The organism is Ruegeria sp. CH11 (assembly GCF_056537105.1).
In genome coordinates this window covers 112068-337419 of sequence record NZ_JBQFQX010000004.1, presented here as the reverse complement: position 1 = coordinate 337419, position 225352 = coordinate 112068, and the positions used below count along the sequence as shown (strand labels likewise).

Sequence of the window (225352 nt, the reverse complement as noted above, 5' to 3'; positions counted from 1 at the left end):
CTGTCTCCGTTTGATCCATACAAAGCGCAACCTCTTCAGCGACACAAATAGATGTCATTACGGCTTCTTCTACACACTGAGGAGATTTTATAAGCTCTAACATCACACTCATTGCCACAATGTCGAAGAAGTTTGGCGCGGATACTTGTCGCCCACAACCAAAAATAATTTGGGTTCCAAAATAAGGTTGCAATATACGCCACGCAGTCTCAATTTCCGATTCTTTTTTTGAAAGAATCGGCAGGGCGTCCTGAAAATCAAATGGTGTTGTTGTAACGCAAAACAATTTGGATGCCTTCTGCCTACCTCAAACTTTGTTTTTGAACAAAAGTCATAATAGCGAATTAACATACCGTTTCTTTTTTGCACCTCCGCGCTGGACGCCCAACGCATTTGAGGAGACAGGCTCCAAGCAAAACTCGGGAGCACTCAAATTAGCCTCCAGCAAGGCCGCCCATTAGTTCGTTGTTAATGCCTGCGCACTACGAGTTAGGGGGTCATTCTCTCGATTCTCGTCAAAGTGAGGTGAAATTAATGAAAATCTTTGTCCTAGCTCTTTGTGCGAGCTTTATGGCAACCTTTGTCACCGCGAAACCAATTAAATCAAGCTTCTTCACCAATGATTACTTTGGAGATGGGAGAGACCGTTGGCGTTCCGCTAGCTATACGCTTTTCGTTGGCTTCGAGGGCGAGAGAACGGGTGGAGTTGCGCATGATCTTAGGGCCAGGGCAGAAATTATCTCGCCCTGGGGAGCGCGAGCTCAACCAACAAACGAAGACAGGCCCTACGTCGGAATGCTTGGATTCGGTGTATTTGCAAATGACCGAATTGGAAAACTCGAATACAATCTTGGCGCTGAAATTCTGTTTACAGGCGACCAGACCAAAGTAGCTGATTTTCAGCAAGGCTTCCACGAAACAACCGGCATCGATGGGTACTTACCGAGGGACATGCCACATGAACATATCGGTGATGACGTCACGGGCATGGTTTCGGGTGAAATTGCCAGGAGCTACAAGTTAGCGGACGAATTCTCGTTTCGACCTTTTCTTGGCGCTCAGGCTGGCTACGAAACGTTCGCTCGTATTGGCTTTGATTTCATTTTAGGGGGATATTCCGAGGCGGAGCGATATGTGCGCGATCCTGTATCGGGCTTTGTTCAGCCATCCTCTCCGAACCGCGCAGAACGGATGAATGATTTAGCATTTTTGTTGGGCGTGGATTACACGTACGTCACCAACAGTGACTTCTTTCCGAGTTGGTCTGATGTCGAGATGAAGAACGAACGAATTCGAGTACGGGTCGGATTACAAGCTCGGATTGCTGCTGCATCGGTCTTTTTGGGGTTTACCCATCTTGGCAAAGAGTTTCACTCACAAGTCGAAAATCAGAATATCGGGGTTATTTCGCTCGAATTTCCATTTTAACCCGAGCCTAAGAGCAAGATTCCAAAGCAAAAATTCGCGTCCTCTCAAGCCGAAACAAGCCGCTTTTTGTTTCAGCGATTGAGGCGGTGCCTTATGATGGAGAAAACAATATGACGAATAGCAAGCCGCGAAATATAGGTAGTGATCTCTGGTACCAAGCTAGAAACTTCTTTCGAATTTCAGTCGTGAGTGCAGGATCTGTTTTTGCAGCAGGATATTCTGGGTCTTCCGTTAGTGCTCAAGAGTGGCGAGGCAGTGGGTTCCTTGGAATTTTCCCACCTGAGTCTTGCATTGGAAAAATCGACTGGTCGATGGTCGGATTCGCCGATGGCGAAGTTGGGATAGAGGCAGCCTATTTTTCGGTTTACGAGCAGCTATGCGCAAGAAGATCCAAGACTCCAGACAAGGAGGCGTACTTTAGTGCTTACAAAGTTGGAAACCGTATCTATTGCAGGCCGGAGAACATCTACCGTTTGGCGCGTGGTGGTTGGGTTTCTATAGGCGCCTGTGAAAACAGCCCGAGAATTGACGAGATTATCGAAGCTGTTCAAAGGGGCTTTGCAGACATTGATAAGTGATGGCCGCGTACCACGCGCGCGCCCTTCGGGAAACTTCGACTTTAAACCCACCAATTAGCCGGATGTCCAAGTGGATTTGCTTACACAAAATTAACCTAAAAGTGGAATGTTGGAATGACTAAGATTTCCTCGGACTTGCCCGGCCAACTGGTCGGGCTTTTTTTTGGTACGAAATACGCGGACTGCTGCATCTTTTCCAAATTAGACATTTCTGCTCCCGGCGACGTAGAGCTTGAACGAGCCATCCCCGCAAAGGTCCGCTTCGCTTTCTGCCAATTCCAGGTCAAACGTTTCAATGAACGGCACGATCAACTTCTCATCCAGCAGATAGAATGACACGGCATCTTGCGCTTCGCGAGACAGAACGTGGTCGCCATTTCTGCCCCAACGCCCTCGACCTGCATGGCTATCCAGCCAAGCGTCAATTTCATCCAATCGACGGCCAAAACCTAGCTGGGGCAAACACACCCGTACCCTGATGGGAAAGAACTTTTCATCTGAGGCTTTCTTCCGGGATCTGCTATGCGTTGCCATCAGGCGTCAAACACCTCAATCAGTTCCGGCCCATCATCGTCCCGGCCTAAAGGCGCGACCTTGTGAAACTTCATGCGCCCATCCCATTCGGTGCCAAGCTCTTGAGCTGCGGTGTGGTCAATCTCGCCCGACATCCAAGGCACCAGATTTTCGTTGGAAAGTATGACCGGCGACCTAGCGTGGATGTGTTCAATTTGATGCAGGGCCGGTCTCGTCAGTATCGTGCAAGTTTGCGGCCCGGATTTCAGGCGCGAATAAAGCCCTGCAAAGTACATGCAGGGATCATTGGTCTCAGTCTTGATTACCCAAGGCTGCTTTGCGCCTTTTGGTCCTGTCCATTCATAGTAGAAGCTGGCCGGTATGATGCAACGGTTGTGGTTCCACGCGACTCGGAATGAACCCAGCGTATTTGCGGTTTCTATCTTCGCATTGAATGTGGTGGGCTTCCACTCCTTCACATCACCCTTGAACCAGTGCGGGACAAGCCACCAACGCGCCGTCGTGCTGATGAATTGGTTCTCGTGCAAAAAGCCAATGTCCAGCATCTGGGTCGGTTTGACGTTCCAACTCATCGGCAGGTCTTTGGCACTTGGATCACGCGCAGTTGGAATGGGAACGCCATTCACGATCCAGTTTTGCAGAGCAAATAGCTCTGACCATGTCATTCCGGGTCTACCGAGTCGTCCGCACATCTTGAGAGCATAGCGAAATCACGCGAACGTTTGGTGACCTTTGTTGATGGCGCGACTTGCTACTCGCAAAGAATTAGTGCTCTCGGGGTTCGAAATCTTCATCGAAGGAGTATGATTTTAAACGAAAAGGAGTTGAGCGATGATTGAGTGCGTGTTTTTAGCGGGAACTTTTTGGCTTAAAGGTTTTTTGTTCAACAGCGATGAATTTCTAATCAGGGTGGATAAGATTCAAATGGTGAGCCCAGACTACGAAGGACTTACCAGGACCGGTGGAACGACAATCAAATTGGTTGGGGAAGACCTGTCCGTGCAGGATAGCGTTGGAGAAGTGATGACAGCTTTGGGGGACTGCAACGAGCGCACAGACTAGGGCAGCAGTTAAAGACGATTAGACAACTCGCTTAGCTGGAACAAGAGCAAGGGCTGGCTGAGGGGGTAGAAGCCAACCCCGCTCCTAGTCTCGAGGGGGTGAGTGGTATTTCTGATTCTAAGATACGTATTTTGCGAGTCGGGCGATATTGGGGGATTCCCGTAATCCCTCAAAATAGAACGAAACGAGTTGTTTCCCAGTTGGGAACGGTAAGTTTCACAATGAATTGTGGACACAATTTTGCCGCAATGCGACGCTCGTCGCGTGGGCGGCATGTCTCGATTTTAGCACGTTCTAGTTATTTCGACTGGATTTGAGGGGGTTACCTAGTACGACGTGCCGCCCCACGAAATACACACCAATCCGGAATAAAACGAATTGCGTTTTTTGAATGTTGGGGCGCTGTCGCTGATTTCATGCAGTGGTCGTATTTGGAACACTTAACACATATATCAGTTAGACGCGGCGCGCCTTGATGGGATTGCGATTTCAATGAGGGGGTACGAGTTTGGCGCGTCGTACCTCGGTTTACGCGGGAACTGGCATTAATTTTATGGGCATTCCGGGGCTAACTACCCCTTGCTGAATTCACGCCCCTGCCTGCTCCATTTCGCGCGCCAGTGCTATTAGCCGCTTCCGCTCCGTCCACGCGGCCACATTGGCCTCTGAGATGCGTTTGCGCCCCTAAGTAGTCTTAGGACCTCACCGCCTGCTACATTCGCTACATCTGCCACATCGGGTTTGGCATGAAGCTCCGAGTTAGGTGGTCAAAATTGATGTTCAAAAGAGCTGAGGATCAGGTTGCCGATGACGGGATCGGGAATTAAGTTGGTAAGTGTAAATGTGAGGTTTAGAGCCTCCAACTGGTGTGATCGTCCAGGAGCATCATCTCTCCAAGAGGTTTAAACGAACTCACCAAGTCAACCAATTGTGTGTCCTTCAAGTCTGTTTGTTCCGCCTCAACTTTCCGAAGGAAATGAAGGAAGTTTGAAACACGTTCACCGAATCACACTATTGCGATACTTTGATCTCATTGGGCTTTGCACATGTATTTTTGATTTGAAAAGCTTTGTGCCAGGGGATTTTAATGAGAAACCTCATCGTATGTATTATTGGTCTGGTATACTGGGTAATCCTGCCAACTTCGACCCTCGCCGATGAACTTGACAGAGTTCCATCGCAAATTCAGATTGAACGCCTTCAGGGCGGCCTTGGGGCCGCGCCACCTGGCCAAAGCGTTCGTCAAATTCTGGAAATTGCCTTAGAGCTATTGAAACACTTTGAGGGCTGGGAACCCGAGTTCTACGACGATCCCGCAGGATATTGTACAATTGGGTACGGTCACCTTATTGCATTAACTTCTTGCGCCAACTCCAACTTGTCTGGCTTCTCCCCACCTCTTTCAGAAAAAGCGGGCGAGGAGTTACTTTTGTCTGACACGCGAGACGCCAGATACGCTGTTCAACGCTTAGTGGCCGTCGATTTAAACCATGCACAGTTCAGCGCGCTTTCTTCGTTCGTGTTCAACGTTGGGTCTGAGAACTTTAGGAAATCAACGCTTTTGAGACTATTGAACCAGGGTGATTACAATGGATCCGCCAAACAGTTTCGGCGGTGGGTTAAAGCTGGTGGCAGAACCTTACCTGGTCTTGTCATACGAAGAAAATGTGAAGAGGCATTGTTCCTTGGCATTTTAACATTCGATGAAAATGAACAGTTTGATCGCAGCCGTTGTGAAGCAATTGGAGCGCAGGACTTAACTGGAGATTTGATAGATGTTTATGAGGGCGAATAAGTCTTTTGCTTTTTTCTCAGGCCTATGTTTGTTGTTTTGTCAGACGCACACAATCGCACTCGCGCAGAATAACCTTGATGCACCCGCCTGTTTTCAAGCGGAGGAGTTGCCTCCGAATATGGGTGACTTGGTTGGAGTTGCTCAGAGTGACGCAAGGCAAATTATTGATGAAGTCACATATGCTCTAGGATTGTCCGCTACAGAAATAATAGTTCGAGAGTGTCGCTTGGTGGAAAACGCTGTGGCTTGGGTTCCGCCAGAAGAGAGTGGACTGACAAGAGGACGTTACATCGTATACAATCCGGACTGGGCTCAATTGGCGGCGAGCGACAACCGCTGGCAAGCCGTCGGAATATTCGGTCACGAGCTTGGTCACTTTGTCGGCGGACATTTCTTTGAAAACTCTGGTCTCTCTCGGAGAGAAAAAGAGACACAAGCTGACAGATTTGCCGGGTGTGCTGTAGGTCGTCTAGATGGACCATGGTTTCCATTACAAGACTTGCTTCGAAGAATTAGATCAAACCATCCGGGTAACTACCCTAGCTTTGAGCAAAGCCATGCTAGTGCAAAGCAGGGTTATGTTGGGTGCGGGGGTAAAGACCATGTGGTTGATCTCTCTGTTTGCAGAGGTCTTCACCGGGGGTGGGGCTCAGAGGGGGAAAATGACTGGTTTGAGTATGAGGTAGATTGTACTGAAGCGGGGAACTGTAGTGGATACCTTTTGATTGAAGTTGAAACCAACAATCTCGTTGACTGCATGTAGCGGCTTGCCGAAGTGTTTCACTTCTCAGTTTCATTCGAAGTTTGCGATGCAAGAACACAGCTATCAAGCCGCCTGATCCATCTTCCGTGCCATGGCAATCAGGCGCTTACGTCCCAACGAAGCAGCCCATTTGCTTCCGATTTACGCTAAGTTCGTTTCCGCGCCGCCATCTTCCTGTGGCATTCCTTGCAATCCGCTGGCGTCCAGCCCTCGATTCTTTCGTTTGTGAAATCGTTCACTGCACAGGCTGTGAAAATCGCCGACAGTCGCGCCACGAACACGAAATCCGTCGGAACTCGACTAAGGGGTGCGGTTTCGACGGGCGCTGCCGTCTCCAAACAGAATAGCGAGACGCGGCGTAGGAGGGGCTGGACAAGGGGGGTCTTAGCCAGCCTCTCCACACTGACAAGCATTTAGTGACCTGCCTCATCCGCGACATTTATTGCTGGCAGACTTTGGGTTGCCACTTACGGCGAGAACAGAGATTCATCAAACCTCTCGATAACTGCCCGTTTGCTTTGTGCTGGCGGGTTTATTTCTTTGTCTGCAAACGCCAGTTTTAACGGTTTCACCAGCAAGCTCTTTCGGCCTACCGCGCGCTGCACTTTCGGAACAACTTGTTCCGTTATTCCGTCGCAACTCCCATAACTCTTTTCGCTTCGCTAGGTGCTCGGATTTCTGAACCTCATCCAACTCCGACCGCATCAGGTTTTCATCAAACTCCCAAAGCTGGCGGTCGATTTCGTCAGCATCGGTGAAAGCAAGAAGAAGTTACTCACAGTTCTGTTGCTCGGCGGCAAACACTTTCTTCTCGACGAATAGTTAGGTGTTCCCCGGAAACTTGTATCGGTGCACTTTGCTTGCTCTACGAGTTCCAGTGGCGGTCCATAGCAGCACATCCACGATACACTGATATTCAGCTCCAGCCTCAATGCCGATCCATTTGGAATCCGCAAGCTTATGCCTGTAGTACTTTCCGCCTCCATTCGCCTTGGGGTATCCTAGCGAAGCGACCCAAGGGTGCCATTGAGGAATCCATAGATCCTCTGATATGTTCTGTATCCAAACTTCAATCATTTCAGTGTCTTCATCAAGAACCTGGCACTGAACGTCGAAAATCATATCCTTACCTAAAATATCGAATTTTGCGTTTATCGATATGTCTACAAGTCCCGTAGATTCATCAGCGTTTGAAGGTTCAATGAAGTCGGACTGTGTCCCTTGCATTAAAGAGCTTCTGAGACTGCTGATTCTTTCAGCTCGTTCATCAAACGTTACTTTCAATTCGGTCATAGCTTCACTCCTTGTCAAAACACACTTTTTGAAAACCGGTTCTCAAAAACTACCCAAAGACTACAGCGTTTGATTGATGCCGCCAAACTTCGAAGTGCCATCTATGCGACGTGCTTGCCACGTTAATGGCTTCGATCCCCCGTTTAGGCTATACACACGAATGCATCGCCTAATTCTAAGCAGATGCGCAAAGTCGAAATAGTCGAATTAGCGCGTAAATCGTTTCTGTGATATGGTTATTTGGATCACTGCATATTCTTGAGTGTCACAAGTTCCTTCTAGGCGGTCCACCATGATAAAAATTCATTTTAGACGGACAGTGGCATTTGCCGTTGCACTTGCCTTCAGCATATCTCTAATGGAGCCTGTGTCAGCCCAATTTCTAAACTTAAAGAGGGGCTTAGACAAACCCAAAACGAAAGCTGGATCCAAGTATGGAGGTGCCAAAGAACCAGGAGGTCCCTTCGGGCGTCACAAGTTCCGAGGACCAACTGAAAATCCAAACCATGCAGCGAACGTTCTTCCCAGCCGAGGATTGTTGCCTAGCCCTTTAATAATAAAAACCTACCCGACAGATGAAGACATCAAACGCGCATTGGCGGCTGAAAAGTACCAAGCAGAAATTGACAAACTTCTCCCTGAACGGTTGTCTCAAAACTCTTTGGCCACGGCGGAATTTAGGGCAGTGTTTCAAGAAGAATTTGGCCCTGTAATTGCCGAAGTTTTGAAAAAGAACCCGGATCTTTTTGAGGACATCTGGCTCAAGGGCGAAAAGAATGTTGCGGAGCTAGTAACGGACGAACTTAGTAAAAAGCAAAAGACATCAGACGAACCGCTGTTCACCTTTAAACCCGGTCGATATACAGTAACTGTTAAACTAAACCGTTCATTGAAAACCAGATACGCCGAGTTTGAACCACCAGAATTTGATATTGCAAAGTTCTTGGTAATTGCCTCGGGTGTTGCGTATTGCCTTAAAGAAACGACTATTTGCAAGGAACTGGCCGCTGAACAGTTTAATGAAGTCTATCTTGCGCTCGAAGGGAAGGAACGGGTACCTGTGGTAACAATGGATGTAGACGACAAGCAATCGGGGGATGGGAGTACAGCTTCGGCTGATTTGTGGTCTGATATCCTTGAGAACGACAATGAGGCCAAGGTCACCGCGGATTGACTAGTTCAACTAAACTTGTTGCCTCAATTGCATTTCACCATTGTTTCGCCCCGCTTTCTCGCAGCCATCTTGCGACAGCCTTCCTTGCAATACTTGGCGTCCACCCGTTTCCATTCCGGCATGAGCTCACCGCAATACAGGCAGTGCCAGCCCCGCGAATAGTTCTGCGCCATCTTGTTGGCACGCTGCGATATCCGGTGCGCGCTCTGCCACGGGTAATGGTTGAAACTGAGACTCACGTGGGGCGGGTCGTAATGCTCTATCCAGATTGTCGCGTTATTGCGGTCTGCGATGGAGTGTACCTTATCCAGGAACTGGCATTGATATCATTGGGCATTCCGGGGCTAACTACGCCTCTGGGCTTTAAACGCTCTTTGCCGGTGCCCATGTTGAGGACATGACAGTTGCTGACCTGACTATTCTAGAACTGTATTGCGTGGTTGCGGCGTCTGCGTCGGTGTTCGGATTTATTTGCTGGTCACTTTGGGGTGTGGCCACTGACACCGATAGACAGCTTTCCCCGCTTGGCTGGGGTGCGTTAGGCATTGCTTCGCTAATTGGTGTGATAGGCCCCGCGCTTTACGGGGCCTATATCCTTTACTCAGGGCTAAACTGAGGACCGGTTGCGTTCATCATCAGCGCTCGGGCGATTATCTCCTTTACCCTGTCGGGTGCCTTTGTGACTGCCTGCTGAACCTGCGCCGGTACGCCCGCCCTTGTCAGCATTTCGGCAATAACAGGAGCAACCTTAGCTTCTCGACCCGCCGACATATGCCGAAGCGCAGCAGCACCGCCACGCCTTGCCAGCAACGCAGCGGCCACACCACCACCAGCGCCGGTCATGTCGCCCGTGACGGCAAAGCCAGTGCCAGCACCCGCGCTGCCAACTATGCCTTGCTCAATCAACTGGCGGGCCGTGGTTGAATTCCCAGTAAGCGCCTTGTGCGTCTCGCCAAAGGTGCGTTCGTTGGCAATCTGTTTCTGAACCGCAGCAGCGCCCTCTGGCCCCAGAGCGGCTTGCATGGCGTCCTGCTGACGAAGTGGGCCGAATAGGGTATCAACAGCGCCCGGCGTGTCCCTGCGGTTCTGCAGCGCATCAATCTTGCCGCTGGCATAGCCCTGCGCAACTTCGTCAGGGTGCGCGAATGCGGCTTTCTCTGCGCGTCGGGCATAGTCTGCCGAAACACGGGGCTTTGCACCCTCTGCGCCGATATTCACAGCATTCACCCGATTATGAGCGCTTGCTGCCAATTCCCGAGCGCCGCCGTATTCAGGCATCAGGTCATCAATGCGTTGGCGAACCTGCTTAGACAGCATTCCAGCAATAGCTTGCTGATTGTCCTGGCTCTGACCAAGGTTGGGGCGCGCCATGTCGTCCAAGGCCCTCTTGGCTTCGTCCAGAATTGCCAGCGTAGAGGGTTCGCCGGGGACGCCTTCTGCAATCATCCGGTCACGTGCGAGGCGCTGGCCCTGTTGTAGTGCTTTCTGACCCATGTCGCTTGAGAACAGGTCATCAAAAGCTGACATGTCGATATCGTGACCCAGTGAGCGGGCCTGATTGTAGGCCGCGTTAATATCAGGGCGGGCTCGTTTGCGAATGGCAGATACCAAATCATCAGCCGATTGCGGCGCATCCATGCGAGATGCAGTCAGCAGGCTATCGGTCAAACGGTCGCTCTGGCCTGCCATACGCGTCCGTGAGGCGGTTTCCAGTGCTTCGCGGGCCTCGGGGCTGGAATTGGCCGCAGCGCGCCCCAGAGCGCGCCCACGTTCGCCCATGACGTCTATCAGCATTCCATCGGGGCCGAGCTCATCCAGTTTAGCCGCTGAATCAGGTGATAGCATTTGTGCAATCCGAGCCTTTGCTTGAGAGTTGGGCTTGCCAAATCTGCGGGCAAGGTATCCTTGCATTGCTGGAGCGCTCATCAGAATTCCAGATGCAGCGCCTCCAGTAACAGCGCCGATTGCGCCGCTTTCAAGCGCGCCTGTGCCCCGCTCTGCTAGGTCGCCATCTGTGTGACCGGCTCCGGCTGCGCCGCCATACAGCAAGCCGTCGCCAGCCGAGCCCTTAATCGCTGCGCCCGGTGTTTTTGCATTCTTTGCAAGGCTCAGCCCAAGCTTTCCAGCGCCCGCAACACCTGTCGCAAGGCCCGCCACATCGCCAACAGTTGAAGCCGTAGGGTGGTGTACGTCAGCCGCCTTTGACCGCGCCTGCTGTCTTTGCAGATTGCCGGAGAAATCACCAAAATCACCGCCGATACCAGTAGCGGTGTTGCCCGCCGCCAAGAGTTCGTCACCGAACCCAAACAGCCCGGTATCTACAGCACTGCGAACGCCTGCGCCGATGCTTTCGAAGTCCCTGATATTGGCACGGGGAACAATCCCGCTCTGACGCAGGCTTGTCATGGCGCGTTCAAACAAGGACGGGTCATAGGGGGCGACTGTAGAGCCGTCCCCCTGCGGTTGCTGATTTTCGTATTTCTCCCAAGGCTTGCCCTCGGGCTTTTTGTACTTTTCCCACGGTCCAGCCATCAGTTCACTTGCTCCCAATTCTCAGGGTTTTGCGGGTCGCCGCCAAGGAAGCGGTAGCCGTCTTCGATTGTGCCGACTTTGGGGCCATTTCTGCTCGATTGCTGCTGTTGGGGCGGCTCAGTTTCGTCACCTCCCTCAATTGCGGCCTCAAAGTCGGCAATGGTCCATTGACGGCCTTCCCAGCCAGTCAGGGTGCCATTCTTCTGATAGTAATCGACTTGGGATTGCGTATCCTGCGCCGCTGCCTTCATCGCCAGAGATAGACGGCGTAGGCGCTTGGCGTTCTCAGCCTCTGGAAGCCGGGCGTTGTATGCACGGGCTATCAGTTGCTCGCCCTCTTTCGCTGTAAACTGCGCACCTAGAAGCAGGCGTAGGTTGCGCTGCACTACGTTTTCAACCGTCTCTCGCGCCGCGACGGCTTTAGGGTGCGTTGCCGCTCCAATGAAGTCTGGCAAACTGCCGAGAACCGGGCCAGTCAAGTTGGCGCTGCCGTTCTCCAACTGGTCCGCAACAGTTTCGATTTGCGCAATCTGACTCGCCATGTCTGCGCCACCGCCCTGCGACCAAGGCACGTAGGTCTTTGCAAATTCCTCGTCCACCTTTTCTTGTGCGGGAGTGACGGGTTGCGAATATGGTGTTTGCTCACCATTCGGGCCAAGACCAACAGTGATGTTATTCTGCGCCGCACCGGCCTTTTTGATATCGGTCTGATACTGAACGATATCGCCCTGATACCCGCCTTCTACAGCCGCCTCATAATTGCGCATGAGTGCGGTCTTTTCCTCTGGTGGGTTCTGCATGCGCTCAATCTCTAGTCGGGCTTTTTCAAGCTGCATCTGGCGCATCGGGTCGTTTGCCTGTGCCCAGCGGTCATAGGCCCGGTCATCCGCCGCTCTGCGGTCGTCCAGTTCTGCCATCAACATGGCTTTCTGTTCCTGGCTTACCCAAGGGCTATTAAGCGCCTTATAGAACGCGCTGTAGTCGGCGCGTTGGGGCTCAGGGGCCGCGCCACCAAACTTACCTGTCCACTTGTTTGCGAATTCAGCGGCTGTCATGTGTGATTTGCCACCGTTCAACATCACGGCGTCATTGCCGAGCAAACTGGCAGCATTGGCGTTCGGGTTTGAAAGCAATGTAGCAGCACCCCCAGCGCCCTGCTGGTGAGCAAGGTAGAGTTCTGCCGCTGTTGGCTCGCGTCCAAGCACTTGCCGTAAGTGGGCGGTGTTGTCAGCCGCCAAACGGGCCGCAGCAGACGCCGAGGCGCGAACGTCAGTCTTGTCCGTCAGCCCGTACTGTTGAGCCGTGCTGTCGATGAATTGGAACATACCCCCAGCGCTGGAATTTGAGTTCTGCGCATTCGGGTTGCCGCCGCTTTCAATCTGGGCGGTGCGTGTCAGGTATCCAGAGGGCAGGCCGTGCTGTTGCTCCAACATGGCGAAGTATCCGCCGTCAGACATTGCGTCGGTTTTCCCGAGCGCGGCCATGGCATCGTCGCCGATTACTTGCTCTTCAGTACGCGGTGGAATGCCGAGCATTGTCATTGGACCGGTACTCGATGCGTAGGGCTTTGGTTCGCGGCCTTGCAACGCAGCCAAGATGAGCTCATGCGCCTTGCTCTGACCCTGGGCCTCACCTTCGTCAATCTGGTTCATCATGCCGCGATACATCAGAGCGTTGCCGATAGCGGTTAGGCCCTCTCCAACGTTCCGGGGTGTTCGTCCGACATTCGCTGCCAATGCGTCGGCAATCCTGCGCTTGGTCTGCAACTGCTCGTGAGAAATGCCGGTATCGCCCCCAAAGACGAATCCAGATTTCTTAGGCCCTGTATATCCTTTATATCCAATCATGCCCTTGCCTCATTAGCTACGCTGGCCATTGCCAACGCTTGGTGAATTTCCCGCCAGCGGGCCTTGGCGCCTTCTGACTGACGTTTTCGCCCCTCAGCAGTCTTTGCCCCAGTGGACAGACCGCCATGAAGGCGACAGCGTGTTTTCCCCTCAACCGGCTTTGCTGTGCAGGTCGAGCCGTCTGATAACTTTGCTCCACAAATCTCCGTCATGGGCGTCTCCCTGCCATGATGCCTGCAGAACCCAGCCCAAACAGTCCGCCCATAATTTGATTGCGGTTGTTCACATCCTGCTGCCATATGCCGAGCCGCTGGTTGTAGTTCTTGTTGATATTCCCAGCGACGTCCGTTGTCGGGATTGAGTTTGTCGGCGTGTTCACAAAGTTGGGGTGAGATACCTGCGAACCGCTCATCAAGGCCGTAATCTCGTTAATCGGCTGGTTCCGCTGCGCCATGGCCGAATTCATGCCGGTGTTGTAGCTGTCCAGCATGAACCTGTTACGAGAGTCCATCTGGCTTTCACGAAGATTAGCCATTTCTCGGTCGTATGCTTCCGAGCCCATTTGTATGCCCCGGTTCGAAAGCTGGGCATTGAGCGCCTCAACCGCATTTGCGTTTTGCTCGGAATTCAGGTCATCATACAAACCCCCGGCCCACGCCTCATGGTCCCCAACGTTGTATTGGAACGGCTCGGCCATATAGTCGCCGAGAAATGCGGATTGGTCATTTGCCAGTGTCGCCAGATTTAGCTGCGCGGCGTCGTTCTGGTCCTTGATATTCTGCTGCGCGCGCGAAAGCGTTTGTGTCGCTGTGAACGTCGGGATTTTGTAACTCTTCTTCGTGTACGGGTCGCGGAACGTATGTGAGCCGGTCTGGTCATAGTTCAGCGTTCCGTCAGGTGTGACCTGAGAGACGTTGTTCAGATTTGCATTTGCCAATGCTGTGGCAACGCTGGTGCCCGTCTGTGCCGCTGATGTTTCGCGCGGGTCAGGGGTCTTGGGTGCTTTAGGCTTGCCCATCTTGTAATTCCTTTGATTGCGGTAGCTGGTTCATTGGTACAGACGCCAGCCCCATATGATTGATGGACCGTCCGTGAGTGGCAGGACGCCAGCTTGTCGAAACCCGGCAGATTGCATCAGCCACGTGTTTGCCCAGTTCACCGCGCAGGTTGCGGTGATATATTCGGGGGATTGCGCATCCCAGAAGGACCGAACAACGGCCTTTAGTTCTTGGTCGAGATTGTCACGGTCCAGGTCTGCAAAGTTCACGCTAAGCTGCCAAACACCGGGTACGATACTTTCAGTGAAAACACCGACAGTGCCGTTGATGCGCCAGAACTGAACGCGCCCGGACTGGATTAGCGCAGCCTTGTCATCGTCAATAGCTTCAAAGTCCTCGGGCGACATTTCGTCCGAAAGGTCTAGGCGCTCCGCCTTCTGTTTTGGGCTTTGACCTTGTTCCTGTGTTGCTTCCATTTCCTGCCCCCGATTTTATTGCAATTGGGGTATCATATTACCGCTAATAAAGCAAGAACGTGGCAGGAGTATCTGTGTGATTGTGAGGTAAAATAGCACCTCACGCCCTGTTGGAATTTCCCTTTGTTTTCAGTGCTGGCTTTTCGTCATTGTGGAAAGAAAATCGTCAACTGTTAAAGTCCGAGATATGGCAGATGAAAAACCAAATTTTAAGAAAGCCGACCCGGCAAAATGGCCTAATGGCGTCAGGACTATTTCCATAGATGAGATGGACAACATCGGTATCGATGCGGGCCACCGACTCTATTGGGACGGTGAGCAAATTGTTACCCAACAGATACAGCGTTTGGCGTGGTTTGAGCGCGGCTTCGGTGCTTTGGCGGTCATGGCGGCAGTCTTTGGCGTGTTCATTCAAGCGTGGTCTTGGGGTTGTGAACTACAGTGGCTGAACTCCGGCAGTTGCCCACCAAGCGAATATTCGCGCTCTGAAACGCAATGAGCGTTGTTTTGCCATGCTTCCGGTGGAGTTGGTGGCGGTAGTTCCGGCGAAGGAACCTTGGTGTAGTCTAAGGGTGGCCCATAGAAACGCGTAGAAGCTCCAACTGCCGGTTCGCTCGCGTACTGTATATAGGAAAACCGATGACGACTGTTGACCATGATATCAACACAGCGAAGAGTTTGGCGTCTGAAATGTTCGCTGATGAGGAATTCGTGGAGTTCCTTTCCACCGCAGAAGACGAACAGGAACGTGCCGCCCGGGTGATTTTTTACGTATTGCAAAGGCAGCGCGATAGCTGACAAGCCAAGTGCTGTGGGTGATAACAGGCGGTGAAGGATGGAGCAATTAGACCTGTTGGCATGCGCATTTGTGGTGGCTATCGTTGTTTGGATATTGGTGGTGGCGTACTAACCAGCGGATGAGATAATGGAAATCGGCGACAAGGTAATAGCCAACTTTCCCGATAACACCCGTAGCGAAGTCGGGACGGTTGTCGATGGGCCAATAGTATCAAACGGAATGGCCGCATATAAGGTTCGCTATGTTGGCTTCGACAACTGGTTGCCTGCCGCCTGGTTGAAACCCTACCTTCAGGCCGTTAACGACAACTGAATACGAGCAAAAAAGCCGGTTTGTTCAATATGGTCTGCCAAGGAATTCGATGCCATGAAGCTGCGCAAATTTTGTCCAGTATTTGAATTCAATCGCTTCTTCTACGAACTAGGTCGCAAAGCCCACCTTTCGAAGTATATACTGACCAGTTTTCAATTAGCGCTTCTTTCAAGTCATCTGGTAGCTCACCAAATTCGTAAAAATAGTGGTCGCCAAAATAGCTGGTGAAGTCACGAATTTCGCCCGGACATTGTTGAAGTTTATCTAGTTCATTTCCTGAAAATTCATCGACGCTGATTCCAAAGGCGTTGAACCAATCTGTATTTCGAAAATCGACGTCGTCGAATTTGGTGCCGAAAAACGAAACACTTCGCAACTTAGCGTTGGTGAAATCAACGTTGGTAATAGTCGAGCCGTCAAAGCTTGAGAAAATCAAAAATGCTCCAGAAAAACTCATTCCATCGACTTCTATATTAGAAAAGTCAATCGCTACAAGGTCCTTCCCAGAAAGTGCGTCTGGCAAAAAATAGTACTGAAGCGGGAACGAACCATTGTTTTTGATTGTTGAGAAAATTTTTCCTGCTAGGGCCCTTCTTCCGTTTCTGTTAAAGCCAGATTCACTCCCGAGAAGAAGTACCTTGTCCGCAAGCGAGGACAAGGTTCTTTCTTGATCAGGCGTTTCTAAGGGCAGAATCTCCCTTTCAATCAAGTCGATGGTAGCTTCAGCAGCCAAATATTGTTCGTTTTCAATGTCCTGTGACAATTCAAACATGAGCGTATCCAACCTGTTTGAATCTGCCCTAGAAATCCATAAGTACAATGCCAACAACGCAACCACAAAGAATGCGCCAGATGCAAAAAGGCCTATACGTTTATTACCCATTGGACTCGAGGGAAGAACAGCCTTGCCTTCCACTACTTGGTAAACACGTACTGGCGTTGCGATATTCTTTAAGTGTTTCTCGCCCAACGATTTGTAGGCGACGTCGACGTTTGTCTTGAGTACATCGTAAGCCGTGCCGGAAATCACCACTCCCCCTGGTTCAGCAAGGGCCTCCAGTCGGGCAGCTACGTTGACGCCATCCCCGTAAACATCTCCCTCATCGAATACAACGTCGCCAAGATGGATGCCGACCCGATACAATATCTTCTGGTCGTCGGGCTGATCTTCTTCACGAGCGGCCATCTCTGTTTGGACAGCTACCGCAGTCTGAACTGCTTCGACAACGGAAGCGAACTCCGCCAACAATCCGTCACCAGTTAGTTTAATGATGTGGCCGTGTTTTGCTTGAATAGTTGGTTCTATGAGCTCGCGGAGATGACGTTTCTGACGCTGGAGTGTACCAATTTCGTCGAGCTCAACCAGACGGCTAAAGCCAACCATGTCAGCCGCAAGCACTGCCGCAATTCGCCGTTCCATGTTGGCACCTCCTTATAGAAGGATACCGGGAACAAGCATAGCCGGGAAGACTCATGAGGCCGTCTTCTCGGCTAATGAACCGAGCAATTTTTTTCGAAGTAGCTTGATCGTCGATTCAAGATTCGCGGTCACATTCCAAGAGGTCTTGCACGCTCTCATCGCTGATGCGGTCAGTAGACGCTTTCTCATGGGCAAGCCTTTCGTCCGCTGCGGCCAGTTCTTCTGCGTTTATGTCTTTGGTAAGCTTCCCGCCAGCCGCTCCAAAGCGCGGGTCAGACGCACATGTTCGTTAACCGCTTTCCTCAACTCCTGAGCCTACCGACTTCGCATAGGGCTGATATATCCCGCGCTTTCAAACTACTCCATCCAGCGAACCGGTATGACATTTGTGTCATCCGGTATCCCTTGTTCACGCCTGACCTGCTGTACGTGTGCTTCCAGTTGCGCTTCGGTCAATCCGGGCTCCACCCATGTATAGTGGACCTTCGGCTCAGACGAGCGGGTTTCTAGTTTTTGGATACGGTTGTTCAGATTAGGCATTCAAATCTCCATTCTCTTTGAGATTGGCCAGCAACTTCGGGTCGTATGCAGAAATCACGGCAGTTAGTGCCGTCATGCATGCTTCTAGGGTTGGGGTATCAAGCAGTTCATAGAAGCGGCCTGGGCGCTTGGTATGAGAATTCACCAGCTCAAGGTGCGCACGTTCCTTGAACTTGGCCTCGGTCTCATCTTTAAGTCGGTATATTGGCGACAACCCAAGCTCCGGTAGCTCTGCAGCGACCAACTTCCCAGAGGGTTCTGTGATAAACTTGAGCGACAAGGACGCCGCCTCGATTGGTGCGGCGCTCTCAAGCTTTCCAACTCTTTTTCGGATATTCATTCCAAGCCCTCCACGACACGCTCAACACGGGCTTTGAAGTCTTCCATAGTTTCAGCATCTTCACTGGCGACCTGCCTGCGTGCGTTAGGCCCCTTAACTATGATTGCAAATCCCGGTGTCTGCCCGTCTGTGTCCCCCGGCTTACGTGGGATGACGTTGCCTTCGGAGTCGTGAATCGGACTTAGCGAGCACACAAAGATTGCATCCGGCTCGATGCCACCGACAGGTGATTGGCTTTCGATTCTCTGTACTCTTGTTTTCAGGCTCATTGGGTCTACTCCTTCAGTTCTATCTTGGCTCGGGCAATGAACTCTTGATCCGTTTCGTCGCCCTTGCGGCTAAGCAGTTTGCCAAAGCCGCGAATTGTTGAGAGCCGTTCAATCAGGCTTCCGTCAGCGGCTCGGCTGACGATTGAACGAAGCACCATAAATTGCTGAGGCCCGTCTGCACTTCGCGTTTCCAGCTTGGTGATGCGCTTTGACAATCCGCTCATTTCACTGCCTCCAATGCTGCAATTCTGCGTTCCAGTTCTGTCGTTTCCAGCACCCGCCTGTACTGCTCCACCAGACCCATGACAGTTGCGCCCTCAAGCGGGGTCACCTCACCCTGAGAAACGGCCTGCAGGACCGCTTGTGCTGCTTCAGAGGCGTCCTCAGCAGATTTGATGGGCGGAAGGTCGAAATTGATGGGCGCGTCCTTTCGGGTGGGCGCAATCCGCTCCAGACAAAGACGCAGGGCCGTGCTGTCGCCATCAAGCGCCAGCGCAACCGCCTTCTGTGTGATTTGCTCAGATTGGCCCTCAAGCAGTTCTTCGACTGCCCTTGTGATGCGGTGTCTTGCGCCTCTAGGCCTGCCAGAATTGCCTGGTGCAAACGTCCCGTCTGGGTTCCTTTCATCCGTTGTTGCGCCGTTGATACGGTCGGATTCATCCGTCATTGCTCATGCCTCGCTGTGTTGGATTGTTGGGTAGAAGGTGTCCGTTTCCCCCAGACCCCCTGGTAGATAAGGATGTCATCAATATTGAGCCGGGAGCCCTGCCCAAATGGGGTGTTTTCGGCACAAATTTTGAGCCGCCCTGTCATCATTTTTGTGCCGCCTCTGCTGTCCCCGGCACAAATTTTAAGACGGTGCTGTCATCATTTTGATGACGGGGTTTTTCTTTTCCGTTGGTCCCATTTGGGTTGTGAGTTGGGGCTTTGATGACCGGGAAATCCGCGCCTTCGGACCACTGCTTGTATAACCTGCGCCCGCCGTCCCCGTGTGCTGTCGGTAGCGATATCTCGGTAAGTTCAAACAGCGGCGAAGTCGCGACGCCACTGTCACCAAGCTTGGGTGGTTTAGTCACCGTTATGAAACCTTTGGCCTGCAATTCACGAAAGCCATTGGCGACTGTGTTGCGCGTGACGCCAACACGCTCTGCGGCCTGCCGAACGCTTAGGCTGATCCTGCCGTTGTTGTTGTTCTCCGGCCCCCGCCATTCAAGCTTAAGCCAGGGGTACAGAGCCTGTGCGACAGGGGAGAGCGCCCGCCAAGCGGGCGTCTCCATCATGTTTCGGACAAGCTTAGTGAAGTGCTCGCCGCGTTTCTCGTTTCGCCTGTCGCGCCCCATCTACGCAGCCTCTGCCTTGTTGAGCGCGTCTATGAACTCAGGCAGCAATTCAGCCTTGAAGGCGACACCTTGCTTGCCGGGCAGCATCTCTCCGTCTTTAGAGACGAAGAACACGCGAATATTGATGAGGTCATGCCCCTGAAAGTCATCCCGGCTGACGCGGAATTCCTCGCGGCTGTTCTTGGGGATCTGGGTGATGAGGGCCATTAGCGGCCCTCCCCAAAGTACAGTTCTGCGATCAGCCTTGCGGATGCTTCACTCAATGCATGCTTGCGGCGAAGAGCATGGATCTGAAGGTCGCGGGTTCTCATGCCGCCACCTCGTTCGCCTGGATCAGCTCAACTTTGCTGACGAGGAAATAGATGCCGAACTTCTGGCGTCCGGTATCTGCATCGCCCCGATACATCTTGCATTCGATGTTCACGCCGTCATCGCGCCGTAGAGGCAGCACCTGGTCCGACAGGCGGCAGTAGCTGGCCGCGTAAAGAGTCGACCGCATCAAACCCTCAAGGACTTGGCGCTTGTGCTTGGATGCGTAGATTTCACGTGGTTCCTGACCCGGATCTGTAATCCGGTAGAGTGCCGGAGCCGTTAGGTTCGGTAGGTCTGCCCAGCGATACACGCGCAATGCGTTTGACGGTGGGAGTTCGAATTCCTGTTTCTGCTCAATACTCAAGTTTCTTCTCCTTGGTTGTTGCACCAAGGGCGAGAAACGGTTACAATCGCAACTATTCCACCAGCCGCAATCGTATGCCGCCCGCGCCCTAGTTCTGGGTGCGGGTTTTGATTAAGCGGCGGGTTCAGCGACTTGATTGAACCAACGATCCAACTCGTCGTACTCTAACCGGGTAGAGTTGCCGATTTTGACATACTTGAGCCGCCCGGCCTTCATTTCCTCATAGAGGGTACTCCGGGACATCCCGGTGTAAGTTACCGCCCCGGACACATCCGTTGCCCGTGGGCGAGTGTTGTGATTTCCAACAATATCCATGTTTGTTTCTCCGTATCCGTGTTGATACGGAGAAACGTACGGAGCTTGCTCGCAGAGGTATAAAGGAGCTTTCTTAATCGCCTGGCGGGGAAAATTCCTTACATGCCGCGCGCGCCCACGCTTCTGGGCTAGCAGTGGTTCCCACGGCAGAAAACGCCATAGTCACAAAGTCAAGAAACGGGCCGTAAGCTCGGTTGCCCCATTCATGAGGATTTGTATTCACAGTCGGCATTGAGCCGGTAACAGCAAAATAGACCTTTGCGCAATCGGCGGCAAATAACATGGCGGCGGTTTCGGTTGGTTTGTTTTTGTTGACGATTGCAAATTCTGGTTCATCGCTGAACGCACTGTTCACAGAAAGCGCATCGGGATTTACGGACGCCGCCGCTGAATTCAAAATGTCGCTCATAACATTCAGCGATTCTACTAGTTCTTTCTGAGCTAGATTATTCGCTGTGAGCGCGACAAACTCGGCGTCAGAATTCGGAAAGAAGCATTTCAAAACCTGCGGAAACGTCTTGCTTCCGTGCCATCCGACCCTTTCCAGTTGTTTAGCAGCAGAAGCCAAAGACCTTGCAGCCTTCTTGATGTCGTCAATGTCTTTTTTTGGCTCCCGGTCCATCCGCTCAACAGATTGGAGACTGGACGCAAGGCTGAAACACCGCTCCAATGCCTCTGCGTGTGTCTGCGCATCATCATCACTAATTGAGTTGGACAATCTCTTGATGGCCTCAATAAGTGAGGCTCTGCGCTCCGACCTTTCGTCAGTCACCCCGGCCCCCAATCGCAATCACGTCTGCGCCTTCCTGCGTCACCAGTTCTGCCCACTTATCCAACGCGACCGCGCGCTGATCCAGCAATTGAGCCTGATTGTAAACGCGCCCAACGAGCGTCGGAGCGGATGCTGTTGCCGAGTGATTCAATATGCGATCCACAACAGCCTCATTTTCCCCCGCATCAGCCATCTTTGTAGCAAATCCGGTTCTGATGTCATGTATCCGCCAATGCTCAAAACTATCAGGCAAAAGCTTGTCCAGTCGCGCCTTTGCCTTACCGATCCCTGACACAGGCGTGTCGCCGGTTGTGGTAAACACAAAGCCGGTATCTGTGTCTTCGGAATGAAGCGCCTTCAATTCCTTTAGGGCCGGGTTGGACAAATGGGTTATGTGCGGTTTCTTATTCTTAGTTTGAGAACCGGGCTTAGTCATTCGCGCTGCGTCGAATGTGATTTCTTCCCATTTAAGGCCCAGGATTTCGCCCCTGCGCTGACAAGTAAGCAACAAAAGCCGGAACACCGGTCCCCAAACCGGGCCCATCTGAAATGTAGCCTGCCAGATTGCCCTTATCTCGCCAATCGATAGAACCCGCTCACGTGCATGCTCGGTCGTGGCCTTCGCAATCCCACTGGCGATATTCTCAGAGATGTAACCACGAACCCATGCCCAATTTGAAAACGCGGACAACGCAGCCCGGATACGATTAGCATAAGCCTTTCGGCCTGCCGACGCCTTTGCGTCCACGGCCTTTTGTATATCGGCTCGCGTCAATTCAGTGATTGGGGTTTCCAGATGCTCAGATAGGGATTGGCGCAACTGGCGCAGCCTTTCATCGCGTGTTCTGAGGCTGGATAAATGTATGGCGTCATAGATATCCAACACCTGTGACACCGTTTGCGTGGATGCCTGCAATCGCTTCCTTTCGCGCCTCTCTGCCACTGCGTTTGCGATCCGGTCAATTCCTTGCGCGGCCTCGGCTTCAATCTCCAACGCCATCTTGCGGGCTTCTGATAGACTGACAGGCTTAGGCCACTGGCCAAGCGTATGTTTGCGCTTTGGCCCGCCCTTTATCCGCTTTTCATACATCCATACTGCTTTGCCGGTAGAGGAAAGCCGAAACCTCAACCCTTTGCGCTCTGTGTCAGACACCTCAAGACGTCCCGTCTCAGGAGGGGTGAGGCTTTCAAGGTATCTGTTCGTTAGTTTCTTTTTCATCGTTCTGGGGGACTCATGGGGGACAAAATCGAATGGATTGTGGTGGACGGTTGTGGACAATGGTAGACAATAATTACTCGGGGGACAACTTAAAGATACCTGATTTAATACAATAAATGCGGCAGCAATCAGACGAATATGGACGAGCTAGGACAGCGACGGACTTAACTCTGAAACCGGGGGTAAACGGAATCATAATCCGCGTGTCGGGGGTTCAAGTCCCTCCTCCGCTACCAAAATCCCAAGAGTTTTGACAATGTTTCCCGGCGAAGGTCGGTGCTTTGCGCGTCGTTCCAGATCAGTGCGACTTGCGCCTGGAATACGCACCGACAAGGCTGAAACAGGCAAAAATGATTGCCGCGACGCAGACTATGGATGGGCCCGCCGGAGTGTCCAGGACATAGGCGGCTCGCAGGCCGGCAAGCGCCGACGTTGCGCCGATCAGCGCTGCGATAAGGGCCATCGATTCGGGGGACCGCGCCAGGCTGCGCGCTGCGGCGGCCGGGATGATCAGCATGGCCGCAATCAGCAGGACGCCCACGACCTTGATTGCGACGGCCACGGTCACAGACAGGGCCAGGGTCAGGATCAGTTGTTCGCGTTTTGGGTTGAAGCCACTGGCGTAAGCCAGTTCCTCATTCAGCGTTGCGGTCAACAGTTCCGACCAGCGCCAGGCGATCAGAGTGACGACAAGGGCCGCACCCCCCCAGATGACCAACAGGTCCGAGCGGGACACCGCCAGAATGTCACCAAACAGATAGGCCATCAGATCGATGCGGACGCCGGTCAGAAACGAGACTGCCACAAGGCCAAAGGCGAGGGCGGAATGGGCCAGAACACCCAGCAGCGTGTCCATCGCGTATCCGCGCCCGGACAAAAAGGTGACGGTTAGCGCCATGATCAACGCAACGGCCAGAGCTCCGGCGAAGATCGACATCTGAAATGTCAGCGACAAGGCGATGCCCAAAATCGCTGCGTGCGCTGTGGCGTCCCCGAAATACGCCATGCGGCGCCATACGACAAAACACCCAAGCGGTGCCGCTGCAAAGGCCACGCCGATACCGGCCAGCGTTGCCCGTGTCATGAAATCGTCAAGCATTACTCTGCCGCTTCTTTTGAATGGTCGTGGTGGTCGTGGTCATGATCGTGCCGGTACAAGGCTAGCGCCCCGCCGGTTCCGGTACCGAACAATGCCCGGTATTCCGGTGCCGAGGCCACAACCGCAGGTGAGCCCTCGCAACAGACATGGCCGTTCAGGCAGATCACGCGGTCAGACGCGCTCATGACCACGTGCAGTTCGTGACTGATCATCAGGATGGCACATTGGGTTTCTGCCCGTACGGCCTCGATCTGGTGATAAAAGGCGGCCGAACCGGGTTGGTCCAGCCCTTGCGTCGCCTCATCCAGCAGCAGGATTTCAGGCTTGTTGATCAGCGCCCGCGCCAAAAGCACTCGCTGGAACTGGCCACCGGACAATTGTGACATCTGCCGCTTGGTCAAATCCGGTACACCGGCGGCTTTCAGCGCCTCGGCGCAGTCGTGCCGCGACACTCGGCTGGTCAGTCGCATGAAACGTTCGACGGAAATCGGCAAGGTCGGATCGATATGCAGCTTTTGCGGGACATATCCGATCCGTAGCCCCGGCTTGCGGATCACACGCCCGGCCGAGGGCTGGGTCGCGCCGATGATGGCGCGCAACAGGCTGGTTTTGCCCGACCCGTTGGGCCCGACAATTGTCACGATCTCACCGGCTTCGACGGTCATATGCACATGGCGCAGAACGGTGTTGGCACCGTAGCGCATACCGAGGTCTTCGACAGTTACAAGGGTCATGTCTACGCCTTAGCAGAGCAATCGGGGCAAATGCCTTCGGCCTCGACCACGGTCCGCTCAATTTCAAATCCCACCGCGCGGGCGGCAGCGCCAAGCGCGCCTTTGGCCGGCGTTGATTGTGCTTCGGCGACAGCGTCACATACACGACAGATCATGAAGGCGGGGGAATGCGCGGCACCCGGGTTGGCACAGGCGACAAAGGCGTTCAGGCGCTCGATCTTGTGCACAAAGCCGTTTGCAACCAGAAAATCGAGTGCGCGGTATGCGACGGGTGGCTGCGAGCCAAAGCCCTCGGTGCGAAGGCGGTCCAGAATCGCATAGGCCCCAAGCGCGCGATGTTCCTGAAGCAACATCTCAAGCACCTTGCGCCGAACCGGTGTCAGGCGCAGCCCCTCCTGTTTGCACCGCGTTTCGGCGGTGCGGAGTGCAGTTTCGACACAGGATCCATGATCGTGGTCCGTGAACCCGACAGGTGCGTTTTCAGCCGATGTCTCTGTTGGTGCTTGTCTTGTCATGCCAGCTCTTATCAGGTGCGCAACTCACAATGTTATAAAATCACACAGCGGTCCAGATGTCCAGAAAGCTGCCGCCTGTTTCGGCTACTGCCGCACCTCCAACTGAACCGCAGACCGACCTCGGACACATGGTACTGCCTAGGGCTGTTCAGAGCCGGACAACCGGCAATCGATCTGTTTGCAATTCGGCGGGAACTTGCGGTGTGTCCGTTCCGAAAGATCAATCGCGACGTTGGCGACGCCCTCAAAAATTGCCTCTAAGGCTTGCCCCCTTGCTTGGATGCGTACGGTCGCCGTCGAGGATTGGCCTAGCCCGCTGGGTTGGTCCGATACCAATGCTCAACCAGGTGGGATTTCGCGCTGATTTTCTGACGGTCCGCAGCGTGCATCCTATCTATGTCGCCTTCGGGGCGCATCTTGGATGGTGCGTGATTTCGAGTTGTCAGGAAGACGACCGGGGCGGCCTCCTCCTGCAACACCCCGGTCTAGTGCGCCGTGACCCAGCGGGCCTGGCCGCATTCAGCATCGCACCCGTACCCGGGTCGCAATCAGCAAAACCTGCAGTTGGTTATCGAGGGTTTCGACGCCCGAGTCGATACCAAATATTTGCCACAATTCCGGCGCCTTACAGCTTTCGTTCAATATTGCCGAACGTGAAGCGGGCTAACTAGTCAATCGTGTCGACCGACGGGCCAAACCCAAATATCCTTGGGCGCACTCTATGGTTGGGCCAGACCCGTTCGCCAATGACAAACCGGGTGCGTGAAAATCAAGCAATCACTGACCTCTCGGTTTGCTCAAATCCATCACACCGTCCAACGTTGGTATTTGATCTCGGTGACCTGACTGCGCGCAAGGCGCAGGGCAGGGATTTACAAAACACCTGCCATGACAAGACGCACGATGTCTTCGCGGCGCAGGCGGCATGAACTCATCAATCCCAACCGGAAGCTAACAGCCACGCGTCCGCAAACCGGCCGTGCGGCGTGTGCAAGCCAAATCGCCATCATCGCAAAGAGGCTCGTCGCTACAAGTTCAGCGAAAAGAGCGTAGACGGCGCCAAAGCGCCTCTGGCGCCGGGCCCAACAGGAGGAGGTGTTCCGCAAGGAACATCGACGACTGGCGGGAGCATCCGCCCTTCAGGTCAGCGCATCCTCGGCGGCTGTGCGTACGGCACGAATGTTGTCGCCATAAACGTCGGGGTTGCTTACGGATCCGCCTTTGAACACCGCAGATCCCGCGACCAGAACGTCTGCACCAGCGGCGGCAACCAAGGGTGCGGTCTGTGGATCGACCCCGCCGTCGATTTCGATATGAACCGGGCGGTCGCCGATCATCTGGCGCAGACGGCGCACCTTGTCCGTCATGTCGATGAACTTCTGTCCGCCAAAGCCAGGGTTCACGGTCATCACGCAGACCAGATCGGCGAGGTCCAGAAGGTGTTCAACCGCTTCGGCCGGCGTGCCAGGATTCAATGCAACACCGGCCTTCATTCCGGCGGCTCGGATCGCCTGCAGTGTCCGATGCGTATGGGGTCCTGCCTCGACATGTGCGGTCAGAATATCCGCCCCGGCATCGGCATAGGCCTGAATGTAGGGATCGACCGGCGCGATCATCAAATGCACATCCATAACCGTCTTCACATGGGGACGGAACGCTTTGACCGCAGGCGGGCCGAAGGTCAGGTTGGGAACAAAGTGGCCGTCCATGACGTCCACATGCACCCAATCCGCGCCCTGGGCCTCAATCGCCTGGATCTCTTGTCCGAAATTGGCGAAATCGGCAGACAGGATCGAAGGTGCGATCTTGATGGAACGGTCAAAGGGCATGGGTGGCCTCGCAGAATCTAAGCAGTCAGGCAGGCGTATATCCGCGATCTTGATCAAAGTGTAGCCCGACTCTGCAGGCCGGACATTTACAAAACTTTCACCAAATCGACACATGTTCGTTGATCGTCGACTGTAGCCCACCGCCAAAGAATTTGGGGGTGGCACGTGCTACGCATAAAGGGACTGACGAAACGCTTCGGCGACAACATCGCTGTGGATGCAGCGACGCTGGATGTGGACAAGCCTTGCATGATCGGGATCATCGGTCGCTCGGGCGCGGGTAAGTCGACGTTGCTGCGGATGATCAACCGACTCACCGATGCCAGCGAAGGCGAAATCATCGTCGAGGGCCGCGATGTGACAGACCTGAAAGGTCGCGAGAAACGCGCCTGGCAGGCCGATTGCGCCATGATATTCCAGCAATTCAACTTGGTTCCGCGCATGGATGTGGTGTCCAACGTCCTGCATGGCACGCTGAATCGCCACTCGACCCTGGCAACGATGTTCAACCTGTTCCCGATGGATGAGATCCATCACGCCATCGACATTCTGGATCGCCTTGGCATCGCCGAACACGCGCCGAAACGGGCCGAAGCTCTTTCGGGGGGACAGCAGCAGCGGGTCGCCATTGCGCGCGCTCTGATGCAGGACCCGCGGATCATTCTTGCGGATGAGCCCATCGCCTCGCTGGATCCGATGAACGCCCAGGTGGTGATGCAGGCGCTGCGCCGCATCCACGAAGAAGATGGGCGGACCGTGATTGCCAACCTGCACACGCTGGATACTGCTCGCCGTTACTGCGACCGTGTTGTTGGTATGCGCGACGGGCGCATCGTGTTCGATGGCCTGCCCGAGCAACTGACCACAGGTGTCGCCCGCGAAATCTATGGCGCAGACGCCAGCTTTTCGGAAGCGGCGACATCGACCGAGATCGAAACGCTCGACGCGTCCCGAACGGCGCTGATGGAAGCCGAAGCCACCATCTAATCCACCACCCCTTTCATCGCCCGGTCCGATGAGAGGCCGGGATCATCAAACTGGAGAGAGACAGATGAAAAACCAAGTTGCCGCCCTTGTTGTGACCACTGCCATGGCCTTGCCTGCAATGGCACAGGAAGTCACCGAATTCCGCATCGGCATTCTGGGCGGCGAAAACGCCCAGGACCGTCTGGCGCGTTTGGACTGCGTGCGTGAATATACCGAAGAGACGCTTGGCGTGCCGACCAAGCTGTTTGCACCGGCTGATTACAACGGTGTGATCCAGGGCCTGCTGGGCGGAAGCCTGGACATGGCATGGCTGGGCGCATCGGGCTATGCAAAGGTTTACCTGTCGGATCCCGAAGCGGTTGTTCCGGTGCTGACGAAGATCAATGCCGACGGCTCTTATGGTTACCACTCGATTGGTTTTGCTCGTAAGGACAGCGGTATTGCGTCGTTGGAAGACATGAAGGGCAAAACCTTTGGGTTCGGCGACCCGAACTCGACCTCGGGCTATTTGATACCGTCGATTGAAATTCCTCAGGCAACCGGCGCAACCATGGAGTCGGGCGACTATTTCGGCGAGGTGAAGTTCACCGGCGGCCATGAACAGACCATCGTCGCAGTCAGCAACGGTGACGTCGATGGCGGCGTGACTTGGGCTGACGGACAGGGCGACTGGGAAGACGGCTATAACTCGGGCGCATTGCGCAAGGCCGTTGATGCGGGTCTGGTCGACATGAACGATCTGGTTGAGATCTGGCGTTCGGACGTGATCCCGGAAGGCCCGATCGTTCTGCGCACCGCGCTGCCCGAAAACGTTCGTGCCCAGATGACCACGCTGATCGACGATCTTTACGAGAGCGACAAGGATTGTGCCTACAACCTGTCGGCGGGCGAAAGCCTCGGGTTCGATCCGATCACACATGATGCGTATCTGTCGATCATCGAAGCGCGCAAGCTGAAGTCCAACTAAGCCTGCATACCCAATGATCGGGGTCCGGTGCCACTCCGGACCCCGTTTTCCACTCAGGAGCATTCCATGACAGACCTGACCTCTGGGTCCTCAAGCGTCGGCCAGATACGCGACGACTACACCGCTATGACACGGCGCAAACGGGTCTATGGTGGCATTCTTCTGATTGTGTTCGTGGCTGTCATGGCCTCGGGCTTTCGCGTCGCGGATGACCGCAACGCAGGCAGCTTTGTCGACGGTTGGCACCGGCTGTTCGATTACCCCACCGAGGTTCTGTCCGAGGCATGGCAAAAGATCGGTGCAATGCCTGAAAACCTGGTGCGGTTCTTTCCGGCGCTGATCGAGACAATCAACATCGCGGCTGCGTCGACGCTGATCGGTGCCATCGCGGGCACGTTTCTGGCGCTGATGTCGACACGGGGTATGGCGCTTTGGCCCGCGCTGATACCCTTGTTCCGTCGTATCGCGGATATTTGCCGGGCGATCCCGGAAATCGTTGTCGCGTTGGTGCTGATCTTCGTGCTGGGCGGTGGTCCGGTACCGGCGATGATCGCGATTGCCATTCACACGGCGGGCGCGCTGGGCAAACTGTTTTCCGAAGTGAACGAGAACGCCTCGCTGAAACCGGTCGAAGGGTTGTACTCGGTAGGGGCCAACTGGTCGCAGCGCATGTATCTGGGTGTGATCCCGCAGGTTGGTCCAAACTACGTCAGCTACGCGCTGCTGAGGTTTGAAATCAATATCCGCGCCTCGGCCATCCTTGGTTTTGTGGGTGCGGGCGGTCTGGGATACGAGCTGCGCAATGCCATGTCCTGGGGGCAGGGTCGCTATGACGAGGCGGCTGCCATCTTCCTTCTGTTGTTTGTCACCATTGTTGTTGTCGATCAAATCTCGGGTCTGTTGCGCGACCGGCTGACCCATGGTTCCGATAGAGGAGCGCTTGCATGAGCACCCTGGCCACCAACCTGACCCCGGACGCGCTGAAGGCCGAGGCTGACCGCCTGTTCAACCGCAAACGGCTGATGAATTTCGGCCTGCCCGCAATGGTGCTGGTTTACCTGACATACGTGTTCTTCGCGTTTGACGTTCCCGGCTTGGCAGGGCGCGCGAACTGGGAAAATGGCAAGACCTTGGTGGCTGACAGCTACAGCTACAAAACTCATGTCGAGCGCGACAACCGCAACGGCGCCGTATCTGTCGCCATCGAAGGTGAACGAAAGGGACGCTACCCCGAAGGCGAGGCGCCCGAATGGGTGGCGCTGGGCGAAACCACAACCATCGATCTCGAAAACGGTCATGTCGTGCGCTTCGGTCCCGAGACTGTCGAGTACGACATACCCGGTTATGGCACCGTACGCGCCACGCCGACGCGCGCGGCAGGGGTTCAGGCAGAGTTGCCAACAGGCGACGTTCCCGACTGGATCAGCATGTCCAAGAACCGTCTGGCAATCACCACCGATGCCGGTCGCCTGACGGTGACGCGCAATCGCTCGGAAGTGTTTCGGTATTTCATGGGGTGGGAGCTGTTCTGGTTCACCCTCGACAGCCCGTATCACGGCAAATCGTTCTCCCGACTTGCCAGGCTTGCCGCATCCGGCGAAGCGGGCGCGATCTTGAACGACTTCTGGACCAACAAGATGTGGCGTCATCAGGATGTGGCCTGGGCCATATTCGAAACCATTCTGATGGCGTTTCTGGGGACTCTGGGCGCCGGTATGGTCGCGCTGCCGCTGGCCTTCCTGGCAACTCGGAATTTCAACCCTCTGAAAACAGTTCGTTTTGTGACGCGCCGCGTGTTCGACTTTGTCCGCGGCGTCGATGCGCTCATCTGGACCGTTGTGCTGGCCCGTGCCTTTGGTCCCGGACCCTTGACCGGGGCACTGGCCATTTTGGTGACCGATACCGGGACCTTCGGCAAAATCTTTTCGGAATCGCTGGAGAATGTCGATCAGAAGCAAATCGAGGGCGTGCAATCCACCGGAGCCAATGCGCCGCAGCGCTACCGCTTTGGGGTGATCCCGCAGGTGACGCCCGTATTGCTCAGTCAACTTCTGTATTTTCTTGAATCCAACACCCGCAGCGCAACGGTGATTGGAGCGATCACCGGCGGCGGCATCGGGTTGTTGCTGACGCAGGCGATCATCACCCAGAAAGACTGGGAAGAGGTGGCCTATTACATCGTTCTGATCATCCTCATGGTGATGCTGATGGATTGGTTCTCAGGCTGGTTGCGCCGACGGTTGATCGAGGGCGAAACCGCGAAAAAACGCAAGCCGAGAACGGCTTGAAGCTTGATCCCAAGGATACTTACCAGACCATGGGACGGCTCAGCGCAGAGAAACCGTTTTTTCATCCCGATTGCGAGATTTCCAATAGTTCTTTCGGGGCGTTTGTCGAGATCGGCGCCGGGACCCGGGTCGCGAACTCGGTGTTCGGCGACTATTCCTATTGTGACCGGACCTGCGATATCGCCAACGCCCGGATCGGCAAGTTTGCCAATATTGCCAGTTTTACGCGAATTGGCGCGACGGATCATCCGATGGACAGGGCGTCGCTGCACCATTTTCATTATCGCTCGGCCAGTTACTGGGACGATGCCGAAGACGACGCCGATTGGTTCGCCCATCGGGCAAGCCGTCTGACCGAGATCGGTCATGATACCTGGATTGGCCACGCCGCCATCATCAAACCCGAGGTCACGATCGGTCACGGCGCGGTTGTCGCCTCCGGGGCGGTGGTCACCAAGAATGTGGCGCCCTATACGGTGGTTGCAGGGGTTACGGCCACCCCACTTCGGCGGCGGTTTTCCGAAAGCGTCGCGGACCGGATGATGGGTCTTGCATGGTGGGATTGGGATCATACCCGCCTGCATCGCGCTTTGACTGATTTTCGCAATTTGCCGGCCGAGGCGTTCCTCGAGAAATACGAATAGTCAGAAGGCCTGATGCCAAAGCGGCAAATGCTCCCGCGTCCGCATCTGCATCGGCTGCGCCGATACCTCTTGGCGGCCTTGGGCCGCGCGCCGCGCCTTGCGCGGCGCTACGCCCAACGGGATGAGACCTCGGAAACGAGGTCGAAGACGGGCGGGAGCCGCCCGGTTTTCATGCGTCGCTCAGCGTCAGTGTTACGCGTTCGCCGGCAAATACCGTCTTACCGAATTCGACCGGCCGCCCGCTGGGATCGGCGTTGATCCCAAGCGAGTGCAAGACCGGCGCACCTTCGGTCAGCTTCAGATGCAAGGCCTGTGTCGCCGTCGCCGCACGTGCCGTCAGGCGCGTCGAGATGCGCGTATAATCGTCCACTCCGCACAGTTGCAGGGCGCGGGTGACTGACCCGGTTTCCGTCAGGGCTTCCAGAATGCCAGGCAGGACATCTGCCGGAAAAATGCTTTGAAACATCGCGATCGGTTGCCCATCTGCCAGCGACAACCCGTCATAGACATGAACGGCCCCGCCAGTTGGTAGGTCCAGCGCCTCGGCCTCGGCCTGATCCGCTGCACGCGTTGTCAGTGCCAGAATCGTCTTTCCCGGAATCTTGCCGCTGGCCGAGATGCTTTTGTGATACCGGACGCGTTTGCCAATCGGATAGTCGGTTGGCCGCGCGGCCACGAAGACCCCGGCGCCACGCCTGGCATGGACCAGCCCCAGCTCGGCCATGTCGGCCAGCGCGCGCCGGACTGTGTGGCGATTGACGCCATGAGTGGCTGCCAGCTGCGCCTCGGTCGGCAAGCGATCACCGGTCCCATATCGCCCTTCGGCAATGTCCGAGGTCAGGCTCAGGGCGATGCTTTTCCAGATCGGGGTTTTGCTCATGTCACCAAATCTTCACACAGTCATGGATTGCGTCATTAACCGCTTGGCGGTAATATTTGTCTAGTTGTATAGTTGTTGTAGACAACCTAGCCAAGAGGCTTTGATGGTGGAACAGACAGAATTTTCGACCGAGGCGCGGCGGGCATGGATGGGACTGCTGGCCCGCGCGCCGCAGCAGACCGTGCTGGATGTTTGGCGCAAGGCAGACCTGAGCCCTTCGTTCGATTGGGTGCGTGCGCCCGAGATCGGTGGCGTCATGGTCCGGGGCCGCGCTGGCGGCACCGGAGCGCCGTTCAACCTGGGCGAAATGACGGTTACCCGCTGCACTTTGGTATTGCAGGACGGCACAGTCGGGCATGGTTACGTTCAGGGGCGCTCAAAAGCCGGGGCCGAAATTGCCGCTCTGGTCGATGCGCTGATGCAGACCGCTGCGGCAGAGGTGGTGCGCACCCATGTGATCGCGCCATTGGAACGCCAGGTGAACAGCGCCGAGCAAACACGCGCCGCCAAAGCCGCCGCCACAAAGGTCGAGTTTTTCACCATGGTGCGGGGAGAGGACGCATGAACACGCAAACTCAGTACGCAGGCGGGTTTATGAATGCACCCGTAGATGCCTCCTACGCATTCCGGGCCGCAATGACCGCCATGGCCCGACCCGGAGACATTTGCGAGTTGAAAGGCGCCCACCCACCTGCTCCGCTGTCCGTCGCAGCGGGAACATTGCTGCTGACGCTTTGTGATCCGGACACGCCGATCTATTTGGCAGGGGGCGCAGATACCCCTGACTTACGGCAGTGGTTGTCGTTTCACACCGGGTCTCCGTTAGTTGGGGCAGCGCAGGCAGAGTTTGCGGTTGGCACCTGGGCTGATCTGATGCCGCTTGAGACCTATCGCATCGGGACGCCTGAATATCCGGATCGCTCGGCCACTCTGATCGTGGAATGTGACAGGCTGCTGCCGCAGGGGGCAACCCTGCGCGGGCCGGGCATCAAGGAAACCAGTCAGCTCTCGCTGCCAGACGTTAGCGCATTGCAGGGAAACGCGACCTTGTATCCGCTTGGCTGCGACTTTTTCTTCACCGGCGGTGCGCAGGTCGCGGCCCTGCCGCGCAGCACCCAGATAACGGCGGAGGGTTAGGCGATGTATGTTGCTGTCAAAGGCGGCGAAAAGGCAATTGAGAACGCCCATGCCTGGCTGGCCGAAGAGCGCCGTGGGTCACGGGATGTGCGCGAATTGAGCATAGCCCAGATCCGCGAACAACTTGGCCTTGCGGTCAATCGTGTTATGGCCGAAGGGTCCCTCTACGATCCTGATCTGGCGGCGCTTGCAATCAAGCAGGCGCGCGGTGATCTGATCGAGGCGATTTTCCTGATCCGGGCCTATCGTACGACTTTGCCGCGCTTTGGGTACTCGAACCCGGTAGCAACCGGCGAGATGGCGTGCGACCGCCGCATCTCGGCCACGTTCAAGGACGCGCCTGGCGGGCAGGTTCTGGGCCCGACCTTCGACTACACCCATCGACTGCTGGATTTCAAACTCGCCGCTGACGGTGAAGTACCCCCAGCGCCCGAAAGCGTCGCGCGAGCCGAACCGACACCTCACATCACCGAGTTTCTGCAGGGCGAGGGCATCATTCAGAACGAACCGGACAACGATGACACCCCCGGCGATCTGACCCGCGAACCTTTGGAGTTTCCGTCCAATCGCCCTCTGCGTCTGCAATCGCTGACCCGAGGGGATGAGGGGTTCGTGCTAGGCATGGCCTATTCGACGCAGCGTGGCTATGCCCGCAACCACGCCTTTGTCGGGGAATTGCGGATTGGCAAGGTCGCTGTCGAAATGGATATCCCCGAATTGGGTTTTGCCATCGACATCGGCGAGGTCGAACTGACCGAATGCGAAACGGTCAACCAGTTCAAGGGGTCCAAGACCGAACCGCCCCAGTTCACGCGCGGTTATGGTCTGGTGTTCGGGCAATCCGAACGCAAGGCAATCTCAATGGCCTTGGTGGACCGTGCGCTGCGCTGGAAGGAATTGGGCGAAGACGATCTGGGTGCTGCGGCACAGGACGAGGAATTTGTCCTCAGTCATGCCGACAACATACAGGCCACCGGCTTTCTCGAGCACATCAAATTACCGCACTACGTGGACTTCCAGTCCGAACTGGAGCTGGTCCGCAAACTGCGCCGCGAGGCAGAAGGCCGGATTACTCCAAAGGAGGCTGCGGAATGAGTTCAGTCACCACCGCTGTTGATGTCGCCGTCGCGATCACCGAACCGCTCTCCCGCCTGGGTCGTATTGATCGATTGGCGGATTTTCGCCGCTCGCAGCGGTTTCTGACGCGTCAATCGAGCCCCACTCACCCCGAAGGTCACGCTTTATTGCAAGACGTCGCCGCCTCGAATGGCGGGAATGCCAAAGCAGATAGGCCAAAATGGCCAAAAAGAACGAACCTAAAAGCAATACGTCCATAAAAACACCGAAAAACAAAGTGATACGTCAAATGAATGAGTATAACTTCGCATATCTGGACGAACAAACCAAGCGAATGATCCGGCGGGCAATTCTCAAAGGGTTGGCCGTACCAGGTTATCAAGTGCCGTTTGCCAGCCGCGAGATGCCAATGCCTTATGGGTGGGGCACAGGCGGGGTTCAGGTTTCGGCCGCAACTCTGACGCCCGATGATACGTTCAAAGTGATCGATCAGGGCGCGGACGATACGACCAACGCCGTATCGATCCGCAAGTTCTTCGAGAACACCGCAGGCGTCGAAACAACCGAAGAAACCGAAAAGGCAACAATCATTCAGACCCGCCACCGCATCCCCGAGGCGAAGCTGCGTGAGGATCAGATCCTTGTCTATCAGGTGCCGATCCCCGAGCCCTTGCGGTTTCTGGAACCGCGCGAGACCGAGACGCGCAAGATGCATAGCCTCGAAGAATACGGTTTGATGCATGTGAAGCTGTATGAGGATATCAGCCAGCACGGCGCGATCGCGACCTCATATGCCTATCCGGTAACGGTTTCGGACCGTTATGTGATGGACCCGTCGCCGATCCCGAAATTCGACAATCCCAAGCTCGAGATGGATGCGATCCAACTGTTCGGCGCTGGGCGTGAGCAACGGATCTATGCGGTGCCGCCCCATACCAAGGTGGTCAGCCTCGATTTCGAAGACTACCCGTTCGAGGCCACCAAGGCCGACCATCCCTGCGATCTGTGCGGGGCCGAGGACAGTTATCTGGACGAAGTTATCCTGGATGATGCGGGCAACCGTATGTTTGTCTGTTCCGACACTGATTACTGCCGGTCGCGACGTGCTGCCGGACATGTGGGCCGATTGGCCAAGGAGGACGCGGCATGACCCCTCTGTTGCAGGTCAAAGGTATCGAAAAGCGCTATGGCGCGCGCATCGGGTGCGCGGATGTCAGTTTTGAACTCTACCCCGGCGAAGTGATGGGGATCGTGGGCGAAAGCGGGTCGGGAAAATCGACCCTGCTCAACTGCTTGGCGGGCCATCTTGAGCCGGATTTGGGGCAGGTGGTCTATGACACCCGAGCCAACGGGCCGGTGGATACAGTCACGATGTCCGAGCCCGAACGCCGGATGTTGGGCCGCACCGATTGGGCCTTTGTTCATCAGCATGCACGCGACGGGTTGCGCATGTCGGTCAGCGCGGGCGGCAATATCGGCGAGCGCCTGATGGCGGTCGGCGACCGGCACTACGGTGACATCCGCCACACCGCGATTGACTGGCTGGGTCGGGTCGAGATTGACGCAACGCGCGTCGATGATCGGCCGACCGCCTTCTCCGGCGGCATGCAGCAGCGGCTGCAGATCGCGCGCAATCTGGTGACAGGCCCCCGACTGGTGTTCATGGACGAACCGACCGGCGGGCTCGACGTCTCGGTACAGGCGCGCCTGCTGGATTTGTTGCGTGGATTGGTTCGCGAAATGGGGCTGAGCGCCATCATCGTCACGCATGATTTGGCAGTAGTGCGCCTGCTGGCGGATCGCCTGATGGTTATGAAAGACGGACATGTGGTCGAGGCCGGTCTGACCGATCAGGTGCTGGACGACCCGCAGCACGCCTATACGCAATTGCTGGTCTCCAGCGTTTTGCAGGTTTGAGTATTTGGAAAAAGATGAAGTGTCATGATCGAGCTTATTGACGTTAGCAAAAGCTTCACGCTGCACAATCAGGGCGCAGCCGTGATCCCCGTGATGCAAGGGGCATCGCTTAAGGTTGCTGCAGGGGAATGCGTTGCCCTGACCGGCGCGTCGGGTGCCGGCAAATCGACCCTGATGCGGGTGATCTACGGAAACTACCTTGCCGCCTCGGGGCAGGTTCGGGTGGGCGGCCTGGATGTTGCCAATGCCGAGCCGCGCGAAATTCTGGCCCTGCGGCGCGAGACGCTGGGCTATGTCAGTCAGTTTCTGCGCGTCGTTCCCCGTGTTCCGACGCTCGAAGTTGTGGCCGAACCGCTTTTGGCAGTGGGGTGTGACAAGCAGGTCGCGCTGGATAAAGCGGCGGCTCTGCTGAGGCGGTTGAACATCCCCGAACGTCTTTGGAGCCTCAGCCCGACAACATTTTCGGGCGGCGAACAGCAGCGCGTGAATATCGCGCGGGGCTTTGTGCGGGACTATCCGGCACTTTTGCTGGATGAACCGACGGCAAGTCTGGATGCGCGGAATCGTGAAACCGTACTGGCGCTGATCGAAGAGGCCAAGCAACGCGGCGCCGCGATTGTCGGTATCTTTCACGATATCGAAGCGCGTGCGCAGGTTTGCGACCGCGAGGTGGACGTTTCACAGTTCACGCCGGGGATGAATACATGACCCTTGCCCCTGTCATAGCGGTGGTTGGGCCATCGGGGGTGGGCAAGGACAGCGTTATGGATGCGCTGAGCGCACGGTTGGCCGGGGCGCAGCGGGTCCGGCGCGTCATCACTCGGCCCGAAGGGGAAGAGGGTGAGGATTTCGATCGCGTCTCGACCGCGCAGTTTACCCAAATGCTTCAGGACGGTGCTTTTGCGATGCACTGGTCAGCCCACGGATTGTTCTACGGCATCCCGAAAGAGATCAACGACCAGCGACAAGTGGCCAGTGCGGTTCTGGTGAACCTGTCCCGCGCAGTGTTGCTGGAGACGCAAAATACATTTGGTGACCTGATCGTGATCTCGCTGACCGCAAAGGCAGAGGTTCTGGAGCGTCGTCTTTCAGCGCGCGGACGGGAAAGCCGGGCCGATCAGGCGCGTCGGCTGGGCCGGGCGGTGGCCTTGCCCAATGGGCTCTGCCGGGTGATCGAGGTGGACAATTCCGGACCCCTGGACGCGACAGTGGACGAAATTCTGACGCGCATTCAGCCGGAAAGGGCGTAGCGATGGATCAGGTGAAAATGACCATCGACATCCTCGCCCATCAGGGCCAGATCATTGATCTGAAACGGCGCAGGCAGCAGGTGCGCAAGGTGGCTTTCCAGCGCCGCCTCAACGGTTTTGAGGGTTGGTTTGTCCAATCGGCCTGTCAGCGTGATGTGAAAGCGAAACGCGTCCAGCACATACGGATACCCCCAATGCACAAGGTTACTGTCCTGCTCGGGCGTCAGGCCATTGGCACGACGGCGGGCCAGTTCCGCATCGGTTGCGGGGGCGCGAAATCCGTCCAATTTCTGCACACACGCGGCCGCAAGCGCATTCAGGGCGGACGTCTCACCAATAGGGCGCAGCGCCAGGAAGCGGCCCAGACGCGCGATCTCCAGCCCATCCATCGTGACCGGAGTGTTGCCTGCCGCCAACGCTGCGCAGGCATCTTGCAACGCCTCAACCGACTGCCCTTCGCGCAACCGAAACGGAGGTTTCATGGTTGCATGCAGCCCATACTTTCGCGGCGTTTCGGTTACAGCGCCAATCTCGACGCCCTCAATCTGCGGATGGGCCACAGGGGTGCCCGTTTCCATATCCCAACCCAACCAGCGGGTGGCAAAATCCACCCAAGCGGCCTGCGCATCGGGCGCAAAATAGATCGCGTATCGCGTGAATGTCACATTGGCCTCCTAGTAACTGGCCGATCCTTAGCTCAAAATGTGTGAAGTTCAGATGACAGAAGACTTGATCCTTGCCAATGCCACGCTTGTATTGCCCGACGAGGTTGTGACAGGCAGCCTTCGTGTTCGGGATGGAACGATCACTGCCATCGATACGGGTGTATCGGTGCCAACCGGTGCGATTGATTGTCAGGGGGACTATGTCAGCCCTGGCCTGGTCGAATTGCATACGGACAATTTGGAACGTCACATTCAACCGCGCCCCAATGTCGACTGGCCCCATGCCGCTGCGATCCTGGGCCATGATGCAGAACTGGCGAGTACCGGCATTACCACGGTCTTTGATGCAATGCGGGTCGGGTCGATCCCCTCTGGCGCGGGGCGCTACAGGAAATACGCGCGCAACCTGTCACAAGAGCTTTGGCAGTTGCGCGATCAGGATGCGCTGAAGATCAGCCATTTCCTGCATTTGCGCGCCGAAGTGTGCTCGGAAACCCTGATCGAAGAACTGGATGAGTTCGGCCCCGAGGACCGGGTCGGGCTGGTGTCGATCATGGATCACACGCCGGGCCAGCGTCAGTTTCGGGACATGACCAAGCTGGAGGCTTACATGAAGGGCAAACACGCGATGGACGATGACACGTTCTTGCAGCACATTGCCCAACTGAGAAGATTGCGGGATCGAAATGGCGACAGGCACGAGGTTGAAACCGTCAAGGCGGCGCGCCGGTTCGGGGCGGTGCTGGCAAGCCATGACGATACCACCGAAGAGCAGGTGCAGGTCTCGGCCAAGCACGGCATTCGGCTGGCCGAGTTCCCGACCACGGTCGAGGCCGCCCGGGCGTGTCACGATCACGGTATCAAGGTGATGATGGGTGCCCCCAACATCATCCGTGGCGGGTCGCATTCCGGTAACGTATCGGCGCGCGACCTGGCCGAACTGGGGCATCTGGATATCATGTCGTCCGACTACGTCCCGTCGGCGTTGCTGCTGTCCGCAGCACGGCTGGGCGAGATGTGGGGCGATATGGCGCGCGGGATCAGAACTGTTACGCAAACCCCGGCACAGGCTGCCGGACTGGATGACCGGGGCGCACTTTCCACGGGGATGCGCGCCGATGTGATCCGGTTTCGCATGCGCGCCGGAGTGCCGGCTTTGAATGCGGTCTGGTCGCGCGGGCAGCGCGTTGCCTGAACCGCTTTGATCAGGCGCGATAGAACAGATAGCGGTCGGGCGCGATCGTGTCGGGGCCGTTGATCTGGTCGAATCCGACCAGCGGCTGACCCGAGATCAACAAGCCACCCGGATTCATCACCTGCGCGATCAACGGGCTGAGGCGGGCCGCCTCAGCAACGTCCTGATCCTTGATGCCGCGACCAAAATCATAGTGTGCCATGGCGATTTTTGAGCCCATCGCGCGCAGTTTTTCCAGCATCGGCTCGGCTTCACCCTGCAAAAAGTCCTGTTCAGGCGGCGTGCTGTCCGGATGGCACTGCAACACGCGGTCCATTACCCAGATGCGGCGACCCGGCAGGATTTCCCGCAGGTGATCATAGGTGCGACCATTGCCCAGCCCCATGTCCAGTACGTCGCCCTCCATATCGGCGATCTGGGATGCCGCCCAGTTCAGCCCGTCACGTTGAGCGGTCAGGCGGCGCAGCATGGAATCCAGTCGGCTCATGCGTGATCTCCTTGGGACTTGAGTGTTTCGGGTGCGGACCAGATCTTGCCGGGGCCGTCCAGCAACCGGCCTAACAGGGCTTGAGTGAATGCCCAGATGTCCTTGTCGTGAACAAGGTGATGGGTCAAGACGCCAAATGCCTCGGAATTGTCCGTCCGGCCCAAGCGGCGGTTTTGCAACAGCGTAACGGTCTGCGCGATCAGAGCATCGGGGTTCACAAGGCTGCGCGTTCCCTTCCAGTCGATCGGGTCGAGATGGGTGTTGACCTGCATCAGCCCACGACTGGCCCACTCGGATTTGCGCGGTGTGGCGGTGGACAGATACCGGAACCCCAGACCCGACAAATGATCAACCGTTTCCCGAGCGATCCGGTTCCAGGGCGGCACAAACATCGGGCATAGCCGATCACCGAAAAGTTCCTGCAAGCGGGTCATTCCGCGATCTGCGTCAAAGGTGATCTGAGGCAGCGGGCGATGCAGTCGAAATTCGGACTTCTTCTCTTCTGGCGGCGCGTGGTTCTGATGCGCCCAGCCATGGACAACAGGGATCAGCCAGGGGGTGTTCCTGACGTAAGCCGCCAGATCAGTTTTCGCGTCTCGCGGGATGACGGCCAGATGAACCGGAATTTCCAACACCTCAGCCATGCTGGCCAGGGTGTCCAGTTGCGGCGTGACTGTCACCGCGTCGTCGTCTCGCCACCAGAGAGGCAGCGTCAGATTCTCAGACGTCCAATGCATCAGTTCCGTTTGCAGCGGTTGCCAGTCGACGATCATCCCTTGGCCTCCACCAGCGCGCTTGCGATCTCAACCGACTTGTGCGCGCCGTCGACGCCTTGGGCCATGGGTGCGCGGGCCGCGTCGGCGATCACCGCTTCCACGGCTTCGGCAAGACGCTCACCTGTCAGATCAGCGCTGTTCAACGTGTTGAATCCCACCTGTCGGGTCAGGCTTTTAGCGCGCAGGGTCTGTTCAACTTCGCTACCATCGTCGAAGGGAACCAGCACCGCCGGAGTTCCGCATTGCAGAAGGTCCATCGCGGTGTTGTAGCCGCACATGCTGACCGAGGCTGCCGCAAGCGGCAGCATCTGGCGGAAATCCGGCCGCACGGGCTCCAGCACAACTGGCGCGCTGCCGACCTGTTCCGTCAGTTCGTCTATGCGGGCCTGCGCGTTCTGGCCGCCTACCAACAGGCGCCAACGCCGGTTGGTCATCTTTCGGGCGGCCTCGATGGCCGCGCGAAAGATCGGCTGGCCGACAGGGCCGCCTCCGGCCGATACTAGAATCTCCGCTGTTCCCACCGCCTCGGGATGAGGATTAGGGGCGGGTTGCGCAACGAAACCGGTATAGTGCAGCTTTTCAGCCAGGGCGTCGGAAACAGGCCAGCTGACATTCAGCGGAATGATCGACGGATCGGAATGAACCAGAACGCCATCGTAAAACTGCCCTACCAGATCTTCCGCCGCTGCAACCTTGGCAGGTTTCGACGGCGGTGCCAGTATATCGCGCACCGACGCCAGAATGACCGGCCGTTGGGCAAGGGCTTGTGCGGCCATCAGGGCCGCGTGAAACTCGGCGGTCAGAATGCGGCGGCCAAATGGAAATAGTTCTGTGATCAGAACCTGAGGTTGAAACTGAGTGATCGTCTTTGTCAGCGCGTCGGACCGGGCGGCCAGATAGTCGCCACTGGCTACCCCCCCTGCCTGATCCAGCAGGCGGGTGAAATTGGTTCCATCCGAATGCAACGGTGGCAACCCGAACAATGTCAGTCCCTTCGCGTTCAGTTGCGGGGCGGGCATTCCGCCCGAGACGACCAGCACCTGATGTCCGGCCTCGGCAAATGCACGGCCAAGCGTCAGAGCGCGGCTCAGATGACCCGTGCCCAGCAGATGCGTCACGACGATCATGACTTTCATTGCTGGACCTCGCGCGGGGTCAGGCGAACTGGGTCGGCATGCGGTTGCATCGGGTCAAGATCGATCACAAACAATCGGTTGCGTTTGATTTTGAAGGGCGCGGGCCCATCAAACTCCCAACCCCATGCTTTCGCAAGGATGACACGCATGATCCCGATATGACACACGGCAACATTATCCCCCTGCAACTCGCCCAACCACGGCCGAAGCCGCGCCCATAGGTCGGCGGGGCTTTCGCCCTTGGGCGGACGGAAATCCCAGCCCCAGTTTTCGATATGGCAATAGCCGCTATCCGGAATTGCGATCAGATCCTTGCCGTGCCTGCCTTCCCATTCGCCCCAGTTCATCTCAGTCAAAGCCTCCGACGTTGCAGGAGGCTGCCCCGACACCAATTGCGCGGTTTCGACAGCGCGCGCCAGCGGGCTGGACCAAAGCGTTGCCTGATCCCAACCAGCGGGCAGGCGATACCCGGCCAATTCGGTTCGGGCGTCGTCATCCAGCGGAATGTCGCTGCGGCCCTGGATTTTGCCAGCGCGGTTCCACGAGGTATGCCCGTGGCGCAGAAGGGCCAGACGCGTCATGCCGCTGCCCCCACCAAAGGCCGGACCTCGGACCAGAATCGCCGGGTCGCAGCTGGCATGAGATGGCGCTGGGCGACATAGTCACGGGCGCGCGCGCCGGTCGACCGGCGCTGGGCCGGGTCGTCCAGAAATGTCTGAATACGTCGGGCAATCCCGGCCGCGCCATCGTCGACCGCTGGATGGTCGCCAGACATCAGCACATCGCGAACACCAGGCCGGTCCTGCGCCACAACCGGCAATCCGGCAGCCTGCGCCTCAAGATATACCATTCCATATGCCTCGTTCACGCCGGGCCAAACCAGCATCGACGAGGTTTCGTATACTCGCTGCATTGCGGTCCGGTCCAATTGTCCAAGAAATCGGACCCTGCGATCGAACTGTAACATCAGCGCTTCGACCTTTGGACGGGCAGGGCCGTCACCCGCGATGTTCAGCGCCCAGTCCCCGCGCAAAAGCGACAAGCTCTCGGCGAGAATGCGGTACGAGGCCAGCTTGTCCCCCTCTCGCATCATCCCGACCGCCAGCATGGAACCATCCGTCGAACCCGCACCGGGAAGCGTATCGGTCGGTAGAAACGGCGGCAGTTCGACCAGCGCCTGATTATCGAACCGCTCACGCTTGAGGGTGATCAGGTCGTTTGCGGTATGGTAGAAGATCAGACTGGCAGCATCGCAAGCGTCATGGGCGGCTTGCGCGAACCCGGCCCAAGGTCCGTTCAGGCGGCTGAGCGCGCGGGTGCTTTCGAACTGGACATAGGGAATGCCGCGGACCTTGCAGACAGCGGGGCCAACAAGATCAGGCGCCTTATAATAGTTGTGATAGGTGACCCACAGGTCCGTATCCGGCGCAAGATCCCGGATCAGCCGATCCGTTTCGATGCGCGCCAGATCGCGCAATTGTGCCTGCGTTTCCGCGTCCCCAGTTTTGTCGAAAATGCGCAATTCAGACACCAATTCGACGCGATCGCCCTCTGCCGAGATTGCCGCCATCAGATTGCGCGCCATTTCCCGGTCGCCCGAAGGTTTGGCGCTGCACGGGGATTTCATTGGCGCAAAGAAAGCGACCCGTGCCATCACGCAGACACCGCGCACAGGGTTGTCAAACGCTGGGACAGGCGGGCGATCCCGGGGTCCATGCGGAATTCTGCCAACAGCCGCTCATGGGCGGCCTCTGCCATTTTGGCGGCCTTAGCCGGGTTATCAGCCAGATCCGCTATCGCATTGGCGAGAGATTCGGGCTCGTCGCTGGACAGTACCCCATGCGTCCCATTGCTGATGAATTCGGGGATTGCAGAAACCGGTGTCGACAAAATGGCCAGTCGCTGGGATGCGGCCTCCATCAATACGTTGGGCAGGCCATCGCGATCGCCGTCCGAGGCGATGCGGCTGGGCAGAACGAACAGGTCTGCCTGGCGCATCAGCGCGATGACTTCGGGCTGATCGCAGGCCCCTTTCCAAGTGATCCGCCTCGACAGTCCTGCATCCTCGGCGTGCGCGCGCAATGTCTTGTCCAGCGTGCCGCCACCAATATGGGTCCAGTGCCAATCCAGCGCCTCCGGCAGCATGGTGAAGGCATCCAGCAGCCGGTCGAACCCCTTTTTCTCAACCAGGCGGCCGACCGAGAGCATGTGGAAAGCTGCCCCGGGATGCCGCGCTACGCGCTTGGGTGCGTCGGGGAATCGCGACAGGTCCAGACCGTGGTAGATCAGATCAACCCGCGACGGGTCGTCGGCCAGACTGCGCAGGTGGTCGGCCCCGATGGCCGTACAGGTCGCCCCAAAAGCGGCCCCATAGGTATCCGCACGCAGTTTTTCGCGCTTTTCCCATTCGGGCGAGGTCCAGATGTCCTTTGCGTGGGCCGAAAAGCTCCAGGGTAGCCCACGCATGATGGCGGCATAGCGCGCCACTGAGGACGGGGTGTGCATAAAATGCGCGTAGAGCCCCCGCGTACCTAGAGGTAGCTCGGCGGCCAGAACGCAGGCCTGCCCGAAACGGCGAATGCGGTTATGGGTTGGGTCCCGTCGCAGATCTTGCCGCCAAAGCTGATAGGCTTGGTTATAGCCGGGTAGCTGCGCTGCCACCTGTCGGGCAGCCGCAAGGCGTTGTGGCTCGTCGTACAGGTATTCCGGCAGATAGTGGACCTGCCCCCGGAACCTGTCATGCAAGGGGTGCCTTTTGGTATCCGTCGGGTGCCGCAGGGACCAGATGTCAAAGTCGTGGCCTGCATCCTGCAAGGCCACCAATTCCTGTGCAATGAACGTCTCGGACAGGCGCGGCCAGCCTTTGACCAGCACCGCCAGTTTGGGATTTTTCGGGGTCATCCGGTGGCGCGCTCTTGTTCGGGTCCCAGCAGAGCATCGATGCGGTGGGCGACATATTCCAACCCGTCCAGCAACCCGCCTTCAATGGCTTGCGACGGCAATGGCTGATGTGGAAGATCGCGGATCGCTTGTATCATGGCATCGGTCGTCAGACCGCCGCGCCGTTCGTCCAACATCCGGACAAGACCCAGATCCTGCGCGCGGGCTGCCCTGATCCATTGCTCCAGCCGAGGCGTGGTGCGCGGCACGATGACGGCGCGTTTGTCAAAGGACAGTACCTCGCAAAACGTGTTGTAGCCCCCCATGCAGACGACGCCCGCCGCACCCGCGAACAGTGTTTCGATCTGCGATTCAAATCCAACGGCGGTAACCCGCCCGTTCAGTGCAGCGACGCGGGTCTCGAAATCTTCGCGCAGCTCGCCCGACAGGAAAGGGCCGTAAACCAGTATGGCGCGCGGTGACAGCGTCGGGTCGCTTTCATAGGCTGACAGCACAAGGTTCACCATCGCCTTGCCATCGCCTCCGCCACCCGGGGTGATCAGAATATAGGGCTGCTCGGGTGCTTCACCGACAGGGCCAAGATCGCGGCGCAGGTAACCGGTCCAGTGGATGCGCGCCTGTGCTGCCGGGCTCAGCGGCAATCCCTTGGTCGGATCATAGATCGACCGCAGGCCATAGACCCAGATTTCATGATAGAACCGTTCGGTCGCAGTCAGCGCGTCCTTACGCTCCCACTCGGCGGCAAGAACCTCGGGTTCGTCCAGAACATCGCGCAGGCCGAGAACCAGTTTGGTGTCGCCCGCGCGTTCAAGATATTCCAGCGTCGGAATCAATTCGCCCCGAAAGCCTGTTGGCTCTTTGTCGACAATCAGAACATCCGGGCCAAATTGCCGGACCGAGGTCTGGATCAGGCTCGAGCGCAGCTCCGTCACCTCGTCAATGCCCATGCCGATGGTTTGCGAGGCATAGGATCCATCAGACCGCTTTGTAACCCCCGGCAGGCGAACGTGATCGACGCGCCGGGGAAAGGTGAACCGCCCCGCGACCGGGGAACCGGTCAGGATCAGGGCCGAAGCGCTGGGATCGGCTTGCGTCAACGCCGCCGCAAGGGCGCGGGATCGGCGCAGATGCCCCAATCCGAATGTATCGTGGCTGTAAAACAGAATGCGCGGCGCGCGATCGGGTTTTGTGTTTTGGTCGCCTAGGCTCATGCCCCTGCCTGTTCCATGTTTCCGTGCAACTTCGCGCGCTTACACCTGTTATCGTACATTGTCTGCCGGTATTTGCGAAAGGGGCAATTTGCACCCTGACAACCGCGCTCGCCATTGCGCCTTGATGGCAGAATTGACGCCAACTCTGGCCCAGCGGCCGAAGGTAGCCAAAATGACAATATTCAGGGTCTCAGTCCGTTCTTGATCACTCTCCAGGCGACATATTCAAATTCGTAAGCATTGAAAACCGTAATTCCCGAAACCCGCAAATCAAACACGGGTGCAACACGAATCCGAGATATGAATGCGGATGATTTGAACCTGCCCGGGCGCTTCTATAGTCTGCCCGACAACGCGGAACCGGAAGCAACATACGATGAAACTTAATCTTCTTGCCATTTTGGCCTGGGCAGCATTGGCCGCAATGGTGGCCCTGACGACAGGTGCCGGCGCACAAACCTCGCTGATCCCGGGATACACATCGGGCACGACGGAAGAGGAGCAGCCGGAAAGTGATCTGGCCGGAGCCATCCGATCCGCCACCGAAGCGGGTGCCAGCGTCATCGTCATTGACAGCACCGGGCAGATCGTCACGACCTCGGGCGACGCTGAAACGCCGGAGGATGCGTCAGCGGACCCGATGGGCGAGGGGTCGCAACTGATGAAGGCGCAGGAGCGGTTCTCGAAGTTCCGGGATTCCGTCAATTCGCGTTTGCAGGCACTGCCTTATTCGGTGTTCGAGGTGCAGTATATTCTGCGCCAGACCAGCCCGGACGGGCGTATCCAGACTTATGTCGAGGTTTTGGGCTGGAACATATTGTTCCTGCTTCTGGGCCGCTGGCTGTCTATCGAGATCTACGGCAAGCGGATTGCAAAACGCTGGGTGGTCGCGCGGATCAAAGAAAATCCGGAAGGCTATCGCGAAAAGATGCCGTTCCTCGTCTTCCGCTTCCTGATGGGGATCGGAGGCACGGTTTTTGCCATGCTGATGGCGCTGATTGTGGGATATCTGTTCTTTGGCGAGGCTGAGGATATCTCGATCCAGTTTACCGTCACGGCAATCTTCACCGCGTATTTTTTGGCAAGAACGGTGTCCGATCTTTGGCGGATGGTGCTGTCCCCGTATCTCAGCCAGTATCGCCTTCCGCCGTTTTCTGATCGCGATGCCAAGCGACTGTATCTTTGGGCTTCGGCGATTGCGACTTACGATATTTCCGTCGTTCTGTTTTCCACTTGGGTGGCCGATTTTGGGCTGAACTACAATGTCTACGCGATGGTTTACGGTAGCCTGACCCTGGTCGGTGCCATTGCCAACGTGCTGATGATCCTGTTCAACGCGCGGGCCATTTCCAACGCGATACGAGGCGCTCGGGCGCCGGATCAGGTGTCGTGGATCCTGCGCTTCATTTCCTTTGCCTGGGCACCGGTCCTGATCCTCTACATCGTGTTCAGCTGGTTCAAACTGGCCGTTGACCTTGTGCTCGAGGTACAGGACTCCATTCCGATTGTGGCCAGCAGCTACGCCATCTTCATGTCGGTCGTCGTGGCCTATGGCGCGATGAACTATCTGCTCGAGCGGTATTTTGACCGCGGCCGCGTGATTGATGAGTTGAACGCCGAAACCCCTGACCCTGACTTCCCCGAGGACGAGGCTGAGGTGGTTGTGACCCCCGAGGCAGAAATGCGTCGCCACTCCATCCTGACCTACGAGGATCTTGCGCGTCGCGTCGCCGGTATTCTGGCCTTTGTCGTGGGTGCCTATGCACTTGTGGTCATCTGGAACCCGCAGGCAAGCTGGAGCGAAGACTTGCCGATCGGACGCGCGCTGGATGTGATGGTAATCCTGTTCATGGGGTACATCCTGTTTCATTTTTTCCGCGTCTGGATCGACAGCAAAATCGCGGAAGAGGCCGACGATGCCGGCGGAGATGCGGAATTGGGCGATGAAGGCGGCGAAGGCGGGCAAAGCCGATTGGCGACGTTGCTGCCCCTGTTCCGCGGCGCCATTCTGGCGGTTGTGATCGTGACCATTGCCCTGATCGTTCTGATGGAGCTGGGCATCAATGTCAGTCCACTGTTCGCGGGTGCGGGTGTTGTTGGTCTGGCCGTGGGTTTCGGATCGCAAACGCTGGTGCGTGACATCTTCTCGGGCGCGTTCTTTCTGATGGATGACGCGTTCCGCAAGGGGGAATATATCGATATCGGGGATGTGAAAGGGACGGTCGAAAAAATCTCGGTCCGCTCATTCCAGCTGCGCCACCATCTGGGAGCGCTGAACACCATTCCCTTTGGCGAAATCAAAGTTCTGACCAACTATTCACGCGACTGGGTGATCATGAAACTGCCCCTGCGAGTGACCTATGACACCGATGTCGAGAAAGTCCGCAAGCTGATCAAGAAGCTGGGGCAGGAATTGCTGAGCGATCCGGTGATTGGCGAAAACTTCATCCAGCCGCTGAAATCGCAGGGTGTGATTGAAATGCAGGACTCGGCGATGATCATCCGGGTCAAGTTCATGACCAAACCGGGCGATCAATGGTTGGTGCGCAAGAAGGTTTATCAGGAGATCCGAGAATTGTTCGCCCGCGAAGGCATCCGTTTTGCCCATCGCGAGGTCACGGTGCGTCTGGCGGATGGCAAGGAGACCGAGGACTTGACGCCGAAACAGCGCGAAGCGGTGACCGGTGCGGTTCAGGCTGCAATTGACGAGGACTATCTGGACGATATCGGCCCCGGAGGCGACGACCGCTAGCGTCTCCCGCCCCTTTGAACAGCGTCTCTGACGAGACGCGGCCCAAAGCGTTGGGCCGGGCCGCGCGTCCCGCGCGGCGGTTGCGTCACGTGCACGGTGCGGGCCAGTCGGGCTGCGATGTACCAAGTTTCGACGCGGGCAGCGGCCAGCGCATGTCCGCCTCTCCGACTTTCAGAGCAGGCTTCAGCCGCTGGCCGGGACCCCATCCAGAGGTTTCGGTTGCCGTTGCAAAGTCGCTGGGTTGCGTGGTCGTGATGTTACCTTCTGCGCTGGTTTTCGCGAGGCTGGCCAGCAATTCAGCGGTGCGGGCAAGCGACAGATGCGCGGTCATGACGGTGTTGCTCAGGGTCGCTTCGGTCAAGGCCGACAGGGCGGCGGCGGCCATCAGATATCCGGTCGCGTGATCCAGCGCCTGCACCGGCAGCGGAGTTGGCTTTTCAGCCTTCGCCCAATCCATCCCTGCATTGGCGATACCCGCGCTCATTTGCACCAAGCTGTCAAAACCGCGCCGATTGGCCCACGGCCCCTGCCAGCCATAAGCGTCGAGCGTGACTTCGACCCTGTTGGGGGCCAGCGTATCGCGTTTCGCCTTGGTCAGCCCCAAGGCATCCAATGCGCCGGGGCGATAGCCGTGGATGAAGACATCTGCCTGCGCCAGCAGTTTCTCGAGCTGATCCATCCCGCTTTCGGATTTCAGATCGAGATAGGCGCAGGTCTTTCCGAGCGAGATATCGGGGATCACGCCTGGCTCGTCCCAACCCGGCGGATCGATGCGCAGGACATCGGCTCCGAAACCGGCCAGCGTTCGGGTTGAAACCGGTCCGGCAAGAACACGCGTCAGGTCAAGAACCCGCAGGCCAGCAAGAGGGCGCTTTGCGGTTGCCTGCGGGCGATCCTTAAGCGTGACGCCGCGCGGCGATTGCCAGTCGATTAGAGGATCGCGCGCAACAGCGCGGCCTTGTGGGTGGTCCAGCCATTCCGCCCGACTGCGCATCGCGGCCGCGACGCCTCCCGCTGCGACAATCGCGCTTTCCAGTTCAGTGATCGACCAGTCGCGTACAGCGCGCGCGACATCATCGCGGTCGGCTCGCGTTCCCAGAACCCCAAGCGCTGCCGCCCGGTGGCGCGGCAGGTTTGTGTGCAGCCTGATCCATCCGTCCGATGCCCGGTAGTCTCCGGCGATGGCGTCCCAGAGGCTTGGCATTTCCCATCCGTCTGGCTGAAAGGAAAAGCCATACCAGAGTGACGCAAGGCGCTGATCCACCACAACGTCCTGTGTATCTGCAGACAGGTTCTGTGCTGTGATCAGACGTGCCAATTCCTGTCCAACAGCGGCAAAACTGAGTGTGGCCAGTTCCGATACCGCAAAGACGCTGGGTCGATCTCCTGTCCCGGTTGTCCGGAACGTGTCTGCGGCAGGAAGTGATGCCAGCAAGCTCATTGCTGGTAGGGGTCCAGGCTGTCGCGCAGCCCGTCGCCGAGGAAGTTGAACGCGAGCACGATAACAATGATCGGCAACATTGGAATCGCCGTCCAAGGATAGATCTCGATAGACGCGAGGTTCTGTGCATCATTCAGCATCACGCCCCAACTGACCGCCGGAGCCCTGAGGCCGAGGCCGAGGAAGCTGAGCGCGGTTTCCCCAAGGATCATGGCGGGTATCGACAATGTGGCCGAGGCGATGAGGTGCGACATGAAGTTGGGCAGCAGGTGCTTGCGGATCACCCGGCCCGAGCTTGCGCCCATCATCTCGGCCGCGCGCACATATTCTTCTTCGCGCAACGACAGGAATTTGGCGCGGACGGATCGGGCAAGGCCTGGCCAGTCGAGGATGCCGAGAATGATCGAGATGATGAAGAACACTGCGACCGGGCTCCAGTTCGAGGGCACTGCGGCGGATAGGGCCAGCCACAGGGGCAATTCGGGCAGGGATCGCAGGATTTCAATCACGCGGTTGATGGTCCAGTCGATTCTGCCTCCGAAATAGCCGGCCATTGATCCAAACAGGATGCCAAGGAAGAACGAAACCGAGATACCGATCAGGCCAACCGTCAGCGAAAGTTGTGCCCCGTATAGGATACGGCTGAACACATCCCGGCCCAGACGGTCTGACCCCCACAGGAACAGCGTCGCGCCTTCGGGGGCGCAGAACAGGTGGGTATCCGACTTGATCAGCCCGGCCAGCCTGTATTCAGACCCTTCGCAGAAGAACCGGATCGGGCGCGGGTCTTCGGTGTCGGGCACGAATTTCCACTGAAAGGTCTCGAGATCGGCCTCGGCTACGATGGGGTAAACGTAAGGCCCGACAAACTGACCGTCGTGAAACCAGTTCACCGATTGCGGTGGGGCATAGAGGTGCTCTCCGTTTCGGTCATTCGGGCCGTAAGGGGCGATGAACCCGGCAAAAGGCAGCATCAGATAGCACAGCAGCAGAAAGATGCCTGAGATCAGACCCAGCTTGTGTGTCCTGAATTTGCGCCAGACCAGCACCCAGTTGGGAGCGTCCAGATCCGCGCGTTCCAGTTGCTGGATCGATGCTTCGGGATCAAACGGGGCGTCGTCGACAAAGCGACCGTCGGGTTTATCGGTCATGCCTCTCGCCCCTCGTATCGGATACGCGGGTCGAGCATGACCAGCAGGATGTCAGAGATCATGGTGCCGATCAGGGTCAGCAGGGCCACGAACATCAGGATGAAGGCGGATAGGAACTGGTCTTGGGTTTTCAACGCGGTCAGCAGCGTTGGGCCGATGGTTTGCAAGCCTAGAACCACCGAGACCAAAACCGACCCCGAGACCATGGACGGAAGCAGATTTCCGATATCGGCCACGAACGGGTTGAACGCGACCCGCAGAGGGTATTTCGTCAGCATCCGTGACGGGGCCATGCCCTTGGCAACGGCGGTTTCCACGTAAGGTTTGCCCAGTTCATCCAGCATATTTGCGCGCAGGCGTTGCATCATGGCGGATGCGCCGGACGTGCCGATCACGAAGGTGGGCACGATCAGGTGGATCAGAATGGACTTGAGCTTGTCCCAACTCATCGGTTCACCTTCGTAAATCGGGTCCATCAAGCCGCCGATCGGAAGGTTGAAATACCGATGACCGTAGTAGAACAGGATCAACGCCAGCAAGAAGTTCGGAGTGGCGAGACCCAGGTAACCAACAAAGGCCGAGGTATAGTCGATCCAGGTCCGCGATTTCGCGGCTGCGATAACGCCTAACGGCAAGGCGACGGCATAGACGAACAGGATTGCGGCCAGATTGACGACAACAGTCAGCCAAAGCGTCTCGCCGACGATCTCGCGCACGGGGCGGTCAAACTCGAAGGACCAGCCGTAGTTACCCTGCAATAGCCCTTCGAACCCGTGCGGGCCGGGCCAGAAGCCCATCCAGATCAAGTATTGTTCCGGCAAGGATCGATCCAGCGAGTATTCCTTGCGCAGAAACTCGGCCTTAGCCACGCCCGCTGACTGGCCCGAGGCCTGCAGCTCTGCAATCTGGTTGCTGAGGTAATCGCCGGGCGGCAGGTTGATGATCACGAAGATCAGAACCGAGACCACCAACAGAGTCAGCAGCATCGTGAAAAAGCGATACACCGCGTAGCGCAGCATGACCATTTAGCTGCTCCTGATCAGTCGGCGAAGAAGAACTCGTCGGGGCGGTGGATGCCGAAATGCGCGCCCGGCTCCCATGCCCACATGGCCTGTTCGGGCACGTTACGCAAACGGTTCGAAACCACGATGGGCTGCGGGGCGCCATTCAGAACGCCGATCGCATACAGTTGGTCCGCGTGGATGTTCAGCATCTCAGTCCAGGTTGCCGCGCGCTCTTCATCGGTTGTTGCCACTTCCCAATCGTGGGCAAGGGTCATCAGGCGTTCGGCTTCGGGCATGTCGGGCGGCTCGCCGACATCACCGCCGGTCTGGTAGTATTGCCCCCATTTCGGCCAGGACAAAAAGACCTGATCGGTGGGGGCCAGATAGGCAGGCGATGTGTGCATCTGTGGGATGCCGTCATCCCAGCCGAACCAGACAGATGCCATGGTATTACCCGCAAACACCCGGTTTCGCAGAATATCGCGATCCAGAGGCCGCATGACCAGCTTGACCCCGATCTTGCGCCAGTCGTCGGTGATGATTTGCAGCGCGTTCTCGACCTCTTGCCGCTCACCGGCGGTTTCGATCACCAATTCCATCGGGCGGCCGTCAGGCAGCAGGCGGACCCCGTTACTGTCGCGTTGGTCCAGACCGGCTTCGTCCAGCAAGGCGTTCGCCTGATCTGTATCAAACTGCGCCCAGGCCTGCGCGTTTTCCTCGCTGTAAAATGGCGAGGCAGGCAGAACGGCCATCGCGCCCGGCTTGGCCAGTTTGAAATAAAGCGCCTGATTGATCGTTTGCCGGTCAATCGCCAGCGACAGCGCGCGTCGCACGCGGACATCGCGCAAAACGTTTCGCCAAGCTTCGTCTTCATAGTTCAGGTTGGGGTAGATCGCGATTTGCGAAGCCACTCCTGTTTTCCACAGCAGCGTTTTGTAGTCGCCCTCTGCCTCGCCCTTTTTCAGGATCGAGGCATCACGGAACGCCAGCCCGCGCCCTTGCAGATCGGTTTCCCCGGCATTGGCCTTGGCGGCGACCAGCCCTGGCGCGACAATTTCCATTTCGACAACGTCGATATAGGGCAATTGCACCCCATTTGTGTCGATGCGGTGGTAGTAGGGATTGCGCACAAAGCTATGGCGGATTTTCTTGCCCGAGCTTGCATTCAACCACGGTTGCAGAGTGGGCAGCTTGTGGTTGTCGAATTTATACAGGTTATCCAGCTTGTTATGCAGCGCAGCCCAGCTTTTGACGCGCGCATCTTCGACCTGAGCCGCCAGATCTTCGCCGTCGGCGAATTTTTCGTGATACTGTTTCAGAAACCGGGAAGGCCGATAGATGAAGGGTGGACGCGCCTGCGCTAATGATTGCAGGAAATCCGGGTTGGGATCATCCCATTCAAAAACCACGGTCTTTTCGTCGGGAAACGTCACATTTGGCGGCGCGCCCTCGACCAGAAGAAAATCAGGCGGACCCGAAGGGCTGAGCAGTTCGTTATTCGCCACATCCTCCCACCAGTACCGGAAATCTTCGGAGGTGAACGGAGATCCGTCCGACCATTTATGGCCATCGCGCAGGCGAAGCGTGAATTTGCGGTTGCCCTCATTCTCGAACGACGCAAGCAAGTCGGGGACAAGTTCATAATTTTCGTTGAAGCCGACAAGACGCGCATAGCCGTAGACAACCATCTGTCGAATGTCTTTTGACCGTGTCACCATGGTGCGCAGAGTACCGCCCGGGGTCCCTGTTTCGCGCCCTTTTGCGGTCAGATCGACGATCAATGGGTCCGTTGGAACGCGGTCTTGCACAGGTGGCAGGTCCCCGCGGTCGACCTCGGATTGCCAGAACGCGCTTTCTTGCAGATCCGGGCCGGATTGTGCCGTGGCGGGCAGCATTCCCAGCAGGGCCAGGGAACTGGCCAGAATGAAATGACGAGTGGTCTTAAACATGGCATCGTACCTTATGGCCGGGCTCCATCTCTGTGAGTGAGGGTATCACGGAGTCAGAGAAACGAAAGGCGTCATCCCAACTGTCCGGCGAACCCGCGCCCAACGCAACCAGTTTAAGGTCGATGGGGCGATTGATGTCGGGTTCCGGCTGCGCTGCGATCAGCGCCTTGGTATAGGGATGACGGGGGTTGTAGAACAGGGTCTCTGGCGGGGCTTGTTCGACGACAAGCCCCTGACGCATGACCGCAACCTCATCGGCGATACGGGCGACAACGGCCAGGTCGTGCGAAATGAACAGATAGGACAGGTTCAGGCTGTCCTGCAGGTGTTCAAGCAGGGTCAGAATTTGTTCCTGCACCGAAACGTCCAGCGCCGAGGTTGGCTCGTCACAGACAATCAGCGCAGGATCCAGCATCATCGCGCGCGCAATCGACAGGCGCTGACGCTGCCCACCCGAAAACGCATGCGGGTAACGTTTCAGCATGTCTGCGTTCAACCCGACCCGCTTTAGCATTTCGGCGGCTTTGTCGCGCTGCTCGGCCACTGTGCCCAGCCTGTGTATCTCAAGCGGTTCGGTCATCGCGTCCTGAATGCGCATTCGGGGGCTGAGTGAGCTGTAAGGATCCTGAAACACCATCTGCGCCTTGCGCTGAAAAGCGGTGCGTTCGGCCTTGGACATCTGGTGCACGGTGATTGGTTCAGCATCAGCGGATGTGCGGAACAGAACCTGCCCGCCGGTGTCAGGCAGTTCCGCGCCCAGCGCAATACGTGCCGCCGTGGTCTTGCCCGAGCCGCTTTCGCCGACGATTGCCAATGTCTTGCCGCGCGCCAGTTTCAGATCAACGCCGCGGCAAGCATGGATCAGCTTGTCGGCCTTCCACCCTTTGCTGGATCGCATCGTGTATGTCTTGGACACGTCCACCATTTCCAGGATCAGATCCTCGGCAGGCATCGGCAGACCAACTGCGTCCTGATCGGGGATCGCCGGCGCGGCGTCGAACAGCTGTTGCGTGTAGGGATGCGCCGGATCGGTCAGGATGGGCGCGGCGGCTCCGGCCTCCATGATGCGGCCCTTGTGCATGACAACGACCTGCTCGGCCATGTTGGCGACAACGCCAAGATCGTGGGTCACCAGGATCAGCGCCATGCCGGTTTCGCGCTGCAGTTCCTTGATCAGCCCAAGCACCTGCGCCTGTGTCGTAACGTCCAGTGCTGTCGTCGGCTCGTCTGCGATCAGCAGTTCGGGCTTGGCCACCATCGCCATCGCGATCATCGCCCGCTGCCGCATGCCGCCGGACAATTCGAACGGATACGAGTCATAAGCACGCGCAGGGTCGGGAAAGCCCACCCGCTCGAACTGGGTCAGAACCTCTTTGCGGGCATCGGCCTCGGACGCGTTTCGGTGCAGCCAAAGAACCTCGCTGACCTGATTGCCGATCTTGTGCAGCGGGGACAGAGACCGCATCGGCTCCTGAAAGATCATCGAAATCCGATTGCCGCGTATTTCGCGCATCTGCCGTTCGCTGATGGTCGTCAGTTCGGCCGTACCTTTTGAATCGTTCAGGGTAATCGTACCGCTGCGAATCTGCGCCGTGCGCGGGAGGATTCGCAACGCAGCCCGGCACGAGATGGTTTTGCCCGATCCGGATTCGCCTACCAAGGCAAGCGTCTGTCCCGGTTCGACATCAAAGTTGACATTTTGAACAACGGGCTGGCCCGCGCCAAAACCAATGCTGAGATCCCGAACGGACAGTAACGCTGTCATGCGGGTCTTCCACCCGGCTGGCCGTGGCAAATCATCGGATTGTGAACTCCCTGAGTTTTTTAGTGCAGTTTCGCGCGGTTGTGGCGGCGTAGTCAAACACCTTCTTGGGCGGAATTGTCGCGGAATTGTGAAATTCGGGGCTGATTGCCTACACAATGAGTTGAGTATTTGACATCTAAGGTGCTGTCGGCACTACATCTCTGTCGGCACATGACATGAAAAGGAGCGCCCGTGTCCGACAATCAAAGCCGTTTGGATCTGTTCATTGACCGTATGGTGTCACAACGCGCCTGTCTGGATTTCGCGATCGCCGAAACCTCGGGTCAGCCCGGTCCGGTTTTTGAGCTGGGCCTGGGCAACGGGCGGACCTACCACCACATGATCCAGCACATTCAGGACCGGCCGGTATTTGTTTTCGAGCGTGCGGTTGCAGCGCATCCAGATTCGACCCCGCCCGAAGATCGGGTAATTTTGGGCGATGTGCGCGAGACTTTGCCTGCCTCGGTGGACCGGTTCGGCGCCTCGGCCAGTTTGATCCATGCCGATCTTGGCGGTCACAATCGGGAAAAGAACGATGCGTTTGCGCGGTTTGTATCGCCGCTGATCGAACCCTTGTTGGCCCCGGGCGGGTTGATGGTGTCCAGCGATCGGATGTATTTTGAGGGATTGACCGAGTTGCCTCTACCCGCAGGCGCGGTCGAGGGGCGGTGTTTCATCTACCGTCGTTGATCCGACGCGCAGCCTCAAGCTTGCAGACTGGCGAAAGCGCGCATCAGACCCAATTGAACCCGCAAGGACCGTGCCAATGCTGTTCTACGATTGCAAAACTGCCCCGAGCCCGCGCCGGGCAAGGATGTTCATCGCCGAGAAAGGCCAGCAGATCGAGACCCGTGACGTCTCGATTGCCGACCGGGAACAAATGGCCGAAGCGTTTCGCGCCATCAATCCCAGGGCCACAGTTCCCGTTCTGGTCACGTATGAAGGCACGGTCCTGACCGAAAATCTCGGCATCGCCGCGTATCTTGAGGCCAAGTTCCCCGAACCGCCATTGATGGGGCGCAATCCTGATGAAAAGGGCGCGGTTCTGATGTGGAACGCCATCGCAGAGCAACAGGGCGGTGCCCCGATTGCCGACACTCTGCGCAATAGCCACCCGGCGTTTACCGACCGGGCAATTCCCGGCCCGGTGAATTACCCGCAAATTCCTGCTTTGGCGCAGAGGGGCAAGGATCGCGTCAGCGCCTTCTTCGACCTTCTGGAAGGCCGGTTGCAACAAAGCGCGTTTCTGGCGGGCGACATGTTTTCGCTGGCTGACATCACGGGCTTTGTTTTTGTCGATTTCGCACGTGTGATAAAAATGCGAATCCCCGAGGGAAATACGGCAACACTGGCCTGGTTCGACGCGATCCAGGAGCGCCCGAGCGCCAGTCTTTAGCAGCATTTGACCACTATGGCGGGATCACGTTCACTACTGTACAGAAATGTCTAGACAGATGTGAACAGTGCGTCTAGCGTCCTTCGCGAGTCATGCGGGGAGGGCAGGATGAAATCGCATTATCGAGTCGTTGTTATCGGGGGCGGCGTCGTCGGCGCCTCGGTTCTGTATCATCTGGCCAAGTTCGGTTGGTCTGACGTGGTCATGTTGGAACGTCGGCGTCTGGCGTCGGGGTCATCGTGGCACGCGGCCGGGGGGGTTCATGCGCTGAACGCTGATCCGAATATGGCGGCGTTGCAATCCTATACCATCGACCTGCTCAGCGAGATCGAAAAGGAATCGGGCCAGAATATCGGCTTTCACGTAACCGGCGGCCTGACGCTTGCCGGTACCCCGGAGCGGTGGGAATGGCTGCAGGCAAACTACCGCATCTTCCAATCCATCGGTATCGACGATTGCGAGCTGCTGAGCCCGGAAGAAGCCCAGAAACGCTGCCCGATCATGTCGACCGATGGCGTGTTGGGCGCGATGTGGGCAGATCGCGAGGGTTACATCGATACCACTGGTACCGTTCAGGCGTATGCGACAGCCGCCAGAAAGCGCGGTGCGGAGTATTACGAGGAAACCAAGGTCGAAGAACTGATCCAGACCGCTGATGGTTGGCAAGTCGTCACCGACAAGGGCACGATCACCTGCGAACATGTCGTCAACGCCGCTGGTTTGTGGGCCAAGCAGGTGGGGCGCATGGCCGGGGTCGAACTACCGGTTTCGCCGTTGAAACACCACTATCTGATTACCGACACGGTGCCCGAAGTTGCTGCTTCGGATTTTGAAATGCCGATGACCGTGGACCTCGAGGGGTTCACGTATATGCGGCAGGACCAGAAGGGCGTTCTTGTCGGTATATATGAAGTCGACCACGAACATTGGGCCATGGACGGCGCGCCGTGGAATTATGGTGAAGAGCTGTTTCAGGAACAACTCGACCGGATTGAGAATGAACTGACCCTGGGCTTTGAGCGTTACCCATCGATCCAGAACGTGGGCATCAAGACATGGGTGAACGGCGCGTTCACCTTCTCGCCGGATGGCAACCCTCTGGTCGGTCCGGTGCCGGGCAAACGCGGCTATTGGTCGGCCTGCGCAGTGATGGCCGGATTCCTGCAAGGCGGCGGCGTCGGCAAGACGCTGGCCGAATGGATGATCCATGGCGAGCCCGAGGCGGATGCCTGGCCGATGGACGTGGCCCGTTATGGCGATTTTGCGCAAAACAAGCGCTATATCCGCGAAACCACCGGCCAGTTCTATTCCCGACGGTTCGTGATGACCTATCCGAACGAACAGCTACCTGCAGGCCGCCCGCTGAAAATGGCCCCGGCACATGACGCGATGACCGAGGCGGGCTGTAAATGGGGCGTTAGCTGGGATCTTGAGGTGCCGCTGTACTTTGCGCCGAAAGGGTTCGAAGAAACGCCGACGCTCAAGCGGTCCAACGCGCATGACATCGTGGCCGACGAGTGCAAGGTGATCCGCGAAGGCGTTGGTCTGTTGGATATTTCCGGCTTTTCCCGGTTCGAGGTCAGCGGCCCGAACGCGGAGATCTGGCTGGACAAGGTCATGGCCTCGAAACTGCCCGCACCGGGTCGAGCCAAACTCGCGCCGATGCTGGGCGAGAACGGGCGGCTCAAGGGCGATCTGACGGTGCTCAACTGGGGTGACGGAACCTGGTGGATCATGGGCAGTTACTACCTGCGGGCCTGGCATATGCGCTGGTTCGACGATCACATGATTGATGGCGTCAAGATCCGCGATCTCGGCGAGGAATATTGTGGCTTCGCCGTCGTCGGGCCGAAATCGCAGGCAGTGGTCGAGAAACTGGCCGAACAGGATATCTCTGGCCTGAAATTCATGGGCTGTGGCGAGTTTGATATTGGCCTCGTGCGTGCCCGCGTCGCCCGCATGTCTGTGACCGGCGAGAAGGGCTATGAAATCAACTGCCGCTATGGCGACCATATCAAGCTGCGCCGTATGCTGCTGGAGGCCGGGGCCGAAGACGGTATTCGGGAATGCGGGTTCAATGCGATGCTCTCGACCCGTCTCGAGAAAAGCTTTGGCATCTGGTCTGCTGAGTTTACCCAGCTTTATACGCCGGGGATGACCGGTATGGATCGCTGGATCGACTGGGATAAGGACTTTGTCGGCAAGGATGCCGCAGTGGCCGAGCGTGACGGCAATGGCCCGGCACAGGTGCAGGTGACGATGGAGATCGATGCGCTTGACGCGGATACAAGCGGCTATGAGCCGATCTGGTCAGGTGAAGACCGCGTCGGCTTTGTGACCTCGGGCGGATATGGCCACCACACCGGCAAATCGCTGGCCATGGCGCTGGTCAACCGTGACAAGGCCGAGCCTGGCACCGAATTGACCGTGCACGTAGTTGGGGTTGAGCGTCCGGCGAAGGTGATCGCGCCGTCGCCTTATGACCCGCAAGGCAAGGCGATGAGAGGCTGATGGTCATTTCGCAAACATCCGAGCGCGGTCGCCGACGGCGCGGGCGAGGGGCAGACGCTGCGCCTCCGCCCAGCCGGGATGTGAACTACCGCCAACTCAAGAATCCCTTCCCGCAGATGGAGGTTTTCCCGGCGGATCAGATCGCCGAAATGCACGAAACCGCCTTGCGAGTGTTGCAGGAGCTGGGCGTCAAAGTTTTGCTGCCTGAAGCCCGCCGTTTGTTCGCGGCGGGTGGCGCACGAGTCGACGAAGACACCGAGATGGTCTTTATCGGTCGCGACATGGTTGAGGCCGCAGTAGCGTCAGCCCCCAAGTCGATTGACTGCCGTGCGGGTGCGCGCAATCGGGACTTTACGCTGGAATTGGGCTCGTTGGTGTTTCAACCCGGCGCAGGTGCCCCGAATGCCACCGATCTTGAACGCGGCCGCCGTCCGGCAACCGGACAGGATTATCTGGAGTTCCTGAAACTGACGCATCATTTTGACGTCTTCCAGATGATCTCACCCCAAGTCGAGCCGCAGGATGTGCCGACCCATCTGCGTCACTACTTTACCACGCAGGCGCAGATGGAACTGACGGACAAGTTTCCGTTCTTCTTCTCGCGCGGGACGCCGCAGGTAACGGATTGCTTTGAGATGCTGTCCATTGCGCGCGGCCTTAGTGATGATGCGTTCCGGGCAAGCCCACATTGCTACACGATCATCAACACCAACAGCCCGCGCACGCTCGATATTCCTATGGCGCAGGGGCTGATCGATTTTGCCCGTCATGGTCAGATGTCGATCATCACACCCTTTACGCTGATGGGGGCTATGGCCCCGATCACGGTCGCCGGCGCGATAACTCTGTCCCATGCCGAGGCGCTGGCAGCGCTGACGCTGACACAGCTCACCAACCCGGGCGCGCCGGTGTGCTATGGCACGTTCACCAGCAATGTAGACATGAAATCAGGGGCGCCTGCGTTTGGCACGCCCTCGCATTTTCAGGCATCGCTGGCGGCAGGGCAACTGGCACGGCATCTGGGCCTTCCATGGCGCTCGGCAGCGGGATCGGCATCGAATATCAACGACGTGCAGGCAGCCAATGAGAACCAGTTTGGGCTCTGGGGTTGTTTGATGGCCGGGGCGACCGTGATCATTCATTCCGCCGGATGGCTCGAGGGTGGGCTGACCGTATCGTTCGAAAAGCTGGTCTGCGATGCCGAGGTTCTGAACATGGTCGCCGAGCTTTGTGCCGGTGCGCAGGCCGGGACAGCCGAGATCGGATTTGACTCTGCCTTGAACGAGGTCGAGCCCAGTGGGCACTTTTTTGCCTCTAGCCAGACAATGGAGCGGTACAATACCGAATTCTACCAGCCGCATGTGCATGACTACGCTAATTTCGGAACATGGACGGAACGCGGTGCATTGGATGCCAACCAGCGGGCAACGGGTGTCTGGAAAGGCATTCTGAGCGATTTCAAGGCACCGCATGGCGATATCGACCGGCTGGGTACGCTGAAAGACTTCATCGCGCGCCGTACCGCCGAAGGCGGCGCGCCGCCGGAGAGCTGAATGAACACCAAACCGATCCTGCATCGCGACGACCCGAAGGCCGAGCCTCTGGTCGGCAACGTCAAGGTCACACGCGACGACTGGCTGAACGTGGCGATGGACGTGCTGATTTCGGATGGGGTCGATCAGATCAAGGTGTTGAATCTGGCGGAACGGATGGCGGTGTCACGGTCGTCCTTCTACTGGTACTTCAAATCCCGGCAGGAACTGTTGGATGCACTTTTGGCGCGATGGCAGGCCACCAATACTGCGGGCCTGATCAAGCAGGCCGAGGCTGCGGCACCAACGATTACGGCGGCGGTGTGCAATGTGCACCGCTGCGTCGTCAACACCGAGCTTTTCGATACGGCACTTGATTTTGCCGTACGGGACTGGGCCCGGAAGTCCGGCAAAGTGCGGCGTGTTCTGGATCAGTCCGATGCCAAGCGATTGACTGCGCTGCACGCCATGTTCGCACGCTACGGCTATTCCGAGATCGAGGCCGAAACCCGCGCACGCGTGCTGTATTACATGCAGATCGGTTATGATCTGGCCCAGTTGAATGAGCCGATGGAAACACGGATCGCTCTGGTGCCGCATTATCTCTACGTCTTCACCGGCGTCTCGCCCAGACCCGAAGAAGTTGCCGAGTTCAGCGCCTACTCCCAGCGTCATTGGGCTGGAAAAGCGACCTGAGATCGACGTCGATAAGACCGGACTGGATTCGCTTGTACACGGGGCTAGGTTTGGGACGTACGTAAACCTGTGGTCTAAGCGATGGAACCAAACCGGCACCATGTCATGATACTCGGCAGTGCGCCTGATGCGCTGCGCGCGCGCCATTGGTCGCGCAAAGGGTTTACGCATATCGTGGCAATCAACAACGCATGGCGGATCAGGCCGGATTGGGACTTTCTGATCCACCCCGAGGACTTTCCGGTTGAAAACCGACCGAAGGCTTTGAACAGCCGCCAGCGCATCGTCACAGCGCAGGACTATGTGCCGATTCAGAACACCTTTGGTGGATTTGTCTACGCGGGCGGAACCATGGCATTCACTGCGGGGTACTGGGCTTTGGCTGCGTTGAAACCAGCGGTGGTTGCCTATCTTGGCTGCGATATGGTTTATCCGCAATCCGGCAAATCGCATTTCTACGGCAGGGGTGCTGCCGATCCGTTGCGTCGCGATGTGACCTTGCGCTCGCTTTCAGCGAAATCGGCGCGTCTGGCGCTGTTCGGCGCGGCGCAGCGTTGCCGTATTGTTCGCCTGTCTTCCGCAGAAAGCCGCCTGATCTTTCCTTCGGTCTCGCGTGGCTGCGAGGGCGAGGTGCCGTTGCCCTATCCAAAAGGGATGGGCGCGGTTCTGAAACGCGAGGCCAAGTTGGGGTACTTTGAGCCGACAGGACGCTATTGGGACAAGCAACACGAATACGACCCCGCGAAGATCGATGCATTGGACCAGCTATGGCTGGAAACCTACAAGACGTCGTGCACTGACCGGGTAGATTGAGCCAGCCATAGATTCAACAACGTTCAAGCGACAGCTTCGTTTGTCACTCTTTTTCTCAGGCCGCAAATGCCGCCCAGGCCCAAACCATGGCTATGTATGTCAGGTTATGCATCAGCTGATCCAGGCCCGCCGCACGCCAGAACCCGGCTTGGTCGGGTTTGAGGTTTTTCTTGTCCGAATAGGCGGCCTTGGCAAAGTCGATGTGGAAGTGAATGATCCATTCTAGCGCGGCAATGATCAGGATGAATTCTACCGGGGCGCGGAACAGCGCGAAAATAATGACCGATCCCACCACATGCACCGCTGCATGTTGCGCCCGTCCGATGTGAAAATAAGTGCTACGCCCCGAAAGCATCTTGGGCGTCTGCAGATAAAAGTCGGCAAACATGTGCTTGATCTGCAAAAGACAGAGCAGCAGCAATACTGTGCCTAGCGTCGCAGGCAAATGAACCCTCCCGATATCGTCCTGAGACGAACACTAGGCGGTAAATCCGCTGTGCGCAAATGAACTAGTTCACACAAGGCGAAATTGATGCAATTCGCAAATTCATTTGCGTCTATGGTTCGGATTGCGGTACTTTCGGACGGGCGTATTTTTGCCAAAATCAAGGGTTTGATCGGCGATTCATTAACCGGGGGCGGGTTTTATCGAGCGGACGATTTTTCAGTTTATCTGGAAATACTCCAAACGCGACCAGTTGATTCTACTGGCCGTGACGGCGACTCTGTTCCCTCTGCTCTATCTGACGCTGGAACTGCCCAAGCGGATTATCAATGACGCCATTGGCGCGTCCAGCTCAATTGTCGATGTCTGGGGCTTCAGTCTGCCGCAGACAACGTTCCTGATGATCCTGTGTTTTGGCTTTCTGCTGGCGGTGCTGGCGCACGGCCTGATGAAAATGCGCATCAACACCATGAAAGGTGTGCTGAGCGAACGGATGCTGCGCCGCTTTCGTTACCAGTTGATCAGCCGCGCGCTGAGGTTCCCGCAACCGTATTTCGAGCGTGTCAGCCAAGGTGAAATGGTCTCGATGGTCACGGCGGAAAGCGAACCCATGGGCGGGCTGATGGGGGATGCGATTAGCCAGCCGGTGCTGCAGGCGGGTCAGATGATCACCATCCTGTCCTTCCTGTTTCTGCAAAGCGTTTGGTTCGGGCTGGCAGCCGTCGCGCTGATTCCGTTGCAGGCGTGGCTGATCCCGAAATTGCAGCGCCAGATCAACTTGTTGAACAAGAAGCGCATACAAGAGGTTCGCATTCTGGCCGCGCAGATTGGCGAGAACGCAGCCGGTGCCGCGACCTTGCGCGCCAATGGTGGCTGGCGTTATCGCCGGGCAAAGATCTCGGATCAACTGGGCCGTTTGTACGGCATCCGGTTCGAGATCTATCAGAAAAAGTTCTTTATGAAGTTCATCAACAACTTCATCTCGCAACTGACGCCATTCATGTTCTATCTGGTCGGCGGCCTGCTGGTTCTGCAGGGCTCGGTTTCGCTGGGGGCGCTGGTGGCCGCGTTGGCGGCGTACAAGGACCTGAGCTCGCCGTGGAAGGAATTGCTCACCTACTACAATCAGACGCAGGACATGTCTTTGCGCTGGAACGTGGTGATCGAGCGGTTCGCACCATCGGGAATGACCGACGAGACGCTGTTCGAAGGTGATCCCGAATCCCAACCGCATCTGAGCGGAGACATCGTGCTGAATCAGGTTTCGGTGCGGGACATTGACGGCAACCAGGTTCTGGACGACCTGGACCTGACATTCCCGGCAGGCAAGACGATCGGCATCGCCGCGCCCTCGGAAGAGGATCGCCGCGCCGTAGCCGAATTGTTGACGCGGGAGATTCTGCCAAGCTCGGGCCGGGTCGAGGTCGGGGGGCAGAACCTGGCGTCTCTGCACCAGGGCGTCGTGGCAGCACGTATCGGCCATGCCACCTCGCGGCCGGTTATGTTCCAGGGTACGCTGGGCGAAAACGTCATGATGCCCATGCGGTACAAACCGGTGACTTCACCCGATACGACAGCGGATTTTGCCGAGACCTTGCGCGCCGGGAACAGTAGCGATCCGTTCAACGCCGATTGGCTGGACCCGTCTCTGGCCGGATTGGACAGCGCCGGCGATCTGCGTGACTGGTGGCTCAAACTGATCGACGGCATGGGCTCGGGCACTGCGCTTTATCGCCGGGGTGCCGAACAGGTATTTGATGAGGGTACGCACGCGGAACTGGCGCAAAAGCTTGTCGAATTGCGCCCAACCGTTCAGCAGGCCATTCGGCGTGCCAAGCTGGATCAGCAAGCGCTGATCTTTGATCGCGAGGTCTATAACCCGGCGCTGCCGGTTGTTGAGAATCTGTTGTTTGCGACACCACGAGTTCCTGTCACGCAGGAATTGCTGGCCCAGCAAACAGTGTTCCTCGGTCAATTGCGCGAACTGGGTCTGGACGAGACCCTTATCGCTCTGACGCGCGATGTGATCGATATGCTGCGCCAGATCTTTGGACTGGACGGGACCGATCATCCCCTGTTCCGCAAGCTGGGCCTTGAGGCACAGACTTACGAAGCGGCGGTTGAACTTGTTGAACGGACCCGGCAGGAGGGCGGGCAGGGGCTGGATGACGAACAACTTGCCAATTTGCTGGCAGTGCCCTTCGTGATCTCGGCCGAGCAGATCGGCCCCGCCTTTAGCGATGAGTTGAAAAACCGCATCCTCGAATTGCGCGCCAGTCATTCGGACAAACTGATGCAGCTGTTGCATGATGTGTTTGTTCCACTGGATGCAGCCAAATTCGCGCCGGGCCTGACGGTGATGGAGAACGCGTTGTTCGGAAAAGTCAGCCAGATAGGCGGCGCACGGTCGGACGAGGTGCGCAAACTTATCGTCGATGTATTGGCCGAGAACGGCGCGCGACCTTTGGTGGTGGAATTGATCTATGACATCCCGGTGGCGCTGGGTGGTCAGAATTTGCCGGCCGTCTTTGCCGAACCGCTGGCGTTCACGCGGGCGACAATCAAGAAGCCCGACATCCTGATACTGGAAAACGCGCTGGCCAGTTATGACATGCAGACGCAGGTTGCGGTGTACAAGAACCTGCGTCAGTTGTTGCCGGATACAACTGTCATCTACCTCAACGATCAGTTCGAAAGCCCTGATGTATTCGACATGTATGTCGAAATCCGGCAAGGTCGGGTGGTTACAGACGAAGGGCCTGCCGACGTGGAAGAAGACAGCGCTGCCTCAGCCGACCTTGCGCGCAAGCTGCGTGCGCTGGAACAGACGCCGCTATTTTCCGGGCTGGATCGACGGCAGCTGCGCCTGCTGGCCTTTGGTGCGCGCTGGTTCGAGGCGTCGGCCGGGCAGGTCATTTTCCTGAAAGACGATCAACCCACTGATGGTGCCTATGTGGTGCTTGAGGGCGAAGCGGGATTGTACCTTCCACAGCCGGACGGGCCGGACAAGCTGATCCTAGCGGTGGGGCCTGGCGCGTTGGTCGGCGAGCTTGGCTTGATCCGCAAAGAACCGCGCGCGCTTAGCATGGTGGCCGAGACCGATCTGTCCTGTCTGCGCATTGGTGAGGAAGAGTTTATGGCCGTGGTCGAAAACGACGCTGCAACCGCATTCAAACTGTTGCAGGTCATTGCGGGATACGTCTCCAACTAGCGTTGAGCTGTCTGACTTACCCGTGCGTCAGCTGTCAGTTGCCGGGGCACCGCCCTGAAAGGCGTTGCCGTCGGCATAGTCGCAAGGACCCTCCTGCATCTGCAGGTGCAGCCCGTCACCCGTATACGGATGCGCACGGGCCAGCGCCTCGTCGACATCGATCCCCAGACCCGCGGTCGTAGGAGGTGCGACAAAACCATCCTCAACCCGGATGGTCCCCTTGATCAACTGATCGTGGAACGGTGTTTCGATACTCTCCAGCAGCAACAGGTTCGGGATCGAGGCGGCAAGGTGGATATTGGCGGCCCACTCAACCGGCCCCGCATACAGATGCGGTGCCATTTGGGCGTTAAACACCTCGGCCATGGCAGCGACTTTCTTCATCTCCCAGATCCCACCTGCGCGACCCAGCGCCGGTTGCAGGATTTCCGCTGCTCCTGCGCGCAGCACGGCACCGAATTCGGCCTTGGTTGTCATGCGCTCTCCCGTGGCCACGGGGATACGTACGTTGCGGGCGACACGCGCCATATCTTCGATCATGTCAGGCGGCGTGGGCTCTTCGAACCAAAGCGGCGAATAGGGTTCCAGCGCCTGCCCAAGACGAATTGCGCCTGCGGTGTTGAATTGCCCATGGGTCCCAAACAGCAGGTCGGCCTTGTCGCCCACCGCCTCGCGAATGGCTTTGCAAAAGGCCACGGACTGAGAGATATCGCTCATCGCGGGCATATGGCCGCCACGGATCGTATAGGGGCCTGCCGGGTCGAACTTGACCGCTGTGTATCCGCGTTTGACCATTTCGGCGGCGCATTCTGCGGCCTGTTCCGGTGAGGTCCAGAAATCGGTCAGATTATGCTGGGGCAGGGGATAGAGGTAGGTATAGGCCCGGATGCGGTCGTTCATGCGCCCGCCAAGCAGAGCATGAACAGGCCGGTCGCGATCCTTGCCCAGAATGTCCCAGCAAGCGATCTCGAGCCCAGAAAAAGCACCCATCACGGTCAAATCTGGGCGCTGGGTGAAACCGCTGGAATAGGCGCGGCGGAACATCAGCTCGATGTTTTCGGGATTTTCCCCAGCCATGTGTCGTTCGAACACATCACGGATCACATGCTGCATCGCATCCGGGCCGATGGACGACGCATAGCATTCGCCCCATCCGGTGATCCCGGTGTCGGTCGTCACCTTGACCAATATCCAATACCGCCCGCCCCAGCCCGGTGCGGGTGGTGCCGTGACGATGATGTCGAGGTCTTGCAGCTTCATCGATGTCTCTTTCTAGGGCGGTCAACCCTTGTCGAACAGGATCACATTGCGCTTGGCCGAGCCGGTCTTGGTGTCTTCGATGGCGTCGTTGATCTGGCTCAGCAACCACCGGCCCGAGATCAGTTCGTCCAGCTTCAACCGCCCCTGTTCATACAGGTCGATCATCCACGGAATGTCCCGCTGAATGACCACATCGCCCATCTTGGATCCGATCAGGCCCTGGCCGATGGCGGCCAGGATGACCGGCTCGTAGGTCGCCTGAGCACCGGAATGCGGCATTCCGATCATGACAGCCTTGCCGCCACGTGCCAGATAGCGTGGTGCCTGATCATAGGCGGCAATTGCGCCGACAGTTATCAGGACCGCATCCGCCCCCCGGCCTCCCAATGCTTTGTAGGCCGCTTTCCAAGGTTGATCGAGGGTTCCCAGAACCCCATGAGTCGCGCCGAACTCCTTTGCGATCTCAAGTTTTTCTTCTGACATGTCGACGGCGACGACACGGCGGGCCCCTGCAATACGCGCACCCTGAATGGCGTTGAGCCCGACCCCGCCCGCACCGATCACGACGACGTCCTGGCCGGGGCGTAGGGCGGCGGCGTTCACTGCGGCACCGACCCCGGTTATGACGCCGCAGGACAGCAGGCTGGCGATGTCTTTGGGCATGCTTGGCGGGATTTTGACGATCTGACGGTGGCTGACCACGACCTTTTCGGCAAAGGCCCCACAGGCCATGGCCTGTTCCAGCGGCCCGCCATCCGCCGTGCGCAATGGCCCTTTGACCGTGTCATAGGGGGTCTCGCAAATCGTCGGCTTGCCGCTGGCGCAGGACGGGCACGAGCCGCAGGCGCGGATCAGGGTCACGACAACTGTATCGCCGATCTTGAAGTCGCCGACACCATCCCCGACATCGGTGATAACACCCGCTGCCTCGTGACCGTACACGGCTGGCAGAAACCCACCCCACGCACCGCTGGCAAAGGTGATGTCGGAATGGCAGATGGCCACGGCGCCCAGTTCAACCTCGACCTCGCCCATTCCGGGAGGCGCGAGCAGGACGTCTTCGATCACCAGTGGCGCGCCAAACGCGCGGCAGACGGCTGCTTTGATGGTTTGCATGTTGTTCCCCGTTCCCCGTTTTGGCCACGGTGGACTGTCGGATTGCCGCCTGCAAGGCAGAATCCGCCAAAGATGTGTCGCTTACAGCGTCTCGGGCGCGGGCCGCAGAAAAAGCGCAAAGCCCGCCATCATCAACACCAGCGCCAGCAGGAACGGCGCGCCGGGCAGGTAGAACGGCGCATCGTTTCGTATGAACTGGGCAAACACGTTGGTCATGACCAAAGGAGAGATGATCATCGCAAGCGCGTGCAGCGCGGCCAATACGCCCTGCAACTCTCCTTGCTGCGAATCCGGCGTCGCTTTGGACATCATCGCCTGCAATGCAGGTGTGACCACGGCACCCAACGCGGTGATCGGGATTAGCAGCATCGCAATCGTTCCATTTGTCAGAAACGCCAGAATAAGAAAGCTTCCGATCTCGAACCCCATGCCCCAGATGATGGTTTTGCGCTCACCCAAATGGCGCGTCGCTGGGCGAATGAGCCCTCCCTGTACGGCTGCCATGCCCAGACCATAGACGGCCAGCGACAGGCCGATCATCTGCGGCGACCAGCCAAAGCGTTCCAGCGTGAAATAGGACCAGATCGCAGGGTAAACGTAGATGGATACGGAATAGAGGAAATACACCCATAGCAAAGGCCGAATGCCCGGAAGCGCCGCTATGGCTTGCAAAGAGCCTGCCGGGTTGGCCCGACGCCAATGAAACGGACGCCGCGTCTCATCCGTCACGGTCTCGGGCATGACCAGAAACCCGATCAGACACCCAAAGGCCGACAGCCCCGCCGCCGCCCAGAATGGTGCACGTGTTCCAAACTCGCTCAGTACGCCGCCCATCAGCGGCCCCAGAACAAAACCGACGCCAAAAGCCGCGCCCAACAGGCCGAAATTCGCGGCCTTCTCACTGGGTTTCGAGACGTCTGCCATAAAAGCCGCTGCGGTCGAGTGGGTCGCGGCGGTGATCCCGCCGACAATGCGACCTGCCAGCAGCAGCCAGATGCTGCCCGCAACGGCCATCACCACGTAATCCAACGCCATGACAAACAAAGACACCAACAGAACGGTCCGGCGGCCATAGGCGTCTGACAGATTGCCCAGTACCGGCCCAAACAGAAACTGCATGGCTGCGAAGGCGGTGCTCAGCACGCCGCCCCAGATCGCGGCGTTTGCCAGCGTGCCGCCCTGAACCTCGACAATCAGTTGCGGCATGATCGGCAAGACCAGACCAATGCCCATCGCATCGATCATCACGGTACCGAGAACAAACAGAAAAGGCAGACGCATAAGGGACCAATGGTTCGGATTTGTCCGGCACCCTAGCGGCGGCGTCGGCACCTGAAAAGAGGGCTGTCGCCGCCTGACGTGAGATCACATCTGCTGTGCCGCTTTGTCCAAAAGTTCTGCCAAGGCTCTCGGTTGCGAGAAGAAGGGCGAATGAGAGCTATCAATGGTCAGGCGCAAGTGCGGGCTTGCGCATTGGCTCATCTCGGCCTGGTACTCGGTTGGAACAATCCGGTCGTCGGTGGCGCGGATATAGGCCTTTGGAAGTTGCTCAAAACAGTCGCCGACAGGCAACGCGGTATCTTGCGGCCTGATCGCCTGCGGACACATGCGGGCCAGAGCATATGAGACGATCTCGGACGGGCAATCGTGATAGAGCAGATCGTGAACCCGGTCTGGTAGGATGCTGTATGAGGTGCCGTCGGCGGATTTTTCCAGCGCGTCATCAAGCAGCTGGCGCGGCCCGCGCTTTCGCATCTCGATCAGGGATTGCCCGGCGGCGGGGACATAGGCGCAGACATAGATCAGGCCGCGCATCGCTGTTGGATCAGCTTCGGCTGCGGCGCTGATCGGGTATCCGCCCCAGGAATGCCCCACAAGAATGGTTTCCGGCGTCGAGGCATTCAGCACAGCATCCCGGCACATCTCAAGCGTGACGTTGCCAGCCGGTGTCGGGTCTGACCCGTGGCTGGGCAAGTCGATCGCGCGGGCGGTATGTCCCAGGGCAACCAGTTCGGGCAGCAGGTCCCGCCAACACCAGGCGCCGTGCCATGATCCATGAACCAACAAAAAATCTGCCACCGTGGGCTCCTTCAAATATGTCCGATCCGGGTCAGGAAATCGGTAAGAATATCGGCGTATTCGGCGGGGCGCTCGACACAGGGCAAATGGCCTGATTTTCGGATCAGCCGGAACTCCGATCCGGGGATAAGGTCAATGGTTTCACGCACCAGATCCGGGGGTGTCGAGCCGTCCTCGCTGCCGGCGATGCCCAGTGTTGGCAGGCGTAACCCGCTGGTGGGCGTATAGAAATCCGTGCCAGAGATCGCGGCGCAACACCCCAGATAGCCGTCCACAGGTTGTCGGACCATCATGTTGCGCCACAGGGCCACGTCAGGGGTTGCGCGAAAAGCGCGGGAAAACCAGCGCTCCATCGTTGCGTCGGCCAACGCCTCGATCCCGCCCCGTTTGACCGCGGATATACGTTCTTGCCAGATCGGTGGCGTGCCGATTTTGGCCGCTGTATTCGACAGGACCAGCGCGCGAACCTGATCCATCCGCTTGACCGCAAGCCCCTGCGCGATCATCCCGCCGATCGACAGGCCGACAAAAACGCAATCCCGGACATCAAGATGGTCCAGCAACCTTTCAGCGTCCCGCACCAAAGTGCCCATGGAATATGGCGCAGGTGGTTGCGATGACAGCCCGTGGCCGCGCTTGTCGTACCGGATGATCCGCAACCCTTTGGGTAGATGCGGCAGGATCGGGTCCCAAAGGCGCAGGTCAGTGCCCAGCGAGTTTGCCAGTACCACCGGCGCACCGCTGGGGTCGCCATCGATCCGGTAATGCAGCCGGACATCCCCGAGTTCGGCAATATTCATCTTTCTGTCCTGTCCGTGAGCCAGACGTTTGTGCGGATATTGCACCGCCGATATGGGGTTGTCAGGTCAGGAATTCCAACGCTTGCGCAAAAATCTGCGGATCGGTGTTGCCCCCCGATGCAACCACGATGACCGTGTCGCCGTTGATCTGGTCCTGGCGGAACAGGGCCGAGGCAAGCGATACCGCCCCACCGGGCTCCAGCACGATTTTCAGGCGCAGAAACGCCAGTGCCATGGCACGCAGGGCTTCTTGCTCGGTCACCGCAAACCCCGAGCCGCACAAACGCTTGAGGATCGGGAACGTGATGTCGCCGGGCTGAGGCGTCAGAATCGCATCACAAATATTGCCGGACGTGGCGGGGTTGCTCTGAATCTGCCCGCTCAGCAGCGACCGCCGGACATCATCAAAGCCATCGGGCTCGCACGGGCGGGGCCGCAATCCGGGCGCATGCCCCGCAAGCGCCAGCGAGATGCCCGCAGTCAGACCGCCGCCGCCGCAACAGATCAGAACATCCGCTTCGGTGACGCCCAGATCCTGCGTTTGCCGGGCCAGCTCGAGCCCGACAGTGCCCTGTCCGGCGATCACCTGCGGTTCGTCATATGGACGGATCAGGGTCAAGCCGCGCTCGGTTGCCAGCGCTTCGCCTATCGCTTCCCGGCTTTCGTTTGCGCGGTCGTATAGTACGACCTCGGCCCCCAAAGCCCGCGTGTTGTCGATCTTGAGCAGCGGTGCGTCCGAGGGCATCACGATGACCGACGCGATCCCGTGTCGCGCCGCTGCATAAGCAACGCCCTGCGCGTGGTTGCCCGAGGAATAGGCGATCACCCCGCGTCGGCGTACCGTTTCGTCCAGCGCAGAGATCGCTGACCATGCGCCACGAAACTTGAAACTGCCGGTGTGCTGAAGACATTCCGGTTTGACCAAGACGCGGCGGCCGGCGATTTCATCCAAAAACGGTGAGGACAGGAGAGGTGTCTCACGGACGTGTCCCTCAAGCCGTTTGGCGGCTGCCTCGATCAATTCCAGAGTACTCATGAGGCATCCAGTATTTTGCGAATAATGCTTAGCGCTTGCGGCTCGTCCAAGAAGGGTACGTGGCCGCGATCAGGCACTTCAGCTGAAATCAGGTCGGGATGACGCGCGCGCATCTGTTTGACAGTCTCGGCACTCAGCACATCCGAGTTCTCGCCCCGGATCACACCGGTCGGGATGCTGTGCAGGGCGTCGAACAGCGGCCAAAGGTCGGGTGCCGCGCCGTCTACGGCCTGTGCGATCAAAGCGTCGCGCAGCGCGCTGTCGTACCGCAGAGCCAGCCCTTCGCCGGTTTCCAGATACTGAAATTCCGCCTGACGCCGCCAGATATCTGTCGGCACCCCCGGAAACTGGGATTCCATGATCTGGCTCAGAAGTGCGGCGGCCTGATCATAGGTCTTTGCAGCGGGTTTCTTGCCCACGTAGTCCATGATCTTGGCGATGCCTGCGGGCTCGATCACCGGGCCAACATCATTCAGGATGACACCCGCAAGACGATTGGGTGAGGTCGCGGCAAGGGCCATTGCGATCAAACCGCCCCGGGACGTGCCGAGAATGGTTACTTTCTCAAGCCCCAGATGATCCAGCAGTTCGACAACGTCCTGTGCTTCGCGCGGCACGTTGTAGTTCATGAAATCCGGGTCGCGGTCCGATTGCCCGCGCCCGCGATAGTCCATCTTGATCAGGCGCAGATCACCCGCGTGCGGCGCGAAAAATGAAAAGTCCTGGCTGTTACGGGTCAGACCGGCAAGGCAGAGCAGCGGCGTACCAGAGCCGCTGTCTTCGAAGTAGATTCGCAAGCCGTCCGAGGTTTTGAAGAACGCCATCAAAGCCCTGCCAATTTGGGAATGTTCGTCAGGTCTTCCAACACATGCGCGGGTGTCCAGGGTAGCCTGTCCATGGGCTCGCCTGCACGATTGACCCAGACGGTGACAAACCCGTATCCGCTCGCACCTGCTGCGTCCCAACCGTTCGAGCTGACAAAAAGCACCTCGTCACGGGCGCAACCAAACCGCTGCTGAACAAGATCGTAGACGCGGGCATGGGGTTTGAAGACGCCAACGCTCTCAACGGACAGCACATCATCCAGAACGGCACCGATTCCCGCGGATTGCACCGCCCCGTCCAGCATCGGCGGCGAGCCGTTGGACAGGATCGCGGTCTGCATTCCACCCGCTTTCAGGGCAGCCAGCATATCGGGCACTTCGGGATAAGCTTGCAATTCCCAATACAGGTCCAGCAAGCGTTGCCTCAACCTGTCGTCGCCTTGTAGCCCGCTGGCCTCAAGCGCCCAGTCCAGACCGTCTTGGGTCACATCCCAGAAATCGGCGTGGGCATCGGCAACCGCGCGCAGCCAGGTGTATTGCAGTTGTTTCAAACGCCAATGATTTGCCAACTCGGGCCATTTGTTCTGCAGGGCTTCGAACCCGGGTTCGGCCGCGGCCTGACGGGCGGCAGCTGCAACGTCGAAAAGTGTGCCATAGGCGTCAAAGATGCAGGTTGTGATGGCCATCTGTTCCTCCGGTAATCGGGCGCAGGTTGACACAGGAGTTCAAGGGGTGAAAGAGCCCAGGCTTTACAATGTCGTGTCAGACCCTAGGTTTGGCCGTTCATCCCTTTTTAGGCCGGAGGCCCCCATGACCACGATCAAACAAGGCGACACCGTTCGCATTCACTACACCGGTACCTTGCTGGACGGTAAAGTCTTTGACAGTTCCGAGGGTCGAGACCCGCTGGAATTCGCGGTGGGATCGGGTCAGATCATTTCGGGCCTAGATGCGGCGCTGCCCGGCATGTCGGTCGGCGATAAGAAGCGGGTCGAAGTCCCTTGCGCCGAAGCATACGGTCCGATCAACCCAGGCGCGCGGCAACAAATCCCGCGCGAGGGCATTCCCGATGACATTCCGTTGGAACCCGGCTCGCAATTGCAGATGCAAACCCCTGACGGTCAGGCGGTGCCGGTCACCGTTGTCGAGGTGAGCGAAGCAACGGTGACGCTGGATGCAAATCACCCGTTGGCAGGTCAGGATCTGGTGTTCGACATCGAAATCGTGTCGATCAACTGAACGCCACTGGGGGCTGAGTCTAGTGATAGGGGCCGCGCTGCAGCAGCGATTCGATCGCCGAGACGACTTCTGGCTGTGTGAAGAACAGGAATGCGGTCAGTAGGGCGACAAGGGCAACCAGCAGCATTCGCGCACGACCGCCCCGCAGCCCGGATTTGTGGCGTGGGGCGGCGATGCGGCCATTGCTGGCCAGGATTTGTTCAACTTTGCTCATGATGCAATCCCTGCCGGGAAAAGATGGTCAAATCTTGACGTCGGCAGGGAAAGAAAAGGTCACATCGATTCGGGCTGTGGCATTCCCAGAATGTGATAGCCGCCATCGACGCGAATGATTTCGCCCGAGGTATACATGCCGGCATCCGACGTCAGGTAAACGGCGGTGCCGCCGACCGCCTCAAGCGTCGCATTCGAGCGCATCGGCGCGTTCTGGTCGCAGAACTTGTAGGTTTTGCGTGCGCCGCCAATGGCTGCACCGGCCAGCGTTTTCATCGGTCCGGGCGAGATCGCGTTGACGCGGATACCTTCGGGACCCAGGTCGTTGGCCAGATAGCGCGTCGCCGATTCCAGCGCCGCCTTGGCAACGCCCATAACGTTGTAGTTCGGAACGACTTTGTTCGAACCCTGATAGGTCAGCGTCAACAGGGTGCCGCCATTGTCCTGCATCAGCGGATAGGCGCGGCGGGCAACCTCGATGAAGGAATAGGCTGACACGTCCAGAGAGTGTTTGAAATTCGCCCGCGTGGTGTTCAGGAACCGGCCTGTCAGTTCGGATTTGTCCGAATACGCAATGGCGTGAACAACGAAGTCGATCGTCGGCCAGCGCGCGCCAAGCTCGTCAAAGGCACGATCCAGAGAGGCGTCGTCGGTGACATCCGCGTCGACCATAAAGTCGCTTCCGAGGCTCTGTGCCAAAGGCTCCAGCCGTTTTCCGAACGCTTCGCCCTGATAGGTGAACGCCAGTTCCGCGCCTGCTTCGTGCATCGCCTTGGCAATGCCCCACGCGATCGAGCGATCATTGGCCACGCCCATAATCAGGCCGCGTTTACCCTTGAGAAGTTCCGACATCACATTCACCCGTTATATTTCGACAGAATCATGGACCCGTTGGTGCCGCCAAAGCCGAAGCTGTTGGTCATGACACTGTCCAAGCCTGCATTTTCAACCACTTGAGTTGCAATTTCACCGGGCTGAATGCCTTCGGCAAGTGTGTCGACATTGATCGACGGAGTAATAAAATCGTTGTCCAGCATCAGCAGGCAGAAGATCGCCTCCAACGCGCCGGCTGCGCCCTGCGCGTGGCCGGTCATGGATTTCGTGGACGAGATAGGCGGCACGTTGCCTTCACCAAAAATGCGGCGAACGGCTTCGACCTCACCCACATCTCCGACCGGGGTCGATGTGCCGTGGGCGTTGACATAGCCGACTTTGCGACCTTCGGGCAGCGTGGACAATGCCAGACGCATCGCCCGCTCACCGCCTTCGCCGGATGGGGCCACCATGTCATGGCCATCCGACGTGGCGGCATAGCCTGTGACCTCGGCATAAATCTTGGCGCCGCGGGCCAAGGCGTGCTCCAACTCTTCCAGCACGACGATGCCGCCGCCGCCGGAGATCACAAATCCATCGCGGTTTTCATCGAACGCGCGCGAAGCTTTGTCGGGTGTGTCGTTATATTTGGACGACATCGCACCCATGGCGTCGAACAGGCAGGACAGGGTCCAGTCCAGTTCTTCACCGCCGCCTGCAAACATGACGTCCTGTTTGCCAAGCATGATCTGTTCAGCCGCGTTGCCGATGCAATGCAGCGACGTCGAGCAGGCCGAGGTGATCGAGTAGTTGATGCCTTTGATCTTGAACGCGGTCGCCAGATTCGCAGAAATCGTCGAACACATGCATTTCGGCACTGCAAACGGCCCGATCCGCTTGGTTGCGCCGGTTTTCAGCACGGTCTGATGCGCGGTCAGCATGGCGCTGGTCGAAGGACCGCCTGATCCGGCCACCAGTCCCGTGCGCGGGTTGACGACCTGATCCTCGGTCAGCCCGGAATCGGTAATTGCCTGGTTCATTGCGATATGCGCATAAGCCGCACCCGGTCCCATGAAACGCAGGGTGCGTTTGTCCACATGCTCGGCCACATCAATCTTGAGCGTTCCGGCGATCTGGCTGCGAAAGCCGTGTTCGACCATCTGCTCGTTGGCTTCGATGCCGGATTTGCCCGCTTTCAACGAGGTCAGAACCTCTTGGGCATTGTTGCCGATAGAGGAGACAATCCCCAGACCGGTGACAACTACTCGACGCATGTGCGTGCTCCTTGTTTCAGGCTGGTCCGCCTTAGGCGTCGGACAAAACAACTCTCATGTCTTTGACGTCGTAAATCATTTCGCCGTCCGCTTCGACGATGCCATCCGCCACACCCATTGTCAGGCGGCGAGTCTGGATCGCCTTTTTGAAATCGATTTTATATGTCAGCATCTTACGGTCCGGGCGCACCATGCCGGTCAGCTTGACCTCGCCGACGCCGACGGCCATGCCGCGACCCTGCCAGCCACGCCAGCCCAGGTTAAATCCGGTCAGCTGCCACAAGCCGTCCAGCCCAAGACAGCCCGGCATGATCGGGTTGCCGGGGAAGTGGCATTCAAAGAACCAAAGTTCGGGCGTGATATCGAACTCTGCCAGCACGTGGCCCTTGCCATGTGCGCCACCGTCGGCCGAGATATCGGTAATCCGGTCCATCATCAGCATCGGCGGGGCGGGCAATTGCGCGTTACCCGGGCCGAATAATTCGCCACGGGCGCATTTCAGCAGATCGTCCTTGTCAAAGCTGCTCGGGAATTGGGCCATTCTGCCGCCTCTCCTGCCAGGGGTCCGTTCGTTATATCTGGCCTCGTCTAGCACCCGTATGCAAGGTCCTGCAAGAGCGGCGCGCCACATCTTGTTGTGCCTACGACATTCTTTGCGAATGAATTTCATTTGAAATTGCCTGCACAGCGCACTTATATATAGGGTCAGCGAAAACGGGTATCGGACATATGACACCTCAGAGCCGAAACATAGCGACAAACTGGTTGGTAGATGCCGGATTGCGACCAACGCGTCAGCGGGTTGCACTGGCTGAGTTATTGGTGGGTGACGGGCGCCATCGCCACGTGACCGCCGAAAGCCTGTTCGACTCTGCCAAAAGCAATGGTGATGCGGTTTCTCTGGCCACGGTCTACAACACGCTACGCGCTTTCTGCGAAGCGGGTGTGCTGCAGGAAATCACCGTTGACGGATCGAAAAGCTATTTCGACACAAACACCCATGATCACCCGCATTTCTTCTGGGAAGACGAAGGCCGCCTGAGCGATGCGCCATCGGACCAGTTGGTGATTCAGCGTCTGCCCGAGGCTCCGGAAGGGGTCGAGATCGCATCGGTGGATGTAGTCATCCGCCTGCGCAAGAAAAATACCTAATTCTGACTTAGTCCCTGGATCAACACCCGCTCTGCCTGCCCGACTGTGGAGTCAACAGGTCCGGTGCCGTGACGCGCCAGCACGATTGATTCGATTGCTTCGGGGTCGGTGATCGGAATACTGACGACCGGCGCCCCATCATAACTGACATCACCGTGCGGACGGGTATAGCTGATCCCAATTCCCTCGCCATGGGCGGACAGGCTGCGCAGTAGCTCTAACGAGCTTGCCCGGTGCGCCACGACTGGATGCAGTTGCTGGCGCTGAAACAGGCTCAGTACATATTGTGCGGAAAGACCTTCCTTTGACAGGATCAGAGGGTGCGGCTCGAGCTCTGCGAGCGTGAGGGTTGCGTGTTTCGACAGGGGGTGTCCGGGCGACACCATCGCGCTTGGGCATTTGTCGAACAACTTCCGGCGCGTGAACCCGGCATCCATTCCCAGATCAAAGGTGATGGCCAGGTCGGTCTTTCCTTCGATCAAACCGGCAACAAGACCCTCGAACCGTTGGATGTCATAGCGGATTTCGACGTCCGGCAGCGCATTGCGCAATTGCCTGAGGGCGGGTGCCAGAACAAATGGCGCGAGGTCTTCGAAACAGCCCACTACCAGATGACCCGTGCCGGGGGTGGTTTGTGAGGCGTCTTCAAGACGTGCGGCGTCTGCCAGCAGCGCCTCGGCGTTCTGTACAAACGCGCGCCCCTGAGGTGTCAGCGTCATCGCCGCGCCGCGTTTGCGCGCGAATAACGGGTGTCCCAGCCGCGATTCGATCTTGGTAACTGCGTTTGAAAGGGCCGGTTGCGAGACATTCAGATGTTGCGCAGCGGCAGACAGGCTGCCGTAACGCCCTATGGCGCAAATATATTCGTACTGACGGAGTGTAACGTATAACATGAAGCTAATAGTTACTTTCAAAGATATTACTTGAACAGAGGTAAGCGTCATCACAAAACAGATGTGTCCAACGCAGGAGCTTGCCATGTCTCACCCCCTCGTTACCCAGGAAATGATCGACAGTTATCAGACCGATGGCGTCGTTCTGGTCAAAGGCCTGTTTGCCGATCACGTCGACGATCTGCGTGAGGGGATTGCCGCGAACATGGCCGAACCAGGGCCCTATGCGTCTGAAAACAAAAAGGAAGGAGAATCCGGGCGGTTCTTTGATGACTACTGCAACTGGTCTCGTATCCCGCAGTTTCAGGCTGTGATCCAGAACTCTCCGGCCGCTGAAGTTGCCGCCGACCTGATGCAATCGCAATCGGTTCAGATGTTCCATGACCACGTTTTGGTTAAAGAGCCCGGAACTTCGATGGCGACGCCGTGGCATCAGGATGGACCATATTACTTTGTCGAAGGGCAACAGACGGTCAGCTTCTGGTCACCGCTCGATCCGGTGAAACACGCGACGCTGCGCTGCGTTGCCGGGTCGCACCGCTGGGAGAAAGAGGTGCTGCCAACCCGTTGGGCCTCGGAAGAGGGGTTCTTTGCGGATGAAGGGCAGTACATTCCCGTACCTGATCCTGACGCCGAGGGCATGCGGGTGGTCGAGTTCGAGATGGAACCAGGTGACGCGGTTGCCTTCAACTACCGCACGTTGCATGGCGCACGCGGCAACCAGTCGGACAGCCGCCGCCGCGCGTTTTCGCTACGGCTGGTGGGCGACGACGCCCGCTATGTCGAGCGTCCGGGCCGGACGTCGCCGCCCTTTCCTGGGCACGACATGGTCGCGGGGCAGCGCTTGCGCGAGGACTGGTTCCCGGTCTTGCTGCAACGATAAACCGGATCAGAACCACTGACCGGGTTCCATCAGGCCCAGATCCATCAGCTGGTGCGAGTTCCATTCGAACGCAACCGACCCGCGCCAGCGAAAGCTGGGGATGGCAAAGGTCGAGCCCGCATTCGACTTGAGCGCCTTGGCGGCGCGGAACGAGCAGATGGCTGCCGTCACGTTGTGATGCCAGGGGCAGGAATAGGTGTTATATTCCGCTATGTTAAAGCTGTGGTCGGATTGCAGTTCCAGCCCCTTTTTGGCCTTGAACAAGGCAATTCGGTCGATGCGACGGCGGGCGTAAGGTATGTGATCCTCGAACCGCCAGCGCAGCCCGCCTGACATGTCCAGTTGCCGGTCCTGTGCTTGCCCGACCGCGTCGTGACGTGCGTGGGCATAGTATCCGATATTGTCCAGCATGGTATTATCCCGATCCACGCCATTTGGATGCGCCGCCAGATCGTCCGCATAAAGATCGATCACATGGGTCATCATCGCGGCGCGCCGCTCTTCGGTGTGAAACGCCAGCAACTCCGAGATGTTGCGGGTTTCGCAGAACGGGTAGAACAGATACTCGGCGTTGTAGCCATAGTACATCCAGGTTCCTGGTGCGGCCTCGATGATGCGATTGACGGTGTCAAAAACCACCTCGCGTGGGGCGCAGGTCAGCGGGACCCGGTGGACGATCTCGTCCAGATCGTCTTCGAGCGTGAATTCATCCGGCATGAACAGGATCACGGACTTGAATCCAAGCTTCAGGTGGTGGCGTAAGGTACTGCCCAGTTCCACGTCATCTTCGGCAAACAGCAAGGCGACAGGGCCTTTCGCAAGCGCTGCCCGACCGGTTTTCAGGAAGTGGTCCAGTGAATTGTACTGCATCGCCCGCTTTGGTTCCGCTTTGCTGGAAGTTTTTGCCAAACTCGGGTAAACGCAGCGCCATTGCAAGCGGCGTTCGTTGCGTATAGACGACGCCGACCCAGCGTATGCAAAGGCCCGTCCCATGTCCGAACCCAAAAAGCTGTATATCAAGACCTACGGCTGCCAGATGAATGTCTATGACAGCGAGCGTATGGCCGAGGCGCTGGGCGGCCAGGGGTATGTCGAGACCAAGACGCCCGACGATGCGGATATGATCCTGCTGAACACCTGCCATATTCGCGAAAAGGCTGCGGAAAAGGTCTATTCCGAGCTTGGTCGGTTCAAGGGACTGAAAGCGGACAAGCCCGATCTCAAGATCGGCGTCGCGGGCTGTGTCGCACAGGCCGAGGGCGAAGAAATCATGCGGCGCCAGCCCTTGGTCGATCTGGTCGTTGGCCCGCAAAGCTATCATCGTCTGCCCGAAATGGAGGCGAAGACACGCGATGGCGAAAAGGCGCTGGATACGGATTTCCCCGAAGAGGATAAGTTTGAAAAGCTGAAAAACCGCCCAAAGGCCAAGCGTGGCCCAACGGCGTTTTTGACAGTTCAGGAGGGGTGCGACAAGTTCTGCGCCTTCTGCGTGGTGCCCTATACCCGAGGGGCGGAGGTCAGCCGCCCGGCCGATCGCATTATCCGCGAAGCGCAGGATCTGGTGGAACGCGGCGTGCGTGAGATCACGTTGCTGGGCCAGAACGTCAACGCCTATCACGGGGCCGGTCCGAACGGCGACATGACGTTGGCGGGTCTGATCTGGGAGCTTAACAAGGTCGACGGGCTGGAGCGCATCCGCTTTACCACCTCGCATCCGAACGACATGAGCGACGATCTGATTGAGGCGCACGGCACCTGCGACAAGCTGATGCCTTATTTGCACCTGCCAGTTCAGTCTGGATCCGACAAAATCCTCAAACGAATGAACCGCAGCCATACCGCAGTAAGCTATCTGCGTTTGATCGAGCGCATTCGTGAGGCACGTCCGGATATTCTGATGTCAGGCGACTTTATCGTCGGTTTCCCGGAAGAAACCGAAGAGGACTTTCAGGCGACCTTGAACCTGGTGGAAGAGGTCCGCTACGGCTACGCCTATTCCTTCAAGTATTCGACCCGCCCTGGCACGCCAGCCGCAGAAAGGGCACAGGTCGACCCGGCACAGGCGGATGACCGCCTACAGCGACTGCAATCCATGATCACGCGCCATCAGCGTGAAATTCAGGAATCGATGGTGGGCCGGAACGTTCGTGTGCTGTTTGAAAAGCTAGGGCGTCAGACGGGGCAGATGGTCGGAAAATCCGAATATCTGCACGCAGTTCACGTCGTCGGACCCGATCTGAACGTCGGAGAGTTGCGGGATGTCCGCATTACCGCATCGGGCGCGAATTCACTGGCTGGCGAATTGCTCTGAGATTCTGTGCCCTCTGCATAGGTGACGTGAATTCCAGAAATTAACCCTTGATTTATGGGTCAGAACTATGCTCGGACATACCCCAGTTTTTTCGACTGGGGTGTGCGTCCGTTGTTGCAGGATCGCTGGTCGCAATAAGGTTGCCTGGAGGGTACGAGTGGTGGACAGAACACGGTTTCTACGGTCGAGATGTATACGGTTCCTGTCAGCATTCCTGCTGCCTTATGCTTGCGTCGTGCCAGCGATGGCGGGTGACGTGATCGGCGATGTAGCTGAACCCGAAGTTCTTTCTCCGGAAACCGTCGCGTACGATGTGAACGCGTTCTATCTTGGCCTGAGCGGCGGATATGGCTCGGGTGAAGTTGATCGGTTCGGCCTGGCGATCCCGGGTGGCAGAGTTCGAATTGGCGATCTTGAACCCAGCGGCAATTACGGCGGGATTCGCGGTGGCTGGCGCGGCTCGGTGCCAATCGTGGGTGGGCGCGACTATGTCTATGGCTTTGAAGTGTTGTATGATTTCGGCACGCTTGACGACAGCACCTCCTCTCTGATCGGGGGAACCACGGTGGATGTTGGGTCCGAGATTTCGGACGTTCTGTCGATCCGATTCCGAAACGGCATCACCAACCGCAGCCGGAAATTGCTGTATTTCGTTTCGCTTGGCTATGTTCAGGGCGACATAACAACGTCGGCATCGCTGACGAACGAAGATACCGCCAGCGCGTTTGAAGAATCCGACAGCCGAAACGGGTTCTCCGCAAGCATAGGTGCAGAACACCGCTTTAACAAAAACTGGTCGATCACCGGAGAGATCGAATACTACCAATTCGACTCGAAAGACGTTGATTTCAGTTCGGATTTCTCAACCAAATCGACGCCCAGTTTCCGTGGTGTGCGGGTCGGCCTGAACTACGCGTTCTGATTTACGCCTCAACCTTTCTGTTGACAGCGCGACCCCTGCGCATCGGGTCCGCCTGCGGCTGGATAGTCGCAATTTCCATTTCGCGGCAAAATTTGAATTCTGCCGCTTGCGTCTGGCCAAGTTTGTTGTCTACCCTCAAGATGAAACGCCAAGACAGGAGAACGGATTGGCCATCGGTGCCCTGACCCCACCGCCAGACGACATGCCCCAGCGTGAGGCTTTTGTTGAATTTCCCGACAACCGGTTGTTGATTGATCTATGCGGCGAATATGACCGCAATCTTGCTGACATCGAACAGAAACTGACAGTTCAGATTGTTCGTCGAGGGAATCAGCTTGTTGTGATGGGCGAAGAAGGCGCTCAGAATCAGGCGATCGAAGTATTGCAGGCGCTCTATACCCGTTTGGAGGGCGGCCGAGACGTCGAAGCCGCCGATGTGGACCGCGAATTGCGCATGGGCAACTCAGAAGTTGGAACCGGCACGCGCGACGGTGACCAGCTTGAGATGTTCAAGGGTGGCACGGTCGAAATCAAAACCCGTAAAAAGCTGGTTGAGCCGCGCACCGATGCGCAAAAAGCCTATGTGCAATCCCTGTTCAACAACGAACTGGCTTTCGGCATCGGCCCGGCTGGTACCGGCAAGACCTATCTGGCCGTCGCCGTTGGTGTGTCGATGTTCATCGGTGGCCATGTGGACCGGATCATCCTCAGCCGCCCAGCGGTCGAGGCGGGTGAAAAACTGGGTTATCTACCGGGCGACATGAAGGACAAAGTCGATCCCTACATGCAGCCGCTTTATGACGCGCTGAACGATTTTCTGCCGGGTAAACAACTGGCGAAACTGATCGAGGAAAAGCGAATTGAAATCGCTCCGCTTGCCTTCATGCGGGGTCGGACATTGGCCAATGCTTTCGTGGTCCTGGACGAGGCGCAAAACGCCACGACGATGCAGATGAAAATGTTCCTAACCCGTCTGGGCGAGGGCAGTCGTATGGTGATCACCGGGGACCGGTCACAGGTCGATCTGCCGCGCGGCGTGCAGTCTGGGCTGGCGGATGCAGAACGGCTGCTGAAAACGATCCCGAATATCAGCTTCAACTATTTCACATCGAAAGATGTGGTACGTCACCCGCTTGTCGCCGCCATCATCGAGGCGTATGAGGCCGACTCGGGCCGCGAAACCGGATAACACCGCAAGGCCCGGGCAACGCCGAAGCTTTGGACTGTGGAAATGAATCTGGAGATAACGATTGAAGACCCGCGCTGGCAGGGCCTGGAGTCGATCGCGCGCAAGTCTGTAACGGCAGTTCTGGATCATAGCGGTCTGTCGCGCGAACTGTGCGAAATCAGCGTTTTGGGTTGTGACGATACTCGGATTGCCGAACTCAACGCGGAGTTCCGAGACAAGCCGACCCCGACAAATGTTCTAAGCTGGCCGGCCGAGGATTTGTCCGCTGACATCCCCGGTCAGGCGCCCAGCCCCCCGCAGGCGGATTTTACCGGCGAGATTGCATTGGGCGATATCGCGATATCCTACGACACCTGCGCCCGCGAGGCGTCAGAAGCAGGCAAATCGATGGACGATCATGTCACACATTTGATCGTTCACGGCGTTTTGCATTTGCTGGGCTATGATCACATTCGTGACCCGGACGCCACTTTAATGGAAAGTGTCGAGGTCGAGATACTTGGCAAAATGGGTATAGATGACCCATATAATATATGACACAGGGTCTTGGACCCGATCATTTGGAACAGGATAATGGGCGATACAGACGGCAGTTCTAGGGCGGCGCACGGCGCGCAACCCCCGAACAGCGACGAAACCAACACTGAGAAAAGCGGGCTTTTTTCCCGTCTTTTTGATGCATTCTCTTCACATGATGATGCGGCTGAGCCGGTAAACGGAACCCCAGTCAGCCCTCCGCAGTCGCGCGGTATGATCAACCTGCGGCGCATGCGGGTCGAGGATGTGGCGATCCCGACGGCCGAGATCGTCTCGGTGCCCCTGACGACCACCAAGGAAGAATTGGCCGAGGTGTTTCGCGAAAGCGGTCTGTCCCGCATTCCGGTTTATGACGGGACGTTGGATACGCCGCTGGGTTTCATACACCTCAAGGACTTTGCGCTGACCCACGGGTTCAACGGCAATTCGACCGAGTTTGACCTGAGGTCGATGCTGCGCACACTTCTGTTCGTTCCTCCGTCAATGCCGATCGGTGTTCTCATGACCAAGATGCAGACCGAGCGGCGGCATATGGCGCTTGTGATTGACGAATATGGCGGCGTCGATGGTCTGCTAACCATCGAGGATCTGATCGAGCAGGTCGTGGGCGAGATTGCCGACGAACACGATGCCGATGAAGATCAGCTATGGGTACAGGAAAAACCCGGTTGCTACATCGTGCAGGCCCGCGTCCCGCTCGAGGAATTCGAGGCCGAGATCGGACGTTCCCTGACAAGCCACGAAGATGTGGACGAGGAAGAGATCGAGACTTTGGGTGGTCTGGTCTTCATGCTGTCGGGACGGGTGCCCGCGCGGGGCGAGGTCGTGCTGCACCCCGAAGGTCCCGAGTTCGAAGTGATCGATGCTGACCCGCGACGGATCAAACGTTTGCGCGTGATGATGCCGGATATCGCTCGATGAACCCTGCCCAGGGCTGGCCTTTTTGGGTTCGGCTGCTTTCGGCGACCGTGTTGGGCGCGGTTGCAGCCATGGGTCAGGCACCCTGGGGGGTCTGGGCCGCGACACTGATCGGGCTGGTCCTGATCGTGCCGCTCTATCTGACTTGCGAAACACCCCGGCGCGCCGCCCTGCTGGGATGGGTCTATGCAACTGGCTATTTCGCCAATTCACTCAGCTGGATAATCGAGCCCTTTCTGGTTGATGCCGAACGCCACGCCTGGATGGCACCTTTTGCGCTGGGGTTTCTCGCGGCTGGGCTTTCGCTGTTCTGGGCGGCGGCGTTCTGGCTTGCCTGCCGGATCGCAGGGCGGCCCGTGCAGCAGGCGTTTGTTCTGGCGATGGCATTGGCAATGGCAGAGTTTGCGCGCGGATACGTGCTGACAGGGTTTCCCTGGGCCGGGGTTGCGCAGGTTTGGGTGGATACGGCTGTCGCGCAGTTATTGTCGCTGATCGGTCCTTATGGGCTGGCAGCGCTGACATTTCTCGCGACGCTACCGCTTGGGGCTGCTTTGTGCACATCAAGGACCCTCCGCGGATGGGCGGTACCCGTTGCTTTGACGACAGCGTCTGCGATTCTGGCGCTCGGCTATGCCGCAACCCGACCCCCTGTGCAGATGACGGAACATGTTGTGCGGTTGGTTCAGCCGAACGCACCTCAGCATCAAAAATGGGATCCGGCCTATGCGCCCCTGTTTTTTGCCCGACAGCTGGAATTCACTGCAGCCGAACCGCGCCCGGATCTGATCGTCTGGCCCGAAACGTCGATCCCGGCCTGGCTGGGCAGTGCTCAGCCCTACCTTGAAGCGGTCGCGCAAGCCGCACAGGGAACGCCTGTGGTCCTGGGCATCCAGCGGGGCGACGGCGCGCGCATATACAACTCGATGATCTATCTGGATTCGAACGGGCGGCAGGATGGGCTTTACGACAAACATCATCTGGCGCCCTTCGGTGAATACGTCCCCTTTGGCGACCTTATGGCTCGGTTTGGCATATACGGCATGGCGGCAACCACGGGTCACGGCTTCAGCGCCGGACCGGGCGCGGCGCTTCTTGATGCCGGGCCGCTAGGAAAGGCGTTGCCGCTGATCTGCTACGAGGCGGTGTTTACGCAGGACGTACTGTCTGCGCCAGGCAGGGCAGACTTCCTGCTGCAAATCACCAATGACGCCTGGTTCGGGACGCGTTCGGGCCCCTACCAGCATCTGGCGCAGGCCCGTATGCGCGCGATCGAGCAGGGCTTGCCGATGATGCGGTCGGCCAACACTGGCGTGTCGGCGATGATCGATCCGCTGGGGCAGGTGACATCGTCGCTTGGGCTGGGGCAAACAGGATATTTCGATGCTGATTTGCCGCAACCACATCCGCCAACGGTTTATGCGTCGATTGGCGATACTTGGGTGTTCGGCGCGCAGTTGGTTCTGTTTGCGCTGTTTTGGCGCAACGCTGCGGCAGGAGCTGCAAAACGGGATTGACCCGGCGCCCAAGCGGGCGTATCCCCGCGCAAACCCGTCACAACGGCTTCCTGGCGTGGCGGAGAAATCTTAATGGAGCACTTTCATGTCCCGACAGAACTACACATTTACTTCGGAGTCCGTTTCCGAAGGGCACCCGGATAAGGTCTGCGACCGGATTTCCGATGCCGTACTCGATGCTTTTCTGAATGAAGAACCCGAAGCGCGCGTGGCGTGCGAAACCTTTGCAACGACCGATCGTGTTGTCATTGGTGGCGAAGTAGGTCTGTCTGATCAGGAAAAACTGCATGATTACATGGGCCGCATCGACGAGATTGCGCGCGCCTGCATCAAGGACATCGGCTATGAGCAGGACAAGTTTCACCACGAAACGGTCGAGGTGACGAACCTGCTGCACGAACAGTCCGCCCATATCGCACAGGGCGTCGATGCGGCAGCGGACAAAGATGAGGGCGCGGGCGACCAGGGCATCATGTTCGGGTACGCCACCACGGAAACGCCCGCGTTGATGCCCGCGCCGATCCAGTATTCGCATGCCATTCTTCGGCGCTTGGCCGAGGTGCGTAAAGACGGCTCGGAACCTGCGTTGGGGCCCGACGCAAAGTCTCAACTGTCGGTCATTTACCGCGATGGCAAGCCGGTTGGCGTCAGCTCGATCGTGCTGTCGACGCAGCATCTGGACGAATCGCTGAGCTCGGACGACATTCGCGCCATTGTCGAGCCCTATATCACCGAAACCCTGCCAGATGGCTGGCTGTCGGCCGAAACCGAGTGGCACGTGAATCCCACAGGCAAATTCGTGATTGGCGGTCCCGATGGCGATGCCGGTCTGACCGGACGAAAGATCATCGTGGATACCTATGGCGGTGCCGCGCCCCATGGCGGCGGTGCGTTCTCGGGCAAAGACCCGACCAAAGTAGACCGCTCGGCTGCCTATGCCGCGCGTTATCTCGCCAAGAACGTAGTGGCCGCAGGCATGGCCGAACGCTGCACGATCCAGCTGAGCTATGCGATTGGCGTGTCCAAGCCGCTGTCGATCTACGCCGACACGCATGGAACAGGCCAGATTGCCGACGCCGTGATTGAAAAGGCTGTTGGCCAGGTCATGGACCTGACGCCGCGCGGCATTCGCGAGCATCTGCAACTGAACAAGCCGATCTACCAGCGTACCGCCGCCTATGGCCACTTTGGCCGCGAACCGGATGCGGATGGCGGATTCAGCTGGGAACGCACCGATCTTGCAGCTGCGCTCAAGGCCGCAGTCTGATCGATTGTTAAATTGTGCACCCTGACGGGTGCGCTCTTCATCTTTTTGAAAATACTCCGGGGGTGTGGGGGCTGGCCCCCACCTCCACCACTTGCCTCACCGCGCGCATCGCAGTATGGGCACCGCCATGAGCACCCAGACCCCACAGCGCCCACGCAGAAACTTCTACGGCCGTTTCAAAGGCAAAGCCCTGAAGCAGAGCCAGAAGGCATATCTGAACGAAGATCTTGGCGCGCTTTCGCCCGGCGACGTCGATTGGGACCGCAACCCCGAGCGCAAACCGCTTGACCTTGGCACTTTGTTCGGTGGCAAGGATGTCTGGCTTGAGGTCGGCTTTGGCGGCGGCGAGCATCTGGTGCACCAGGCCGCGCATAACCCCGATATCGGCATCATCGGGGCCGAGCCCTATATCAACGGCGTTGCCATGTTGCTTGGGAAAATCCGCAAAGCCGGGGTTGATAATCTGGCCGTGCATCCAGGTGATGCGCGCGACCTGTTCGACGTATTGCCCGAGGCCAGCATCTCACGCGCGTTTCTGCTCTATCCTGACCCTTGGCCCAAAACACGACACCATCGCCGCCGATTCGTGACGCCCGAGCATCTGGAACCCCTAGCTCGCGCGCTGAAACCGGGCTCGATCTTCCGGGTCGCCACCGACATACCCGATTACGTTCGGCAAACGTTGGAAGAAGTTCCGCGCGCCGGGTTTGAATGGCTCGCCGAGCGTCCCGCAGATTGGCGCAAGCCGTGGCAGGATTGGATTTCCACCCGCTATGAACAGAAGGCTCTGCGCGAAGGTCGTACACCGCATTACCTGACCTTCCGCCGCAAAGGCTGATTGCCGCTGGACCAACCGGCGCCAATTCGCTAATCGGCCTGAGTACTGATAGCGAAAACAGGAGCCCCCATGTCCGGACACGGCACGCCCATCCCGATGACCTCGCATCCTTGCGGCCCGCTGACCGGAACGGCTGAGGTGCCGGGGGACAAGTCGATCTCGCACCGGTCGCTGATCCTGGGCGCGATGGCTGTCGGAGAAACCAGGATTTCGAGTCTGCTGGAAGGCGAGGATGTTCTGGACACCGCCAAGGCGATGCGCGCCTTTGGGGCCGAGGTCACGGATCATGGCGACGGTGAATGGACCGTACACGGAGTTGGGGTCGGCGGGTTCGCCGAGCCCGATCAGGTCATCGACTGCGGCAACTCGGGCACGGGCGTGCGCCTGATCATGGGCGCGATGGCGACATCGCCGATCGCGGCAACTTTTACCGGAGATGCCAGCCTGAATAAACGCCCGATGGCGCGGGTCACCGACCCGCTGGCCTTGTTCGGCACGCGGGCGGTCGGCCGAGAAGGTGGGCGTTTGCCGATGACCATCGTTGGTGCAGCTGACCCGGTGCCCGTGCGATACGAGGTGCCGGTGCCGTCGGCTCAGGTGAAATCGGCGGTGCTGCTGGCGGGCCTCAATGCGCCCGGCAAAACCGTCGTTATCGAAAAAGAGGCGACCCGCGACCATTCCGAAAGGATGCTGGCGGGGTTTGGCGCTGAAATCACCGTTGAGGACACCGACGAAGGTCGGGTTATCACGCTGACCGGACGGCCGGAGTTGAAACCTCAGGTGATCGCAGTACCGCGCGATCCCTCCAGCGCGGCGTTCCCGGTTTGCGCTGCACTGATCACACCGGGTTCGGATGTGCTGGTTCCCGGCATCGGCCTGAACCCCACCCGTGCAGGTCTATTTACGACATTGCGCGAGATGGGGGCCGATTTGACCTATGAAAACGAGCGCGAAGAGGGCGGTGAGCCGGTGGCCGATCTGCGCGCGCGCTATTCTCCCGATATGAAGGGTATCAAGGTTCCGCCTGAACGTGCCGCCTCGATGATCGACGAATACCCGGTTCTGTCCGTCGTTGCGGCGAATGCAACCGGGACGACACTGATGACGGGCGTGAAGGAATTGCGGGTCAAGGAAAGCGACCGCATCGACGCGATGGCTCGTGGCTTGCGCGCAAACGGTGTGACCGTGGACGAAGGAGATGATTGGTGGTCGGTTGACGGTCTGGGCATCGGCAACGTCCCTGGCGGCGGCACTTGCGAGAGCTTTTTGGACCACCGCATCGCCATGTCGTTCATGGTGATGGGCATGGGCGCGAAATCGGCGGTTTCGGTGGATGACGGCGGACCGATTGCCACGTCTTTCCCGATCTTCGAGCCGTTAATGGCAGGCTTGGGCGCAAAGGTCGCCCGGGCATGAGCTTTACCGTCGCCATAGACGGACCCGCGGCTGCGGGGAAAGGCACGATCTCGAAAGGAGTTGCCGCGCATTTCGGATTTGCGCATCTGGATACCGGCCTGCTTTATCGTGCGGTCGGGCGACGCACGCTGGACGGCACCGACGCGGTGGCGGCTGCGCATGCGCTGACCGCCGACGAGTTGGAGCAGGGCGATCTGCGTACCGCAGACATCGCGCAGGCCGCCTCGAAAGTTGCTGTGATCCCGGAGGTGCGGGCAGCATTGGTCGATTTCCAACGCGCTTTTGCGCGCCGCGCAGGTGGGGCTGTTCTGGACGGCCGCGATATCGGGACGGTCATTTGCCCCCGGGCGGAGGTCAAGCTCTATGTGACCGCCAGCGCCGAAGTGCGCGCCGAGCGCCGTTTTCTTGAATTGGCCTCGAAGGGAGATGACGTTTCGCGCGCGCAGGTTCTGGCTGATGTGCGCGAACGCGATGCACGTGACGCCGAACGCAGCACCGCTCCGATGAAACCGGCCGACGATGCGATATTGCTGGACACCTCGGACCTCAGCATTGATCAGGCGCTGGCCCAGGCGGTTACCCTGATCGAACGTGCTCTGCCCGCCGAACGGTAGTGCATCACTGATCACCAAGCTTTGTTTGGCCTGTGCGACGACCGATCCCTATGGTCAGGGTAACGTCCGGAGGAGAGTGATCATGATCCGACTTGTCATCGCACTGTTTTTTCTGGCCTCAAGCCTGTCCGCTCAGGAGGCTGAACCGCGGATGGATTACGAGCGGTTAGGCAAGATCCTGTTCGCGCTTGATCCCGAAGCACAGCCAAACGGGCCGGGTTTTGAACTGACGCTCGGCGACGTGCCAGTTCTGGTGATCGCAGATGAGGCCGCGGACCGGATGCGGGCGATGGTAGCAATTCGCGGGGTTGATGGCCTGACAGCGCAGGATCTGCATCGCATGATGCAGGCGAATTTCGACGATGCGCTGGATGCACGATATGCAATCGCCAATGGCACGCTGTGGTCCGTTTTCATCCACCCTCTGTCCTCGCTGGAAAGGGATCAGCTGATCTCGGGGCTGGCGCAGACCGTAAACATCGCGCTGACCTACGGAACCCTGTATTCCGGTGGAGGTATGCAGTTCGGGGGCGGCGACAGCAATGATCTGCAACGTGCCTTGATCGACGAACTTCTGAAAAAAGGCGACGATATCTGACCTGATCAGTCATGCGGTGACACGACGTGAAAGAGGGCTTGTTCATGATTTTTGGTATGTTATGAAATAACGTATTGTGAAAACCAACGGCTAATCCGGTTCGCATGCTTCAATGAACAGACCGGCCTTACCCATGACGGATCAGGACTGCCATGTCTGAAAGTAAATCGCGGCGGAATCTTCGAACGTCGATGAAGACTCGCCGCCGGGGCGGGTCGCGGATGCAGGCATTCGATGCGTTGCCGGGAGACCTGCGAGTTTGGTTGGCCTCGGCCTGTTTGCCCTGGAGCCCGGAATCGGCACTGAAGGTCTGGAGCCGCGCTGGTGGGCGGCTCAACCCTGATGCGGCGATCTCACGCCTTGATGAAATCGAACAAGCGATGCTGCAAATGGACGCGCGGGTTTGGACTGCGAGTCCCTACCCAAACGGATAAGCGCTTGCCGATACCCTTAAGAAATTGGCTTTCTGCTTGCGCCTGACAGGAAATCCGCTTATACGCGCGCTGTCTGAACAAGGGCGGTCAACGTCCGGATGACGTATCTGAGCAGGGCCGGGTTACCTCGGCCCTTTGTGTTTGTTTGCTCAGGCGCGTTCCGGGTCACGCAGTCAGGCATCATGAAACAAGACCGGCGGAGACAACCGTTCGGCCAGCAAAAACGTACTGTAAAGGAAAACAACGCCACATGGCTAACGCATCCATGGAGGAATTCGAAGCCCTCCTGAATGAAAGCTTCGAAATGGACACACCCGAAGAGGGTTCTGTTGTCAAAGGCAAGGTTCTGGCGATCGAAGCCGGCCAAGCCATCATCGACGTAGGCTACAAAATGGAAGGCCGCGTTGATCTGAAAGAATTCGCAAATCCTGGCGAAGCCCCTGAAATCGCTGTAGGTGACGAGGTCGAAGTATACCTGCGCGCCGCAGAAAACGCCCGTGGCGAAGCCGTCATCTCGCGCGAGATGGCCCGCCGCGAAGAGGCTTGGGACCGTCTGGAAAAAGCATATGCCGACGACCAGCGCGTCGAAGGTGCAATCTTTGGTCGCGTCAAAGGTGGCTTCACCGTCGATCTGGGTGGCGCAGTTGCGTTCCTGCCCGGCTCGCAAGTTGACGTACGCCCTGTACGCGACGCTGGCCCGCTGATGGGTCTGAAGCAGCCGTTCCAGATCCTGAAAATGGACCGCCGCCGTGGCAACATTGTTGTTTCGCGTCGCGCAATCCTGGAAGAATCGCGTGCCGAACAGCGCGCCGAAGTTATCGGCAACCTGTCCGAAGGTCAGACCGTCGAGGGTGTCGTCAAGAACATCACCGAATACGGTGCATTCGTTGATCTGGGCGGCGTTGACGGCCTGCTGCATGTCACCGACATGGCATGGCGTCGTGTAAACCACCCGTCCGAGATCCTGACGATCGGCGAAACCATCAAGGTTCAGGTCATTAAGATCAACAAAGAGACCCACCGCATCAGCCTGGGCATGAAGCAGCTGCAGGAAGATCCGTGGGATCTGGTTGCTGCCAAGTACCCGCTGGGCTCGGTCCATCAGGGTCGCGTCACCAACATCACCGACTACGGCGCGTTCGTCGAGCTGGAAGCCGGTGTCGAAGGTCTGGTGCACGTGTCCGAGATGTCCTGGACCAAGAAAAACGTCCACCCCGGCAAGATCGTTTCGACCAGCCAGGAAGTCGACGTCATGGTTCTGGAAATCGACGGCGCCAAGCGTCGCGTATCTCTGGGCCTGAAGCAGACTCAGCGCAACCCGTGGGAAGTGTTTGCAGAAACACACCCCGAGGGCACCGAGGTCGAAGGCGAAGTCAAGAACATCACCGAATTCGGTCTGTTCATTGGCCTCGAAGGCGACATCGACGGCATGGTTCACCTGTCGGACCTGTCCTGGGACGAGCGTGGCGAGGATGCGATCCAGAACTACCGCAAAGGCGACATGGTTTCGGCCGTTGTCTCGGAAGTTGACGTCGAAAAAGAGCGTATTTCGCTGTCGATCAAAGCCCTGGGCGGTGACAAGTTCGCCGAAGCCGTGGGCGGCGTGAAGCGTGGCTCGATCGTGACCGTTGAAGTGACCGCAATCGAAGATGGCGGCATCGAGGTCGAGTACGAAGGCATGAAGTCGTTCATCCGTCGTTCCGACCTGAGCCGTGACCGTGCCGAACAGCGCCCCGAGCGTTTCTCGGTCGGTGACAAGGTCGACGTTCGCGTCACCAACGTTGACAGCAAGACCCGCCGTCTGGGCCTGTCGATCAAGGCACGCGAGATCGCCGAAGAGAAAGAGGCCGTGGAACAGTACGGTTCGTCGGACTCGGGCGCATCGCTGGGCGATATTCTGGGTGCAGCGCTGAAATCCGGCGACTGATCCAGGGCGCAAGCCATTGATGACTTTTCAGCCCCGCGCACCCGCGCGGGGCTGTTTTTGTTGCGAATCAACATGTTCTGATTTTCCGGGTTTGACCGGCACTGGTTCGCTCAATACGTGTGAGAATCGAGCGCGCAGGCCAAAAATCGCGTGAGATTGCCGGAAAATTCTGAAACTACGCACAGAGTCTACGTTCCCCCGAACCCGGTTTTTTCCTATACTGTCCAGAACAATAGAGATGGTAACCGGCCGCCTGGGAGGGTAACGCGCATGATCCGTTCAGAATTGATTCAGAAAATCGCTGACGAAAATCCGCATCTTTATCAGCGGGACGTCGAACGGATCGTCAACACCGTCTTCGAAGAGGTCACCGACGCCATGTCACGCGGCGACCGGGTCGAATTGCGTGGGTTTGGGGCGTTCTCTGTGAAAAAGCGTGATGCCCGCGTAGGCCGCAATCCCAGAACCGGTGAAACTGTGCAGGTAGAAGAAAAATGTGTGCCGTTCTTCAAGACCGGCAAGTTGCTAAGGGACCGTTTGAACGGTAAAGCCTGACCTTATGATGCGCTATATTCGCTATGCCTTTCTTGCGATCCTTGGGATCGTTCTGGTTTCCATTTCTCTGGCAAATCGCCAGATCGTGGAACTGAAACTGATGCCGGATGCGTTGGCCGAACTGATTGGTTTCAACCTGTCCACATCGCTTCCGCTGTTTCTTGTGGTGCTGGGCGGTGTCGTTGCCGGACTGGTTATCGGGTTCCTGTGGGAATGGCTGCGCGAGCACAAGCACCGCAAAGACGCCACCGTTAAGAAAAGCGAGGTGCGTAAGCTTGAGCGCGAGGTCAAGAAGCTCAAGAAAAAGCAGAATGTGGGTCAGGATGATGTGCTGGCCCTGCTGGATGAGGCAAGCTGAGACGCGCTCATGTCCGGTGACATTGCAGTCAAAATTTGCGGTCTGACCGCCGCTGACCATGTACGCGCAGCGGTGGACGCTGGCGCGCGCTATGTGGGGTTTGTGTTCTTTCCAAAATCGCCCCGCCATCTTGAAGTGGCGGCGGCTTTGGAACTGGCGCATATCGTGCCAGCTGGTGTCGCCAAAGTGGCGCTGACCGTGAACGCCTCGGACGAAGACCTGGACCGAATTGTCGGAAATGTACCACTGGACATGTTTCAATTGCATGGAAAAGAAACTCCTGATCGGGTTTCGGAAGTTCGACAAAGGTTCGGCTTGCCGGTGATGAAGGCCATCGGCGTCGCCGAGGCTGAGGATTTGGAGGCCATCGACCTCTATTCCGAAGTTGCGGACCAGTTGCTGATCGATGCCAAGCCACCCCGCAACTCTGAACTGCCTGGCGGCAACGGTTTGTCATTCGACTGGCGCCTGCTTGCTGGGCGCAAATACTGGCGCCGCCCGTGGATGCTGGCTGGTGGCCTGACGCCGGAAAACGTCTCCGAGGCGGTGCGGATGACGGGCGCACGACAGGTCGACGTTTCGTCTGGTGTGGAATCCGCGCCCGGTGTCAAGCACGTCCAGAAAATCCGGGACTTTATCGCCGCCGCCAAGTGATCTGACCTTCCACCGCCCGCGTATCTCTGGTGGGAGAGGAATAGTCATGCTCGCAGCGATTGGCGGTGTTTCGTTGAAGCACTGGTACAATGCGCCAGAGTTTTTCTGGCGCGCAGGTCAGGCGTTGAAGCAAGCGCGGAGCGATCCGCTTTGTCTTCATGCCGAGGTGTTTCCGCATCGGGGCCTCTATTTTTCCTTTACGGTCTGGCAGGATATCGAGGCGATGCTGACCTTTGCCCATTCCGGACCGCACCGACATGTGGTTCAAGCCGCACCCCGGCTGGCAAACATCAACAGGTTCTGTCATTTCGACTGCATCGCGGTTCCAACCCGCGATCAGGCGCTGGAGGTTTGGAGACAGCAGCGTGAGGCTGCGGAATGATGCGTTTTGCGATGGCAAATCCCGGCGCCACCTCCTATGAACAACGGGTAAGATGACGGAGACAGCCATGGCCAACGATCTTTTCAATTCCTTCATGTCCGGCCCTGACGAACAGGGACGGTTTGGCATTTTCGGCGGACGGTTTGTCAGTGAAACACTGATGCCGCTGATCCTGTCTCTGGAAGAGGAATACGAAAAGGCCAAGGATGACCCGAGTTTCTGGGCCGAGATGGACGATCTGTGGGCCAACTACGTTGGCCGCCCCTCTCCGTTGTATTACGCAGAACGTCTGACCGAGCATCTGGGCGGGGCCAAGATCTACCTCAAGCGCGATGAGCTGAACCATACCGGCGCGCACAAGATCAACAACGTGCTCGGCCAGATCATTCTGGCGCGTCGTATGGGCAAGACCCGGATCATTGCCGAAACCGGGGCAGGGCAGCACGGTGTGGCCACGGCCACGGTCTGCGCCAAGTTTGGTCTGAAATGCATCGTCTACATGGGCGCGCATGACGTACAGCGTCAGGCTCCGAACGTGTTCCGTATGCGGCTGCTGGGGGCCGAGGTGATACCGGTGACAAGCGGCAGAGGCACGCTGAAAGACGCGATGAATGACGCGTTGCGCGATTGGGTCACCAATGTGCGCGACACCTTCTATTGCATCGGCACGGTGGCCGGTCCGCATCCTTACCCGGCGATGGTGCGTGATTTTCAGTCGATCATCGGCAAAGAAGCCAAGGAACAGATGCATAAGGCCGAGGGTCGCCTGCCTGATACGATCATTGCCGCGATCGGTGGAGGATCGAACGCGATGGGCTTGTTCTACCCGTTCCTCGATGACAAATCGGTCAACATCATCGGCGTCGAAGCGGGCGGAAAAGGTGTGAACGAGAAGATGGAGCACTGTGCGTCGCTGACCGGTGGTCGTCCCGGCGTGCTGCATGGCAATCGCACTTATCTGCTGCAGGACGATGACGGGCAGATTCTGGAAGGGTATTCGATCTCGGCCGGTCTGGACTATCCCGGCATTGGTCCCGAGCATTCGTGGCTGAACGATGTGGGCCGCGCGCAATATGTCTCGATCACCGATAAAGAGGCGCTAGAGGCGTTCCAGCTGTGCTGTTCGACCGAGGGTATTATCCCGGCACTGGAACCTTGCCACGCGCTGGCCCATGTGATGAAGATCGCGCCCGATCTGCCCAAAGATCACCTGATCTGCATGAACATGTGCGGGCGGGGTGACAAGGATGTTCAAACGGTTGCCAAATATCTGAACTTTGACATGTCGGATACCGAGGGCCGTTCGGCAGATTGATCCCGGGCTAGGCGGCTTGCAAGAACTGTGTCAGGTTGCGTGTCATGCGCAACCTCTCTGCTGCCGCCGAGCTTGACCAGAAATACGATGCCGCCGCACCCGGCTGGGCCGATAAAATGCGGCTGCTTGGGTATTTCGACGCGTATCTGGGGTTTCTGTCTGCGGATCCGCAGGCCGAGTTGGGCGAAAATGCCCTGGATGTTGGCTGTGGCACCGGCGCATTCGCCGAAGCCCGCGCAGTGATACGCCCCGAAGGCCACGTAACGCTGTTGGAGCCGTCAGAGAAGATGCTCCGACAAGCACACAGAGCTTTGACCAAACGTGGCGCGACTGTCGAACTTGCTCAAACCCGGTTGCAGGAGTTTGCTTCGTCGCACCCATTCGACTGCATGCTTGCCGCCCATGTTCTGGAACATTGCCCGGACCCGGTTTCAGCCCTGCGCCAAATGCGTTCGCTGGCCGAACCCGACGCGGCGCTTTGGCTGGTGGTCAGCAAGCCACATTGGTGCAATGCGATCATCTGGTTTCAATGGCGGCATCGCACCTTTCGCCCGGAAACGGTGGCCGGGATGCTGGCAGAAACGGGCTGGCAGTTGCAATCGCAACATAGCTTCCCAACCGGCCCGCCGTCGCGCACGTCACGAGGGTTTCGCGCCGTTGCGGTTTAAGTATCAGGTATCGGCTTCATTCATCTTCAGGACGTCCAGCGTCACAATCTCCAGCGCCCGCTGATGCGTTGCTTCAAGATGAACCTTCGGCGCGCATCCTTCGTCGTGGGCCTGCAGAAACCGCGCGGCGCACAGACACCAGCTGTCGCCGGGTTTCAGGCCCGGAAAGTCAAACTCGGGGCGCGGCGTGCTGAGGTCATTGCCCACATATTTGGAATAGGCCAGAAACTCTGCCGTCATCACAGCGCAGACCGTATGGCTGCCCTGATCCTCGGGGCAGGTGTTACACGCACCGTCACGGAAAAACCCGGTTAGCGGCTTGCGAGAGCAGGGGGCTAGGACGCCGCCCAACACGTTGATGCTGTCTTGCTTTTGCATGTGGGCATACTACAGGCTTTGCGCGATCTTGCGGAACATTTCTATGTTTGCGTCGTTTACGCCCGGCTCGCGAAACTGGCGGTCGGCCGCGGTAGACACGATCAGAACACCGCGCGGCTGGTCGAAATAGATGTATTGCCCGTAGACGCCACGCGCCAGGAACTCGCCCTCATGCGCGTTCTTGGGAATCCACCATTGGTAACCATACCCCATTTTGCCGGTTTCGGTCGGCGCACTGGGCCAGGTCGATTCTGCGATCCAGTTGGCAGGCACGATCTGTTCGCCGTCCCGCACACCATTCTGCAGGATCATCTGCCCAAACCGTGCAAAATCGCGTGTCGTGAAGTTCAGCCCGGCCAGAACAAAGGCAACGCCTGCGCCATCGGTCAGATAATACCCATCGCGTTCCAACCCCAGCGGCTTGATGATACGTTCGTCCATCAGTTCCGGTACGCTGCGCCCAGTTGCGCCCCGGATCACCATACCGATCACATGTGTGTCGATGGACACGTATTGCCAGACCTCGCCGGGGGTCGCAAAGCTGCCTGCCAGCGAAGCGGCAAAGTCGTCCAGCTCTCCGCCCAAGGCAATTACGCGCCCCATGCGATTGATGTCCGAGTTGTAGTCAAAATAATCCTCATCAAAGGTGACGCCGCTGGCCATGTTCAGGACATTGCGGATCGTGGTGCCATCATAGGCACTGCCCGCGAGTTTTGGTGCGTACTTGATAACCGGATCATCCAGCGAGCCTATCGCGCCTTCGGTCAGCAGGATGCCGAACAGGGCCGACAGATAGCTTTTGGCAACCGACCACGAAATCCGCCGATCCTCGGGCGCGGTTCCCAGATAATATTCTTCGAACCGAATTTGCCCATTCTGCATCACCAGCAGAGACGTGACAGTGCGTTCCTCGATCCACTGATCCGTCCCCTCGGGCAGGTCAAAGCCTTGACCATATGGCAGTTCCCATGTCGGGCCATTACCGCGCGGCAGATCGACCGTCAGAAATGCGTCATCCATATGCGAGAAATTGTGAACGATCTTGTCTTCGGAAAACAGAGAGTTAACAGCCAACAGGCGCTGAATTTCTTCCCGTTTCCAAAATCCGACGACAAGCGCAGCCAAAATCAGGGTCAGCAGGATGCGCAGCATCCACCTGAATAGGGTTCTCATGCGTTTCCTCCCTTACGCACGTTTCATAGGACCGGGGCCAGACTCATATCGCAATCCGGAACGTTGCGGCACGGACGATTTCACTACCGGAATTTGTCCAACAATTTTTGCATAGGCGAACGATCGTCCGGGGCGGGTTCAGCGGGTTCTATTGGTTGCGGTTCGGCGGCAGGCATTGCCGGGGTCTTGGATGACCGTGCCGGGGCGGTACGCAGGGCGACGGCGTTCATGAACTTGCCGCCTTCATCGTCAGCCAGAAACGCTGCCCCATCCGAGACACCACGCAGCACATCCTCAAGCCAATCGGCGTCCGCCTTGGCGAAATCGCTCAGAACATAAGGAGAGACCATCTCTTTCCGACCCGGGTGTCCGATACCCAGCCGAACCCGGTCATAGGCCGGGCTGATATGCTCGTGGATCGAGCGCAGCCCATTGTGGCCGGCGTGGCCTCCGCCCGCTTTGACGCGCACCTTGCCTGGGGCAAGGTCAAGCTCATCATGGAAAACGGTGACGTCGGTCGAGTCCAGTTTGTAAAACCGCATCGCTTCACCCACGGACTGACCTGACCGGTTCATAAAGGTCTGCGGCTTCACCAACAGGACCTTTTCACGCCCCAGACGACCTTCGGAAATTTCGGCCTGAAACTTGGATTTCCAAGGGCCAAAGCCGTGATCTGCGGCAATGCGGTCCAATGCCATGAAACCGATATTGTGCCGGTTGCGGGCATATTTTGATCCGGGATTTCCCAATCCGACAAACAGCTTCATTGCGGCGCCCTTTGAATTTCACACAGACAGTGCCTTTGGTTGATGGCACGAATTGGCCTCGGGTTTCCACCCCGTGCCGACCAAAAGAAAACGGGCCTCCGAAGGAAGCCCGTTTCAAATTCCGAGAAAGGCCCGGACTTATTCTTCTGCGGCGTCTTCCTTGCCGACGACTTCAACTTCGTCTGCGGCGACCTCTTCTTCGTCACCTTCTTCATCGTCGCTGGTCGACAATCCGGTCGGTGCCGAAACGTTGGCGATAACGAAGTCACGGTCGATGGTCGGCTTGGTGCCTGCGGGCAGATCAACCGAGGAAATGGTGACAACGTCGTTGATTTCCATTCCGGTCAGATCAACGGTGATCTTTTCGGGAATGTCGCCGGCGGTGCACATCAATTCAACTTCGGGGCGGACAACAGTCAGAACGCCTCCCTTCTTGATGCCGGGTGCTTCATCTTCGTTGATGAACTCAACGGGGATGTACAGCGCGATCTTGGTGGTCCGGCGCAGGCGCATCAGGTCCAGGTGGGTCGGCAGGTCTTTGACAACGTCACGCTGAACGTCGCGGCAGATGACGCGGACGTCTTCGTGGCCTTCAACCTTCAGATTCCACAGGGTCGACTTGAACCGACCTGCTTTCAGGCTTTTGAACAGAACGTTGAACGGGATCTGAATCGGCAGCGGGTCTTTGTCACCACCAAATACAATGCCCGGAACCATGCCGTCGCGGCGTGCCTGACGAGCGGCGCCCTTGCCTGTCCCCGTCCGTTCCAGAGCTACGAGATCAGGAATCTCTCCAGCCATGATAATTCTCCAATGTTAGGGCGGGCATCCTCCAAGGCTGTATGCCCGCGTGAAGCCGCGTCCTTATCTCGATTCATAGGGTTTGGAAAGAGGTATTTTGCGAGGCTCTGCCTCGCGCTCCGAGGTATTTTTGAACAGAAGAAGAATGCTCCGCTTCCCTCGCTTCTTCTGTTTGAAAATACCTCGGGGGAGTCGCAGCTTGCTGCGGCGGGGGCAGAGCCCCCTCAATCGTCCGTCAGCCCTGCCAACGCCCGCCGAAATCTTCGGGGACCAACAGATTATGACGACCCAGATCGCCAACTTTGCGCTCACCGCACAGCGCCATGGTGGTGTCGAGTTCCCTTTGAATAACCTCCAGCGCGGTTGTCACGCCCCTCTGACCCATGGCACCTAGCCCGTAGATGAAAGCGCGGCCAATGAAAGTACCCTTGGCGCCCAGGGCGAGCGCCTTCAGGACGTCCTGGCCAGAACGAATGCCGCTGTCCAGATGCACTTCTAGATCTCCACCAACCGCATCCATGATTTCGGGTAGCACGCGAATTGAGCTCAGCGCGCCATCCAGTTGTCGTCCGCCATGGTTCGATACGATGATGGCATCGGCCCCCAGTTTTGCGGCCATTCTGGCGTCATCAGCGTCGAGGATGCCTTTGAGGATGACTTTGCCACCCCATTGCGCCATCAATTTCTCGACCTTGTTCCAATCCAGGCTGGGGTCAAACTGTTCTGCGGTCCAGGTGCCCAGTGACTGCGTGTCAGTGATCGTGTCGACATGGCCCACGATATTGCCGAATTCGCGGCGTTTGGCCCCCAGCATCTCGATGCCCCAGGCCCATTTCGTCATCAGGTTGGCAATCGTCTTAGGCGTCAGCTTCGGAGGCGCGGAGAGGCCGTTCTTCAGATCCTTGTGGCGCTGACCCAGGATTTGCAGATCAAGCGTGATGACAAGCGCCGAGCATTCTGCATCTTTTGCGCGCTGGATCAGGCGCGCAACGTAATCCTCGTCCTTCATTGTGTAGAGTTGAAACCAGAAGGGTTTGTGGGTCGCTTCGGCGACATCTTCGATCGAGTTGATCGACATGGTCGACAGCGTGAAGGGAACGCCAAAGGCCTCGGCAGCCTTGGCCGCTTTGATCTCGCCATCCGCATGCTGCATCCCGGTCAGCCCGACCGGAGCTAACGCAACTGGCATGGCGACGTCTTCGCCGATCATCTGTGATGCGGTCGAGCGCCCCGACATGTCCACGGCAACCCGCTGGCGCAGGCGGATATCCTCAAAGTCCGACGTGTTCTCGCGAAAGGTCTGTTCGGTCCAACTGCCGCTTTCCGTGTAGTCGAAGAACATGCGTGGCACGCGGCGTTCGTAGATCCGCTTGAGGTCTTCGATATTGGTAATGACGGGCATGGCAGGGACCTGTGAGGTATCGGATTGTTTTTCCTACCAATAGCGATAAGGCGGCGCAACGTCTGCTGCGCCTCACCTTTGATGCCAGCAACCCGCAATATGCGTGAAGTCCAATGTTTTGATCAGGCGTTATGAGCGCCGTCGGCCAGAGATTTCACAAAGTCCAGAACCTCGGGCACAGGTTTTCCGGCGCCAATCTGGCTGACGATGGCAGACCCCACCACGGCCCCGTCCGCTACGCTTGCAATGGCGCGCGATTTTTCTGGCGTGTTGATGCCGAATCCGACGATGACGGGCAGGTCAGTCGCGGCTTTGATCCGAGCGACTTCGGGGCCAACATCGGTGGCCTGCGCTTCGGCAGCGCCAGTGATGCCGGTGATCGAGACGTAGTAGACAAAGCCGGATGTGTTCTGCAGCACGCGCGGCAGCCGGGTGTCGTCGGTCGTAGGCGTTGCCAGACGGATGAAATTCAGACCCGCCGCCTGCGCGGGCAGGCACAGCTCGGCATCTTCCTCCGGGGGCAGGTCGACGACAATCAAACCATCAATTCCGGCGTCTTGGGCGTCGGCCAGGAACGCATCAACTCCCCGGCTGTAGATCGGGTTATAGTACCCCATCAATACAATCGGCGTGGTGTCGTCGCTCTCGCGAAATGCGCGCGCCAGATCCAGGGTCCGTTGCAAGGTCATTCCGCCATCCAGTGCCCGTTGTCCGGCGGCCTGTATGGTGGGGCCGTCAGCCATTGGATCGGTGAACGGCAGGCCAAGTTCGATCACGTCGACACCCGCGCCGGGCAACCCTCGCACCAATTCCAGCGAGGTTTCATAATCAGGATCCCCCGCCATGACATAGGCAACAAATGCCTTTTTGCCCTGATCCTTGAGCTCAGCGAATTTGGCGTCGATACGGGTCATTTTGGATCCTTGCATACAGGTTTCGACCCGATGTGCAGAAACTTTGGCCGAAAATCAATCCCGGTTCGGCTATGCAGCGTCAGAATGCAAAATGGTATCTCAGCAAAGCCGAGTTTACGCCGGGGTTGAAATTCTCGGTGCTGGCATTTGATTTGTGGGTGATCGCCAGCGACAAGCTGTTTCCATTATCAAAGGTATATCCCAGTCCCAACAGGCTTCTTATTTGGAATTCGCCGCCAAGATCGTTCAGCGCATCTCCATCAGAAAAATACCCTGGCATTACACTGCCTTCGACAAACCAGCGTTCGGAAAAGGAATAGACACCGACCAGCCCAATGCCGATATGCAGATCGGCGGCGGCGTCCACTGTAATCGCGCCACCCCATCCCGCCGAAAAGCGCGTAGCTTGGTGAAATGGGCGGTGATGGTATTCAAGAGAGACGACTGCCTCATCACTGGCCAACGGGTCGGAAAAATCTGAAAAGCCGGCCCCTAAGATCAAAGACTGCGCGTGTACAACCGGGGTGGTTAAACACAGCGCGGTGGCGATGTAGAGAAGTTTCATAACTGACGTTCACTATTAAATTGTTTCTACACGTTAATTTTTGAATCTAATTTTGACCTTTCAATGAGCGCAAGCGCACAATTGCGTGACAATTCGTGTGTGTTGCCAATTGGTCCAAATTGGGACAATCGGCGCGGTGCCTTGCGCATTCCGTCGGACCTGCATAGAAGCAGCGCGCAAATGGCATGCAGGAGGCCGTGATGGGCTTTAAGATGGGAATTGTGGGTCTGCCGAATGTGGGCAAGTCGACCCTCTTTAACGCGCTGACCAAAACCGCTGCTGCGCAAGCGGCGAATTTCCCGTTCTGTACCATCGAACCCAATGTGGGCGATGTGGCCGTGCCTGACGACCGGCTGGACAAATTGGCTGCGATTGCCAGTTCGAAACAGATCATCCCGACGCGGATGACCTTTGTGGATATCGCAGGTCTGGTGAAAGGGGCCTCGAAAGGCGAGGGGTTGGGCAACCAGTTTCTGGCCAATATCCGCGAGACTGACGCGATTGCACATGTGCTGCGCTGTTTTGAGGACGGCGATGTGACCCATGTGGATGGTCGCGTCGATCCGGTGGCCGACGCCGACACCATCGAGACCGAGTTGATGCTGGCCGATCTGGAAAGCATCGAAAAACGTCGCGCCAACTTGGTGCGCAAGCTGAAAGGCAACGACAAAGAGGCGCAGCAACAGGAGCGTTTGCTGGCCGAGGCGCAGGCCATGCTGGAAAACGGTAAGCCCGCGCGTCTGGTCGAAGTATCCGATGAGGACGCCAAGGCGTGGAAGATGCTGCAATTGCTGACCACCAAGCCGGTGCTGTACGTCTGCAACGTGTCCGAGGAAGAGGCCGCCGAGGGCAATGAGTACTCGACCCGCGTGGCCGAAATGGCCGCGGCGCAAGGCAATTCCCACGTCATCATCAGCGCCAAGATCGAGGAAGAGATCAGCCTGCTGGAAGCGGACGAGGCGCAGATGTTCCTTGAGGAAATGGGTCTGGAAGAACCGGGCCTCGACCGCCTGATCCGCGCCGGTTACGACCTGCTGAAACTGGAAACCTATTTCACCGTTGGCCCCAAAGAGGCCCGCGCCTGGACCATCCGCACCGGCACCGCCGCCCCGCAGGCCGCTGGGGTGATCCACGGCGATTTCGAAAAAGGCTTCATCCGCGCCGAGACCATCGCCTATGACGACTATATCGCCGCCAACGGCGAGCAGGGCGCGAAAGAGGCGGGCAAGATGCGGGCCGAGGGCAAGGGGTACATCGTCAAGGACGGCGATGTGATGCACTTTTTGTTTAATACGTGATAGGCCAGTGTGGCCTCATACGGTCGGTAGCGATACCGTTGTGATATAGGCGAACACGGGTGCTCTCTGGACTTGCTGGGAAAAGCTTTCTGAAATTTGGGAGCACGACAGGTGCTATCATCCTTCGATGAGTGATATTTTCAAAAGCGCCATTTTTCTGGCTTTCTCGGTCAGCACAAATGCTCTGGCCTGCACGCCGGATCCAGATTTCGCTTATGATGACATTTCCTCGCAGAACATTTTGTTGGCGACAGCCAGTCTCAAGCTGTTTGAGATCGAAAATTCCGAATCTGGGTCGTGTTGGAATGCTAGCTACGCGGATGCTCAGTACCTATTTGGGACTGGCCCAGAGCATTTCTTTGTCCAGACGTGCTTCGAAACGGAGTTTCCAGAGGATGAAGTGGGCGCAGACCCCGAAGCTCTTAGTGTTTTTGGATTTGAAACTGGTGCCAATGTTGTTTTGGGATTGGTGCTTGAGCCGGATGATCCGACAACACTGAGATATTCCATTCCGACTTGCTGGGGTTACTTCCATCTAAATCTGGACGAGTTTTCTGAACAAGAGCGGAACGAATTTTTGCAGGAACTCAAAGAGCAAGTCGAGGACGCCAATTGAAGGAAATAGCTTTGTCCTTATAGTTCTTTCGCCTGCTTGGGCTGAGTATCATCTAAGCGAGTTGTCCGACGCGAACTCAAGCACACTTTTCTCGCGATCAAATCTCACTAATCTGGGGCTCGGCCTGATGTGGGGTACTATAAATGATCGAAATCCGCGACCTCCAACTGCTCAGCGCCTTGGCGCGGCATCGGCATTTTGCCAAGGCGGCTGAGGAGTGTGGGATATCGCAGCCTGCATTTTCCATGCGTATCCGCAATCTCGAAGACCGGCTGGGTGTTTCAATCGTGCGCCGCGCGAACCGGTTTCAGGGGCTGACCGAAGAGGGCGAGATGATCGTCCAGCGCGCGCGGCGCATACTTGATGACACCAAGGCGCTGGAACAGCAGGTGTTGGCCTCGAAAGGTGAGATCACGGGGACGCTGATCCTCGGTGTGATTCCCACCGCTATCGCCTTTACCGGCCGATTGACCAAGCGGCTGCGCGATGCGCATCCTCGCATTGTCACCCGGATTGAGACGATGTCTGCAACCGCGATCCAGCACCGTCTGGACGAAGGCAGTCTGGATGCAGGCATCACCTATGGCGACAGCATCGGGACTGATCTGCGGCAGGTTCAGCCATTGTACGAAGAGACCTATGTGCTGTTGATCCCGGCCCATATGACTGCGGAAAATGGCCCGATTCCATGGGCGCGGGTCGCTGATTTTCCGATCAGCCTGCTGGAACCACAGATGCAGAACCGCCGTATTCTGGACCGTATCTTTGCCGAACAGGGCCTGCACCCGCAGGTGGTGGCGGAAACAAGCGGGTTTACCGCCTCGATGGTCATGGCGCGCGAAGGGTTGGCGGCAACGGTTGTTCCCCGCGTTCTGGTGCGGGCGCTGGGCGATCTGAAGGGCACCAGGGTGCTGCCTCTGGTCGATCCTGTTGTCAGCAAACCGATTTGCCTGGCGACGCTATCACGTGATCCTGAACTGCCCACGGTCGAGGCCCTGCGCGCGGTGGTGACGTCTTTGCGGTGATAAACTGTCGTTATCGTGCGATTGCGATATGCGATTTGACGATATGCTATTCTGATGAGACACGGAGCCTCAATCGGAGGGCATCATGGCACCATTAGATACCAAGCCATCAGGCGCACCCAAGGGCGTCTGGAAGTCAGGTAAAGGCAAGGGGCGGCATACGCCCAAGGGCCGTCAGTTCACGGATGAGGCGCAGGCGGAAATTGCACGTCTGCTGGGCGACCGCCCGCGCCGCCGCGATTTGCTGATCGAATTCCTGCACCTGATTCAGGACGAACACGGCCATATCAGCGCCGACCACATCGCCGCCTTGGCGGTTGAGATGCGGGTCGGTCAGGCCGAGATCTACGAGACTGCCACATTCTACGCCCATTTCGACGTGGTCAAAGAGGGCGAGACACCGCCGCCTGCGTTAACGATCCGTGTCTGTGATTCCCTGTCCTGCGAAATGGCTGGTGCCCAACAGCTGCAACAAGCGCTTGAGGACGGTCTGGACCCGTCCGAGGTCCGCGTTGTTCGTGCGCCCTGTATGGGTCGCTGCGACACGGCTCCGGTGCTTGAGATCGGTCACAACCACATCGATCACGCGACCCCCGAAAAGGTGCAGGCCGCGATTGCTGCGGGTGATACGCACGCGCATCTGCCTGACTATGAAGCCTTTGCTGCGTATGAAGCCAACGGCGGCTACGCCAAGCTGGCAGAGTTGCGCGACAGCGGCGATTGGGAGAAAGTGCAGGAAGACGTCCTGTCCTCGGGCCTGCGCGGTCTGGGCGGCGCTGGCTTCCCGTCCGGCAAGAAATGGGGATTCGTTCGCATGAACGAAGGCCCGCGTTATCTGGCCGTGAACGGGGACGAGGGCGAACCGGGCACGTTCAAGGACCGTTACTATCTGGAGCGCACGCCGCATGTCTTCCTCGAAGGGATGTTGATCGCCGCATGGGCCGTCGAGGCGGAAACCTGCTTCATCTACATGCGCGACGAATATCCGGCGGTGCTGGAAATTCTACGGCGCGAGATTGCCGCGCTGGAACAGGCCGGGATCGTTGAACCTGGATATATCGACCTGCGCCGGGGTGCCGGTGCCTATATCTGCGGTGAAGAATCCGCGATGATCGAGTCGATTGAGGGCAAAAAGGGCCTGCCGCGTCACCGTCCTCCGTTTGTGGCGCAGGTTGGGGTCTTTAACCGCCCGACCTTGGTGCATAATGTCGAGACGCTGTATTGGGTCACTAAGGTGTGCCGCGAGGGACCGGAGTGCCTCAACAGCACCGAAAAGAACGGGCGTAAGGGCCTGCGCAGCTATTCGGTCTCGGGCCGTGTGGCAAAGCCGGGTGTGTACCTGCTGCCTGCGGGCTCGACCATTCTGGATGTGATCGACGCTGCCGGGGGCATGGCCGAGGGCCAGACCTTCAAGGCGTATCAGCCGGGTGGTCCATCCTCGGGTCTGCTGCCCGCGTCGATGGATGATATCCCGCTGGATTTTGACACGCTGCAACCGCATGGCACCTTCATCGGCTCTGCCGCCGTGGTGGTTCTGTCCGATCAGGACACGGCCCGCGACGCGGCGCTGAACATGCTGCGGTTCTTCGAGGATGAAAGTTGCGGTCAGTGTACACCCTGCCGCGCTGGTTGCGAAAAGGCGGTCAAGCTGATGCAGGCTGACAAATGGGATCAGGACCTGCTGGAAGACCTGTGCCAGGTCATGGGCGACGCCTCGATCTGCGGTCTGGGGCAGGCAGCTCCGAACCCGATCCGTCTGGTCATGAAACATTTCGCTGACGAAATCTGAGGGGAGACAGAGCCATGCTTGATGCAAGCCCAAACAAGACCGTCACCTTCAACCTGAACGGCGAAGATGTCACCGTGCCCGAAGGCTGGACCATCTGGGAAGCCGCCAAGGGTCAGGGTTTCACCATCCCGCACCTGTGCCACAAACCGCAGCCGGGTTATCGCCCGGACGGCAACTGCCGTGCCTGTATGGTTGAGGTGGAAGGTGAGCGCACGCTGGTCGCCTCGTGCATTCGTCCGGTGGCCGAGGGGATGGTGGTCAAGACCGACAGCGACCGGGCCGAGAAATCGCGCGCCATGGTCATGGAATTGCTGGTCGCGGATCAGCCGGATGAGGCGCACGACACATCCAGTCATTTCTGGGATATGGCCAAGCTGAACGATGTCAGCGACAGCCGCTTTCCGGCGAAAGAGGCCGAGAAAATCCCGCTGCTGGATGACAGCCACGTTGCGATGCGCGTCAATTTGGACGCCTGCATAAATTGCAACCTCTGCGTTCGGGCCTGCCGCGAAGTGCAGGTGAATGATGTGATCGGCATGGCCGGTCGCGGTCACACCTCGCAGGTTGTGTTTGACCAGAACGACCCGATGGGCACATCGACCTGTGTGGCTTGCGGTGAATGTGTTCAGGCCTGCCCAACCGGCGCGCTGATGCCCGCGACTGTGCTGGACGACCAACAGCGCGGCGACAGCAAGGATTACGATAGCGAAACCGAAAGCGTCTGCCCGTTCTGTGGCGTGGGCTGTAAGGTCTCGCTGAAGGTCAAGGACGGCAAGGTCAAGTATGTCGAGGGCATAAACGGCCCCGCCAACGAAGGCCGCCTGTGTGTAAAGGGCCGGTTCGGGTTCGACTACATCCACCACCCACATCGCCTGACCAAGCCGCTGATCCGGCGCGAAGATGCGCCTGAAAAGGGGCTGAACGTCGATCCGGGCAATCTTTCGACCCACTTCCGCGAAGCAACGTGGGAAGAGGCGATGGATCTGGCCGCCACCAAGCTGAAAGCCCTGCGCGACGAAGACCCGCGCTCGGTTGCAGGCTTTGGTTCGGCCAAATGCACCAATGAAGAAGCCTATCTGTTCCAGAAGTTCATCCGTCAGGGCTTCAAGCACAACAATGTCGACCACTGCACGCGCCTGTGCCACGCGTCGTCGGTTGCGGCTCTGATCGAGAACGTCGGCTCGGGTGCCGTGACCGCGACCTTTAATGAGGTCGAGAACTCAGACGTCGTAATCATCATCGGCGCCAACCCGATCGAGAACCACCCGGTTGCGGCGACCTACTTCAAGCAGTTCACCAAGCGTGGCGGCAAGCTGATCGTGATGGACCCGCGTGGTGTCGGTATGCGCAAGTTCGCTGATGAAATGCTGCAGTTCCGTCCGGGCGCTGACGTGTCGATGCTCAACGCGATCATGAACGTGATCGTCGAGGAAGAGCTGTACGACAGCCAATACATCCACCGCTGGACCGAGAACTGGGAGGCCGAGAAAGAGCATCTGCGCCAGTTCACGCCCGAAGCGATGGCCCCGATCTGTGGCATCGAACCGGATCAGTTGCGCCGCGTCGCGCGCACCTTTGCGCAGGCCAAGGCCGGTCTGATCTTCTGGGGTATGGGCGTCAGCCAGCATATCCACGGCACGGACAATTCGCGCTGCCTGATCAGCCTCGCGCTGATGACTGGCAATGTTGGTAAACCCGGCGCGGGTCTGCACCCGCTGCGCGGTCAGAACAACGTTCAGGGGGCCTCGGATGCGGGCCTGATCCCAATGTTCCTGCCGGATTATCAATCGGTTACCGATGACGGTATCCGCGCCAAGTTCAACAACGTCTGGAACTCGGACGATTTCTCGAACGAGAAGGGTCTGACCGTCACTGAGATCATCGATCAGGCATATGCGGGCAACATCAAGGGCATGTACATTCAGGGTGAAAACCCGGCCATGTCCGACCCCGATGTGAACCACGCGCGCGAGGCGCTGGCCAAGCTGGATCTGATGATCGTGCAGGATATCTTCCTGACCGAGACGGCGAACTATGCCGACATCATCCTGCCCGCCTCGGCGCTGTATGAAAAGAACGGCACCGTGTCGAACACCAACCGTCAGGTACAGCGGGTGCGCCCTGCAGTGACCCCTCCGGGTGAGGCGCGCGAGGATTGGAAGATCACGGTCGAATTGGCACAGCGGATCGGTCTGAACTGGGATTACACTGATGTGTCTCAGGTATTCGACGAGATGAAGCTGACGATGAACTCGCTCGACAATATCACCTGGGATCGGCTGAAGACCGAAACCATCACCTATCCGTCGCTGTCCGAGACCGATCCGGGGCAGGCGATTGTGTTTGGCGATGGCTTCCCGCGCGCCGAAGGGCGGGCGAAATTCACTCCGGCAAGCGTCATCCCGCCGGATGAGGCCCCGGATGATGAGTACCCGATGATCGCAACCACCGGACGTCAATTGGAGCATTGGCACACCGGATCAATGACCCGCCGGTCAAACGTTCTGGATGCGGTGGAACCGGAAGCGAACTGTTCGATGAACCCGCGCACGCTGAAACTGATGGGCATTGAGCCCGGTGAGATGATTCGTCTGACCACGCGCCGCGGTTCTATCGAGATCATGGTGCGCGCCGACCGGGCGATTGCCGAGGATATGGTGTTCATCCCGTTTGCCTATGTTGAGGCGGCGGCGAACATTCTGACCAACTCGGCGATCGATCCGTATGGCAAAATCCCCGAGTTCAAGTTCTCGGCGATTCGCGTCGAAAAGATCGAGGACGCCATCGCGGCGGAATAGCGGGGTCTAAGACCGGTACGCTAAGGGGCGGTTCTGAACAGGGCCGCCCCTTTTTGTTGCAATGGTGGCCATTCCTGAGGTTTCTGCCTTTGGCTGCGCGGAAAATACCGGCTTTGGCCCTAAGGTCTGCGCGAACATCGCGACCCCTTGGTATCAGATCGATACGTTTCAAGGGCCGGCACTGCACAAAATAAATTGAACTCGAAAACTGTGGCTTATCGGTCTTTTGGGCGCTCCGTTCGGGTGATAACGACAACTCTCGGGAACCGAGTGAATCACCGAGGTCTTTGGTGTCTTTTCGCGCAATCAGGTTCGAGAATTTATATTAAAAAATAGCGCTTTAAGTCGATTTTTGATCAACGATTCACGCCCACAGAACACGTCGGACCGCCTTTCCGGAATGCTGGGAAACAGACAAAACCTGTTCTTTGGGCACCTCAGAAAATTGCCCGGCCTTCAGGAAATGAACCGGGGCGTCTTGAGGGTCCTCGGGATTTGCCGGAATAGACAGCGAGCCAGAATTTCCAGCTCACTCAATCACATTTACGGACAACGACATGAAACATGTTCTCTTCGCAACTACTGCGCTGATTGCGACTGCAAGCGTCGCCGCAGCGGAAGTAAGACTTGGTGGTTTCGCCCGGTTTGGTATCGGCTATCAGGAAGATCGTTCGACTGACGCGAACGTCGATGACACCATTCTGGTTTCGCGCTTTCGTCTGAACATCGACGGAGACGCAGAAACCAACGGTGGCGTCAAATTCTCGGCGCGTGTGCGGCTTCAGGCCGACGAAGACAGCAGCACAGGCGAAGCCGGTCGCGCAGGACTCAACGGCGCGCGCTTCTCGGTGATCTATGGTGGACTGCGTGTTGACGCGGGCAACGTCTCGGGCGCCTTCGACAACTCGGATCTCTACTTCGGCACCGAGCCGGGACTTGAGGAGTTCTTGGGCCAGTATTCGGGCGTAGATTACGAGTTTCTCGAATACAGCTCGACCGGAACTGGCGCTAACGCATTGTTCTTCCAATATGCGGTTGGTGATTTTGCCTTCGGTGCCTCTTATGACAGCGATGCCGTTGACGGGGCGGACCGTTGGGATGTCAGCGCGACTTACGGGTTCGAAAACTACTCGGCTACACTGATCTATGGTCAGACAAAAGGCGTTGGTGGTGCCAGCGATCAGGACCTGATCGTTTTGGCCCTGGGTGCCGAATTCGGCAATTTCAACGGCACCGTGTTCGTCGGACGTGACGGTGACACGCCAGACAACGATTTTGGCGAAGAAACTGACGGCACCGCCTATGGTTTGTCGCTGGCCTATAACATCGGAGCTGCGACCACGCTGACCGCGTCTTATGGTGACGGTTCGGCAGAAGGCGATACGCAGCAATACGGTGTTGGCATGATCTACGATCTGGGTGGCGGTGCATCGCTGCGCGGCGCTGTCGGACACGAGAAAGTGGGTCGTGCAGGTGACGGGCAAATCCTGGCCGACTTTGGTGTTCGCTTCAACTTCTGACGCGAATTGACGCAATTGAAGGGCCGGTCTTTGGACCGGCCCTTTTTCGGTGTTCTGGACAAGCTTCGCATTTATTGCCTTGATGGGCTGCACGTACGGAGAACAGTCCAAATGACGCACCAATCGCCTACGGGTTATGACGGCCCATATCCCGCCCCTGTCGAAATCATGGGGTTTACCGTTGATACGACCTGGATCGACTACAACGGCCATATGAATGTCGGCTACTACGGCGTGGCTTTCGACAATGCGTTGGAAATCCTAATGGTCGATCACCTCGGGCTGGGCGAGGGGCAGGTTCAGGCCTATGGGCACGGGCCGTATATCATTCAATCCCACCTACACTTCCTGCGCGAGATTGTGGCCGACACACCGTTTTCCTTTCGGTTTCGGATGTTGGACGCTGATCACAAGCGTGGTCACTACTTTGCTCAGATGATCTCGGATCAGGATGGACAGGTCTGCGCAACGCAGGAAGCGCTGTTCATGAATGTCAGTCACGAGACGGGCCGGTCAGTGCCCTATCCGGATTGGGCCGCTGCGCGCCTGTCGCAGATGGTTGCCGATCACAAAGTGCTGGAAACAGAGGCCCAGATCGGTCGGCCCATCGGCATTCGCCGCTAAGCGGTCCCGCGGGCTCAGTAGTCCCGTTCGAAAAAGATACCCAGACCGGTTTCGCCACGCCCGTCCACGGTCCCGCGGACGGTAAAGCTGTCGGTGACATCCAAGTTCAGGTTCACCTCGGTATCGCCTTCGGTGTTTACGGTGAAATCGGTGTAGAGGTTGTCGCTGAGATAGGCACCGGCCCCCAGCCGCCCGGCCCCTCCGGACGTTGCGCCGACATCAATCGTATCGACCCCGGTGGCCTCGCGTACACCTTTGGTTGCGTCCCCTCCGGCACCGCTGAGCTGCGCTAGCGACGCTGCCATCTGCGCGATTACAAAGGGCGAAAGCTCTGAGAACCGGTTGCCAAACAGCAACATTGCCAACGCCTCTTCGGTGGGGCGTTCGGGGTCCGAGAATACGTCGACCTGCGGCGAATCCAGCGGTCCGGCGATTTCAATCGTGGCGGTTCCGTCCGAGGTGCTGCTGGAGGATTCGAACTCGATATACGGCGTCAGGTCGCCTTGCAGGGTCACCAGACCCTTGGTCAACGCCAACCGGCGACCAAGGATGTCGATGTGGCCCCGGATCAACTCAATCTGACCGGAGGGCACCACGGAAGACGTGGTGCCGCCGATCTGGATGCGCCCGCCAAGTTCGGCATTGACGCCGCGCCCGCGGACAAAAACGGCTTTGGGGGCCAATAGGTTGATATCCAGCGCGATGCGCGACGCGCCCTTGCTGGCCTCTTCCTTGACCACCAGCTGCGCGCGCTCGCGGGTGACATAGCTGGCCGAACTTTCATTGATATGTTCGATCGGTGGAATGGGGGCTGCGCCAACAGCCCCGGCAGCGGCGGCGAGGTTGATATTCGTCTCGCCGAAATTGATCTGCCCCGCGATCGAACTGTTGCCCGCCAATGCACCGTTCACGGCGATCTGGCCGTTTAGCGTGGTTTCGTAGAGAAGATCATCGGTCAGAACCAGATTGTTGATCGACGTGACGATATTGGCGTCAAAGGGAGGCGTCAGGCCAACCGGGCCGTTGATGGTAAATCCACCACCCGCGCGAACGCCGCCCTGCATCGCAATCGTCGCGCGGCTTTGGGCTAGGGTCACCGTCCCGCCGATGCCAGTGATGGTCTGGCCGACAGATGGCAGCGCCATGGCTGTCCCCGAAGTCGTGATCGTCCCGCTCAGCGCATCCAGTGACGGCGCCCCTTTCAGTGCCAGATCAAAGTTGGCAGTTCCTTCGATCGTGTTTGGGGTGATAAACCTGTTGGCAATGCCGATATTGACGCCGCCTTTCATGGTCAGATCCGCGGTACCGGCGGATTCATCGAAGGTACCCTCAACTGTGCTGTTGATCTGGGCCGGTCCTTCGGCTTTGGCGCTGATCGTCCAGACACCCGCGTCGCGACGTGCGGTGCCATTGGCTGCGATGGTGCCAGGAAATTCGGGCGCGAAACGCTCGATCTTGTTCAGACGCGCCTCGAACTTCAGATCGGCGGCGCCTTCGGTGGTCACTGTACCCGTCAGATTGGCATAAGAACTGTCGGGGCCTTGCAGGCTGACGTCGCCCTCGAGCCCTGAGCCTGTCGGGGCAACGTTTCCGTCCAGTTTCAGCGGCCCGCTGAGGGTCTGAGAGAGCCGCCCGAGATCGTCCAGCGCGGCCGAAAAATCCAAGCCCCCTTGCGTACGGTCCAACTTGCCCGAAGCACTGGCTGTCAGCGCAGTTCCGTTCAGGCGGAAGGTGCGGATGTTCAACCCTTGTTCGTCATTCACCGCGTCCACGTTCAGAGTGGTACGACCTGCGATCAGATCATCGACAGTAGCAATGCCGGTCGAGATATCATTGGCGGTGACGTTGCCCTGAACGTCAAATGTCCGATCTGTCTGCTGGCCGCTGCCTTTGACGTCCGCCCGAACGGACCCAGCCAGATCGCGCTTCGCGATGCCCGAGAATAAGGACAGGTCTGGCGCGTTCAGCTTCACCTGTCCGTCAACTGCAATGTCGCCAGTCGGGTCGTCGATGGTGGCTGCAACCTCGGCTGTCAGGGCAGAACCGTTGACGGTGGCTTTGCGGATCACGATCTGGTCGCCGGTGCGCGCGCCGTCGAACTCAATCGCGGTTCGTCCGGTCAACAGCGGGTCAAACTCGGCCATACCTGTCTGGATGTTATCTCCGATCACGCTGGCGGTTCCGTCGAATTCCAAGGTCTGGACTGTTCCGCTGCCATCCACCTGCGCCTGCAGGGAACCGCTTAGCTCGCGTTTGGCGAGGCCGGAAAAGACCGACAAGTCGTTTGCGTTGATGCTGGCTTGCCCGTCGATGGTCAGGTTCCCGTCAGGTGTGGTCACCACGCCATTGGCCTGAGCGTCAAAAGCCGCCGAGGAAATCGTAAAGTCTCGGATCGTGATCCCATCCGTGGCCCGTTTGGCATCCAGTGTGATGTCGGTTTCACCCTCGATCACCGGGTCGATGTCGTCGCGCCCGGTCACAAGGTCCCGTCCACTGACTGTGACCTTGCCGTCAAAGCTGCGTTCCAGAGATGACCCGGTCCCCTCAACCCGGATCGAGGCTTCGCCGCCAAGGTCCAGCTTGGCCACTTCGGAAAATCGCGACAGATCATCGGCTGACAGTTCTGCCGATCCATCGATCTGCAAGCCGGTCGCAAGGCCGCTGATGATCGCATCAGCCTCAAGCGCATAGTCGCTGCCGACAATCTCGAACCCCGACAGTTTCACCGTCTGGTCGCTGCCATAATCGAACTGTCCGTCCAGTGTCACGCGGTCACCAACCGCGGCATTCAGCCCGGGGTCGGACAGGCCGATCCCGTCCAGCGCGGCCTGAACATCGCCATCGATGGTCAGCCCGCCGCTTTGGTCCAGCGTCCCTTGTCCCGATACTTGCGCTCGTTCCAGATTGATCTGAGCGGCCTTAATATCGTTGGCCGTTAAGCTCAGGTCCCAAAGATTGCCGTTCTTCACATCATACAGGGCTGACAGTTGAGCCGCGCCAATCGCGGTGTCCCCTCCGCTGATCGGCAGGACAACCTGATCCCCTTCGGGCGGGGTGATGCGACCTTGTACAGCAACCAGTTCCAGGGCGCCGCCCGCCGCAAGGCTAAGCTGGCTTTCCAGCGTCAGTGCCTGAGCGGTGATCTCGATATCGGAAATATCCAGTGCGCCGTCGGAATAGGTGCGCCCGTCAACAAACAGTTTCGTATCTGTTCCAAAGAACGTGTCCATCTCGTCGGCCAGAAACGGCGTCAGATCGCCCCCCAGATCGGCAGAAAAGGCGATGCCCTCATCGGCGCTTGCGGCTGCTGTCGGGGCCGCACGCAAGCGGACCTGCCCGGTCACGCGCAGCTGATCATAGCTGCTTAGCCCGATATCGGCGGTGAAATCGGTGACTGGCCCGGACCCTTTGGCTGTCAGCCCGATCGGGGGGCTGTCGGGGATCTTCAGCGCGGTCGAAATCAGCCCGCCGGATGCCTCGGCCACGGTCAGGTCCAGGGTGATTTCTCGGCTGGAATTCTGGAAACCGGCGGTCAGGTTCACCGAATCCCCCGCCCGGTCCAGCCGGTCGATGTTCAAGGTGGTATCCAGCGTCCCATCTGCCAACGAGAGGTTGCCATCGACCGTCAGGTCAGCGGCGACGCCGATCAGCGGCTCGCCCAGCGAAAGATCATCTATGCGCAACTCTCCGATCTCGATCGACACCGGCAGTTCGGGCAATTGAAAGGGTTGAGTTTCGGCGGAAGGCGGCGGGGCTTCTTTGGTTGTTGTTCCAGGCGCTCGGGCGATGTCGATCTCTTGCGCGACCAACGCGTTGACCGAGAAGCGTCCGCGCAGCAGGGCCAGCCGGTTCCAGTCCAGCTCGGCCCCCTTGATGGTCAGCCAGACACCTTCGTCGTCGGCGACCGTGATCTCTTGTATCGTGGCGCGCGAACTCAGCGCGCCTTCCAACCCGACAACACGCACGTTCTGATCGTCGCCCGACAGCGTGTCCTGAAGGAAGCGTTCGATCATGCTGCCGCCGCCGTCGTCCTGCGCGGCAACCGGCATCGGCGCGGCGATGACAACCGAACCAAGCAGCAGCGGATATGCAGCACGACGCATCAAAAGGCTTGTCCGATCCCTAAATAAAACTGAAGCCCGTCGCCGGTGTCACCCTGAACCGGAACAGCAAGGTCAAATCGCAGCGGGCCAAAGCCCCCAAGATCATACCGGACCCCAATCCCCGCGCCAGAGTGGACTTCTGCGTTTGTGCTGACAAACGCAGAACCATCGACCGCGCCATAATCGTAGAACCCGACCAGCGAGATTGTTTCGGTCACCTTGCCGCGTACCTCGCCGGAAAATCCAAGGAAGGATCTGCCGCCTGCGACCTCGTCGCCAACAGGAATGCCGAGGCTTTCATAGGGCTGGCCGCGTACGGTTCCGGCACCACCGGAAAAGAACAAGAAGTCAGGTGTCACGTTGGACGCAGACGGGCCCAAGACCGAACCCAGTTGTACGCGACCGGCCAATACCAGACGGCCGCCGGTTCCAAGGCTGGTATAGGCGCGTCCGTCCAGAAACATTCGCACGCCCGAGTCGGTTCCCGAAAAGCCTGCAAATGGCATCACTTGCGAATCCAGATAGAACCCGCGCGTGGCGCTGACTTTGCTGTCTCGCTGGTCCCATTCCGACCGGAAAGGCAGGATGAAATAACGAAACTTGCGCCCATCTCCGTATGCATCGTCGGCGTCGGACCACTGAAAACCAGCTGATGCCTCGGCATATAACCTGTCGGAAAAGGTACGGCGCGCACCATAGGCCAGCGACGCGATGGTTACGTTATAGTTTTCTGTGTTGCGGCGCTCCAGCAGGGCGCTCCAGAATGTGTTGTCATCGGGACCCAGCCGGTCGGGTTGATCCAGCCGCAGACCGATCCTGCCATCCAGATCTTCCGCCCCACCGATATTGCGCAAGGCAAGTTCAAAGCGCAGCCTCTCGGCGCGTCGGAACACATTGCGATGTGTCCAAGTGGCCGTCAGGTCCACCCCGTCGCGCGAGGCGATCTCGGCCCCAAAGGTGATCCGGCGCGGCGGCAGGTCTTCGAAAGTCGCGTCAAAGTCCAGAGTGCCATCCGGATTGGGGGTCTCGCGTTCCTTGATCGACACCGTCGCAAAGGTTCCGGTGCGCCGCAGGCGTGTGCCGACTTTTTGGACCTCTTCCGGAGAATAGACCTGACCGGTTGGGAACCCTGCGATCTTTTCAATCGAGCGGCGACGCACCTTTGTGTCGCCATCGATGAACATCTTGCCGAATGTCAGACGGGGACCGGGTGCAAGATCGATCTGGGAATCCAGTCTCTTCTGGGTGTGTCGGGCAATGACCTTTTGATCCTCGACATCGGCCTTGGCGTGACCGGCATTCCTCCAGCCCTGCACACCGGCCGAGGCCGCTTGTTGGATCGCGCCGGTCGTGGCGCGTTTGCCGGTCGCATATTCGGGGGGCAGTTCGGTATTGGGCGACAGGGGCTGCACGATGGCGGTGCCAAATGTATATATCGGTCCGGGATTGACCAGAATGACGGCCCGCTTGAACTGTGGCGGTGCTTCGAGCGAGTTGATGTCGGCGGCTTCCTGACCGTCCAGCTTGATGCTGACGACCGGGGCGAAATAGCCCTCGTCATACATGATCTGCACGATGGTGCGGTAATCGGATAGCGCAGCGGACAGGATTTCCAGCGAAGTATCCAGCCCGCGTGAATCTGCTGTAAAGACGGAAGAGGTTTCTTCCAGCCGCTCGACCAATTCCTTTGGTGCGCCGGGTGCGGACAGGCTGATTTCAAGGGCGGTTGCAAGCGTCGGGGACAGGGTAGCCAGTGCAGCGAAAATCCAGCCTCTCAGAACGCGCTGCGGTCTGCCCCTTGTCATCATATGTCTCAACTGCCCCAAGCTGAAATCGTTATTGCCGCGAAATACCCATCGGTGCGGCCGGTTAAGTTCAACTTAGAGCATCTGTTTGGCTTCAGGGGAAGGATTAATCACGCGGCACTGGTATTGTAGCCGACAAAATCAGGCGCGTAGACGGACTAGGAATCCGCATTGCGGAACCAGCGGATGATCACGGCGCGGTCCTCGGGTTCCATATAGGTCACATTGGCGGGCGGCATGGCATGCGTCACACCTGCCTGCAGATATATCTGTTGCGCATTCCGGGCGATGTCACCTTCGGTTTCCAGCAGAACGCCTTTGGGGGCCCAGAGGATGCCGTCCCACACCGGTTCGCGGGCGTGGCACATTGAACAGCGGCCCAACACGATGTCATGTGCCTCGTCGAAACCCTCGGCAGCGGCGAACCGCTGCTCGTAGGGTGTCAGTGGTTCAGCCTCGGCCTCCTCGACCGGTTTGTACATCGGCGCAGTGGACAGCCACATGATGGCGACGAACAGAAGCGCGGTCACAAGCCATGTCCAGGTCGGGTTGCCCGCGCGGGCATGGTGGGTGTTGAAATAGTGTCGGATCGTCACGCCCATCAGGAACACCAGCGACGCAATGATCCAGTTGTATTCGGTCGCAAAGGCCAACGGATAGTGGTTCGACAGCATCAGGAACACGACCGGCAAGGTGAGGTAGTTGTTGTGGGTCGAGCGTAGCTTGGCGATCTTGCCGTACTTTGGATCCGGCGTGCGGCCGTTCTTGAGGTCATCCACCACAATGCGCTGGTTGGGCATGATGATGAAAAACACGTTCGCCGTCATGATTGTGGCGGTAAACGCGCCCAGATGCAGCATCATTGCGCGCCCGGTGAAAATCTGGTTGTACCCCCAGCCCATCACCACCAGCAGCACAAACAGCAAGACCATCAGCAGGGTCGGGCGCTCACCCAGTCCCGATTTGCACAGGTAGTCATAGATCAGCCAACCCACCGTCAGCGAAGCGGCCGAGATCAGGATACCCTGCCACAGCGCCAGATCGGCCTTTTGTGCGTCGATCAGGTACAGCTCTCCGCCGACCCAATAGACCAGCATCAGCAGCGCCGCGCCGCTGAGCCAGGTGGCATAGCTTTCCCATTTGAACCAGGTCAGATGGTCCGGCATCCGTTCGGGCGCGACCAGATATTTCTGAATGTGATAGAAGCCGCCGCCATGCACCTGCCATTCCTCGCCATCCGCTGGGCCAGGAATGTCGCGGTTCAGGCCAAGGTCCAACGCGATGAAATAAAAGGATGATCCGATCCAGGCGATTGCGGTGATGACGTGCAGCCAGCGCACGGCAAAAGCCATCCAATCCCAGAACACGGCGAAGTCGTACATTGGTGATGTCTCCGATTGCTTGGGGCCACACTAGGCAAGCGGGTATTTATTCGGTATTCCCATATATTGCCAAGCTGTATCAAAAAAATCGAAAAGATGTCCTATCTCGACAACATACGCACTTTTGTCAGGGTTTACGATCTCGGCAGCATGTCTGCTGCCGGGCGTGACCTGCGGATTTCTCCCGCAGTGACCTCAGCCCGAATATCGCAGCTCGAAGATCATCTCGGGGTTCGCCTTTTTCAGCGGACAACGCGGAACCTGTCGCCAACCGAACAGGGCAAGGCGTTCTACCCCGGCGCGGTGTCGGTGCTGGACGCGGTGGATGAGGCCGAGGCGCAGGTCACGCATTTGACCGAGGCGCCGCGCGGATCGCTGTTCGTTGCAGCGCCGCTTGGCGTCGGGCGGCGCTTGCTGGCCCCGAACGTGCCAGATTTTCTTGCCGAATACCCTGAGATTGATGTGCGGCTGCGATTGACCGATCGATCCGTTGATCTGACAACCGAAGGGCTGGACCTGGCCTTTTTCATCGGTCAGCCAGAAGACAGCACATTGCGCATTCGCAAGATCGCGGATTGCCAAAGGGTCTTGTGTGCCGCGCCCGATTATGTGGATCGGCGCGGGATGCCGCAAACCGGTCGGGATCTGATTGCAGACAAGCACGAGTGCCTGAACCTGCGCTATCCCGGCGCGACCGAGTTCCAATGGGTACTGGAAACGCCAGATGGCCCAAATCGCTTTGCCGTGACCGGGCGCTTTGAATGTGATGACGGGGACGTGCTTACGGATTGGGCGCTGTCAGGGCAAGGGATCGCAATGAAGCCGATGTTCGAGGTGGCCGATCACCTGAAAGCCGGAAGGTTGGTGTCTGTCGCGCAACAGACGCCTCCGGTTCCGGTACAGATGGCGTGCCTCTATACCCATCGTCGGCATCAGGATCCCAAAGCCCGGTTGTTCATGGATTTCATGATCGAACGGATCAGCAAGGTCGTGCGAAGCGTCGAAGAAACCGCCTAGAGGCGGGGTCGATCAGCAGCGGTCCTCTAGCTGCCGCGATAGGTCGAATAGCCGTAGGGCGAAAGCAACAGCGGCACGTGATAGTGCGCCTCGGCATCCGACATACCGAACCGGATTGGCACTTGATCCAGAAACAGAGGCTCTTCGGCGGTCTGATCGGTTGCGCGCAGGTAATCTCCGGCGAAAAACACCAGTTCATAGGTGCCGGTTTCAAAAGTCTCTTGCGGCAGGATCGGTTCGTCCGTGCGGCCATCGGCATTGGTCACGGTCTCGGCCAGTTTGTGATGCGTGGTCCCGTCCACCTTATAGAGCGCGATCTTCAGCCCTTGGGCCGGGCAGCCGCGTGCCGTGTCCAGAACGTGGGTTGTCAGGTATCCAGCCACCGGAACCTCCTTCTTTTTGTTCGCGCCATTTGTGCTCGCAGCCGGATGGTCTGCGCCGACAGGTATATTTTGAGACACTCTGATTTGAAACCGCAGCATTTGGGAATGCCGAAAGAAATGGAAACAGCGTTCGGATTGATTTGATAATTCTACCGGCAATTCTGCGCTAAAGCTGTGTGAACTGAATAGACCAAGACGGAAAACAGCATGCAGCCTCCTCGTTATCCCCGCGATATGATCGGATACGGAGCCACCCCGCCAAACGCCCAATGGCCGGGCGGTGCAAAGATCGCGATTCAGATCGTGCTGAACTATGAAGAAGGCGGTGAGAACTGCATCCTGCACGGCGATGCCGCATCCGAGGCATTTTTGTCCGAGATCGTCGGCGCGGCGCAATGGCCGGGTCAACGCCATTGGAACATGGAGTCTATATATGAATACGGCGCGCGCGCCGGGTTCTGGCGTCTGCACCGGTTGATGAAGGACCTTCCGATCACGGTGTACGGCGTGGCGACCGCATTGGCACGTTCGCCCGATCAGGTTGCGGCAATGAAATCCGCCGGATGGGAGATTGCCAGCCACGGCCTGAAATGGGTCGAGCACAAGGACATGTCGGAAGACGAAGAGCGCGCCCAGATCGCCGAAGCGATCCGCCTGCATACCGAAGTTGTCGGCGAGCGTCCCTATGGCTGGTATACTGGACGGTGCTCCGAGAATACCGTGCGTCTTGTGGCCGAAGAAGGCGGTTTCGATTATGCCGCAGACACATATACCGACGATTTGCCCTACTGGACAAAGGTCGGTAAACGCGATCAGCTGATCGTGCCCTATACGCTGGATTGCAACGACATGCGGTTTGCCACACCGCAGGGATTCAACTCGGGCGATCAGTTCTATTCCTATCTCAAGGACAGTTTCGACGCGCTTTACGAAGAAGGCGAGGCTGGTTCGCCCAAGATGCTGTCGATCGGTTTGCACTGCAGACTGATCGGCCGCCCGGGCCGCGTCATGGCGCTAAAGCGGTTTCTTGATTATGCGGGCGGGTTTTCCGATGTCTGGTTCGCGACACGGCAGCAGATCGCTCGTCACTGGGCGGCGGTACATCCGGTGCAGTCAGCCGCGAAACCGTCATTGATGCAGCGGTCCGAATTCGTCGACACTTACGGCGGTATCTTCGAGCATTCCGCCTGGATCGCGGAACGGGCCTATGATCTGGAACTAGGCCCGGCCCACGACACCGCTGGGGGTTTGCACAACGCGCTGACCCGCATGTTCCGATCCGCGACCGAGGATGAGCGTCTGGGCGTCCTGACCGCGCACCCGGATCTTGCGGGCAAACTGGCACAGGCCAAACGTCTGACGGCGGAAAGCACGTCTGAGCAGGCCTCAGCCGGTCTGGATGCTTTGACGGATCAGGAACGGCAAGCTTTTACCGACCTGAACACGCAGTACATCGAAAAATTCGGGTTTCCCTTCATTATCGCGGTGCGCGACCATGACAAGGCCTCGATCCTTGGGGCGTTTGAACGCCGGATCGAACAGGATCGTGCGACCGAATTTGCCGAAGCGTGCCGTCAGGTCGAACGCATTGCCGAATTCCGCCTGCGCGACTTGTTGCCGTCATGAGCCTGCAGATCGTCGTCGAACCGATCTCGGCCAAGGCATTCGCGCCATTCGGAGATCTGATGGAGGTGACCGGTGAGCCCGACAAGATCATCAATCAGGGTCAATGCGGGCGATATCACGATCGTGCCTCGCTCGACTTTTCGGATGGCCGCGCCGGGATCAGCCTGTTCAACGCCAATCCAAGGGCGTTGCCCTACCCGCTGGACATGGTCGAACGCCACCCGGATGGCAGTCAGGCTTTCATCCCAATGTCTCACCAGCCCTTTCTGGTCATCGTGGCACCGGACGAGGGAGGCAAGCCGGGTCTTCCGAGGGCGTTCGTCACGCAGCCGGGCCAGGCGGTGAACTACCATCGCAGTACGTGGCACGGGGTTCTCACACCCCTGTACGCACCGGGACTGTTCGCGGTCGTCGACCGCATCGGCGACGGCCCCAACCTTGAAGAATACTGGTTCGACGAAGCTTACCAGGTAATCGAACCACAAAGCTGAAGCCGACGCAGAAACGGCAAGAACCCCATTGGATCTTAGGGAGGACAACAAGACCATGGCCGACACTTCGATAGGAACGCCCGAGCAACTTCGGGATCCAAATTTCACCCCCGGGTTACACAAGGCGATCCCTTTGGGCATTCAACATGTTCTGGCGATGTTCGTCTCGAACGTGACGCCCGCGATTATCGTGGCCGGGGCCGCCGGGTTCGGGTTTGGCTCGAACTCGCCTGATTTTCCGCAGCTTCTGTATCTGATTCAGATGTCGATGCTGTTTGCCGGTCTTGCGACCCTGCTGCAGACCGTGACCATCGGGCCGGTTGGGGCCGCCTTGCCCATTGTCCAGGGCACAAGCTTTGCCTTCCTGCCGATCATGATCCCGCTGGTTGCGGGCAAAGGCGTCGACGCGCTGGCCGCTCTGTTCGGAGGCGTGCTGATCGGCGGCTTGTTCCACGCCTGTCTGGGGCTGGTCATCGGCAAGATCCGCTTTGCGCTGCCGCCTTTGGTGACAGGCCTTGTTGTAACAATGATCGGTCTGGCCTTGGTCAAGGTCGGTATCCAATACGCCGCCGGCGGTGTGCCCGCCATCGGAACGCCCGAATACGGCTCGTTACTGAACTGGTCTGCCGCGCTGGTCGTTGTTGTCGTCACACTCGGGCTGAAATTCTTCACGCGCGGGATGCTCTCGGTTTCGGCGGTTCTGGTTGGTCTGGCTGTTGGCTACGCCTACGCTCTGTTGATGGGCATGGTCACCTTTGAGGCAATTGGAACCAGTTGGGGTCGCGCTGCGGCATTCGCGCTGCCGGTACCGTTCAAATACGGGTTTGAATTCTCTGCCGCCGCCATCATCGGTTTCTGCCTGATGTCATTTGTATCGGCGGTGGAAACCGTGGGCGATGTTTCGGGCATTACCAAAGGCGGCGCAGGTCGTGAGGCAACCGACCAAGAGATCGCCGGTGCCACTTACGCTGATGGTCTGGGGTCTGCCGTTGCAGGTATTTTTGGCGGCTTTCCCAACACCTCGTTCAGCCAGAACGTTGGCCTGATCGCGATGACCGGCGTGATGAGCCGCCATGTGGTAACCTGCGGAGCGCTGTTCCTGATCCTGTGTGGGCTGGTTCCAAAAGTCGGTGCCATCATCCGTACCATTCCGATTGAGGTTCTGGGCGGCGGTGTGATCGTGATGTTCGGTATGGTCGTCGCCGCCGGTATCTCGATGCTGTCCGACGTGAACTGGAGTCGCCGCAACATGGTGATCTTTGCCATCTCGCTGAGCATCGGTCTGGGGCTGCAACTTGAGCCCGGCGCAGTGCAGCACCTGCCGGACACACCGCGCATTCTGATGACCAGCGGCTTGTTACCCGCGGCTTTGATCGCGATTGTTCTGAACTTGCTGTTGCCGGAAGAGCTGGCGGCTGAGTCGACCGAGGAAGTCTCGGGCGGTATGGCCGGTCATGGCTCGGGCAGCCTGCCGTCGGAATAAGCTAAGCACTTACCGCAGCGCCGATCAGGTGCTGCGGTTCTAACCGGTTTGGGCCATCAGCCGAGCCACGTCCAGCATACGTGCGGAAAAGCCCCATTCATTGTCATACCAGCCAAAGACGCGAAACTGGCGGTCCCCGACCGCGCGCGTCTCGGGGCCTGCGATGACCAGCGATTCAGGACGCGCCCTCAGGTCTGATGACACCAGCGGCATATCGGTCCAACCCAGTACAGCCGAGATGTCGACCGCCTGACGCAGCGCGGCATCAAAGGCGCCTGTGCCCATGGTTCGATCCAGCGAAACAACAAGATCCACAGCCGAGACGCTGGCCGTTGGCACCCGCACTGCAGCACCCGAGATGCGGCCCGCAAGATGCGGCAGCACAACATCGATCAACTGTGTGGCGCTTGACGTGGTTGGCACCATCGACAACGCCCCCGCGCGAGAACGCGCCAGATCGCCACGCGGCGCGTCCACCATGGGCTGACTGTTCGTATAACAGTGGATCGTTGTCATATGCCCCGAGACGATGCCGCCGATTTCGTCCAGCATCCTGACCAGCGGCGCAAGGCCGTTGGTTGTGCATGAGGCGTTCGAGACGATCCGGGCGGTGCCCAGTTGATCTTCGTTCGCGCCCAGAACCACGGTCACCTCGGCAGCAGGTGAGGGCCCCGAGATCAGAACCTTGCCCGCCCCGGCGGTCAGCCCGCGACGCGCGACATCCGATGTGCGGGCAACGCCGGTGCAGTCCAGCAGGACGTCGACGCCGCTCAGGTCCACATTGGCCAGATCGGCGCTGTGAGTGACCGGAAATGCCTGCCCATCGACCTGCAGCGCATCGCCTTCAGCCAGCACCTTCCCGGGATAGGGGCCGAACGTGCTGTCGTATTGGAACAGGTAGGCGCAGGTCTCAAGCGGCGCGATATCATTGATCAGCACCAGCTCGATATCACCGCCGCGCGGCTGGGCCAGCAGCTGCCGCAAGATCGTGCGGCCGATACGGCCGAATCCGTTGATCGCGAGTTTCATGCGCAAGCTATGGCAGGCGAAACAGGCGACCTCAATGAAAGTATTGTACCAATCTCAGCCGCAGCTGACCTGCGAAAAGAACTGACCCGAGATGTTCTGATACATGCTGGGGACGATCACTTTGCACCCGGTTGCCTGCTGGATCGCGGCAATTGCCTGAATGGTGCGCAGACGTGGCGGCGGGCCAAAGGGGTTGAGGTTGTTGTTGTCGCGCGTCGCCCGGTAAATGACGGGTTCATCGGACACTTGGGTCACCGCCCAGGTGCGGCTCATGACAAAGACGGATTTGGTTTCTTCCTTCGCCGCAACCGGCGTTGCATCCAGGGCCGTCAGGCCAACCACGGCCGCGATGGCCAGAATCGTTCCGCGCAAAAACATCGAATGTCTCCAGTGCTGAAATTTCCGCCGTATTTCAACAGATTCCGAGGCTTATGTGAACCCCTTGCCCGTGAAGAGGGTTAGCGCGGTGACAGGCTCAGCGGCATGTGTCGGTTCACATCCTTGTAGAGCAGATAGCGAAAGCGGCCCGGACCACCGGCATAACAGGCCTGCGGGCAGAAGGCGCGCAGCCACATATAGTCGCCGGCCTCAACCTCGACCCAATCCTGGTTCAGCCTGTAAACCGCCTTGCCTTCAAGCACATATAGCCCGTGTTCCATCACATGGGTTTCGGCAAAGGGAATCACGCCGCCGGGTTCGAAATTGACGATATTGACGTGCATGTCGTGGCGCACATCCTGTGGATCGGCGAAACGGGTGGTGGACCAGCGGCCCTGTGTGCCCGGCATTTCGATCGGCGTAACATCGCGTTCATTGGTTATAATCGGGTCCGGCAGGGGCAGGTCCGGTACGGGCTCATAGGCTTTGCGAACCCAATGAAAGCGAGCAACGCTGTCAGCGGTATTGTGCAAGGTCCAATCCGACCCGGGTGGGATATACGCGTATCCGCCGGTCTCAAGATTGTGAGTCTCGCCACCCAAGGCCAGCGTCACGGTGCCCTCGACGACAAACAGCACGGCCTGCGCCTGCGCGTCGGTTTCGGGACGGTCGCTGCCGCCACCGGGCTGAACCTCCATGATGTATTGCGAAAACGTCTCGGCAAAACCGCTCAGGGGGCGCGACAGAACCCAAAGGCGTGTGCCTTCCCAGAAGGGCAGGTAGCTGGTGACGATGTCGCGCATGGTGCCTTTGGGGATGACCGCATAGGCGTCGGTAAACACCGCGCGGTCTGTCAAAAGCTGATCCTGGCCGGGGTGTCCGCCGGTCGGCGCATAGTAGTTCGGTTGTGCCATCGAATGCCTCGGGTTGGTGGTCCGGGCACTATGCGGATAACCGGCAACCTGGCCTAGCGGCGGTCTGCCAATAGGATTGTTCTGAAAATTTTGAAGATATCACTCGGGGCTTGGCCCCGGGCGTCGCGCGGTATAGTGTTGAACCCAAACCTTTTTCAGTTTCATGAGGCCATTATGAAGGCTTGGATTTTCACTACACTGGCAGCCTGCGCTGCCCTTAGCCTAAGCTGCGCTGTTCAGGCAAAACCTCTGTCCCGAATAATCTCGGAAATGGGCTTGAGCCCGGCCGATTTTGAGGTTCTGAGCGCGACTTCGGACTCAATGTTCGCCAATGGCGCACCCGGTGTTGGAACCGAACGCGAGTGGATAAATGACGCCACCGGATCCAAAGGCACGATTCGGGTCCGGGAAGTCCGCGACAACTGCGTGCATTTGCAGCATTTCATCCGTCCGGACGGTGCCGATCAGACCCGTGAGGTGCGCACCCGCAGATGTCGTGATGCAAGCGGCGCGTGGGTCATGACACCCTGACCGGGCGTCCCGGCTAGTAGCCACGCTCTCGGTCGACCTCGTGCAGCAATGGCGCGCCGGTGCTGAGCCGCCGGAAGTTTTCGGCCACATCCGCCAGCGCGTCGCCCAGATGCCAGCCCGAGACATGGGGCGTGATCGTCACACCCGGATGGGCCCATAGCGGACTTGTGGGTGGCAGTGGTTCCTGACTGGTCACGTCCAATACCGCATGCCCTGGGCTCCCGCTGTCCAAAGCAGCGATCAGGGCGTCCTCGTCGATCAGATCGCCGCGCCCGGCATTCAGCAACTGGCTGCCGGGTTTCATCATCGACAGCACCTGCTTGCCGAACAGCCCAACTGTCTGCGGTGTCGATGGCAGGATGGCACAGACATGATCGCAGTGTGCCAGTACCTCGGGCAGCGCGTCGTCTCCATGCAGACAGGTCACGCCCTCGATAACTTTGGGCGAGCGGCTCCATCCCAGAACCTGGAATCCAACAGCGCGCAGCATGATGGCCGTTCGCGCGCCGATGTGACCCAGCCCCAGCACGCCTACCACGGTGTCAGGCGTGCTGACCGGCGCTTTCGGGGACCACTCGGCCCGCGTCTGCGCGCTTTCATGGAACGCCATGTGCCGTTGCTGACGCAGGATATAGGCGACAAACCATTCGGCAATGCCCTGAGCAGGCGCATCCGGCTTGAGCCGCGCAATGCGAACATGGTCTGGCAATTTCGGATTGCCGACGATGGTTTCAACGCCAGCCCCCAGTTTCTGAACCAGTTTCAGGTTGGGCAGGCGACTCGGCTGATCGTCCTGCAATCCAACCAGCGCCAGCATGGTGATGTCTGAGGCGTCCCCGATCGTATCAGGCGTACGCACATCCGCGTCAGGAAGCCGTTTGCGGACCTCTTGTGCGATGTCGCTGTCGCTTATCCAGCCGGTCAGGCCCGTCTCGATCAATAGTGCCATTTGCGTGCCCTTGTTTTGGTTGCAGGTGACGTCCCGTCACGCGGGTAGACATGGTATCGGCAGCTAAGTCATTCTCGGACCCAAGGTAAAGCCCGGTTTGCGGGGCGTAGGAGTAGTAGCAATGACAATGTCTTTCGGGCTGCGCGAGGAAAACCGCGTTCTGTTGAGCCGGGTGGCGGATATGATCCGGGATGACATCATGCCCTTGGAGCGTGAATATCAGGCCGAGGTCGGCAAGGGCGACCGCTGGCAGTACACGCAGCGGCAGACGGACATACTCGAAGGATTGAAGGCCAAGGCCAAAGCCGCTGGTCTGTGGAATTTTTGGCTGACCGACAGCGACAAGGGGTTTGGCCTGACCACGGTTGAATACGCCTATTTCGCCGAAGAGATGGGCAAGACGCCGCTGGGGGCCGAGGTTTTCAACTGCTCTGCCCCCGACACCGGCAACATGGAGGTCTTTGAACGCTACGGCACTGACGCGATGAAGGAACAGTGGCTCAGGCCACTTTTGGATGGTCGGATACGGTCTGCGTATCTGATGACGGAACCGGATGTCGCCTCGTCCGACGCCACCAATATCTCGATGTCCTGCGTGCGCGATGGCGACGCCTATGTCCTCAATGGCGAAAAGTGGTGGGCGTCCGGGGCAGGCGATCCGCGTTGCAAAGTCTATATCGTGATGGTCAAGACCGCCGGAGACGAGCAGCCGAAACACAAGCGACAATCGATGATCGTCGTGCCCGCCGACACGCCCGGGATCGAGGTATTGCGTCCGATGCAGGTCTATGGCCACGATGATGCGCCGCACGGCCATATGCATATCAGGTTCACCGATGTGCGTGTTTCGGCCGAGAACATGCTGCTGGGCGAAGGACGTGGTTTCGAGATTGCGCAAGGCCGTCTGGGGCCCGGCCGTATCCACCATTGCATGCGCGCCATAGGGCAGGCCGAAACTGCACTGGAACAGATGTGCAAGCGGTCGCTTCAGCGCGAGGCGTTCGGCAAGAAGCTGGCGCAGCTTGGGGCCAACTACGACATCATTGCGGAATGCAGGATGGAGATCGAAATGGCCCGCCTTCTATGCCTCAAGGCGGCCTGGTACATGGATCAGGGCGACGCCCGCGCTGCCGCACCGTGGATCAGTCAGATCAAGGTCATCGCCCCGCGGGTTGCGCTCAAGGTCATCGACGAGGCAGCGCAGATGTTCGGAGCGCAGGGGATCAGTCAGGACACACCACTTGCGACGGCCTGGACCCATGTTCGGACGCTGAGACTGGCGGACGGTCCGGATGCGGTGCATCGCAGGCAGGTGGCGCGGGCCGAATTGAAGAAATACACGCAGGAAAAGGTCTGATCGAAATACAATGACAGACGCGCAGTCCAAGCCCAGTTTCTTTCATGTCTCAGAGGGTGGGGTTTTCGTCGGAAACGATCCCGCCCGTGGGCCGTGGTCGGCAGATCACTGTCATGCGGGTCCTATTGCCGGCCTTATCACGCGCGCCGCCGAGGCCGAGGTTGGTTCAGACAAGATGCTGACACGGCTGACCGTGGATCTGATACGCGCAGTGCCGTTGTCGGGGTTGCATGTCGCGGCGGAAACCACGCGGCACACCAAAACCCTGGCAACGACCCGAGTAACGGTGCACGATCTGGACGGGACGCTTTGTGCCAGCGCCTCGACCATGCACATGGTGCGCCGCAACCTTGGGCCCGTGCCGGATGCTCCGTCAGAACCAATTCTGCTGGCGGACGCCGTAAAGGGCCCGTTCCCGATAGGAGAGATTCGCCACAACCTGCCTTGTTTCGCGCATTTCGCCGACGTCAGATACCCGAAGGGAGGCAATCAAGGGGCCGGACCCAAAACCGTTTGGATGAATACTCCCGCTATACTCGATGGCGAAACGCCATCGCCGATTCAGGCGCTGTGCCCGTTGGCCGATTGTGGCAACGGTATCTCGTGGAATGCACCCACTTCCGAAATGGGGTTCATGAACACGGATCTGACGATGCAGATCCACCGCGAACCGCTGCCGGGCTGGTTCGCGGCGCAGTCACTCTCGCGCTGGCAGCCGACGGGGATCGGCATGTCGCAAACAGTGCTTTATGACACCGAAGGCCCGGTCGGCACGGCGTTGCAAACACTGGTTTTGTTCCCGCCCACGTAAGTTGACGCGCGGGTTCCTGCGTCTGAGACCGGAAAGCCATTGCTGTCCGGTGGCAGGCGACCTATCTTCGCCTCATGCGATGGCTGGCGACATTTCTGACCTGCTGTGTGCCGCTTCCGGCACTGGCGCACCCGCATGTCTTTATCGACACGGGGCTGGAATTCATCGTGGATGAGGCCGGTAACCTGACACATGTGCGTGTCACCTGGGCTTATGATGAGCTCTACTCATTGTTTCAGCTCGAAGAGTATAAATTGGATCAGGATGGCGATGGGAATCTGACCAAAGCGGAAGAGGCTGTTCTTGCCGGGTTCGATGCCCAGTGGATGGAGGGTTACAACGGCGATCTCGTGGTGCAGGCCGACGGTCAACCGGTTCTTCTGTCTGGTCCAATGCAGGCCACGGCTGTCACCGAGGACGGTCGCATTGTGACCACCCATCTGCGAGCGGTCGAAGGCGGGCCGGTACCGGCACATGCGCTGTCCGCGAAACCGTATGACGAGAGCTATTATACTGCCTACGAAGTCGCCCGTCCGGTCACCGTATCGGGCCCTGCCGTTTGCTCAATCGAGCGCATCGATGCCGATATTGACGGCCAGCTGGCACAGATGCAGGCGTTCTTGCGGACGCTTGACGCTGACTATGACCTTGAGGAAAACGATATTCCCCTGGTCGGCGAAAGCTTTGCGACCGAGATTCTGGTGTCATGTCCCGATACCTGATTGTTCCTGTTGTTTTGGCAGGGGGTGTACTGCTCTGGTTCTGGGGCAGCGGTGGATTCGACCAGCTTGCCGCCTGGGCAGCTGGTGAACAGCGCGAGTTTCAAAACCAGATCGCGCGCGGGTTACGCGCTGTACGGGCGGAACAGCCAGAGGCGGTCGCAACTTTGCTAACCGTCTGCTTTGCTTACGGATTTTTTCACGCTATCGGCCCGGGTCACGGAAAGGTTTTGATCGGCGGCTACGGGTTGGGTCGACAGGTGGCCTTTTTGCGCCTTTCGGCAATCAGCGTGCTGTCCAGTCTGGGTCAGGCCGTTACCGCCGTTGTGCTGGTCTACGCCGGAGTTCTGGTGTTTCAGATGTCTCGGCAGAGCCTGGTCGGAACGACCGAGCAAATCATGGCCCCGGTCAGCTACGCCGCGATTGCCGCGATTGGGCTGTGGTTGGTGTTCCGGTCCTTGCGCAGCTTTGCCCGGCGGCGACGCAGCGAAAAGACCCTTCATGATCACCACCACCATCATGATCACCACCATCACGACGATGGCACTTGCGCCGATTGCGGGCATAAACACGGCCCGACGCCGGACGAAGTCGCCAATGTCGCAAGCCTGCGCGAAGCAGTGCTTCTGATCGTCGGGATTGCCGCGCGGCCTTGCACGGGCGCGTTGTTCGTTCTGATCCTGACCTGGCAGATGGGCATCGCCTTAGTGGGAATCGCCGGGGCGTTTGCAATGGCATTGGGAACAGCGACCGTGACAACGCTTGTCGGGTGGACCTCGTTTGGTTTGCGCGGCGGTTTGCTGGCGTCAGCGTCGGCCACCCGGATTGCCTCGATCCTGGCGCCAACGATAGAATTGATGGCGGGCCTGCTGATCGCCGTTGTTGCCAGCGGGCTATTGTTGCGGGCGCTTTGATCTAGTCAAAAACCGGTTCAGGATAGCCAGCCCGCGCCAGATACAACCCCTGCGGCGGGCACACCGGACCGCATGCGGCCCGATCCGCAGCCTCCAACGCGTCGCGCACATCCTCGGGCGTCCACGCCCCTGCACCAACACGTTCCAGAGTGCCCACGAAGCTGCGCACCTGATTGTGCAGGAACGACCGGGCGCGAACGTGAAAATGCACTTCGGGACCTGAAAAGCCCTGAACCTGTTCCACCCGCAGTTCGTCCAGCGTTTTCACCGGGCTGGCGGCCTGACAAATGGATGACCGGAACGTGGTGAAATCGTGCCGGCCAATCAGCTCATCCGCCCCGGCCTGCATCGCGCCGATGTCCAACTTATGATTGATGCGCCAGACCTGCCCGTTGTCATGCGTCGCCGGTGCGCGCCGCATCAGGATGCGGAACAGATATTGCCGCTCGATGGCCGAGAACCGGGCATGCCAGTCATCATCCACCCGTACGGCCTTAATAATGGCGACAGGCTGCGGTTTGAGGTGATAGTTCAGCGCCTCGGACAGGCGGAACGGATCCCAATCGCGCGCCATGTCGCAATGAGCCACTTGCCCCAACGCATGCACACCCGCATCGGTGCGCCCTGCGGCGGCAATCGTGTGCTCACCGGGTTGAATGCGTGACAGGGCCTGCTCGATCGCGCCCTGCACCGATGGCAAGTCCTTTTGCCGCTGCCAACCGGCAAACGGTTCCCCTTGGTATTCTACTTTTAGCGCGTATCTGGGCATGCGACCGCTGGTAGCGCGCGGCGTGCGAACGGGCAAGGGGGGTAAAAGCTCTGGCATGTGCGCGACCGGCTACCTATCTTGAGCGAAACGAAAAATTGCGGGGCGACAGATTGGTCATCTCATCACTGGCAGACAGTCTTGTGCGCGGCGTTGAATCGATCGGCGACAGCGTGTCCGAGACGTTTTTTGAGCCGGTCATCCGTCTGGGCGTCACTGGTTTGGCCCGGTCAGGCAAGACAGTGTTCATCACCTCGCTGGTGGCAAACATGCTGGATCGCGGCAGGATGGCCGGGCTTGCAGCCCAGCAAGAGGGGCGGATAACCGCGTCTTATTTGCAGCCACAACCTGACGACACGGTGCCCCGGTTCGACTATGAATCCCACCTGTCCGCGCTGACGGGCGCATCGCCTCATTGGCCCGACAGCACCCGCGCAGTGTCGGAACTGCGCTTGTCGCTCAAGGTGCAACCCGAGGGGTTGTTGTCGGGCCTGCAAGGGCCGCGCAAGATACATTTGGACATCGTGGACTATCCCGGCGAGTGGCTGCTGGACCTTGCTTTGTTGGAGAAGTCCTATGCGGACTGGTCGCAGGAAACCTTGTCGCGCATCGATGACCGGGCCGAGGCTGCCAATTATCTGACCGCCGCGCAATCGACCGATCCGGCAAGCGACCATGACGAGCCCACCGCGCAGGCACTGGCGCGCGGGTTTACCGACTATCTGGTGGCCGCCCGCGATGCAGGGTTCTATGATTGTACGCCTGGGCGGTTCCTGTTGCCGGGTGATCTGGCTGGTTCGCCGGTGCTGACTTTCGCGCCTCTGCCAGTATCGGGCCCTTCTCGCAGGCGGTCGCTTCAGCGTGAGATGGAGCGGCGATACGAGGCGTATAAGTCGCAAGTGGTCAAGCCGTTCTTCCGGGATCACTTTGCCCGCATCGACCGGCAGGTTGTGCTGGTTGATGCGCTGGGCGCGATCCACAAGGGGCCGCAGGCGGTCGAGGATATGCGCCGTGCAATGGCGGATATTCTGTCGGCATTTCGCCCTGGTCGAAACGCCTGGCTCAGCCAATTGCTGTTGGGAAAACGGGTCGAACGCATCCTTTTTGCGGCCACCAAGGCAGATCATCTGCATCATTTGCAGCACCCTCGGCTGACCGCCATTATCGAGGCGCTGACGCGAGACGCCCGTGATCGGGCAAAGTTCGCGGGTGCTGAAACGGCGGCTTTGTCGCTGGCGTCACTACGCGCAACCACCGAGGAGCTGCGCAGCCATAACGGTGCTGAACTGCCCTGCGTACGTGGCACATTGCTGGATAGCAACAAGCAGGCGGCGTTCTATCCGGGCCAGTTGCCCGAGGACCCGTCGCAGCTGCTGGGCCCGGCGCGGGATGGGGCCGAGGCCTGGCTGGACGCGGAGTATGGGTTCATGGCGTTTGCACCGTCGCAACTGTCGCTGCGTCCCGGCGACGGCCCGCCGCATATCCGATTGGATCGCGCTGCGCAGTTCCTGATCGGAGACAGGCTGTGACCGTCACGCTTCGTCCCGCTCGCAGTACCGACGCCGGGTCTGTCGGTGAAATACTGCATGGTTTCGCACGGGAACATCATTGGATGCCCGAGCTGCATTCACGCGCGGAAACTATCGCGTTCTGCGGGATGATGATCGACAAAAACTGGGTGACCGTCGCTGAGGCGGCGGCAGGCATCGTGGGATTTCTGGCGCGGAACGGGGATGAGATTCACTCACTTTACCTTGACCAAGCAGCACGCGGGCAAGGCATTGGCAAGCGCTTGCTGGACGCGGCAAAGGCTGATCGGGCGGAACTCTCGCTGTTCACGTTTCAGGCCAACACACGCGCGCGAAGGTTTTACGAACGCAACGGATTTGCCGAGGCGGCCCGCAGCGACGGCGCAGAGAATGATGAAAACCTGCCCGACATAAAATACGTCTGGCGCAGCAATGAGGGTAAGCATGGCTAAGGGTCCGGTTCTGATTGATCTCGATGCGGACGATCCGGTTGCGGATGTGGCCGAAGCGCCGCCTGTGCCCGACATTACGCCGCCACAGGGGCAGGCGATGCAGGCTGCCGCGCAGTTCGTTGCCCGCAAACCCTCGACCCTGTCCCGCTGGTTCTGGGGGCTGGCGCTGGCGGTGATCGGCGCAGTGGTCTCGGTCGCCGCGTGGGATTTTGCAACTTCATTGGTTGCCCGCGCGCCCATTCTGGGATGGGCCGTCACCGGAATGTTCGCAGCCTTGGTGCTGGTCGCACTGATCATTGCAATGCGAGAACTGGCTGCGATCGCGCGGCTTTCGCGCGTCGATGGGTTGCGACGCGCTGCCGATACTGCACTGGCCGAGGATGATCTGACGCAGGCGCGCGCAGTCGCAAACCGGTTGATCGCTTTTTACAAGGGGAGCGAAGAGACACGCTGGGGCAGGGAACGTACGCAGGAGCGTATCAACGAACAATTCGATGCGGCAACGCTGCTGACACTGGCCGAGGATGAAATCCTGGCGCCACTGGACGCTGCTGCCAGCCGCGAGGTCGAAGCCGCCGCACGGCAAGTGGCCACGGTCACGGCGCTGGTTCCGCTGGCCCTTGCCGATGTGGTCACGGCCCTGGCAGCATCCTTGCGAATGATCCGCAGAGTGGCTGAAATCTACGGCGGCCGGGCTGGCTTTCTTGGTAGTTGGCGCCTGACACGCGCGGTGTTCGTTCACCTTGTCGCGACCGGAGCGGTTGCCGTCGGTGATGACCTGCTGGAACCGGTTCTGGGCGGGTCGGTCCTCAGCAAGCTGTCCCGCCGCTTTGGCGAGGGGTTGGTGAACGGTGCGCTCAGCGCCCGCGTCGGCGTTGCCGCGATGGAGGTCTGCCGCCCCCTGCCGTTCTCGGAGCGGCACAAGCCCTCCACCCGTGGGATGGTCAAACGCGCGCTCAGCGGTTTGTTTTCCAAAACTTGATCTGCCGCAATGCGGTGATCTGGCCTGCCCTGCATAAACAGGGCGGAGCCAGCCATGACCGAACACGGCCACAGCCAGCAGGATATCGCCGCCCGCATCAACGCACCGCCGGGCCGGGGTGTGCTGCGCGATGTGGTCTATGGCGGGATCGATGGCTCGGTCACCACCTTTGCCATTGTCGCCGGGGTGGCTGGTGCGGGCCTGTCGCCCTTTGTGATCGTGGCGCTTGGGCTGGCGAACGTTCTGGCCGATGGGTTTTCCATGGCGGCTGGAAATTATTCGGGCACCAAGGCTGAACTGGACAACATCCGCCGTCTGCGCACGATCGAGGAAGGGCACATCCGTCTTTTCCCGGATGGTGAGCGGCGCGAGGTGCGTGAAATCCTGTTGCAAAAGGGCCTTTCTGGTCGTGTGTTGGACGAGGCAACGGATGCCATCACCGCCAATCATGACAATTGGATCGACCTGATGATCGAAGGTGAATACGGGTTAGGCAGCGTCGACCCACACCCGTACAAGGCTGCTTTGGCGACGTTTCTGGCGTTTCTGGTGGCGGGTATGATCCCGTTGCTTCCCTTTTTGATGTCGGTTCAGAACGCCTTTGCCATCTCAGCCTGCATGACGATGGGCGTATTCTTTGCCATCGGGGCGGTGAAAAGCCGCTGGTCGCTGGCGCCTTGGTGGCGGTCGGCGATTGAAACCACGCTGATCGGTGGGGCTGCGGCGTCGATCGCCTATCTGGTAGGATCGTTGTTTCATCCCTGAATGGTCCCGTTGTCGCAGAGCGGCGGATGGCGCTGGCCTTGGATCGGTGATCCGTTAGGGTGCGGAAAACGGGATCAGACGACCATGCCGGATCAAGTGGCCAGGGCAAAAAACGTTCTTGTGCTTGGGGCTTACGGCTTCATCGGCGCTGCCGTTTCGCGTTCGCTGAGAGCCGAAGGTTTCAACGTCACCGGGCTGGTACGCAACAGGGCGACGGGTCAGAAAGTGCTGCCAGGGATCCATCAGATTCAGGGCGACCTGCGCGTGATGCTCAAGCGAGGGGATTGGCACGAACCGCTGTCCGGAATCGATATGGTCGTCAATTGCGCCGGGGCTTTGCAAGACGGGGGTGAGGATGACCTCGAGGCCGTGCATCACGTCGCTATCGCCGCACTCGCCGAGGCTTGCGTCCAGCAAGGAGTGGCGATTGTTCAGGTCTCGGCAATCGGGGCCGAGGCAGATGCGTCGACCGCCTTCATGCGCACCAAGGCAGCGGGCGACGCGGCTTTGCGCGCCAGCGGAGTCGCCTTGTGGATTCTCAGACCCGGTCTTGTGATCGGTCAGAGCGACTATGGCGGGACCGCGCTTCTGCGGATGCTGTCGGCAGTACCTGTCGTGCAGCCGGTGGCCTATCCCAATGCACCCGTTCAATGCGTCGGGATGGGGGACCTCTGCCGCGCGGTTGTCGACGCGGTGCAAAACCGGCTGCCGCAGGGCAGTTACGATCTGGTCGAGGAATCGCCGCAGCCGCTGTCCGAGGTCATTGCGCTCACGCGCCGGTGGCTGGGATTTCCTGCGGCTCGCGTTGTGATCAAAGTTCCCGCTGCTTTGACCAAGCTGATTGCCGTCCCGGCGGACCTGTTGGGTCGTCTGGGGTGGAGATCGCCTCTGCGCAGCACCGCCATGACGGTTATGGCGCAGGGTGTGACCGGTGACCCCGAACCGTACACTAGCGCATCTGATCGGTCGTTGGCATCGCTGGAGGCCATATACGAGCGGTTGGATTGCACGCGCGAACACCGGTTGGCGGCACGGATCAGTTTGCTGATGCCGCTTGTCATCGCGTCTCTCAGCTTGTTCTGGGTAATGTCGGGGGTCATTGGGTTGGTGAATCTGTCTACGGCCGCGCAGGTGTTGACAGATGTCGGCTGGCCGGGCTGGATGGCGCGGGCCAGTGTTGTGGTCTGGTCGTTGGTTGATATGGCGCTGGGTCTGCTGATGCTGTGGCGACCTTGGGCGGCGCGCGCGTGTCTGGCCCAGGCCGGCGTGGCGGTTTTCTATCTGTTGGCTGCAACTGTTGTGACGCCCGCATTGTGGGCCGATCCTTTGGGTCCGCTGGTCAAGGTTGTCCCGTTGGTCATGCTGGCGCTGACCGCCCGCGCGATGTTGGAGAGCCGATGATGGACCCTGACCTGATCTTGCGCTGGCTGCATGTTATTGGGGCCTGCGTACTTTTGGGGACCGGGGCGGGTATCGCCTTTTTCATGCTGATGGCCCATCGCAGCCGCGATCCGCACCTGATTGCGCATACAGCAGGGATTGTGGTTCTGGCAGACCTTCTGTTCACGGCAACGGCGGTTGTGGCGCAACCGGTCACCGGTTTTTTGTTGGCCTGGAGACTGGGGTGGTCGCTGACCGAGGGGTGGATCGTTCTGTCACTGGCGCTCTATGTGCTGACCGGCCTGTTCTGGCTGCCCGTTGTCTGGATACAGATCAGATTGCGCGACCTTGCCGGACAGGCTGCCTTGCAGGGCTCTGCGCTGCCGACCGACTATGACCGGCTGTTCCGGATATGGTTCGCCTGTGGCATTCCTGCCTTCATGGCGGTTCTTGCGATCCTCTGGCTGATGTTGGCGCGCCCTGATATTACAGTGTTTTGACGCGACGGCCGCTGCGATGCGCTAAAAACGGCTGAAATTCCAGACTGTTCGTGCCCTTTGCCCCGGGCTAAAGTTGGCTGGCGCGGACCGGAGGTACCACTTGGAATCGCTACTTGTTCTTGTCGGACTGATCGTTCTGGCCATACCGGTTTCGATCGTCGTCCTGCTGGTCGGCCTTTCGCGGATGCGCCGCCGGGTCGAGCAACTGGAACGGCAGGTTGCGCTGTTGCAAGGCGATGAGCCCGAGCCTGTCCGAGAATCGGTAACCGAGAAAGACAAAACCGGACCCTGGGCGCCGCCAAAACCAGCAGAGCGGCCCGCGCCAGTCACACCAACTAAGCTTGAGCGACCGCCGGTCGCAGCCGCAAAGCAAGCAGACAAACCAGACTGGTTTGGTCGGTTCAGTGCGTGGATGCGTGAGAACTGGTTTTATGCGGTTTCTGCCCTGTCTCTGGCGCTGGCCGGAATTTTTCTGGTTCAATACGGTGTCGAAAATGGTCTGCTGCCGCCAACAGCGCGGGTCGTGGCGGCGTTGGCATTTGGCATAGCGCTGATCATCGCCGGAGAAATCGTGCGTCGCCGGTTCGGCGACGACGATGCGTCGGCCACTGCCTATATCCCGTCCGTTTTCTCGGGCGCTGGTCTGGTGACGCTGTTCGGTGGCGTTTTGGCCGCGCGTCAGCTCTACGACCTGATCGGTCCCGAGATGGGCCTTGCGGGGATGATCCTCATCGCGCTGGTCGGCCTGGTGCTGGGCTGGTTCCACGGACCATTGCTGGCGGCGGTTGGTCTGATCGGTGCCTATGCGGCCCCCTTTGTGGTCGGAGGGTCGTCGGACAACCCCACCTGGCTATATGGCTATTTCTTTGTCATTTCGGTGTTGGGTCTGGGCATCGATACGGTGCGTCGCTGGGCCTGGATTTCGGTGCTGACCCTGGTCGGGGCCTATTCTTCGGCCTTGCTGCTGGTGCTGTCGTCGCCGTCGACCGAACCGGGTTATTTGACCTTTGCCACAGCGCTCGCGCTGATTGCCATCGCGATCCCCGCGCGCCGTTTCTGGCCCGATCATGCGGGGCCGATGATGTCTGAGATCGTCAGGCGCAAGGCGGGCGATCCGTGGCCGTACTTTCGAACCAGTTTGGCGTTCGCCTCTGTTGCGGTCACCTGCGGAATATTGTCGATTCATTGGCCGGATTCGCAGGGCGAGTTCTGGCTGAGTATCTCTCTGATCACCGGTCTGGCGCTTGCCCTGATCCTGTGGGCGCGTAAGGCGCGGGCTTTGCAGGACGTCACCCTGCTGCCAGCGCTGGCGCTTGTCTGGGTCGTATTGATGCAGGGCCTGGATCATGGCCCGGTCTTTCTCGAATTTGCTGCCACCTATGCCGAGACCGCCGAGGCGGATTACTCCTGGGTTGTCACCGTGCTTGTCGCCCTGGGAACTTTGATCACCGTTTGCGCCGCGCTCAGGTCCTTTGACGGCGGGCGATTTGCCGTGGTTTGGGCCGCAGCGGCGGCAGTGTTTGCGCCGGTCCTCGCCATCGCGGTTGAGGTCGGTTGGCATCCGGCAGAGGTGATCGGTGCATACCCCTGGGCACTGCATGCGGTCCTGCTGTCTGCGCTGATGGTCGCGCTGGCCGAACGTTTTGCGCGCGTAGACGGTACCGAGCGAATGCGGACGTCGCTGGCCGCCCTGTCTGCGTTGTCCTGCCTGACCTTCGCATGTGTCATCGTGCTCAGTTCAGCTGCGCTGACAATCGCTCTGGTGGTGACCGTGCTTGCTGCGGCGGCGCTGGACCGGAAATTCACGCTGCCGCCGATGAGTTTGTTCATCTGGGCAAGTGTCTTCACGATCACGGTCCGGTTGGTCCTGAACCCTGGGCTGCACTGGGCCGAAACCGCACCAATTGCCGAGATGACATTGGTCTACGGCACAGCAACTCTTGGCTTTGTGGTCGCATGGCGGATCTTGGTGCCATTGGACCGGCCGATTGCAAAGCTTTTGCTTGAAAGCGCGGCGTGGGCCACCGGGGGTATCCTGTTGTCGCTCTTGCTGTTGCGCTGGCTTTCCGGGTTTGGTGAAGGCGGGGCAGAAGACAGCCATTGGGGATTGGGTCTGCTGGCGGTGATCTGGCTGTTGCTGGCATTTGCGCAGGTACAGAGGTTCGTTCTGAAAGGGTGGTTGAACTATGCGCGCTATGTGTTGGCCGCATTCTTTGCGGCCCACGGCTTGTACAGTCTGGGTCTGGCGCTGACCGAAGCGAACCCTGTTCTGAACAGCTTGGCCGACCCGGTCCTCGGGCCGCCTGTCCTGAATACTCTGGCAGTCGCTTATCTGCTGCCTGCCATTGCCATTGGGTTCACCGCCTGGCGCATTTCTGCGCGCCCTGTCTTGCTGCGTCAGATCAGCTATGGCGCTGCTATTCTGCTGGCAGCGGTTTGGCTGGGGCTTGCGATCCGGCATTTCTGGCAGGGCGCAGGTGGTATGTTCGAGGGTAACGGAGTTTCGCAACCCGAGCTTTATACCTATACGCTTACGTTGCTGCTGATCGGCGCCGGGCTGTTCTATCAATCGCTTGCGCGACAGTCGGACCTGATGCGCAAGGCTGGGCTTGTTGTGATCGGAATGGCTGTGGCCAAGGTGTTCCTGATTGACATAGCGGGTCTGGGCGGGCTGATCCGCGTCTTCTCTTTGCTGGCTTTGGGTCTCGCTCTGGCGGGACTTGCATGGCTCAATCGCTGGGCCAAGCTGCGCCATTCGCCGCAGGGCCCGGAACCTCTGGACCATTGAGGGCGGGCGTCCTATAAGCGCCGCCATGTATGACCGTCTGGCCATCATTATTCGAATTATGTCCCCGGCGCTCTGATATCGCGAGACGCCGGGCAAAGGTGCTTGAGTTATCGCACTGACCGCTTCGATCCACACGACGACAAGACCATCCAAGGGACGCCCCCAATGTGCGCCGAGACACCTGACTACAAAGACACGCTGAACCTGCCCAAGACCGAATTCCCCATGCGCGCAGGCCTGCCCAAGCGCGAACCAGCCTGGCTGGAGCGCTGGGAGAAGATCGGCGTCTATGACCGCCTGCGCGAGAAAGAGGGCCGAAAGCCTTTCACCCTGCATGACGGCCCGCCCTATGCCAACGGCCACCTGCATATCGGCCACGCGTTGAACAAAACCATCAAAGACATGATCGTCCGGTCCCATCAGATGATGGGCTTCGACTCGCGCTATGTGCCCGGCTGGGACTGCCACGGTCTGCCAATCGAATGGAAGATTGAGGAACAGTACCGCAAGAAGGGCAAGAACAAGGACGAGGTGAACATCGTCGATTTCCGTCAGGAATGCCGCAAGTTCGCCGAGGGTTGGATCGACGTCCAGCGCGAGGAATTCAAGCGTCTTGGCATCACCGGCAACTGGCCTGATCCTTACATCACCATGGACTATCATGCCGAGGCGGTCATTGCGGACGAATTCATGAAGTTCCTGATGAACGGCACGCTCTATCAGGGGTCCAAGCCCGTGATGTGGTCGCCGATCGAGAAGACGGCTCTGGCCGAGGCTGAGGTCGAGTATCACGACAAGGAAAGCTTCACCATCTGGGTGAAGTTCAAGGTCGTGAATACCGGGGACGTGACTCTGGACAACGCGTATGTGGTGATCTGGACGACGACGCCCTGGACCATGCCCTCGAACAAGGCTGTGGTTTACGGCGAGGGCATTTCCTATGGCCTGTACGAAATCACCGGACGCCCTGAAGAATGCTGGGCGCGGATCGGTGAACGTTATCTGCTGGCCGACGACCGTGCGGCAGATGTGTTTGCCCGCGCGCGTTTGGACGACTCCATGTACCGCCGTCTGTGTGATGTGACTCAAGAGGATCTGGCCAAGATCCAACTGACCCACCCTCTGGCCGGGGCCGAAGGTGGCAATGGCGAATGGGACGACATCCGCGACTTCCGCGCGGCGGAGTTTGTGACCGACACCGAAGGCACCGGTTTTGTCCACTGCGCTCCCTCGCACGGGATGGAGGAATTCGAGCTGTACCGCGATCTGGGGATGCTCGAGCAAGTCATCACCTATAATGTGATGGACGATGGCAGCTTCCGCGCTGATCTGCCGTTCTTTGGCGGCAAATACATCCTGTCCCGCAAGGGCGGCGAAGGTGACGCGAACAAAGCCGTTATCGACAAGTTGGCCGAGGTCGGCGGGCTGCTGGCGCGTGGCAAGATAAAGCACAGCTATCCGCACTCGTGGCGCTCGAAGGCTCCGATCATCTATCGCAACACGCCGCAGTGGTTTGCCTCGGTCGACCGCAAGCTGGACGACGGCATGGGCGAGATGGGGGATACCATCCGCGAACGCGCCCTGCGCTCGATTGATGAGCTGGTGAAATGGACCCCGCAGACGGGTCGCAACCGTCTGTATTCAATGATCGAGGCCCGCCCGGACTGGGTGCTGTCCCGCCAGCGCGCCTGGGGTGTGCCGCTGACCTGTTTCACCAAGAAAGGTGCTCTGCCCACCGACGCGGATTACCTGCTGCGCAACGAAGACCTTAACGCCCGTATCAAGGCGGCGTTTGAAAAGGATGGCACGGATATCTGGTACACCCACGGGTTCAAGGAACAGGTGCTGGACGGCATCGCCAACCCCGAGGACTACGATCAGGTCTTCGACGTGCTGGACGTGTGGTTCGACTCAGGTTCGACCCACGCCTTTGTTCTGCGCGACCGCGAGGACGGCACCGAGGACGGCATCGCGGACGTCTACATGGAAGGCACCGACCAGCACCGCGGGTGGTTCCATTCGTCCATGCTGCAGGCCTGTGGCACCAAGGGGCGTGCGCCCTACCGCAACGTGGTGACGCACGGTTTCACGCTGGATGCCAAGGGCAACAAGATGTCCAAGTCGCTGGGCAACACCATCGTGCCGGAAGAAGTCGTCAAGCAATACGGCGCCGATATCCTGCGTCTGTGGGTGGCCCAGACCGACTATACCGCCGACCAGCGGATCGGGCCGGAGATTCTGAAAGGGACCGCCGACAGCTATCGCCGGCTGCGCAACACGATGCGGTTCATGCTCGGCTCGCTGGCAGATTTCACCGAGGCCGACCGGGTTGATCCGCAAGACATGCCGCGACTGGAACGCTGGGTGCTCAGCCGTCTGGCGGAACTGGATGAACAAGTGCGCAACGGCTATGCCTCGTTTGATTTCCAGGGCGTGTTCAGCGCGGTGTTCACCTTTGCCACGGTTGACCTGTCGTCCTTTTACTTCGACGTCCGCAAGGACGCGCTGTATTGTGACGGTGACAGCCTGCGCCGTCGTTCGGCACGCACGGTTCTGGACATTCTGTTCCACCGACTGACCACATGGCTTGCGCCGGTTCTGGTCTTCACCATGGAAGAGGTTTGGCTTGAGCGTTTCCCAAGCGATGACAGCTCGGTCCATCTGGTGGATTTCCCCGAAACGCCAGCCGCGTGGCGCGATGCAGAACTGGAAGCCAGCATGGCAAAGGTCCGGCGCGTCCGCCGGGCCGTGACAGCTGCTCTTGAGGTGCAGCGTCAGGATAAGGTGATCGGGTCAAGCCTTGAGGCTGCACCGATTGTGCATGTTGAGGATCAGGAAACCCGTGATCTGCTGGCGACTTTCGATGTCGATGATATGTGCATCACTTCGGGCTTGTCCGTGACCGGCGACCCGGCTCCGGCCGAAGCGTTCCGGGTGCCCGAGATCGAAGGCGTCGCAGTGATCTTTGAAAAGGCCGACGGCGAGAAGTGCCAGCGGTGTTGGAAGATCCTGCCCGATGTGGGGCTGCACGCGCATCCGGGCGTTTGCGGGCGTTGTAACGACGCACTGGGCTGACCCAGCAAACCCCCGGTCAAGCGCCGGGGGTTTTTCTTTCCCGCTTGCCCCTGTCCCGGTGATCTGAAACGGTAAGGCCATGCCGATGATCGCCGTAGAAACTCAGTTTGGCCGCCTTGGTGTCGAAGAAACAGACGGGGCCATCACGCGCCTTGTGTGGGACGGGCACGATGATGCGCCCGACACACCGCTGTTGTCCGAGGCCGCAGCGCAATTGAGGGCCTATGACGCGGGCCGATTGCAACGGTTCGACCTGCCGTACCGCGTGGCGGGGTCGGAATTTCTTCGGCAGGTCTGCGACATCATGTTCGCCATCCCGTTTGGTGAGACGTTGACTTATGGCGAGATTGCCACGCAGTTAGATCAGCCGGCGCAGCCGGTTGGGCAAGCCTGCGGCGCAAATCCGATTCCGGTGATCATTCCGTGCCATAGGGTGCTGTCAGCAACGGGTCTGGGCGGTTTTTCCGGGGATGGCGGGGTCGAGACAAAGGTGGCGCTGTTGCGTCACGAAGGTGCGGCCAGCCTGTTGATCTGATCTCAACTTACAGGTTGCAATCAGGCAAGTCCGGCCCCAACCTGTATGAAAACGTGAATTTGAAGGACGTATCGCATGACCGACCTTGCCGCCCGGAAAAAGGAAATCATCGACCGCCTGATGTCGCTTGAGGAACAGGAACTGGCGACAGCGCAGGCGCATTACGATGCCTTTCTGAAGGATTCGCAACTGGACGACCGCGAAGGGCACGACAAGGACGATATCGCGGCATCGCGCGAAAACGCCGATCTGGCGGCGGCCTTTGACGCGCCAGTTCACGCCCATCACGCCAAGATCGACGTGATCGAGAACACCGATTTCAGCCTGGCCGACACGGTACGGCCTGGGGCAGTGATCAAGTTCAACAATCGACGCTTTGTGGTCTGCGTATCTACCACGCGGTTCGAGGTGGATGGCAAGACATACATGGGCATCTCAACCCAAAGCCCGATCTACCTGGCGATGGCGGGCCTGCAACAAGGCGACGTATTCACTCATAACGGCACCGAGTTCGAAGTTCAGGAAATCCTGTAACCCCTAGAGCGATGCGCGGGCTGCGCGCGCCGGTATCGCCTGTTGTGCGATGCCTGCAAAAGTCAGGTAGAGGCTGGTGATAACCAAACCCCAATGCGCCCAGCTTTCAGGGTGGAAATCGACCCAGGCGGCCCAACCAGCAAAGAATGTCCACGCAAAAGCCATTGGCAGGGAAACCGAGCGCCAACGCTCGGTCCTGACCGGGTGGATGAATTTCAGCGGCAGGAACATCGCCAGCGACAGTAAAGTCACCAGCAGCAGAATGACCCAGAAATTGGGCTCCAGCGCGAAGATGACGATCACGAACATGTTCCAGCAGCCGGGAAAGCCAGAGAACGAGTTGTCCTTGGTCTTCATGCGTGTGTCAGCGAAATACATGGCGCTTGCGAATGTGATGACGATGATCGCAAACCAGCCGGTCCAACCGTCCATCAGGCCGGATTTGAACAGCGCAAAGGCCGGGATGAACACATAAGTCAGATAGTCGATAATCAGATCCAGCAGCACCCCATCGAATTCGGGTGCGTTTTTCTTGACGTGGTAGTGGCGTGCAAGCGGTCCGTCGATTCCATCAACGATGAACGATACCACCAGCCACAGATACATCAGGCTCCATTTCTCTTCGACTGCGGCCAGCATGGCCAGCATAGCAAATACGGCGCCTGTTGCGGTGAAGAGATGGACGGAAAGAGCTTTGAATCTGAGTGTCATGCAGGTGTCATGTACGAACGCGGCCAAAGATGCAAAGCAAAAAGCCGAAGATGAAATATCTGCCTGGCCAACTTGCTCAGGCTTTGGGGTGGGCGCGGTTGTAAACCTCCATCAGCCGGGCGGTGTCGACAGCGGTATAGGTTTGCGTGGTCGACAACGACGCGTGGCCCAGCAGTTCCTGGATGGCGCGCAAATCACCCCCGGCGGAGAGCAAGTGGGTGGCGAAACTGTGCCGCATCGCGTGTGGCGTGGCAGTTGATGGCAGGCCCAGTTGCATACGCGCCTTGGCCATCACGCTTTGAATAGCGCTTGGATTCAATGCGCCTCCGCGAACACCGCGAAACAGAGGGGTGTTTGCGGTTTGCGGATGCGGACAAAGCCGGAGATAGCGATCGACTGCATCGCGGGCAGCGGGGATGACGGGAACGATCCTTTCCTTGCCACCCTTGCCGAGAATGCGCAGGGTCTCGGGCAAAGGGGCGTCTGCGCCGGTCAAGGAGAGCGCTTCGGATATGCGCAAACCGCAGCCGTATAAAAGCGTGACAACCGCCACGTCCCGGGCGGCGACCCAATCCGAGGTCGATTGAAGCTCGACCGTTTCGATCATCGCCCGTGCGGCGTCTTCGGCCAGCGGGCGGGGCAGTTTCTTGGTGAATTTGGGTGCGCGTGTTGACAGAACGGCAGTCGGTTCAAAGCCCTCACGCTCGGCCAGCCAGCGATAGAAGCTTTTGACAGCCGAAAGTTTGCGCGCAAGTGACCTAGCCGCGACGCCACTGCTGCGCTGATCCGCCATCCAGGCCCGCATGTCAGAAACGCTTATCTGCGCCAACGCAGCCAGCCCCTGGCGCGCGCTGTGGTGCAGGGTCATGAACGAGAGGAACTCGGTCACATCCCCCCGATAGGCTGACAGAGTGTTTTCAGACCGACCGGCCAGTGCCCCCAGACTGTCCAGCCAATGCTGCAAGGCATCGCGGCAGGCCGGGGAAATCAGGCTCACGACAGCCAGTGGCGCATCGAGCGTTCGAACACGCCAGCGAAGAAGGCCAGTAGGTCAGTGCCCAACTGTGGGGTGAAATGACGCGGATCATTTGCTGCCATCACAATCATACCGGGTAGCCGGCCTTCGCCCAGATCCAGCTTCAGACAGGCCTCGGACCGCAACTGACTTGCGTTCTCGCCGTAAATTCTGGGGCTGGGCTGCTTGATTTCGCGCAGCACGACCTCGCGCGCGGGGGCGTTTCGGTCGTGGGTGAAATAGGCATCGACAAAGCCGGGTTCGGCAATGGTCAGAACGCCCCCCAAAGTGTCTACCGCCGGATCGCCCTGTTTGACGGTTGTCTCCAGCACCAACGTGATGTGGTCAACGCGCAGGATATCGGCGACATCGTTGCCCAAGGCGCGCAGAAAATCCTCGAACTCAACCGGTTCCAACAGGCGCAGAATCGCGCGGTGAACCTGGTTGGTTCCGGCGAGGTTTTCATAGGCGGCGGCAATGACCGAGCGGTGCGTGTCCTCGAGCCGGTCCAGCCGCGCCTCGAGCCGTTGCATCGCGATGCCGCGCAGGTCGATGACATTGTCGCCACGGGCCTGTTCGTTGGCCGCCACCAGCGCCTGCATCAGGTCCTTGTCATCCAGCACGGCGTCCGGTTCAGCCAGAATCGCGGCGCGGAGATTGTCCTTGAGTTTCGGATTGCTGCTCATATCCCGTCCGGTCGTTTTTTGTTTTGGCGGCTTATAACACGCCTTGCCGGATTTGCCTTGGGAAAAATGCACGTAAAGGTGGTTTTCGTCTGAACTGTGCTGGAAACGCTCCCGCCTGTAAATCACCGATCAGAGATCGGCATCTTGCAGTTGGGCCGGGCGCGGTGCCTGACGGCACCGCGCGGCAGCGTTAGGGATCAGAGGATTTTCTGACCGGTTTTGGCCCAGTCGGACAAAAAGGCCTCCAGACCTTTGTCGGTCAAAGGGTGGTCCGCCAGTTTCTTGATCACGCCCGGAGGTGCGGTGATCACGTCCGCGCCGATACGGGCGCTGTCAGTCACGTGGTTCACCGACCGGATTGATGCGGCGAGGATTTCGGTTTCGTATCCATAGTTGTCATAGACCTGACGGATATCAGCGATCAGGTCCATGCCGTCGAGGTTGATGTCGTCCAGACGACCGATGAAGGGCGAGATGAAAGTTGCGCCTGCTTTGGCCGCCAGGATCGCCTGGTTGGTCGAGAAGCAAAGCGTCACGTTGACCATCTGGCCTTCATCGGTCAACGTTTTGCAGGCTTTCAGTCCGGCCCAAGTGAGCGGCACTTTGACCGCGATGTTCGGGGCGATCTTGGCCAGCTTGCGGCCTTCGGCGATCATGTCGTCGGCCTCGGTTGCGACCACCTCGGCCGACACGGGACCGTCGACCAGATCACAGATCTCTTTGGTCACTTCCAGAATGTCGCGGCCCGATTTCAGGATCAGCGAAGGGTTGGTGGTCACGCCGTCCACCATGCCCAGATCATTCAGTTCGGCGATGGCGTCAATCTCGGCTGAGTCTACGAAGAATTTCATGAGGGCAGTCCTTTGATGGGTTGGCCTTGGTCGCGGATGGCTTTACCTCAAAGAGACCCATGCTGGAACCCCCTGCGAAGGATATACCGTGAGCGCTAACGGATTTTTCGACGAAGGAGAGCTGGTTGCGGTGCTAACTACGCAACCGCTGGACCGGACGCTGGACTATAAAGCGCCCGAAGGTGGGTGCTTTCTGGGTGCGTTTGTCGAGGTGCCGTTGGGGCCGCGCAAGGTGCTGGGCGTGGTTTGGGGACCGGGGCAGGGTGGATTTGATCTGGCCAAAGCGCGATCGGTGATCCGGGTGCTTGAAGTCGCGCCGATGCGCGAAGAGATGCGGGTGTTTCTTGGGAAAGTGGCCGACTACACGCTAACGCCGATGCCAGCAATGCTGCGCCTGGCGACGCGCGCGCCGGGGCTGGGCGATCCGCCGTCGATGCGCAAAGTATACCGTCTGGGTAGCGCGGAGCCGGATCGGATGACCGACGCGCGTACGCGCGTGCTTGAGGTGTTGCGCGACTATGGCGGCTTGGCCTTTACGCTAAAGGAGCTGGCCGAACAGGCTGGCGTAACCTCATCCGTTGTCAAAGGCTTGGTCAAACTTGGCGCTGTTCGGGAAGAGGATAGTCCGCGAGATTTGCCCTACCCGCATCTTGATCCCGATTTGCCCGGAAAGGAACTGACCGAGGATCAGGCAACTGCTGTCGCCCGACTTCAGGCCGGGCAGCGGACAGGTGACTATGGCACGACGCTGCTGAAAGGCGTGACAGGGTCGGGCAAGACCGAGGTTTACCTTGAGGCGGTGGCCGAGGCCCTGCGCTTGGGGCGACAGGCGCTGGTCTTGCTGCCTGAAATTGCGCTGACCGCAGAATTCCTCACCCGCGTCGAGGCGCGGTTTGGCGCGCGGCCTGCCGAGTGGCATTCTGGCGCGACCATGACGGAACGCCGCCGGGTTTGGCGGATGGTCGGGCAGGGCGATGCGCAGCTGGTCGTCGGGGCCCGGTCGGCGCTGTTCCTGCCGTTTCGTGATCTGGGGCTGGTCGTGGTCGATGAAGAACACGATACTTCCTACAAGCAGGAAGACGGGGTGCATTACAGCGCGCGGGACATGGCCGTGCTGCGTTCCGCCATCTGTGGGGCGCGGGTGATTCTTGCCAGCGCGACGCCCTCGCTGGAAAGCTGGGCCAATGCCGAGGCGGGCAAGTACGAACGGCTGGACCTGACCTCGCGGTTCGGCGCGGCGGTCTTGCCCGAGATGAAGCCTATCGACATGCGCACCGAGCAAATGCAGCCGGGGACGTGGATTTCCCCATCCTTGCGACAGGCCGTGACCCAGCGGATCGAAAAGGGCGAACAATCGCTACTGTTCATCAACCGCCGGGGCTATGCGCCGGTGACGCTGTGCCGGGCCTGCGGCGAGCAGGTCGCCTGCGATCATTGCGATGCGCGGATGGTGGAACACCGGTTCCTGAAACGGCTGATGTGTCATCAGTGCGGTGAGACAAAGCCGATGCCCGAGGCCTGTCCGTCTTGCGGGGTCGAGGGCAAGCTGGCCCCGGTTGGGCCAGGCATCGAACGGCTGGCCGAAGAGGCCGAGGCAACGTTTCCCGACGCCAAGATTGCGATGCTCAGTTCTGACCTGTTCGGATCGGCGCGGGCGTTGAAAGCCAAAATCGAAGAAATTGCCGCGGGCGACGCGGATATTGTCATCGGTACCCAATTGGTCGCCAAAGGCCACAACTTTCCCAAGCTGACGCTGGTCGGTGTGATCGATGCGGACCTTAGCCTGCATGGCGCTGACCTGCGGGCAGCAGAGCGGACGTTCCAGCTGATGCGGCAGGTCGCCGGTCGGGCCGGTCGGGCGGACAAGCCCGGGCAGGCGCTGTTGCAAACCTTTCAGCCGGAACACCCAGTGATCCGCGCGATCTTATCCGGCGATGAGGAGGGGTTCTGGACCGCCGAAGCCGCCGGGCGGCAGGCTGCTGGTGTGCCACCTTACGGACGAATGGCCGGGATCGTGCTGTCCGGCCCCGAGGTCGGCCCGGTTTTTGATATTGGCAACGCTATGGCCCGCAACGACGCAGCTCTGCGCGATGTGGGGGCGCAGGTCTTCGGTCCTGCACCGGCGCCGATTGCGCGCATACGTGGGCGGCATCGCGTGCGATTGTTGGTCAAAGCACCCAAAGGAGCGCCGATCCAGGACGCCATCGCCCGCTGGATTGCGCCGTTGCGTTTGAAAGGTGAACTGCGGCTGACCGTCGATATCGACCCGCAGAGCTTTTATTGACCTCTGCATCAATGCAGACCCATTGTGCGCTGCGATCTTGCCTATCGCCAAAGCGCAAAAATGGGCGTAGAGGGGTCTCATGCTGAAACCCATGCCATTGTCCGAGGCGCAAAGCCTGCCATTCTGGCGCCGCCCCATTGTGCTTTTGTTCGTGATGGCGATGACCATGCCGATTGCGTTCAACGGCTGGAGCGCGCTGCTGAACAACTTTGTCATCGAGGTGGCGAATTTCGATGGGGCTGATATCGGCCTGTTGCATACGGTGCGTGAAATCCCGGGTTTTCTGGCCGTCGGCGTGATCGCGGTGATCATCTTTATCCGCGAGCAGGTTCTGGCGATGATCTCGTTGATCATGCTGGGGGTTGCAACCGCCGTAACGGCCTGGTTCCCCAGCCTGGGCGGGTTGCTGTTCGTGACACTGTTCAGCTCGATCGGCTTTCACTACTATGAAACGGTGAACCAGTCGCTGCAATTGCAATGGCTGCCAAAAGACCGCGCGCCGCAGGTGTTGGGGTGGCTGGTGGCGATGGGGTCGGCCTCGACCATGGTGGTTTACGGGCTGATCGTGCTGACGTGGGATCGGTTCGATCTGTCCTACAATACCGTGTTCATGGCCACAGGCGGGGTTACGGCGCTGTTGGCGTTGTTTTGCCTGATTGCGTTTCCGCAATTCGACGCCCCGACGCCGCAAACCAAGAAAATCGTGCTGCGTCGCAGGTACTGGCTGTATTACGCCTTGCAGTTCATGGCCGGTGCGCGGCGTCAGATTTTTATCGTGTTCGCCGGTTTCATGATGGTGGAGCGCTTTGGGTTCGACGTACATGAATTGACGGGTCTCTATATGATCAACCTGATGATCAACATGATGGCCGCCCCGCTGCTGGGCAAAGCGGTCTCGATGTTTGGTGAGCGGCGTACGCTGATCTTCGAATATACAGGTCTGGCGATTGTCTTCGCCGCATATGGCGGCATCTACTGGTTCGGTTGGGGGGTCCTTTTGGCCGCGATCCTCTATGTGATTGACCATGTGCTGTTTGCGCTGGCGCTGGCTCTGAAAACCTATTTCCAGAAAATCGCCGATCCGGCCGACATTGCGCCTACCGCAGCGGTTGCATTCACCATCAACCATATCGCCGCCGTTTTCCTGCCAGCGCTGCTGGGGCTGCTATGGGTCGTCTCGCCCGGTGCCGTTTTTGGATTGGCTGCTGCGATGGCGGTAGTTTCACTGGTGTTATCGCTGCTTATCCCGCGCCATCCTGAGCCCGGGAACGAAACGGTCTTTTCGAAATACGCTCCGGCACCCGCTGAATAGCCGCGAATGCTTGACCTTGGCGGGCCTGCGCCATAGGCGCTGTGTCAACGGATACAGGAGGCCCACATGCCCACATTCACCGCGCTGACAACGCTGACCGGAAAGAAGGCCGCCGAGGGCCTGGGTGAAGCGATGGAGCGTCTGGACCCGGAACCGACCGGCGTCGGCGTGTTCGAGGTCGAAGACGGATCGGGCCTGTGGGAAGTGGGTGGCTATTTTTCCGAAACGCCGGATGAAACTGCGCTGGCTGTTCTGGCCGCGGCGTTCGACGCCAAACCTTTTGTGGTGTCGGAACTGCCTGAAACCGACTGGGTGGCCCATGTGCGCCGCGAGCTTGCCCCCGTCGAGGCCGGGCGTTTCTTTGTCTACGGCAGCCACGACGCCGACAAGCTGCCCGAGGGCCGCATCCCGCTGCTGATTGAGGCCGCGATGGCCTTTGGGACCGGACACCATGGCACGACGCTTGGATGCCTAAAGGCGCTGGACACGCTGCTTGACGAAGGTTTCAGCGCCTCAAGCGTGGCAGATATCGGCTGTGGCACGGCGGTCTTGGCGATGGCAGCAGCGCGCGTCTGGGACGGAGATATCATCGCAAGCGACATTGATCAGGTGGCGGTCGACGTGGCCGAGGCAAACCTGAAGGCAAATGGCATGTCCGGTGCCGTTCGATGCGTCGAGGCGGCGGGTTTCGATCACCCTGATCTGAAGGCACATGCGCCCTACGATCTGATTTTCGCCAATATCCTGAAAGGACCTTTGGTCGCCCTTGCACCAGAGATTTCGGCCAATCTGCGCCCCGGTGGGCAGGCGATTCTCTCGGGGATATTGAATGAACAGGCCGATGACGTGCTGTCCGTTTATTTACAAAACGCGTTCAATCCACATTCCAGAAACGCCATTGGTGAATGGACGACGCTAATCTTAACGAAACAGGGCGAAATTTAGGCCATTTACAGGAGTTTTCTGGATTTACGCCACGGATTCGTCGCATTCTGCTTCTACCGTAATTGGATGAATCGGGGGGCGGTTTTCGGAGGCTGCCATGATGGAAAAACAACTGGAGTTTGGTCAGCGCGTATCGCGCCTGAACAAGAAACATGAAAAACTAAGCCGCGGATATCGCGCCACCATGCGTCCGGATGGACTGGTGGTGATGAAACCGCAGCGTGTCAGATCGGCGATCCCTGCCAAGGTGCTCTTGGTTTGCCTGGTCGCTTTTTTCGGGTTCAAGTCACTGTTGCTGTTCAATTTGGGCGAAACCGCCTATGACGCACGTGTCGCGGCGCTGAGCGAGGGCACCGAGGTCGAAGTGGCCGGTGCCTGGATCATGCAGTCCGAACCGGTTTCCCAGTTCCTGGCCGCACAAATCGCCAAAATCTGGTACTGATTTTTTCGAACTTTTGACCGGGCGTAAAAAAACACCGCCTGCCTTGGGCAAGCGGTGTTCTTTTCATTTCCACTTGGTTGAGTGGCGTTGTTCCGCCTCAGCGGTGGCCGTCGGCGACCAGTTCAATGTCACCGCGGCACAGGCCGATGTCGCTCAACTCGCGGTCAGTAAGGCCGTTCAGCGCGTTGCGGGTAACGCGGGCGTTGTTCCAGTCTGCAACCATCTGTGCGACCGATGCGAAATTTGCGCCGATACGGCCGACGAGGCCGAACGAGCCAGTGGCGATGCGGGTGTTATCCAGTGCAGCCATATCCTGTTTCCTTCTGGTTTGTGTTAGCGTTTGATCTTTCGATCTTCCCGGCAGTTAGTGATGTGTGCGATCGTGTTCAAGCGCAGAAATTGCATGTGTCCTATGCGTTTTCTGCAATGCTCAAATAACGTGTAGGTCCCTTAAATTTATAGTGAATTCGCCTTAATAATCAGGTCGATTTCGTGCCATTTGCTGTCGCAATTTGTCCGTGGTGTCGCGGGCGGAATAGTGGTGTCGCATTTGGGCGCCGCTGCAATTTCCTTGGAAAATGTTCACGCTTCGTGCTAATCGGGTAAAAAGGTCACAAAAACCCGAGCAGGCCGAGGCAAAAGATGCGAATTCTGGGCATTGATCCGGGGCTTAGGACCCTGGGATGGGGCGTCATCGAATCACGAGGCAGCCGAATGAGCCACGTCGCCAACGGTCTGTGCAAGTCCGACGGCGATGACTTGGGCGAACGGCTGCTATCCCTGCACAATCAGATTGTCGAGGTGATCGCCGAGCATCAGCCGGATCAGGCGGCGATTGAACAGACCTTTGTGAACAAGGATGGGGCCGGCACACTGAAACTGGGCCAGGCGCGGGGTGTGGCCTTGTTGACGCTGGCTCAGGCGGGGTTGCCGGTAGGTGAGTACGCGCCGAACCGGGTCAAGAAAACTGTTGTTGGCGTCGGGCACGCGGAAAAAGAGCAGGTCCTGCATATGGTCAAGCTGCAATTGCCGGGATGTCAGCCCAAAGGGGCCGATGCGGCGGATGCGTTGGCAATTGCCATTTGTCATGCCTATTACGGCAAGACAACGCAGGTGCAGTTGAAAGAGGTGCGGGCATGATCGGAAAACTGACGGGGCGGCTGGACTACCGCGCGGCGGATCACGTCCTGATCGATGTGCGTGGGGTTGGCTATCTCGTCTATTGCTCGGACCGGACCATGGCTGCGTTACCGGGCGTCGGCGAGGCGGTGGCGATCTACACCGATATGGTCGTGCGAGAAGACTTGATGCAGCTTTACGGCTTCCTGTCGCTGGTTGAGAAAGAGTGGCATCGCCTGCTGTGTTCGGTGCAAGGGGTTGGGGCCAAGGTCTCGCTGGCCATTCTCAGCGCGCTGGGGCCGGATGGTGTCAGCCGTGCGATTGCGCTGGGCGACTGGGGGGCCGTCAAGGCAGCAAAAGGCGTTGGTCCCAAGACCGCGCAGCGGATCGTGCTGGACCTGAAAGACAAGGCTCCGGGCGTGATGGCCATGGGCGGCACAGTGGTCGAGGCGACCGACGGCCCCGTGCCCGAGGTGGTCGAACTGTCCGAACCCGCGCCAGCAGCCAAGCCTGCGCGCCGGACGCCTACGGGTTCCGCTGCGGCGTCCGCCGGTGCCCTGTCGGCGCTGTCCAACTTGGGCTATGGGCCGTCCGAGGCGGCTTCGGCTGTGGCCGAAGCTGCGGCCAATCTGCCGGATGCGGGCGAAGCGGAACTGATCCGTGCTGCATTGAAGCTACTGGCACCGAAAGGGTGACTGAATGGTAGACGCTGATCCCGCCTTGCGCCCCGATCCTTTGCCGGAGGACAATGATCGTGCCTTGCGCCCGCAGGGACTGGATGAATTCATTGGTCAGGCTGAGGCGCGCGCCAACCTGCGTATTTTCATTCAGTCTGCGCGACAGCGCGGTGAAGCGATGGATCACACGCTGTTCCATGGCCCTCCGGGGTTGGGCAAGACGACGTTGGCGCAGATCATGGCGCGGGAATTGGGCGTCAATTTCCGCATGACCTCGGGGCCGGTTCTGGCAAAAGCGGGTGATCTGGCGGCGATCCTGACCAATCTTGAGGCGCGCGATGTGCTGTTCATCGACGAAATTCACCGGCTGAACCCGGCGGTCGAAGAAGTGTTGTACCCCGCGATGGAAGATTTTGAACTCGATCTGGTCATCGGCGAGGGTCCCGCAGCGCGGACCGTTCGGATCGAGTTGCAGCCCTTCACCCTGGTTGGTGCGACCACGCGGATGGGGCTTTTGACGACGCCGTTGCGGGATCGGTTCGGCATCCCGACCCGTCTGCAATTCTATACGGTGGATGAATTGCACGAGATCGTCACCCGCAATGCCCGCAAGCTGGGCGCACCAGCAGATGACGAAGGTGCGCGAGAGATCGCCCGGCGTTCGCGCGGAACACCTCGGATTGCGGGGCGATTGCTGCGGCGGGTGGTGGATTTTGCCATCGTCGAAGGTGACGGACGAATAACGCGTGAATTGGCGGACAGTTCCCTGACCCGTTTGGGGGTGGACAATCTGGGGCTGGACGGTGCGGACCGTCGGTACCTGAAGCTGATCGCCGAAAACTACGCCGGTGGCCCTGTGGGGATCGAGACGCTGTCGGCGGCGCTGTCGGAAAGCCGGGATTCGCTGGAAGAGGTGATCGAGCCATACCTGTTGCAGCAGGGGTTGATTCAGCGAACGCCTCGGGGCCGTATGCTGGCGCAAAAGGCTTGGACACATTTGGGAATGGCCGCGCCCAAAGGGCAAAGCGATCTGTTTGGTTGAAGCCGGGTTTCAGAGATTTTATGCCTCCGGCGGGAGTATTTTCGAAAAGATGAAGGGCAAGATGTGACACCCGAAGAGATCGAGGCGCTTTTTACGCGCGACAGCGGCGAGTTCCTGTTTGCCCGTTGGGGGCGACCCATTGTGCCGGTCTTGTTCGGGGTCGAGGATGAGACCCTGCGCACTGTCAAAGGCGCGTTTGAGGCTGTGGTCGCGCTGGCGGGTCACAAGATGGCCGAAACCGACGCCGAGTTGGGTGTCAATTGCATGGTTTTCTTTTTCCGCGATTGGCAGGAATTGCTGGAAGTCCCCGACCTCGATCGTCTGATACCTGATCTGGGGCCGCTGGTTGACCGTCTGCTCGCCGCCGACGCCAACCAATACCGGATATTTCAATTTGAAGAGGATGGGTCCATCCGCGCGGCCTTTGTTTTTTTGAAGATGGACAAGGAATTGTCGAAAATTCCCGCTGAGACACTTGCGCTCAGCCAGGTCGTGCAAACGATCGTTTTGTGGTCTGACGGAGCCTTTCGCACGCAATCACCTCTTGCTGTTGCCGCAGAGACGACGATCCTGCGCCCCGAGATTGCTGCCTTGATCCGCGCTGCATATGATCCGGTTCTGCCCGGGGCCGCGCAGGACCCGTCACATGCCCTGCGGTTGTTTGCCCGGATGGAGGTGCTGCAATGACCCACACCTACCCGGTGCGCGTCTACTATGAGGACACCGATATGGGTGGTGTCGTATATCATGCGAACTATCTGAAATTTATCGAGCGAGCGCGTTCGGATTATGTGCGCAATTTGGGCAATGATCAGAACGCCATGCGTGAGGACGGGATCGTCTGGGTCGTGCGGCGGATCGAGGCGGATTACCTTGCACCGGCCAAATTCGATGACGAACTTGAGATCGAGACCCGCGTGGTATCACGTTCGGGTGTACGCCTGACCATGGCGCAGGTGGTTCGACGTGGGGAAACCGAGCTGTTTCGCGCCACTGTCACGGCCGTTTGCATCACCAAAGACGGCAAACCGACCCGTCTTCCGGCAGAGATTCGCGCATTGCTGTAACAAAAAGCCCGCTCAGGGTGGTTCTGTTGGCATTTCATGCCCAACTGCGTTAGCGTTTGGCAAAACAAGGCCAAAACAACGGCTATCAGGCAAAACAAAGAGCAGGTTCATGGAAGCTGAAACGCTGGCGCTGGCGCAGGAGATCGATTTCTCCATGTGGGGGCTGTTTGCCCGTGCAACATTTATCGTCAAACTTGTGATGCTGATGCTGATCGTCGCATCGATCTGGTCCTGGGGGATCATCATCCAGAAGCTGATCAACTATCGGGCCGCTCGGCGCGAGGCGCAGATATTTGATGAATCCTTCTGGTCTGGCAACCCTCTGGACGCGTTGTTTGAGCAGATCGGGACGCAGCCGGATGGCAGTTCAGAAAAGATATTTGCCGCTGGCATGATCGAATGGAGGCGGTCGCATCGAAATGATGGCGGCTTGATAGCGGGGGCGACGGCCCGGATCGACCGGTCAATGGATGTGGCCATCGCCAAAGAGGCCGAGACCTTGCAAAAGGGCTTGCCGATCCTGGCGACGGTCGGCTCGACCGCACCGTTCATTGGCCTGTTCGGCACCGTTTGGGGCATCATGAATGCCTTTATCGAGATTGCCGAACAGCAGAACACCAACCTTGCCGTCGTGGCCCCGGGGATTGCCGAGGCGCTTCTCGCCACCGGCCTGGGCCTGTTGGCCGCGATTCCGGCAGTGATTTTCTATAACAAGCTCAGCGCGGATAGTGACCGGATCGTTGGCGGCTACGAGGCCTTTGCCGACGAGTTTGCAACCATCCTGTCGCGTCAGTTGGACAGCTGACGATGGGCGCGGCGGTTCAGCAACCCTCGGGCGGGAACGGGCGCAGGCGCGGGCGGCGACGCGGGCGCGCACAGCCGATGGCTGAGATCAACGTGACGCCCTTCGTCGATGTCATGCTGGTTCTGCTGATCATCTTCATGGTAGCGGCGCCGCTTTTGACGGTCGGTGTGCCCGTGGACTTGCCGAAAACGGCAGCCAGCGCCTTGCCCGGCGACAACGAAGAGCCTTTGACAGTGACGCTGACGGCGGGTGGTGAGGTTCAAATCCAGACCACCGAAGTATTGCGCGAAGAGTTGATTGGTAAGCTGCGCGCCATTGCGGCAGAACGCAGCAGCGACCGGGTGTTTTTGCGGGCGGATGGTTCGATCCCCTATGCGCAGGTGATGGAGGTCATGGGCGCATTGAACGCAGGTGGCTTTTCCAATGTGGGCCTGGTGACCGACACCGGCGGGCCGACGCTGGACGATGGGTAAAGGTGAGGTTGCGCGGTGGATACCGGCACCAAGATTTCAGCGATTGCGCATGTCAGCCTGATCAGCTGGGCGTTATTCGGCGGCACGTTCCGGTCCGAACCGTTGCCGATGGCGGTGCAGGATGTCTCGGTGATCACCGCTGAAGAATTCGCCGCACTTTCGGTGCAGCGGCAGGCGCCCGCGGTGCCGGAAGAACCCACCGATCTGCAACAGCCCGAAGTGCCGGTGGACGAGGTCAACACGCCAGAGCCGGTCGTCGAAGAACAACCGCAACCGGAGCCCACCCCGCCTGCGGAACCTGAGCCTGAACCTGAGCCTGAAATCGTCGAACTTCCGTCCGATCCGGAAGTGGTCGAAGAACCGCCGCAACTGGATCAGCCCGACGCAGAGATTGCGGCTCTGCCAGCCCCCCCGGGCCCGGATACGCCACCCAGCCCAGCAGATAAGATCGCACCCGAGCCGATTGCGCCACCACCACCCGACGTGAAGCCCGATGATGTCGAGACCCCGCCCGTGTCGCTGGACGAAGGGGCGGAGATCCAGCAGGAGCAGCAGGACCAGACCGCACCGGAAGAGGCCGCGCCCGAGATCGTGACCGAGGCAGAAGAGGCGGATGACCCTGCGCCCAAAACGTCGCCGCGCCCGCGTGTCAGGCCCAACCGCCCGACACCTCCGCCCGAGCCGGACGTTGCCGAGGCACCAGACCCCGAGCCGACCGAACCGGCGCCCAGCAATCAGGATGCGATCAACGACGCGCTGACCGAGGCATTGGGCACTGCAGCCGAACCGTCTGGACCGCCGTTGACCAGCGGTGAGAAAGACGCGATGCGTCTTGCCGTGTCGAAATGCTGGAATGTCGGATCTTTGTCGACGGATGCCTTGAACGTCGTTGTCGTTGTTGGGTTCTCGCTGACCCCTGACGGAAAGGTCCAAGGTGGCAGCCTGAAGTTGTTGGACAGCTCTGGCGGCTCGTCCGGTGCCGAAAAACAAGCCTACGAGGCCGCAAGGCGCGCAATTCTGCGCTGTGGGGCCAAAGGATACGACTTGCCTGCTGACAAATACGATCATTGGCGAGATGTTGAGATTACATTCAATCCCGAGAGGATGCGGATAAAATGATGAAACTTCTGACCAGTCTCTTTGTCGGTCTGACCTTGTTGTCGGCGCCGGCGTTTGCGCAAAGTGGACCGCTGCGTCTGGAACTGGATCAAGGGATCATCGAACCCTTGCCCTTTGCGGTGCCCAGCTTTGTGCCCGATGGGCCGGCCGCGTCGCAATATGCGCAGGACATCTCGCGCGTGGTGGCGGCGGATTTGACCGGTACGGGCCTGTTCCGTGAGATCTCGTCAGATGCGTTCATCAGCCGGGTCAGCAGCTTTGACGCGCCGGTCCAGTTTGCCGACTGGAAGGCGATCAATGCCGAGGCTTTAGTGACCGGCGCGGTCAATGTTTCGGGTAATCGACTGACGGTGCGGTTCCGTGTCTGGGACGTGTTCTCGGGTCAGGAACTGGGCAATGGTCTGCAATTTGCTGGTACCACCGAAGGCTGGCGGCGCATGGCGCATAAAGTGGCCGATCAGGTCTATAGCCGGGTGACGGGTGAAGGCGGGTACTTTGACAGCCGCGTCGCGTTCGTTTCGGAAAGCGGACCCAAGAATCAAAGGGCCAAGCGGATCGCCATCATGGACTATGATGGCGCGAATGTGCAGTACCTGACCGACAGCGCGGCCATTGTGCTTGCGCCTCGGTTCTCACCGAACGGTGATCAATTGCTCTACACCAGCTATGAGACCGGCCAGCCGCGAATTTACGTGCTGGACGTAGGCCGCGTTAAACGGCAGGAACTGAAGACGCAGGAAGGCACCATGAGTTTTTCGCCGCGCTTCTCGCCCGATGGCCGTTCCATCGTCTATTCGTTGACCCAAGGCGGTAACACCGATCTGTGGAAGATGGACCTGGCTTCGGGGCAGAGTGTGCGCCTGACCAACACCCCTGCAATCGAAACTGCGCCAAGCTATGCGCCGGATGGATCACGGATCGTCTTTGAAAGCGACCGCTCGGGCACACCGCAACTTTATGTCATGCCAGCCAATGGCGGCGAGGCGACGCGGATCAGCTTCGGTCAGGGCCGCTATGGAACCCCGGTCTGGTCGCCGCGCGGGGACCTGATCGCCTTTACCAAGCAGAACAAAGGCCGGTTCCACATCGGCGTCATGCGCACGGACGGCAGCGAGGAACGCTTGCTGACCGCGTCGTTCCTGGACGAAGGCCCGACATGGTCGCCCAACGGGCGCGTCATCATGTTCACCCGCGAAACACAAGGTGCAAGCGGCCGGTCGTCGCTATATTCGGTTGATATTTCGGGGCGGAATTTGAAGCCTGTACGGACACCTGACGGCGGTAGCGACCCGTCATGGGGGCCGCTGCAGAATTGACTAACACGCGGTGTGGGTGACGTTCACAACAAACCCGCATTGTGCTAAATAGATGATAATAAACAAATGGAACGCGAGGCACTGACATGAACCTTCTGAGCAAAGCGGCGGCGCTGGGCGCATTGGCGCTGATCGCCGCCTGTACGAATACCGATCCTTCGGCCCTTGGCGGTGGCGGACCGGGCGGCAGCGGCGCATTGGTGCCGGGCTCGCCAAGCGATCCGCGCTCGCCAGCATATTTCCAGCAAACTGTTGGCGATCGGGTGCTGTTCGAGGTGGACCAGTCGACGCTGACACCGGCCGCGCAGCAGGTTCTGCAGGGGCAGGCGGATTGGCTGCTGGCCAACACCGATTTTGTCGCCACGATCGAAGGTCACGCGGACGAGCAAGGCACGCGGGAGTACAACCTCGCCCTTGGTGCGCGCCGGGCCAACGCTGCACGGGAATATCTGATCTCGCGCGGGGTGGCTGGCAACCGTCTGACGACCGTAAGTTATGGCAAGGAACGCCCGATCGAGATTTGCAGCACCGAGGAATGTTATTCCAAGAACCGCCGTGCGGTGACGGTGCTGACCGGTTCAACCTTGGGGTAAGACAATGAAATTTGCAGGATGGGTTCTGGCGACGGTGGTGACCGCCGCAGGTATGGCGCAGGCGCAGGATCAGCAGACTTTGGCGGATATTCGTCAGGAACTGACGGTGCTGCATGTTGAAATCCAGCGCCTCAAGCGCGAGTTCTCGACTACTGGCTCGCCGACGCCGAACCTTTCCGGCAGCTCTGTGCTTGAACGCGTTGACGCCATCGAGGCCGAATTGCAGCGGCTGACCCGTCAGACCGAACAGTTGAACCAGCGGGTGCAGAACATTGTCACCGACGGCACAAACCGGATCGGCGACTTGGAGTTTCGGCTGGTCGAACTGGAAGGCGGCGATTTGAGTGCTTTGGGTGAAACCAGCACCTTGGGCGGGGACAATCCCGGAACTGCCGTCGCCGCTGCAACTCCCACACAACCCGTCGAAGCGGAACAGGGCGAACTTGCTGTGGGTGAGCAGGCTGATTTTGACGCTGCCGCGCAGGCGCTGACGGATGGTGATTATCAGACGGCGGCCGACCTGTTTTCGCAATTCGACCTCGCGTATCCGGGCAGCCCGCTGGCACCGGAAGCTAACCTGCGGCGAGGCCAGGCCCTGGAAGGTCTGGGTGACACCCGCGAAGCAGCGCGGGCGTTTTTGGCCAGCTTTACAGGTGATTCCGAAGGTCCAATAGCCCCTGAGGCGCTGTTTGAATTGGGTTCCGCGCTGGGCCGTCTGGGGCAGACCGATCAGGCCTGCATAACGCTGGGCGAGGTCGGCGTGCGCTTTCCCGCCTCGGGCCAGGCCGCGTCAGCGACGCAGGAAATGGCCTCACTGGGCTGTACTTGACCATCGACACCGATACCCTGCGCAGGGAGATTCGGGCGCATCTGCCTGACCGATTGCCGCTGCGTCTTGGCGTGGCAGTGTCCGGTGGTAGCGATTCGACAGCGTTATTGTACCTGCTGGCGGAAATCTCGCGTCAGGAAGGGATCGTGCTGTTTGCGGCGACCGTCGATCATGGATTGCGACCCGAGGCTGCGGAAGAGGCGAGAACAGTTGCGGCTCTGGCGCGCCGCTTGAGTATCCCACATCAAACATTGACGTGGCGAGGTTGGGACGGGACCGGCAACCTGCAGGATGCAGCGCGGCGCGCGCGCTATGGGTTGCTGACCCGATGGGCCCGGGAGCAGGAGTTGCCAGCCATTGCGTTGGGCCATACAGCGGACGATCAGGCGGAAACCGTTCTGATGCGATTGTCGCGATCCGCGGGCATCTCGGGCCTGTCGGCCATGGCAAATCTGCGGACGGAAGGGGGAGTTGACCTGTTGCGCCCAATGCTTTCAATCACCCGCGCGCGATTGCAAAGCTACCTGATGCAATCCGGCCTTGAGTGGATCGAGGATCCATCGAATCAAGATCAGCGATTTGAGCGGATCAAGGTGCGAAAGGCCCTTGCGCAACTTGAACCACTGGGGATCACCGCCGATACCTTGTCTCGGGTGGCTGAAAATCTGACCCAAGCGCGCGAGGCGTTGGCGCAATACGCGCAAGACTCCGCCCGTCGGGTCGTGCGCGTCGATGGTGGCGATATCTGTATCGACCGCGACAGCTTTGGTGAACTGCCCGAAGAGATCCGACGCAGGATCATCGTTGCCGCCGTTGTCTGGATTGCGGGCGCGGGCTATCCCCCTCGTCACAGCGCTGTTGACCGGGCGCTACACGCTCTGACCGCGAATGTGACCTTGCCGATCGGCGGATGCCTGTTGGTCCCGAACGCAGAAAACATGTGGATTTGCAGAGAGCTAAAGCCCGTTAGCGAAAAAGTATCGAGCTTGAACGAGCCTTGGGACAACCGCTGGGTCGTCACCGGGCCGAATGCGGTCGATGCTCAGGTCCGCGCGCTTGGCGAAGATGGACTTCTTCAGCTTTCGGACTGGCGCGCATTGGGAAAACCCCGCAAGGCACTGCTAGCGACGCCTGCAGTTTGGGCAGAAGACACCTTATTGGCGGCTCCTTTGGCCGGGTTTTGTGGTGAATGGCGCATAAAAATGTCTGAGAACCGGCCCGAGTTCTTCAGTTCGATTTTATCGCATTGAACCTGCCTCAATCATCTCTATTTTAAAGAGTAACTCCGGCAGGCCCCCATCTGCCGAAACCGTTTGGGAGAATTTCCTTGGGCAACGCTCGTAACATCGCCTTCTGGGTCGTTCTGTTCCTGTTGATCCTTGCACTGTTCAATTTGTTCAGCGGATCGGGTGGAACGCTTCAGAATAACGAAAGAACCTATTCCGAATTCGTCAGCGCCGTAGATGCCGGAGACGTCACAAACGTGACTCTGGACGGCGAACAGATTCGCTATCGCACAAGCGACAACCGCGACTATGTCACCATCAAGCCCGGCGATGCCGAGGTGACGAAGCTGCTGATCGACAAGAACATCCCCGTGCGTGCGGAAAAGCAGCAGCAGTCCGGTTTCCAGTCCTTCCTGATCACTCTGCTGCCCTTCCTGCTGCTGATCGGTGTCTGGGTCTATTTCATGAACCGGATGCAAGGTGGCGGCAAAGGCGGCGCGATGGGCTTTGGCAAGTCCAAGGCCAAGATGCTGACCGAAAAGCATGGCCGCGTGACCTTTGATGATGTCGCGGGCATTGACGAGGCCAAGGAAGAGCTGGAAGAGATCGTGGAATTCCTGCGCAACCCGCAGAAATTCTCGCGTCTGGGCGGCAAGATTCCCAAGGGCGCGCTGCTGGTTGGCCCTCCGGGTACCGGTAAAACACTTCTGGCTCGTGCCATTGCGGGTGAGGCGGGCGTACCGTTCTTCACCATCTCGGGCTCGGATTTTGTTGAAATGTTTGTGGGTGTCGGTGCAAGCCGTGTCCGCGACATGTTCGAACAGGCCAAGAAGAACGCGCCCTGTATCGTGTTCATCGACGAGATCGACGCCGTGGGCCGCCATCGTGGTGCTGGCTATGGCGGTGGTAACGACGAACGCGAACAGACCCTGAACCAGTTGCTGGTCGAGATGGACGGGTTTGAGGCCAATGAAGGCGTGATCATACTGGCGGCCACCAACCGTAAAGACGTTCTGGACCCCGCGCTGCTGCGTCCGGGCCGGTTTGACCGCAACGTGACCGTCGGCAACCCCGACATCAAAGGCCGCGAGAAGATTTTGGGCGTTCATGCCCGCAAAACACCTCTGGGTCCTGACGTTGACCTGCGCATCATCGCGCGGGGTACCCCGGGCTTCTCCGGTGCCGATCTGGCCAACCTCGTGAACGAGGCTGCGCTGATGGCAGCCCGTGTAGGTCGCCGCTTTGTCACCATGGAAGATTTTGAGAACGCCAAGGACAAGGTGATGATGGGGGCCGAGCGCCGCAGCATGGTGCTGACCCAGGATCAGAAGGAAAAGACCGCTTACCACGAATCGGGCCACGCCGTTGTTGGCATGACCCTGCCGCTGTGTGACCCGGTCTATAAGGCGACAATCATTCCGCGCGGTGGCGCGCTGGGTATGGTTGTCAGCTTGCCCGAGATGGACCAGCTGAACTATCACCGCGACGAGTGCGAGCAGAAGCTTGCGATGACGATGGCGGGCAAAGCTGCCGAGGTGATCAAATACGGTGAAGACCACGTCTCGAACGGCCCGGCCGGGGACATCATGCAGGCCAGCCAGTTGGCGCGCGCCATGGTGATGCGCTGGGGCATGTCCGACAAGGTTGGCAATATCGACTATGCCGAAGCGCATGAGGGGTATTCGGGTAACACCGCTGGTTTCTCGGTCTCGGCCCATACCAAAGAGCTGATCGAGGAAGAGGTGAAACGCCTGATCCAGCAGGGTTACGAGCGCGCCCATAGCATCCTGACCGAGAAGAACGAGGAATGGGAGCGTTTGGCGCAAGGTCTGCTGGAATACGAAACCCTGACCGGGGACGAGATCAAACGCGTCATGAATGGTGAGCCGCCCACGGCGGATGATGACGAAGGCGACAGCCCGGATGAGGGCAACGCGCCAAGCGTGACGGCTATTCCCAAGACCAAGGCCAAGAAGTCGCCGCCCGAGGGCGGGATGGAGCCGGAACCTTCGGCATAATGAAAAGAGACCCGGGCAATCCCCGGGTCTTTTCTTTTTCGGCGCGCTGGCATCTATTGCGGCTAGGTGTCGGATGAAAGAAAGGTACCCCCATGCCCGTGCTGCGCGAAACTGAGTATGTGGCCGAAGTTGTCTGGTTGGGTCATGTGCCATCCGGCAAATCTCTGCGCGCCGAAGCGGTTGGTTCTTTGGATCTGGATTTCTCGGGTGACAAAGGGGCGCGGCACGAAGGTGTCAATCGGGCTTCTTGCGTGCGGGTCAAGAACCTGTATCCACAGGGAACCGAAATCCGAAACGTGCGCCAGCTTTCGATACTGTCTGCCGAAGAGATCGGGACAATCGCCTCTGAGATCGGGCTTGAACATCTGGACCCGGCCTATCTGGGGGCCAGCATCGTGGTCAAGGGGATCCCGGATTTTACCCATGTTCCTCCGTCCTCGCGATTGCAGATCACGGGCGGGTTGACGATTACGATCGACATGGAAAACCGTCCCTGCGTGCTGCCGGGGCGAGAAATCGAAACTGACATTCCCGGACACGGAGCCGCCTTCAAACCCGCAGCCGTGGGTCGGCGGGGCGTCACAGCCTGGGTCGAGCGGCCCGGGTCGATCACCTTGGGGGACCGAATGGCGCTGTTCGTTCCGGATCAGCGCGCTTGGGCACCCTGACGGGCGCGTGTTTCCGATTATAGGCGGGTGAAAACCGGCAACGCCGTTTCGCGGCCTGATTATGTCGGAATTCATATCTATCTCGACGGTGTACAATTGTATGGATTGACCAGCGCTGACGTCCATGCGTCGGCTATGCACGGCATTCAATCAGGGACTCGGGCCAATGAGCTACAAATCCGACATCGAAATCGCTCGCGAAGCGAACAAGAAGCCGATTCAGGAAATCGGTGCCAAGCTGGGCATCTCCAGCGACGATCTGCTGCCCTATGGCCACGACAAGGCGAAGGTCAGCCAGGACTTCATCAACTCGGTTCAGGACCGCGAAGACGGCAAGCTGATCCTGGTGACCGCGATCAACCCGACCCCTGCTGGCGAGGGTAAGACGACCACGACCGTTGGTCTCGGTGATGGCTTGAACCGCATCGGTAAGAACGCGATGATCTGTATCCGCGAGGCCTCGCTGGGCCCGAACTTCGGCATGAAGGGTGGTGCAGCGGGTGGCGGTTACGCGCAGGTTGTTCCGATGGAAGAGATGAACTTGCACTTCACCGGCGACTTCCACGCTATCACCTCGGCCCACTCGCTGCTGTCGGCGATGATCGACAACCACATCTACTGGGGCAACGAGCAGGAGATCGACACCCGCCGCGTCGCATGGCGTCGTGTGGTCGACATGAACGACCGTGCCCTGCGTCAGATCACGGCGTCTCTGGGCGGCGTATCGAACGGCTTCCCGCGCGAGGCGGGCTTTGACATCACCGTGGCGTCCGAGGTCATGGCGATCCTGTGTCTGGCCAACAACCTGAAAGACCTGGAAAAGCGTCTGGGTGACATCATCGTTGCCTATCGCCGCGACAAGACCCCGGTTTACTGCCGCGACATCAAAGCCGAAGGCGCGATGACCGTTCTGCTCAAAGATGCGATGCAGCCAAACCTGGTTCAGACGCTGGAGAACAACCCGGCCTTTGTTCACGGTGGTCCTTTCGCGAACATCGCACATGGCTGTAACTCGGTCATCGCGACCAAAACCGCGCTGAAAGTGGCCGACTATGTAGTGACCGAAGCCGGTTTCGGTGCCGACCTGGGTGCCGAGAAGTTCATGAACATCAAGTGTCGCAAGGCGGGCATCGCCCCGTCGGCTGTGGTGCTGGTCGCCACTGTGCGCGCGATGAAGATGAACGGCGGTGTTGCCAAAGCCGATCTGGGTGCGGAAAACGTCGATGCGGTTCAGTCGGGCTGCGCCAACCTGGGTCGTCACATCGAGAACGTCAAATCTTTTGGTGTGCCTGTTGTTGTCGCCATCAACCACTTTGTCACCGATACGGATGACGAAGTGCAGGCCGTCAAGGATTACTGCGAAACCCATGGCGTCGAGGCAGTCCTGTCGCGTCACTGGGAACTGGGCTCGGACGGTTCTGCGCCGCTGGCCGAGAAAGTTGTCGAAATCGTTGAAAACGGTGCCGCGAACTTTGCACCGATCTACCCCGACGAGATGCCGCTGTTCGAGAAGATCGAAACCATCGCCAAGCGCATCTATCGTGCCGACGAAGTTCTGGCCGACAACAAGATCCGCAACCAACTGCGTGAGTGGGAAGAAGCGGGCTATGGCAACCTGCCGGTTTGCATGGCGAAGACGCAGTATTCGTTCTCGACCGACCCGACCCTGCGCGGCGCGCCCACCGGTCATTCGGTTCCGGTGCGCGAGGTTCGCCTGTCCGCAGGTGCCGGTTTCATCGTGGTTGTCTGCGGTGAGATCATGACCATGCCCGGCTTGCCGCGCAAACCGGCTGCTGAGACCATCTGCCTCAATGACGCAGGTGAGATCGAGGGCTTGTTCTAAGCGCCCGAATGATACATCTCGTGGACCGGGGATTTCCCCGGTCCATGAGGAGATTGCAATGCCCACTCTGATACCGCCGCAGGACTGCCACTCGATGCAGGAATTGCGGGTTCAGATCGACAAGCTGGACCGCCAACTGATTGAAATGTTGGTGACGCGCGCAAGCTACATTGACCGCGCATCTCAGCTGAAACCCGGCGAGGGGTTGCCCGCCCGTATCCCGGTTCGTGTCGAAGAGGTGGTGCGGCGCGTGCGCACAAGTTCCGGTGAGTTGGGCATGGACCCCGATCTTGCCGAACAGCTTTGGCGCATCTTGATTGACTGGTCGATTGCCCGCGAAGAACGCGTGCTCGGCCCCGACTGAAGAACCGGGCGCCATGAGCGCCCGATCCGCTTTTTGAAGGAAGGGATCAAAGAATGGTAGCGCAGGTTATCGACGGCAAGGCGTTTGCGACCAAGGTTCGTGCTCAGGTGGCCGATCAGGTGGCACGGCTGAAAGAAGAAAACGGCATCACCCCCGGACTTGCGGTGGTTCTGGTGGGCGAGGACCCGGCAAGCCAGGTCTATGTGCGGTCCAAGGGCAAGATGACCGTCGAAGTCGGCATGAACTCGTACGAACACAAGCTGGACGCGGACACCTCGGAAGAGGACCTGCTGACACTGATCGACAAGCTGAACAACGACCCGGCGGTGCATGGAATTCTGGTGCAATTGCCGCTGCCCAAACATCTGAACGAAGACCTGGTGATCAATTCGATCGATCCGGCAAAGGATGTGGACGGATTCCACATCTCGAATGTGGGCCTGCTGGGCACCGGGCAAAAGTCGATGGTACCGTGTACCCCGCTGGGCTGCCTGATGATGCTGCGCGACCACCATGGCTCGCTGTCGGGGATGGATGCGGTTGTGATCGGGCGGTCGAACATCGTGGGCAAGCCGATGGCGCAATTGCTGCTGGGCGACAGCTGCACGGTGACCATTGCGCATAGCCGCACCAAGGACCTGCCCGATGTTGTTCGCCGGGCCGACATCGTCGTCGCCGCCGTCGGCCGCCCAGAAATGGTGCCGGGCGACTGGATCAAGGAAGGCGCGACGGTAATCGACGTGGGCATCAACCGCATTGAGCGCGATGGCAAGAACAAGCTTGTGGGCGACGTGGATTACGCCAGCGCGGCCGAGCGTGCCGGAGCCATCACACCGGTGCCCGGCGGGGTCGGACCAATGACAATCGCCTGCCTGCTGGCCAATACCCTCACGGCGTGCTGCCGCGCCAACAAACTCGCCGAGCCGGAAGGGCTGACGGCGTAAGCTGAATACCATCATCGGCATACCGAATGCCGGGCGAACAATTCCGGGCTGAAAGGCGAGTGCTTTTCAGCTCGTTTTCTTACGTTCACGGTTATTTGAATACGTTCAATTGGCGCTTTGACGCTGCGCGTGCGGATGATAAGCATTATATCCCAACCGGTTAGGTCCAGACGGGCTAGCCGGGGGCGTGTTGGGCTGGAATCGGGAAATCGTTTGTTAACAAGTATAAAGTCAGTGACAAGTCAGATCCTGGCGCAGTGCAGCCCGCAACGGGTGATTGCAGGGATCGTATTCATTCCCTTGTTGGCTTATTCCTTTGCCCCGTTCAGGGATGTGGACCTGTCATTTCCTCTGCGTATCGTGTTCTGGACCGGAGTTATGGGGTTGGCTCTTGGCGTGACTTGGACGGCCAGCCGACTGGTGCGAGAGCGCCTGTGTCAAAGCCGACAGCTAGTACGGGATGCCGCTTTCACCGTGCTGATCCTGATCCTGTTTGCTCCTTCCCTGTGGGGTTTGGCCTGGCTGGTGTTTTCCTCCGTCGGCAAGAACGCCCCGAGCCTCGCAGCGGTGCTGCCATATGGTGGCCTGTTTGCGACGGGGTTGATTCTGGTCCGCTATCGGAAAGAAGAAGTGCCGGACCAACCAAAACAACGACCCAGGTTGCTGCAGCGGCTACCTGAGAGCTTTGACGGGCAGATCTATCGGCTGACGGTTCGGGATCATCAGGTCGATGTGGTCACGTCCGAGGGGATTTTCACCATCCGATCCCGTTTCACCGACGCAATTTCCGAAATGGAGCCGGAACCGGGCCATTGCGCGCACAGATCGCACTGGGTGGCCACGGCTGCCATTTCCGGGGTCGAAAAGCAGGGGGCAAAGACTTCGTTGCGATTACACAATGGCGATCTTGTTCCGGTCAGCCGGAAATACTATCCGGACTTGGAAGCTGCCGGGTTGGTCTAGGACGCCGCTACCGTGGCATGGGTACAATCTGCGGCAGGTTGCCGGTCAGAATGGCACGTGCATCCGCGCCCATAAGACCCCCAAGCGCTGAATCGGTGCTGCGCAATCCTCCGGTATACGTGCCGTATGCGGGCAGGATCAGGCGCTTTGGATCAAACAGAAAAGCGGGCCGCGTGATTGAACGCCCTCTTAGGCGCAACGTGGCTTTGGGATGGTAATGGCCCGAAACCTCGCCGAAACCGTCGGGCTGCGCGATATGGCGAAACGTCAGCGGACCACACGCCCATTCAGCCAGATGGGCTCCGCCAAGATCAACCGGACCGGGGTCGTGATTGCCCTCGATCCAGATCCAGCGGCGCCCGGCCTGCAACACCGAGATTCGCAAGCGGTCGTCCCCATCAAGCGCTTGCGAGGCGTCCAGATCATCGAAACTGTCCCCCAGGCAGACCACAATCGCTGCGCCGCTGCGTTCCAGGTCGGTTGCAAGCCGTGCCAAAGTTTCGCGGCTGTCATAGGGGGGCAGAACCTGCCCGGTTCGGCGCGCCACCCTCTCGGACTTTCCCAGATGCAGATCCGACACGCAGAGCAGATTCTGATCCCGCCACCAAAGCGCCCCCGAGCCCAGGGCCGAAAGCGTCTGTCCGCGAAAGGTGAAGTCAATTGCGTTCATGATTTGTTCATTACGGTTTCCCAGCCGATTTGCAAGTGGGATCAGCCTGCGGCAAGACCGGCCTCTTGCAGCAGGCGCGCGCTTTCTTCGGCCAGCAGGCGTTCCTCGGCTTCACCTTTGACGGGCACTTTTCCAACCTCAAGAAACAGCGGTGCGGCGAGCGGAGAGACCCGATCCAGCCGCAACAAATCGATCCGTCCGTCAATCCGGGCTAGCATCTCTTCGATCCGACCGAAATCGACCAGCCCGCGCATCGCCTCCTCTCGGGTGATTTGCATCAGCAAATGGTCGGGGTCGTATTTCAGAAGCGTGTCGTAGAGAATATCGGAAGAAAACGTCGCTTGCCGCCCGCTTTTGCGTTGCCCGCCAGTATTTCGCTCGATCAGCCCGGCAATGGTGGCCGAGGCACGAAAGGTCCGTTTCATCACTGCATTGCCAGCCAGCCAGGTTTCCAGACCGTCCCGCAGAGCCTCGGGTTGGAACAGCGGTCGTGGGTCCATCACCGCGTCCAGCCCCCAGATCAGCGTCGCGTAGTCGGTTGCAACAAACCCCAATGGGGCCAGCCCGGTTTCCTCCATGCGCTTGGTCAGCAGCAGGCCCAGCGTTTGCTGGGCGTTGCGACCGGCGAAGCCATAGACGCACAGATGTTCGCGCCCGTCGCTGGGAAAGCTTTCGACCAGCAACCGGTCGCGACGGGGCAGGCGGGAAATGTCACGCTGCAACGCCAGCCACTCGGACGTATGCGTTGGAAGTTGAGGCCAGTCGGGCTGCGCAAACATACGCAGAATGCGGTCGCTGAGCTGGGTCGAAGTGGCAAATTTCGTGCCCGAGAACGTGGCAATCTTGGGTTTCCTGTCAGCGCGGCGACTGACCTCGACCACCATTTCGCGCAGGCCTTCGTAGCGGACAATCTGACCTCCGATCAGAAAGGTATCTCCGGGCGTCAGGGATGCTGCAAAGCCTTCTTCGACCTCGCCCAAGGGTTTGCCGCCGCGATTGCGTTTCAAGCGGACCTTCAGCGTGTCGGTGTCTTGAATTGTGCCCAGATTCATGCGGATGCGTTGTGCCGCGCGCGGGTCGCGCAATTGCCAGCGCCCGTCCGGGCGTTGTTGCAGCCGTTGCCAGCGGTCGTAGGCGCGCAAAGCGTAGCCTCCAGTTGCGCAGAAATCCAGACAGGCATCAAATGCGGCCCGGGTCAGACAGGCATAGGGTCCGGCTGATGACATTTCAGCAAACAGAGCGTCGGCGTCGAAGGGGCTCGCAGCGGCGGCAATCAGAATATGCTGGCACAGAACGTCGCGTGGACCTGCGCCGCGCGGGTCACCGTCGAGGTCATGCGCGCGCGCGGCCTCTAGCGCGGCGATGCATTCCACCACCTCGAACCGGTTCGCGGGCACCAGTAAGGCCTTTGACGGGGCATTATAGCGGTGGTTCGCGCGCCCAATGCGCTGAACCAGCCGTTTAACGTTCTTCGGGGCGCCGATCTGGATGACAAGGTCTACGTCGCCCCAGTCTATCCCCAGATCCAGACTACCCGTGCAGACAATGGCACGCAGATCGCCACGCACCATTGCAGCCTCGACGCGTTCGCGCTGTTGGCGGTCGAGGCTGCCGTGATGGATGCCAATTGGCAGAGCCTCATCATTCGCCAGCCAAAGGTTGTGAAAGAAAATCTCGGCCTGCGCCCGCGTGTTGTGAAAAATCAGTGTGGTTTTGTGTTGTTTGACCTGCTCAAGCACGGCGGGGATCGCATAAGCTGCACCGCCGCCGGACCAGGGCGGCATTTCGTCGGTCTCTAGCATTCTAATATCAGGATCGGGCCCGGGGTCTGCCTGAATGATCTTGCAAGGATCGGGGTGGCGCGCCAGCAGCTGGGCGATGCCTTCGGGGTCTTCGACGGTTGCCGACAGGCCGACGCGTCGCAGCGTGGGGCACAGGCTTTGTAAACGGGCCAGCGCCAGCATCAATTGATCGCCGCGCTTGCTTTCTGCCAGCGCGTGTATCTCATCCACGATCACACGTTGCACGCCATCAAACATGCGCGGTGCATCTTCGTATGAGGTCAGCAGGGCAAGGCTTTCAGGAGTCGTCAGCAGGATATGCGGAGGGTCAACGCGTTGGCGTTTCTTTTGTGTGGCCGATGTGTCGCCGGTTCGGTCCTCGATCCGGATTGGCAGACCGATTTCATCGACCGGAATGCGCAGATTGCGACGGATGTCGGCGGCCAGCGCCTTGAGCGGCGATACATAAATTGTGTGAAGCCCAGAGTGCGAGCCATCCGCCAGCTCGGCAAGCGAGGGCAGAAACCCGGCCATTGTCTTGCCGCCACCGGTCGGCGCAATCAGCAGCGTCGCCGGGTCCTGCGCCCGTTCGAACATGTCCTGCTGATGGGGGTGGATGGACCAGCCCTTGGCGGTGAACCAATTGGTGATCCGGGCGGGAATCTGCGTCATGGTCGCAGATTACCCGCCCGGGATCAGAATGACAGCGATCAGTGAACGATCTTTTCTTCGCGAACGAACATGTTCGCCCAGGCACGGTCGATCAGGTCAGGGGTCATCTGGTAAGGAATGCCCTCGAATTCGCAGATCGAGATCATCTGGTCGATCAGGAAGATTGGCTGATAGTTCGCATAGATATTGTTGATTGTCGGATACTTGACCTTGAGCAGATGCACCAGCGCGGCCTCATCCAGTGGCATACCGCGCTTGCGGGCCACCATCGCAAAGATCTTCAGGAAGTTTTCCTGGTTCGGGCCGTCGATCTTGATCTTGAAGAAAATCCGGCGCAGGGCCGCTTGGTCGAAGATCTCATTCGGGTGGAAGTTGGTCGAGAAGATGACCAGCGTGTCGAACGGGACCTCGAACTTCTCACCCGACTGCAAGCCGAGAATATCCTTGCTTTCTTCCAGCGGAACAATCCAGCGGTTGATCAGCGCCTGCGGAGGCTCGGCCTGACGGCCAAGGTCGTCGACGATGAAGATGCCGCCGGTAGACTTAAGCTGCAACGGGGCCTGATAGGTCCGGGCCGTTGGGTTGTAGACCAGATCGAGCATGCTCAGTGACAATTCACCCCCCGTGACAACGGTCGGGCGTTCGCATTGCACATAACGCGTGTCGAACCGTTTGCGGCGGCGCAGGCTGTTGGGATCGTCCGCTTCCTGCTCGATGGCGGTGTGGACAATCGGGTCATAGACCGTGATCACCTGTCCCGCGTATTCGATGGCGCGGGGCACATAGACGTTGTCTCCCAGCGCGTCCCGGATCCCGTTCGAGATCGAGGATTTACCGTTGCCCGGCGGTCCGTACATCAGGATCGACCGTCCTGCGCTGACCGCAGGGCCAAGGTGGTCCAGCAAACTGTCGGGCAGAACCAGATGGCCCATGGCGCCGGTCAATTGCTCGCGGGTGACCTGAATGTTGCGGATCGACTGGCGTTTGACCTGCTCGCGATAGACATCCAGCGGCACCGGCATCGCGCCGAAATATTCCGACTGGCTGAGCGCATCCAGCGCGCGGGCCTTTCCGGCGTCGGTCAGCTGGTAGCCCATTTCATTGCCCGAGTTGGCGTTCAGCGTACCCGTCGCCTCAAGCAGCTTTTGCTCGCGTGCGATATCAATCAATTCCTGCGTCACCGAACCCGGGAGACATACCGCTTCGGCGACTTCGCTTACGGTATCCGCATTCTTGCGGAAGATCGTCTTGAGCAGAATGTCCCGCATCATCACCAGCGGGAGCCTCATTTCAGCCAGACCTTTGGGGGCAGGGGGGGCCATCACGGAACTGTTTTGCATATTCATGAGCGTTGCTCGTCTATCCACTTGTCACGCCAAACGCCCGAAACCGGGCCACTTGCGGAAAATCTGGCCCGGCTTTGTGGCAGTACCAAGGCACGGGCGTGGCGGAGCGATGATTGTTTACGAGCCGTAAATAATACCGAGGATCAAATACATGCAAAGACACCCGGCAAGTGTAAGCCCCATCGGGAATTTTTTACCGCGATCCCAGCTTTTCCAATGGGGCGCGATCTGACGCAGAGCCGTGTGTTTGGCCAGACGATGCGCCGCAACCGAGCCCAGCGTCGAGGCCATCAAGATCATCATCAGAACCATGAAGTCCCCGGCCCAGATAAAGGCCGAGGCTGCGGCGCAGAACTTGGCATCGCCTGCCCCCATGGCACCTGCGGCGTTCATAACGATGCCGACAAGCAAGACCACGGGGATATGCAGCAATTGCCAGGCATAGGTCGGCAGGGAAAATGAAAGCGGCCCCAGGTTGCCGGGCACCCATGGTCCCGACCAGGGCGGCAAGGCGATGAGGCCGACCAGAACAAACACGAACACAAGGGCTTTTACCGCATAGTTCTTGATCCGCATTTCACGCATATCGGTGAATGCGACGTAGAAACAGATCGGCAGCACGAATGGCAAAAACCACGCGGCCGCCGACGCTGGGATGGTCATGGATCAGGCTTCCTCAAGCGCTCGCAGGGATCGGACCGCCTCGTCAAAATGCTGCGGATGGGTTGCGATGGCTTCGCGGAACAGGTTCTTGGCCGTGTTCAGGTCACCCTGTTTGACCGCAGAAATCCCCATCGTATTGAGCAGACGGGCGCGTTCAATCTGGGTCATCGGGATGACCGGCATACCATAGTTGCCCTGCGCGCTGCGGGCCAGAACCAGGTTGTTCTTGGCGGTAAACAGGGATCTGTCCTGACGGATTGCCTCGGTGAACAGGCGTTCGGCCTCGGTATATTGGCCGCGAGCCATCTTTGAATAACCCCAGTTGTTCATGACGCCTGCGGGTCGCGTGGTCAGGCCAACGGCGGTCTCATAGAAATGATCCGCGCGTTTCCAGTCTTTTCTGGAATCCGCAACCAGAGCTTCAAGACGGTAGCGCTTGAAGGTCTCATAGGTAGGTGGAATTTTGTCCAGCGTTGCCTTGGCTTTGCTCCATTCGCCCGCGCGCACCAGCGCATCGGCGTATTCGACCTTGTCTGCATTGTTGGCGCCGCTCATTTCCGTCACGCGTTTCCACGCTGCCGAAGCCTCGGTGTTGCGGTTCGCGCGGGTCAGGCTGATGGCCAGCCCCCGGGTAAGGTCGATGCGATCAGGGTGTTTCTGGACTGCACCGTGGAAATAGGTCACCGCCTCATTCGGATCGGCAGCGGTCAACAGCACTTCGTTCAGGTTGGTTTCGTCGATGACGTTGACTTCCTGAAAGGTGCGCTCGACCTTTTCTTCCTCGGTTTCTTTTGCACAAGCGGACAGGACTACCCCGCACGCGATGACAGTCGGAATCAAGAAGGGTTGGCGCATTTTTGCGTCCTTTACTGCTCTTAACCTCTGTTACTGGGTTTTGCGCAGTACGTATTCTCCGTCGCCGCGCCGTTCCAGCTCAAATTCTTGTTCTTGTGGGGTATTATTAACAGGATTTTCCATTTTTGCGAGAGCTAACCGCAGATTGTCCCGGATTGCGTCACTTTCGCCATTGTCCAGCGCATAGGCACGCTGAAACACCTGTGCAGCTTCGGAATACTGACGGGTTTCGACCAGAAACACACCCAGATTGTTCCAGGCCACCGGCCAATCGGGATCTTCGTCGACCGCCCGGCGCAACAAGGGCTCAGCCTGTCCGATACGTTGCAGGCCAAGATTGGCTGTTCCAAGCGATGTCAGGATTTGCGGGGTCATGCCCTGTTCCAGCGCCGCGCGCGTAAACGCCTCGAGCGCCAGTTCGTACTCACCCGCGCTCATCAACCGGTTGCCGACAGTCACCTGATCAACGTTGGGGCCGTCCAGATCCACGCCCGGCGCGAACGGATCCTCCGGCAGGGTCGGTTCCGAGCAAGAAGCCACCAGGGCAAGAACCGCGGTGGCTTTGAGGATTTTGCGCAGGGCGCGACCTGCTGATTTCATGCGTTTATCCGCCAACTCCCGGACCGGCTCCGTTGCCGAAATCCATGATACCTTTGGCCGATGGGCCGACCAGGATCAATAGAAGCGGGGGAACCGTCAGCATCATTGTCGCAAGTGTCATTTTGGTTGGCAACTTGTTTGCGGCCTCTTCGGCGCGCATAACGCGTTTGTCACGCATCTCGCCAGCGTAAACCCGCAGAGCCTCGGCAATGGATGTGCCGAAAGTCGCCGACTGGATCATCACGGTTACAAATGCGCTGACATCCTGCACACCGCAGCGCGTTGCAAAGTCGCGCAGAACCGAGTCCTTTTCCTTACCGGCCTTCATCTCGTAGGCGACGACCTCAAACTCGGTGGCGATATCGGGGTAGGAGGCTTTCATCTCTGACGCCACACGCACAATCGCCTGATCCAGAGATTGCCCGGCCTCGACGCAAACCAGCATCAGGTCAAGCGTGTCGGGGAAACCGGCGGTAATCGCCTCCTGCCGTTCCGCGACGCGGCGGGTGATCCAGTATTTCGGAATGAAGTACCCGATAAACCCGGGCACCAGCAGACGAATTCCAATCTGGGTTGCGTCAAATTCCTGATCACCGGCAAATACCGTCAGAAGCAAGACACCGATCAGAAGGCCGATAATGCCAAGCGCGAACTGGGAAAAATGAAAGAACCGCACCGCATCCTTGGACTGGTACCCGGCCTGCCGCAGTTTGAGCTGAACGGCGGTGTATTCTTCTTTGTCCTTGGGCTCCAGGAACGTCGCAAATTTCTCAAGCTGCTCGTTCTGGCCGGATTGCCGCAGGCGTTCCTTTTTCTCTTTCTTGCCCTTCTTGGGCGCTGAGTTTGAGCGCTGCAATTTTTTCAGCGGATCTTCCGGCTGGTTCAGCATCAGCGGGACGGTGACAAGGATCATGAACAATCCCAACACACCCACGACGATCAGGGGGCCGAATTCGCCGAGATGCTCGGTCAAGAAAGCGTTGATAGACGAGAGGAATTCCATGGCAGCGCCCTCAGACCTTGATGTTTGTCAGGATTTTCATGACGATGATGTTCAATGTCAGCATGATCCCCACGAAGAAACAGGCCGGAATGAAGTAAGGTTCATTCATGACTTCGTCATAATAATTCGGGTCTTTGACCAGAATGAATACAAGGCAGGCCAGGGGGAAGCCGGACAGGAACTTGCCGGACCACTGTGCCTCGGCGGTGATGGCTTTGACGCGGCGGAACAACCGGAAGCGGGCCCGGATCACCTTGGCCAGACCGGCCAAGATCTCGGCCAGGTTACCACCTGATTGTTGCTGGATCGAAACGGCAACAGCAAGAAAGCGCAAATCCTGCATGTCCAGACGCTCGGCCAGATCTTTGAGCGCCTCACCCACGTCGCGGCCATAGGCAACTTCGTCCGAAATCACGCCGAATTCCGTCGCCAGCGGGTCTTCGACCTCGGAGGCGACAATCTGAACAGACGAGACAAAGGGGTTACCGACCCGCAGCGACCGGACCATAAGCTCAACCGCGTCGGGCAGTTGTTCTTCGATCAGGCCCATGCGTTTCTTGGCCTTGTTGTTGACCCAGGCATAAACGGCTCCGATGCCGATGGCACCCGATAGCGCCGCGCGCAGCACGGTATCGGTCGCCGTTGCCATGCTTAGCGCCATGAAGGCCAGGCCAGAAACCAGAACCATGACCATGATCAGCTGTTTCGGACTGAAAGCGATCGCCGCCTTTTGCGCCTTGTCGGCCAGCAGTGAATAGAGCGGAATGCTCTGGGTTTTCATGTGCTGCTGCATTTCCTTGCGCAGCTGTTCCAGAACCTCCTCGCGACCGACGCCCTTGTCGATCATGTCCAACCGGCGGTTGACGCGGCTGTTCAGGCTGATCGACTTTCCGAAAGCGACCAGATAGATACCTTCGACCAGAAACAGAACCGCGACGAAGATAACGACGTAGATTAGCGCCTCGACAGGCAGTGTCATAGCAAATGTCTCCTACATCGCCGTTGGGTCGTAGATCGAAGAGGGCAGATCAAAGCCCCACAGACGGAATCGTTCGGAGAAGTGGCTCCGGACGCCGGTGGCAGTGAAATGACCGATGATCTTGTTGTCGGGGGTCAGGCCAACGCGCTGGAACTTAAAGATTTCCTGCATCGAGATGACGTCACCTTCCATGCCCGTGATCTCGGTGATCGAGGTCATGCGGCGCGAACCGTCCTGAAGACGGCTGGCCTGTACGATCAGGTTCACCGCTGATGAGATCTGACTGCGGACCGCCTTGATCGGCATCTCGATCCCGGCCATCGCAATCATGTTTTCCAGACGGGAAATACCATCCCGGGCCGAGTTGGCGTGGATTGTGGTCATCGATCCGTCGTGGCCGGTGTTCATGGCCTGGAGCATGTCGATCACCTCGGCGCCACGCGTTTCGCCGACGATGATGCGGTCGGGACGCATGCGCAGAGCGTTTTTCAGACAGTCACGCGGGCTGACCTCGCCCTTGCCTTCGACGTTGGGCGGGCGGCTTTCCATCCGGCCCACATGGGTCTGTTGCAGCTGGAGTTCCGCCGTGTCCTCGATCGTCAGGATGCGCTCGGCATCGTCGATAAAGCTGGACAGCGCGTTGAGCGTGGTCGTCTTACCGGAACCCGTACCACCCGAAACGATGATATTCAGGCGGGTCGACACAGCGGCTTGCAAATAGGCGGCCATTTCTTCGGTGAAGGCGCCGAAATTGACCAGATCGTCAATGCCCAGCTTGTCCTTCTTGAACTTACGAATCGAGACCAGCGAACCATCCACCGCAATCGGTGGTACCATCGCGTTGAAACGCGAACCGTCGGCCAGACGGGCGTCAACATAAGGGTTGGATTCGTCGACACGACGGCCCACGGCGGACACGATCTTGTCGATGATCCGCATCAGGTGCTTTTCGTCCTTGAACGTAATGTCGCTGAGTTCCAGCTTACCGGCGCGTTCCACGAAAATCTGTTGCGGACCGTTTACCAGAATATCGTTGACGGTGTCGTCCTGCAGCAGGGTCTCAAGCGGGCCCAGGCCGGTGACTTCGTCATATAGCTCTTTGTTGAGCTGGGTGCGGTCTTCCCGGTTCAGGACGATGCTGCGCGATTCCAGAATCTCGCTGGAAATGGCGCTGATTTCGGTCCGCAGATCGGACTCAGCAGCATTCTCAAGGGCCGCGAGGTTCAGGTTTTCAAGCAATTCGCGATGGAGTTCCTGCTTGATTTCGCCCAAACGCTCTTTGCGTTTGCGTTCGCGGTCGTTACCGACAACTTCGGCAGACTTTTTCTGCACTGGTTTGCGCGCCACAGCTGTGGTCGAGGCGGCCGGCTCTGGCGTCGCGGTCGGGGCTGCCGCAGGCGCTTCGGACTTGACCGGCTGAGCAGGTTCTTTTTTGTATCGTGAAAACACGGCAGCTCTCCCTCGTTTTACGCGGCCTCAGCGTTGCTGCTGCCAAGGCTGTGCAGCGACTGTGCCAATTTTGCGATTTCCCGACGCAGCGGGTTCTTGGCCGCCGAATTTGCCAGGGGCAAACCGTGATCGCCGCTTTGCATGACCTGTTTGCCGCCATCGGGCAGATGCAGATCGATCGAAATGCCAAGGCTCTCGCCCATGCGCTTGACGCGGCTTTTACCATTCAGATCGGTGAATTTCGGGGCGCGGTTCATGGCGAAACGCAGTTTGTTGAACGGCAGTTCCTCGGCCTGCAATGCCCGCTTCAGGCGCAACGCGTTCTGAGCCGAGCGCATGTCCAATTCGATCAGCGCGAAATAGACATGGGCAGCCTGAAGGACGGTTTCAGACCAATGCACCAGAGTTTTGGGCATGTCGACGACCACATAGTCGAAATGGTTGCGCGCTGTATTGATGACCTTTTGGATGTCGTCTGGCGTGATGATGTCCAGAGGGACCATATCTGACGGGGCGGTCAGGACCTGCAATTTTTCTTCATAGGTTTGCAGCGCCTGGCCAAAGGACTCTTCGTCCATCGAGGCGGTGTCTGACAACATCTCGAACACCGCTTCGTGCCGCGGCAAATCCAGATAGGTCGATACGGTGCCGTATTGCATGTCCAGATCAATCAGGCAAACCGACGGGGCGTCCTTGTCAGACACGGTCGCCAGTTCCCACGCAAGGTTTACGGCCAGGGTTGTCGAGCCCACGCCGCCCGCGAGCCCGTGAACGACAAACAGGGCGCCTTCTTTTGATTCGCCCTGCGTCATTGCAACGTTCGCCTGCGGAGCCGCCACCGGGTCGGGCTTGTTCATGCGGTCGATTGCTTCCTGCAACTCGTTTTCCGGAAGCGGGTAGGGGACAAACTCGTCAGCCCCTTTACGCAACAGCTGGTGCAGCGAGGCCGGAGTGACATCTTCGGCGATCAGGACGACCTTGATGCCCTTTTCTTTGGCCTGGGTGATGATCTCACCCATCAGGGTCAGGTTGTCTTCGTCTTCGCCATCCAGCGCAAGTGCAACAAATTGCAGCGATTCCGCCTCGGGTTGGCTGAAGAATGCAAGCGCTTCGGCAAATCCCAAATCCCCCCAACGCTCACCCAGAGCGGTTTCCATGTCTTCGATCAGAAGGTCGAAATTCTGGACATCCCGGCTGATGGTGCAGGCCAGGATGGCGGTGTTTTCGTCTTGCGGCGTTGCGCTCGTCATTAACTCAATCCTCGTCGAGAGGGCTGAACAAACCGTACGAACGTGAAAGGAGCTGTTCTGATTTGCTGTCGCCCTGTGCGGTCAATTCTGGCCGCAGGTCACCCAATTGTTCGCAACGTCGCTTGGAAGTTGGGCAAGAATTGGGCGCAAAAGAACCAATTGTAGGGAAACGGGCGACGATGCCGCCCGATTTCGGTTTATTGTTCCGACTTATTCGTCGCCGCTGCTGGCGTCTTCGCGCTGGATATAGCTTTCGCGGGTCGCGCTTTCGACATACTCGCGATAGATCACCTCGGCGTACTTTCCGTCCAGGATATTGCGGTGGTTGTCCACAAATCCGGACACCTCGGTCACAGTACGGCGATTGCGGCGATCCCTTTGCTGAGTCGCGACCAGTGGCTTGGTTTTGCCAAAGGAAACAACAGCTTCAAGCCGCGAGCGCGAGATGCCCTGCCGCGTCAGGAACGCGACGGCGGCATTTGCGCGGCGCAATCCCAGAGCGTTGTTGTAGGCCTGCGAGCCGACAGCATCCGTGTGCCCGTAGACGCGGAACCGCGCTTCGGGGAACTGTTTGATCCAGGCGGCTTGCTGCAGCAGGATCCGCTGCGCCGATGCATCCAGCTGCGAGCTGTCAAAGGCAAAGTTGATCTGAGTCGGAACTTCGGCCGCGAATCGCTGGGCCAGGATCTGCCCGTAGCTCAGTTCACCGTTCATGACCTGCACGTTGTTCAGCGTCGCGTTGCCAAATGCGCCCTGGTCGATTTCGTAACCGGCCTCGCGTGTACATCCCACGACAGCGACCGAAAGACCCAGTGTTATAAACAACTTATACATTGGTTCCATCCTCTCCATCAATCCAGGACATAGCCGTAAGAACCGCCAAAGTCCTGTTTGGCCACTTCCGAGGCTGCGCCGCTGCCAGCCCGCTCAGTACGGGCCACATTGCCGTTGACGAACAGGTCAAATTCGCTGGGCGGTTTGACACGGTCCGTCGGCAAAGCCAGGGCTTCGCCGCGTGTCGGCGTCACAAGATGCACCGTCACGATGATGACAAGCTCGCTTTGCTGGCGCTGATACTGAGCACTTCTGAACAGAGCGCCAAGGACCGGCACGTCTCCCAGCCACGGCACCTGGTTGTTGAGATCTGCAAAGTCGTCCTGAATCAGACCGGCGATCGCAAAGCTCTCACCGTCGCGCAATTCGACAGACGTCTTGGTGTCGCGAACGATAAAGCTGGGAACCGCGTCGCCCTGAATTGTAAAGCTCTGCGATTGGTCGATGCTCGAAACCGATGCGGCCATCTCAAGGTTGATCAGGTCGCCGTCGACAACGCGCGGTGTAAACAGGAGATGAACGCCGAAGCTGCGGTATTCAATTGCAATCACACCTTCGTCCTGCGGAACCGGGATCGGTACCTGACCACCGGCCAGAAACTCAGCTTCCTGACCGGACAGGGCCGACAGGTTCGGTTCGGCCAGACTACGTGCCAAGCCCTTGGATTCCAACGCTTCTATCAGAAGACGAACCTGTGTTGAGCCTGCGCCAAAGCCAAACAGAATCGCGCCGGTATTGGTTTGTGCCAGCGGGATGTTGTTTGCGATTGCGTTGTTCAGCGCGCCCTGGTTGTTCAGAGAGCCGAAACCGGCAGTGACGTCACCGCCGCCAAAGCCCAATGACGCCGACAGGTTCTTGGCAACCGTCCGGTTCATCTCGGCGAACCGGACTTTCAGCATGACCTGTTGGACGCCACCAACACTCATCAGATTGGAAACCCGCTCGGGCGCATAGCGTTCGGCTAGTTCCAGAGCGCGTGCAAGACGGGCGCTGCTGGATACGGTGCCGGACAGGACAATGCCGTCATTTGCGGTGCGCACCTCGATCTGCTCGTTTGGCAGGATCTGGCGCAGCCTCTCTTTGAATTCTGAAACATCCGGTGCAACCCGCACCCGGACGTTTGTGATCAGATTGCCGGCACCGTCGAACATCGTAAGGGTCGTCAAACCCGGCGCGCGACCCAGGATATAGATCGTCCTGTCCGAAAGCGTTGAGATGTCCGCGATACCCGCGTTGGCGATACTGATATCTGCGAACGGTTGTTCGCTTTCCACCACAATGGCGCGGTTGATAGGAACATCCAGCGTTTCCGCCGTGCCCTTCTTAACCACGCGTAGATTTTCAGCCCAAGCGGCATCGCCGATTGGACCTACAACAAGCGTCAACCCCAGCAGGGTTGCGCTGATCCAGGAACGTATTGTCATGTGACCTGCCTCTCCGATCACCACTCGATTTTTTTGGGTCTTATGCCCTATGGTTCAGAACCCTGCGCCAATTCCGGATTTATTGCAATAATCAATGGTTTCCGGAATTTTCCTTATGTGGACAATGCGCAACATCAGAATCAAAAAGGTCGCGCATATAGCGCGACCCATAGCTGGTAACAGTCTGAATTTTCGTCAGTTTGTGCAGGGTATTCTTGTTTCAACCTCTTCGCCGCCACGGCGGGTCCGAATCGTGCAGACTTCTTCTGCTTGGACTTCCGGAGCGGGTGCCGTTTCCTGAATATTCAACAGCTTGCGCTGGTCCACCTCGACAACACTGGCCACTGTTGTCTCGTCTTGTGCACCAACCAGAGCCAGCGACAACCGACCAGTATTCTGACCCTGAGCAAGGATGGCGACCTGTTCACGGGTTGCCTTGACGGTGACAGTGCGCGCGATGGTCGTTCCCGTGACATCCGAGCCCGAGGTCTGGTCAACAGCGATAAGTTCAATATTTGTCTCGATCAGACGTGTGATCTCGCCCTGACCGCTACCAGTTCCGCGCAACGAGCCGGTCCAATACACGTCAATGACGTCTCCGGGCCGCAGAAAACCGGAAACACCGGACGCAACGTCAACGCTGATGGCAAAAGCGCGCATTCCCTGCCCAAGCTGCGATGTCAGTCCCGCCGGCTCACCGGGTTTGGTAAGCTTGACGGCCATCAAAGCCTCGTCCTTTTCCATCGCGCGCAGCACGTAACGTTCGTTGTCACGGATGTCGGGGAAAAGTTCTTCCATCGCCAGGAACGTTCCTTCGGGGATCGCATTTTCCGGCCACTGGACGATCTGAACGTCCTCGGCCGTCAGTTCTTCGCCGTATCTCAGGGCGCGGTTCGAGACCAAAACACTGACGGTTGGTACGAATTCCGCCCTGGCCTTGGCCAATGCCTCTTCGCGCAACTGGCGCTCCTGATCCAGCTTGGCCCGGTTTTCCGTGATGTATTCGCGCGCCAGGTAGACCGCTCCACCGGCCAGAGCGACCCCGATGATCAGCACAAGTCCAAAAACAGCTCGCATTCTTCCCTCATTCGGCTTTATTCAGATTCAAGACGGCGCATAGCGCCGGTTCAGTATCCAGATTAAATTCGAATTGTGTCGAAAAAGGGGACAATGTCGGAACTTATTCTGGTGCGTTGGTCGGAAATCAAACTCTCAACTCTACTCGGGCAAACAGCGCCAATGAGGCGCGTGTTTGTCGGTCAGTCGAAGGTGATTTCTTGCACTTCGACGCCTGCCAGGGCCTGGCCGGTGGATTCGTCGATATTCTGAATCGGCTCTTGAAGATAGAAGTACATAAGGGCACCCAGCCCAACCACGCCTGCTGTCAAAACGACCCAGTCAACCGTGACCGCACCATCTTCGTCGCGCCAATAATCATGTAACCTGTTCAACATGGTACGCCACCAGATTCCAATTCCTGGATAAAACGAGGGCCATGCCTTCCTACAAAAGACATGGCCCCCATCAAATCTAACTTAAGCTAAAGCTTAGCTGCCGTTGCCCAGGTTGATCGAACCAACCGTTGCACCCTGCAGCGCGGTGTTCACGTCACCGGCCAGATCGCTGGCACCCTGACGAACCTGGTTGTAAGCAATTGCGGCCAGTGCAACAACGGCTGCGGTCAGAACGACCCAGTCTACAGTTACGGCGCCGTCTTCGTCTTTGCGGAAGTTCTTGAAGAACTTGATCATGTTACGTCCCTCCTAAAGGATCCAAAAGTAATCTAACCTCGGCGTCTTTCAGAGCTTTCTCTCTCAGTCCGCTCCCGATCGTCTCGGCATGGGAATATGTTTGCCTGTGGTGCGTGGCAGGAATTGGGCCAAACGCAGTTTTTTTTGCTCAAAGCTTAACTTTTTTTCCGGAATTTTCACAACCAATTGTAATTAAACAGAAAATCATCTCATCTTTTTTTGTCGCCCGAGCAGGAGCGATGCAAATTTACGGCAAATGAGGCGAAATTGCCCCATTTCGCTTTGTTTTTCTGGTGTTGCAGGGGAATTCGGTGTTCAGAATAAACCAAAAGAAGAACTGAGGCAGGCAAAATGAATTTCCGGAATGCAGTGTCATGCGCCGGTGTTGCGGCGTTTCTGTTAACTTGTGTGGCACCCGTTTCCGCGACCGAGCAGGTCCCGGAAGGTGCATTTAAGCGTATCAAGGCCCCGGCACCGGGGACACGCCCACGCGTCACCATCCAAATTACCCCCGAAGAGCACGCGAACGCGCCTTCGGCTCCCAGCACAGGTTCGACAATCGACGTGCCCGAGGTCATAGCGCGCGCGACGCCACCCGAGTCGGTACCATTGCGCATAGAAGGCGCGACCAAGCCTGTCGGGTCCTACAAGGCGTTCTGGAACCGCGTCTCGCCAGAGATGTCGCAGGCAAGCTCGGGTCGTCTACGGCAGGCCGTTCAGGCGGCCTCGCAAGTCGGCGTTTCAGCACCGCGGTTGCAGACGCTACAGAACATCGCTCGGCAACGCGGCGTGGACATATTGCGCTCGACCGTGGGGACGGATGTTTCGCCCGCCCTCGTTTTGGCAGTCATTTCGGTTGAATCGGCAGGACGTGAGGACGCGGTCAGTTCGGCGGGCGCGCAGGGGCTTATGCAACTGATGCCTGCAACAGCGGCGCGGTTCGGCGTTCAGGATAGCCTGAAGCCCGATCAGAACATCCGGGGCGGTGTGAAATATCTGGACTGGCTGATGGAAGAGTTCGGGAACGACCCGATTCTGGTTCTTGCCGGATATAACGCCGGGGAAGGGGCCGTCCGCAAACACAGTGGCGTACCGCCCTATGCGGAAACGCGCGATTATGTCCCAAAGGTGCTGGCCGCGTTTCAAGTCGCCAGCGCATTGTGCACCTCACCACCCGTGTTCCTATCGGATGGCTGTGTCTTTCAGGGTCTGAACTAAGACGGGCCCACCCAGAGGCGAGCCCGTTTACCGTCAGTTGACGAGTCGCGCCTCGGTGGCGGCGCGAATCTCGTCTTCGGTGACACCTTCGGCGAGCTCAACGATCTTAAGGCCGCCTTCGACAACATCCAAAACACCAAGGTTGGTGATGATGCGGTTCACCACCTTTTTCCCGGTCAGAGGCAGGGTGCATTTCTTCAACAGCTTGGACTTGCCATGCTTGTTGGTGTGATCCATCACTACGATCACCCGACCGACACCGGCCACAAGGTCCATCGCACCGCCCATGCCTTTGACAAGCACCCCGGGGATCATCCAGTTGGCAAGATCACCTTCTTCATCGACTTCCATCGCACCAAGAACAGCTGCGGCAATCTTGCCGCCGCGGATCATCGCGAACGATGTTGCACTGTCGAAATACGAGGTGCGGGACAGTTCGGTGATCGTCTGCTTGCCCGCATTGATCAGGTCCGGGTCTTCTTCGCCTTCAAACGGGAAAGGGCCCATGCCCAGCATGCCGTTTTCCGATTGCAGGGTGATGTCCTTGTCGCCCACATAGTTCGCCACCAGCGTCGGAATACCGATGCCGAGGTTCACATACATGCCGTCTTCCAGTTCCTGTGCCGCGCGCGCGGCCATTTGATTGCGGTCCCAGGGCATTATGCTTCCTCCTTCTTACGGGTGGTGCGCTGTTCGATGCGCTTTTCGTGGGTGCCCTGAATGATGCGGTGCACATAGATGCCTGGCAGGTGAATGGCGTCCGGATCCAGCGAGCCGCGTGGGACGATTTCCTCGACCTCGGCGATGCAGATCTTGCCGCAGGTCGCTGCGGGCACATTGAAATTGCGAGCAGTCTTGCGGAAGATCAGGTTGCCGGTGTCATCGGCCTTCCAGGCCTTGACGATGGCAAGATCTGCAAAGATGCCTTCTTCCATGATGTAGGTTTCGCCGTTGAAGTCCTTGTGCTCCTTGTCTTCGGCGATCACGGTACCGACACCGGTCTTGGTATAGAAACCGGGAATGCCTGCTCCACCGGCGCGCATGCGCTCGGCCAGCGTACCTTGCGGATTGAATTCCAGCTCAAGCTCACCCGAGAGGTATTGACGCATGAATTCCGCGTTCTCGCCGACATAGGAGCTGATCATCTTTTTGACCTGCTTGGTCTGCAGCAGAATGCCGATACCGAAATCGTCGACGCCCGCATTGTTCGACGCGAATGTCAGGTCCTTTGTGCCGGCGTCCTTGATGGCCTCAAGCAGCAATTCCGGTATACCGCACAGGCCAAACCCGCCCGCCGCGATCATCATGCCATCCTTCAGCACTCCGTCCAGTGCTTCGGTGGCATTGGCATAGATTTTCTTCATGGAAACTCCCCCAATGACATGGTGATGTGCAGGTTGTGCCGCCATGTCGTTGTGAAGTCAACAAAACCTAGGGGGTTGTGGTATTTCTACCTATCCCGCCGCCTTCTTGGTTGTCGCCTTTTTCTTGGGGGCAGCTTTCTTTTTGGTCCCTTTCTTGGCCGCGCGTTCGTTGACCAGTTCGATGGCCATTTCCTGCGTCACGTCCTCGGGTTTTATGTCCTTGGGAATGGTGGCGTTGACCTTTTCCCATTTCACATATGGCCCATAGCGCCCGTCCAGAACCTGCATCACGCCGCCATCGGGGTGTTCGCCGAGTTCTTTCAACGGCTTGGCGGCGGCCCGTCGCCCGCGCCCCGGGTTGGCCCGCTTTTCAGCCAGCAGTTCGACCGCGCGGTTCATGCCGATCTCGAACACGTCGTTCGGGTCCTTGAGATTGGCAAAGACCGGTTTTGCCTCATTCGGCAGTTGATGCATGATATATGGGCCAAACCGCCCGAAATTCGAACTGATCGAACCGCCTTCGGGGTGTTCACCAATCTGGCGGGGCAGGGACAGAAGCGTTAGCGCCTTGTCCAGGTCCATGTCATCCTTGCTCCAGCCGCGGGGCAGCGAAGCGCGCGGGGGTTTCTTGTTCTCGGGCGTCGGTTCGCCGCGTTGTACATATGGGCCGAACCGTCCGGATTTCAGCCAGATCTCGTCACCAGCATCTTCGCCCAGCAGACGTTCCTCGCCCTCGGCCCCTTCACCTGCGATGGGCCGCGTATAGGTGCATTCGGGATAGTTGCCGCAACCTACAAAGCCGCCTGTGCGTGAGGTTTTCAAGTGCAGCTGACCGACACCGCATTTCGGACAGATGCGCGGATCGGACCCGTCCTCGCGCGGCGGATACAGCTGAGGCGCAAGCGCTTCGTCCAGCCTGTCCAGCACTTCCGAAATGCGCAGTTCCGACGTCTCGCCGATTGCCGCCGAGAAGTCGCGCCAGAATTTGCCCAGCAGATCTTTGTAGTCGCGGTCACCGGCGCTGACATCGTCGAGTTCTTCCTCGAGGTTGGCGGTGAACTCATAGCCCACATATTGCCGGAAGAAATTCAAAAGGAAGATCGTGACGATCCGGCCCTTTTCCTCGGGGATCAGTCGATTCTTGTCCTTGCGCACATATTCGCGGTCCTGGATCGTGGTCACGATCGACGCGTAGGTCGATGGGCGCCCAATCCCCAGCTCTTCCATTCGTTTGACCAGAGTCGCCTCGGTATAGCGCGGCGGCGGTTGCGTGTGGTGTTGCAGGGCCAGAACGGCTTCGTTCTCGGCTAGAATCGCCGCCTTGTCCGACTCGCTGGTCGCTTTGGCGAACTGGTCGCGCAATGAGGTCTTTGCGAAACGCGCTGGATCGCCCTGCATGATCTGCGGCAAACGTTTGTCATCGTCATCGACAACATCGTCGCGACCCTCTTCATAGACGCGCATGAAGCCATCAAACAGTACCACCTGGCCGGTGGCGCGTAGTCCGACCTGACCGTCATCGCTGCCGATCTCAACAGTGGTGCGTTCCAGCCGAGCGGCGGCCATCTGGCAGGCGATCGTGCGTTTCCAGATCAGATCATAGAGTTTGCGCTGATCCTCGTCGGTAACCTTCAGCGCCTTGGCATCGCGCGCCATATCCGTCGGGCGAATGCACTCGTGGGCTTCCTGCGCGTTCTTGGCCTTGTTCTTATACATGCGCGGGCTGTCCGGCACGTATTCCGCGCCATAGCGATCCGTGATCGCGTCGCGCGCGGCGGCCACGGCCTCGGGTGCCATGTCAATGCCATCAGTTCGCATATAGGTAATGTATCCGGCCTCATAGAGACGCTGCGCCACTTGCATCGCGTGCCGTGCACCCATTCCGAACTTACGGCTGGCCTCCTGTTGCAGGGTCGAGGTCATGAATGGGGCAGAGGGGTTGCGCGCGGCGGGCTTGGCCTCAACTGAGGTCACGCTCAAGGCGCGGCTGGTGATCGCCTGAACCGCCAGTTCTGCCTGCGTGGCGTTTGCAAGATCGTGCTTGTCCAGCTTCTTGCCGGCCAGAGTGACCAGTCGTGCCTCGTACGTTTGCCCACGTGGCGTTTCAAACTGGGCGCGGACCGACCAGTATTCGACCGGCCTGAATGCCTCGATCTCCATCTCGCGTTCGACGATCAGACGCAGGCAGACGGATTGCACGCGGCCTGCGGACTTTGCGCCCGGCAGCTTGCGCCACAATACAGGAGACAGGTTGAAGCCCACCAGATAGTCAAGCGCGCGCCGGGCCAGATAGGCCTCAACCAAGGGCATATCGACTTCACGCGGGTTCTGCATTGCCTCGGTCACGGCATCTTTGGTGATCGCGTTGAAGGTCACGCGGCTGACCGGCGTGTCCTTTTTGATCGAGCGGCGCTTGGTCAGCGCCTCTTGAAGGTGCCAACTGATCGCCTCGCCCTCGCGATCGGGGTCGGTGGCCAGGATCAGCGCGTTGTCATCTTTCAGCGCGTCGGCGATGGCTTTGACATGCTTTCGGCTGTCGTTTCCAACCTCCCATGTCATTGCGAATTCATGGTCGGGATCGACCGATCCGTCCTTGGGGGGCAAGTCGCGAACATGCCCATACGAGGCCAAAACCGTGTAGTCGGGGCCGAGATATTTGTTGATTGTTTTTGCTTTGGCCGGAGATTCTACAACAACTACAGGCATTTAGGGGGAAACCTCGCTCGACGGATTTAGCGCCTCTTATGGTGTTGCAAAATGTGTGGGGCAAGGTGGAATTGTCAATGCGTTCCTTCAAATGTCCCAAAACCGATTTGAATTCAGTGCTGTAGAGGTGCCTGGTGTACGCTCGGACAACGGTGAACGGCAGCGATCTTGTCAACTTGCCAACGACAACAGGCCACCCGGCTGACGTTGGATTCGCCCCTCCAGCTCAAGATCCACCAATGCGGGGCCAAGCTGACCTGCCGAGGCTGCAATATCGCGCAGCAATTGATCTTCGGCGATGGGCGAAGGGCCAAGACGATCCAGAATTTGCGCGTGCAGATCTTGAACCGGAACCTGTTCCGGCATGACCGCGGAAGTTGCGGGTATCAAGGGCAACTGGTCCTGCGACGGCAGCGCCTCAAGGATATCCGATGCCGAACGGACGAGGACCGCGCCATCCCGGATCAACAGGTTGCAGCCCGCCGCCCGCGCGTCAAAGGGATGGCCGGGGACGGCTAGAACTTCGCGGCCCTGATCCAAGGCGTCGCGCGCCGTGATCAGGCTGCCGGACTTGGCGGCGGCTTCGACCACGACGACCGCGCGCGCGAGGCCCGAGATAATGCGGTTGCGACGCGGAAAGTGCCGGGCCTGTGGTGTCACACCCATCGGCTGTTCGGACACGCGCAGGCCTTTGGTTGCTATTTCACGCGCCAGATCCGTGTTGTCAGCCGGATAGATAACGTCGACGCCGCCTGCCATGACCGCGACCGTGCCTGTGTCCAAGGCCGCCAAATGCGCTGCAGTATCGATGCCGCGCGCCAACCCCGAGACAATGACATGTCCCTTCTGCCCCAAATCGGTTGCGAGCCCTCGCGCCATTCGGGCGCCAAGCGACGAACAGTTCCGGGCACCGACCATGGCAACTGCCGGAGATTGCAGCAACGATACATCTCCAATGGCCCATAGCAGAGGCGGTGCGTCATTCAGATCATTCAGTGCTTGCGGGAAATCGGCGCCCCCAAGGCACAAAAGCCGCGCTTTGGCGGCTTTTGCGGCCTTGAGTTCCGCCTCGATCACGCCGGGGGGGCAGATTTCATACCCTTCTATTCCAGCGGCGCGCGCCATTTCCGGCAGCGCGGTCAGCGCATTCTGCGCCGAGCCATGTTCGCGCAGCAACCGACGAAACGTCGCCGGACCAACCTTGCGCGAGCGCAACAGACGAAGCCAGGAAAACCGGTCCTCTTCCGTGGTGGGTGGGAGTGGGGGGTGATTGGAAGAAAGCTGCTCTTCGGTCATCCGATGCTCCGCCTGATTGCAGAACTGGTTTACGAGCACCGGGGTTAACAGGCTGTGAATCGTGGAAAATTAGATGAGAATTTTTGCCACTCAATTTCCGTAACCGAATTTAATTGCATGAAAACAAAAGAGAAAATTAGACAATGCCAAATACAGGTTTCATCCAATCCTTGTTGCGCCAAAGCCAATTGGCGGCGCAGCGTTAACGTTGCGCCACTGTCATTCATCCGATTCTGCCTCAGGCTGCGGACCCGCCCACAGTCAGCCCATCCATCAGAACAGTTGGCTGGCCGACACCGACCGGAACCCATTGCCCGTCTTTGCCACAAGTACCCATGCCGGGATCCAGCGCCATGTCATTGCCAAGCCCCCGAATACGTTTCAGGGCCGAAGGCCCGTCACCGATCAGCGTCGCCCCTTTGACCGGAGCACCGATTTTGCCGTTTTCCACGCGATAGGCTTCGGTGCAGGAGAATACGAACTTGCCATTGGTAATGTCGACCTGCCCGCCACCGAATCCGACCGCCCAGATGCCATCCTTGATGTCTGCCACCAGTGAGGCCGGATCGGCATCCCCGCCCAGCATTATCGTGTTGGTCATACGGGGCATGGGTTTGTGGGCATAGCTTTGACGTCGACCGTTGCCGGTGGGCGCGACACCCATCAGGCGCGCGTTCTGGCGGTCCTGCATATAGCCCGTCAGAACCCCATCCTCGATCAGCACGGTACGTGAACTGGGGGTACCTTCATCATCGATGGTAATCGAACCGCGCCGATCCGCGATTGTGCCATCGTCCACCACGGTCACGCCTTTCGAGGCGATCTGCTGCCCCATCAACCCGGCAAAGGCCGAGCTGCCTTTGCGGTTGAAGTCACCCTCCAGGCCGTGCCCGATAGCCTCGTGCAGCAGAATGCCGGGCCAGCCGGGACCGAGCGCCACCTCCATCACGCCAGCCGGGGCAGGCACCGCGTCGAGGTTTACCAACGCGATGCGCAACGCCTCGCGCGCCTTGGCCTGCCAGTCGGAAGGATCGATCAGACCGTTCAAACCAACGCGGCCGCCACCCCCGGCCGAGCCGCTTTCCCGTCGACCATTCTGTTCGACGATGACCGAGACGTTCAGGCGGGTCATGGGCCGTACATCACGGACCAGAACGCCGTCGGGGCGCAAGATCTCGACCTCTTGCACGGCGGCAGCGATGGTTGCGCTGACCTGCACGACGCGAGGATCCAGGTCCCTGGAAAAGGCGTCGATCTCGCGCAGGGTCTCGATCTTAACCGGAAAACCTGCGGTTTCGATCGGGTCTTCGTCCGTGTAAAGCCGCGTATTGGTGGCGCGCGGCGGGTCGGCCAATGTGCCCCCGCCTTCGCCCACAGCCAAACGGGCGGTTTCCGCCGCGCGTTTCAGCGCCGGGATCGACACGTCGGTCGAATGGGCGTAACCGGCAACGTCGCCCTGCACTGCGCGCAGGCCAAATCCTTCGGACGCGTCATAGGATGCGGTGCGCAGGCGCCCGTCATCAAAGACCAGAGATTCGGATTTGCGTCGTTCTACATAGAGCTCCCCATCCTCGGCACCGGCGGTTGCAGATTGCAGAACCGCAAGCGCCTCATCCTGCGGAAGAGCGCTTTCAAACGCGCGAAACGGGTCGTTCGACATCAGTTGGGACCTTTCGGGTTTGATCCAGATCAAAAATAGCGTCTGTTTGACGCAAGCATTTTGCTTTATCTACCCGACGGAATATGGTTTTTAACGCGGCCAAAGACAACGGGAGAGGTGCGACCGATTCACACCTTTTCGCCAGAGACGCAAAGATCAAACGATCAGGACAGAAAATGAAGAATGCTTTGATGCTTTCGGGGCTTGCAACTGCCCTCTCCAGCCTTCCCGCCATGGCTCAGGAGCTTGAGATTATTGGCAAGCCGGTTGCCGGCGGTGTTGGTTTCCAGCCTGCGACCACCAGCCTTGCCGAAGGGATTCAGCGTCTGGACAACATGATTCTGGTGATCATCACCGTGATCTGCCTGTTTGTCGCCGGTCTGCTGATCTACTGCATCGTGCGCTACAATCAGCGCGCCAATCCGACCCCTGCGCGATTCTCGCACTATACCCCGGTCGAGATTGCATGGACCTTGGGTCCGATCCTGATTCTGGTTTTCATCGGGGCATTCTCGCTTCCGGTTCTGTTCAAGCAGCAGGAGATTCCGGAAGGGGATGTCGTGATCAAGGTCGTGGGAAACCAGTGGTACTGGACCTACGAGTATGTTGACCACGACTTCGCCTTTGACAGCTATCTACTGGGCCATCCCGCCACGCTCGACGAAGGCGCACGCCCTGCGGATGCCGACGTCACCCCGTTTGTTCTGGACGACGCGATGCGGGCCAAGCTGACCGATGCCGGTTACAGCGAAGACGAATGGCTGCTGGCCACAGACACCGCTGTGGTCGTGCCAGTTGGCAAAATCATCGTAATGCAGGTGACCGCATCGGACGTGATCCATGCGTGGACGATCCCGTCCTTTGGCGTAAAACAGGATGGCGTACCCGGTCGTCTGGCCGAGCTTTGGTTCCAGGCTGACAAGGAAGGCATCTATTTCGGTCAGTGTTCGGAACTGTGCGGCAAGGACCACGCCTATATGCCGATCACCGTCAAGGTTGTGAGCGAAGAGGCTTACGAGCAATGGCTGCAAGGCGCTCTGGAAGAATATGCGGGTGCCCCCGCAACTTACGAGGTTGCCTCGAACTAAGCCCTTTGCGGCCTGGTTAACACATGCAGGCTGCGCGGTGATCGCGCAGCTTTCGCCCTAGAAGGACCGGACATGAGCGACGCAAGCATCAATGCCAGCACCGTCTCTGCGCAGCACCGCGCGGACGAGGCCAGCTTTGGCGATTATTTCGCCTTGCTCAAGCCACGCGTTATGTCGCTGGTCGTATTTACCGCTTTGGTCGGTCTGCTGGCGGCTCCGGTCCCGGTGCATCCTTTTGTCGGCTTCTGCGCCATCCTGTTCATAGCCATCGGCGGCGGCGCGTCGGGTGCGCTGAACATGTGGTGGGATGCGGATATCGATAAGGTAATGAAGCGCACCAAGGGCCGCCCGATTCCATCCGGCAAAGTAGAAGAGGGCGAGGCGCTTGCACTAGGTCTGGCCCTGTCCGGCCTGTCCGTGATCATGCTTGGCCTTGCGACCAACTGGTTTGCAGGTGCGTTTCTGGCCTTCACCATCTTTTTCTATGTCGTGATCTACACGATGTGGCTGAAACGGTCGACGCCGCAGAATATCGTGATCGGCGGCGCGGCAGGGGCATTTCCACCGGTGATCGGATGGGTTGCGGCGACAGGATCGATGACGCTGGAGCCCTGGCTGATGTTCGCCCTGACCTTTATGTGGACGCCGCCGCATTTCTGGGCGCTGGCGCTGTTTATGCGCTCGGACTACGACGATGCGGGCGTGCCGATGTTGACGGTCACCCATGGCCGCCGCGCCACCCGCTGGCATATTCTGATCTATACCGCTCTGCTGGCGTTGCTGGCAGTTGGGACCGCCTTTTCGGGTATCGGTGGGCCGGTCTATCTGGCGGTCGCAATTGTGATGAATGCGCTGTTCCTGCGGGGGGCGTGGAAGATCTCGCGCCGGACCGAGGACGACGCGGAAGCCGACAATTTCAAGATCGAGCGCGGGTTCTTCAAACTCTCGCTGCTGTACCTGTTCCTGCATTTCGGAGCGATCCTGGTCGAAGCCCTGTTAAAGCCCTATGGGCTGGGAGGCTGGTCATGAGCCTGCGCAAAAGCCACGAATTGCATCAGCGTCGGTTCAGCCGCAACCTTGGGGTCGGGCTGACACTGGCGGCGTTTATCGTGATCATTTTCGGCCTGACGGTCGTCAAGGTATCCGGAACGGATTTCGGAATGGCCAGCGAAGAGGTGCAGAACTGATGGCGATGTCGGGACCTCAGAAAACGGTGGTCCAAACCGTGGGTGTGGTTGTCCTTATGGGCAGCCTCGCTTGGGCTGCGGTACCGTTTTACGACTGGTTCTGCCGTGTGACCGGTTTCGGCGGCACCACCGGTGTCAGCGCGACCGCACCCGACGATATTCTGGATCGCACCGTTACCGTCCGTTTTGACGCCTCGAAAGCCAAGGATATGGCCTGGGAGTTCAAGCCGGTCGAACGCGAGATGGAAGTGCGTATCGGCGAAACCGGACTGGCCTTTTACGAAGCACACAATCCGACGGATCGTCCGATCGCGGGGCAGGCGTCCTATAACGTCGCGCCGTATTCCGCCGGAGGGTACTTTCAGAAAATCGCCTGTTTCTGCTTTGAAGAGCAGGTGCTGCAACCGGGCGAAACGGTGCAGATGCCGGTGACCTTTTTTGTCGACCCCGAAATGGTCGAAGATCTGGAAGCCAAATACGTGCATACGATAACGCTGTCGTATACATTCTACGAAATTGACCTGCCCGAGGGCTATGCCGCCCTCGATCCGCAGGCAGATACAAACACGAACTAACGCCTTTAGGTGAGGGACTCTGATGGCACACGCAAAAGACCATGATTATCACATTCTGAACCCGTCGATCTGGCCACTGATCGGCGCGGTATCCGGCTTTGTGATGCTGTTCGGAGCCGTTCTTTGGATGCATGGGATCACCCCGTGGATCTTCTGGATGGGCCTGATCGGTGTTCTCTACACCATGTTCGCCTGGTGGTCCGAGGTTGTGGTTGAAAGCCGTCAGGGCGATCACACGCCGGTCGTGCGCATTGGTCTGCGCTATGGATTCATCCTGTTTGTGATGTCCGAGGTGATGTTCTTCTTTGCCTGGTTCTGGTCGTTCTTCAAGCATCGCATGTATCCGATGTACGACTATGCCGGCACCGAATACATCCAGCCGGATATCCACGCAGTCGACCCGTTCCACCTGCCGCTGATCAACACTCTGGTCCTGCTGCTGTCAGGCTGTGCCATCACTTGGGCGCACCACGCGCTGGTGCATGACAACGACCGCAAAGCCCTGATCAACGGTCTGGCCATCGGTATCGTTCTGGGCATCGCGTTTACTGCGTTACAGGGTTTCGAATATTATGAACTGCTGGCGCATGAAGGCTGGAAGTTTGGCGACGATCAGTTCTATTCGAACTTCTTCATGGCAACCGGTTTCCACGGTTTCCACGTGATCATCGGAACGATCTTCCTGTCGGTCTGTCTGATCCGGGCGCTGCGCGGAGATTTCACGCCTGAGAAACACGTCGGTTTCGAGGCGGCGGCCTGGTACTGGCACTTCGTGGACGTTGTCTGGCTGTTCCTGTTCTTTGCCGTCTACATTTGGGGGCAGGCCCCGCTGATGTAGCGCAGCCAGGACAATCCAGTTGCAAAAGCCGCCCCTTGGGGCGGCTTTTTCGCTATTCCGGGTGCAAAATTGCGCCCGATACAATTGGGCGGTTGCAAATCGCCGGGCTCGCCCCTTAACAAGACGCCGGTTCCTGCAAGAAGGTTTTGCCCCGCCATGCGCCGTACTTTGTTCCTGCTGATATTCGGTGTCGCTGGTCTGGGCGTGCTGCTGTGGCTGGGCGTTTGGCAGGTGCAGCGGTTGGCCTGGAAGCAGGAGTTTCTGAACGAGATAGAAACCCGCATCTCGGCAGACCCCATCGACCTGCCGTCGCAGGTTTCGGTCGCTGCGGACAAGTACCTTCCCGTGACCGTTTCCGGTGAAATGGTGCCTGGGGAGATACACGTTCTGGTCTCGGTCAAACAGGTTGGGGCGGGGTACCGGATCATCCAGTCCTTCAGTACTGAAGGGCGGACCATTCTGGTGGACCGTGGTTTTGTTCCGACGACCGCCAAGGATGCAGAGCGCCTGATTGGTTCGATGCAAATCACGGGCAATCTGCACTGGCCGGATGAGATCGACAGCTATACGCCCGAGCCCGACATAGAAGCCAACATCTGGTTCGCGCGTGACATACCCAATCTGGCCGCCGCGTTGGGCGCTGACCCCGTGCTGCTGATCGCAAGGTCCGAGACGGATCCGAACGTGACGCCGCTGCCGGTGGACACGGCGGGCATCCCGAACGATCACCTGCAATACGCGGTCACATGGTTTGGTCTGGCTCTGGTCTGGGCCGCAATGACCGGCTATTTCCTGTGGCGCAGCCGCACCCCTTCTGAGAGAGAAGAGCAATGAAATACATCTCGACCCGTGGCCAAGCGCCCGAACTGACGTTTGAAGAAGCGATGCTGACCGGGCTGGCCCGCGACGGCGGCCTGTATCTGCCCGCCGAGATCCCGGTGATGAGCCATGATGAGATCGCTGCGCTGGCTGGCCTGCCCTATGAAGAGATCGCGTTCCGTGTGATGTGGCCCTATGTCAGTGGCTCATTTGCTGAGGACGAGTTCAAGGCCATCATTGCGCGCGCCTACGAAGGCTTTGGTCACGACGCACGGGCGCCGCTAAAGCAGTTGAACGAGAACCATTTCCTGCTGGAACTGTTCCACGGGCCGACGCTGGCTTTCAAAGACTTTGCCATGCAGTTGATTGGTCAATTGTTCCAGGTTGCCCTGAAACGGCGAGGGGACCGTGTGACAATCGTTGGTGCGACCAGCGGCGATACCGGCTCGGCCGCCATCGAGGCGTTCCGCGGCCTGGACGCGGTGGATGTATTTATCCTGTTCCCCCATGGCCGCGTGTCCGAAGTGCAGCGCCGCCAGATGACGACACCTGCGCACAGCAATGTGCACGCGCTGGCCGTCGATGGCGATTTCGATGATTGTCAGGCCGCGCTGAAGGATATGTTCAACGATTTCGATTTCCGTGACAGCGTGAAACTGGCCGGCGTAAACTCGATCAACTTCGCCCGTGTTCTGGCGCAGATCGTCTATTATTTCTCGGCTGCCGTCAGCCTAGGCGCGCCGCACCGTAAGGTCAGCTTCACCGTGCCGACCGGCAACTTTGGCGACATCTTCGCGGGCTATCTGGCCAAGCGCATGGGGCTGCCGATTGACCGGCTGGTGGTTGCGACCAACCAGAACGACATTCTGCATCGGTGCCTGTCGGGTGAGGGGTATTTCAAGGGCGAGACCATCCCCTCGATCAGCCCGTCGATGGATATTCAGGTCAGTTCGAACTTTGAACGGGCGCTGTATTATGCCTATGGCGAGGACGGCAGCGCTGTGGCGCAGTTGATGGATGAGCTCAAGACCGGCGGCTTCAACGTCAGCCAGGGCGCGATGGAAGCGCTGCGAGAGAATTTCGACTCGGGGCGCGTGTCCGAGGATGAAACGCTGGAGACAATCAAACACACGCTGGCCCATAGCGCGGAACTGGTCTGCCCACACACGGCTGTTGGGATCAAGGTCGCGGAAGAGCATCGTTCGGACGCTCCGATGATCACTTTGGCCACCGCGCATCCGGCGAAATTCCCGGCTGCGGTCGAGAAGGCGAGCGGCGAACATCCGCCTCTTCCATCCCGCATGTCTGATCTGTATGAACGTCCGGAACGGGTGACCCGCATTGCCAACGATCTGGGTGCCCTTGAGGATCATATCAGAAGGCACATCGCTGAGTGACTGTCAGACAAGACCAACTGAAGAACGGCTTTCGTATCGTCAGTGAACATATGCCGGGGCTGCAATCTGCGGCCATCGGCATCTGGGTAACCGCCGGAGGGCGGCATGAGCGGATCGAGCAGAACGGCATCGCGCATTTCCTTGAACATATGGCGTTCAAGGGGACCGAGCGTCGTTCCGCGCTGCAAATCGCCGAGGCGATCGAGGATGTGGGTGGATACATCAACGCCTACACCTCGCGCGAGGTCACGGCCTATTACGCGCGGGTTCTGAAAGACGATGTGGCGTTGGCCATGGATGTGATCGGTGACATCGTTCTGAACCCGGTTTTCGACCCGCGCGAGATCGAGGTCGAACGCGGCGTGATCCTGCAGGAGATCGGCCAGGCCTATGACACGCCGGACGATGTGATCTTTGACTGGCTGCAGGAGCAGAGCTATCACGATCAGCCGCTGGGCCGGACCATTCTGGGCCCCTCGGAACGGGTTAGCGCGTTCTCGCGCGAGGACCTGTCGGGCTTTGTGGCGGAACATTACGGCCCGGACCAGATGATCCTGTCCGCCGCCGGTGCGGTGGACCACGACGCGCTGATGAAGATGGCCGAAGAGATGTTTGGTCATCTGCAACCCCGCAAGGGTCTGATCCCTGAAACGGCGCGGTTCACCGGTGGTGAGGCGCGGCAGGAGAAAGAGCTGGAACAGGCGCATTTTGCCCTGGCGTTGGAAAGTCCAGGCTACCGCGACGATGCGATCTATACCGCGCAGATATACTCGACCGCTTTGGGCGGGGGTATGTCGTCGCGGCTGTTCCAGGGGGTCCGCGAGTCGCGTGGCCTTTGCTATACGATTTTTGCGCAGACCGGGGCATATGCCGACACTGGCACGACCACGATCTACGCCGGAACCTCGGCGGATCAGGTGGGTGAGTTGGCAACGATCACTGTCGACGAGATGAAGCGCGCCGCCGAAGACATGAGCGCCGAAGAGGTGGCCCGTGCCCGCGCGCAGATGAAGGCGGGGATGCTCATGGGGCTGGAAAGCCCTTCGAACCGGGCGGAACGTCTGGCCCGGCTGGTTCAGATCTGGGGTGCCGTACCATCGCTGGAAGACACGATTGCCAAGATTAATGCGGTCAGCACCGAGGATGTGCGCGGATTTGCCGAAGAGATGGCCGTCCGCGCCCGCGCAGCGCTGGCGCTTTACGGGCCGGTCTCTGGCGCACCAACGCTGGCCGAGTTGCAGGAGAGGCGCGCGGCGTGATGCTACTGGGCCGACGCAAGCTGAAACTCGAAACCGAGCGCCTGAGCCTGCGCCCACCGGTGCATTCCGATTTCAATACCTGGGCGGCGCTGCGTCGAGCATCCAAGGAATATCTCACCCCGTGGGAGCCGATCTGGGCCAAGGATCACCTGAGCCGCAAGTCCTTCACCAACCGGGTCTATTGGGCGCAGCGCTCGGTGGCCAGCGGAACCGCGATTCCGCTGTTTCTGTTTCGGCGCTCGGATGACGCCCTGTTGGGGGCGATCACGCTGGACAACGTGCGCCGTGGTCCGGCGCAGGCTGGTACGCTGGGTTACTGGACCGGGCAGGCCTTTGCCCGGCAGGGGTATATGCGCGAAGCGATCGGCGCGGTTGTGCATCACGCCTTCACCCGTCTCGACCTGAGCCGGATCGAGGCCGCGTGCCTGCCCGAAAACAAACCTTCGCGCGGGCTGCTGGAAAGCTCGGGGTTCAAGTACGAAGGTGTGGCGCAGTCCTACTTGCAGATCAACGGGCGGTGGCGGACGCATGTGCTGTATGCCAGCCTGCGCTCGGACCGGCGCGGCAAAACCGACGCGGGATAAAGGGCGCCTGCGTTGCGATTCTGGGGGGCTGCCCCCGGTGCGGCAGGCCGTGCCTTCCCCGGGATATTCTTGGCCAGATGAACAAGGGGCATGACTTGGGGCCGTCTTGCGCTACACTCATGCCATGCGCTGGGTTATAGCGGTATTGTTGATGATAATCTCGAGCGGCGTCGCAGCGCAGGAGCGGCGGCCGAGCCATTGTATTGCCATCGCCGATGCCGCACCCGGTATCGCGTATATTCACAAGGCAGCCTGGCAGGATCCGGTACCTGAGTTTTCGGTTCGGATCAGTTACGTCGCCCATGCGTCGTTTCTGATTCAGACGCAGGGCGGATTGAACGTAGTGACGGATTTCACCGGCTTTGTCGGGGGTGCCGATCTGATCCCGGATGTGGTTACCATGAATCACGCGCACAGCACCCATTGGACAGCGCATCCTGACCCGGCAATTCCACATGTGCTGCCGGGTTGGGGCGAGTTCGGGCAAGGGATCGAACACCATTTGGATCTTGGCGAGATGTTGGTGCGCAATGTGTCGACGGACATCCGATCAGTCTATGGCGGGGTGGAAGAGCGGGGCAATTCCATCTTCGTGTTCGAGGTTGCGGGCCTGTGTGTCGGCCATCTGGGGCACTTGCATCATGTTCCGACGGATGAGCAGTTTGCGGCGCTCGGGCGGTTGGATGTGGTGATGGCGGCCGTGGACGGAGGGACAACCATGCCGTTACCCGAGATGATCTCGGTTTTGAAGCGCCTGAAAAGCTCGGTCATTATTCCGATGCACTGGTTTTCCGATTTTTCGCTGAATCGGTTTCTGATCGATATCCGCGGAGAGTTTCCGGTCGTGCGGGACGGGGTCTCCGAGATTGTGGTCTCGCTGCGTACCCTGCCGGATCGGCCCACCGTTGTGGTGCTGGAACCCCAATACCTGATCGACCTGGAATAGGTCTTGCCGCAGCCGCCCACCTTGGGCACTTAGGGTGTATGACCCTGAACCCCGCAGACGATATTTTAGCCACTGCCATCCGCGAGCGATTGGGCGTGGATGTGCTACGCCCCCCAAGTCCGCGCCATCTGGAGGAACCGCGTCGCAGGTTTTCCGGACAAGGCGGTCTGCTGGCCCTGCCGCGGAGCGTCGATGAGGTTGCCGTTTTGGTGCAGTTGGCATCTGATGCGCGTGCCGCCGTGGTGCCCTATGGCGGTGGCACCGGCCTGGTCGCTGGTCAGGTCATGCCGGATGGCCCCGCGCCGCTGCTGATCTCGACAGAACGACTGACGGCGATCCGGGCAATCTATCCGACCGAAAATCTGTTGATCGCCGAAGCTGGTGCGGTTCTGGCCGATGTTCAGACAGCGGCCGAAAACGCCGACCGGCTGTTCCCGCTCTCATTGGCTGCGCAGGGGTCTTGCAGTATCGGTGGCAATCTGGCGACCAATGCCGGAGGGGTAAATGTACTGCGCTATGGCAACGCGCGTGATCTGTGTCTGGGTCTTGAGGCGGTATTGCCCAATGGCAAAGTGTGGAACGGCCTTGGACGGTTGCGCAAGGACAATACCGGCTACGATCTGCGCAATTTGCTGATCGGTGCCGAAGGGACGCTTGGGATCATAACGGCGGCGACGCTGAAGCTGTTTCCAAGGCCGGCATCTGTTGGGACCGCGATGCTGCATGTAGCCTCGCCCGAGGCCGCAATCCGCTTGTTGTCTTTGGCGCGGGACCAGGTCGGGGACCAGGTCAGCACTTTTGAGCTGATCCATCGTCAGGGTTTGCAATTCCTGTCAGAGGTTTTGCCGGAGGTGCGTCAGCCATTTCAATCGCAACCCGAGTGGAGTGTATTGATTGAGGTTGGCCTAACCGCCGCGCAAAACCCATCTGACATGCTGGAAGCTTTGTTTGCCGCAGCCGAGGCCGAAGAGCTCGTCAGTGATGGCGTCATCGCCCTGACCGAAGCGCAGCGCGGCGAACTATGGGCGTTGCGCGAAAACATCCCCGAAGCCAACCGGCTGATAGGGTCGATCTCGAGTCACGATATCTCGGTGCCGATATCTGAGATCCCCGACTTTGTCCGGAAGGGGCACGAGGTGATTTCAGCGTTGGGCGCGTTCCGTATCAATTGCTTTGGGCATCTTGGCGACGGGAACCTGCATTACAACGTCTTTCCGCCCGTTGGCCAAGATCGAGCGGCCTATGAAAACATGCGTTTGACCGTGAAGACAGCGGTTCACGACCTTGTCCACGCCTTTGGCGGCTCGGTCAGTGCGGAACACGGGGTAGGGCGACTGAAGGTGGACGATCTTGAACGCTATGGCGACCCGACCAAGTTGCAAGCGATGCGGGCAATAAAAACCGCGCTGGACCCAAAGGGGATTATGAACCCCGGGGCGGTTCTGCGGGTTTGACTGCGGCCCGGACAAGCCGGGCCGCGACAACCGAGGTGTCAGGAGCCTGGCAGAATAACCTTGTCGATGACGTGGATCACGCCGTTTTCGGCTTCGATATCGGCCTGAATAACGTTGGCGTCGTTGACCATTACGCCGTTATCCAGATCAATTGTGATGTCACCGCCCTGAACGGTTGCTGCCGTCATGTCATCCGACAGGTCGCCGGACATCACTTTGCCCGGAACGACGTGGTATGTCAGAACCGCAACCAATTGATCCTTGTTTTCGGGCTTTAGCAGGTCTTCGACCGTGCCTTCCGGCAGGGCGGCAAAGGCATCATCGGTTGGGGCAAAAACGGTGAACGGGCCCTCGCCCTTCAGGGTTTCGACCAATTCGGCGGCCTGCACAGCGGCCACCAGGGTGCTGAAACTGCCTGCGCCCACTGCAGTGTCCACGATATCTTTAGCGTGGCCGTCCGCGAGGGCGGAAGTTGTCAACAGAACACTTGCTACGCTGGTCACAGCGAATTTGCGAAACATGGCGTGAATTCCCTTTTGTGAAATGCCTCAACTGGCATCATCTTGGGTACGGCCCATGGTCGCAAAGGGATCACCGAAACGATTGTCCGAAAAGGTGTTGAAAAGCGGTCAAGGTGCGCTAAGCTGCGCACCTGCCATATTTCCAGTCACGGTTTTGTGAAGCACGAAGGTCTACAGCCCCTCGAACTCGCACAGAACGTGCACGTCCATGCCCATCTCTTCCAGAGCCTTCCGGCCACCAAGCTCGGGCAGGTCGATGATGAACGAGCAAGAGATGATTTCGCCACCCAACCGCTCGATCAGCTTTATACCGGCGGCGGCCGTGCCACCTGTGGCCAACAGATCGTCGACTACCAGAATTTTCTCACCCGGTTGAATTGAGTCGTCGTGGATTTCAACAATCGCCTCGCCGTATTCCAGCTTGTAATCCTGGCTTATTGTTGTGCCAGGCAGCTTGCCTTTTTTGCGGATCGGTACGAATCCGACGCTTAGCTGATGGGCTATGGCGCCGCCCAGAATAAAGCCGCGCGCCTCAAGGCCCACGACCTTGTCGATGCGCTCGCCTGCATAGGGGTGCAACATCTGGTCGATGGCCATGCGAAACCCGCGCGGATCAGCAAACAGCGTCGTCACATCGCGAAACATGATGCCTTCATGCGGGAAGTCGACGATGGTTCGAATGTAATCTTTGACTGTCTTGTTTCTGGACATGGGCCACCCCTTTGGCGTCAAAACACGCGGGCGTGTGTGGCCCATCGGGCATGGTCATGCAAGGCAAGTTTGCGCCCGCGGTTATTTGTGCCGTGGTTTGACCGTATTTGGCAGACCGTAATAGCGATACAAAACCGGAGGCAGCCACGATAGGTGCGGTTTGCGCCAATTGCGTTGATCCCGCAAAAGAAATGCCTGAGCAGTATGAAGGTTCATTGCTTAATTCCTTTTTTTTTGTTAGGTGCCCGATAACGACAAATTCTATGCGATGTATATACAATACATCTCGGAAAGAATCAAGATTCAAAGCGGGAACTGGGCGCGTGGCGAAGAAAGACGGTAAGGTTTCTACCAAGAAAAACAGTCAGTTGGTGTTGCGTCTGGACAAGGACGAACGGGATGCCTTTGTCGAGCTTTGCAAAGAGCTCGACACATCAGCGGCGCGTGAAATCCGGCGGTTCATTCGTGGGTTCATGAAAGAAAACGCCGAAAACTGAGTGTCAGGCTGGGCGGCGCAGAACTGCTGTTGCAACCCCCATACCGATCAGGGTCAAACCTCCGAAACGGGTCAGGGCGGTGATCGTGCCCGGACGGCCAATCATTTGGCGCAGCCTATCTGCCAGCAAGGCATAGGCCAGGGCGTTCAGCCAGGCCAGTCCGACAAATGTCGCGATCAGGATGGCAAACTGTGGACCCAGCGGATCAGCAGGGCGCAGAAACTGTGGCACGAAGGCAATGAAGAAGGCGATGGATTTTGGGTTCAGCGCAGTAACGGCTGCAGCGTGGCCAAAGACCCCCCTGGCGGTGACATTCCGACCTGTCTCAACCGCCTGCAACCCGTCGGAGGGGGCACTGCGCAGCAATTTGAGGCCAAGCCAGACCAGATAGGCCGCGCCGACCCATTTGAGGATGGAAAACAGCGTGGCCGAAGCCAGTACAAGTGCGCCAAGGCCCAGAAGGGACGCGGTCATCGCAATCAGATCCCCCACCGCAACACCTGTTGCCGAAGCTACTGCAACGCTGCGGCCTTTGGACAGGGCATAGCTCAGCACCAACAAAACTGTTGGGCCGGGGATCAGCAATAGGGCGGTAGAAGCGGCCACAAAGGCCAGCCAAAGATCAATCGACATAGTTCACCTGCAAAATTTGACGCAGCAAGCCCGCTTACGAGTTCCGCGTCAACCCCTTTGACGGCTCGGTCACGATGCGCATCAACGCCTCAAGCGGACCGCGTTTGAATTTTCGGGACCAAACCAGCGCGTAGGCCGACGACAGGATGCAAAAGCCGACGGCACAGATGAAAATCTGTGTGGTGGTCAGTCTACCGTCCAGCAATCCGGCCTCGTCCAGAATGCCCATGCCGATCAGAATATGGGCCATATAAAGCGTCAGGCTTTGCCGCCCGGGGGCCGTCAATGCCGAGGCAATCGGAGTTCTTTCGATTACGGGCCAGAATTTAAGAAGCAATCCGATCACAACACAGGCCGATCCGGTTCCGGCCAAAATATAGAACGGGCCGGGTGGGATGGATTCGGTTCCCAAAAAGGCGGAAAGGTCCGGGTCGCTGGTCAGCATTTGCGGAAACAGCGCCAACACAGCAGCGCCAAAACCCCACATGATCAATCGGTGCTGAATGCAGGTTGTATGCAACCCGCTCCGGCCGATTGCCATGCCGATCAGCAGAAAGGCTGCCCATGGGAACACAGGATGCCAGCCGTTGAAGAACAGGTTGCGGAGAAAGCCAGGCACGGTCCAGAGGTCTTCGTAGATCAGCGCGTCCCAGTTCCAGCCCTGATCGTATTCGACGACCAGATGCGCGGCGATCGACAGCGCAACCAATGCGAAGGCGCCAAGCCAAATCCCTCGGGGTGAGGCGGTCAGGAACATTGCGCCGACCACAAAATAGAGTGCGTAGAAGTGCAGGATATCGGCGTCAAATATCGTCATGTTGAGCAGGCCAAGCACGAACAGAAAGACCGCACGGCGCAAAAGGACCGAGGCAGAAAGGCGAGAAAGACCGACACCGATCCCGGCCAGCACAACAAAGAGGGATGCGGCGCGCCCCTCTAGCGCGTCGATCAGGACCGAGGCCCAATCCTGGCTTGGGGCGACCTCGGCGGCGATGCGGAAATTTACCAGAACCATGCCGCAAAACGCCAAAAACCGGGCTGCATCCAGGGCATCAAGACGAGTCATTCTGGCAGGTTTCCAATAGCTTGTGTTCCGATTATCTTTGTCTCTCAATGGGTTCGCTCCGAGGCAATTTCAACGGTGACCCAGCAGATTGCGCACCGACTTTGCAAGCGGGCAACAGGTTTAAGATTGGATTAAACCGTCAGGCCGTATCTTGATTCTGATACGGGCATGCCCACTCTCATTGCACACCCAGACGATCGGAGGGGACCGATGACGCAGACACCTGAGATGAACGCCGGTCCGATCCGGGACACCGTCCCGTCAAGGGCGGCAAAGATCAAAGGGGCCATTGTCCTTGCAGCACTGGTTCTGGCTGCACTCTATGCAATTGCTGTCACCTACATGTATGTCAATCAACGCTCACTTCTGTTCAAACCCGAAGGCGAATTGCCTCAGCCTGGCGCGGTCGGTCTGGCGGATGTCGAAGTCGTTTCTTTGCCAATGTCCGATGGCGTCGTCCTGACGGCGTGGTCCGCGCCGCCTGCGGTGGAAGATGCCCCGACGGTGCTATTCTTTCATGGCCAGAGCGGCAATCTGGGCGATCGCGCGGATCGTATGCGCGAAATTCTGAACAGCGGCTACGGTCTACTCGCCCCCAGCTATCGTGGCTTTCCGGGCAGTGAGGGTGAGCCGTCCGAAATTGCGCTGATCTCGGACGGGATTCAGATGTTTGACCGGCTGCAAGGACAGGGCGCGGATGTGGTCCTGCATGGGCAGAGCCTTGGCACCGCCGTCGCGGCGGCTGTCGCGGAACAGCGCCCGAATGCGCAGCTGCTGGTGCTTGAGGCCCCGTTTACCGCTACTGTTGATGTCGCCGCCGAGCGTTATCCGTGGTTGCCGGTTTCGGCGCTGATGAAAGATCAGTTCGCGACGCGCGATCTGATCGAACATATTTCGGTTCCGACCCTGATCTTTCACGGCACCAACGACGAAACGGTTCCGTTTCATCACGGTGAAGCCTTGTCGGAAATGGCCGGGGACAACACGCAACTGCATGTGGTCCCGGACGGAACCCATAATGACTTGTGGTCGCACGGGTTGTGGGATGAAGTGCAGAAAAGCCTGACTCAGAACTGAGACAGGCATTATCAGAGGATTCGACCCGCCACCGCATCCAGTTTCGCCATCAGCGCCGGGTCGCGCTTTTCTGGGGCTGTCAGGATCGCATATTCCAGCGCCCGGTCGCAGCCATGCGGGCAGGGCGCGCGCTCGGTCCCTAACAGCGCGGGCAAGCCCTTGACCAATGCTCGACCCTTGTCGGCGTTACCGGTCAGGGTGGCAATGATCGCGGTCACATCGACCTCGCCGTGGTCGGGATGCCAACTGTCATAATCCGTAACCATCGCGATCGAGGCATAACAAAGCTCGGCCTCGCGGGCGAGTTTCGCTTCGGGCATGTTGGTCATTCCGATCACATCGCACCCCCAATGCTCACGATACATTTTCGACTCGGCCAGAGACGAGAATTGCGGGCCTTCCATTGCCAGATAGGTGCCCCCGCGATGTATCGTTATGTCGGCGGCCTTGCCTGCTGTTTCGCAGGCGTCCGACAGACGCGGACAGGTCGGATGGGCGACACTGACATGCGCGACACAACCAGAACTGAAGAAGCTTTTTTCGCGCGCAAAAGTCCGGTCGATGAACTGGTCGACGATGACAAAGTCGCCCGGGGCCATGTGTTCGCGAAACGACCCACATGCCGAGACTGAAATCACATCCGTCACTCCCAAACGCTTCAAAGCGTCGATATTGGCGCGATAGGGCACATCGGTTGGCGAATGTACATGCCCGCGCCCATGGCGGGGCAGGAACGCCATCTCGACGCCGCCGAGAGACCCGGTCAGGATCTGATCCGAGGGTGTACCCCAAGGGGATTCCACACTGACCCATTCGGCGTTTTCCAGGCCATCAATGTCATAGATTCCCGATCCTCCGATGACGGCGATTTTGGTTTGGGTCACTTCGGCTCTCCGCGTGAAATTAATGTTCAAGGATTTGTGCTGGGGCGGGGGCAATTTGGCAAGTGGCTTCAACCATTTGTGTGTTTTGCGGTTTAGCTATGCATTTGTTGCATGGCAGGGTCCCGATTTGTGCAGTACCTCTTGCACTGTTTGACCGCTAGAAGACCCCTTTCGCGCGAATATGATGACCCACAGGACCAATCCATGCCCCGAGCCTTGCTGGCAAGCTTTGCCAATCGCCTAGCCATACCCGATCTGCGTTGGATGCCTGACGAGGGGTTCACCCTGTCGCGCATCCGGATCGAGCTTTTGTCGGGCCTGACCGTGGCGCTTGCGCTGGTGCCCGAGGCTGTGGCCTTTGCCTTTGTCGCCGGGGTGCACCCGCTGGTCGGTCTCTATGCCGCGTTTCTGGTCGGGCTTATCACCGCTCTGATCGGCGGCCGCCCTGGTATGATATCAGGTGCAACCGGCGCTTTGGCCGTTGTGATGGTGGCTTTGGTTGCGCAGCACGGGGTCGAATACCTGTTCGCAACCGTTGTTTTGATGGGGATTTTGCAGGTGATCGCCGGGGCCATGCATTGGGGCCGGTTTATCCGCCTTGTCCCGCATCCGGTGATGTTGGGCTTTGTGAACGGCCTGGCCATCGTGATCTTTCTGGCGCAGTTGGGGCAGTTCAAAGTCCCGGGAACAATGGAGAATACAGGTCACGGCATGAGCGGCGGTGAATGGCTATCGGGTATGCAGCTTTACACGATGCTGGGTCTGGTGGCGCTGACGATGGCGGTGATCTGGGTGATGCCGCGCGTTACCCGCATCATTCCTGCTCCGCTTGCCGGGATCGTCGTGGTTGCAGCTCTGGTGATCGGTCTGGGCTTGGATGTGCCGCGCGTTGGCGATCTGGCGTCGATCGAGGGCGGTTTGCCGTCCTTCCACATCCCGATGGTGCCGCTGACGTGGGAGACCTTCAACATCATCCTGCCCTACGCAGTCATTCTCGCAGCCATCGGCCTGATCGAATCCCTGTTGACCCTGAACCTTGTTGGCGAAATCACCGGCAAGCGTGGCGGAGCCTCGCAGGAATGCATCGCGCAGGGTGCGGCCAATGTCGTGACCGGGTTTTTTGGCGGCATGGGCGGCTGTGCGATGATCGGCCAGTCGATGATCAACGTGAAATCGGGCGGTCGGACACGTGTTGCGGGCATCGCCGCAGCCCTGTTCCTTCTGGTCTTTATCTTGTTCGCCGCCCCGTTGATCGAGCAAATTCCGCTGGCTGCGCTGGTGGGCGTAATGTTCATGGTGGTGATCGGTACGTTTGCCTGGAACTCGTTCAACATCATGCGAAAGGTGCCCGCGATGGATGCCTTCGTCATTGTGCTGGTCACCGTGGTGACCGTGATGGAGGATCTTGCGGTTGCAGTCGTGGTCGGCGTGATCGTCTCGGCGCTGGCCTATGCCTGGAACAACGCCAAGCGCATCCACGCGGAAACGCGCGAGTCGATCACCGAAGAGGGGGCGAAGGTCTACGAGATCAAAGGCCCTCTGTTCTTCGGATCCTCTGAAGGCTTTGTGGAGCTGTTTGACGTGCCCAACGATCCAGAGGTCGTGATCGTTGATTTCGCTGATAGCCGCGTCGTCGACCAGTCGGCGCTGCAAGCAATCGAGAATGTCGCTGCAAAATATGAGGCCGCTGGTAAGCGCGTGATGCTGCGGCACCTGAGCCGGGATTGCCACAAGCTGCTGAACAAGGCCGGGCACCTGATGGTCGACAGTGACGATGACCCCGACTATGGCCTGGTGGTCGACTATTCAGTGCGTACCGGAATTCTGGGTGGGCATTGAAATTTTGCGAGGCGCTGCCTCGCGCTCCGAAATATTTTTTTAAACAGAAGAAGCAAGGATCTCCTGCTTTATCTAGCGAAAAAATATCCCGCGGGAGGTGCGGCTTGCCGCGACGGGGGCGCCCCCCGATGCTCAGTCGTCGGGTCTGCTGAGAGAGAACAACTCGGAGACCACTGCGTAATCGCGATACCCCAACCGCGCCAGGGGTTGGAATGAGGTGACATCGAATTTGCCGTCGCGGATGTGATCGTCGTGCAGATGTACGCCAGTGACCTCGCCGAAGACCACTCGGTTCGCTTCCCCCGGCAGGTTCACGATCTGAGTTAGTTTGCATTCCAGCGCAGCCGGTATGCCCTCGATCCGCGCGCAACCGATCGTCTCGCATTCGACAGGGGTCAACCCCGCATGATCGAATTCATCGACATGCTTGTCCAACCCGGCAGAGCTGGCGTTCATCGCGTCCCGATGGGAATGGCTAACGATATTCACACAGAACACCCCGGTTGCCTCGATATTGGCCAGGCTATCCTTGGTCCCGTCCTGATCGTGCTTTGACCCGGTCGATGCAAACATCACTTGCGGTGGGGTGTAAGCGACCCCATTGAAAAAGGAGTAGGGGGCCAGGTTGTTGATCCCGTCCGCGTCGCGGGATGAAATCCAGCCGATGGGGCGGGGTGTGATGATGGCGTTGAACGGGTTGTGCGGCAGGCCGTGGCCGTCTTCGGGGCGATAGAACATCTCGGACTCCAAGCATTTGCTCAAGGCGTATCGAAGTGATAGGGCGAATTCCAGCAGGGAAATGAGGGCTGGGGTGCAGCAGTTCGAGATCAGGCCGGAGGGGCTGGAGGATTGGTGGGAGGTCGAGGCCCTCTATGACCTGTGTTTCGCACCAGGGCGCGAAGCGCTGTCCTCGTATCGGTTGCGCGACGATGTCGATCCGGTTGCCGGACTTTCACTGGTTGCGCGCGATGGTCAGGGTATTCTGGCTGGGGCCATCCGGTTTTGGCCGGTCCATGTTGCCAATAACGATGCGCTGTTGTTGGGGCCGGTTGCAGTCCATCCGACACATCAGGGCGAGGGATTGGGCCGGTTCCTGATCGATCAGGGTGTCGGCGCCGGGCGCGAATTGGGGTGGGATCGCGTGATGCTGGTGGGTGATGCGCCATATTACGCGCGATTTGGCTTTATGCCTCTGGTTGGGGTCGAGATGCCGCCTCCAACCAACCCCGAGCGCGTTCTGGGACTGGATCTGACCCCCGGAGCCTGGGCGAACATTGCGGGTCCGGTTACGCGCTGGACGCGCTGACCCATTGAAAATCGTCGGCAAAATGCCAATGTCTTTCCGGCAGGAGGGCATATATGCAGGACGTGGTTCTGATTGAAAAGGTCGATGCCGACGTCGAATTGGATCGGTTGGCGCAGCATTACAAATCGGCAGGTGGTACCGGAGTGAAACTGTTGAACAGCTTGGGTGGTTCGGCCGAATCCCTGTTGGAGCAACTGCCGGAACCTGTCCGAAATGGGCTGACAGAGGCCACCGAGCAGGCGCTATGGATGGCGATGTACGCCGCTCAGGGTTCGCGCAGGGCGGTGCCGGATCAAAGCCCTTGGGTCAATACCGCTGTGACCACCGCGATGGGTGCGGCCGGTGGGCTGGGCGGTGTTACCACGTCATTGGTGGAACTTCCGGCCACTACAGCGATGTTGCTGCGCGCCATTCAAGGTGCAGCTGCGCGCGAAGGGTTTGATCCTGCGGCGCAGAACGTCATGTTCGATTCGATTCGCGTGCTGTCTGCGGCGGGTCCGATGTCCGACGATGATGGCGCGGATCTCGGCTTCTTTTCCGTGCGTCTCACGTTGACCGGCCCGACGATGCAAAGGGTGATTGCAGCGGTTGCGCCGCGCTTGTCGGTTGTGCTGGGTCAGAAACTGGCAGCCCAATCCGTGCCGGTTCTGGGGGCGCTTGCGGGCGGTGGCACGAACTATGTCTACGCGCGGTACTACCAGCAGATCGCGCGGGTACATTTTGGCTTGCGTAGGCTGGCGATTGACGCCGATATCCCTCATTCCGAACTCGTTGAACGCCTGACCCATCGCATGCGGAATTGAATAGCGCAGAGCCGTTCACCCTCAGATGTCTTTACATATTTGGTGTCTGATGCTGTACTGAACACAAAATAGGGCAGATTGACCGTTTGAGAGGTGGCGGCGAAGCGATGGGTTCAGAGCTGACGATCAAGCCACACCGACCTGCGCATGTACAACCGGTTTTGGCCCAATCAGCTGCTTTGTGCTATCGTATCGAAAAAGGCAAACCACGGGTTCTACTGATTACAACACGTGGTTCCCGTCGCTGGATCATACCGAAAGGGTGGCTCAGCAAAGATTTGTCCCCGGATCGCTCGGCCACCCGCGAAGCGTGGGAGGAAGCGGGCGCAATCGGGCATGGCGCAAAGATGCCGCTTGGACGTTTCTCGTATGTAAAGAACCGTCCGGGGAAGGGGCCTGCGCTGGTACTTGTTGACGTTTTCCCGCTGTTCGTGCAGCGGCTTGCATCGAAATACCCGGAATCCGGCGAAAGGAAACGGAGGTGGTTTTCGCCGAAAAAAGCATCGCAACGGGTCGCATTTCCGGAACTGGCGGCGCTGTTGCGGGGGTTCGACCCCAAACTTAATTGAACGACCACCGGAAAGACTTGAATTTGCCCGGTTGCCCGGTATCTATTCGCCAACCGGCAATTTGGATGGAATATGATTCAATACGCACTGAAATGCCGTCACGGCCACAGTTTCGACAGTTGGTTCCAGTCGGCCGAGGCATATGACAAGCTTGCCGCGGCAGGGCTGGTTGTCTGTGCCGTGTGCGGGTGCTCGGGTGTGGAAAAGGCCGTAATGACGCCCCGTGTTCGTCCGGCGCGGCAAGGCAAGCCTGCGAAGAGCAGCGCCGAGAGTGAACGGATCGATGTCGCCGCGATGAACCCTGAAATTGAAAAGGTTCTGACCGAGTTGCGTCGTAAGGTCGAGGAAAACTCGGACTATGTTGGCAAAGCCTTCGCCAGCGAGGCCCGCAAGATGCATTTGGGCGATGCGCCCGAGCGTCCGATCTATGGCGAGGCAAAGCCGGAAGAGGCCCAGTCCCTGATCGAAGACGGTGTGCCGGTGGCGCCCCTGCCATTCGTACCCAGCAGAAAGACAAACTGACCCATGCATGTTGTTGTTACCGGTGCCAATCGCGGGATCGGCAAAGCTCTGTCCGAACTCTACCAGGGGCATGGGCATTCGGTCAGCGGCACGACCCGGGATGGCAGCGCCGGGCTGACATTGGACGTCACGGACCCCGAGCATCACGCGGCGATGGCTGCCGATCTGGTTGGTGCCCCGGTTGATCTGCTGATCTGCAATGCAGGGGTTTATCTGGACAAGGGTCAGGACATCAATGGCTATCCGGCCGAGATGTGGGCGCAGAGTTTTGCAACCAATGTTACCGGTGTGTTCCTGACCGTGCAGACATTGCTGCCCAACCTTCGGAAAGCAAACGGAAAGATCGCAATATTGTCGTCCCAGATGGCATCGCATTCCCGTGCCCCGGGCGGCAGTTATATCTATCGGGCATCAAAGGCTGCGGCGCTGAACCTTGGGCGCAATCTGGCGACGGATCTGCGCGTGGACGGCGTCGCCGTAGGGATCTATCACCCGGGTTGGGTGCAGACCGATATGGGTGGCAGCGCCGCCGAGATCACTGTGGATCAGGCGGCAAACGGCCTTATTGCGCGGTTCGACGCCCTGTCACTTGAAACAACCGGTTGTTTTGAAACCTGGGATGGCCAAGCTCACCCTTACTGAGCGTTCAGGGCCGCTTTGGGTATTTCGAACACTTCCGAGGGTTCGATAAAGATGACCATTATGTCACCGGGGGTTTCGTATGACAGTTTCGAGGTCGAACTGCTGGAATCCGGAACACCGTCGGTGAAATAGATGTTGCGCACATCTCCGGTCGGCAGTTGTACAGCAAGTGTTGCCGTGCCGTCGTCGCGGCGGCGCAACTCGGCATGACAGCTTTGCAACGGCGCCCCCGCGGTGGCCGCGCAGGGCACGGTGCCCAAAGCGTTCTTACCGTCGGTGCCCGCTTGGGTTGCGACCTGGGCCAGGGCCGGGGACGAAATCAGGCTAAGAGCCAAAGCAAAACGCAGCATGGAAATCCTCTTGAATTAAGTGGTTACCGATACGCATACACATGCCGATCAGCTTGTAAAGTCGCGCATCCGGCGGGCCTGCCCACTTGCCCTTGCGGTTCCCCTCGCATATGAGGCACGCAACCTGACTTTCAAGGCGCGGAGACACCTGCCCCCATGCCAGTACTTGTAATGAAATTCGGCGGCACTTCGGTCGCCAATCTTGACCGTATCCGCCGCGCCGCGAAACGCGTTGGTGTCGAGGTGGCCAAGGGATACGACGTGATCGTCATCGTTTCGGCCATGTCGGGCAAGACCAATGAATTGGTGGGCTGGGTCGACGAAACTTCGCCCCTATACGATGCGCGTGAATATGACGCCGTAGTCTCGTCAGGCGAGAACGTGACCGCCGGGCTGATGGCTTTGACGCTTCAGGAAATGGATGTCCCCGCGCGCAGCTGGCAGGGTTGGCAGGTGCCGCTGTTGACCAACAGCGCCCACAGTCAGGCCCGAATTGAGGATATTCCGACCGATAACATTGGCCAAAAGTTCGCCGAAGGCATGAAAGTTGCCGTTGTGGCTGGCTTTCAGGGGCTTAGCCCCGAGGGCCGGATCACCACGCTTGGCCGTGGGGGGTCAGATACGACTGCTGTGGCCTTTGCCGCCGCATTTGGTGCCGAGCGGTGCGATATCTACACGGATGTGGATGGTGTCTATACCACCGACCCGCGTGTTTGCGACAAGGCGCGCAAGCTGGACAAGATTGCGTTCGAGGAGATGCTGGAACTCGCCTCACTGGGGGCCAAGGTCCTGCAAACCCGCTCGGTCGAGCTGGCGATGCGGTTTAAAGTGAAATTGCGCGTTCTCTCAAGTTTTGAAGAACAATCCGACGAGGCTGGTACGCTGGTCTGCGACGAGGAGGATATCATGGAATCCAATGTTGTGGCCGGTGTGGCCTATTCCCGCGACGAAGCAAAAATGACCGCCGTTTCGGTGGCGGACCGCCCGGGCATCGCTTCGATCATCTTCACCGCGCTCAGCGAGGCGGGTGTGAACGTGGACATGATCGTGCAGAACATCTCGGACGAAGGGCGCACGGATATGACCTTCTCGTGCCCGACCGAACAGGTTGCCCGCGCCGAGCAGGCCCTGATGGGAATCAAAGATCGGGGCGAGTTGAACTTTGCTGAGCTGGTCGCCGACAACGACGTCTGCAAGGTCTCGGTTGTCGGTATCGGCATGCGCTCGCAGTCCGGTGTCGCGGCCAAAATGTTCAAGGTACTCTCGGATGAGGGGATCAACATCAAGGTCATTACAACCTCTGAGATTAAAATTTCCGTCCTCATCGACAGGAAATACATGGAACTTGCTGTTCAGGCACTGCATGATGCCTTTGAACTGGACAAGGCGGCCTGAGCATTCAGCCAAGTGGCCCGTCTGAAACCGTAACGTGGGTGGGCCATGGCGGACGGCACCGAAACTGAATCCCGCAAGCTGCTGGGGCGGCTGCGCGAAGAGATGGCGAGCGAGGCCGCCGGTCAGGAACGTCTTGACCGGATCACGCATCTGATTGCGGATAGCATGCGCAGCGAGGTGTGCTCGGTCTATCTGTTCCGAGACGAAGACACGCTTGAGCTCTGCGCGACCGAAGGTCTGTCGCCCGAAGCGGTCCACAAGACGCGTATGCGTCTGGGCGAAGGGCTTGTCGGTCGCGTCGCCCAAAGCGGCAAAGTCGTGAACACGGCAGATGCGCCCTCGGCCAAAGGGTTCCGCTATATGCCGGAGACCGGGGAAGAGCGTTTTTCGTCGTTTCTGGGCGTTCCGGTGCAACGACTGGGCGAAAAGCTGGGCGTTCTGGTCGTTCAATCGCGCGAAGCGCGCGAGTTTTCCGCAGATGAAATTTATGCGCTGGAAGTGGTTGCCATGGTTCTGGCCGAAATGGCCGAGTTGGGTGCCTTTGTCGGTGAAGGTGCGGCGCTGTCTCCCTTGCACCAGCAGTCGGTTTTGCTGCGCGGAGGGCCGGCACAGGAAGGGTCTGCCGAAGGCCATGTCTGGCTGCACGAACCTCGCGTCGTGGTTACAAACCCGATCGCAGAAGACCCCCACCGCGAACGCGAACGCCTGACCGAAGCGGTCGAGGAATTGCGCGTCGGCGTCGACAAGATGCTTGAGATTTCGCAGGGCGGTGACAAAGAGCAGCTTCAAGTTCTCGAAGCCTATCGGATGTTCGCCAACTCCAAAGGCTGGATGCGCCGGATGGAAGAGGACATTGCCCTTGGCCTCAGCGCCGAAGCTGCGGTGGAGAAAGAGCAATCGCAGGCCCGGGCGCGAATGAGTCAGGTCTCGGACCCGTACCTGCGCGAGCGTCTGGCCGATCTGGACGACCTCAGTAATCGCCTGCTGCGGATTTTGACCGGGCAGGGCGGCAATGGTGCTGCTGATCTGCCACCCGACCCGATTCTGATCGCACGTAACATCGGACCCGGAGATTTGCTGGAATACGGACGTGCGCTCAAGGGTATTGTCCTTGAAGAAGGCTCGGTCGGTAGCCACGCTACAATCGTTGCCCGCGCGCTGGCGATTCCGCTGGTCGTCCATGTGGGCCGGATCACGACCGAAGCGCTTAATGGCGATCACATCCTGGTCGACGGTGACCAGGGCGTCGTGCATCTGCGGCCCGAAGATACCGTCGTCAGCGCATTCCGTGACAAGATCGCGATGCAGGCCAAGGCGCAGGAACGATATGCGTCGATCCGCGAAACGCCAACGGTGACGCAGGATGGGGCGCGACTCAATCTTGTGATGAATGCCGGGTTGATGGCCGACTTGCCGTCACTCGAAAACTCGGGAGCCGAGGGTGTTGGGCTGTTTCGCACCGAGTTGCAGTTTCTGATCCGCAATCAGATGCCCAAGCGGCAGGAACTTGTTTCGCAATATCAGCGTGTTCTGGATGCCGCAGGCGAAAAGCGCGTGGTGTTTCGTACGCTGGATATCGGGTCGGACAAGGTGCTGCCCTATATGAAGCATGTTGCTGAGCCAAACCCGGCATTGGGGTGGCGCGCGATCCGTGTTGGTCTGGACAAGCGCGGCGTCATGAGGATGCAGCTGCAGGCGTTGATCCGCGCCGCCAACGGTCGTCCGCTGACCGTCATGTTCCCCTTTGTTGCGCAGGCAGACGAATTCCGCGAAGCCCGATGGGAGGTCAACAAGACCATCGATCGGGAAAAGCGACTGGGCCATGTCTTGCCCGAAGCGCTTGAGATCGGCGCAATGCTGGAGACGCCTTCACTGGCTTTTGCTCCGCAGAAGTTCTTTGACGAGGTCGATTTCATTTCAATCGGCGGCAACGATCTGAAGCAGTTCTTCTTTGCCGCCGACCGCGAGAACGAACTGGTGCGTCGCCGCTATGACACTCTGAACGTCAGCTTCCTCAGCTTTATTGAACGTATCGTCGAACGGTGCGGCATTTCCGATACGCCGGTGAGTTTCTGTGGTGAGGATGCAGGCCGTCCGGTCGAAGCGCTGTGCCTTGCGGCCATGGGTATTCGGACATTGTCGATGCGCCCGGCCTCGATCGGACCGGTCAAAAGTCTGCTGCTGCGGTCCAATCTTCAGGACGTGCGCAAAATCATCGCCGACGCCCGCCACAGGGGCGAGCAATCGGTGCGTCCAGCGGTAATGGACTGGCTACGCAATCAGAACTGAGTCCGAATATCGCTTGAAATGTGATTATCAGCTTGATTTTTGCGCTCTGCCTTTCTATTCAGACGGCAAATGTTAGCGATAACAGTTCTCGCTGATCGATCAGGCCCACCCAGCCATGAAGACGCTTGGGTGCAATGCCAGGTCAGGCCGAAGGCGAAGAACTTGGGAAGGAGCCAACGATGGTTTCACGCGTAATACCAGTCGATCCATTTGATCTTGTGTTGTTCGGCGCAACCGGTGATCTGGCGCAGCGCAAAATTCTGCCTGGGCTCTACCACCGGTTTGAAGTGGGCCAGATGCCGGATGATGCACGTATCATCGGAACCGCACGGTCGGACATGGACAGCGACGCCTTTCGCGCGCAGGTGCGCAGCTCGATGCAGGAGTTTGCGCCGAATTTTGACAAGGACACGCTCGATCGGTTTCTGGATCGCGTAGATTATGTGCCGGTGGACGCGCTTGGCGATGCCGGGTGGGCGGGGCTGACAAAAGCGTTGCGGCCCGATGTCGTGCGGGCCTTTTATCTGTCCGTTGGTCCGGGCCTGTTTTCCGGCATTGCGCAGCGCCTTTATGATGCCGGCCTTGCCACGCCCGAGAGCCGCATTGTGGTGGAAAAACCCTTCGGTCACGATCTGGCGTCGGCCAAGGCCCTGAACGAAGGATTGCGCTCGTGCTTTCAGGAGCATCAGATTTATCGCATCGATCACTATCTGGGTAAGGAAACCGTGCAGAACCTGATGGCGCTGCGCTTTGCCAATTCGCTGTTCGAGCCGCTCTGGAACGCCACCCATATCGACCATGTGCAGATCACGGTTGCCGAAACCGTCGGTGTCGAAGGGCGCGGGGCCTATTACGATCAGTCCGGTGCCATGCGGGACATGATCCAGAACCATCTGGTGCAGTTGCTGTGTCTGACGGCGATGGAGCCTCCGTCAAAGTTTTCGCCCAACGCTGTGCGCGATGAAAAGGTCAAGGTGATCGAAGCGCTGGAGCCGGTCGACCAGAGCGATATCGCCCGCGGTCAGTACCGGGCCGAGAAGGGCGAAGGCGGGTATGTGGATCACGTTGGAAATCCCGGCAGCCGCACCGAAAGTTTCATTGCGCTCAAAGCGCATATCGGTAACTGGCGTTGGGCTGGTGTGCCGTTCTATCTGCGTACAGGCAAGCGCCTGCGGGCGCGCGAGTCTGAGATTGCGGTCTTCTTCCGCGATCCGCCACATACGATCTTTCCCAACGTTGGCCCGTTGCATGGCAACGTGTTGGTGATCCGTCTGCAACCAGACGAAGGCATCACCCTGCGCACCACGATCAAAGAGCCCGGTCAGGGCGGCTTTCGGTTGTCCGATGTCGCGCTGGACATGAGCTTTGCCGATGCGTTGGGTGACGATTCACAATCCCCGGATGCCTATGAACGCCTGATCATGGATGTGATCCGGGGCGACCAGACACTGTTCATGCGCGGCGACGAGGCCGAGGCCGCCTGGGCTTGGGTCGATCCGATCATTCACGGCTGGGAAGAGCGCGGCGATCGACCGGCTCGCTATGATCAGGGCAGCTCGGGTCCCGAAGAGGCGCTTATGCTGATGCATCGGGACGGACGCCGCTGGCGCCAGATTGGGGGATAAGATGGTACACAACGTCATCACTGATGTCACTCAACGCATCATCGACCGCAGTGCCGATCTGCGTGGGCCGCATCTGGAGCGGATGGAACACGCCCGATCCAAGGGCCCGGCGCGCGCGCATCTGTCGTGTAGCGGTCAAGCCCATGCCTATGCGGGGGCAGGGCAGGACCAGCAGTCGATGGCGACCGGCACCGCCGGAAATCTGGGTATCGTCACCGCCTATAACGATATGCTCTCGGCTCACCAGCCGTTCGAACGTTACCCGGGCCTGATCCGCGATGCGATCCGCACCGCAGGTGGCACCGCGCAGGTCGCCGGTGGTGTGCCTGCCATGTGCGATGGCGTCACGCAGGGCGAGGCGGGGATGGAACTATCGCTGTTCTCGCGCGACGTGATTGCCCTGGCGACGGGTGTGGCGCTCAGCCACAACACCTACGATGCGGCGGTGTTCCTTGGCGTCTGCGACAAGATCGTGCCCGGCCTGATCATCGGCGCACAGGCCTTTGGTCATTTGCCTGCCGTCTTTCTGCCCGCCGGTCCCATGACCAGCGGCCTGCCAAACGACGAAAAGGCCAAAGTCCGTCAGAAATTCGCTGCCGGAGAAGTGGGTCGCGAGGAACTGATGGCCGCCGAAATGGCTGCCTATCACGGCCCCGGCACCTGTACCTTCTACGGCACGGCCAATACCAACCAGATGCTGATGGAATTCATGGGCCTGCACTTGCCGGGCTCGAGCTTCGTCAATCCCAATACGCCCCTGCGCGACGCGCTGACCGAAGAGGGTGCGCGGCGGGCCTTGTCGCTTAGCGCGCTGGGCAACAACTATACGCCTGTGTACCAGGTTCTGGACGAGCGAGCTTTTGTAAACGGTATTGTTGGTCTGATGGCGACTGGGGGCTCAACGAACCTGTTGATCCACCTGATCGCGATGGCCCGCGCCGGTGGCATCGTGCTGGACTGGGAAGATTTCTCTGACATTTCTGGCGTCGTGCCTCTGGTTGCGCGGGTCTATCCCAATGGCTTGGCCGACGTGAACCATTTCCACGCGGCGGGTGGTCTGGGCTATTGCATCGGAACGCTGCTCGAGGACGGGTTGCTGCACCCTGACACACTGACCGTCGCGGGGCAGGGGCTGCACAACTACACCAAAGAACCCAAACTGATCGAGGGCGAACTGGTCTGGGAAGAGGGCGCAGGCCACAGCCTGAACGAAAAGATCGTCCGCCCGGCCAAGGACCCGTTTCAGCCCACCGGGGGTCTATCACGCCTGACCGGCAATCTCGGCACCGGTGTTATGAAAGTCTCGGCCGTTGCGCCGGAACACCAGGTGGTCGAAGCGCCAGTCCGCGTGTTTCACGATCAGGACGACGTGAAAGCCGCCTTCAAGGCCGGTGAGTTCACCGATGACGTCGTTGTCGTCGTTCGCTTTCAAGGGCCAAAAGCCAACGGGATGCCTGAACTGCATTCCCTGACGCCAATCCTGTCGATCCTGCAGGGCCGCGGCCAGAAAGTGGCGCTGGTTACCGATGGCCGCATGTCTGGCGCGTCCGGCAAGGTGCCCGCCGCCATCCATGTCTGCCCCGAGGCGCTTGACGGCGGCCCCATCGCCCACCTGCAGGACGGCGATCTGCTGCGTGTTGATGCCGTGAAGGGTGAGCTTGAAATTCTGACGTCCGGCGTTCTTGATCGGACCCCGGCCACTGCCGATCTCACGGCTAACCAACATGGCGTCGGTCGCGATCTTTTTGGCGCGTTCCGCCAGAATGTCGGCTCAGCTGACACTGGCGCCACCATTTTCGGAGTTTAATCTCATGTCCAAAACCCAACGCACCCGCGAGATCTGCGCATTGGCTCCGATCGTGCCGGTACTGGTCGTCGATGACGCAGACCACGC

The 225352-nt window shown here is 58.7% G+C and carries 227 protein-coding genes and 1 riboswitch (2 of these 228 only partly in view); of the genes, 125 read left to right on the top strand and 102 right to left on the bottom strand.

The features are described from left to right. Window positions 1–286, bottom strand: partial view of a hypothetical protein gene (locus ACR0LX_RS09520; RefSeq protein WP_480783493.1) — the 5' portion only. It extends 194 nt beyond the left edge of the window; only the first 286 of its 480 coding nucleotides appear in the window; the start codon lies at window positions 284–286; its stop codon lies off the left edge, out of view. 248 nt (window positions 287–534) lie between these two features. On the opposite strand from ACR0LX_RS09520, the gene ACR0LX_RS09515 reads away from it, so the two are divergent. Both ACR0LX_RS09515 and ACR0LX_RS09510 read left to right on the top strand, forming a co-directional pair. Beyond that, window positions 535–1428 (top strand): lipid A-modifier LpxR family protein, encoded by an 894-nt coding sequence (locus ACR0LX_RS09515; protein WP_480783492.1) that lies wholly within the window; start codon window positions 535–537, stop codon window positions 1426–1428. A gap of 110 nt (window positions 1429–1538) precedes the next feature. Next, complete coding sequence (locus ACR0LX_RS09510) at window positions 1539–2006, top strand: DUF2799 domain-containing protein (RefSeq protein WP_480783491.1); 468 nt, start codon at window positions 1539–1541, stop codon at window positions 2004–2006. A gap of 201 nt (window positions 2007–2207) precedes the next feature. Here ACR0LX_RS09510 and ACR0LX_RS09505 read toward each other — a convergent pair whose 3' ends face one another. Both ACR0LX_RS09505 and ACR0LX_RS09500 read right to left on the bottom strand, forming a co-directional pair. Further along, complete coding sequence (locus ACR0LX_RS09505; protein WP_480783490.1) at window positions 2208–2441, bottom strand: hypothetical protein; 234 nt, start codon at window positions 2439–2441, stop codon at window positions 2208–2210. Between the two features lie 98 nt (window positions 2442–2539). Next, a complete protein-coding gene (locus ACR0LX_RS09500) occupies window positions 2540–3232 on the bottom strand; it encodes an SOS response-associated peptidase (protein WP_480783489.1) in 693 nt (230 codons plus the stop codon). A gap of 1457 nt (window positions 3233–4689) precedes the next feature. Here ACR0LX_RS09500 and ACR0LX_RS09495 point away from each other — a divergent pair. Both ACR0LX_RS09495 and ACR0LX_RS09490 read left to right on the top strand, forming a co-directional pair. Continuing rightward, window positions 4690–5397 (top strand): lysozyme, encoded by a 708-nt coding sequence (locus ACR0LX_RS09495; RefSeq protein ID WP_480783488.1) that lies wholly within the window; start codon window positions 4690–4692, stop codon window positions 5395–5397. A gap of 118 nt (window positions 5398–5515) precedes the next feature. Next, window positions 5516–6160 (top strand): M48 family metalloprotease, encoded by a 645-nt coding sequence (locus ACR0LX_RS09490; RefSeq protein WP_480783487.1) that lies wholly within the window; start codon window positions 5516–5518, stop codon window positions 6158–6160. A gap of 822 nt (window positions 6161–6982) precedes the next feature. Here ACR0LX_RS09490 and ACR0LX_RS09485 read toward each other — a convergent pair. Beyond that, complete coding sequence (locus ACR0LX_RS09485; RefSeq protein WP_480783486.1) at window positions 6983–7453, bottom strand: hypothetical protein; 471 nt, start codon at window positions 7451–7453, stop codon at window positions 6983–6985. Window positions 7454–7745: 292 nt separating this feature from the next. Between ACR0LX_RS09485 and ACR0LX_RS09480 the strand changes: the two genes are divergently transcribed. Then, the gene (locus tag ACR0LX_RS09480; protein WP_480783485.1) at window positions 7746–8627 is read left to right on the top strand and encodes a hypothetical protein; all 882 of its coding nucleotides are present in this window, start codon (window positions 7746–7748) and stop codon (window positions 8625–8627) included. A gap of 597 nt (window positions 8628–9224) precedes the next feature. On the opposite strand, the gene ACR0LX_RS09475 is transcribed toward ACR0LX_RS09480, so the two are convergent. The 5 genes from ACR0LX_RS09475 to ACR0LX_RS09455 are packed head-to-tail and all read right to left on the bottom strand — an operon-like array spanning window position 9225 to window position 14480. Then, complete coding sequence (locus ACR0LX_RS09475; protein WP_480783484.1) at window positions 9225–11159, bottom strand: hypothetical protein; 1935 nt, start codon at window positions 11157–11159, stop codon at window positions 9225–9227. Further along, window positions 11159–13006, bottom strand: a complete 1848-nt coding sequence (locus tag ACR0LX_RS09470; RefSeq protein WP_480783483.1) for a transglycosylase SLT domain-containing protein — start codon at window positions 13004–13006, stop codon at window positions 11159–11161. The genes ACR0LX_RS09475 and ACR0LX_RS09470 overlap by 1 nt, the downstream gene beginning before the upstream one ends. Next, window positions 13003–13218, bottom strand: a complete 216-nt coding sequence (locus ACR0LX_RS09465) for an HGGxSTG domain-containing protein (protein WP_480783482.1) — start codon at window positions 13216–13218, stop codon at window positions 13003–13005. Before ACR0LX_RS09465 ends, ACR0LX_RS09470 begins: the two co-directional genes overlap by 4 nt. After that, the gene (locus ACR0LX_RS09460) at window positions 13215–14024 is read right to left on the bottom strand and encodes a hypothetical protein (protein ID WP_480783481.1); all 810 of its coding nucleotides are present in this window, start codon (window positions 14022–14024) and stop codon (window positions 13215–13217) included. Before ACR0LX_RS09460 ends, ACR0LX_RS09465 begins: the two co-directional genes overlap by 4 nt. A gap of 30 nt (window positions 14025–14054) precedes the next feature. After that, window positions 14055–14480, bottom strand: a complete 426-nt coding sequence (locus ACR0LX_RS09455) for a hypothetical protein (RefSeq protein ID WP_480783480.1) — start codon at window positions 14478–14480, stop codon at window positions 14055–14057. Window positions 14481–14667: 187 nt separating this feature from the next. On the opposite strand from ACR0LX_RS09455, the gene ACR0LX_RS09450 reads away from it, so the two are divergent. The 3 genes from ACR0LX_RS09450 (at window position 14668) to ACR0LX_RS09440 (ending at window position 15591) form a co-directional block, all read left to right on the top strand. Next, window positions 14668–14979: a hypothetical protein gene (locus tag ACR0LX_RS09450; RefSeq protein WP_480783479.1), complete on the top strand. Its 312-nt coding sequence runs from the start codon at window positions 14668–14670 to the stop codon at window positions 14977–14979. Between the two features lie 140 nt (window positions 14980–15119). Continuing rightward, the gene (locus ACR0LX_RS09445; RefSeq protein ID WP_480783478.1) at window positions 15120–15278 is read left to right on the top strand and encodes a hypothetical protein; all 159 of its coding nucleotides are present in this window, start codon (window positions 15120–15122) and stop codon (window positions 15276–15278) included. Between the two features lie 127 nt (window positions 15279–15405). Beyond that, entirely contained in the window at window positions 15406–15591 is a 186-nt protein-coding gene (locus ACR0LX_RS09440) for a hypothetical protein (RefSeq protein ID WP_480783477.1), read from the top strand. A gap of 88 nt (window positions 15592–15679) precedes the next feature. On the opposite strand, the gene ACR0LX_RS09435 is transcribed toward ACR0LX_RS09440, so the two are convergent. From ACR0LX_RS09435 to rpe, 16 genes are all read right to left on the bottom strand, one after another. Next, entirely contained in the window at window positions 15680–17011 is a 1332-nt protein-coding gene (locus tag ACR0LX_RS09435) for an adenylate/guanylate cyclase domain-containing protein (protein ID WP_480783476.1), read from the bottom strand. Between the two features lie 357 nt (window positions 17012–17368). Continuing rightward, complete coding sequence (locus tag ACR0LX_RS09430; RefSeq protein WP_480783475.1) at window positions 17369–17551, bottom strand: hypothetical protein; 183 nt, start codon at window positions 17549–17551, stop codon at window positions 17369–17371. Further along, window positions 17544–17891: a hypothetical protein gene (locus tag ACR0LX_RS09425; protein WP_480783474.1), complete on the bottom strand. Its 348-nt coding sequence runs from the start codon at window positions 17889–17891 to the stop codon at window positions 17544–17546. Before ACR0LX_RS09425 ends, ACR0LX_RS09430 begins: the two co-directional genes overlap by 8 nt. After that, a complete protein-coding gene (locus ACR0LX_RS09420) occupies window positions 17888–18160 on the bottom strand; it encodes a hypothetical protein (protein ID WP_480783473.1) in 273 nt (90 codons plus the stop codon). The genes ACR0LX_RS09425 and ACR0LX_RS09420 overlap by 4 nt, the downstream gene beginning before the upstream one ends. A gap of 5 nt (window positions 18161–18165) precedes the next feature. Beyond that, window positions 18166–18384, bottom strand: coding sequence for a hypothetical protein (locus tag ACR0LX_RS09415; RefSeq protein ID WP_480783472.1), 219 nt, complete (start codon window positions 18382–18384; stop codon window positions 18166–18168). Continuing rightward, window positions 18381–18827 (bottom strand): DUF5681 domain-containing protein, encoded by a 447-nt coding sequence (locus ACR0LX_RS09410; protein ID WP_480783471.1) that lies wholly within the window; start codon window positions 18825–18827, stop codon window positions 18381–18383. The genes ACR0LX_RS09415 and ACR0LX_RS09410 overlap by 4 nt, the downstream gene beginning before the upstream one ends. 145 nt (window positions 18828–18972) lie before the next feature. Beyond that, window positions 18973–19500 carry a hypothetical protein gene (locus tag ACR0LX_RS09405; protein WP_480783470.1) on the bottom strand — a complete coding sequence of 176 codons (528 nt, stop codon included), beginning with the start codon at window positions 19498–19500 and terminating at the stop codon, window positions 18973–18975. After that, complete coding sequence (locus ACR0LX_RS09400; RefSeq protein ID WP_480783469.1) at window positions 19501–19707, bottom strand: transcriptional coactivator p15/PC4 family protein; 207 nt, start codon at window positions 19705–19707, stop codon at window positions 19501–19503. A 100-nt stretch (window positions 19708–19807) separates the two neighbouring features. Beyond that, window positions 19808–20176, bottom strand: coding sequence for a hypothetical protein (locus ACR0LX_RS09395; protein ID WP_480783468.1), 369 nt, complete (start codon window positions 20174–20176; stop codon window positions 19808–19810). A 111-nt stretch (window positions 20177–20287) separates the two neighbouring features. Then, window positions 20288–20491 (bottom strand): helix-turn-helix domain-containing protein, encoded by a 204-nt coding sequence (locus ACR0LX_RS09390; protein ID WP_480783467.1) that lies wholly within the window; start codon window positions 20489–20491, stop codon window positions 20288–20290. A gap of 73 nt (window positions 20492–20564) precedes the next feature. Beyond that, window positions 20565–21263 (bottom strand): hypothetical protein, encoded by a 699-nt coding sequence (locus ACR0LX_RS09385; RefSeq protein WP_480783466.1) that lies wholly within the window; start codon window positions 21261–21263, stop codon window positions 20565–20567. Further along, window positions 21256–22482: a tyrosine-type recombinase/integrase gene (locus ACR0LX_RS09380; RefSeq protein ID WP_480783465.1), complete on the bottom strand. Its 1227-nt coding sequence runs from the start codon at window positions 22480–22482 to the stop codon at window positions 21256–21258. The genes ACR0LX_RS09385 and ACR0LX_RS09380 overlap by 8 nt, the downstream gene beginning before the upstream one ends. Window positions 22483–22780: 298 nt before the next feature. Continuing rightward, window positions 22781–23581, bottom strand: coding sequence for an iron chelate uptake ABC transporter family permease subunit (locus tag ACR0LX_RS09375; protein WP_480783464.1), 801 nt, complete (start codon window positions 23579–23581; stop codon window positions 22781–22783). Next, a complete protein-coding gene (locus tag ACR0LX_RS09370) occupies window positions 23581–24315 on the bottom strand; it encodes a metal ABC transporter ATP-binding protein (protein ID WP_480571618.1) in 735 nt (244 codons plus the stop codon). Before ACR0LX_RS09370 ends, ACR0LX_RS09375 begins: the two co-directional genes overlap by 1 nt. A gap of 2 nt (window positions 24316–24317) precedes the next feature. Beyond that, window positions 24318–24830 (bottom strand): Fur family transcriptional regulator, encoded by a 513-nt coding sequence (locus tag ACR0LX_RS09365; RefSeq protein WP_480783463.1) that lies wholly within the window; start codon window positions 24828–24830, stop codon window positions 24318–24320. Window positions 24831–25969: 1139 nt separating this feature from the next. Next, complete coding sequence (gene rpe / locus ACR0LX_RS09360; protein ID WP_480783462.1) at window positions 25970–26659, bottom strand: ribulose-phosphate 3-epimerase; 690 nt, start codon at window positions 26657–26659, stop codon at window positions 25970–25972. A 165-nt stretch (window positions 26660–26824) separates the two neighbouring features. Between rpe and phnC the strand changes: the two genes are divergently transcribed. The 5 genes from phnC (at window position 26825) to ACR0LX_RS09335 (ending at window position 31545) form a co-directional block, all read left to right on the top strand. Beyond that, a complete protein-coding gene (gene phnC / locus ACR0LX_RS09355; RefSeq protein WP_480783461.1) occupies window positions 26825–27646 on the top strand; it encodes a phosphonate ABC transporter ATP-binding protein in 822 nt (273 codons plus the stop codon). 64 nt (window positions 27647–27710) lie between these two features. Beyond that, window positions 27711–28613, top strand: a complete 903-nt coding sequence (phnD, locus tag ACR0LX_RS09350) for a phosphonate ABC transporter substrate-binding protein (protein WP_480783460.1) — start codon at window positions 27711–27713, stop codon at window positions 28611–28613. A 66-nt stretch (window positions 28614–28679) separates the two neighbouring features. Further along, complete coding sequence (gene phnE / locus ACR0LX_RS09345) at window positions 28680–29561, top strand: phosphonate ABC transporter, permease protein PhnE (RefSeq protein ID WP_480783459.1); 882 nt, start codon at window positions 28680–28682, stop codon at window positions 29559–29561. Further along, entirely contained in the window at window positions 29558–30901 is a 1344-nt protein-coding gene (gene phnE / locus ACR0LX_RS09340; RefSeq protein ID WP_480783458.1) for a phosphonate ABC transporter, permease protein PhnE, read from the top strand. The genes phnE (ACR0LX_RS09345) and phnE (ACR0LX_RS09340) overlap by 4 nt, the downstream gene beginning before the upstream one ends. A 29-nt stretch (window positions 30902–30930) precedes the next feature. Continuing rightward, the gene (locus tag ACR0LX_RS09335) at window positions 30931–31545 is read left to right on the top strand and encodes an LbetaH domain-containing protein (protein WP_480783540.1); all 615 of its coding nucleotides are present in this window, start codon (window positions 30931–30933) and stop codon (window positions 31543–31545) included. Window positions 31546–31714: 169 nt separating this feature from the next. Here the strand turns inward: ACR0LX_RS09335 and phnF are convergent, their stop codons facing one another. Beyond that, the gene (gene phnF / locus ACR0LX_RS09330) at window positions 31715–32425 is read right to left on the bottom strand and encodes a phosphonate metabolism transcriptional regulator PhnF (protein ID WP_480783457.1); all 711 of its coding nucleotides are present in this window, start codon (window positions 32423–32425) and stop codon (window positions 31715–31717) included. Between the two features lie 103 nt (window positions 32426–32528). Between phnF and phnG the strand changes: the two genes are divergently transcribed. Genes phnG through phnN form a run of 8 tightly spaced genes read left to right on the top strand, consistent with a single transcriptional unit; the run spans window position 32529 to window position 37806 of the window. Continuing rightward, complete coding sequence (gene phnG, locus ACR0LX_RS09325; protein WP_480783456.1) at window positions 32529–32990, top strand: phosphonate C-P lyase system protein PhnG; 462 nt, start codon at window positions 32529–32531, stop codon at window positions 32988–32990. Beyond that, entirely contained in the window at window positions 32987–33562 is a 576-nt protein-coding gene (gene phnH, locus ACR0LX_RS09320; protein ID WP_480783455.1) for a phosphonate C-P lyase system protein PhnH, read from the top strand. Before phnG ends, phnH begins: the two co-directional genes overlap by 4 nt. Before the next feature lie 3 nt (window positions 33563–33565). Next, the gene (locus ACR0LX_RS09315) at window positions 33566–34657 is read left to right on the top strand and encodes a carbon-phosphorus lyase complex subunit (RefSeq protein WP_480783454.1); all 1092 of its coding nucleotides are present in this window, start codon (window positions 33566–33568) and stop codon (window positions 34655–34657) included. Then, window positions 34654–34899, top strand: coding sequence for a hypothetical protein (locus tag ACR0LX_RS09310; RefSeq protein WP_480783453.1), 246 nt, complete (start codon window positions 34654–34656; stop codon window positions 34897–34899). The genes ACR0LX_RS09315 and ACR0LX_RS09310 overlap by 4 nt, the downstream gene beginning before the upstream one ends. A 29-nt stretch (window positions 34900–34928) precedes the next feature. Continuing rightward, window positions 34929–35789: an alpha-D-ribose 1-methylphosphonate 5-phosphate C-P-lyase PhnJ gene (locus ACR0LX_RS09305; protein WP_480783452.1), complete on the top strand. Its 861-nt coding sequence runs from the start codon at window positions 34929–34931 to the stop codon at window positions 35787–35789. Further along, complete coding sequence (gene phnK / locus ACR0LX_RS09300) at window positions 35786–36556, top strand: phosphonate C-P lyase system protein PhnK (protein ID WP_480783451.1); 771 nt, start codon at window positions 35786–35788, stop codon at window positions 36554–36556. Before ACR0LX_RS09305 ends, phnK begins: the two co-directional genes overlap by 4 nt. A 24-nt stretch (window positions 36557–36580) precedes the next feature. Beyond that, the gene (phnL, locus tag ACR0LX_RS09295) at window positions 36581–37264 is read left to right on the top strand and encodes a phosphonate C-P lyase system protein PhnL (protein ID WP_480783450.1); all 684 of its coding nucleotides are present in this window, start codon (window positions 36581–36583) and stop codon (window positions 37262–37264) included. After that, entirely contained in the window at window positions 37261–37806 is a 546-nt protein-coding gene (phnN, locus tag ACR0LX_RS09290; protein ID WP_480783449.1) for a phosphonate metabolism protein/1,5-bisphosphokinase (PRPP-forming) PhnN, read from the top strand. The genes phnL and phnN overlap by 4 nt, the downstream gene beginning before the upstream one ends. On the opposite strand, the gene ACR0LX_RS09285 is transcribed toward phnN, so the two are convergent. Continuing rightward, a complete protein-coding gene (locus ACR0LX_RS09285) occupies window positions 37788–38471 on the bottom strand; it encodes a DUF1045 domain-containing protein (protein ID WP_480783448.1) in 684 nt (227 codons plus the stop codon). The two genes, phnN and ACR0LX_RS09285, sit on opposite strands and share 19 nt — an antisense overlap. A 52-nt stretch (window positions 38472–38523) precedes the next feature. On the opposite strand from ACR0LX_RS09285, the gene ACR0LX_RS09280 reads away from it, so the two are divergent. Then, entirely contained in the window at window positions 38524–39666 is a 1143-nt protein-coding gene (locus ACR0LX_RS09280) for an alpha-D-ribose 1-methylphosphonate 5-triphosphate diphosphatase (protein WP_480783447.1), read from the top strand. Window positions 39667–39676: 10 nt separating this feature from the next. Here the strand turns inward: ACR0LX_RS09280 and ACR0LX_RS09275 are convergent, their stop codons facing one another. From ACR0LX_RS09275 to ACR0LX_RS09245, 7 genes are read right to left on the bottom strand one after another with little or no spacing between them, the layout of a single operon-like run. Beyond that, the gene (locus tag ACR0LX_RS09275) at window positions 39677–40153 is read right to left on the bottom strand and encodes a class I SAM-dependent methyltransferase (RefSeq protein WP_480783446.1); all 477 of its coding nucleotides are present in this window, start codon (window positions 40151–40153) and stop codon (window positions 39677–39679) included. Beyond that, window positions 40150–40926, bottom strand: a complete 777-nt coding sequence (locus tag ACR0LX_RS09270) for a polysaccharide deacetylase family protein (RefSeq protein ID WP_480783445.1) — start codon at window positions 40924–40926, stop codon at window positions 40150–40152. The genes ACR0LX_RS09275 and ACR0LX_RS09270 overlap by 4 nt, the downstream gene beginning before the upstream one ends. Further along, a complete protein-coding gene (locus tag ACR0LX_RS09265) occupies window positions 40923–42065 on the bottom strand; it encodes a glycosyltransferase family protein (RefSeq protein ID WP_480783444.1) in 1143 nt (380 codons plus the stop codon). The genes ACR0LX_RS09270 and ACR0LX_RS09265 overlap by 4 nt, the downstream gene beginning before the upstream one ends. Continuing rightward, window positions 42062–42646, bottom strand: a complete 585-nt coding sequence (locus tag ACR0LX_RS09260) for a histidine phosphatase family protein (RefSeq protein WP_480783443.1) — start codon at window positions 42644–42646, stop codon at window positions 42062–42064. The genes ACR0LX_RS09265 and ACR0LX_RS09260 overlap by 4 nt, the downstream gene beginning before the upstream one ends. Continuing rightward, window positions 42643–43719, bottom strand: a complete 1077-nt coding sequence (locus ACR0LX_RS09255) for a glycosyltransferase family 4 protein (RefSeq protein ID WP_480783442.1) — start codon at window positions 43717–43719, stop codon at window positions 42643–42645. Before ACR0LX_RS09255 ends, ACR0LX_RS09260 begins: the two co-directional genes overlap by 4 nt. After that, window positions 43719–44966, bottom strand: coding sequence for a glycosyltransferase family 4 protein (locus ACR0LX_RS09250; RefSeq protein ID WP_480783441.1), 1248 nt, complete (start codon window positions 44964–44966; stop codon window positions 43719–43721). The genes ACR0LX_RS09255 and ACR0LX_RS09250 overlap by 1 nt, the downstream gene beginning before the upstream one ends. After that, on the bottom strand, window positions 44963–46177 hold the full coding sequence (locus ACR0LX_RS09245) for a glycosyltransferase family protein (RefSeq protein WP_480783440.1): 1215 nt from the start codon (window positions 46175–46177) through the stop codon (window positions 44963–44965). Before ACR0LX_RS09245 ends, ACR0LX_RS09250 begins: the two co-directional genes overlap by 4 nt. A 376-nt stretch (window positions 46178–46553) precedes the next feature. Between ACR0LX_RS09245 and ACR0LX_RS09240 the strand changes: the two genes are divergently transcribed. After that, window positions 46554–48929, top strand: a complete 2376-nt coding sequence (locus ACR0LX_RS09240) for a mechanosensitive ion channel domain-containing protein (protein ID WP_480783439.1) — start codon at window positions 46554–46556, stop codon at window positions 48927–48929. A gap of 85 nt (window positions 48930–49014) precedes the next feature. On the opposite strand, the gene ACR0LX_RS09235 is transcribed toward ACR0LX_RS09240, so the two are convergent. Genes ACR0LX_RS09235 through ACR0LX_RS09215 form a run of 5 tightly spaced genes read right to left on the bottom strand, consistent with a single transcriptional unit; the run spans window position 49015 to window position 56239 of the window. Further along, on the bottom strand, window positions 49015–50370 hold the full coding sequence (locus ACR0LX_RS09235) for a CoA transferase (RefSeq protein ID WP_480783438.1): 1356 nt from the start codon (window positions 50368–50370) through the stop codon (window positions 49015–49017). Next, the gene (locus ACR0LX_RS09230) at window positions 50367–51521 is read right to left on the bottom strand and encodes an ABC transporter permease (protein WP_480571696.1); all 1155 of its coding nucleotides are present in this window, start codon (window positions 51519–51521) and stop codon (window positions 50367–50369) included. The genes ACR0LX_RS09235 and ACR0LX_RS09230 overlap by 4 nt, the downstream gene beginning before the upstream one ends. Further along, window positions 51518–52546: an ABC transporter permease gene (locus ACR0LX_RS09225; RefSeq protein ID WP_480571699.1), complete on the bottom strand. Its 1029-nt coding sequence runs from the start codon at window positions 52544–52546 to the stop codon at window positions 51518–51520. The genes ACR0LX_RS09230 and ACR0LX_RS09225 overlap by 4 nt, the downstream gene beginning before the upstream one ends. Before the next feature lie 14 nt (window positions 52547–52560). Next, window positions 52561–54474 (bottom strand): ABC transporter substrate-binding protein, encoded by a 1914-nt coding sequence (locus tag ACR0LX_RS09220; RefSeq protein WP_480783437.1) that lies wholly within the window; start codon window positions 54472–54474, stop codon window positions 52561–52563. After that, window positions 54467–56239 (bottom strand): ABC transporter ATP-binding protein, encoded by a 1773-nt coding sequence (locus tag ACR0LX_RS09215; protein WP_480783436.1) that lies wholly within the window; start codon window positions 56237–56239, stop codon window positions 54467–54469. Before ACR0LX_RS09215 ends, ACR0LX_RS09220 begins: the two co-directional genes overlap by 8 nt. Window positions 56240–56470: 231 nt before the next feature. Here ACR0LX_RS09215 and ACR0LX_RS09210 point away from each other — a divergent pair, with 231 nt between their 5' ends. From ACR0LX_RS09210 to ACR0LX_RS09185, 6 genes are all read left to right on the top strand, one after another. Further along, window positions 56471–56968: a class I SAM-dependent methyltransferase gene (locus ACR0LX_RS09210; protein WP_480783435.1), complete on the top strand. Its 498-nt coding sequence runs from the start codon at window positions 56471–56473 to the stop codon at window positions 56966–56968. Between the two features lie 76 nt (window positions 56969–57044). Next, a complete protein-coding gene (locus ACR0LX_RS09205; protein WP_480783434.1) occupies window positions 57045–57674 on the top strand; it encodes a glutathione S-transferase in 630 nt (209 codons plus the stop codon). A gap of 108 nt (window positions 57675–57782) precedes the next feature. Next, window positions 57783–60185: a GcvT family protein gene (locus ACR0LX_RS09200; RefSeq protein ID WP_480783433.1), complete on the top strand. Its 2403-nt coding sequence runs from the start codon at window positions 57783–57785 to the stop codon at window positions 60183–60185. Continuing rightward, a complete protein-coding gene (locus ACR0LX_RS09195) occupies window positions 60185–61738 on the top strand; it encodes a trimethylamine methyltransferase family protein (protein ID WP_480783432.1) in 1554 nt (517 codons plus the stop codon). The genes ACR0LX_RS09200 and ACR0LX_RS09195 overlap by 1 nt, the downstream gene beginning before the upstream one ends. Continuing rightward, a complete protein-coding gene (locus tag ACR0LX_RS09190; protein ID WP_480783431.1) occupies window positions 61739–62413 on the top strand; it encodes a TetR/AcrR family transcriptional regulator in 675 nt (224 codons plus the stop codon). 105 nt (window positions 62414–62518) lie between these two features. Next, window positions 62519–63226 (top strand): hypothetical protein, encoded by a 708-nt coding sequence (locus ACR0LX_RS09185; protein WP_480783430.1) that lies wholly within the window; start codon window positions 62519–62521, stop codon window positions 63224–63226. Between the two features lie 55 nt (window positions 63227–63281). On the opposite strand, the gene ACR0LX_RS09180 is transcribed toward ACR0LX_RS09185, so the two are convergent. Then, complete coding sequence (locus ACR0LX_RS09180) at window positions 63282–63671, bottom strand: DUF3307 domain-containing protein (RefSeq protein WP_480571725.1); 390 nt, start codon at window positions 63669–63671, stop codon at window positions 63282–63284. Window positions 63672–63885: 214 nt separating this feature from the next. Between ACR0LX_RS09180 and ACR0LX_RS09175 the strand changes: the two genes are divergently transcribed. Beyond that, entirely contained in the window at window positions 63886–66882 is a 2997-nt protein-coding gene (locus tag ACR0LX_RS09175) for an ABC transporter transmembrane domain-containing protein (protein ID WP_480783539.1), read from the top strand. 27 nt (window positions 66883–66909) lie between these two features. Here ACR0LX_RS09175 and ACR0LX_RS09170 read toward each other — a convergent pair whose 3' ends face one another. From ACR0LX_RS09170 to ACR0LX_RS09135, 8 genes are all read right to left on the bottom strand, one after another. Next, on the bottom strand, window positions 66910–68142 hold the full coding sequence (locus ACR0LX_RS09170; RefSeq protein WP_480783429.1) for a mandelate racemase/muconate lactonizing enzyme family protein: 1233 nt from the start codon (window positions 68140–68142) through the stop codon (window positions 66910–66912). Window positions 68143–68163: 21 nt separating this feature from the next. Then, window positions 68164–69258 carry a zinc-binding dehydrogenase gene (locus ACR0LX_RS09165; protein WP_480783428.1) on the bottom strand — a complete coding sequence of 365 codons (1095 nt, stop codon included), beginning with the start codon at window positions 69256–69258 and terminating at the stop codon, window positions 68164–68166. An 81-nt stretch (window positions 69259–69339) separates the two neighbouring features. Then, entirely contained in the window at window positions 69340–70539 is a 1200-nt protein-coding gene (locus ACR0LX_RS09160) for a TCR/Tet family MFS transporter (protein ID WP_480783427.1), read from the bottom strand. An 84-nt stretch (window positions 70540–70623) separates the two neighbouring features. Beyond that, complete coding sequence (locus ACR0LX_RS09155) at window positions 70624–71337, bottom strand: alpha/beta fold hydrolase (protein WP_480783426.1); 714 nt, start codon at window positions 71335–71337, stop codon at window positions 70624–70626. Window positions 71338–71348: 11 nt separating this feature from the next. Further along, on the bottom strand, window positions 71349–72137 hold the full coding sequence (gene pcaD / locus ACR0LX_RS09150; RefSeq protein ID WP_480783425.1) for a 3-oxoadipate enol-lactonase: 789 nt from the start codon (window positions 72135–72137) through the stop codon (window positions 71349–71351). Window positions 72138–72198: 61 nt separating this feature from the next. Beyond that, window positions 72199–73173 carry a threonine ammonia-lyase gene (locus tag ACR0LX_RS09145; RefSeq protein ID WP_480783424.1) on the bottom strand — a complete coding sequence of 325 codons (975 nt, stop codon included), beginning with the start codon at window positions 73171–73173 and terminating at the stop codon, window positions 72199–72201. Then, window positions 73170–73997: an alpha/beta fold hydrolase gene (locus tag ACR0LX_RS09140; RefSeq protein ID WP_480783423.1), complete on the bottom strand. Its 828-nt coding sequence runs from the start codon at window positions 73995–73997 to the stop codon at window positions 73170–73172. Before ACR0LX_RS09140 ends, ACR0LX_RS09145 begins: the two co-directional genes overlap by 4 nt. Continuing rightward, window positions 73997–74683, bottom strand: coding sequence for a haloacid dehalogenase type II (locus ACR0LX_RS09135; RefSeq protein ID WP_480783422.1), 687 nt, complete (start codon window positions 74681–74683; stop codon window positions 73997–73999). Before ACR0LX_RS09135 ends, ACR0LX_RS09140 begins: the two co-directional genes overlap by 1 nt. 124 nt (window positions 74684–74807) lie before the next feature. Here ACR0LX_RS09135 and ACR0LX_RS09130 point away from each other — a divergent pair, with 124 nt between their 5' ends. Continuing rightward, the gene (locus tag ACR0LX_RS09130; protein ID WP_480783421.1) at window positions 74808–75236 is read left to right on the top strand and encodes an FKBP-type peptidyl-prolyl cis-trans isomerase; all 429 of its coding nucleotides are present in this window, start codon (window positions 74808–74810) and stop codon (window positions 75234–75236) included. Between the two features lie 19 nt (window positions 75237–75255). Here the strand turns inward: ACR0LX_RS09130 and ACR0LX_RS09125 are convergent, their stop codons facing one another. Genes ACR0LX_RS09125 through fabA form a run of 4 tightly spaced genes read right to left on the bottom strand, consistent with a single transcriptional unit; the run spans window position 75256 to window position 78077 of the window. Beyond that, window positions 75256–75450 (bottom strand): hypothetical protein, encoded by a 195-nt coding sequence (locus tag ACR0LX_RS09125; protein WP_480571755.1) that lies wholly within the window; start codon window positions 75448–75450, stop codon window positions 75256–75258. Window positions 75451–75509: 59 nt separating this feature from the next. After that, window positions 75510–76301, bottom strand: coding sequence for an enoyl-ACP reductase FabI (locus ACR0LX_RS09120; RefSeq protein WP_480571758.1), 792 nt, complete (start codon window positions 76299–76301; stop codon window positions 75510–75512). A 5-nt stretch (window positions 76302–76306) separates the two neighbouring features. Further along, window positions 76307–77536 (bottom strand): beta-ketoacyl-ACP synthase I, encoded by a 1230-nt coding sequence (fabB, locus tag ACR0LX_RS09115; RefSeq protein ID WP_480783420.1) that lies wholly within the window; start codon window positions 77534–77536, stop codon window positions 76307–76309. 31 nt (window positions 77537–77567) lie between these two features. Beyond that, window positions 77568–78077, bottom strand: coding sequence for a bifunctional 3-hydroxydecanoyl-ACP dehydratase/trans-2-decenoyl-ACP isomerase (gene fabA, locus ACR0LX_RS09110; RefSeq protein ID WP_480783419.1), 510 nt, complete (start codon window positions 78075–78077; stop codon window positions 77568–77570). A gap of 188 nt (window positions 78078–78265) precedes the next feature. Between fabA and irrA the strand changes: the two genes are divergently transcribed. Beyond that, a complete protein-coding gene (gene irrA / locus ACR0LX_RS09105; RefSeq protein ID WP_480783418.1) occupies window positions 78266–78688 on the top strand; it encodes an iron response transcriptional regulator IrrA in 423 nt (140 codons plus the stop codon). On the opposite strand, the gene ACR0LX_RS09100 is transcribed toward irrA, so the two are convergent. Further along, window positions 78685–79581, bottom strand: coding sequence for a LysR family transcriptional regulator (locus ACR0LX_RS09100; protein ID WP_480783417.1), 897 nt, complete (start codon window positions 79579–79581; stop codon window positions 78685–78687). The genes irrA and ACR0LX_RS09100 overlap by 4 nt on opposite strands. Window positions 79582–79666: 85 nt before the next feature. Between ACR0LX_RS09100 and ACR0LX_RS09095 the strand changes: the two genes are divergently transcribed. Beyond that, the gene (locus ACR0LX_RS09095) at window positions 79667–80464 is read left to right on the top strand and encodes a phytanoyl-CoA dioxygenase family protein (RefSeq protein WP_480783416.1); all 798 of its coding nucleotides are present in this window, start codon (window positions 79667–79669) and stop codon (window positions 80462–80464) included. Window positions 80465–80470: 6 nt separating this feature from the next. Here the strand turns inward: ACR0LX_RS09095 and ACR0LX_RS09090 are convergent, their stop codons facing one another. After that, window positions 80471–81334, bottom strand: coding sequence for a glycosyltransferase family 2 protein (locus ACR0LX_RS09090; RefSeq protein WP_480783415.1), 864 nt, complete (start codon window positions 81332–81334; stop codon window positions 80471–80473). A gap of 121 nt (window positions 81335–81455) precedes the next feature. Here ACR0LX_RS09090 and miaB point away from each other — a divergent pair, with 121 nt between their 5' ends. The 19 genes from miaB (at window position 81456) to ACR0LX_RS08995 (ending at window position 98881) form a co-directional block, all read left to right on the top strand. After that, window positions 81456–82775: a tRNA (N6-isopentenyl adenosine(37)-C2)-methylthiotransferase MiaB gene (miaB, locus tag ACR0LX_RS09085; protein ID WP_480783414.1), complete on the top strand. Its 1320-nt coding sequence runs from the start codon at window positions 81456–81458 to the stop codon at window positions 82773–82775. A 157-nt stretch (window positions 82776–82932) separates the two neighbouring features. Continuing rightward, window positions 82933–83697 carry an outer membrane protein gene (locus ACR0LX_RS09080; RefSeq protein WP_480783413.1) on the top strand — a complete coding sequence of 255 codons (765 nt, stop codon included), beginning with the start codon at window positions 82933–82935 and terminating at the stop codon, window positions 83695–83697. A 166-nt stretch (window positions 83698–83863) separates the two neighbouring features. After that, window positions 83864–84886, top strand: a complete 1023-nt coding sequence (locus tag ACR0LX_RS09075) for a PhoH family protein (protein ID WP_480571784.1) — start codon at window positions 83864–83866, stop codon at window positions 84884–84886. A gap of 42 nt (window positions 84887–84928) precedes the next feature. Then, window positions 84929–85423 carry an rRNA maturation RNase YbeY gene (gene ybeY / locus ACR0LX_RS09070; RefSeq protein WP_480783412.1) on the top strand — a complete coding sequence of 165 codons (495 nt, stop codon included), beginning with the start codon at window positions 84929–84931 and terminating at the stop codon, window positions 85421–85423. Window positions 85424–85459: 36 nt separating this feature from the next. After that, entirely contained in the window at window positions 85460–86344 is an 885-nt protein-coding gene (locus tag ACR0LX_RS09065; RefSeq protein ID WP_480783411.1) for a hemolysin family protein, read from the top strand. Beyond that, entirely contained in the window at window positions 86341–87855 is a 1515-nt protein-coding gene (lnt, locus tag ACR0LX_RS09060) for an apolipoprotein N-acyltransferase (protein WP_480783410.1), read from the top strand. Before ACR0LX_RS09065 ends, lnt begins: the two co-directional genes overlap by 4 nt. 31 nt (window positions 87856–87886) lie before the next feature. Beyond that, window positions 87887–87935, top strand: a riboswitch (SAM-SAH riboswitch). Between the two features lie 5 nt (window positions 87936–87940). Continuing rightward, the gene (gene metK / locus ACR0LX_RS09055; protein ID WP_480783409.1) at window positions 87941–89122 is read left to right on the top strand and encodes a methionine adenosyltransferase; all 1182 of its coding nucleotides are present in this window, start codon (window positions 87941–87943) and stop codon (window positions 89120–89122) included. A gap of 127 nt (window positions 89123–89249) precedes the next feature. After that, window positions 89250–89960: a tRNA (guanine(46)-N(7))-methyltransferase TrmB gene (gene trmB, locus ACR0LX_RS09050; RefSeq protein ID WP_480783408.1), complete on the top strand. Its 711-nt coding sequence runs from the start codon at window positions 89250–89252 to the stop codon at window positions 89958–89960. A 69-nt stretch (window positions 89961–90029) separates the two neighbouring features. Beyond that, window positions 90030–91376: a 3-phosphoshikimate 1-carboxyvinyltransferase gene (aroA, locus tag ACR0LX_RS09045; protein ID WP_480783407.1), complete on the top strand. Its 1347-nt coding sequence runs from the start codon at window positions 90030–90032 to the stop codon at window positions 91374–91376. Beyond that, window positions 91373–91990: a (d)CMP kinase gene (locus ACR0LX_RS09040; RefSeq protein WP_480783406.1), complete on the top strand. Its 618-nt coding sequence runs from the start codon at window positions 91373–91375 to the stop codon at window positions 91988–91990. The genes aroA and ACR0LX_RS09040 overlap by 4 nt, the downstream gene beginning before the upstream one ends. A gap of 82 nt (window positions 91991–92072) precedes the next feature. After that, window positions 92073–92588 (top strand): hypothetical protein, encoded by a 516-nt coding sequence (locus ACR0LX_RS09035; RefSeq protein ID WP_480783405.1) that lies wholly within the window; start codon window positions 92073–92075, stop codon window positions 92586–92588. A 152-nt stretch (window positions 92589–92740) separates the two neighbouring features. Then, window positions 92741–93022 (top strand): DUF6525 family protein, encoded by a 282-nt coding sequence (locus ACR0LX_RS09030; protein ID WP_480783404.1) that lies wholly within the window; start codon window positions 92741–92743, stop codon window positions 93020–93022. Window positions 93023–93272: 250 nt separating this feature from the next. Further along, on the top strand, window positions 93273–94949 hold the full coding sequence (rpsA, locus tag ACR0LX_RS09025) for a 30S ribosomal protein S1 (protein WP_010438032.1): 1677 nt from the start codon (window positions 93273–93275) through the stop codon (window positions 94947–94949). A gap of 270 nt (window positions 94950–95219) precedes the next feature. After that, entirely contained in the window at window positions 95220–95504 is a 285-nt protein-coding gene (ihfB, locus tag ACR0LX_RS09020; RefSeq protein WP_008758048.1) for an integration host factor subunit beta, read from the top strand. A 7-nt stretch (window positions 95505–95511) separates the two neighbouring features. Continuing rightward, complete coding sequence (locus ACR0LX_RS09015) at window positions 95512–95862, top strand: lipopolysaccharide assembly protein LapA domain-containing protein (RefSeq protein WP_480571813.1); 351 nt, start codon at window positions 95512–95514, stop codon at window positions 95860–95862. A gap of 9 nt (window positions 95863–95871) precedes the next feature. Beyond that, complete coding sequence (locus ACR0LX_RS09010) at window positions 95872–96516, top strand: phosphoribosylanthranilate isomerase (protein WP_480783403.1); 645 nt, start codon at window positions 95872–95874, stop codon at window positions 96514–96516. Between the two features lie 46 nt (window positions 96517–96562). Then, window positions 96563–96898 carry a hypothetical protein gene (locus ACR0LX_RS09005; RefSeq protein ID WP_480783402.1) on the top strand — a complete coding sequence of 112 codons (336 nt, stop codon included), beginning with the start codon at window positions 96563–96565 and terminating at the stop codon, window positions 96896–96898. A 67-nt stretch (window positions 96899–96965) separates the two neighbouring features. Then, a complete protein-coding gene (gene trpB / locus ACR0LX_RS09000) occupies window positions 96966–98213 on the top strand; it encodes a tryptophan synthase subunit beta (protein WP_480783401.1) in 1248 nt (415 codons plus the stop codon). A gap of 44 nt (window positions 98214–98257) precedes the next feature. Next, on the top strand, window positions 98258–98881 hold the full coding sequence (locus tag ACR0LX_RS08995) for a class I SAM-dependent methyltransferase (protein WP_480783400.1): 624 nt from the start codon (window positions 98258–98260) through the stop codon (window positions 98879–98881). Between the two features lie 3 nt (window positions 98882–98884). On the opposite strand, the gene ACR0LX_RS08990 is transcribed toward ACR0LX_RS08995, so the two are convergent. From ACR0LX_RS08990 to ACR0LX_RS08960, 7 genes are all read right to left on the bottom strand, one after another. Further along, window positions 98885–99259 carry a DUF2237 family protein gene (locus tag ACR0LX_RS08990; RefSeq protein WP_480571827.1) on the bottom strand — a complete coding sequence of 125 codons (375 nt, stop codon included), beginning with the start codon at window positions 99257–99259 and terminating at the stop codon, window positions 98885–98887. A gap of 9 nt (window positions 99260–99268) precedes the next feature. Beyond that, window positions 99269–100432: a serine hydrolase domain-containing protein gene (locus ACR0LX_RS08985; RefSeq protein WP_480783399.1), complete on the bottom strand. Its 1164-nt coding sequence runs from the start codon at window positions 100430–100432 to the stop codon at window positions 99269–99271. An 83-nt stretch (window positions 100433–100515) separates the two neighbouring features. Beyond that, window positions 100516–101199, bottom strand: a complete 684-nt coding sequence (gene pth / locus ACR0LX_RS08980) for an aminoacyl-tRNA hydrolase (RefSeq protein ID WP_480783398.1) — start codon at window positions 101197–101199, stop codon at window positions 100516–100518. 138 nt (window positions 101200–101337) lie between these two features. Beyond that, window positions 101338–102000: a 50S ribosomal protein L25/general stress protein Ctc gene (locus tag ACR0LX_RS08975; protein ID WP_480783397.1), complete on the bottom strand. Its 663-nt coding sequence runs from the start codon at window positions 101998–102000 to the stop codon at window positions 101338–101340. Between the two features lie 235 nt (window positions 102001–102235). After that, a complete protein-coding gene (locus tag ACR0LX_RS08970) occupies window positions 102236–103402 on the bottom strand; it encodes an alpha-hydroxy acid oxidase (RefSeq protein WP_480783396.1) in 1167 nt (388 codons plus the stop codon). A gap of 122 nt (window positions 103403–103524) precedes the next feature. Continuing rightward, the gene (gene trpA, locus ACR0LX_RS08965; RefSeq protein WP_480783395.1) at window positions 103525–104316 is read right to left on the bottom strand and encodes a tryptophan synthase subunit alpha; all 792 of its coding nucleotides are present in this window, start codon (window positions 104314–104316) and stop codon (window positions 103525–103527) included. Window positions 104317–104395: 79 nt separating this feature from the next. Next, window positions 104396–104881 carry an acyloxyacyl hydrolase gene (locus ACR0LX_RS08960; protein WP_480783394.1) on the bottom strand — a complete coding sequence of 162 codons (486 nt, stop codon included), beginning with the start codon at window positions 104879–104881 and terminating at the stop codon, window positions 104396–104398. Between the two features lie 200 nt (window positions 104882–105081). Between ACR0LX_RS08960 and ychF the strand changes: the two genes are divergently transcribed. The 7 genes from ychF to ACR0LX_RS08925 all read left to right on the top strand — a co-directional run bounded on the left by ychF (window position 105082) and on the right by ACR0LX_RS08925 (window position 114551). Beyond that, complete coding sequence (gene ychF / locus ACR0LX_RS08955) at window positions 105082–106179, top strand: redox-regulated ATPase YchF (RefSeq protein ID WP_480783393.1); 1098 nt, start codon at window positions 105082–105084, stop codon at window positions 106177–106179. Window positions 106180–106306: 127 nt separating this feature from the next. Further along, complete coding sequence (locus tag ACR0LX_RS08950; protein ID WP_480783392.1) at window positions 106307–106795, top strand: hypothetical protein; 489 nt, start codon at window positions 106307–106309, stop codon at window positions 106793–106795. Between the two features lie 143 nt (window positions 106796–106938). Further along, a complete protein-coding gene (locus ACR0LX_RS08945) occupies window positions 106939–107820 on the top strand; it encodes a LysR family transcriptional regulator (RefSeq protein ID WP_480571855.1) in 882 nt (293 codons plus the stop codon). An 85-nt stretch (window positions 107821–107905) separates the two neighbouring features. Further along, the gene (locus tag ACR0LX_RS08940; protein WP_480783391.1) at window positions 107906–109609 is read left to right on the top strand and encodes an NAD(P)H-dependent oxidoreductase subunit E; all 1704 of its coding nucleotides are present in this window, start codon (window positions 107906–107908) and stop codon (window positions 109607–109609) included. A 14-nt stretch (window positions 109610–109623) separates the two neighbouring features. Continuing rightward, a complete protein-coding gene (gene fdhF, locus ACR0LX_RS08935; protein ID WP_480783390.1) occupies window positions 109624–112407 on the top strand; it encodes a formate dehydrogenase subunit alpha in 2784 nt (927 codons plus the stop codon). A 557-nt stretch (window positions 112408–112964) separates the two neighbouring features. Next, window positions 112965–113927 carry a porin gene (locus ACR0LX_RS08930; RefSeq protein WP_480783389.1) on the top strand — a complete coding sequence of 321 codons (963 nt, stop codon included), beginning with the start codon at window positions 112965–112967 and terminating at the stop codon, window positions 113925–113927. Window positions 113928–114038: 111 nt separating this feature from the next. Further along, complete coding sequence (locus ACR0LX_RS08925) at window positions 114039–114551, top strand: thioesterase family protein (protein WP_480783388.1); 513 nt, start codon at window positions 114039–114041, stop codon at window positions 114549–114551. 14 nt (window positions 114552–114565) lie between these two features. On the opposite strand, the gene ACR0LX_RS08920 is transcribed toward ACR0LX_RS08925, so the two are convergent. From ACR0LX_RS08920 to ACR0LX_RS08910, 3 genes are all read right to left on the bottom strand, one after another. Next, on the bottom strand, window positions 114566–118654 hold the full coding sequence (locus ACR0LX_RS08920; RefSeq protein ID WP_480783387.1) for a translocation/assembly module TamB domain-containing protein: 4089 nt from the start codon (window positions 118652–118654) through the stop codon (window positions 114566–114568). Then, entirely contained in the window at window positions 118654–120459 is a 1806-nt protein-coding gene (locus tag ACR0LX_RS08915; protein ID WP_480783386.1) for an autotransporter assembly complex protein TamA, read from the bottom strand. Before ACR0LX_RS08915 ends, ACR0LX_RS08920 begins: the two co-directional genes overlap by 1 nt. Window positions 120460–120617: 158 nt before the next feature. Further along, window positions 120618–121841: a urate hydroxylase PuuD gene (locus ACR0LX_RS08910; protein WP_480783385.1), complete on the bottom strand. Its 1224-nt coding sequence runs from the start codon at window positions 121839–121841 to the stop codon at window positions 120618–120620. 96 nt (window positions 121842–121937) lie between these two features. Between ACR0LX_RS08910 and ACR0LX_RS08905 the strand changes: the two genes are divergently transcribed. Then, the gene (locus ACR0LX_RS08905; protein ID WP_480783384.1) at window positions 121938–122858 is read left to right on the top strand and encodes a LysR family transcriptional regulator; all 921 of its coding nucleotides are present in this window, start codon (window positions 121938–121940) and stop codon (window positions 122856–122858) included. 26 nt (window positions 122859–122884) lie between these two features. On the opposite strand, the gene uraH is transcribed toward ACR0LX_RS08905, so the two are convergent. Then, a complete protein-coding gene (uraH, locus tag ACR0LX_RS08900; protein WP_480783383.1) occupies window positions 122885–123241 on the bottom strand; it encodes a hydroxyisourate hydrolase in 357 nt (118 codons plus the stop codon). A 207-nt stretch (window positions 123242–123448) separates the two neighbouring features. On the opposite strand from uraH, the gene puuE reads away from it, so the two are divergent. Genes puuE through ACR0LX_RS08885 form a run of 3 tightly spaced genes read left to right on the top strand, consistent with a single transcriptional unit; the run spans window position 123449 to window position 126841 of the window. After that, window positions 123449–124867 carry an allantoinase PuuE gene (gene puuE, locus ACR0LX_RS08895; protein ID WP_480783382.1) on the top strand — a complete coding sequence of 473 codons (1419 nt, stop codon included), beginning with the start codon at window positions 123449–123451 and terminating at the stop codon, window positions 124865–124867. After that, window positions 124864–125358: an ureidoglycolate lyase gene (locus ACR0LX_RS08890; RefSeq protein ID WP_480783381.1), complete on the top strand. Its 495-nt coding sequence runs from the start codon at window positions 124864–124866 to the stop codon at window positions 125356–125358. Before puuE ends, ACR0LX_RS08890 begins: the two co-directional genes overlap by 4 nt. Before the next feature lie 55 nt (window positions 125359–125413). Then, a complete protein-coding gene (locus ACR0LX_RS08885; RefSeq protein ID WP_480571891.1) occupies window positions 125414–126841 on the top strand; it encodes a nucleobase:cation symporter-2 family protein in 1428 nt (475 codons plus the stop codon). A gap of 39 nt (window positions 126842–126880) precedes the next feature. Here the strand turns inward: ACR0LX_RS08885 and ACR0LX_RS08880 are convergent, their stop codons facing one another. The 3 genes from ACR0LX_RS08880 to ACR0LX_RS08870 form a co-directional block, all read right to left on the bottom strand. Next, window positions 126881–127870, bottom strand: a complete 990-nt coding sequence (locus ACR0LX_RS08880; RefSeq protein WP_480783380.1) for a type I glyceraldehyde-3-phosphate dehydrogenase — start codon at window positions 127868–127870, stop codon at window positions 126881–126883. A gap of 54 nt (window positions 127871–127924) precedes the next feature. Further along, entirely contained in the window at window positions 127925–128248 is a 324-nt protein-coding gene (locus tag ACR0LX_RS08875) for a hypothetical protein (RefSeq protein ID WP_480571897.1), read from the bottom strand. A gap of 80 nt (window positions 128249–128328) precedes the next feature. Continuing rightward, the gene (locus ACR0LX_RS08870) at window positions 128329–129162 is read right to left on the bottom strand and encodes a bifunctional allantoicase/(S)-ureidoglycine aminohydrolase (protein WP_480783379.1); all 834 of its coding nucleotides are present in this window, start codon (window positions 129160–129162) and stop codon (window positions 128329–128331) included. Window positions 129163–129336: 174 nt separating this feature from the next. Here ACR0LX_RS08870 and ACR0LX_RS08865 point away from each other — a divergent pair, with 174 nt between their 5' ends. Then, complete coding sequence (locus ACR0LX_RS08865; RefSeq protein WP_480783378.1) at window positions 129337–129693, top strand: hypothetical protein; 357 nt, start codon at window positions 129337–129339, stop codon at window positions 129691–129693. A gap of 13 nt (window positions 129694–129706) precedes the next feature. On the opposite strand, the gene ACR0LX_RS08860 is transcribed toward ACR0LX_RS08865, so the two are convergent. Then, window positions 129707–130642, bottom strand: a complete 936-nt coding sequence (locus ACR0LX_RS08860; protein ID WP_480783377.1) for a 2-hydroxyacid dehydrogenase — start codon at window positions 130640–130642, stop codon at window positions 129707–129709. 121 nt (window positions 130643–130763) lie between these two features. Between ACR0LX_RS08860 and ACR0LX_RS08855 the strand changes: the two genes are divergently transcribed. From ACR0LX_RS08855 to ACR0LX_RS08840, 4 genes are all read left to right on the top strand, one after another. Continuing rightward, window positions 130764–131999: an acyl-CoA dehydrogenase family protein gene (locus ACR0LX_RS08855; protein WP_480783376.1), complete on the top strand. Its 1236-nt coding sequence runs from the start codon at window positions 130764–130766 to the stop codon at window positions 131997–131999. Between the two features lie 10 nt (window positions 132000–132009). Next, window positions 132010–132810 (top strand): thioesterase family protein, encoded by an 801-nt coding sequence (locus ACR0LX_RS08850; RefSeq protein ID WP_480783375.1) that lies wholly within the window; start codon window positions 132010–132012, stop codon window positions 132808–132810. 74 nt (window positions 132811–132884) lie between these two features. After that, complete coding sequence (locus ACR0LX_RS08845; RefSeq protein ID WP_480783374.1) at window positions 132885–133532, top strand: DUF1007 family protein; 648 nt, start codon at window positions 132885–132887, stop codon at window positions 133530–133532. Continuing rightward, complete coding sequence (locus ACR0LX_RS08840) at window positions 133517–134443, top strand: nickel/cobalt transporter (protein ID WP_480783373.1); 927 nt, start codon at window positions 133517–133519, stop codon at window positions 134441–134443. Before ACR0LX_RS08845 ends, ACR0LX_RS08840 begins: the two co-directional genes overlap by 16 nt. Before the next feature lies 1 nt (window position 134444). Here ACR0LX_RS08840 and truA read toward each other — a convergent pair whose 3' ends face one another. Further along, a complete protein-coding gene (truA, locus tag ACR0LX_RS08835; protein WP_480783372.1) occupies window positions 134445–135212 on the bottom strand; it encodes a tRNA pseudouridine(38-40) synthase TruA in 768 nt (255 codons plus the stop codon). A 110-nt stretch (window positions 135213–135322) separates the two neighbouring features. On the opposite strand from truA, the gene ACR0LX_RS08830 reads away from it, so the two are divergent. From ACR0LX_RS08830 to ACR0LX_RS08785, 10 genes are all read left to right on the top strand, one after another. After that, entirely contained in the window at window positions 135323–136738 is a 1416-nt protein-coding gene (locus ACR0LX_RS08830) for a YcjX family GTP-binding protein (RefSeq protein WP_480783371.1), read from the top strand. Further along, window positions 136735–137190, top strand: coding sequence for an N-acetyltransferase family protein (locus ACR0LX_RS08825; RefSeq protein WP_480783370.1), 456 nt, complete (start codon window positions 136735–136737; stop codon window positions 137188–137190). Before ACR0LX_RS08830 ends, ACR0LX_RS08825 begins: the two co-directional genes overlap by 4 nt. Next, entirely contained in the window at window positions 137183–138172 is a 990-nt protein-coding gene (locus ACR0LX_RS08820) for a YcjF family protein (RefSeq protein ID WP_480783369.1), read from the top strand. Before ACR0LX_RS08825 ends, ACR0LX_RS08820 begins: the two co-directional genes overlap by 8 nt. A 54-nt stretch (window positions 138173–138226) precedes the next feature. Continuing rightward, on the top strand, window positions 138227–138937 hold the full coding sequence (locus tag ACR0LX_RS08815) for a VIT1/CCC1 transporter family protein (RefSeq protein WP_480783368.1): 711 nt from the start codon (window positions 138227–138229) through the stop codon (window positions 138935–138937). 84 nt (window positions 138938–139021) lie between these two features. Beyond that, a complete protein-coding gene (locus tag ACR0LX_RS08810; RefSeq protein ID WP_480783367.1) occupies window positions 139022–140338 on the top strand; it encodes an SDR family oxidoreductase in 1317 nt (438 codons plus the stop codon). After that, the gene (locus ACR0LX_RS08805; protein ID WP_480783538.1) at window positions 140338–140817 is read left to right on the top strand and encodes a DUF2269 family protein; all 480 of its coding nucleotides are present in this window, start codon (window positions 140338–140340) and stop codon (window positions 140815–140817) included. Before ACR0LX_RS08810 ends, ACR0LX_RS08805 begins: the two co-directional genes overlap by 1 nt. A gap of 100 nt (window positions 140818–140917) precedes the next feature. Beyond that, window positions 140918–143605 carry a DUF2339 domain-containing protein gene (locus ACR0LX_RS08800; protein WP_480783366.1) on the top strand — a complete coding sequence of 896 codons (2688 nt, stop codon included), beginning with the start codon at window positions 140918–140920 and terminating at the stop codon, window positions 143603–143605. Window positions 143606–143770: 165 nt separating this feature from the next. After that, window positions 143771–146680 carry an isoleucine--tRNA ligase gene (ileS, locus tag ACR0LX_RS08795; RefSeq protein ID WP_480783537.1) on the top strand — a complete coding sequence of 970 codons (2910 nt, stop codon included), beginning with the start codon at window positions 143771–143773 and terminating at the stop codon, window positions 146678–146680. 79 nt (window positions 146681–146759) lie between these two features. Beyond that, entirely contained in the window at window positions 146760–147215 is a 456-nt protein-coding gene (locus tag ACR0LX_RS08790; protein ID WP_480783365.1) for a methylated-DNA--[protein]-cysteine S-methyltransferase, read from the top strand. Between the two features lie 75 nt (window positions 147216–147290). Then, entirely contained in the window at window positions 147291–147749 is a 459-nt protein-coding gene (locus ACR0LX_RS08785; protein ID WP_480571947.1) for a hypothetical protein, read from the top strand. Window positions 147750–147752: 3 nt separating this feature from the next. Here ACR0LX_RS08785 and ACR0LX_RS08780 read toward each other — a convergent pair whose 3' ends face one another. The 4 genes from ACR0LX_RS08780 to fsa form a co-directional block, all read right to left on the bottom strand. Beyond that, window positions 147753–148460: a CDP-alcohol phosphatidyltransferase family protein gene (locus ACR0LX_RS08780; protein WP_480571950.1), complete on the bottom strand. Its 708-nt coding sequence runs from the start codon at window positions 148458–148460 to the stop codon at window positions 147753–147755. A gap of 76 nt (window positions 148461–148536) precedes the next feature. Next, window positions 148537–149457 carry a tyrosine recombinase XerC gene (locus tag ACR0LX_RS08775; protein WP_480783364.1) on the bottom strand — a complete coding sequence of 307 codons (921 nt, stop codon included), beginning with the start codon at window positions 149455–149457 and terminating at the stop codon, window positions 148537–148539. Further along, entirely contained in the window at window positions 149454–150161 is a 708-nt protein-coding gene (locus tag ACR0LX_RS08770; RefSeq protein ID WP_480783363.1) for a DUF484 family protein, read from the bottom strand. The genes ACR0LX_RS08775 and ACR0LX_RS08770 overlap by 4 nt, the downstream gene beginning before the upstream one ends. A 197-nt stretch (window positions 150162–150358) precedes the next feature. Further along, window positions 150359–151012: a fructose-6-phosphate aldolase gene (gene fsa, locus ACR0LX_RS08765; protein ID WP_480783362.1), complete on the bottom strand. Its 654-nt coding sequence runs from the start codon at window positions 151010–151012 to the stop codon at window positions 150359–150361. 88 nt (window positions 151013–151100) lie between these two features. Between fsa and ACR0LX_RS08760 the strand changes: the two genes are divergently transcribed. From ACR0LX_RS08760 to ACR0LX_RS08745, 4 genes are all read left to right on the top strand, one after another. Beyond that, window positions 151101–153296: a primosomal protein N' gene (locus tag ACR0LX_RS08760; RefSeq protein WP_480783361.1), complete on the top strand. Its 2196-nt coding sequence runs from the start codon at window positions 151101–151103 to the stop codon at window positions 153294–153296. Between the two features lie 79 nt (window positions 153297–153375). Then, window positions 153376–154608: an MFS transporter gene (locus ACR0LX_RS08755; RefSeq protein ID WP_480783360.1), complete on the top strand. Its 1233-nt coding sequence runs from the start codon at window positions 153376–153378 to the stop codon at window positions 154606–154608. 66 nt (window positions 154609–154674) lie between these two features. After that, entirely contained in the window at window positions 154675–155553 is an 879-nt protein-coding gene (locus ACR0LX_RS08750) for a 50S ribosomal protein L11 methyltransferase (protein WP_480783359.1), read from the top strand. A gap of 97 nt (window positions 155554–155650) precedes the next feature. After that, window positions 155651–155995, top strand: coding sequence for a hypothetical protein (locus ACR0LX_RS08745; protein ID WP_480571969.1), 345 nt, complete (start codon window positions 155651–155653; stop codon window positions 155993–155995). Between the two features lie 97 nt (window positions 155996–156092). Here ACR0LX_RS08745 and ACR0LX_RS08740 read toward each other — a convergent pair whose 3' ends face one another. Next, entirely contained in the window at window positions 156093–156305 is a 213-nt protein-coding gene (locus tag ACR0LX_RS08740) for a DUF1127 domain-containing protein (RefSeq protein ID WP_480783358.1), read from the bottom strand. Between the two features lie 332 nt (window positions 156306–156637). Between ACR0LX_RS08740 and ruvC the strand changes: the two genes are divergently transcribed. The 18 genes from ruvC (at window position 156638) to ACR0LX_RS08650 (ending at window position 173061) form a co-directional block, all read left to right on the top strand. After that, entirely contained in the window at window positions 156638–157135 is a 498-nt protein-coding gene (ruvC, locus tag ACR0LX_RS08735; protein ID WP_480571975.1) for a crossover junction endodeoxyribonuclease RuvC, read from the top strand. After that, window positions 157132–157809: a Holliday junction branch migration protein RuvA gene (ruvA, locus tag ACR0LX_RS08730; protein WP_480783357.1), complete on the top strand. Its 678-nt coding sequence runs from the start codon at window positions 157132–157134 to the stop codon at window positions 157807–157809. Before ruvC ends, ruvA begins: the two co-directional genes overlap by 4 nt. A 4-nt stretch (window positions 157810–157813) precedes the next feature. After that, complete coding sequence (ruvB, locus tag ACR0LX_RS08725; RefSeq protein ID WP_480571981.1) at window positions 157814–158833, top strand: Holliday junction branch migration DNA helicase RuvB; 1020 nt, start codon at window positions 157814–157816, stop codon at window positions 158831–158833. 63 nt (window positions 158834–158896) lie between these two features. Then, window positions 158897–159520 (top strand): hypothetical protein, encoded by a 624-nt coding sequence (locus ACR0LX_RS08720; protein ID WP_480783356.1) that lies wholly within the window; start codon window positions 158897–158899, stop codon window positions 159518–159520. Continuing rightward, the gene (gene ybgC / locus ACR0LX_RS08715) at window positions 159517–159900 is read left to right on the top strand and encodes a tol-pal system-associated acyl-CoA thioesterase (protein WP_480571985.1); all 384 of its coding nucleotides are present in this window, start codon (window positions 159517–159519) and stop codon (window positions 159898–159900) included. Before ACR0LX_RS08720 ends, ybgC begins: the two co-directional genes overlap by 4 nt. 109 nt (window positions 159901–160009) lie before the next feature. Beyond that, complete coding sequence (gene tolQ / locus ACR0LX_RS08710; protein WP_480783355.1) at window positions 160010–160705, top strand: protein TolQ; 696 nt, start codon at window positions 160010–160012, stop codon at window positions 160703–160705. 2 nt (window positions 160706–160707) lie between these two features. Further along, on the top strand, window positions 160708–161178 hold the full coding sequence (gene tolR, locus ACR0LX_RS08705) for a protein TolR (RefSeq protein ID WP_480571991.1): 471 nt from the start codon (window positions 160708–160710) through the stop codon (window positions 161176–161178). 15 nt (window positions 161179–161193) lie between these two features. Continuing rightward, complete coding sequence (locus ACR0LX_RS08700) at window positions 161194–162297, top strand: energy transducer TonB (protein WP_480783354.1); 1104 nt, start codon at window positions 161194–161196, stop codon at window positions 162295–162297. Next, complete coding sequence (gene tolB, locus ACR0LX_RS08695) at window positions 162294–163613, top strand: Tol-Pal system beta propeller repeat protein TolB (protein WP_480783353.1); 1320 nt, start codon at window positions 162294–162296, stop codon at window positions 163611–163613. Before ACR0LX_RS08700 ends, tolB begins: the two co-directional genes overlap by 4 nt. 86 nt (window positions 163614–163699) lie before the next feature. After that, entirely contained in the window at window positions 163700–164206 is a 507-nt protein-coding gene (gene pal, locus ACR0LX_RS08690) for a peptidoglycan-associated lipoprotein Pal (RefSeq protein WP_480783352.1), read from the top strand. Between the two features lie 4 nt (window positions 164207–164210). Continuing rightward, window positions 164211–165035, top strand: coding sequence for a tol-pal system protein YbgF (gene ybgF / locus ACR0LX_RS08685; protein WP_480783351.1), 825 nt, complete (start codon window positions 164211–164213; stop codon window positions 165033–165035). Further along, the gene (tilS, locus tag ACR0LX_RS08680; protein ID WP_480783350.1) at window positions 165032–166285 is read left to right on the top strand and encodes a tRNA lysidine(34) synthetase TilS; all 1254 of its coding nucleotides are present in this window, start codon (window positions 165032–165034) and stop codon (window positions 166283–166285) included. Before ybgF ends, tilS begins: the two co-directional genes overlap by 4 nt. A gap of 77 nt (window positions 166286–166362) precedes the next feature. After that, window positions 166363–168279 carry an ATP-dependent zinc metalloprotease FtsH gene (gene ftsH, locus ACR0LX_RS08675; RefSeq protein ID WP_480572009.1) on the top strand — a complete coding sequence of 639 codons (1917 nt, stop codon included), beginning with the start codon at window positions 166363–166365 and terminating at the stop codon, window positions 168277–168279. Window positions 168280–168371: 92 nt separating this feature from the next. After that, entirely contained in the window at window positions 168372–168947 is a 576-nt protein-coding gene (locus tag ACR0LX_RS08670; RefSeq protein ID WP_480783349.1) for an MOSC domain-containing protein, read from the top strand. 166 nt (window positions 168948–169113) lie between these two features. Then, window positions 169114–170790, top strand: a complete 1677-nt coding sequence (locus ACR0LX_RS08665) for a formate--tetrahydrofolate ligase (protein ID WP_480572012.1) — start codon at window positions 169114–169116, stop codon at window positions 170788–170790. Between the two features lie 58 nt (window positions 170791–170848). After that, window positions 170849–171154 carry a chorismate mutase gene (locus ACR0LX_RS08660; protein ID WP_480572015.1) on the top strand — a complete coding sequence of 102 codons (306 nt, stop codon included), beginning with the start codon at window positions 170849–170851 and terminating at the stop codon, window positions 171152–171154. A 53-nt stretch (window positions 171155–171207) separates the two neighbouring features. Continuing rightward, window positions 171208–172098 (top strand): bifunctional methylenetetrahydrofolate dehydrogenase/methenyltetrahydrofolate cyclohydrolase FolD, encoded by an 891-nt coding sequence (gene folD / locus ACR0LX_RS08655; RefSeq protein WP_480783348.1) that lies wholly within the window; start codon window positions 171208–171210, stop codon window positions 172096–172098. Between the two features lie 234 nt (window positions 172099–172332). Then, window positions 172333–173061 (top strand): LytTR family DNA-binding domain-containing protein, encoded by a 729-nt coding sequence (locus ACR0LX_RS08650; protein WP_480783347.1) that lies wholly within the window; start codon window positions 172333–172335, stop codon window positions 173059–173061. 7 nt (window positions 173062–173068) lie between these two features. Here ACR0LX_RS08650 and pdeM read toward each other — a convergent pair whose 3' ends face one another. The 15 genes from pdeM to ACR0LX_RS08575 all read right to left on the bottom strand — a co-directional run bounded on the left by pdeM (window position 173069) and on the right by ACR0LX_RS08575 (window position 188338). Continuing rightward, window positions 173069–173731 (bottom strand): ligase-associated DNA damage response endonuclease PdeM, encoded by a 663-nt coding sequence (gene pdeM / locus ACR0LX_RS08645; protein ID WP_480783346.1) that lies wholly within the window; start codon window positions 173729–173731, stop codon window positions 173069–173071. A 41-nt stretch (window positions 173732–173772) separates the two neighbouring features. Beyond that, window positions 173773–176184 carry a ligase-associated DNA damage response DEXH box helicase gene (locus ACR0LX_RS08640; RefSeq protein ID WP_480783345.1) on the bottom strand — a complete coding sequence of 804 codons (2412 nt, stop codon included), beginning with the start codon at window positions 176182–176184 and terminating at the stop codon, window positions 173773–173775. A 38-nt stretch (window positions 176185–176222) separates the two neighbouring features. After that, window positions 176223–177530: an ATPase gene (locus ACR0LX_RS08635; protein ID WP_480572032.1), complete on the bottom strand. Its 1308-nt coding sequence runs from the start codon at window positions 177528–177530 to the stop codon at window positions 176223–176225. Between the two features lie 117 nt (window positions 177531–177647). Next, window positions 177648–178193 (bottom strand): prepilin peptidase, encoded by a 546-nt coding sequence (locus ACR0LX_RS08630; protein WP_480783344.1) that lies wholly within the window; start codon window positions 178191–178193, stop codon window positions 177648–177650. Between the two features lie 3 nt (window positions 178194–178196). Further along, window positions 178197–179048 (bottom strand): tetratricopeptide repeat protein, encoded by an 852-nt coding sequence (locus tag ACR0LX_RS08625; protein WP_480783343.1) that lies wholly within the window; start codon window positions 179046–179048, stop codon window positions 178197–178199. A 30-nt stretch (window positions 179049–179078) separates the two neighbouring features. Then, complete coding sequence (locus ACR0LX_RS08620; protein ID WP_480572041.1) at window positions 179079–179648, bottom strand: tetratricopeptide repeat protein; 570 nt, start codon at window positions 179646–179648, stop codon at window positions 179079–179081. Between the two features lie 4 nt (window positions 179649–179652). Then, entirely contained in the window at window positions 179653–180651 is a 999-nt protein-coding gene (locus ACR0LX_RS08615; protein WP_480783342.1) for a type II secretion system F family protein, read from the bottom strand. A gap of 10 nt (window positions 180652–180661) precedes the next feature. Continuing rightward, window positions 180662–181630 carry a type II secretion system F family protein gene (locus ACR0LX_RS08610; protein ID WP_480572047.1) on the bottom strand — a complete coding sequence of 323 codons (969 nt, stop codon included), beginning with the start codon at window positions 181628–181630 and terminating at the stop codon, window positions 180662–180664. 12 nt (window positions 181631–181642) lie between these two features. Beyond that, complete coding sequence (locus ACR0LX_RS08605; RefSeq protein WP_480783341.1) at window positions 181643–183079, bottom strand: TadA family conjugal transfer-associated ATPase; 1437 nt, start codon at window positions 183077–183079, stop codon at window positions 181643–181645. Window positions 183080–183096: 17 nt separating this feature from the next. Continuing rightward, window positions 183097–184329, bottom strand: a complete 1233-nt coding sequence (locus ACR0LX_RS08600; RefSeq protein ID WP_480572053.1) for a CpaE/TadZ family protein — start codon at window positions 184327–184329, stop codon at window positions 183097–183099. Window positions 184330–184539: 210 nt separating this feature from the next. Beyond that, window positions 184540–185163 (bottom strand): OmpA family protein, encoded by a 624-nt coding sequence (locus tag ACR0LX_RS08595; protein ID WP_480783340.1) that lies wholly within the window; start codon window positions 185161–185163, stop codon window positions 184540–184542. 17 nt (window positions 185164–185180) lie between these two features. Further along, window positions 185181–186587 (bottom strand): type II and III secretion system protein family protein, encoded by a 1407-nt coding sequence (locus ACR0LX_RS08590; protein ID WP_480572059.1) that lies wholly within the window; start codon window positions 186585–186587, stop codon window positions 185181–185183. Between the two features lie 195 nt (window positions 186588–186782). Beyond that, window positions 186783–187664, bottom strand: coding sequence for a Flp pilus assembly protein CpaB (gene cpaB / locus ACR0LX_RS08585; RefSeq protein WP_480783339.1), 882 nt, complete (start codon window positions 187662–187664; stop codon window positions 186783–186785). 182 nt (window positions 187665–187846) lie between these two features. Beyond that, on the bottom strand, window positions 187847–188041 hold the full coding sequence (locus ACR0LX_RS08580; RefSeq protein ID WP_480572065.1) for a Flp family type IVb pilin: 195 nt from the start codon (window positions 188039–188041) through the stop codon (window positions 187847–187849). 93 nt (window positions 188042–188134) lie between these two features. Next, window positions 188135–188338 carry a hypothetical protein gene (locus tag ACR0LX_RS08575; protein ID WP_480572068.1) on the bottom strand — a complete coding sequence of 68 codons (204 nt, stop codon included), beginning with the start codon at window positions 188336–188338 and terminating at the stop codon, window positions 188135–188137. A 351-nt stretch (window positions 188339–188689) separates the two neighbouring features. On the opposite strand from ACR0LX_RS08575, the gene ACR0LX_RS08570 reads away from it, so the two are divergent. Continuing rightward, entirely contained in the window at window positions 188690–189556 is an 867-nt protein-coding gene (locus ACR0LX_RS08570) for a lytic transglycosylase domain-containing protein (RefSeq protein ID WP_480572071.1), read from the top strand. 33 nt (window positions 189557–189589) lie between these two features. Here ACR0LX_RS08570 and ACR0LX_RS08565 read toward each other — a convergent pair whose 3' ends face one another. The 5 genes from ACR0LX_RS08565 to tldD all read right to left on the bottom strand — a co-directional run bounded on the left by ACR0LX_RS08565 (window position 189590) and on the right by tldD (window position 196582). Then, window positions 189590–190216, bottom strand: a complete 627-nt coding sequence (locus ACR0LX_RS08565; protein WP_480783338.1) for a CoA transferase subunit B — start codon at window positions 190214–190216, stop codon at window positions 189590–189592. Further along, on the bottom strand, window positions 190216–190920 hold the full coding sequence (locus ACR0LX_RS08560) for a CoA transferase subunit A (protein WP_480783337.1): 705 nt from the start codon (window positions 190918–190920) through the stop codon (window positions 190216–190218). Before ACR0LX_RS08560 ends, ACR0LX_RS08565 begins: the two co-directional genes overlap by 1 nt. 90 nt (window positions 190921–191010) lie before the next feature. Next, window positions 191011–193626: a type I DNA topoisomerase gene (gene topA / locus ACR0LX_RS08555; protein ID WP_480783336.1), complete on the bottom strand. Its 2616-nt coding sequence runs from the start codon at window positions 193624–193626 to the stop codon at window positions 191011–191013. 171 nt (window positions 193627–193797) lie between these two features. Further along, window positions 193798–194922: a DNA-processing protein DprA gene (gene dprA, locus ACR0LX_RS08550; RefSeq protein WP_480783335.1), complete on the bottom strand. Its 1125-nt coding sequence runs from the start codon at window positions 194920–194922 to the stop codon at window positions 193798–193800. 238 nt (window positions 194923–195160) lie between these two features. Further along, entirely contained in the window at window positions 195161–196582 is a 1422-nt protein-coding gene (tldD, locus tag ACR0LX_RS08545) for a metalloprotease TldD (protein WP_480783334.1), read from the bottom strand. Between the two features lie 176 nt (window positions 196583–196758). Between tldD and coxB the strand changes: the two genes are divergently transcribed. The 11 genes from coxB to ACR0LX_RS08490 all read left to right on the top strand — a co-directional run bounded on the left by coxB (window position 196759) and on the right by ACR0LX_RS08490 (window position 206729). Further along, entirely contained in the window at window positions 196759–197670 is a 912-nt protein-coding gene (gene coxB / locus ACR0LX_RS08540; RefSeq protein ID WP_480572089.1) for a cytochrome c oxidase subunit II, read from the top strand. 72 nt (window positions 197671–197742) lie between these two features. After that, the gene (gene cyoE, locus ACR0LX_RS08535) at window positions 197743–198699 is read left to right on the top strand and encodes a heme o synthase (protein ID WP_480783333.1); all 957 of its coding nucleotides are present in this window, start codon (window positions 197743–197745) and stop codon (window positions 198697–198699) included. Continuing rightward, window positions 198696–198857, top strand: coding sequence for a hypothetical protein (locus ACR0LX_RS08530; protein ID WP_480572095.1), 162 nt, complete (start codon window positions 198696–198698; stop codon window positions 198855–198857). The genes cyoE and ACR0LX_RS08530 overlap by 4 nt, the downstream gene beginning before the upstream one ends. Next, on the top strand, window positions 198857–199432 hold the full coding sequence (locus ACR0LX_RS08525; RefSeq protein ID WP_480783332.1) for a cytochrome c oxidase assembly protein: 576 nt from the start codon (window positions 198857–198859) through the stop codon (window positions 199430–199432). The genes ACR0LX_RS08530 and ACR0LX_RS08525 overlap by 1 nt, the downstream gene beginning before the upstream one ends. Before the next feature lie 22 nt (window positions 199433–199454). Beyond that, the gene (locus tag ACR0LX_RS08520; RefSeq protein WP_480572101.1) at window positions 199455–200270 is read left to right on the top strand and encodes a cytochrome c oxidase subunit 3; all 816 of its coding nucleotides are present in this window, start codon (window positions 199455–199457) and stop codon (window positions 200268–200270) included. Window positions 200271–200426: 156 nt separating this feature from the next. Further along, window positions 200427–201104, top strand: a complete 678-nt coding sequence (locus ACR0LX_RS08515; protein WP_480783331.1) for an SURF1 family protein — start codon at window positions 200427–200429, stop codon at window positions 201102–201104. Next, window positions 201101–202486 (top strand): threonine synthase, encoded by a 1386-nt coding sequence (gene thrC, locus ACR0LX_RS08510; RefSeq protein WP_480783330.1) that lies wholly within the window; start codon window positions 201101–201103, stop codon window positions 202484–202486. Before ACR0LX_RS08515 ends, thrC begins: the two co-directional genes overlap by 4 nt. Next, window positions 202483–203745, top strand: coding sequence for a M16 family metallopeptidase (locus ACR0LX_RS08505; RefSeq protein WP_480783329.1), 1263 nt, complete (start codon window positions 202483–202485; stop codon window positions 203743–203745). The genes thrC and ACR0LX_RS08505 overlap by 4 nt, the downstream gene beginning before the upstream one ends. Continuing rightward, window positions 203745–204329, top strand: coding sequence for a GNAT family N-acetyltransferase (locus ACR0LX_RS08500; RefSeq protein WP_480783536.1), 585 nt, complete (start codon window positions 203745–203747; stop codon window positions 204327–204329). The genes ACR0LX_RS08505 and ACR0LX_RS08500 overlap by 1 nt, the downstream gene beginning before the upstream one ends. 151 nt (window positions 204330–204480) lie before the next feature. Continuing rightward, window positions 204481–205275, top strand: a complete 795-nt coding sequence (locus ACR0LX_RS08495) for an MBL fold metallo-hydrolase (protein WP_480783328.1) — start codon at window positions 204481–204483, stop codon at window positions 205273–205275. Between the two features lie 38 nt (window positions 205276–205313). After that, on the top strand, window positions 205314–206729 hold the full coding sequence (locus tag ACR0LX_RS08490) for an FAD-binding oxidoreductase (protein ID WP_480783327.1): 1416 nt from the start codon (window positions 205314–205316) through the stop codon (window positions 206727–206729). Between the two features lie 38 nt (window positions 206730–206767). Here the strand turns inward: ACR0LX_RS08490 and ACR0LX_RS08485 are convergent, their stop codons facing one another. Next, window positions 206768–207250, bottom strand: a complete 483-nt coding sequence (locus ACR0LX_RS08485) for a fasciclin domain-containing protein (protein WP_480783326.1) — start codon at window positions 207248–207250, stop codon at window positions 206768–206770. Between the two features lie 171 nt (window positions 207251–207421). Then, window positions 207422–207961: an adenine phosphoribosyltransferase gene (locus ACR0LX_RS08480; protein WP_480783325.1), complete on the bottom strand. Its 540-nt coding sequence runs from the start codon at window positions 207959–207961 to the stop codon at window positions 207422–207424. Window positions 207962–208284: 323 nt separating this feature from the next. On the opposite strand from ACR0LX_RS08480, the gene ACR0LX_RS08475 reads away from it, so the two are divergent. Continuing rightward, window positions 208285–208458 carry a hypothetical protein gene (locus ACR0LX_RS08475; RefSeq protein ID WP_480783324.1) on the top strand — a complete coding sequence of 58 codons (174 nt, stop codon included), beginning with the start codon at window positions 208285–208287 and terminating at the stop codon, window positions 208456–208458. 3 nt (window positions 208459–208461) lie between these two features. Here the strand turns inward: ACR0LX_RS08475 and ACR0LX_RS08470 are convergent, their stop codons facing one another. Both ACR0LX_RS08470 and ACR0LX_RS08465 read right to left on the bottom strand, forming a co-directional pair. Beyond that, entirely contained in the window at window positions 208462–209091 is a 630-nt protein-coding gene (locus tag ACR0LX_RS08470) for a LysE family translocator (protein WP_480783323.1), read from the bottom strand. 34 nt (window positions 209092–209125) lie between these two features. Next, entirely contained in the window at window positions 209126–210157 is a 1032-nt protein-coding gene (locus tag ACR0LX_RS08465; RefSeq protein ID WP_480783322.1) for a DUF418 domain-containing protein, read from the bottom strand. Window positions 210158–210367: 210 nt separating this feature from the next. Here ACR0LX_RS08465 and ACR0LX_RS08460 point away from each other — a divergent pair, with 210 nt between their 5' ends. Then, window positions 210368–211234, top strand: coding sequence for an alpha/beta hydrolase (locus ACR0LX_RS08460; protein ID WP_480783321.1), 867 nt, complete (start codon window positions 210368–210370; stop codon window positions 211232–211234). 11 nt (window positions 211235–211245) lie between these two features. Here the strand turns inward: ACR0LX_RS08460 and ACR0LX_RS08455 are convergent, their stop codons facing one another. Further along, entirely contained in the window at window positions 211246–212118 is an 873-nt protein-coding gene (locus ACR0LX_RS08455; RefSeq protein WP_480783320.1) for an S-methyl-5'-thioadenosine phosphorylase, read from the bottom strand. 204 nt (window positions 212119–212322) lie between these two features. Between ACR0LX_RS08455 and ACR0LX_RS08450 the strand changes: the two genes are divergently transcribed. Beyond that, the gene (locus tag ACR0LX_RS08450) at window positions 212323–213957 is read left to right on the top strand and encodes a SulP family inorganic anion transporter (RefSeq protein WP_480783319.1); all 1635 of its coding nucleotides are present in this window, start codon (window positions 212323–212325) and stop codon (window positions 213955–213957) included. Window positions 213958–214089: 132 nt separating this feature from the next. On the opposite strand, the gene ACR0LX_RS08445 is transcribed toward ACR0LX_RS08450, so the two are convergent. Continuing rightward, window positions 214090–214695, bottom strand: a complete 606-nt coding sequence (locus ACR0LX_RS08445; RefSeq protein WP_480783318.1) for a flavin reductase family protein — start codon at window positions 214693–214695, stop codon at window positions 214090–214092. 73 nt (window positions 214696–214768) lie between these two features. Between ACR0LX_RS08445 and ACR0LX_RS08440 the strand changes: the two genes are divergently transcribed. From ACR0LX_RS08440 to ACR0LX_RS08420, 5 genes are all read left to right on the top strand, one after another. Continuing rightward, the gene (locus ACR0LX_RS08440; RefSeq protein WP_480783317.1) at window positions 214769–215263 is read left to right on the top strand and encodes a GNAT family N-acetyltransferase; all 495 of its coding nucleotides are present in this window, start codon (window positions 214769–214771) and stop codon (window positions 215261–215263) included. 53 nt (window positions 215264–215316) lie between these two features. Then, entirely contained in the window at window positions 215317–216066 is a 750-nt protein-coding gene (locus ACR0LX_RS08435) for an EcsC family protein (RefSeq protein ID WP_480783316.1), read from the top strand. Window positions 216067–216173: 107 nt separating this feature from the next. After that, the gene (locus tag ACR0LX_RS08430) at window positions 216174–216635 is read left to right on the top strand and encodes an NUDIX hydrolase (RefSeq protein WP_480783315.1); all 462 of its coding nucleotides are present in this window, start codon (window positions 216174–216176) and stop codon (window positions 216633–216635) included. A 72-nt stretch (window positions 216636–216707) separates the two neighbouring features. Beyond that, window positions 216708–217157, top strand: a complete 450-nt coding sequence (locus tag ACR0LX_RS08425) for a DUF1178 family protein (RefSeq protein WP_480783314.1) — start codon at window positions 216708–216710, stop codon at window positions 217155–217157. Window positions 217158–217160: 3 nt separating this feature from the next. Beyond that, window positions 217161–217799 carry an SDR family NAD(P)-dependent oxidoreductase gene (locus ACR0LX_RS08420; protein WP_480783313.1) on the top strand — a complete coding sequence of 213 codons (639 nt, stop codon included), beginning with the start codon at window positions 217161–217163 and terminating at the stop codon, window positions 217797–217799. Here ACR0LX_RS08420 and ACR0LX_RS08415 read toward each other — a convergent pair. Beyond that, window positions 217793–218149, bottom strand: a complete 357-nt coding sequence (locus tag ACR0LX_RS08415) for a hypothetical protein (protein WP_480572155.1) — start codon at window positions 218147–218149, stop codon at window positions 217793–217795. The genes ACR0LX_RS08420 and ACR0LX_RS08415 overlap by 7 nt on opposite strands. A gap of 156 nt (window positions 218150–218305) precedes the next feature. Here ACR0LX_RS08415 and ACR0LX_RS08410 point away from each other — a divergent pair, with 156 nt between their 5' ends. From ACR0LX_RS08410 to ACR0LX_RS08390, 5 genes are all read left to right on the top strand, one after another. After that, window positions 218306–219544, top strand: coding sequence for an aspartate kinase (locus ACR0LX_RS08410; protein ID WP_480572158.1), 1239 nt, complete (start codon window positions 218306–218308; stop codon window positions 219542–219544). 45 nt (window positions 219545–219589) lie between these two features. Next, window positions 219590–221833 carry a phosphoenolpyruvate--protein phosphotransferase gene (gene ptsP / locus ACR0LX_RS08405; protein WP_480572161.1) on the top strand — a complete coding sequence of 748 codons (2244 nt, stop codon included), beginning with the start codon at window positions 219590–219592 and terminating at the stop codon, window positions 221831–221833. 179 nt (window positions 221834–222012) lie between these two features. Then, window positions 222013–223458: a glucose-6-phosphate dehydrogenase gene (zwf, locus tag ACR0LX_RS08400; protein ID WP_480783312.1), complete on the top strand. Its 1446-nt coding sequence runs from the start codon at window positions 222013–222015 to the stop codon at window positions 223456–223458. Window position 223459: 1 nt separating this feature from the next. Further along, window positions 223460–225265: a phosphogluconate dehydratase gene (edd, locus tag ACR0LX_RS08395; protein WP_480783311.1), complete on the top strand. Its 1806-nt coding sequence runs from the start codon at window positions 223460–223462 to the stop codon at window positions 225263–225265. Between the two features lie 4 nt (window positions 225266–225269). Then, window positions 225270–225352, top strand: partial view of a bifunctional 4-hydroxy-2-oxoglutarate aldolase/2-dehydro-3-deoxy-phosphogluconate aldolase gene (locus tag ACR0LX_RS08390; RefSeq protein ID WP_480783310.1) — the beginning only. The gene runs 550 nt beyond the window's last position; 83 of the gene's 633 nt are visible here — the first part of the coding sequence; its start codon is at window positions 225270–225272; the stop codon falls past the right edge of the window.

Bases quoted from the DNA above. Each gene is read 5' to 3' on its own strand.
- ACR0LX_RS09515 (WP_480783492.1), top strand. From the start codon at position 535: ATGAAAATCTTTGTCCTAGCTCTTTGTGCGAGCTTTATGGCAACCTTT.
- ACR0LX_RS09510 (WP_480783491.1), top strand. From the start codon at position 1,539: ATGACGAATAGCAAGCCGCGAAATATAGGTAGTGATCTCTGGTACCAA.
- ACR0LX_RS09500 (WP_480783489.1), bottom strand. From the start codon at position 3,232: ATGTGCGGACGACTCGGTAGACCCGGAATGACATGGTCAGAGCTATTT.
- ACR0LX_RS09495 (WP_480783488.1), top strand. From the start codon at position 4,690: ATGAGAAACCTCATCGTATGTATTATTGGTCTGGTATACTGGGTAATC.
- ACR0LX_RS09490 (WP_480783487.1), top strand. From the start codon at position 5,516: ATGGGTGACTTGGTTGGAGTTGCTCAGAGTGACGCAAGGCAAATTATT.
- ACR0LX_RS09485 (WP_480783486.1), bottom strand. From the start codon at position 7,453: ATGACCGAATTGAAAGTAACGTTTGATGAACGAGCTGAAAGAATCAGC.
- ACR0LX_RS09480 (WP_480783485.1), top strand. From the start codon at position 7,746: ATGATAAAAATTCATTTTAGACGGACAGTGGCATTTGCCGTTGCACTT.
- ACR0LX_RS09475 (WP_480783484.1), bottom strand. From the start codon at position 11,159: ATGGCTGGACCGTGGGAAAAGTACAAAAAGCCCGAGGGCAAGCCTTGG.
- ACR0LX_RS09470 (WP_480783483.1), bottom strand. From the start codon at position 13,006: ATGATTGGATATAAAGGATATACAGGGCCTAAGAAATCTGGATTCGTC.
- ACR0LX_RS09465 (WP_480783482.1), bottom strand. From the start codon at position 13,218: ATGACGGAGATTTGTGGAGCAAAGTTATCAGACGGCTCGACCTGCACA.
- ACR0LX_RS09460 (WP_480783481.1), bottom strand. From the start codon at position 14,024: ATGGGCAAGCCTAAAGCACCCAAGACCCCTGACCCGCGCGAAACATCA.
- ACR0LX_RS09455 (WP_480783480.1), bottom strand. From the start codon at position 14,480: ATGGAAGCAACACAGGAACAAGGTCAAAGCCCAAAACAGAAGGCGGAG.
- ACR0LX_RS09450 (WP_480783479.1), top strand. From the start codon at position 14,668: ATGGCAGATGAAAAACCAAATTTTAAGAAAGCCGACCCGGCAAAATGG.
- ACR0LX_RS09445 (WP_480783478.1), top strand. From the start codon at position 15,120: ATGACGACTGTTGACCATGATATCAACACAGCGAAGAGTTTGGCGTCT.
- ACR0LX_RS09440 (WP_480783477.1), top strand. From the start codon at position 15,406: ATGGAAATCGGCGACAAGGTAATAGCCAACTTTCCCGATAACACCCGT.
- ACR0LX_RS09435 (WP_480783476.1), bottom strand. From the start codon at position 17,011: ATGGAACGGCGAATTGCGGCAGTGCTTGCGGCTGACATGGTTGGCTTT.
- ACR0LX_RS09430 (WP_480783475.1), bottom strand. From the start codon at position 17,551: ATGCCTAATCTGAACAACCGTATCCAAAAACTAGAAACCCGCTCGTCT.
- ACR0LX_RS09425 (WP_480783474.1), bottom strand. From the start codon at position 17,891: ATGAATATCCGAAAAAGAGTTGGAAAGCTTGAGAGCGCCGCACCAATC.
- ACR0LX_RS09420 (WP_480783473.1), bottom strand. From the start codon at position 18,160: ATGAGCCTGAAAACAAGAGTACAGAGAATCGAAAGCCAATCACCTGTC.
- ACR0LX_RS09415 (WP_480783472.1), bottom strand. From the start codon at position 18,384: ATGAGCGGATTGTCAAAGCGCATCACCAAGCTGGAAACGCGAAGTGCA.
- ACR0LX_RS09410 (WP_480783471.1), bottom strand. From the start codon at position 18,827: ATGACGGATGAATCCGACCGTATCAACGGCGCAACAACGGATGAAAGG.
- ACR0LX_RS09405 (WP_480783470.1), bottom strand. From the start codon at position 19,500: ATGGGGCGCGACAGGCGAAACGAGAAACGCGGCGAGCACTTCACTAAG.
- ACR0LX_RS09400 (WP_480783469.1), bottom strand. From the start codon at position 19,707: ATGGCCCTCATCACCCAGATCCCCAAGAACAGCCGCGAGGAATTCCGC.
- ACR0LX_RS09390 (WP_480783467.1), bottom strand. From the start codon at position 20,491: ATGGATATTGTTGGAAATCACAACACTCGCCCACGGGCAACGGATGTG.
- ACR0LX_RS09380 (WP_480783465.1), bottom strand. From the start codon at position 22,482: ATGAAAAAGAAACTAACGAACAGATACCTTGAAAGCCTCACCCCTCCT.
- ACR0LX_RS09375 (WP_480783464.1), bottom strand. From the start codon at position 23,581: ATGCTTGACGATTTCATGACACGGGCAACGCTGGCCGGTATCGGCGTG.
- ACR0LX_RS09370 (WP_480571618.1), bottom strand. From the start codon at position 24,315: ATGACCCTTGTAACTGTCGAAGACCTCGGTATGCGCTACGGTGCCAAC.
- ACR0LX_RS09365 (WP_480783463.1), bottom strand. From the start codon at position 24,830: ATGACAAGACAAGCACCAACAGAGACATCGGCTGAAAACGCACCTGTC.
- rpe (WP_480783462.1), bottom strand. From the start codon at position 26,659: ATGCCCTTTGACCGTTCCATCAAGATCGCACCTTCGATCCTGTCTGCC.
- phnD (WP_480783460.1), top strand. From the start codon at position 27,711: ATGAAAAACCAAGTTGCCGCCCTTGTTGTGACCACTGCCATGGCCTTG.
- phnE (WP_480783459.1), top strand. From the start codon at position 28,680: ATGACAGACCTGACCTCTGGGTCCTCAAGCGTCGGCCAGATACGCGAC.
- phnE (WP_480783458.1), top strand. From the start codon at position 29,558: ATGAGCACCCTGGCCACCAACCTGACCCCGGACGCGCTGAAGGCCGAG.
- ACR0LX_RS09335 (WP_480783540.1), top strand. From the start codon at position 30,931: ATGGGACGGCTCAGCGCAGAGAAACCGTTTTTTCATCCCGATTGCGAG.
- phnF (WP_480783457.1), bottom strand. From the start codon at position 32,425: ATGAGCAAAACCCCGATCTGGAAAAGCATCGCCCTGAGCCTGACCTCG.
- phnG (WP_480783456.1), top strand. From the start codon at position 32,529: ATGGTGGAACAGACAGAATTTTCGACCGAGGCGCGGCGGGCATGGATG.
- phnH (WP_480783455.1), top strand. From the start codon at position 32,987: ATGAACACGCAAACTCAGTACGCAGGCGGGTTTATGAATGCACCCGTA.
- ACR0LX_RS09315 (WP_480783454.1), top strand. From the start codon at position 33,566: ATGTATGTTGCTGTCAAAGGCGGCGAAAAGGCAATTGAGAACGCCCAT.
- ACR0LX_RS09310 (WP_480783453.1), top strand. From the start codon at position 34,654: ATGAGTTCAGTCACCACCGCTGTTGATGTCGCCGTCGCGATCACCGAA.
- ACR0LX_RS09305 (WP_480783452.1), top strand. From the start codon at position 34,929: ATGAATGAGTATAACTTCGCATATCTGGACGAACAAACCAAGCGAATG.
- phnK (WP_480783451.1), top strand. From the start codon at position 35,786: ATGACCCCTCTGTTGCAGGTCAAAGGTATCGAAAAGCGCTATGGCGCG.
- phnL (WP_480783450.1), top strand. From the start codon at position 36,581: ATGATCGAGCTTATTGACGTTAGCAAAAGCTTCACGCTGCACAATCAG.
- phnN (WP_480783449.1), top strand. From the start codon at position 37,261: ATGACCCTTGCCCCTGTCATAGCGGTGGTTGGGCCATCGGGGGTGGGC.
- ACR0LX_RS09280 (WP_480783447.1), top strand. From the start codon at position 38,524: ATGACAGAAGACTTGATCCTTGCCAATGCCACGCTTGTATTGCCCGAC.
- ACR0LX_RS09275 (WP_480783446.1), bottom strand. From the start codon at position 40,153: ATGAGCCGACTGGATTCCATGCTGCGCCGCCTGACCGCTCAACGTGAC.
- ACR0LX_RS09270 (WP_480783445.1), bottom strand. From the start codon at position 40,926: ATGATCGTCGACTGGCAACCGCTGCAAACGGAACTGATGCATTGGACG.
- ACR0LX_RS09265 (WP_480783444.1), bottom strand. From the start codon at position 42,065: ATGAAAGTCATGATCGTCGTGACGCATCTGCTGGGCACGGGTCATCTG.
- ACR0LX_RS09260 (WP_480783443.1), bottom strand. From the start codon at position 42,646: ATGACGCGTCTGGCCCTTCTGCGCCACGGGCATACCTCGTGGAACCGC.
- ACR0LX_RS09255 (WP_480783442.1), bottom strand. From the start codon at position 43,719: ATGGCACGGGTCGCTTTCTTTGCGCCAATGAAATCCCCGTGCAGCGCC.
- ACR0LX_RS09250 (WP_480783441.1), bottom strand. From the start codon at position 44,966: ATGACCCCGAAAAATCCCAAACTGGCGGTGCTGGTCAAAGGCTGGCCG.
- ACR0LX_RS09245 (WP_480783440.1), bottom strand. From the start codon at position 46,177: ATGAGCCTAGGCGACCAAAACACAAAACCCGATCGCGCGCCGCGCATT.
- ACR0LX_RS09240 (WP_480783439.1), top strand. From the start codon at position 46,554: ATGAAACTTAATCTTCTTGCCATTTTGGCCTGGGCAGCATTGGCCGCA.
- ACR0LX_RS09235 (WP_480783438.1), bottom strand. From the start codon at position 50,370: ATGAGCTTGCTGGCATCACTTCCTGCCGCAGACACGTTCCGGACAACC.
- ACR0LX_RS09230 (WP_480571696.1), bottom strand. From the start codon at position 51,521: ATGACCGATAAACCCGACGGTCGCTTTGTCGACGACGCCCCGTTTGAT.
- ACR0LX_RS09225 (WP_480571699.1), bottom strand. From the start codon at position 52,546: ATGGTCATGCTGCGCTACGCGGTGTATCGCTTTTTCACGATGCTGCTG.
- ACR0LX_RS09220 (WP_480783437.1), bottom strand. From the start codon at position 54,474: ATGTTTAAGACCACTCGTCATTTCATTCTGGCCAGTTCCCTGGCCCTG.
- ACR0LX_RS09215 (WP_480783436.1), bottom strand. From the start codon at position 56,239: ATGACAGCGTTACTGTCCGTTCGGGATCTCAGCATTGGTTTTGGCGCG.
- ACR0LX_RS09205 (WP_480783434.1), top strand. From the start codon at position 57,045: ATGCTGTTCTACGATTGCAAAACTGCCCCGAGCCCGCGCCGGGCAAGG.
- ACR0LX_RS09200 (WP_480783433.1), top strand. From the start codon at position 57,783: ATGAAATCGCATTATCGAGTCGTTGTTATCGGGGGCGGCGTCGTCGGC.
- ACR0LX_RS09195 (WP_480783432.1), top strand. From the start codon at position 60,185: ATGGTCATTTCGCAAACATCCGAGCGCGGTCGCCGACGGCGCGGGCGA.
- ACR0LX_RS09190 (WP_480783431.1), top strand. From the start codon at position 61,739: ATGAACACCAAACCGATCCTGCATCGCGACGACCCGAAGGCCGAGCCT.
- ACR0LX_RS09185 (WP_480783430.1), top strand. From the start codon at position 62,519: ATGATACTCGGCAGTGCGCCTGATGCGCTGCGCGCGCGCCATTGGTCG.
- ACR0LX_RS09170 (WP_480783429.1), bottom strand. From the start codon at position 68,142: ATGAAGCTGCAAGACCTCGACATCATCGTCACGGCACCACCCGCACCG.
- ACR0LX_RS09165 (WP_480783428.1), bottom strand. From the start codon at position 69,258: ATGCAAACCATCAAAGCAGCCGTCTGCCGCGCGTTTGGCGCGCCACTG.
- ACR0LX_RS09160 (WP_480783427.1), bottom strand. From the start codon at position 70,539: ATGCGTCTGCCTTTTCTGTTTGTTCTCGGTACCGTGATGATCGATGCG.
- pcaD (WP_480783425.1), bottom strand. From the start codon at position 72,137: ATGAATATTGCCGAACTCGGGGATGTCCGGCTGCATTACCGGATCGAT.
- ACR0LX_RS09145 (WP_480783424.1), bottom strand. From the start codon at position 73,173: ATGAGTACTCTGGAATTGATCGAGGCAGCCGCCAAACGGCTTGAGGGA.
- ACR0LX_RS09140 (WP_480783423.1), bottom strand. From the start codon at position 73,997: ATGGCGTTCTTCAAAACCTCGGACGGCTTGCGAATCTACTTCGAAGAC.
- ACR0LX_RS09135 (WP_480783422.1), bottom strand. From the start codon at position 74,683: ATGGCCATCACAACCTGCATCTTTGACGCCTATGGCACACTTTTCGAC.
- ACR0LX_RS09130 (WP_480783421.1), top strand. From the start codon at position 74,808: ATGACCACGATCAAACAAGGCGACACCGTTCGCATTCACTACACCGGT.
- ACR0LX_RS09125 (WP_480571755.1), bottom strand. From the start codon at position 75,450: ATGAGCAAAGTTGAACAAATCCTGGCCAGCAATGGCCGCATCGCCGCC.
- ACR0LX_RS09120 (WP_480571758.1), bottom strand. From the start codon at position 76,301: ATGTCGGAACTTCTCAAGGGTAAACGCGGCCTGATTATGGGCGTGGCC.
- fabB (WP_480783420.1), bottom strand. From the start codon at position 77,536: ATGCGTCGAGTAGTTGTCACCGGTCTGGGGATTGTCTCCTCTATCGGC.
- fabA (WP_480783419.1), bottom strand. From the start codon at position 78,077: ATGGCCCAATTCCCGAGCAGCTTTGACAAGGACGATCTGCTGAAATGC.
- irrA (WP_480783418.1), top strand. From the start codon at position 78,266: ATGACACCTCAGAGCCGAAACATAGCGACAAACTGGTTGGTAGATGCC.
- ACR0LX_RS09100 (WP_480783417.1), bottom strand. From the start codon at position 79,581: ATGTTATACGTTACACTCCGTCAGTACGAATATATTTGCGCCATAGGG.
- ACR0LX_RS09095 (WP_480783416.1), top strand. From the start codon at position 79,667: ATGTCTCACCCCCTCGTTACCCAGGAAATGATCGACAGTTATCAGACC.
- ACR0LX_RS09090 (WP_480783415.1), bottom strand. From the start codon at position 81,334: ATGCAGTACAATTCACTGGACCACTTCCTGAAAACCGGTCGGGCAGCG.
- miaB (WP_480783414.1), top strand. From the start codon at position 81,456: ATGTCCGAACCCAAAAAGCTGTATATCAAGACCTACGGCTGCCAGATG.
- ybeY (WP_480783412.1), top strand. From the start codon at position 84,929: ATGAATCTGGAGATAACGATTGAAGACCCGCGCTGGCAGGGCCTGGAG.
- ACR0LX_RS09065 (WP_480783411.1), top strand. From the start codon at position 85,460: ATGGGCGATACAGACGGCAGTTCTAGGGCGGCGCACGGCGCGCAACCC.
- lnt (WP_480783410.1), top strand. From the start codon at position 86,341: ATGAACCCTGCCCAGGGCTGGCCTTTTTGGGTTCGGCTGCTTTCGGCG.
- metK (WP_480783409.1), top strand. From the start codon at position 87,941: ATGTCCCGACAGAACTACACATTTACTTCGGAGTCCGTTTCCGAAGGG.
- trmB (WP_480783408.1), top strand. From the start codon at position 89,250: ATGAGCACCCAGACCCCACAGCGCCCACGCAGAAACTTCTACGGCCGT.
- aroA (WP_480783407.1), top strand. From the start codon at position 90,030: ATGTCCGGACACGGCACGCCCATCCCGATGACCTCGCATCCTTGCGGC.
- ACR0LX_RS09040 (WP_480783406.1), top strand. From the start codon at position 91,373: ATGAGCTTTACCGTCGCCATAGACGGACCCGCGGCTGCGGGGAAAGGC.
- ACR0LX_RS09035 (WP_480783405.1), top strand. From the start codon at position 92,073: ATGATCCGACTTGTCATCGCACTGTTTTTTCTGGCCTCAAGCCTGTCC.
- ACR0LX_RS09030 (WP_480783404.1), top strand. From the start codon at position 92,741: ATGTCTGAAAGTAAATCGCGGCGGAATCTTCGAACGTCGATGAAGACT.
- rpsA (WP_010438032.1), top strand. From the start codon at position 93,273: ATGGCTAACGCATCCATGGAGGAATTCGAAGCCCTCCTGAATGAAAGC.
- ihfB (WP_008758048.1), top strand. From the start codon at position 95,220: ATGATCCGTTCAGAATTGATTCAGAAAATCGCTGACGAAAATCCGCAT.
- ACR0LX_RS09015 (WP_480571813.1), top strand. From the start codon at position 95,512: ATGCGCTATATTCGCTATGCCTTTCTTGCGATCCTTGGGATCGTTCTG.
- ACR0LX_RS09010 (WP_480783403.1), top strand. From the start codon at position 95,872: ATGTCCGGTGACATTGCAGTCAAAATTTGCGGTCTGACCGCCGCTGAC.
- ACR0LX_RS09005 (WP_480783402.1), top strand. From the start codon at position 96,563: ATGCTCGCAGCGATTGGCGGTGTTTCGTTGAAGCACTGGTACAATGCG.
- trpB (WP_480783401.1), top strand. From the start codon at position 96,966: ATGGCCAACGATCTTTTCAATTCCTTCATGTCCGGCCCTGACGAACAG.
- ACR0LX_RS08995 (WP_480783400.1), top strand. From the start codon at position 98,258: ATGCGCAACCTCTCTGCTGCCGCCGAGCTTGACCAGAAATACGATGCC.
- ACR0LX_RS08990 (WP_480571827.1), bottom strand. From the start codon at position 99,259: ATGCAAAAGCAAGACAGCATCAACGTGTTGGGCGGCGTCCTAGCCCCC.
- ACR0LX_RS08985 (WP_480783399.1), bottom strand. From the start codon at position 100,432: ATGAGAACCCTATTCAGGTGGATGCTGCGCATCCTGCTGACCCTGATT.
- pth (WP_480783398.1), bottom strand. From the start codon at position 101,199: ATGAAGCTGTTTGTCGGATTGGGAAATCCCGGATCAAAATATGCCCGC.
- ACR0LX_RS08975 (WP_480783397.1), bottom strand. From the start codon at position 102,000: ATGGCTGGAGAGATTCCTGATCTCGTAGCTCTGGAACGGACGGGGACA.
- ACR0LX_RS08970 (WP_480783396.1), bottom strand. From the start codon at position 103,402: ATGCCCGTCATTACCAATATCGAAGACCTCAAGCGGATCTACGAACGC.
- trpA (WP_480783395.1), bottom strand. From the start codon at position 104,316: ATGACCCGTATCGACGCCAAATTCGCTGAGCTCAAGGATCAGGGCAAA.
- ACR0LX_RS08960 (WP_480783394.1), bottom strand. From the start codon at position 104,881: ATGAAACTTCTCTACATCGCCACCGCGCTGTGTTTAACCACCCCGGTT.
- ychF (WP_480783393.1), top strand. From the start codon at position 105,082: ATGGGCTTTAAGATGGGAATTGTGGGTCTGCCGAATGTGGGCAAGTCG.
- ACR0LX_RS08950 (WP_480783392.1), top strand. From the start codon at position 106,307: ATGAGTGATATTTTCAAAAGCGCCATTTTTCTGGCTTTCTCGGTCAGC.
- ACR0LX_RS08945 (WP_480571855.1), top strand. From the start codon at position 106,939: ATGATCGAAATCCGCGACCTCCAACTGCTCAGCGCCTTGGCGCGGCAT.
- ACR0LX_RS08940 (WP_480783391.1), top strand. From the start codon at position 107,906: ATGGCACCATTAGATACCAAGCCATCAGGCGCACCCAAGGGCGTCTGG.
- fdhF (WP_480783390.1), top strand. From the start codon at position 109,624: ATGCTTGATGCAAGCCCAAACAAGACCGTCACCTTCAACCTGAACGGC.
- ACR0LX_RS08930 (WP_480783389.1), top strand. From the start codon at position 112,965: ATGAAACATGTTCTCTTCGCAACTACTGCGCTGATTGCGACTGCAAGC.
- ACR0LX_RS08925 (WP_480783388.1), top strand. From the start codon at position 114,039: ATGACGCACCAATCGCCTACGGGTTATGACGGCCCATATCCCGCCCCT.
- ACR0LX_RS08920 (WP_480783387.1), bottom strand. From the start codon at position 118,654: ATGCGTCGTGCTGCATATCCGCTGCTGCTTGGTTCGGTTGTCATCGCC.
- ACR0LX_RS08915 (WP_480783386.1), bottom strand. From the start codon at position 120,459: ATGACAAGGGGCAGACCGCAGCGCGTTCTGAGAGGCTGGATTTTCGCT.
- ACR0LX_RS08910 (WP_480783385.1), bottom strand. From the start codon at position 121,841: ATGTACGACTTCGCCGTGTTCTGGGATTGGATGGCTTTTGCCGTGCGC.
- ACR0LX_RS08905 (WP_480783384.1), top strand. From the start codon at position 121,938: ATGTCCTATCTCGACAACATACGCACTTTTGTCAGGGTTTACGATCTC.
- puuE (WP_480783382.1), top strand. From the start codon at position 123,449: ATGCAGCCTCCTCGTTATCCCCGCGATATGATCGGATACGGAGCCACC.
- ACR0LX_RS08890 (WP_480783381.1), top strand. From the start codon at position 124,864: ATGAGCCTGCAGATCGTCGTCGAACCGATCTCGGCCAAGGCATTCGCG.
- ACR0LX_RS08885 (WP_480571891.1), top strand. From the start codon at position 125,414: ATGGCCGACACTTCGATAGGAACGCCCGAGCAACTTCGGGATCCAAAT.
- ACR0LX_RS08880 (WP_480783380.1), bottom strand. From the start codon at position 127,870: ATGAAACTCGCGATCAACGGATTCGGCCGTATCGGCCGCACGATCTTG.
- ACR0LX_RS08875 (WP_480571897.1), bottom strand. From the start codon at position 128,248: ATGTTTTTGCGCGGAACGATTCTGGCCATCGCGGCCGTGGTTGGCCTG.
- ACR0LX_RS08870 (WP_480783379.1), bottom strand. From the start codon at position 129,162: ATGGCACAACCGAACTACTATGCGCCGACCGGCGGACACCCCGGCCAG.
- ACR0LX_RS08865 (WP_480783378.1), top strand. From the start codon at position 129,337: ATGAAGGCTTGGATTTTCACTACACTGGCAGCCTGCGCTGCCCTTAGC.
- ACR0LX_RS08860 (WP_480783377.1), bottom strand. From the start codon at position 130,642: ATGGCACTATTGATCGAGACGGGCCTGACCGGCTGGATAAGCGACAGC.
- ACR0LX_RS08855 (WP_480783376.1), top strand. From the start codon at position 130,764: ATGACAATGTCTTTCGGGCTGCGCGAGGAAAACCGCGTTCTGTTGAGC.
- ACR0LX_RS08850 (WP_480783375.1), top strand. From the start codon at position 132,010: ATGACAGACGCGCAGTCCAAGCCCAGTTTCTTTCATGTCTCAGAGGGT.
- ACR0LX_RS08845 (WP_480783374.1), top strand. From the start codon at position 132,885: ATGCGATGGCTGGCGACATTTCTGACCTGCTGTGTGCCGCTTCCGGCA.
- ACR0LX_RS08840 (WP_480783373.1), top strand. From the start codon at position 133,517: ATGTCCCGATACCTGATTGTTCCTGTTGTTTTGGCAGGGGGTGTACTG.
- truA (WP_480783372.1), bottom strand. From the start codon at position 135,212: ATGCCCAGATACGCGCTAAAAGTAGAATACCAAGGGGAACCGTTTGCC.
- ACR0LX_RS08820 (WP_480783369.1), top strand. From the start codon at position 137,183: ATGGCTAAGGGTCCGGTTCTGATTGATCTCGATGCGGACGATCCGGTT.
- ACR0LX_RS08815 (WP_480783368.1), top strand. From the start codon at position 138,227: ATGACCGAACACGGCCACAGCCAGCAGGATATCGCCGCCCGCATCAAC.
- ACR0LX_RS08810 (WP_480783367.1), top strand. From the start codon at position 139,022: ATGCCGGATCAAGTGGCCAGGGCAAAAAACGTTCTTGTGCTTGGGGCT.
- ACR0LX_RS08805 (WP_480783538.1), top strand. From the start codon at position 140,338: ATGGACCCTGACCTGATCTTGCGCTGGCTGCATGTTATTGGGGCCTGC.
- ileS (WP_480783537.1), top strand. From the start codon at position 143,771: ATGTGCGCCGAGACACCTGACTACAAAGACACGCTGAACCTGCCCAAG.
- ACR0LX_RS08790 (WP_480783365.1), top strand. From the start codon at position 146,760: ATGCCGATGATCGCCGTAGAAACTCAGTTTGGCCGCCTTGGTGTCGAA.
- ACR0LX_RS08785 (WP_480571947.1), top strand. From the start codon at position 147,291: ATGACCGACCTTGCCGCCCGGAAAAAGGAAATCATCGACCGCCTGATG.
- ACR0LX_RS08780 (WP_480571950.1), bottom strand. From the start codon at position 148,460: ATGACACTCAGATTCAAAGCTCTTTCCGTCCATCTCTTCACCGCAACA.
- ACR0LX_RS08770 (WP_480783363.1), bottom strand. From the start codon at position 150,161: ATGAGCAGCAATCCGAAACTCAAGGACAATCTCCGCGCCGCGATTCTG.
- fsa (WP_480783362.1), bottom strand. From the start codon at position 151,012: ATGAAATTCTTCGTAGACTCAGCCGAGATTGACGCCATCGCCGAACTG.
- ACR0LX_RS08755 (WP_480783360.1), top strand. From the start codon at position 153,376: ATGCTGAAACCCATGCCATTGTCCGAGGCGCAAAGCCTGCCATTCTGG.
- ACR0LX_RS08750 (WP_480783359.1), top strand. From the start codon at position 154,675: ATGCCCACATTCACCGCGCTGACAACGCTGACCGGAAAGAAGGCCGCC.
- ACR0LX_RS08745 (WP_480571969.1), top strand. From the start codon at position 155,651: ATGATGGAAAAACAACTGGAGTTTGGTCAGCGCGTATCGCGCCTGAAC.
- ACR0LX_RS08740 (WP_480783358.1), bottom strand. From the start codon at position 156,305: ATGGCTGCACTGGATAACACCCGCATCGCCACTGGCTCGTTCGGCCTC.
- ruvC (WP_480571975.1), top strand. From the start codon at position 156,638: ATGCGAATTCTGGGCATTGATCCGGGGCTTAGGACCCTGGGATGGGGC.
- ruvA (WP_480783357.1), top strand. From the start codon at position 157,132: ATGATCGGAAAACTGACGGGGCGGCTGGACTACCGCGCGGCGGATCAC.
- ruvB (WP_480571981.1), top strand. From the start codon at position 157,814: ATGGTAGACGCTGATCCCGCCTTGCGCCCCGATCCTTTGCCGGAGGAC.
- ybgC (WP_480571985.1), top strand. From the start codon at position 159,517: ATGACCCACACCTACCCGGTGCGCGTCTACTATGAGGACACCGATATG.
- tolQ (WP_480783355.1), top strand. From the start codon at position 160,010: ATGGAAGCTGAAACGCTGGCGCTGGCGCAGGAGATCGATTTCTCCATG.
- tolR (WP_480571991.1), top strand. From the start codon at position 160,708: ATGGGCGCGGCGGTTCAGCAACCCTCGGGCGGGAACGGGCGCAGGCGC.
- tolB (WP_480783353.1), top strand. From the start codon at position 162,294: ATGATGAAACTTCTGACCAGTCTCTTTGTCGGTCTGACCTTGTTGTCG.
- pal (WP_480783352.1), top strand. From the start codon at position 163,700: ATGAACCTTCTGAGCAAAGCGGCGGCGCTGGGCGCATTGGCGCTGATC.
- ybgF (WP_480783351.1), top strand. From the start codon at position 164,211: ATGAAATTTGCAGGATGGGTTCTGGCGACGGTGGTGACCGCCGCAGGT.
- ACR0LX_RS08670 (WP_480783349.1), top strand. From the start codon at position 168,372: ATGCCCGTGCTGCGCGAAACTGAGTATGTGGCCGAAGTTGTCTGGTTG.
- ACR0LX_RS08665 (WP_480572012.1), top strand. From the start codon at position 169,114: ATGAGCTACAAATCCGACATCGAAATCGCTCGCGAAGCGAACAAGAAG.
- ACR0LX_RS08660 (WP_480572015.1), top strand. From the start codon at position 170,849: ATGCCCACTCTGATACCGCCGCAGGACTGCCACTCGATGCAGGAATTG.
- folD (WP_480783348.1), top strand. From the start codon at position 171,208: ATGGTAGCGCAGGTTATCGACGGCAAGGCGTTTGCGACCAAGGTTCGT.
- pdeM (WP_480783346.1), bottom strand. From the start codon at position 173,731: ATGAACGCAATTGACTTCACCTTTCGCGGACAGACGCTTTCGGCCCTG.
- ACR0LX_RS08640 (WP_480783345.1), bottom strand. From the start codon at position 176,184: ATGACGCAGATTCCCGCCCGGATCACCAATTGGTTCACCGCCAAGGGC.
- ACR0LX_RS08635 (WP_480572032.1), bottom strand. From the start codon at position 177,530: ATGAATATGCAAAACAGTTCCGTGATGGCCCCCCCTGCCCCCAAAGGT.
- ACR0LX_RS08630 (WP_480783344.1), bottom strand. From the start codon at position 178,193: ATGACCATCCCAGCGTCGGCGGCCGCGTGGTTTTTGCCATTCGTGCTG.
- ACR0LX_RS08625 (WP_480783343.1), bottom strand. From the start codon at position 179,048: ATGCGCCAACCCTTCTTGATTCCGACTGTCATCGCGTGCGGGGTAGTC.
- ACR0LX_RS08620 (WP_480572041.1), bottom strand. From the start codon at position 179,648: ATGAAATCAGCAGGTCGCGCCCTGCGCAAAATCCTCAAAGCCACCGCG.
- ACR0LX_RS08615 (WP_480783342.1), bottom strand. From the start codon at position 180,651: ATGGAATTCCTCTCGTCTATCAACGCTTTCTTGACCGAGCATCTCGGC.
- ACR0LX_RS08610 (WP_480572047.1), bottom strand. From the start codon at position 181,630: ATGACACTGCCTGTCGAGGCGCTAATCTACGTCGTTATCTTCGTCGCG.
- ACR0LX_RS08600 (WP_480572053.1), bottom strand. From the start codon at position 184,329: ATGACGAGCGCAACGCCGCAAGACGAAAACACCGCCATCCTGGCCTGC.
- ACR0LX_RS08595 (WP_480783340.1), bottom strand. From the start codon at position 185,163: ATGTATAAGTTGTTTATAACACTGGGTCTTTCGGTCGCTGTCGTGGGA.
- ACR0LX_RS08590 (WP_480572059.1), bottom strand. From the start codon at position 186,587: ATGACAATACGTTCCTGGATCAGCGCAACCCTGCTGGGGTTGACGCTT.
- cpaB (WP_480783339.1), bottom strand. From the start codon at position 187,664: ATGCGAGCTGTTTTTGGACTTGTGCTGATCATCGGGGTCGCTCTGGCC.
- ACR0LX_RS08580 (WP_480572065.1), bottom strand. From the start codon at position 188,041: ATGTTGAACAGGTTACATGATTATTGGCGCGACGAAGATGGTGCGGTC.
- ACR0LX_RS08575 (WP_480572068.1), bottom strand. From the start codon at position 188,338: ATGATCAAGTTCTTCAAGAACTTCCGCAAAGACGAAGACGGCGCCGTA.
- ACR0LX_RS08570 (WP_480572071.1), top strand. From the start codon at position 188,690: ATGAATTTCCGGAATGCAGTGTCATGCGCCGGTGTTGCGGCGTTTCTG.
- ACR0LX_RS08565 (WP_480783338.1), bottom strand. From the start codon at position 190,216: ATGCCCTGGGACCGCAATCAAATGGCCGCGCGCGCGGCACAGGAACTG.
- ACR0LX_RS08560 (WP_480783337.1), bottom strand. From the start codon at position 190,920: ATGAAGAAAATCTATGCCAATGCCACCGAAGCACTGGACGGAGTGCTG.
- topA (WP_480783336.1), bottom strand. From the start codon at position 193,626: ATGCCTGTAGTTGTTGTAGAATCTCCGGCCAAAGCAAAAACAATCAAC.
- dprA (WP_480783335.1), bottom strand. From the start codon at position 194,922: ATGACCGAAGAGCAGCTTTCTTCCAATCACCCCCCACTCCCACCCACC.
- tldD (WP_480783334.1), bottom strand. From the start codon at position 196,582: ATGTCGAACGACCCGTTTCGCGCGTTTGAAAGCGCTCTTCCGCAGGAT.
- coxB (WP_480572089.1), top strand. From the start codon at position 196,759: ATGAAGAATGCTTTGATGCTTTCGGGGCTTGCAACTGCCCTCTCCAGC.
- cyoE (WP_480783333.1), top strand. From the start codon at position 197,743: ATGAGCGACGCAAGCATCAATGCCAGCACCGTCTCTGCGCAGCACCGC.
- ACR0LX_RS08530 (WP_480572095.1), top strand. From the start codon at position 198,696: ATGAGCCTGCGCAAAAGCCACGAATTGCATCAGCGTCGGTTCAGCCGC.
- ACR0LX_RS08525 (WP_480783332.1), top strand. From the start codon at position 198,857: ATGGCGATGTCGGGACCTCAGAAAACGGTGGTCCAAACCGTGGGTGTG.
- ACR0LX_RS08520 (WP_480572101.1), top strand. From the start codon at position 199,455: ATGGCACACGCAAAAGACCATGATTATCACATTCTGAACCCGTCGATC.
- ACR0LX_RS08515 (WP_480783331.1), top strand. From the start codon at position 200,427: ATGCGCCGTACTTTGTTCCTGCTGATATTCGGTGTCGCTGGTCTGGGC.
- thrC (WP_480783330.1), top strand. From the start codon at position 201,101: ATGAAATACATCTCGACCCGTGGCCAAGCGCCCGAACTGACGTTTGAA.
- ACR0LX_RS08500 (WP_480783536.1), top strand. From the start codon at position 203,745: ATGCTACTGGGCCGACGCAAGCTGAAACTCGAAACCGAGCGCCTGAGC.
- ACR0LX_RS08495 (WP_480783328.1), top strand. From the start codon at position 204,481: ATGATAATCTCGAGCGGCGTCGCAGCGCAGGAGCGGCGGCCGAGCCAT.
- ACR0LX_RS08490 (WP_480783327.1), top strand. From the start codon at position 205,314: ATGACCCTGAACCCCGCAGACGATATTTTAGCCACTGCCATCCGCGAG.
- ACR0LX_RS08485 (WP_480783326.1), bottom strand. From the start codon at position 207,250: ATGTTTCGCAAATTCGCTGTGACCAGCGTAGCAAGTGTTCTGTTGACA.
- ACR0LX_RS08480 (WP_480783325.1), bottom strand. From the start codon at position 207,961: ATGTCCAGAAACAAGACAGTCAAAGATTACATTCGAACCATCGTCGAC.
- ACR0LX_RS08470 (WP_480783323.1), bottom strand. From the start codon at position 209,091: ATGTCGATTGATCTTTGGCTGGCCTTTGTGGCCGCTTCTACCGCCCTA.
- ACR0LX_RS08465 (WP_480783322.1), bottom strand. From the start codon at position 210,157: ATGACTCGTCTTGATGCCCTGGATGCAGCCCGGTTTTTGGCGTTTTGC.
- ACR0LX_RS08460 (WP_480783321.1), top strand. From the start codon at position 210,368: ATGACGCAGACACCTGAGATGAACGCCGGTCCGATCCGGGACACCGTC.
- ACR0LX_RS08450 (WP_480783319.1), top strand. From the start codon at position 212,323: ATGCCCCGAGCCTTGCTGGCAAGCTTTGCCAATCGCCTAGCCATACCC.
- ACR0LX_RS08445 (WP_480783318.1), bottom strand. From the start codon at position 214,695: ATGTTCTATCGCCCCGAAGACGGCCACGGCCTGCCGCACAACCCGTTC.
- ACR0LX_RS08435 (WP_480783316.1), top strand. From the start codon at position 215,317: ATGCAGGACGTGGTTCTGATTGAAAAGGTCGATGCCGACGTCGAATTG.
- ACR0LX_RS08430 (WP_480783315.1), top strand. From the start codon at position 216,174: ATGGGTTCAGAGCTGACGATCAAGCCACACCGACCTGCGCATGTACAA.
- ACR0LX_RS08425 (WP_480783314.1), top strand. From the start codon at position 216,708: ATGATTCAATACGCACTGAAATGCCGTCACGGCCACAGTTTCGACAGT.
- ACR0LX_RS08420 (WP_480783313.1), top strand. From the start codon at position 217,161: ATGCATGTTGTTGTTACCGGTGCCAATCGCGGGATCGGCAAAGCTCTG.
- ACR0LX_RS08415 (WP_480572155.1), bottom strand. From the start codon at position 218,149: ATGCTGCGTTTTGCTTTGGCTCTTAGCCTGATTTCGTCCCCGGCCCTG.
- ACR0LX_RS08410 (WP_480572158.1), top strand. From the start codon at position 218,306: ATGCCAGTACTTGTAATGAAATTCGGCGGCACTTCGGTCGCCAATCTT.
- ptsP (WP_480572161.1), top strand. From the start codon at position 219,590: ATGGCGGACGGCACCGAAACTGAATCCCGCAAGCTGCTGGGGCGGCTG.
- zwf (WP_480783312.1), top strand. From the start codon at position 222,013: ATGGTTTCACGCGTAATACCAGTCGATCCATTTGATCTTGTGTTGTTC.
- edd (WP_480783311.1), top strand. From the start codon at position 223,460: ATGGTACACAACGTCATCACTGATGTCACTCAACGCATCATCGACCGC.